This window comes from Alkalihalobacterium elongatum (assembly GCF_019024285.1).
GTDB classification, from domain to species: domain Bacteria; phylum Bacillota; class Bacilli; order Bacillales; family Bacillaceae_F; genus Alkalihalobacterium; species Alkalihalobacterium elongatum.
This window is the reverse complement of record NZ_WMKZ01000004.1, coordinates 1-230,686: the sequence shown is the minus strand read 5'-3', so window position 1 is coordinate 230,686 and position 230,686 is coordinate 1. Positions and strand designations below refer to the sequence as shown.

Genomic DNA, 230,686 nt, shown 5'->3' with positions numbered 1-230,686 from the left:
AACTGGTTCACATTTACTTGATAAAGTATTTAATAGATTTCTCATAGATAAGAACCTCCTAAACTTCATCCAATATTATACCATAATTAAATTTGTCTTTAATATGATTATATGTTGGAAAGGAAAGTCAAAGATTGACATTAGAAAATAATTATGTTAAAAAGATAAGAATGAAATATAATATTTATTGCATGGATTAGTTTTCAGTAATAGTCTCTCCCTGTTTTAGAGAGCCGGTGGTTGGTGAAAATCGGTACATAGAGTAACTATGAATTACAAGCTAGGAGCAATCTATTATGAATAGTCATAATAGACGGATATATTCCGTTATCATTGAGAGTGGAAGATAAATGTTCTTCAAGAAGGGTGGTACCGCGAGATTTCTCGTCCCTTTTTGAAGGACTTTTTTTATGGGCTCTTTTCACAAAGCTGTTTTTCGTAAACTTTGTTGCTTAATGGTCCAATAGCTAGAAGCAACAAGAAGCGAGCAAAATTATTTGAGGAGTGGGAATAATGGATTTATTGAAGGATTTGCAATTTCGTGGGTTAGTTAATCAAGTTACTGATGAAGAAGGATTAGCTAAGCAATTATCGGAGGAGCAGTTAACGTTATACTGTGGTTTTGACCCGACAGCAGATAGCTTACACATTGGTCATCTACTTACAGTTCTGACGCTTAGAAGATTTCAGTTAGCTGGACATAAGCCGTTAGCGCTTGTAGGTGGTGCAACTGGTTTGATTGGTGACCCAAGTGGTAAAAAAGCAGAGAGAACACTTAATGAACGAGAAATTGTAGAGCAATTTACAGAAGGGATAAAAGCACAGTTATCAAGATTTCTTGATTTTGAAGGGGAATCAGGTGCTAAGCTAGTCAATAATTACGACTGGATTGGAAAGCTTGATGTCATTACGTTTTTAAGAGATGTGGGTAAGAACTTTAGTATTAACTATATGCTAGCTAAAGATTCTGTTGAGTCACGCATATCGTCTGGTATTTCATTTACTGAGTTTAGTTATATGATTTTACAGTCTTACGATTTTCTAAACCTATATAAAAATGAAAACTGTAGACTTCAAATTGGTGGTAGTGACCAATGGGGGAATATCACAGCTGGCTTAGAATTGATAAGAAAGACGTTAGGAGATCGAGAAAAAGCATTTGGTTTTACCATTCCACTCGTCACAAAAGCAGACGGAACGAAATTTGGGAAAACTGAAGGTGGAGCTATTTGGTTAGATCCAGAAAAAACAACACCATATGAATTTTATCAGTTTTTAATTAATACAGATGACCGTGACGTTATCAAGTTTATTAAATACTTTACTTTCCTTTCACATGAAGAAATTACTGAGTTAGAAAAAGCTGTTGAAACAGAACCGCATTTACGTTTTGCACAGCGTAGATTGGCAGAAGAGCTAACAAAAATTGTACATGGGGAAGAAGCTCTTCAACAAGCGATTAAAATCTCTGATGCTTTATTCAGTGGAGAAATTAAAAATTTAACTGCAAGTGAAATTAAACAAGGTTTTAAAGATGTTCCTTCTTTTAAATGTGAAGAAGAAAATATCGGCTTAGTTGATTTATTAGTTGCTGCAAAAGTTTCTCCTTCCAAACGTCAGGCGAGAGAAGACATTCAAAATGGAGCTATTTATATAAATGGTGAGAGAAATACAGATGTGGCTCGTCAATTACAAGAAGATGATAAGATTGAAGGACAATTTACAATTATTCGTCGAGGAAAGAAAAAGTACTACTTAATTCAATACTAATCTTTGATAAGGGAGAGGATGGCCATGGGCCATCCTTTTTCGTTTCTTAGGGTATTAGTAAAAGACGTAGAAATCAAAAAAAGAACGATTGGATAATCCAATCGTTCTTTTTCTTCTTATTAACGAGAGTAGAACTCTACGATTAATGCTTCTGTAATTTCAGCAGGAAGTTCAGAACGTTCTGGTAAACGAGTGAAAGTTCCTTCTAATTTTTCAGCGTCGAAAGAAATGTAACCAGGAACAAAGTTGTTCACTTCTACAGCTTCTTTAACTGCTGCTAAGTTTTGTGATTTTTCACGAAGAGAAATCGTTTGACCAGGTTTTACGCGGTATGAAGGAATATCAACGCGTCCTCCATCAACCATTACGTGACCGTGGTTTACAAGTTGACGAGCTCCACGACGAGTACGAGCAAGCCCCATGCGGTAAACTAGGTTATCAAGGCGAGATTCAAGTAAGATCATGAAGTTTTCACCGTGGATACCAGGCATTTTACCAGCATCGTCAAAAATACGACGGAATTGACGCTCGTTTACTCCGAACATGTGACGAAGCTTTTGCTTTTCCTGTAGTTGTAAACCGTATTCAGAGATTTTCTTACGTTGGTTAGGACCGTGTTGTCCTGGTGCGTAAGGGCGTTTTTCTAATTCTTTACCAGTACCGCTTAAAGAAATTCCTAAGCGACGAGATAATTTCCAAGATGGACCTGTATAACGAGCCATGAATGACTCCTCCTTTGTTATTTTGTTTGAGCAAAACAACAACAGTTTTGGCAATCTCCTGATATGGTCATTTTGCATTCATGCACCTTCGCTTCGACAGCTTGAAGTTACGTGATGCACCTCAAAACATCTATCAGCCGCTGAATTGAGGAACAAAATGAGAGGGTCCAAATCAAGTTTACCTTGGCTGTCATATTTCACACAAAAGACATTATATAACTTTAGAAATCCAATGTCAACACTAGGCGTTTTTTTAAGGCTCTTTTCTCAGAATACAATTAAAATAGTCCTTCTACAATTTATAGTAAAAGAATAATATATCAGGTATAATGGAATAAAGAATTATTGCACTTGGAAAAATTATCAACAAATCTAGTTTCAATTTCCTATTTTGGTCAATCATGAATGCTGTCTAAAGTATGTAACGGTGGTGCTATAACATGAATCAACTTAATGTAAACAAAGTTAATTCAATAGATGCTTCAAAACTTCTACAGGTGTCAGTAACGGACAGTCATTCGATTGAAAAGATTTTTCAATCAGCTGTCTTATTTTTAGCTGATCAAGAAGGTAAAATAATCACCATAAGAGAAATTGGCGGCTTAAAGACAAAAATGATTGAGGTATTATACCAATTAAAAGATAGTTTGCTAGAAAAAAAGTTTCCCTATGAAGTCAACGGGTGTCGTGCAGATATTATAGACGTGGCATTTCAAGATGTGACATGGAAGGGCTTTCTTGGAATTATTACAACTGCCAATAATCATTCAGAAGATCATCGGTCAACTACTAAAGCCTTTCTTGAAGGATTTCGTAACTCGTTAAACATATCATATAAATCACTAGCATCTGGAAGAGAAATGACCACAAGAGTTCAAAGTGAAGTGACAACTGGATTGTACTCTGTGTTAAGAGATGCTAATTATGTTATTAAACTCAAAAAAATAGCAAAACCACTTTTAGATTTAGTAAAAGCAACATATGAAGATATTATTATGGATGTCCTGCTTTATGAAAGTCTCGATGATGACTATTTTAGCTTAGTTACATCTACTCTAAATATAAATACAAATAGCTCTATATATAAAGATTGCTACTTACACAAAAGCTCGTTACCTAATGACTGGGCGATCTATTCTAAAAGTGAAATGATTGCTAATAATTGGCTAATGAGTGATTTAAACTATCAGTCAGGAATCATCGTTCCATTTGATAGTTATAATTCTTCAATAGCCCTTGTCATATTATTGAAAGGGCCACTAATGGAAGACGTGGAGTACGAAAAAATGCAAGGCTATCTTCAAGAAGCAAATTCAATACTATTGCAAGCGCATAGAAATGAAAGAACGAGCAATGAACAAAAAAGAAAAGCTCTTTTACTTCAAGTTACCAAAAAGTTACATTCATCTATGGATGTTGGAGAAGTTTTAGGTGAGATGATTAATGCGGTAGGAGAAATGTACCCTTCATTCTCGGTAAGTCTACTACTATCTAGAGATTGGAAAGTGAGTCCAGACTTGCCTGTCAAGCAGTTTTACTACGGTATAGACTCATATGGTGTTTGTGAGACTGCATTTTTAACAGGTGATATTCAGATTGAAGATGTAATGAAAGAGAGATTTTCAAGACTCTATGCACCTTTACGTGGTAAACAAGGGATTTACGGAGTTATGCAAATTGAAACGAAAAATTCAATGGTATTCCCTAAGCATGAAATAGAATTTATTGAGACGTTAGCAGATATTGGTGGTAATGCATTAGAGAATGCTGAATTATATCAGCAATCACAAAATTTAATAAATGACCTTCAATTAATTAACCAAACTTCACATCAACTAAATTCAAATTTAAGATTATCAGATACGATCCGGTTTATGACCGATCAAATTCTTCGCTCTTTTAATGCTGAAGAGGTTGGTTATATTATGTTTGCTAGTGGTGGGGAATTAAACGTACTCGAAGGAAGTACAGGATTTTATTTTACAGACCAAGCTCAAGTCCCATTATTGACTTTAAGTAATAAGATAAAGAGAGAAAAAGAAGCATTGTTTGTAGGTGATGCCAAAGCTGACGGAATTTATGAAATAGACCCGTATCAGTCTTTACTAGCTGTTCCTATGGTCCAAAGCGGTCAATTAAAAGGAATGGTTGTCGTTCTCCATAAAAACCCTTACCATTTTACGTTTGAAAACTTTAAGCTATTACAATCGCTCATTCATCATTCGACATTAGCATTCACAAACTCAATTTTACACGAAGAATTAGAACGTCTTGTCATAACGGACCACTTAACAAGGTTGTTTTCTCGAAATTATCTTGATCAGAAAATCCAAGAATCGATGTTTATCGATGCGTATGGATGCTTCATTTTAATTGATATAGATAATTTTAAGTCGATTAATGATACTTACGGACACCAAGTCGGGGATGACATCATTATTCAAGTAGCCAATGTAATGAAAAAGAATATTCGAGACCATGATATTGCTGCTAGATGGGGTGGAGAGGAATTAGCTATTTATCTACCTAAAGTTAATATCGAATCAGGTAAAAAAATTGCGGAACGAATTGTGAAGAGTGTTGCATTTGAGACAAGTCCTAGGGTAACAATATCGTGCGGAATTTCATACTGGGATCAAAGTGATGATCAGAAAACGTTAAAGCTACTGTTTAATACTGCAGATCAATGTCTTTATTTAGCAAAGAAATCAGGTAAAAACAAAGTGATTGATCAAAGTCAGTTATAAAATGGATGCTTTTGATGTTTGGGTTACTATGTTCAATATATTGAAAGAAAGGCTGACTTTAGTCAGTCTTTTTCTTATTAACGGGCTGTTGTGCTTTCACTTGGTTAACGGTCTATTGGCTTTAAGTAACATTATTTGAGAGATTTTTATGTGATGTTCTTTTTCTCTGCAAAAACCATCATAGTATTCGGTATTGCGGCAAAAGTAATGGTACTCTTGGACGATTCGACGGTAAATATAAAATGTATGCTTTCATTTCCTCGGAAAGTATTTAAATATATCAAAAAGTGTAGAAACATTCTGTCCCTTTGTCGAGAGGTTTACGGAGGGCTTCCCCCGAGTAGAAAGAAATATATAAATAGATAGTTTTAAAGGGGGAACGGGCAATGACAAATGAAAAAGAAAGTACGAAACTGAAAATAATGGATGCGGCTATTTCTTTATTTAACGTTCAAGGGTTTAATGGAACTTCTGTACGAATGATTGCTGATCGTGCTAATGTTAATGTTGCGTTAATTTCATATTATTTTGGAAACAAAAAAGGTTTACTAGAAGAACTTATGGCCACTTTCTTTGAAGGGTTTATTTCTGCATTAGATGAAGGGGTTCAATACTTAAACAAAAAGACATCTAGAGATTGTCTATTAACTGCTTTAGAAAATGCCCTTATTTATCAACAGGAAAATCATCATTTGGCACGTTTTGTACACCGTGAAATTACATTAGATACAATGCTCGTGCGAGAAGTGATGAGTACGTATTTAATGAAGGAAAAACATATGTACTATCAAATCATAAAAAATGGGATGGATCGTCAAGAATTTAAACGGCAACCGATTGATTTTATTATTATTCAACTAAGGGGGATGCTGATCATGCCGTTTTTACATCCGCAATATATTCGTGAAGTTCATCATTTAATTCCGCACGAGCGTTATTTTCTAAAACACTATATTAGCTATTTAGCGATGTGGATGGACAGTTACCTAAGTCAAAAACCGAATCATTTCGTGACTAAAGCATCAAGTTAGTTGTACTGGTACGTTAAACTCTGCTTTCTTGTAAAGTTTGTCTATACCTTGACCGAGTCCTTTTGCACTGTGAGCGTCTGATCCATAAATAAGTGGAATTTTTCTTTCCATAGCAGCGATAATAATATTTTCAGGAGGGTATGGTTCACCACATAATGGCTTCATGACCCCAGCACCATTATAATCTAATGCCATACCTTTAGTTTTTATTTTATCTAGCAACTCCATTAGGACAGCGTCGTAATTAATTGAATTGGGAAATTTCTTATGGAATTTTTTTACCAAAGAAATATGACCAATTCTTTTTGGTTTATAGACACCTAAGTTAGCTTCGATTGAATGATTGATTGTTGAAAAGTACGCATCATAAATGGCGTCGATCGATCCGAAAACATCTACCATCTCTTTAAACATTTCAGGGCTGTAATCTAGACAAAAATATTCATTAGAATACTTTAAGAAATGCACCGATAAAATTGCATCGTCTAAATATGGCCCAACTTCATCTAGCATCTTCCTTGTTTGTTCTTCAAAGCCCTCGATAAAATCTACCTCAAGCCCTAATAAAATATTGATTTTTCCTTTATACTTTTGCTTTAAATGCTGGACTTCATTTATGTAAAGAGTAAGATGCTCCAAAGCCATTGCACTATCCTTTTCTGGGACTGGATCACTAAAGCCACTAGGAAGCGGAGCATGCTCTGTAAAAGTAATTCCTGCTAAATTCAGTTCTAGCGCTCTCTCAATATATGACACCAAATGATCACTTGAACCGTGTGGACAAAATGGTGTGTGAACGTGTCCGTCGTGAATTATCATGAAAAACACTCCTTTTATTAATTTTTCCTAAAAAAGTCAACCAAAATCCTTTGTTACATGGTATCATAATATGTATCAGAATCTATCATAAAACATAAAAATCTGTAGAAATCTAGATGGCTTTATGATGGTTGTAACGACTACATACAATTAGGACTTGTCAGGATGGAAGGGAGATCCTTATATGGTTTATTTATATATAACAATCGCTATCGTAATACTGTTTTTTGGTTATGGAGCTTGGACAAGAAAAAGTTTGTACAAGCAGGTTGATCAATTAGAGGAATGGAAGCTCGATATATTAAATCGGCCGATTACCGAAGAAATAGCGAAAGTCAAAGGGTTGACAATGTCGGGGGAAACAGAGCAAAAGTTCGAAACGTGGCGTAAAGAATGGGACGGCATTGTTGATGTGGTACTCCCAGATATTGAAGAAGATTTATTTGATGTCGAAGAACTTGCCAATAAATATCGTTTTAATAAAGCAAAACAAAAAAATCTACTTATCGAAGAAAAACTAAAAGAAGTAGAAGATCAGTTGAGAGCTATGCTCGATGATATCGATATTTTAGTTCAAAGTGCGGAGCAAAATCGTACGGAAATTGGTGACGTGAAAAAGTTATATCAAGATCTCAAAAAGCGCTTTTCTTCGCATCGTACTTCATTTGGAAGAGCTGCGGATCTACTTGAAAAAAGAATTGAGGGAATTTATGAAAAATTTGCTTCGTTTGATGAAGCCACTAAGTCTGGGAACTATATTCAAGCCCGTGAAGTTCTAGTGATAATTACCGATGAAATCACTGCGGAAAAATTAGTGATGGAAGCTATTCCTAAATTTCTCGTACAGCTACAAACGAATATCCCAGGTGAATTAAAAAATCTATATTTTGGTATGAAAGATATGGAAGAGGCTGGGTTTGACCTAAGTCATTTTAATTTTGAAAAAGATATACAAACTATTAAAGAAGCCTCTGAAGATTTAATTGTAGCCGTACATTCTCTAGAACTAGAAGGTATGGATGAGAAAATTAATGAGCATATCAAAAAAGTAGATAGCATCTATGACGCACTAGAGGTTGAAGCAACATCAAAACAAACTGTTCAAGCGTATTTAGAACAAATAGCTGAAAAGTTTATTCGTACCGATGAGAAAATAGAGGATTTAAATGAAGATGCGAAGTTAGTTCAACAAAGCTACCGTGTTGCTGAAGAACAATTGAAAAACCACCAGAAAATTAATAAACAATTAAAAGAATTGACAACACAATTAAGTGTGATAGAAGATGCAGCACTTAAAAATACGCAATCCTTTACTACATTGCAAGCGATGGTTGAAATATTTAATAGCGAATATGAACAGCTAGAAGAAGCGTTAGAAGCTTCTCGTATAGCACTTGATACTTTACGTAAGGATGAACTTAAGGCAAAAGAGACATTAAAAGAATTAAAGTTTAAATTACTTGAAGGTAAACGAATGGTTCAGAAAAGTAATATACCTGGGTTACCATCTTACATAAACAGTGAGCTGGAAGAAGGGGAAGAAAAGCTATTAGCTGCAATTGAAAAATTACAAGAAATTCCTCTAGATTTAAATGGGGTTATCCATATTGTTGAACAAGCTGCAATAGCAGTAAATAACGTGTATACACTAATAGAAGAAACCGTTGAAAAATCAAAAATAGCAGAACGGTTAATCCAATATGGAAATCGCTATCGGAGAAAGTCAGAGGAAACAAATACACAACTTAGTGAAGCAGAAATGGCGTTTAGAAGCTTTTATTATGATGATGCTATTGAGCTTGCTTCGACGGCCATTCAAAAGTACGAACCAAACATCCTTGAAGAGTTATCGGAAAAAGAAAAGGAAACTGTTTCAGTTTAGTTAATGTATCGTCTGTCAAAATAAGGAGGGTAAAATGAAAAAAAGTATTTTGCTTATTATTTCTTCATTTTCTTGTATAGCCGTTTGGACAGCTGTATTATTTACCCTCCTTAAACCATCAATAGCCGTAGAACAATCAGAAGTAATTGATTATTTGGTTTTTGAAAATGCACAAGTTTTAGTGGATGAGGAGCCATCACCACAAGTTGTAGAAAGTAAGAAATGGATAGGAGAAAAAGGTATTACCTTACAGGAAGCAAAACAACTCACTCCTAATCAAGAAATATCAATAGATGAGTTACTTGATATGATGAATAAAGAAGAGGCTGACAGATAATGTGTCAGCCTCTTCTTTTTAACTTGCGTTATGGTAGCTATTGCTTACTTCAAGATTCTTTTTTTATACTCCCATAAAGGTAGCCAATAATTGCACCAATAATTGCTGGAATAAGCCAGCCAACACCTTCTGCATAAAGTGGAATGTAATTGTATAGGGAATTAATAAAGTTTAGCTGCATGGATGTTACATTTAAACCATCCACAATACTAATTAAGCCAGCACCGATTAAGGCACCACCATATACTTGTGGCATACCTTTAAATGCCTTGTGTAAAAATGAAAGAACAATCAGTACAATCGCAATTGGATAAATGGCAATTAAAACTGGTAAAGAGAAAGAAATAAGTTGAGCTAATCCCATGTTAGCCATTGTTAAGCTGAAAATACAAAGGATCGCTACAATCAAAGGATATGACACTTTAGGCATCAGTTTAACAAAATATTCACCACAAGCCGATACGAGACCAACTGAAGTAGTTAAGCAGGCCACAGTAATAACAACGGCTAATAAAATCGTTCCAAGCACACCAAACAACTCATTTGCAATTCCAGAGAGAATTGCTCCACCATTATCTAGCATACCGAGCGTTGAAACGCTGCTTGCTCCTAAATAAGCTAATGCTAAATATACGAGTGCTAATCCTGTCCCTGCGATGATCCCAGCCTTTAAAGTAATCGAAGTGATCGCTTTTTTGTCGGTCACTCCACGCTCTGTAATACGTGACACAATCACGATACCGAATACGAGTGCTGCAATTGTATCCATCGTTAAATAACCATCAAGGAAGCCTTTAAAAAACGGAGCAGCTTCATATTCTGGTGAAACACCTTCAATGGCACCAAGTGGTGTAACAATACCTTTTACAGCAAGTACTGTGATGATTAGTAATAAGATAGGTGTAAGTAGCTTACCAACTCGGTCAACAAGTTTGGTTGGATTAAGTGCTAACCAAAATGTTAGTCCGAAGAAAGCAATTGTATATAAAAATAATGGCATATTAGAACTTACAACAGAAGCACTTAAAAATGGGACTGCACCGATTTCGTAAGCAACTGTCCCTGTTCTAGGAATCCCGAAGAATGGACCGATAGCTAAATACATCGTTAATGTAAAGATAACTCCAAATAATGGGTGAACTCTATTTGATAAGTTTTGGAGATTTCCTCCTGCACGAGCAATTGCAATTATAGCTAAAAGTGGAAGGCCCACTCCAGTAATTAAAAAGCCAATCGTACTTACCCATACATTTTCCCCTGCAGCTTGCCCCATCGCAGGTGGAAAAATTAAATTTCCGGCACCTAAAAATAACGCAAAGGTCATTAAACCAATGGCGACAGTTTCTTTTGTTGAAAGTGTATTCATATCGTTTACCTCCGGTGAAAACGTTTTCTTTGTCTTTTACATACTATCATAATTTTTTTAAAATTATATTTGTACAAAATAAGATGTAAAATTAAAATAATTCCCCAATTTCAAAATTCTCTTTGCTAAAGGTGTTTGTACTCCTACTACATCCGTAGAAAAAAGATCCATCTTTCAGAAATACCATTCAACTACTAGATGTGATATGATAATTAGTTGTAAAATGATATGGCTTATATTCGTTTAGAAGGGGTAGTTTGTGAATGATTTATTTAGACAATAGTGCAACAACAAAACCCTATAAAGAAGTTCTTGAGACATATGTAACGGTTTCTGAACAATACTTTGGCAACCCTTCCTCTCTTCATAGTTTAGGTTTAGAAGCAGAGAAAGTCCTAACTAAGTCTAGAGAAGTTGTCGCAAAACTGTTAGGTGTTCAGTCGAAAGAAGTTATTTTTACTTCTGGAGGAACAGAAGGAAATAATTTAGCTATAAAAGGTATTGCTTTAGAACATAGTTCTAGAGGGAAACATCTTATTACATCTGTAATTGAACATGCTTCATCGTATGAAACTTTTTCAGAATTGGAAAAGAAAGGTTTTGAAGTAACCTATTTACCTGTAAACCAATCGGGACACATATCAATAGAAGAGTTGAAACGCGCACTCCGCTCCGATACAGTTTTAGTATCACTAATACATGTAAATAATGAAACTGGAGCAGCTCAACCTATTGAGGAAATTGGAAAAGTACTAAAAGAGTACCCAAAAGTATTTTTTCATGTTGACCATGTACAAGGAATAACAAAAGTGCCCGTTCATCTTAAGAACAACCATATTGATTTATGTACAATATCAGGCCATAAATTTCATGGTGTAAAAGGAACTGGTGCATTATATGTAAGAGAGGGAATTACTTTAAGCCCTATGTTGCATGGTGGTGTTCAAGAAGCTAGGTTTAGAGCAGGCACAGAAAATGTTCCTGGTATGGCGGCCTTAGCTAAAGCTCTCCGAATGTCAACGGACAAAGCGCAAGAGCGAAAAGATCACTTAATTCAGCTGCAACAAAAAGCAGTTAATGGGTTGCAAGAGATAGATGGGGTTGTTGTTAATAGTGGTATCGGTGACCGACATGCTCCTCATATCGTGAATTTCTCTATTCCTGGAGCAAAACCTGAAGTAATTATTCAAGCTTTATCACATCAACAAGTGTATGTTTCAACTAAATCAGCTTGTTCGTCTAAATTATCTTCACCGAGTCGGATCTTAATGGAGATGGGCTTGGGTAATAAACGGGCGGAAAGTGCTATTAGGATTAGTTTTTCCTATGATACGAAGAACGAAGAAATTGAAGCATTTATTAAGGTTATGAAAAAAGAAGTACCAAAATTATTACAAGTAATGAGGTAGAAAAATGAAATATGATCATATTTTAGTTCGTGTTGGTGAATTGGCACTTAAAGGAAAAAATCGATCAGTGTTTGAAAAAGCATTGGCTAGTAATATTAATGTGGTATTAAAAGGTTATGACGTGAAAGTTCATAGAATGTTTGGAAGAATTATGATTGAATTACATGATACACGTGAAGAGGAAATTATTGAAAAACTAAAAGATGTATTCGGAATTCATTCTTTTAGCCTGGCTTTGAAAGTGGAAAACGAATTAGAGCAAATTCAAAAGGGTGCACTTGCTGCACTATTGGATACGAGAAATCAGCCTGTACGCACCTTTAAAGTAACGGCAAAGCGTCCTAATAAAAACTTTCCAATTGACTCTCAATCTTTAAATCCATTAATTGGTGGATATGTATTGACAAATACAGAAGATATAACGGTTGATGTTCATAACCCAGATGTAGAAATAAGAGTCGAAGTTCGTGAGGCCGCTACGTATATTACATGTGGTAACATTCCAGGTGCTGGCGGCTTACCTGTTGGTACCGGTGGTAAAGTAATGCTAATGCTTTCAGGAGGGATTGATAGTCCAGTTGCGGGTTATTTAACGATGAAGCGTGGCGTTAAAATTAATGCTATTCATTTCCATAGTCCACCGTATACAAACGAACGTGCTAAAGAAAAAGTAAAAGACCTTGTAAGAATATTAACGAAATATTGCGGGACGATTCAATTGCACCTCGTTCCATTTACTGAAATGCAAACGACTATTCATGAAAAGATCCCAGGCGATTATGCGATGACAATTATGAGAAGAATGATGATGCGTATTAGTGAAAAAATTGCTGATCAGCAAAAGGCTTTAGCGATAACAACTGGAGAAAGCTTAGGACAAGTCGCAAGTCAAACACTTCATAGTATGAATACGATCAACGAAGTCACCAATTTACCAATCATACGTCCATTAGTGACAATGGATAAGCTAGAGGTAATTGACATTGCTAAAAAGATTGGCACATATGAAACTTCAATTTTACCGTTTGAAGACTGTTGTACGATCTTTTTACCTCCAAACTCAAAAACGAGACCTAGAAGAGAATTAGCAAATAAATTTGAAGGCAACTTTGATTTTGCTGCTTTAATCGATAAAGCAGTTGCTGAAACAGAAGTTGTTACGATTCGTAATCAAGCGAAAGAAGAGCAAAATGTGGATCATTTATTTTAAAGGAATACAGGAAAAAAGACTGCAGCAGCAGTCTTTTTTTGTCGAATCTTATGTTAAATATACAATAATGCTATTGTCAACTAAGATGTAACAATTACCAATGAGAAATTTGTATTAAAACACCTCATCTGACACAGTCTATAGTTACAAAGGAGGTGAGACACATGCCAAACAACAACAGCTCAAACCAATTAGTAGTACCTGGTGTACAACAAGCATTAGACCAAATGAAATACGAAATCGCTCAAGAGTTCGGTGTTCAACTTGGTCCAGACTCAACTTCACGTGCTAACGGTTCTGTCGGTGGTGAAATCACTAAACGTTTAGTAGCTATGGCAGAGCAACAAATGAGTGGTTTTCAACAACAATAATCAAAAATACCATTAATATCATGGCTGATGAGGGTACGGTTTATACCGTACCCTTTATTTTTTTTATAAAAAAAAATATTCAAAATAATAGTCGAATTCTGTTATAATAAACTTGTCCGATATTTTTTGATGAGGGGGAAACTACATGAAACGCGAAGATTTAATTGCTCCAGAGTATTACAACTTATCACAAGAAGTAGAGAAATTTGCACAAAACGAGGACTTAGTAGCCATCAAATGGTTAAGTGAAGCAGGGGAAATTCGTAATGTCAAATATGTGGAGTTAGTAAAACAAGTAAACAAGATTGCAAACGCTTTCGTAAGCCAAGGTTTAAATCAAGGAGACAGAGTATTATTACTTCTTCCAAGATTACCAGAGGCGTATTTTACTTATTTAGCTTGCTTAAAAGCAGGTTTAGTTATTATTCCTTGTTCGGAAATGCTCCGTGCAAAAGATTTAATCTATCGTATTAATCATGCGGAAGCAAAAGCTGTAATTGCATATCACCAATTCACAACTGAAGTAAATCTAATTGAAGAAGAAATGCCTTCATTATCTTACAAGTTTGTTGTTGGTGCTGAAGAAGAAGGATGGGTATCGCTTGATGCATTAGCTGCAGAAGCAAGTGATGTTTATGAAGGCGCTAAAACAAAACGTGATGAAATGGCATTCTTACCATATACTTCCGGAACAACTGGAAACCCTAAAGCTGTTGTACACACGCACGGGTGGGCTTTTGCACACTTGCAAACGGCTTCTAAAAAATGGTTAGGCGTTCAAGAAGGAGATTCAGTTTGGGCAACTGCTGCTCCAGGTTGGCAAAAGTGGATTTGGAGTCCATTCTTATCGACAATCGGTATGGGAGCAACTGCTTTTGTATACCACGGTAAATTTGACCCAAATAAGTTCTTACAACTTCTTCAAGAACATGAAATTAACGTATTATGTTGTACACCTACAGAGTATCGTTTAATGGCAAAAGTAGATAATATTGAACAATATTCTTTACCAGCACTACGTAGTACTGTATCTGCAGGTGAGCCATTGAACCGCCAAGTTATTGATACATTTAAGAAGCACTTTGATGTAGAAGTACGTGATGGTTATGGTCAAACAGAAAATACTTTATTAGTTGGTACTTTAATGGGTATGGAAATTAAGCCAGGTTCAATGGGTAAACCGACACCAGGAAACCAAGTTGAAGTTATTGACGAAGATGGAAACCCTGTACAACCAGGTGAAGTAGGGGATATCGCCGTACACCGCAGTACACCAGCTCTATTTACAGAGTATTATAAAGATCCTGAGCGTACAGCAATGGCGTTCCGTGGAGATTGGTATATTACAGGTGACCAAGCGAAAAAAGATGAAGATGGTTACTTCTGGTTTGAAGGTCGTAGCGATGATATCATCATTAGTTCTGGTTATACAATTGGGCCATTTGAAGTTGAAGATGCTTTAACTAAGCACCCTGCAGTTAAGGAATGTGCAGTTGTAGGAAGCCCTGACGAAATTCGTGGAAGCGTAGTAAAAGCTTTCATCGTTCTTAGAAACCCTGAAGACGAAAAAGATGAAAACTTAATCGCAAGCTTACAAGATCACGTTAAAACGTTAACAGCTCCTTATAAGTATCCAAGACGTATTGAATTTGTTCAAGACTTACCAAAAACAACTTCAGGAAAAATCCGTCGTGTTGAATTACGTCAACGTGAAAAGGAAATGTACGCTTAATTAATATATGAAACTTTGAATGAGTGAGCGCTCGTTTTTCAAAAAAGGTAGGAGTTTATACTCCTACCTTTTATTTTCGAATTTTCCCGTGTTAACTGGTGCTTGCTGATAACCTGAACAATATTTGTATTTTTTGTTCAGTTTTGTGAAGATGTTGAAAGTAAGTATGTTAAAGAAGGTGAGTGTAAAAATGGCAACATTGTGGTATGATGGTACTTTTTATACGATGAAAGAAGAAGATGAAAAGGTCGAGGCAGTCTTAACAAAAGACGGAGTAATTAAAGCAATAGGCAATGTCACTGACATTGAACGAAATTTTGAACGTGAAATTACTAAAAAAATTAGTATTAACGGAGGGTATGCTTATCCAGGCTTTGTCGATAGCCATTTACATATGATCGGGCACGGTGAGCGGTTAATTCGTCTAGATTTATCTGAAGTTAATTCTGCTTTAAAAATGAAAGACTTATTACTTGAAAAAGTGAATGAAGCTGAAGCAGGAGATTGGATTATTGGAGAGGGATGGAATGAAAATAATTTTTCGGATCGAAAAATCTTTCATTTTACTGAATTAGATGAGATTGCTCCTAACCATCCGATGTTGCTAAAAAGAGTTTGTCGTCACGCACTATTAGCCAATAGTAAAGCGATGGAATTAGCAGATGTTAAAGTAGAAACTCCTGACCCGCAAGGTGGTGTGATTGTACGTGATACAGACGGTCAGCCAACAGGTTATTTTCTTGATGAAGCACAGGAATTAATAAAGCAAGTCGTTCCAGAAGACAGCAAGCACTATTTACATAAAGCACTAAGCAAATCTGTCGATGATATGCTTAAACTCGGTTTAGTTGGCGGCCATACTGAAGATCTATCTTATTACGGCTCTCCAGACAGACCATTACAAGCATTTGAAGAAGTTATAGATGGTAATAAGCGAAAGTTTAGAGCACATTTGCTTGTTCACCATCAAGTTGCTAAAACAGTAGAGGAAGAGCATACTAGTAAATTTAAGGACCATCCATATATTGAATTAGGAGCTGTAAAAATATTTGCTGATGGTGCTTTAGGCGGAAGAACAGCATTATTAAGTGCACCGTATAACGATGCTCCTGATACAACAGGTGTCGCTATTCATTCGGAAGAAGAGTTTGGCGAGATTGTTCAATTTGCTCGATCGATAAAAAAACCAGTAGCTATTCATACAATTGGTGATTTAGCTGTCGAGTATGCATTAAATGCATTAGAGAAATACCCGTTAATTGGAGAGTTACCCGATCGATTAATACATGTGCAAGTCTTAAGACCAGAATTAGTCGAACGAATGAAGAAACTACCACTAATACTCGATATTCAGCCATCTTTTGTTGCTACCGACTTTCCTTGGGTAGAAGAAAGACTCGGATACGAAAGGTTATCTTTAGCCTTTGCCTGGAAATCGTTACTGGACAATGGTTTTGTATGTGCTGGGGGATCAGACGCTCCGATTGAGAGTGTAAATCCATTGGTAGGGATCCATGCAGCTGTAACGAGAAGAAAATTAACTGAGGATCATGAAGGCTACTTACCAAATCAAAAGCTTTCAATGTTTGAAGCAATCCAATTATATACGTCTGGAAGTGCTGCAGCAATTAATAAACAGGATAAGTACGGAATAATTAGTGAAGGTTATGCTGCCGATTTTACTATACTAGAGAAGGATCTTTTTTCATTAAAAGGAAATAACATAATTGAAGCTAACCCAATCATGACAGTTGTTGATGAAACTATTATGTATGAAAAAGGAAAAGGCTGACGGAATGTCAGCCTTTTAATCATATTGCAGGCACCTTCCGCTTTTCTATCCTATAAAAATTTTCTTTGGACTTTTTGCCAGAATGAATTGTTTTTTAGTTTTAGGACTTTAATTTGGCGTGGGGATACTTTAATTTCTAATTGTTTTGCATGACGAATACTCATCGCTTCATTGTCTAAGCCGATTATTGGATGGTCATTTCCGTCTTGAACAATTTCAAGTTTAAGGGTACGAGTATCACTCAATAGAAAAGAAGTACCTAAAGTACGGTAGTCATTATTATTAATAGAAGCAATTTCACTAACTTGCATAGAAGGTAATCGCGGGTCAACTACAGCTCCACGAACAGACTTGTTATAAGCTGTACTACCTGTTGGAGTTGAAACAATCATCCCGTCGCCTCTAAATGTTTCAAAATGCTCATTATCAATGAAAACTTCGATAACTAATGTTTTAATGACATTTGAGCGAATACTACATTCGTTTATACAGTAGTACGGAGTCTCCTCATCAATTTTTACTTCAATCGTTGAGTATTTTCGTACTTCTACTTGTTCATTTTTCATAGAAGTCATCATTTTATCGACCTCTTGAAGGGTAAAGTCAGTATAGAAACCGATATCTTCAGTATTTAAGCCGACATATAGGCAGTCATCCTTAAAGTTTGTTTTACGCAAAGCTTGTAAAAAAGCATTGTCTCCCCCAACTGAAACAATGATATTCGCTTCATTTACTTCGTGAACGACTTCAAAACCGTGCTCAGCAGTTAGCTCTTTTAGTGGAGAAACTTTCTCTTCCATTTCTGGAGTATGTTTATAAAAGAAAAAAATATTTTTGCGATTTGGCATATGTAAACTTCCTTTCAGATAATATTACCTATTGTAGAAAAATTTTTTCATAGGTAGTATTGGCATCTCTTTTATTGTACATTCGTTTCATAATTTCTAACAGTATGCTAAAATTTAACAATGTATTAATGTATAGGAGTGTTTTAGTATGAGTAAAAAAAGATGGCTTGCGCTATTAGCAGTTGTTGTCCTTTTTATCCTATCCACAACGTTTAACTTTAGGGCTGCAACAACTACTACGAATTGGGATGAACTAATTACAGGTGTTGACCGTAAGTGGGTGGAAAGAACGATACGTGAAGGTGACAGAAAAGAAAAAATTGTAGTTTTAGATGTAAATGGCGTCATACAAGATCAAGACGATAGTTCCTTGTTATTTCAAACACCAGGGTACAGACACCGAACCTTTTTACAAATGCTCGAATACGCAGGTAAAGATCCAGATGTAGAGGGAATCATTATTCGGGTTAATTCTCCAGGTGGCGGAGTCGTTGAAAGTGCTGAAGTATACGATAAAATTAGAAGTATTCAAGAAGAGTATTTTAAAAAAGTGTACGTATCAATGGGCAGTATGGCAGCTTCTGGTGGATATTACATAGCCGCTCCCGCGGATAAGATTTTTGCTAATAACTCTACGATTACAGGTTCTCTAGGTGTTATTATGCAATCGTTTAATGTAGCAGAATTAGCTGAACAAATTGGAATAAAAGAACAAACCATTAAAAGTGGTGAGTATAAAGATATCATGTCTCCTACTAGGGATATGACGGATGATGAGAGAGAAATCCTTCAATCGATTATTGATGATGCATATAATGAATTTGTCAACGTTATTGTTGAAGGAAGAGGTCTAACAGAGACTGAGGTTAGAAACATAGCTGACGGTCGTATTTATAGTGGAGCTCAAGCGAAGGAACTCGATTTAGTCGATGAAATTGGAAGTTATGAAGAAACAGTTGATGCATTAATTGAAGATTTAGGGTTTGGAAACCTCCAAGTCATTCGATATGAAACATCAGTAGGGTTTAATGATTTACTTCAATTATCTGCTGAACGGCTATCGACTGACCAAGGTGATTTACTTGGATTGCAACAATTATTACGACAAACAAATTCCCCGACTCTAATGTATTTATATACGAAGTAGGAGAAGGCTTATGGAAAATAATTTTAACGAATTACATGAAGAAGAAACAGAAGTGATAGATAAGCAAGTCGAAGACAATTACCGTTATGCAGGATTTTGGATGCGATTTTGGGCATTTCTGCTTGATGGTATTATTATCTTTAGTATTAATGGTATACTCGTTACTCCCGTGTTATCCTTGTTAGACCTAACAAGAGAAGTGATATGGTTTTTCTCTATAGCTGGATTACTATCAGCTTTAGTTGGATTTATTTATTTTACACTGATGACGAAATACTTTTCGCAAACTTTAGGTAAACAAGTTTTTGGTATAAAAGTTATTCAAACAAATGGTGAAACCCTTTCTTGGAAAACGGTTATGTTTCGAGAAGTCGTAGGTCGTTACTTACATTACCCGTTTTTACCTTTAAAATTAATTTATCTAATGGTTCCGTTTTCTAGAAAAAAACAAGGCTTACATGATCGAATTGCAGAAACATACGTCATCTATGAAGAAAGATAAACCTATCATTTTGATAGGTTTATTTTTTTGATTTTGGTCAATAATGGAAGAGGTTAAGTACTAAAACTTTAATCTAAAAATGAAATGGTGATTAGAATGAATATCTTCATTCTCGTTATATTAATAATTCTTTTGCTCTTATTTATTATTTGTATAACAAAATTAACGATCTTTATTAGTTATTATCATAATGGTGACGATGATGAACTGATGGTTCGGGTCCGTATGTGGAGAATTTTTTCTTACACATTTAAAGCTCCTCTGATAAAAATTGATAAAGACTCTCCTTCAATAATTGTTGAAGAGGAACAAGAAATTGGTGGAATAGAAGATGAGAAAAAAGTAAAAATAACTTTTGAGAGGATCATGAAAGAACTTCAAAGGATTAAGGATTTTCTACAGCATGTCGTCGGCTTCCACAAAATTGTCCGCAGATTTTTAAAACACGTATCTGTTAAGGATTTAAGGTGGACAACGAATGTTGGAGTTTCAGATGCCGCGTTAACGGGTTTTCTGTCAGGAATGGCCTGGTCAGTAAAAGGTGGTATCATCGGTTTAATTGCAAATTACACACGGATGAGGAATATGCCCAAATTGACCATTAATCCTCATTTCCAACAAACGCTTTCTCAAACTGATTTTAAATGTATAGTTTCTTTTAGAATCGGTTATTCTATCATCGCAGGAATTCTTGTTTTAAAGCACTGGAAAAGGCGCCCAGCTTCATTAAAAACAAGTGAGGAAGAGGCATAACTCAATTTCAACTACATAATTTAAAAGTTAAGAAATAAATGGTTGATAATTGGGGACACTAGAAATATCACAAAAATGACAGGAGGTATTTATTATGTCAGATCATCCTATTCAAGGCTTAATGAAAACAGCTATGGAAAATTTAAAAGAAATGGTTGATGTAAATACAATCGTTGGTGACCCAGTTGAAACTCCTGATGGCAGTGTGATCATGCCAATTTCAAAAGTTGGTTTCGGTTTTGCAGCTGGTGGTAGTGAATTCGTTGTTGACCATAAAACAGCAACGGGTACAACTGAAACGCTAAATCCTTTTGGTGGAGGTAGCGGTGGTGGTGTATCAATCACACCAATCGCATTTTTAGTTGTAAGCTCGACAGGTGTTAAAATGGTACACTTAGACAGCAATACACACTTATATGAAAAACTTCTTGATTTTGCTCCACAAGTAGTTGATAAAATTCAACAAATGGTTAACAATGGTGGCGGAAATCAAGATGAAACAAAAATTACAACTACAACGTCAACAACTTCTACATTAGAAGATATTGATCCAGACCGATTAACTTAAACTTGTTCGTAATGAAGGGTGCAATTGTTTGTACCCTTCATTTTTTTTTAGGGCTTATTTCTTTTCACAAAAAGGGTCAAAACCTTCTTCGTTAACAACAAATTTTTAACAAGGATTTAGTAGCAGGGATTTGAATATAAGTCGGAGAAATACATATAGGTTGAAAATTTTGCTAAAAAAAATTATGATAACACTGTACATATGTTAATAACTAAGGGAGGAAATTGATTATGGCAAACGTAACATTTAAAGGAAATCCAGTAACATTATTAGGTAACGAAGTAAACGTAGGTGATACTGCACCAGATTTCACAGTTTTAGCTAACGATTTATCACCAGTAACATTAGCAGATAGCAAAGGTAAAGTTCGTTTAATCAGCGTTGTACCATCTGTTGATACAGGAGTTTGTGACCAACAAACACGTCGCTTCAACGAAGAAGCTGCAGGTCTTGGTGAGGTACAAGTTTTAACAGTGAGTGTTGACTTACCATTTGCACAAAAACGCTGGTGTGCTGCAGCAGGCATTGAAAACCTTCAAACGGTTTCAGATCACCGTGAACTTTCTTTCGGTAAAGCATACGGTGTTGCAATTGAAGAGCTTCGTCTATTAGCTCGTGCGGTGTTTGTTATTGACTCTAACGACAAAGTAACATATGTAGAATACGTATCTGAAGCAACAAACCATCCAAACTACGAAGCAGCAATCGAAGCTGTAAAAGCAGCTCAATAATAGGAATAAAAGAAAGAAGGCTGATTATTTACATGATCAGCCTTTTTTCTTTGCAATAAAGAAAATCTAGAAGAATGCAGGAACGAAAGGAGTGATGCGTGACCGCGGGAGGAAAAAACTAGGAGGAAGCGGGAACGAAAGCGAATGGATCGTGCCCATGAGAGGAAAAAACTAGGGGAATACGGGAACGAAAGGAGCAATGCGTGCTCGTGGGAGGGAAAAACTAGGAGGAAGTGGTGATAAAAGCAGCGTTACGTGCCTCAAGAGGAAAATTTCATATTGTTTATAATGTACATCTAGGGTTACGTACAATAATCTGGGGTAAATTTTTTATTCATAATAAGATGATTTGCCTTTCCTGTTTAACTGAAAATTATCTGAAAGGATTTTTCTAATTGTTTTCCTAGATTGAATAATCTTACACCAGTCATGAACAATATTAGTAGTCATTTTTGATTCAGGGAAAAGAAGTTTAAATTCCACTATTGTCCTTAATACAGCGCTAGTAATATCCTCGCAGTAACTGCATTTTTTACACTTTAAGATACCCATGGAAACCTCACAATCATTGACAAACATGAAGTACAAACTACTCCTTTATCAACTTGATCATAGCTATAACTAGGTAATCGGACATAAGGGGATTTAGGAAGTTGGATAGATAGTAAAGTCTGAGCAAGTTTGGATGGGAGTTTTCCCGAGAGTTAAGGATTTATTGTTCATTTTTTGCTTAAAGCGATCTAGTTGGGTTGGAAAAATTATCGGTAGATTGGGTAGGGCTTGATAGAGATGAAAATGAGGGTTTATGAATATAAGGTAGGACTGAATAGAAAAGTGATACCCATAATCTTTAATTATACGGTGAAGTAAAGACTCACTGCGTTTTAACTGAAGTAAAGGATTATTTATTTCTTTTTTAGTTATCGTGTACCATCTTTCTCCTTCAATAATGAAGTCACCTTCATAATTTTTGATCTCAATAATGTAGATTGTTTCCTTGGTAAGTATTAATGTATCAAATTGAAATATAGTTTGGTTATATTCAAGTAGAAGGTCATTGAGTACGAGGCATTCAAGTGAAAAGTCTTCTAACCATTTGTCAAATTTCAATTCTCCTGTAAAACCCTTTTCTAGTTTTAGTAAATGGTTATTGTCTTTTCTAGGAAGGTAGTTCTCATCTTCAAGCATTTTAAAAGTAGTAGTTCAGAGGGTTCTTTTCGTGGCTTAATAATCATATTTCACCTCCATATATGGGACTAAAACAATTTTATGTAATATCTTTAATTTAGACAACAAGAATGTCCTAATAGTTATATTTATTTTTTAAGCTATATAGCAAATGGACAACCAACAATCTTTTAGAAAAAATCCAACTAAGAAAATCACACCCTCACTAAAAAAATCAATCTTAAAAGGTTTATTATTTGAATCTTTTTGCTAAAATATACGAATGGGTAAAAATAGAGCGGAGGGGAATAAAGATGTTAGAAGCAAAGACAAATTTAGAAAAATTATTTGTAGCGATAGATGAGAGTGCTGAATTATTAAAAGAAGAGTTAGATATTACATATTTAGAAGCTTTAGCAGAAGCAGGTGAAAACTTTTTTCAAGGTGAAGTGGTCCAAGAGCTTACGTCGGCTACTAAAAAACAACTAGAGCAACGCTTAACGCAAATAGATTTAGAAACATTACAAAAAGAAGAAGTTCGAAAGGCATTACAGTTAGCAGTGTTAAAAGGAATGAAAGAAGCGACACAACCTAACCATGCACTAACTCCAGATACGGTTGCTATTTTTATCAGTTATTTAGTAAATAAATTGACAAGTAAAATCGATGAAGTTACGATAGGTGATCCTGCCGTAGGGACAGGTAATTTATTAACTGCTGTATTAAACGGACTTCCTAAGAAGGCGAGAAGCTACGGGTTAGAAGCAGATGAGACGTTGTTGCACTTAGCGTTTGTGAGTGCCAATTTACAGCAACAAGAAATAGAGCTGTATCATCAAGATAGTATCCGACCACTTGGTTTATCACCTGTTGATGTCATCATTTCTGATTTACCTGTCGGTTATTACCCAAACGATGATGTTGCTGCAGGTTACGAATTAAAAGCTAAAGAAGGACGGTCTTTTGTTCACCATTTAATGATTGAAAAGTCGATTGAATTAACGAAGGAAAACGGGTATCTCGTTTTTCTAATTCCTAACTTTTTATTTGAAAGTGATCAAGCACCAGCTCTTAATACTTATCTTAAAGAAAAAACGATTATTTTGGGTCTATTACAATTGCCGCAAACGATGTTTAAAAATGCACAACACGGAAAAAGTGTTTTATTGCTTCAGAAAAAAGGTACAGAAGCGGTTCAACCGCGTCAGGCGTTACTCGCAGAAATGCCTTCCTTCTCACGCCAGGATGCATTGGCAGACATGTTAAAACAAATCGATCGTTGGTTTAAAGACGAATTAAACATTTCATAAATCATTTATTAATTTGATTGATTTCGTAAACTTTGTTGCTATAGCGTGAAGAACCAAGCCTTCGCTTGGTTCCATTAATTTTACAGATAACAACTCATTACCAAAAGGCGCCTCCCATATATTGATTTCTTACAGACATGAGTAGCTTACGTAGCTTACCATTGACAGAAATCTTAAAGTGGAGGAGTCTTTTATTTTACTCCACACCTAACTACTACTCTCCGCATAAAACTTTAAAAAACCTTCGCTGCATAAAATAAAAATCTCTCGTTTCGGTTACATTAAAAAATGGATTAATGTTTAAGATTTGCTAAAGATTATCTTTAATAAAAAGTCTATTTTGGGCTCCGATGTGTGAAATGTTAATGCCACACGCAATGTTCATTAACAGCGCTACTGGTTTTAAAAAAGGGTCTTTAAAGCGTATTCATTTCTGAATTTAAAGACTTTATTGTATGTAGTTGAAAATGGTTTATTTGAATGTTTAAATAGGTATGGTCATCATATGATTCAGTATATCGAAGTACATAGCTCATGACATACTAAAAAATGATATTAATTATAGACAATGAGTGAAATCATTCATTCAGAACGAATAAAGGAGCGGTTCATTGTAATGGCAAAAATAATAGCAATTAATGCGGGGAGTTCCTCACTGAAGTTTCAATTACTGAATATGCCTGAAGAAACAGTTGTAACAAAAGGGATAGTTGAGAGAATTGGGCTGGGGGAAAGTATTTTTACAATTGAAGTAAATGGTGAAAAGCAAAAAGATATTACGGATATTCCTGACCATTCGTTTGCAGTTAAAATGTTACTTGATAAGTTAACGACGCTTGGAATTATTCAATCATTAGATGAGATTGACGGTATTGGGCACCGAGTTGTTCACGGTGGAGAAAAATTTAATGACTCAGTTCTAATTACTGATCAGGTCTTAGCAGGAATTGAGGAAGTTTCTGAATTAGCGCCACTACATAATCCTGCCAACATTGTGGGAATAAAAGCTTTTAAAGAAGTATTACCGAATGTACCTGCAGTAGCAGTATTTGATACTGCGTTCCATCAAACGATGCCAGAGAAGTCATTTTTATATAGCTTACCTTATGATTATTATAAGGAGTACGGCATTCGTAAATACGGTTTCCATGGAACGTCGCATAAATATGTTTCACAACGTGCAGCAGAGTTACTTGACCGTCCACTCGAGCAAATTCGCTTGATCTCATGTCACTTAGGTAACGGAGCTAGTATTGCTGCGATTGATGGTGGAAAATCGATTGATACATCGATGGGCTTTACACCACTTGCAGGGGTAACGATGGGAACTCGCTCTGGAAATATCGATCCAGCCTTAATTCCGTATATTATGGAGAAGACAGGAAAAACGGCTCAGGAAGTGTTAGATGTACTAAATAAAAATAGTGGGATGCTAGGTGTTTCTGGTTTTTCAAGTGATCTTCGGGATATTGAACTCGAGGCTGACAAAGGAAATGAACGTGCTGAACTAGCGTTAGAAGTATTTACGTCCCGTATTCATAAATACGTTGGTTCATATGCAGCTCGTATGAACGGGGTCGATGCGATCATCTTTACAGCGGGTATTGGTGAAAATAGTGATGTTATCCGGGAACGTGTTCTTCGCGGATTAGAATTTATGGGTGTTTATTGGGATCCATCTTTAAACAAGGTAAGAGGAAAAGAAGCGTTTATTAACTATCCACACTCACCAGTAAAAGTGTTAATTATTCCAACAAATGAAGAAGTGATGATTGCACGAGATACGGTGAGGTTATCACAATAATAATGATTTTTAAAAGAGGCTGAACATAATAGTTAAGCCTCTTTTTATTGCTTCAAGGGGATATCACAGATTTAGTAACGATATGTAAAAAACTTTTATTAACGAATTAGATCGCATACAATGGAAGTAACTTTTAAGTTTTTTTGGGAGAGTGTTCATAATTGACTTGGATGAACAAACAAGAAGGAGAACGTATCGTCGATTATTTCATCGTGAGAGATCGGGAAACGAGTATTGCGACGAATGGTAGTGAATATATTTCTCTCACCTTAAGCAACAAGGATGGAGTTATACGAGCAAAAGTCTGGGATGTAACCGAGAAACAAAAAGAGTGGCTGATCAAACGATCAATGATTAAAGTAGATGCCTTGGTAACGTTTTATCGAGGACAACGACAGTTAAATATACAGCGTGTTCGTTTAGTTACTGATGATGATGCTGTTGAATTAAACGATCTATTAAACCACGCAAGTATTCCACGCGAAGATTTATGGCAAGAGCTGCGCATGTTTATTGAAGATATTGAAAGTGAAACATTGTGTGAATTGATAAAGACGCTTTTGAAAAAGAAAGATATTCGAGAAAAATTAACGACAATTCCAGCCGCAAAGCAATACCATCATGCTTATTATGCAGGATTACTAGAGCATATCGTTACACTCTGTCATGTTTCCGCACAGTTGTTGCAAGTGTATCCACAATTAAACAAAGATGTGATTTTAGCGGTTTGTATTTTACATGATATTGGAAAAACAAAAGCATTAAGCGATCCAGTTGTACCTGACTATACAACGAATGGAGAATTGATCGGCCATGTGGTTCTAAGTATTGAAATGATTATAGAAGGAGCAATAGAAGCAGGAATTTCGACAGATCATCACGAAGTTTTAGCAGTAAAGCATTGTATCCTATCAGGTCATGTTCAAGATAGTGTTCAAAGTGGAGTCAACAGTAAGACAGCAGAAGCGATTTTCTTTCAACATATTAATAAATTAGATAATCAATTAAATGCTCTCTTTATGATAGGGAATGAAACAAATGAAGAGTGGACGTTTTCACCTATGTTTAAAAGAAGAATGTATACGTCTGGAAATTAAGAGAGCTATGGACAACTGAGGGGGAACTAGGGATGAACCGTATATCACTAGAAAAAATACAGAAAAGAAAGTTAACATACGATCAATTAACTAATCGTTTTGATACAAACCAGTTTTCGTTTCAAACAACAGAAGAAGTTGGAAGTTTAACTGGAGAAATGATCGGTCAAGAAAGGGCTGTTCAAGCGGTCGACTTTGGGTTAACTGTAAAACAGGAAGGGTATAACTTATTTTTAGTAGGACCGAGCGGCACTGGTAAAACAACGTTTGCAAAATCTAAGGTAAAAGAAATTGCATCAACCAAAACGACACCGCCTGATTGGATTTATGTTTATAATTTTGCACATTCTGATCAGCCGATTGCCATTTCTTTACCACCAGGGCATGGCGTTATTTTTCAGCAAGAAGTATCAGAATTCATCTCTGAAGCTCGTGTTGAAATTGAGAAAGTCCTTTCGAGTAAAGATTTTGAACAAGCAAAAGTGGATATCATTCAATTTTACGAGGAGTCCATTAATTTAAAATGGCAGGAATTGGATGAATTAGCTTATAATGAATATTTTCAAATTGAAAGAAATACATCAAGTCTTATGGCGATCCCGCTTAATGAAAATAGAGAGGCGCATACGGAAGAAACCTATCGCCAGTTATCAAATGAACAGAAGCAAGAAATAGCAGAAAAAACAAGGGAGCTGAATAAACGCCTGACAGAAATTAACCGTAAAACAGCTCTTTTAGAACGTGACTTAAAGAAAAGTATTAAGGACTTAGAAGAAAATACGGTTTTTGACACGATCCACCCGTATATCGAAGTGCTGTTACAAAAGTATGAAGGCCAAAAAAAAGTTACTGAATATATAGTGAGCTTAGAAAAAGACATTATTGCGAACTGGGAGGACTTAATCGAAGCGTCACTAGATGAGGAAGAAGACTTATTTTCCTCTTTATTGCAAAAAAGTGAAAAGAAAGATGATGCTCGATACCATATAAATGTATTTATAGATAATAGTGAGGTTAAAGGGGCACCTGTCATCCATGAAAATAACCCTACATATACAAACCTTTTTGGGAAATTTGATTTTAAAAGTGCATTTGGTTCTTTAATGACGAGTTTTTCAATGATGAAACCAGGCGCGTTCCACTTGGCAAATGGGGGGTATATTATTCTTCAAGCCTCTGACCTTCTTTCAAATCCCTACTCTTGGAATGCCTTAAAACGGATGTTAAAAACAGGAGAGTTAAGAATTGAAAACATATTAGAGGATAGCGGAAGTTCGGTTGTATCTGCTGGGCTTAAGCCAGAGCCAATACCAGTAGAAATGAAGGTTATTTTAATAGGAACGATAGACCTGTACCGCCTTTTATTTACCTTTGATGAAGATTTTAAAAAGTATTTCAAAGTAAAAGTTGATTTTGATGTTGAAATGGAAAGAAATGGTGAACACTGTATGAAGTATGCATCGTTTATTCATACTTACTGTAAAACGCAAGGCTTACTTCAATACACAAAAGAGGCTGTTGGAAGGGTTATTGATTTTAGTACTAGACTGAGTAACAACCAAAATAAATTAACTACTTGTTTTCATGAAATAACAGAACTATTAGTAGAAGCTAATTATTGGGCGATGTTAGAAAACGCTCACTATGTGTCGGAAACGCATGTAGATAAGGCATTAAAAGAGCGTCGGCAACGTTCTAATTTAATAGAAGAAAAAATGAATGGATCAATAGAAGATGGTACGATTATGATTGAAACAGAAGGGGAGAAGGTTGGACAAATCAATGGATTATCTGTACTAGATACAGGTAATTATACGTTCGGCCAACCAAATAAGATTACAGCCAGAACCTATATCGGTTCAAAAGGAATTATTAATATTGACCGTGAGTCTTATTTAAGCGGTCCAATTCATTCTAAAGGGTTGTTTATTTTATCAGGTTATTTACAAGGAGAGTTTGCAAAGGAGCACCCTCTTCCATTAGCAGCAAGTATTACGTTTGAGCAGTCGTACGATATGGTCGATGGTGATAGCGCTTCTAGTACTGAATTATATGCGATTTTATCATCTTTAGCAGAAGTACCGATTAACCAAGGGATCGCTGTAACAGGCTCTGTCAATCAATTTGGTGAAGTTCAACCAATTGGTGGAGTGAACGAAAAGATTGAAGGATTTTACTATACTTGTAAGTTAAGAGGGTTAACTGGTAATCAAGGTGTGATCATCCCGATACAAAACGTAAAGAATTTAATGTTGGATGAAGAAGTGGTTGCTGCAATTAAAGAAAAGAAGTTCTCCATTTGGGCTGTAAAGTCTATTCAAGAAGGAATTGAGATACTTACGGGTTATGAAGCAGGAGAGTATGATCTGGTTCATGGTTACTCTGAAGGTACCATTTATAACCGAGTGGAAAGTCGATTGAATGACATGGTTGAATGGTTTCGAAAAAATGGTTCAAACGAAAGGAGACAAATCGAGTGTCACTAACTGTACAAGAAGAGAGCTTGTTACTTGAGGTAGAACGTTGGGAGCAAACATTTTTCGAACATGATCCTACAGATTTTGAAACGATGTATCAAAAATGGTTAAATCTTGGGCTTGATCAAATCGGTAAAGACAAAAAGTCTAAAGCTCTAGAGAAAATTGATAATTTTCTCTTTCACTTACATGCCATGATCCAAAATTCAAGATTTCATGAAGACGCAAGAGAGCGAATATTAGATCAAGCGAAAGTATTTGATGCAGAAATTCAAGAAATTCAAGATATTAGAGAACTGTCTATAGAAAAATTAAACTTCATGGCGAAACAGCAGATGGCAAAGCAGCGTTTACTGTCAATGGGACAAGGCGGGGTTTCTGGTATGGGGGGCATTGTCCTGTTAGGAATGGATTTACCAGCAATGATTGCTATGAATATGCGTGCCATCCAATTAATCGCTTTATCATATGGCTATGATGTAAAGCGTCCGTCTGAAATGATGATTGCCTTAAAGATTTTCCATGTTGCCTCATTACCAAAACACTTACAAGGTGGTGCTTGGGATGCACTATGGGATGAGGTAGAGACAGATGATTACGATGGGTGGTTCTATGCAGGAGACGAACAAGTCGCCGATATTTCTTGGCTTCAACAACCATTAAGACAATTAATTAAAGTCATGATGATCATGATGTTAAGAAAAAAATTAATTCAAGGTGTTCCTCTTCTTGGAATCGCAGTTGGAGCGACGATGAATTACCAGTTTTCAAGACAAGTGACAGAAGTTGCTCAGCGTTTTTATCAAAAAAGGTTATTGCTTGAAAGAAATTAAAAATAAATAAAAATCTAATTAACACTCCTTGAGGCTAAGAGAGATTTACTTATTATAGTAGGTCTCTTTTTTACTGAGTATTTGATGAGAGATTAGGCACAAACTAATGAAACTACATCTACCTTAAACATGAGTAAGGAGTGTTTGTATGAGTATAAAAAGACAGATTACAGTAGCACGAGGAGACGGTATAGGGCCAGAAATTATGGATGCAACATTAAAAATCCTTGAATATGCAGGAGCAATGATTGAACCTCAATTTATCGAAATAGGAGAAAAAGTATATCTTTCAGGTGAAACAGCAGGTATTAGTGGAGAAGCATGGGAATCGCTACGAAGAACAAAAGTGTTCCTAAAAGCTCCAATCACAACTCCACAGGGTGGTGGCTATAAAAGTTTAAATGTGACGATACGAAAAACGTTGGGATTATATGCTAATATTCGTCCTAATATTTCATATCACCCATTTATCAAGACGAAACATCCAGATGTAAACCTTGTAATCGTTAGGGAAAATGAAGAAGATCTCTATGCTGGAATAGAGCATCAACATACACCAGAAGTTGTTCAATGCTTAAAGTTAATTTCAAGACCAGGAAGCGAGAAAATCATTCGCTATGCTTTCGAATATGCTGTTAAAAACAACCGGAAAAAAGTAACGTGTTTCACTAAAGATAATATTATGAAGTTAACTGATGGATTATTTCATAAACTATTTAATGAAATTGCTGAAGAATATCCACAAATTGAAACAGACCATTGGATTATTGATATAGGAATTGCAAAGATTGCAGACACACCGCAAGAATTTGATGTGATTGTGATGCCGAACCTGTACGGCGATATTGCTTCAGATGTAGCTGCGCAAATTACTGGAAGTGTGGGTCTTGCAGGTTCAGCCAATATCGGTGATCATATAGCAATGTTTGAAGCGATCCACGGAAGTGCCCCAGATATTGCAGGAAAGGGGATTGCCAACCCATCAGGTTTAATTCATGGCGCTATTATGATGTTAGTGCATATTGGACAAGCAGAGGTAGCAACGAAAGTACATAATGCTTGGCTCAAGACAATAGAAGACGGAATTTTTACAGGTGATATTTCTAAAGGTGGACCAGCAGTTGGAACAGTTGAGTTTGCAGAGGCTGTTATTAAACGATTAGGTCAAAGTCCAACAACATTTGCTCCTGTTATGTATAAGGAACGATTAGAAAAGGATGAGGTAAAGCATGAATTATCGCCTTTGGCAAAGGATCGTGTCAAGCCTGATGTTGTTCAAGAATTAGACGGGGTGGATGTTTTTGTATTAAACAATACATACACTTCAGAGGAGTTAGGTGAGCAATTAGAAATGCTAGCTGGGTCTGATTTGGAATTAATTGTTATTACCAATCGAGGAGTAAAAGTTTATCCTGGAGGTTTTCCAGAAACGTTTACGACCGATCATTGGAGATGTCGCTTCCAATTTAAAGCAAATGCTAATAAAACAAATAAAGAAATACTAAACCTATTACAGCGAATAGATGATGCAGGGCTTCATTGTATAAAAACTGAAAATTTATATACATTTAATGGTGAAAAGGGATACTCTTTAGGACAAGGTCAATAATAAGATGTGATCTTAAAAGGGTAATGCAGCTTTCTAATTAAAGAAAAGAGGCGGTAACTAACGCCTCTTTTCACTATAACTTGTTTATTGGTGGACTTTAACACTTACATTTTGATTAGTACGATACCAGATCCATAAATCGTTAATAATGGAGGCTAACTCCGCGATTTCACTATTTAACTCGCAGGATTTTTGAAAGTTCTCTTCATTATTCAGTGCAGCTTGTTTCTTATTTATTAATACTTCTAAATCAGCAATTCTATCAGGTATACTTCCGCGAATTTTTTCCCATTGAAGTAAAATTTCTGTTTGTGTAGAAAATGTATATTCATCCCAGTCTTTTTCAAAGAAGGGAAGCTTAATTCCTAAACGACCATCATAAGTAAATTTATAATCCACTTCTCCACCCCCTGTTTTAATTTTACATGAACTTATAGGAGATTTAAACATATAGATAGTGAAAACAGAAAATCAAAAATAATATTCAATTTTTTAAATTAACCTATTGCCAAAAGGGAAGATAGTTGATAAAGTAATGAATAATAATTAGTTTTTATTTAAATTTATTCATTAGGAAGAGGTTAAGTCCTCTCAATATTAGACATTATGGTAGATTAATGAACCAACCTAACAAAATATAGGGTGGTCTTCTCTTAAACTCGCTAATTGGCGAGTTAACTTTAGAACACCAATGCATAAAAATGATAAAAAGAGAATTTATATTCATACATTATTGGAGGGAATATCATGAGTAAGAAAAAAGTAGTTCTAGCATATTCTGGAGGATTAGATACATCAGTAGCAATTAAATGGTTAAGTGATCAAGGTTATGATGTAGTAGCAGTTGGTTTAGATGTCGGTGAAGGTAAGGATTTAGAATTTATTAAAGATAAAGCTCTTAAAGTTGGAGCTATTCAGTCATATACAATTGATGCAAAGAAAGAATTTGCAGAAGAATTTGTATTACCTGCACTCCAAGCTCATACATTATATGAGCAGAAATATCCGCTTGTTTCGGCGTTATCCCGTCCATTAATTTCGAAAAAGTTAGTGGAAATTGCGGAGCAAGTAGGGGCAGACGCAGTTGCTCACGGTTGTACTGGTAAGGGTAATGACCAAGTCCGTTTTGAAGTTTCAATTCAAGCGTTAAACCCAGACTTAGAAGTACTTGCTCCAGTTCGTGAGTGGGGCTGGTCTCGTGATGAAGAAATTGAATACGCAAAAAATAATAATATTCCAATTCCAATTGATTTAGATAATCCGTATTCTGTTGATGCAAACCTTTGGGGACGTGCTAATGAGTGTGGTGTACTAGAAGATCCTTGGGCAACTCCACCAGAAGGTGCCTACGAAATGACAGCACCTCTTGAAAAGACTCCTGATGTTCCAGAATACTTAGAAATTGCTTTTGAACAAGGTGTACCTGTCTCAATTGATGGAACGAAGTATGAATTACACGAACTCATTTTAAAATTAAACGAAATTGCTGGTAAGCACGGGGTTGGACGTATTGACCACGTTGAAAACCGCCTTGTTGGGATTAAATCACGTGAAGTATATGAGTGCCCAGGTGCAATGACCCTTATTAAAGCACATAAAGAACTAGAAGACTTAACGTTAACAAAAGACGTAGCACACTTTAAACCAGTGATCAGCCAAAAATTAGCTGAACTTATTTATAATGGTTTATGGTTCTCTTCATTAACTCCAGCTCTTCAAGCATTCTTACAAGAAACTCAGAAGAATGTAACTGGTGTTGTTCGTGTAAAACTATTCAAAGGCCATGCGATAGTTGAGGGACGTAAATCAGAGTACTCATTATATGATGAGAAACTAGCGACATACTCAACTGAAGATGAGTTCGATCATAATGCAGCAGTAGGATTTATTAAACTTTGGGGCCTACCAACAAAAGTAAGCAGTAAAGTAAATAAGGACGTTAACAGCAATAAGGGGGTCAAACTGTGAGTAAGCTTTGGGGCGGTCGATTTACAAAAACAGCCGAAGAGTGGGTCGATGAATTCGGCGCCTCTATCGGCTTCGACCAACTACTTGTAGAAGAAGACATCGAGGGAAGCCTTGCACACGTTAAAATGCTCGGTAAGTGTGGGATTTTAGCAGAAGACGAGGTTAAGAAAATTACAGAGGGTCTAAAAAAGATCCTAGTAAAAGCTCAAAACGGCGAACTAGAATACTCTGTGCAAAATGAGGACATCCATTTAAATGTAGAAAAGTTCTTAATTGATGAGATCGGTCCAGTCGGTGGTAAGCTTCATACAGGTAGAAGCCGTAATGATCAAGTAGCAACAGATATGCATTTATATTTGCGTAAACAAATGGAAGAAATTCTATCTGAAATTAAAAGCTTACAAAATGTATTAGTCGTGCAAGCTAAACAGCATGTTGAGACATTAATTCCTGGTTATACACATCTACAACGTGCTCAGCCTGTGTCGTTTGCGCATCATTTAATGGCTTATTTTTGGATGTTAGAGCGTGACTATAATCGTTTTGCAGATGGTCTAAAACGTGTAAACATCTCGCCACTTGGAGCTGGGGCGTTAGCTGGAACGACGTTTCCAATTGACCGTCACTATAGTGCAGAATTACTAGGGTTTGATGGTATTTACGAAAATAGCTTAGACGCTGTTAGTGATCGTGATTTCATTTTAGAATTCTTAAGCGGATCATCAATTTTAATGATGCATTTATCTAGACTTTGTGAAGAGATTATTTTATGGTCTTCGCAAGAATTTCGCTTTATTGAACTAGATGATGCGTTTGCTACAGGAAGCAGTATCATGCCTCAGAAGAAAAACCCTGATATGGCAGAACTTATTAGAGGAAAAACAGGGAGAGTTTACGGGAGTTTATTCTCGTTATTAACGATCCTTAAAGGCCTTCCACTTGCTTATAACAAGGATATGCAAGAAGATAAGGAAGGGATGTTTGATGCAGTAACTACGGTTAAAGGCTCATTAAAAATCTTCACTGGTATGATTGAAACAATGACAGTGAATACAGAGGTTATGGAGACAGCGACACATTCTGACTTTTCAAATGCAACTGAGCTTGCTGATTATTTAGCAAGCAAAGGAATGCCGTTCCGTGATGCTCATGAAGTAGTTGGAAAGCTCGTTCTTCATTGTATTCAACAAGGTCATTTCTTACTTGATCTTCCATTTGCTGATTATAAAGAAGCGAGCGCACTTTTTGAAGAAGATATTTATGAATTTTTACAGCCTAAAACGGTTGTAGCGCGTCGTAATAGTGCTGGTGGTACAGGCTTTGCTCAAGTACAACTAGCGCTAGAAAAAGCGGAGTCATTATTAAGTAATAAATAATATGATTTAAAAGAGATCATTTTCTTAATGGTCTCTTTTTCATGTGAATAAGAATAAGAAATTCAAACGAATACATAATAACCGTGAATAAGGTTATTACATACAAAAAGGGAGTAGTTCTACATGGAACTCGATTTTATCTGGAAATCAGTTTTGCTAGTTCTGACTGGATTTCTTTTTCTAAGAGTATCAGGGAGAAAGTCAATTGCGCAAATGACAATTACGACAACCATTGTTATGATCTCGATCGGTGCTATCATTGTTCAGCCGATTATTGAAGATAGTGTTCTAAAAACAATATTATCAATAGGAATTTTTATTGGTGTTCTTATTCTAATTGAATATCTTCAAGTTAAATATAATGCGCTGGAAAAGTTATTTACGGGAAAGGCAATATCCGTTATTGAAAATGGGCAAGTAAACCTAAAAAATTTAAAGAAGATCAGGTTAACTATCGATAAATTGGAAATGCAAATACGTCAAAATGGGATATCTAATATAACAGACATAAACAATTGAACCCAACGGTCAACTAGGATACGAGCTAAAGCCAGATGCAAGACCTTTGACCGTAGGAGAGTTTAAAAAGTTAATGGGAGCCATGATACAACAACAAAATCAATCTCCAGATATAGATGGAAGTCTATTTTACGAGGTAATCAATAAACATCATGCTACCACTAACCCTGACAACTTAAAGTAAGTAAATCCTTTCATATGTCTCAAACACAACAATACTAAATAGACAGTGTTCTTTAAGAGACAAGAGTGAAAAGGTAATTAAAAAATAGGGTTGCAATTCAGTAGTGAGTTGCAACCCTATAATATGTCATGAGCTTTACATTCATTTTAAGAAACAAACATCGTATCCAAATTCAGTTTGCTGTCTTCCTTTTGAATATATTCTACAATTTTGTCTTCTACAGATACATCTAATTTTTGAAAACCGACATTTCCAAATAAAATATTAAATTCAAATATATAAAATTGGTCATCGACCATCGCAACGTCAAAACCAGCATGATTAATCCCTAACGTTTGTGCAACATGTTTAACTAGATCGATAGCTTCCCGAGGGATTAGTTCTAGTACGATTTCTCCACCTTGTGCAACGTTGTTTAAGTGGCTTTCACCGTTACCAACTCGCCAATAAGCAGCAACAACATCATCACCAACATAAACAATTCTCATATCGCGGTCAATCGGTAATAATTCTTGAACATATAATACGTTACTAATCGCTGCATACTCGCGGAACTCCTTAACGTCATTAATTAAGTAAACACCTTTCCCCATTGAATTTCTAACTTCTTTTGCGATAAATGGAAATGGCATTTCGTTAATGGCTGTTTCGAAGCCGGACTCATTATTAGGTAGGATAAGAGTGTAAGGAACATTTTTTGGAACAATGGACAGTAATGAACGTGTCATTTCAATTTTGTCATGTCCTAAATGATAAGAGTTGATACTAGGAAAAATCTTTTTATTTAAACCGTAAACTAATGAATTAACTTGCCAATACTCTGGGAACAAAACCCAATCTGATTCTTTAATTTGATTAATGTGTTGAAACATAGAATCAGACTTTAAATAGGTAGTGTTTGGAATACCTATTGTACGATAAGGGTTAAACGTTATATGTTTCATTTCTGCTCTTCTCTCCCTAAACAATATTCTGTTGTAAAAATTTTTTAAAAGAAAAAGGTAACGTAAGAATTTGAATAAAAATTTTAAAAATTCAAAAAACTATAAAGGTTTGTATAACAAGAGTAATGTAGTTAAGGTTTCGGTTGTAGATAAAAAACGGATTTTATCCTAATCTAATTTTACTGATTCAAAGCAGAATTTCAACAACTTTTTTTATTGGAATTTAGGACAATTTTTACTAATAGCCCATGCATTGTTGTGGAAATTCATATAAGTATAACTAAAAAAGAGGCTGACTCAAATCAGTCGCTATATGCGACCTTTTGAATCAGCCTCTTTACTTTAATATTTCTTCAGCTATTATTTTCTAACGATTAATACGTCACATTTAGCATTTCTTGTAATCGCTTCAGAAACACTTCCAATTAAGATACGTTCTACTGCATTTAAACCTGTAGCCCCTGTTACAATTAAATCAATCTCGTGTTTTTGAGCAATATCTTTAGCAATTCTCACTTTAGGAGAACCGAAATCAAGAACAGTCGTTGCGTTAGTAACTCCTGCTTCTTCAGCTTTTACTTTATATTCATTAAGCAATTCTTTTGCATAGCCTTCTGCACGAGATACAACTGTACGGTCATATTGTTCAACTGTAGCAAAAGTACGTGTGTCAATAACATGAGCAATAAAAAGTTGAGCATTATCTTTTTTTACAATGTCAAAAGCTTTGTTTAAAGCTACATTTGCTTCTTCAGAACCATCTACTGCAACTAATACATTACGATAATTTTTTTCCATCATTATCTACTCCCCTAAAAAAATTGTTTACGACAATATAACCTTGTGCCTAATTATTGTTTGTATATGTTTACCACAATATCATTGTATCAAAACATTCTAATAATAATAAGTACTGGTAATAAAAGTTCATGAATTGTTAAATAATAAATTTGTTTCTAAAAGAAGGGGGTAATCGTATGAAAGAACATAAGCTTACTGGGACGGTCTATGATGAAGATGGCGAAATGATGGTGTTAGAACAAATTATGGACTCATACCGTGTAGGAACAACAGAAGATGAACGTTTAAATGGACAGCAGCAGAACACAGAAAATTTTAGAGGGTAGAGTGAATGTTGAGACTGACACACTAGGGTCAGTCTTCTTTACATAATTTTAATTTAATCAGGAAGAGCAATCTTTTTACTTAATGTCCCTTTCATTGTATGATCAAATTAAAAGATGTTGTTCCAATAGGGGAAGGTGGGACGTTTATGCGACATGCAATTGTTACTGCAGGTACGAAAGGGCTCGGTCTAAAAGTTACTGAACAATTACTAGAAGAAGGTTACACTGTAACCATTAGTTACCGTAGTGATGTAAATGCCGTTGAAAAGTTGAAGAAACGCTGGGAAGCTAAAGCTGATCAACTACATTTTGTGAAAGCAGACGTGACAAACAAAGCTGATTTAGACGAACTCATCCAATCTTCAATTAACAAATTCCGTAAAATAGATGTTTTTATTCATAACGCGGGTCCTTATATTTTTGAACGTAAAAAGCTTGTAGACTATTCAGATGGTGAATGGTATGAAATGGTAGAAGGTAACTTAAGTTCGTTCTTTCATATCGCGAAGGGGATTATTCCTCATATGAGAAAACAAAAGTTCGGACGTATTGTTGCCTATGGTTTTCAAGGTGCAAATGATGCGCCAGGATGGATATACCGATCTGCCTACGCTGCTGCAAAGGTAGGCCTCGTTTCATTAATGAAAACACTAGCAATAGAAGAAGCAGAACATGGAATTACAGTGAATATGGTTTGTCCTGGAAACATATTAGGAGAAATGAAAGAAGCGACGATAGAACAAGCACGACAATTCTATGATGAAAAGACACCAGTGGGTCGTTCAGGTACTGGAGAAGACATAGCGAGAGCAATTAGTTTCCTCTGTCAAGAAAATTCCGATATGATAACAGGAACTGTTCTTGAAATTACAGGCGGACTTGATGTGATTAATAGCCACAGGTGACAGGAACTAAAAGGGTGAAAAATGGATTGAGTTCACTATAAACACCAAACTTAACACAGCATTAGATTAAGGACCGTAACCAAGTATTGCTTGAATACGGTCTTTTCATTTTATAAATAGAGCTAAAATAATTAATATGTATTATTTTCCATTGTTTGCGCACCTTAATACTAGAGGTGATAATCATGACAAGAAGATTACTTTTTCTAATGTTGCTAATGTTATTCATTTTTTCAAGCCAATCGTTCGGACTAGCTTCAGAATTGATGGATAAATTTGCTATTCGCATTACAGTCGTTGAGAATGGAACTATACATGAGTGGGAATACGATAATCCCGATAAATATGAATATGAAACAGGTAATCAAATAAAAAGAGGCAAAGAAGCAGAGAAAGAAGTTCACTCGATGATATCTTTAATTCAACTTCGAGAAGATGCAAAAGTTGATTTTATGGTAAAGCAGCTAAAAGAAAATGGCTATAAAGATATCGAGCGATTAGATATTCGAATGATGAACGGTGAAGGAAAATTATTTACATGGGTATGGGATAAAGACCACTCGTAATCGTATTTAAAGTTTTGGGAATGACTATAATGAACTTCTATATCGATAAAAAGATTGAATAAGGATTATAAATGAGGTGTAGATTTTGAGAATTGGTGTCCCAACTGAAATTAAAAATAATGAGAACCGAGTCGCGATGACACCAGCTGGCGTTATTACCCTCGTAACTCTAGGCCATGAGGTTTATATTCAAAAAGGTGCAGGAAACGGGTCTGGATTTACAGATGAACAGTACATGGATGCTGGTGCAAAAATTGTAGATACAGCTAAAGAAGCTTGGTCTCAAGAAATGGTGATGAAAGTTAAAGAACCACTTGCTGAAGAATTTGACTATTTTTACGAAGGACAAATCTTATTTACTTATTTACATCTAGCTCCAGAGCGCCAATTAACACAAGCTTTAATCGACCGAAAAGTAATTGGAATTGCCTATGAGACGGTTCAGCCCGAAAACGGTTCGCTCCCGCTTCTTATTCCAATGAGTGAAGTGGCTGGGAGAATGGCATCCCAAATTGGTGCACAATTTTTAGAGAAACCAAATGGTGGAAAAGGAACATTATTATCAGGTGTCCCTGGTGTTAGTAGAGGCAGGGTTACGATTATAGGTGGAGGCATCGTTGGTACAAATGCAGCCAAAATTGCAATTGGATTAGGAGCAAATGTTACAATTCTCGATTTAAGCCCAGAACGCCTACGGCAGCTTGATGATATATTTGGGAAAGAAATAAATACGATGATGTCTAATCCGATGAATATCGCCGATGCTGTCCGTGAATCGGATTTAGTGATTGGAGCTGTTCTCATTCCAGGTGCCAAGGCACCACGTTTAGTAACAGAAGAAATGGTTAAATCAATGCAGCCAGGTTCCGTTGTCGTTGATGTTGCGATTGATCAAGGTGGAATTTTTGAAACGACGGATCGCATCACGACGCACGATAACCCAACATACGAAAAGCATGGTGTCCTTCATTATGCAGTTGCTAATATGCCAGGGGCTGTACCTAGAACGTCTACGATTGCATTAACGAACGTTACAATCCCATATGCGGCTCAAATAGCAAATAAAGGGTATCGACAGGCATGTCTCGATAATTCTGCTCTACTAAAAGGAATTAACACACTAGGAGGTCATGTTACGTATCAAGCTGTTGCTGAAGCCCAAGGATTAGAATATAAGAGTGCGCTTGAACTACTTCAATAATAGCTTTTCGTCAAAAGCTAGAGATGAAAATCTCTAGCTTTTTTATATTTCTTTTTACAAGCCTTTGATATAAGAGAGAAAGGGCGCATATGTTAGAATAAAAGAAAGAAAAAATAAAAGGGGAAGCGAATGAAAAAGTTTATCGATTATTTATTACTCACGATCGGTTCTTTAATTACAGCAGTTGGTCTTGAGTTAATTCTTGCTCCAAATGGATTAGTTGATGGTGGGGTCACAGCTATTTCTATTATGGTAAATTCCGTTTGGGGGTTTCCGATCTGGGCCGTATATATTGCGTTAAATTTGCCTACCTTAATGTTCGCTGCTAATTTTATGGGCAGACGGTTTGTTGTACGTACGATTTATGCCAATATTGTAACAACGCTTGGTCTAATGTGGTTAGCACCAATGCCTGCTATCACTTCTTCAGAAGTGCTAATTGTGCTATATGGAGGGCTATTGTTAGGAGTCGGAATTGGATTAGTCGTTAAATCTGGTGGGGCAGTCGACGGTACAGAAATGATTGCGATTTGGATGCAGCGACGCTTTCATATCCCGATTAGTACATTTTTATTGGCGGTCAATGCCCTTATTTTAACTGCAGCGGCATTTGTTTTTACATTAGAAAAGGCGATGTTTTCAATAGCTGTTTTTTATATCGTATCAAAAATGATCGATTTTGTTTTAGATGGTTTAAATCAAGGGAAATCTGTAATGATTATTTCTGACAGACCATATGAGGTAGGGGAGACCCTCTTAAAAGAATTAAATGTTCAAATTACTTATCTTCATGGACAAGGTGGCTATACTGGAGATGAGCGACTAATAATATACTGTATTACAAGCAGGTTTATGTATCCGAGGCTTAAAGAAGTCGTATTAACAATTGACCCCAATGCTGTGTTAGAGGCTTCATTTGTAACCGAAACACAAGGAATTAAAAGAAAGCTATCTTTACCAGACTCAAAATCGTCGAAAAGTTAGTGCAGGAAATAAAGTTATTACCTCGTAATCATAAGGTGACGAATGAAGTTGGTTATCTCTCTTTCGTCACCAAATTTAATTAGGAGTTGAGTACATAAATGAAACTTTCTTATCATGGCCATTCTGTTGTTATGATTGAAACCAATGGGACAAACATTATTATCGATCCTTTTATTTCAGGAAATGGACAAACTGATTTAAATGCCGAAGACTTAAAAGTTGATGTTATTCTACTTACTCACGGCCATAATGATCACGTCGGAGATACGGTAGAGCTTGCGAAGCGAAATAAAGCACTAGTTGTTGCACCATTTGAACTAGCGACATATTTAGGCTGGCAAGGAGTAAATGTTCATCCGATGCATATCGGTGGTTCACACACGTTTGATTTCGGGAAAGTGAAGTTAACCCAAGCTTTTCATGGTTCAGCCTTTGTAAAAGAAGATGAAAAAGAGATTATCTATACGGGAATGCCAAGTGGTATATTATTTACAGCTGAAGGTAAGACAATTTTCCATGCTGGAGATACTGCATTATTCTCGGATATGAAGATGATTGGCGAACTAAATCAAATTGATGTAGCATTTTTACCGATTGGTGATAACTTTACAATGGGTCCAGAAGATGCGGTAATTGCTGCAAAATGGCTTCAAGCAAAACAAATTGTACCGATTCATTTCAATACATTCCCTGTGATTGAGCAAGACGCTGGACAATTTGTAGAAAAGCTTCCAGCAGGTATAGGCAAAGTTTTAGCAGCAGGAGAAGCGATTGAACTATAATAGAGGGGTTTTTCTCAAAGATGTTGCTATTTGCTTTGAGATTGTTAGCTATCCTTAGAGGGACAACTATAATGTTGTCTCTTTTTTTATCTGTTTCTTTTCTTAAGGTTATTTTCGTAAACTTAGTTGCTAATGTACCGTTTTTTAATATAAATCAGCCCTGATGGAAAAATTATGAGAGAGAAAAACTAGGATAATGGAGTGCGGTAATGAAAGCGGGTGGATCGTGCACGCGAGAGGAAAAATTCTTGAGTATTAATGTTCCAGCTGTTCTAGGGTACGAGACTAATGATAATTTATCCATGTTTTACATGCTGACCCTAAATGAACGTATTTCAACAATTGCCTTTAACTCATTAAATCGTACTTCTTTTTTTTGAACTATTTCATAGAATGAAAGTAGGACAACTTTTAAAAGTCGTGGTCAATGGAAGCTATTCTGGAATTAGTTTAATTGAGAGGATGGATAACGATGAAACAAAGGCTGTTACTATGTTTACTACTAGCTCTTGCCCTTATTTATTTTGCGGTACCACGTATTCCATTAGGTGATCCTGGTTTAGGAGGACTTTTTGCGATTGCTTGGCTAACATTTGCTCTTATTGTTGTTGGTGGAAATCTAGTTGGCCTCCTATATAATAAGAAAAAGCAAAAAGCGACATTATTATCTGAAGAATCAAAAAATGAACCAAATAAAGTAAGAAGATATAGCAGGTAGTCTTGAAGTGCCTATCCCCTAACAGTATAATAGAACTAATACAGTTTTGATAATTCTAATAGATACAGTTTATAAGAAAGTGTGGTGAGGGGATATGGCAACAAAACATGAACAAATATTGCAATATATTAATGATTTAGGAATCGGTGAGAAGATATCTGTTCGTCAAATTGCGAAAGCGCTTAATGTCAGTGAGGGCACGGCTTATCGTGCTATAAAAGAGGCTGAAAACCAAGGGTTTGTCTCTACGATAGAACGAGTCGGTACGATCCGAATTGAAAAGAAAAAGAAGGAAAATATTGAAAAATTAACGTTTGCTGAAGTCGTCAATATAGTGGACGGGTCCGTTCTCGGTGGTAGGCAAGGATTGTATAAAACGCTAAACCGTTTTGTAATTGGTGCGATGAAACTAGATGCAATGATGCGGTATGTTGACCCAGGCAATTTATTAATTGTAGGGAACAGATATCAAGTTCATAAAATTGCTCTTGAAGCAGGGGCTGCAGTCTTAATTACGGGCGGCTTTGATACGAGTGATGAAGTGATTAAGTTGGCTGATGAATTAGAGCTCCCTATCATTTCAACGAGCTATGATACGTTCACTGTAGCAACAATGATTAACCGTGCGATTTACGACCAGCTAATTAAAAAAGAGATTGTACTTGTCGATGATATTTTAATTCCTTTACAAGATACATATTATATGACAATAACCAATTCAGTTGAAAAGTGGCATGAGTTAAATCAAAAAACAGGCCATAGCCGGTATCCTGTAGTAGATGAAGGCTTCAGAGTGCAAGGGATGGTTACGTCAAAGGATGTTCTTGGGGTAAACCGATTAACACCGATTGAAAAAGTAATGACGAAAAATCCAATAACAGTCAATGAACGGACGTCTGTTGCATCGGTAGCACATGTTATGGTTTGGGAAGGGATAGAGCAACTTCCGGTTGTAGACCAGCAAAGAAAATTAATTGGCGTTATTAGTCGTCAAGATGTTCTAAAAGCATTGCAGATGATTCAACGTCAACCTCACGTAGGGGAAACAATTGAGGATGTTGTAACAAGTCGTTTCACAGATCATTCCACTTCAGATTATTTACTATTCCAATGTGAGGTTACACCTCAAATGACCAACCACCTCGGAACCTTATCGTACGGTGTCGTCACAACGATTGTTACGGAAGCAGGGAGTCGGGCTTTAAGGAAATACAAAAAAGGCGATCTTGTCGTTGAAAATATCACTTTATATTTTATTAAACCAGTTCAAATAGATACAACGATTGATATACAGCCGAAATTACTTGAAATTGGAAGAAAGCATGGAAAGATTGATGTAGAGCTATATCATGACGGAGAAATTGTCGGGAAGGCTTTAATGATGGCACAGCTTCTTGACTAAAGAAAAAGAGGCAGACTCCAAAGTGTCTATACTCCTCATTACTCAATATATCGTACTAACTTGCATAAGCTAGTATTTTATATCTCGTGATGGAGGGGTTAGGGACTCTATAGAGTAGGCCTCTTTTTGTCTTACTTTGCTTTGCGTTCCTCAATGACCTGCGGGAGATAGTGTTTATAATTCTGTAACCCGAAATAGGCATTAGCAGCACCTAGCAAAGCAAAAAGGATTCCAATAATAATATCTACTGTACTTCTTGGAAAGATAAGTAGATTAAGACCAAAGAAAATTAGAAATGAACCTAGTGCAATATTGGCTCGTGTTTGCTGCCACTTTTTCTCAACGGAAGCAGTAGTACGCCAAAACTTTATTTTAAAGTAAATAAAGAATGCGAGCGATATTACAATTAATATGAGTAAAGATTGTGTCATGTAAGTAGGGACCTCCTTAAGCTTTGCGTCCATTTGTTGGACGAGCATCACTACATATTTTATCGTGAAAAGCCGAGGAAATCTAGTTATCAAAGGAGAATGACAATTGATTGAAACAATTTTTAAAAAAATCGCAGACTATGAAACGATTATTATTCATCGCCATGAGCGACCAGATCCAGACGCGATTGGGTCACAGGCAGGGTTAGCAGAATTAATTAAATCTACTTATCCTTCTAAGCAAGTATATATAGTTGGAGAAGAAGAGCCATCTTTGAATTTTTTAGCAACTATGGATACTATTGAAGACGCTACATACAAAGGAGCTTTGGTCATCGTTTGTGATACAGCAAATACAGAAAGAATTAGTGATCAAAGATATACTCACGGCGATTTTCTTATAAAAATCGACCATCATCCGAATGAAGAGCCTTATGGTGATATCGTTTGGGTAGATACAACAGCAAGTTCAGTAAGTGAAATGATCGTCGACTTATACTTGGAAGGAAAAAATCAAGGGATTAAGCTTTCTGATAAGGGTGCGTTATTACTATACGCTGGAATTGTGGGAGATACGGGGCGGTTCCGTTATCCAAATACAACAAAAAAAACGCATCAATATACTGGTGAGCTGCTAGAGCATGGTATTAATCATAGTGACTTTTATTCAAAGTTTTATAAGAGAGATTTAAAGATGACTCGACTAGAGGGGTACATTTTGCAGCATTTTGAGGTTTTTGATGAAGGTCTCGCTGTCATGAACCTAACAGCTGATATTCTTGAAAAGTTTGATATTACAGCTAATGAATCGTCACAACTGGTCAACTCATTCAGTGATGTTGAAGGCCTTAAAGCCTGGGTGTTTTTTGTAGAAGATCCTGATAGTGAAGATATTCGAGTTCGATTACGTTCCAAAGGTCCGCAGATTAACCAAATTGCACAAAAATACCGTGGCGGTGGACACCCAATGGCGTCAGGAGCAAAAGCAAAAGATTGGCAAGAAACAAAAAGCATAATTGCTGACTTACTTGAAGTTTGTAGCAACCACTAAAGTATGAGAGCCAAGCAGTCGCTTGGCTTTTTGTATATTTATTTGCCTTTCACTTTGAACAATGTGAGCGAAAACGCTATTAGGCCACTGATCTACCTTGAACTGTAAAAAATATGAGCAATAGCATTGTTTAGGTCGCTGATCTACCTTTATCTGTAAAAACTATGAACAATAGCACTGTTTAGGCTGTCAAAACTGAAACAGATCCCAAAATAAAAACAATTTCAACAGCCCTTCTAATAGAAAAGGTTTTCCCAAATTCACTTGTAAGCGAATTTAGGAAAACCTCCCGGTTAGGTTATTCTTTTTTGTTGGCTGGGATAAACCATGAACCCATTTCCGTAACGTCCTCGTAAACATCGATGCCTTCTTTAGCAAGTTGTTTCTTGATCATTTCGGTCACTTCTTTGGATTCAGCAAAAGCAGAGTAGCCAGCTTTTAACTTCTCTACCTTCTTTAAAGCCATTTCTTTTCGGTTAATTACCATTTCTTTTCCCGTAACATCCATGTTAGAGCACCTCCTAGGCGTTGGAGTCATTTGTACGATGAGACAAATATGCTAATTATATTATAACGGAAAAAGTTCTTAAATGAGAGTATTTTGAAGTAATTTTCTCAAATATTCTATACATTTGATGAAATGATTAATGGTCTGTAACTATTGATAACGTTAGTGGGTAATTCATCTCATTTACGGGACTCGTTGAATTTTCATATATAGCTTTAATGTTGTATATAGATAGACTTGTTCTACTTTTAGTTTATAACGACTATCGCCAATTTGAAATTCGGTATTTTCGATCGTTCTGATCATTAATTCATTGGTTGATGCTACAGTAGCGATATCTTTTCCTTTTAGAAAGCGGAGTTCATTTAACCCTTTTTGTTTTAATTCATATAACGTTAACTCGCTTAGTTTTACTTGCTTTTCGTTTGTAAAATACATTTCTAACTCTTGGATGGTTAGTCTTTTTTCATTCTCTTCATTAAGCTTTTTTTCTACACTTCGTAACGTTTCAATGTCTTTTTTTAAGGAGTCAATGGTGATTTGTTGTTTTTTTATTTCGCTTACTAGTGTTTCATTGATCGTGCCAAATTCATAAACAAAAAATACCCAGCCAATAATAATACCGATCATAACACCTGCAAAAAAGCGTTGCCAGCCTGGTCTTTTGTAATAAGGGGGGACTCTCATAAAATATTACTCCTGAGTCAGCCAATGAATAATTGTTGTTCCCGCTTGGGCGCCACATAAAGCAGCAAATATCATGAAAAGAGTTTTAAAAATATCATCATGAGTGCCTTGGAAGAGTCCGCGTTCTAAGCTTGTAAAAGCATCGAATGTTCCTCCAATGGCAGCAACAATCGCCCAAATTTTTAAACTTGCGGCTAGTTCACTTATTTTTTGTAAGGGGGGTTCCCCGATTAAAAAGGCACTAATTCCTCCAATGATGGCTCCTCCTATAATTACACCGAAAGCGACGAAGAAATCGACAACGAGCGTAGCAGCAAAATTTCGGTCCATTAAGAACCTCTCCTTTTTCTATACGAATAGTTTTCCTTTCTATAATGTATAGCTCGTCTGAAGTGATAATATGCTTGTTTTTTCCTTTACGTTCATGCGTAGTATAATGAAATTAGAAGGGTTTTTATTAAAGACTACGAAACAGTCTTTCTATAAAATGGTATTAAGTAAGTGGATGGTTTGATGATAGGCATGTAATGTACTTAACTCTCTCAATAACTTGAATTGAGTTGTAGACGCTTTTCAATCATCCACATAAAGGGAGAGAAGGCCAGATGAGTTTTGTCCATCTGCATTTACATACAGAATACAGTTTACTAAAAGGAACCTGTCGTATTAGTGAAGTTGTTCAACAAGCAAAGAATACAGGGTTCGAAGCATTAGCCATTACAGATGAAAATGTTCTTTTTGGTGCTATCCCTTTTTATAAAGCGTGTCTAGAAGTAGGGATTAAGCCCATTATTGGCCTGGAATTAAAAGTTACGATAGGAGAAGGTTCAAAGGCTTTTCCATTTCTTTTATATGCTAAAAATGAAGCTGGTTATCAACAGCTAATTCAGCTTTCAACGATCGCTAATCAATACTCGGCGCAAACAATTGATATTGAAGCTGTACTTTATTATACTAACGATTTAATTATCGTTATCGGCTATGAAGGAGGCTTACTATTAGAAGCCATTCATTCCAACACATATGATCAAGCGAAAAAATCGATTATAAAACTACAGTCAAACATGAATAAGGATGATTTGTTTATAGAGCTACAAATTCATCGCAGGGAAGATTTATTGACGATGAATAAAATTTTTCAATTCGCTGACTCATTGAACATTGAGGTTGTCGTCTCAAACCATGTCCATTTTTCGAGAAAAGAACAGCTACTAGCTTTTCAAATTGTGAATAGTATTCGTGATGGAAAATGGATCGAAGAGGAAAATCAACATGAACAGTATTATTTGAAGTCAGAAGAAGAGATGAGAGCTATATTTAAAAAATATCCGCATTTTTTAACAAATACTATGAAAATTGCAGAGAAATGCAATCTTTCATTGACATTAGGAAAAATTCTTCTTCCACGATTTCCGCTTAGCTCTAACCTAACGAGTGACACCTACTTGCAGGATATTTGTTACGAACAACTAGCAGTAAAGTACCCAAATATGACTGAAGCTGTTAAAGGCAGGCTAGATTATGAGCTAGATGTTATTGCTAAAATGGGCTTTAGTGATTACTTTTTAATCGTTTGGGATTTCATGAGGTTTGCTAAAAATAAAGGGATGATTACAGGACCAGGACGGGGCTCTGCCGCAGGGTCCTTAGTTGCCTTTCTCTTAGAGATTACAAAAATTGATCCAATTAAATACGGTTTACTTTTTGAACGGTTCTTAAATCCTGAACGAGTGACAATGCCAGATATTGATATCGACTTTCCTGATCACCGCCGTGATGAAGTCATTGAGTATGTCCGAAAAAAATATGGTACAGAGCATGTAGCACAAATTATTACATTTGGGACATTGGCTGCTAGAGCAGCTATTCGTGACGTCGGACGGGTTATGAGTATTGATACTAGAGTTATTGATAAAGTCGCAAAGCTTATTCCTAATACACCTGGAATTAAACTAGAGCAAGCCATTAAAGACAACAAAAGATTACAACAAATGGTTGAAGAGACACCTGATGCGAAAAAATTATTTGAGGCTGCTTTGCTAGTAGAAGGCTTACCACGCCACACTTCCACTCATGCTGCTGGTGTTGTTATGAGTTCAACTCCATTAACTGAGCATGTTCCGCTGTTAATGGAAGATGAGGGGACAGCATTAACCCAATATCCAATGGATATATTAGAGGAAATTGGCTTATTAAAGATGGATTTCCTTGGTCTAAGAAATTTAACTCTATTAGAACAAATCGTACAGATCATTTATAAAAGTACAGGTCAAAAGGTAAATATAGATGAATTGCCACTAGAAGATGAAAAAACGTTTGAGTTACTTTCAAAAGGAGAAACAACGGGTATCTTTCAGTTAGAGTCACAAGGAATGCGGAGAGTTTTACAACAGCTTCAACCGACGATCTTTGAAGATATCGTTGCTGTTAATGCGCTTTATCGTCCAGGTCCAATGGAGTTTATCGGAACTTATATTGATGGTAAGCATAATAAGCGTAAAGTTACCTACCCACATCAAGATCTTGAACCTATATTGAGGTCAACGTATGGGGTTATCGTTTACCAAGAGCAGATCATGCAAATTGCTGCAAAAATGGCAGGGTTTTCATTAGGTGAGGCAGATTTATTAAGGCGAGCGGTCAGTAAGAAAAAGCGAGAAGTATTAGAGGAACAACGACTTCACTTTGTAGAAGGTGCAACCGTACAAGGATATGATGCAGAGAGTGCAAACGATGTTTATAACATGATTGTTCGATTTGCTAATTATGGATTTAACCGAAGTCATGCAGTTGCCTATAGTATGATTGCTTATCAATTAGCTTATTTAAAAGCGAACTATCCAAAGCAGTTTAATGCAGCTTTGTTTTCAAGTGTTATTTTCCACCAAGAAAAACTGAGTCAATACATTGCAGAAGCGAAAAGCCAACGGATTAAAATACTGCCGCCACATATTAATTACAGTTTTTACCCTTTTTCATTAGAAGAAAGTGGAATACGGTTCGGATTAGCACCAATACGACATGTTGGAGAAAAAGCGGCAATGGAAATTGTAAAACAAAGGGAAAGAAAAGAGTACCAAGATTTGTTTGATTTTTGTGCTCGTGTTGATACTCGAATAGTAACAAAAAGAGCAGTAGAAGCACTAATCGTAGCGGGTTGTTTTGATGAATTTGGTTATCACCGTGCTCAATTATTAGCAACGCTTGACGATGCGCTAGAGTATGGAGAAGAAGTGAGGAAAAGTGAGACGACGGAAGGTCAATTATTTTCAATGCAATTAGATCAACCTAATTATTACTCGGTTCCTCCGTTTAGTGAGGAAGAACTTCTGCGTTTTGAAAAAGAAATGACGGGAATGTACCTGTCAGGGCATCCGATAGAAAATTTTAGTAAAGTCTTAAATACTTATCATCGAGTAACGAGCAGACAGTTGGACATTGCCTTAAAGGGATCCAAGCAAAATATAGCGGGTTTTTTGCAAAGTATCCGAGTAGTAAAAACGAAAAAAGGGGAAGAAATGAGCTTTATCCGATTGCAAGATGAAGAAGGTGAAGTTGAGGTAGTTATATTCCCTAAAGTTTGGCTAAACTATAAACAAATATTAAAAGAAAATGAACTAGTACTTGTTGAGGTTTTAGTTGAGGAAAGACAAGAAAGAAGATCATTTATTGCACAACAACTATTTTTAGTAAGTAATTTAAAAGAAAAGCAGAAAACAACTAGAGTATTTTTGCGTATACAAGAGACCTTTGAAAAGAAGGACATACTTGAAAAGGTAAAAAATATTCTTTTATCGAATGCAGGAGAAGCCCAGGTCATTCTTTTTTATGAGAAGTCAAAGAAAAAAGTGGTCCTTGCAAATCAATATTCTATTAGTAGTACAGGTGAAGAAATTCGACAGCTACAGGAAATTTTAGGTACAAAAAATGTTGTTATAAAAAGCGAATAAGTAGTGTAACGGATAGTTGGTTCTGGTATAATATAGTCAGTTTGTTAGTGGTCAGACCAGTGGATGTAATAAAAAATCCGACTACTGGATGGACAATAGGTTAGAGAGAGAAGGGAGAGAATGCACATGTCGACAATTAGAGAAGAAGCTCTACATATGCATCGAATCAATCAAGGAAAATTAGAATCAAAATCAAAGGTAGAAGTAAGAAATGCGAATGATTTAAGTCTCGCATATTCCCCAGGAGTAGCTGAGCCTTGTAAAGAGATTTTTGATAATGTGGAAAACGTTTATGAATATACGATGAAAGGTAATATGGTAGCTGTTGTATCTGACGGAACTGCCGTTTTGGGGCTTGGAAATATTGGTCCAGAAGCAGCTTTACCAGTTATGGAAGGAAAGGCAGTTTTATTCAAGTCATTTGCTGGAGTCGATGCTTTTCCAATTTGCTTAAAAACAAACGATGTTGAAAAAATTATCGAAACAGTAAAGCTTCTTGAGCCGACATTTGGTGGCGTAAATCTAGAAGATATAGCTGCACCAAACTGCTTTGAAATCGAAGAACGACTAAAAAGAGAAACGAATATTCCTATATTTCACGATGACCAACACGGCACTGCAATTGTTACATTAGCAGGCTTAATCAACGCATTAAAACTTACAGGTAAGAAATTGTCTCAAATTAAAGTTGTAGCTAATGGCGCTGGTGCTGCTGGAATTGCGATTATTAAATTAATGCACAGCATGGGTGTTCGAGACATTATCATGTGCGATTCAAAAGGTGCAATCTATGAAGGGCGTCCATATGGTATGAACGATGTAAAGGCAGAAGTTGCTAAGTTTACAAACCGTGAACATAAAGAAGGTAGCCTAGAAGATGTTATCAAAGGTACAGATGTATTCATCGGTGTATCTGTAGCAGGTGCATTAACAAAAGAAATGGTTGAGAGCATGAACGAAGATCCTACAATTTTTGCAATGGCTAACCCAGTGCCAGAAATTATGCCAGAAGAAGCAAAAGCAGCAGGAGCAAAAGTTATTGGTACAGGGAGATCGGACTTTCCAAACCAGGTAAACAATGTTTTAGCTTTCCCAGGTATCTTCCGAGGTGCATTAGATGTACGTGCTACTCATATTAATGAAGAAATGAAAGTTGCAGCAGTAGAAGCAATTGCAAGCTTAGTCAGTGAAGATGAGTTAAATGCTGATTATGTCATTCCTGCTCCGTTTGACCCGAGAGTAGCACCGGCAGTAGCAGCGGCTGTGGCAAAAGCGGCAATGGAAACAGGTGTTGCTCGCAAGAATGTTGATCCAGAGCAAGTTGCAGAAAAAACAAGAAAACTTGCGGCTATTGAATAACACCAAAAAAGGGTTGTGAGTATAAGTGTCTAACGATCAGCCAAAAGTATATATCGAGATTATTAAGCAACTCAACCAAATTATTAGAAACGATCAATTAAAGAGTGGAGATCGCCTCCCATCTGAACGTGAGTTAAGTGAACGTCTTCAGGTGGGACGTTCTTCTGTAAGGGAAGCTTTTCGAGCACTCGAGTTACTGGAATTAATTGAAACGCGCCGTGGTGAAGGAACGTTTATTAAAAAAGTAGGGAGTCATCGATTAGTAGAAATCATCCTATCTTTCATATTAAATGATGATAGTGCTAGACAAGACTTAGCTGAAACGAGAAGAATAGTCGAGGTTGAGGCGTTGCGACTAGCATGTAAACGAATTACTGATGAACAAATTATTAGATTAAAAGAGCTAATCGAAAAATCAAAAAGCGAATGGAGTCATGGAGACTTTCCTGTTGAAGAGGACTATCTATTTCACAAAACGATTGTAGAAGCTTGTCATAACGTTTTAATGTTGAATCTATGGGTACCATTAGTGGAATATAATAAAGTTTCTATTAGGGAGTCGCTTTCTCGTAAGGGAAGACCCGAAGCTTCTATCGCTGAACATGAAGCCATAGTTGAAGCGTTATCAAGAAAAAATGAAGATGAGGCTGTCCAAGCTTTAGAAAAACACTTGCAAAATAGTCGATTTTAATCGTTATTTCACGAACGATTGATTCAGCCATTTATTGCGATTGCAGAATTTATTATGATATGATTTATGTAAATTTTTGATAGAATTCTCTAGTTAAGAGAGGTGTCAATGTGTTAAGAGACTTTTTTTCAAAAAAGAAAAAGTATGCAACAATACCATCTGAACGTGCAAAACAAGAGGTACCAGAAGGATTAATGACAAAATGTCCTGTGTGCAGAACAATTATGTACACGAAAGAACTAAAGAAAAATTTACATGTCTGCTCATCTTGCGGACATCACCATAGAATGACTGCTTATGAGAGAATTGAAAGTCTTGTAGATCAAGGAACTTTTGAAGAGTTTGATAAAGATATGATTGCGAAAGATCCATTACATTTCCCTACATATGAGGAAAAGCTAGAGCAGGACAGAGCGAAAACCGAACTGAATGAAGCAGTTGTCACTGGTCGTGGGAAAATGGAAGGATATGACGCGGTTATTGGGGTAATGGACGCACGTTTCCGAATGGGAAGCATGGGCTCTGTTGTAGGTGAAAAGATTACACGTGCGATAGAAAAAGCGATTGAACAAAAAGCGCCTTTTATCTTATTCTCAGCCTCTGGTGGTGCGAGAATGCAAGAAGGTGTGCTAAGTCTTATGCAAATGGCCAAAACGAGTGCTGCTCTACAAAAATTAGACAAACAGGGAGGCTTATTTATCTCTGTTATGACACACCCTACTACTGGAGGAGTTTCTGCAAGTTTTGCCTCTTTAGGAGACTATAATTTTGCAGAACCAAAAGCGTTAATTGGATTTGCTGGTCGCCGTATTATAGAACAAACAATTCGTCAGGAGTTGCCTGAAGATTTCCAAACAGCAGAGTTTCTATTAAAGCATGGGCAACTTGATAGAGTTGTTCACCGTCAGGACATGAAGGATACATTAGTGAAAGTTATTTCCATGCATCAATAAGGTAGGAGGTGGACTAGATGTCAGAGTTGAGTTTTGAAAAGCCAATTGTGGAACTAAAAGAAAAAATTAAAGAACTCAAGTCTTTTACAGAAGAAAAAGATATTGATCTTTCTGATGAAATTGTAAAGCTAGAAACTAGACTTGAACAACTAGAGGCAGATATATATGGCAATTTAAAGCCTTGGGAACGCGTTCAAATCGCTCGTTTAGGTGATAGGCCGACTACTTTAGACTATATCGATCACTTATTTACTGATTTTATTGAGATGCACGGTGACCGATTGTACGGTGACGATGCAGCGATTGTTTCTGGAATTGCCAAGTATAAGGGAAATCCTGTTACTGTTATAGGACACCAACGTGGTAAGGATACGAAGGAAAATATTCGCCGTAATTTTGGTATGCCGCACCCTGAAGGTTATCGAAAGGCTTTACGATTGATGAAACAGGCGAATAAATTTGGCCGTCCAATCATTTGCTTTTTAGATACGAAAGGCGCCTACCCTGGAATGTCTGCAGAAGAACGTGGTCAAAGTGAAGCGATTGCGAGAAACTTACTTGAAATGTCAGGGTTTACAGTTCCGATTATTTGTATCGTCATTGGTGAAGGTGCAAGTGGTGGAGCTTTAGCCATCGGTGTAGGGAATCGCCTCTACATGTTAGAAAATACTTGGTTTTCAGTGATCTCTCCTGAAGGAGCTGCAGCTTTACTTTGGAAAGATGCAGGGCAAGCACAGCGTGCAGCTGATACGATGAAAATTACTGCCCCTGATTTAAAAGAGTTAGGTGTTATTGATGATATAGTTCCAGAGGTAAGAGGTGGAGCTCATCGTGATGTGAAAGAACAGGCTAAGTTAATTGACAGTATTATCCAGGATGCGTTAAATCAGCTGTCTGAACTATCTCCTGAAGAGCTTGTTGAAGACCGTTATGAAAAATACAAAAAAATTGGACAATATACGTTTGTAAACGATACCATCAGCATAAAATAAGGAAAAGTGCTTTCTATCAACAGTAGAAAGCACTTTTCTTTTCGAAATAGAGCTATTGTTTTCCTTATTTCAACATGGTAGATTGAATAATACAGAGGCACACATTAAGGAGGAAAAGTTAATGAAAAAAATTGGTGTGTTAACTAGTGGTGGCGATTCACCAGGAATGAATGCTGCCATACGTGCAGTGGTTCGTAAAGCAATATTTCATGAGTTAGAAGTGTACGGGGTTTACGCTGGATATTCTGGTCTAATCTCTGGAGATATTAAAAAACTAGAAATCGGATCCGTTGGAGATATTATTCACCGTGGGGGTACGATGTTACATACCGCTCGATGTGAGGAATTTAGAACTGAAGCTGGTCAGAAAAAAGCAATTGACCAACTTAACAAAATAGGAATTGAAGGATTAGTCGTAATCGGCGGGGATGGTTCATATCGTGGTGCGCAAAAATTAACGGAACATGGATATCCTACTATTGGAGTCCCTGGCACCATTGATAATGACATTCCAGGTACAGATTTTACGATTGGCTTTGACACAGCGTTAAATACAATTATCGATGCGATTGATAAAATTCGTGATACAGCAACTTCTCATGAAAGAACATACGTTGTAGAGGTTATGGGAAGAGATGCAGGCGATCTAGCACTTTGGGCTGGATTAGCGGATGGTGCAGAGTCAATTATTATCCCTGAAGCTCCATATGATATGGATCAAATTGTTAGTCGTCTTAAACGAGGTCATCAGCGTGGTAAGAAACATAGTATCATTATTGTCGCTGAAGGTGCAGGAAATGGAATGGAAATAGGCCAAAAAATTCAGGACGCAACGAATTTAGAAACTCGAGTTACTGTGTTAGGTCATATACAGCGTGGTGGATCACCAACTGCAGCAGATCGTGTTCTAGCTAGTCGTCTTGGAGCAAAAGCAGTAGAATTATTATTAGAAGGTCAAGCTGGCAGAACAGTCGGAATCCAAAATAATAAGCTTGTACATCATGACATAAATGAAATACTTCAAGTAAAACATAGTATTGATAATGAAATGTACAGATTGTCTCAAGAACTGTCTATTTAATTCCAGGAAATACATCTTAGGCTGACTAGAATAATACATTTTGTGAATTGTTAAACAATTGGATAGGGAGGAATACAATACTATGCGTAAAACAAAGATAGTATGTACGATTGGCCCAGCAAGTGAAACGATTGAAAAATTAGTGTCACTAATGGAAGCTGGGATGAATGTAGCTCGTTTAAACTTTTCTCACGGAGACTATGAAGAGCATGGTGCTAGAATAAAAAATATTCGTGAGGCGGCTGAAATAACAGGAAAGAATGTAGCAATTTTACTGGATACGAAAGGTCCAGAAATTCGAACTCAAACTGTTGAAGGCGGAGCAGTAGAATTAAAGCAAGGTCAAGAGTTAGTGATTTCAATGGAAGAGCTTGTTGGAAACGCTGAAAAAATTTCAATTACATACCCTGGACTTATCCATGATGTCCATCCTGGATCTAAGATTTTATTAGATGACGGTTTAATTGGATTAGAAGTAGTTGAAGTAGGGACGAATGAAATTCGAACAAAAGTACTAAACACGGGTACTTTAAAAAATAAAAAAGGTGTTAACGTACCTAATGTAAGTGTTAACTTACCTGCTATCACTGAAAAAGATGCAGAGGATATTAAATTTGGAGTGGAGCAAGGTGTCGATTTTATTGCTGCTTCATTTGTAAGAAGAGCATCAGATGTTCTCGAAATTAAAGAACTGTTAGAAAAATACAATGCACCAGATATCCATATTATTCCTAAAATTGAAAACCAAGAAGGTGTCGATAACATCGATGAAATTTTACAGATCGCTGATGGTCTGATGGTTGCACGTGGTGATCTTGGTGTTGAGATACCTGCTGAAGAAGTACCACTAGTACAAAAAGAATTAATTAAGAAATGTAACGCTGTTGCAAAACCAGTTATCACAGCTACACAAATGCTTGACTCTATGCAGCGAAATCCACGTCCGACTAGAGCGGAAGCTAGTGATGTTGCGAACGCTATCTTTGATGGAACGGATGCTATTATGTTATCTGGAGAAACAGCTGCAGGTGATTATCCTGTTGAATCTGTCCAAACAATGCATACGATTGCACAACGTACAGAAGAAGCACTTAACTATAAAGAAATGCTTTCTAAGCGTATAAAAGATACTCGTGTAACGATTACAAGTGCGATTAGCCAATCGGTTTCTCACACCGCTTATAATTTAAACGCATCTGCAATTCTTACAGCGACTGAAAGTGGATATACAGCTAGAGTAACAGCAAAATATCGTCCAAAATCACCAGTCATAGCTGTAACAAGTAGTGAAAAAGTATTGCGTCGTCTTGCTCTAGTATGGGGAGTAGTTCCTCAACTAGGAAGAGAAGCTTCAACAACAGATGAAATGCTTGATATTACTGTACAAGCTGCGATGGGTTCTGGTTTTGTTAAGCACGGTGATCTGGTTGTTATTACTGCAGGAGTACCTGTAGGAGAGACTGGAACGACTAACCTATTGAAAGTACATGTAATTGGTGAAGTCGTTGCAAAAGGACAAGGTATAGGTCGTAGAACAGCAACAGGAAAAGTCGTTGTAGTAACAACTGCAGACCAAGCGAACGAGAAAGTAAATACTGGCGATGTGTTGGTTACACTAAGTACTGATAAAGACATGATCCCTGCATTTGAAAAAGCTGCTGCAGTCATTACTGAAGAAGGCGGATTAACTTCTCACGCTGCAGTTGTAGGGCTAAATTTAGGAAAGCCTGTCATTGTTGGTGTTGAGTTAGCTACAGAACGCTTTAAAGATGGAGAAGAAGTAACAGTCGACAGCGCTAGAGGCGATATTTACAGAGGACACGCAAGTGTTTTATAATTAAAGAGAAGGGGTTTCCCCTTCTTTTTTAGATTATAAAACATAATTACCTGTAATTTCATTCTTCTAGGTAGTTTAGAAAGTAGGTATTCATATGTTTCGACTGTTACTTTTATTAATTATAGTTGTTCCAGCTTTAGAAATAGCAGTACTCATATTATCAGGCAATTATTTAGGAATTTGGCCAACGATTTTTCTCATCATATTAACAGGTGTTATTGGTGCTTGGTTAGCTAAAAAGGAAGGACTCCAAACTTTACGTCTAGCGCAGCTCCAAATGCAACAAGGTCAATTGCCAAGTGGGGTTATTTTGGATGGAATATGTATTCTTATAGGGGGAGTAGTTCTTCTAACACCAGGCTTTATTACTGACTTTATCGGTTTCTATTTATTAATTCCTTTTACTCGAGCAACGGCTAAAGCATTCCTATTGAAAATTTCACAGCGTATGATGAATAGTGGGAATTTTATCTTTATATCAAGAAAATAATATAATTGGTTAAAAAATCCATGATTATAAAAAAGTAGACGCGATTTCACAAAGTAAATTCGTCTACTTTTTTATTTTTAGCGCTGATAAAGAGCGCTGTTGAGCCCAAAATCATCTTATATCAACAATATCCTTTTACATAGCTTTATTTTTAAGTAATTGATTAACTAGCTTTGTAAGCTTATAGAATGGGCTTCATGTTTTTCTCTGCATAATAAAGTCACGAATATCATGAAATACATTGGCTTTATATAGAGTATTAAGAAAAACTAGACTTGCAGGTCCTATCATTAGGCCTAAAAAGCCAAACAGTTGAAAGCCAACAAACAAAGCGATTAGCATAGCAAGCGGTTCAACCCCAATGCTACTAGAAAGAACTTTAGGCTCTAGCATTTGACGTTGTACTAAAATAATACCGTAAAGTACACAAAGACCAATCGTTAGTTGAAGTTGACCCGCAAAAAAGGTATAGATAATCCAAGGAATAAAGATCAGCCCTGTTCCTAAGTAAGGTATTAGATCGACGATCGCGATGACCACAGCAATGGTAAATGGATAATCAACCTTTAAAATGAGTAGGCCAGAGAGTACAAATACAAATGTAATGGAGATTAAAGTAAGTTGACCTACAATATAACCAAAGAGAGCTTGTTTTAAGTCAGTTAATACTTTAGATGCACTCTCAATTACTTTGCTAGGAAATGTTTTTCTAACGAATCGAGTTAATTTATACCAGTCCTTACTAATAAAAAAAGTGGCCATTAATGTAAAGATAAATACTGTTGCTAAATTAGGTAATGAAATTAAAAAGTCGGATAAGCCATTAAATATTTTTTGCACTGCTGAACCAGCATTTGATGCAATTTGTGAACTAAACGTCTGGATATAGTTCATTATAGTTGATTGTTGTTCAGCTTCTAATGAATTAATAGAGCGAATGATTTGTTCGTAAATAGGTAGTAATGTTGTAAAAAAGAAGCCTTCCATGTAAAGGACAAGCGTATTTATATGATAAGGCAGAACGGTAGCTAAGTGGTTAGACCCAGATATAATTTCGGCTACAAATAATGTAACAAGTCCAGAACAAAAGATTAGAATTAGTAAAAGTGAAACTAATACCGCAAATGCTCGATTTAACTTCCAACGAAATTCAAGAAAATTAACGAGTGGATTAATAACAAATGCAAGTATAAATCCAAATATAAAGGGGTAGGTTACCGATGTAACGTAGTATGAGCTGAAAAATACAAGTAATATAATAAAAATAACGAATAGCATCCGCAAAGCCAATGATAATTGTTCCTTGTTCAAAAAAATCGCCCCCTATTGCCCTGCTTGTACATCATATGAGTGTCCTTCGAAAAAAATGAAAATGGAAAACGAAATTATTGAATTCTGTAACTGTGGGGCAGCACATGGAACTGTTCTTTTATAGAAATGCTGTGTTAAAGTACTTTATTGAAATACCTGGATTTGGTATGCAAAATGTTGATGTTCACATTCTTTTTGTGTTTGTTTAATGAACCCAAGAATTAACAGAGTTTTTTATAAGTGGGGTAAAGATCTGTTCTATAATAGGAGTGAAAACAAACTTCTATTATGAAACATAGCGAATATTGTGAAATTATGATATGATGTTTCTGAGGATTGCCTATGGAGGAAGGATGAACAGTTAATTTGTTGTCTCAATCATCATTGTTTTTACTGATATTACTAGTAATTAGCTGGCTTGGGAAAAACCAGTCTTTACTAGTAGCTGTTGTTGCACTCCTATTATTGAAATGGACTGGGCTGGGTGAAAAACTTTTTCCACTTATACAGGCTAAGGGGATAAACTGGGGAGTAACAATACTCACCATTGCCGTTCTTGTACCTATCGCAACGGGTGAAATAGGATTTAAACAACTTACAGAATCACTAAAATCGTCGTACGCATGGATTGCTTTATTTGCTGGTATAGCTGTTGCATTAATTGCTGCGAGTGGAGTAGACCTGTTAAAAAATGACCCACATATAACAACAGCACTAGTAATAGGAACAATACTGGCAGTTGTATTATTCAACGGTGTTGCTGTAGGTCCATTAATTGCCGCAGGAATCGCCTATTTAATCATTCAACTAATTTCAATTTTTACAACTAGCGGAGGCTAATTTTTTGCCTCGGTCACCTTTGTCAGAAAACTCTGATTAGTTAAACTTTTTACGACGAATGATGATAATAGAGATTAAACGTTCACAAAACTTTAAAAAATGTTTATAATGTAAGTTGATTGAAACTTCCTTCCTACATAGTTTTTAGATGGAAATGTAAGCATTTACTTTTCCCTCGCGTAAATCTGTATGAATATAACAGGGTAAAGGAGAGGTTGAGAAATGAGTACTACTCGTGGTCTTGAAGGAGTTGTAGCAACAACTTCTAGTGTAAGTTCTATCATTGATAGCGTTTTAACATATCAAGGATATGATATTGATGATTTAGCTGATAACGCAACATTTGAGGAAGTAATTTATTTACTTTGGTATGGAAGATTACCAAAGCAAGATGAGCTTGATCAATTAACGAAGGATTTAGCAGATAATGCTGGTATTCCTCAAGAAGTTATTGATTTCATGAAAGCTTATCCTAATAAGGATGTTCATCCAATGGCTGCTCTACGTACAGCAGTGTCGAGTTTAGCACTATATGATGAGCAAGCTGATGAAATGGACGAGCAAGCTAATCGTCTTAAAGCTATTCGTTTACAAGCAAAAATTCCTACGCTTGTAACAGCTTTTTCTCGTATTCGTGAAGGTAAGGAACCAATCGCTCCACGTAAAGATTTAGGTTTTGCTGCAAACTTCTTATACACATTAACAGGAGAAGAACCAGATGCAATTGCAGTAAGTGCTTTTGACAAAGCGCTCGTTCTTCACGCTGACCATGAGTTAAATGCGTCAACGTTTACTGCTCGTGTCTGTGTTGCGACTTTATCAGATGTATATTCTGGTATTACAGCAGCAATTGGCGCATTAAAAGGACCTTTACATGGCGGAGCTAATGAAGCAGTAATGAAAATGTTACATGAAATCGGTGAAGTAGAAAATGTAGAACCATATATTCGCCGTGCTCTTGATAATAAAGAAAAAATTATGGGCTTTGGTCACCGTGTATACAAAGATGGCGATCCGCGTGCAAAACATTTACGTGAAATGTCAAAGAAATTAACAACTATTACTGGTGAGCCAAAGTGGTATGAAATGTCAATTAAAATTGACGAAATGGTAACAAGTGAAAAAGGTTTATTACCAAATGTTGATTTCTATTCAGCGAGCGTTTACCATAGTCTTGGAATCAAATATGATTTGTTCACACCAATCTTTGCAGTGAGCCGTACTTCTGGATGGTTAGCACATATCTTAGAGCAATACAGCAACAACCGTCTAATCCGTCCACGTGCAGAATATGTTGGTCCAGACAAACAAGTTTACGTTCCAATTGAACAACGTTAAGATAATTATTGTATAATGTCAGGGGGAGGAAACTCCTCCTTGTACATATTTTAATTGTTAAGAACATAGAATGTTTTCTATGTTTTTAACTAATCTTAGTTAGGGAGGTAAATGTGATTATGGCAAATGGAGAAGCGATTAAAGTAAGTAATGGGGTATTAGAGGTACCAAATAATCCAGTCATTCCGTTTATTGAGGGAGATGGAATTGGACCAGATATTTGGGCAGCTGCTTCTAGAGTTTTAGATGCTGCAGTTGAAAAAGCATACAATGGTGAAAAGAAAATTGTTTGGAAAGAAATTCTTGCTGGGGAAAAAGCATTTAACCAAACAGGCAGCTGGTTACCAGACGAAACACTTGAGGCTGTACGTGAATACATAATTGCGATTAAAGGACCTTTAACAACACCAATTGGTGGCGGGATTCGTTCTTTAAACGTTGCACTTCGTCAAGAATTAGATCTTTTCACATGCTTACGTCCTGTACGTTACTTTACAGGTGTACCATCACCAGTAAAACGTCCAGAGGATACAGACATGGTAATCTTCCGTGAAAATACAGAAGATATTTATGCTGGTATTGAGTATCAATCTGGTTCTGAAGAAGTTAAGAAGTTAATCAGTTTTTTACAAAACGAAATGGGTGCTAACAAAATTCGTTTCCCTGAAACTTCAGGTATCGGAATTAAGCCTGTTTCTCAAGAAGGTACGGCTCGTTTAGTTCGTGCTGCAATTCAATACGCAATCAACGAAGGTCGTAAGAGTGTTACATTAGTTCATAAAGGCAACATCATGAAATTTACTGAAGGTGCATTTAAGAACTGGGGTTATGAGCTTGCTGAAGCAGAGTTTGGAGAAAAAGTATTTACTTGGGCTCAATATGATGCAATCGTTGAGCGTGAAGGTAAAGATGCTGCAAACGAAGCACAAGCTAAAGCTGAAGCTGAAGGCAAAATCATCGTTAAAGATGCGATTGCTGATATCTTCTTACAACAAATTTTAACTCGCCCTGCAGAATTTGATGTAGTTGCAACAATGAACTTAAATGGTGATTACATTTCTGATGCATTAGCTGCTCAAGTTGGTGGTATCGGAATTGCACCAGGTGCAAACATTAACTACGATACAGGACATGCAATTTTTGAAGCTACTCATGGTACAGCTCCAAAATATGCTGGCTTAGATAAAGTTAACCCATCTTCAGTATTACTATCTGGTGAGTTAATGCTTCGTCACCTTGGATGGACTGAAGCTGCTGATTTAATTATGGGATCAATGGAAAAAACAATTGCTAGCAAAGTTGTAACATATGACTTCGCCCGCCTAATGGAAGGTGCAACTGAAGTTAAATGTTCTGAATTTGCAGATGTACTTATTAAAAATCTTTAATCCCTTTTAAGTTTCATATTTTCAACAAGCATGTTCAACCTAATGAATAGCCTCTAAAAATGGGTGTTTGAAAAGTCTCGGCTTTTTAAACACCCTCTAATAACGCAAGGGGAGATGATGAAATGGCGATTAAACGTAGGAAGATTTCCGTAATTGGTGGAGGATTTACAGGTGCAACAACTGCACTTATGGTAGCGCAAAAAGAATTAGGGGATGTTGTACTTCTTGATATTCCTCAAATGGAAGGCCCAACTAAAGGTAAAGCTTTAGATATGCTTGAGTCTACACCCGTTCAAGGTGTTGATTCTAATATTATCGGTACTTCTAATTATGAAGATACTGCTGGATCTGATGTTGTTGTTATCACTGCAGGTATCGCACGTAAGCCTGGTATGAGCCGGGATGATCTAGTGAACACAAATGCTGGTATTATGAAGGCTGTTACTAGAGAAGTTGTAAAATATTCACCAAACTGCTACATCATCGTATTAACTAATCCTGCAGACGCTATGACTTACACTGTCTACAAAGAATCAGGATTCCCAAAAAATCGCGTATTAGGTCAATCAGGTGTTCTTGATACTGCTCGTTTCCGTACATTTGTTGCTCAAGAATTAAACATTTCTGTTGAAGATGTAAGTGGTTTCGTTCTTGGTGGACATGGTGACGATATGGTACCACTAATTCGTTACTCGTATGCTGGTGGAATTCCATTAGAAAAATTAATTCCACAAGATCGTCTTGATGCAATTGTGGAACGTACACGTAAAGGTGGCGGTGAGATCGTTGGTCTGTTAGGAAACGGAAGTGCATATTATGCACCAGCCGCTTCATTAACTCAAATGGTTGAAGCGATCCTTAAAGATAAGAAACGTATTATCCCTACAATTGCTTACTTAGAAGGCGAATATGGTTATAACGATCTATATGTAGGCGTACCTACTATTATTGGTGGAGACGGTATTGAAAAAATTATTGAATTAGAATTAACAGATGAAGAGAAAGCTGCTCTTGGGAAATCTGTTGAATCTGTTCGTAATGTAATGGAAGCTTTACCAAAAGCTTAAACATTCTAAAATGTAATTAGAAATGGCACACGCTGCTTAATATTGCGTGTGTTATTTTTTTTTACTTATTTTTTAAGATACATATTATAGATTATGCATTATAAAGCTTTTCTAAAAAGTTATTGCTGAAAGCCGGGAAACAAAGGGTTGAAAAATAAAAAATTAATAGCTAACTTTAACAATACCTATAAATAAGATAGAAATTGCAAAAAATAGCGGAAGTGTTAGTGTGGAAAATAACCTTAAAGAAGTGAAAATTATTCTCAATCAAATTTACATGAAATTTACAATCTTTTGCTATAATCAAAATAAAGCTTACAATTTTAAATAAATTTATTCTCGGAGGAAGCTATGACGCAAAGATTATTAGTTGTAGATGATGAAGAATCTATCGTAACATTACTTCAATTTAATTTAGAACAGGCTGGGTACGAAGTAGTGACAGCTATGGATGGGGCATCTGCATTTCAACAAGCAAAGTCACAGCAATTTGACTTAATTGTTCTAGATTTAATGATTCCAGAAATGGATGGATTAGATGTTTGTAAACAAATGCGTTTAAATAAAATTATGACACCAATTCTTATGTTAACTGCAAAAGATGATGAATTTGATAAAGTATTGGGATTAGAGCTAGGTGCAGATGATTATATGACAAAGCCCTTTAGCCCGAGAGAAGTAGTAGCAAGAGTCCGAGCGATCTTAAGAAGAGTTGGACAAAGTCAATCAGAATCAGAAGTAGCAAAAAATGATGAAACAGTAATCCGAGTAGGAGAAGTCGATATATTCCCTGAAAACTATGAGGTACAATATAAAAACCAACCGATGGAACTTACGCCCAAAGAGTTTGAATTACTTCTTTATCTAGCAAGTCATAAAGGCAGAGTATTGACTCGAGATCAATTATTAAATGCCGTTTGGAATTATGAATTTGTTGGTGATACAAGGATAGTTGATGTTCACATTAGTCACTTAAGGGAGAAGATCGAGCCAAATACGAAAAAACCAATTTATATTAAAACCATTCGAGGATTAGGATATAAATTGGAGGAGCCCCAACTAAATGGGTAAATTCAGATTTCGATTAGTGTTCTCGTTACTTGCAGTAACACTTATCGTACTCGCAAGTTTAGGGCTAATAATTGGTCAATTATTTAAAGAGTTTTATTTTGAAAGTATAACTGACCGTCTAAAGAAGGAAGCTGAACTAGCTGGTTTTAGTGTATTGGAAGTCGGGTTAGACAACCAAGAACAATCACAGGGACTTGCTATAAAAATAGGTAATAAACTTGATACTAGAGTAACCATTATTCTAGCAGATGGGTCTGTAGTGGGAGAAACAGCAACGGATCCAAAACTAATGGAAAACCATATCAATCGCCCTGAAATACGTTCGGTTATTGAAGGAGTCGGTCAATACGAAGTTCGGTACAGTGAAACAGTAGGAAAAGAATTACTTTATTACGCAGTTCCAATAGATGAAGGTGGAGAAACTATCGGTTTTCTCCGTCTCGGTATCCCACTTGAAGAGCTTAATAAAATGAATCAAAAAATATGGGGGCTTCTAATCTTTAGTTTTTCATTAGCATTTTTTGTTATTGTTTCAGTTTCATTTAGAATTGCGAATCAAATGATACGTCCAATAGAGGCTGCGACGAAAGTGGCTAATTCTTTAGCTGAAGGAAATTATAAAGCACGAACGATGGAAACTAGCCAGGATGAAGTTGGGCAACTAAGTCGATCCATTAATGTACTAGCCTATAATCTTGACCAAATTACAAGACGACATCAAATTCAACAAGAAAGAATGGAAACATTAATTGAGAATATGGGTAGTGGATTAATTTTCATAAACCCAAGAGGTGATATTTCTCTTATTAATCGATCTTGTAAAGATATTTTTCAAGAAGATACCGACCTTTGGTTAAATCGCTTGTATCACGAAGCTTTTGAACATAAAGAAATTATTAAAATTGTTCAGGATATTTTTATGACGGAAAACAAGCAGCGTAAGCAAGTTAAACTGCCAATCCACTTAGAAGTACGCCACTTCGATGTGTATGGAGCGCCAATTATCGGGGAAGATGATAAGCTTCGCGGTATTGCACTAGTCTTCCATGACATAACAGAGCTAAAGAAATTAGAGCAAGTTAGAAAAGATTTTGTTGCTAATGTTTCACATGAATTGAAAACACCAGTGACTTCAATTAGAGGCTTTACGGAAACCTTATTAGATGGGGCAATGGAAGAACCACAGCTCCGTGAACAGTTCTTGACAATTATATGGAAAGAAAGCGAAAGACTTCAAAATCTAATTCATGACCTCTTGGAACTTTCAAGGATAGAACAACAATATTTTAAACTTAATTGGCAAAAGACAAATGTTTCAGACATTGTCGAAGATGTTCAAACGTTATTAAAACCAAAAGCAGATGAAAAAGATATTCATCTGAATGTTGAATGTATTGGTGACACGGTTATAGATGGAGACCCTATTCGTATTAAACAAATTGTTATAAATCTTGTCAACAACAGTATTACGTACACCCCTGCTGGTGGAGAAATTTTCGTAGAAGCTAAGGAACAAGGGGATGAAGTAATCCTTATAGTAAAAGATACTGGTATTGGAATTAGTGAAAGTGAACTACCTCGAATTTTTGAACGCTTCTATCGTGTTGACCGTGCGAGAAGTCGTAACTCTGGAGGCACTGGACTTGGCCTAGCTATTGTAAAACATTTAGTTGAAGCACATCATGGGAAAATTGATGTCGAGAGTACGGTAGGAAAAGGAACTTTATTTAGTATTACATTAAAAAAAGAGGTAAAGGAAGAAAGTAGTTATTTTATAAGATGACTAACTGAATTTAGTACATTTTGATATTACAATTCTTAACAAAATATTAATAATTCCTTCATTTCAAATTTACGGATGAAAGATATAATTACGATGAACGGTTTCATCAATGTCTGTAAACTGGGTGTTTAAGCTCATCCCTTCATCCAGTTTACGGAAGTTGTTTTACATCCCCTTGTTAGGACAAAAGCTTCCCCTTAGCTTTTGTCCTATTTTTTTATTCCATGAAATATATCCCTTTTTACAATAGGGCAAAGCTTTAATCTTGTCGCAGTAAGCTGCAGGTGCCATCGGCTCGAGGTAGCTTCGGTCCATCCAACGTGTCCAAAGGGCAGGACACGTTGGATGGCCCTCCAGCGCTTGTCGCCGATAAGCAGGCCCCTTCCGCTTTTCCACTCTCCATATATTGTTACTTTGTTAAATCAATGGCAGTATGTGATTTTCCCTATATTCTTGTAAACTAATATACTATAATATTAGTATGAAACTTTTTCTTAGGTGTTTCGTAATAGTTAAGAGAAAGAAAATGTAACTTTCTATAATCTTATGTGAAACAGAAAGAGGGGATGAAATGGTAAGTATTAAGCAAATGATTGTTGGATTTTTATCAGCAATTGGAATTGGAATTTTAGCTTTATTTATTGCGACGGGTTGGTATATTGTTGATGAAACTGACCAAGCGGCATTAATTACGTTTGGTAAAGTGGAAGAAACGATAGCTGAACCAGGTCTTAAATTTAAAATGCCTTGGCCTATTCAACGTGTTGAAATTCTTTCAAGAACAACAAATAACCTTCGAGTCGGTTTTGAAGAACGAAATGGAGAACTGAATTATACCGATGAGGCGAAAATGATTACGGGTGACGAAAATATTGTATTAGCCGACCTTATCGTTCAATGGAGAATTACAAATCCAGAAGAGTACCTCTTCAACGCTGACAGCCCAGAACAAATTTTATTTAATGCGGCTTCTGCTTCATTAAGAGGGGTTATTGGGAGTTCGAGAATTGATGCTATCTTAACTGACGAACGACCAGAAATTGAAGCCAAAGTTAGAGAGAACCTTCTAAATTATATGGAGACTTATAAAGTCGGAATTACTGTAATGGATGTTAAACTTCAAAATGTTGAATTACCAAACGAGGAAGTAAGACGTGCGTTTACAGAAGTTACAGATGCTCGTGAGGAACGATTAACGAAAATTAATGAAGCCAATAAATATCGTAACCAATTAATTAATGAAGCAAAAGGGGAGCAAGATGCGATCATTTCTCGAGCAGAAGGTACAAAAGCAGAACGTATGGAACGTGCCCGCGGGGATGTTGCAAGATTTAACGCCCTTTATGAGGAGTATTTAATTAATCCAGAAGTTACAAGACAGCGTCTAGTCCTAGAAACCCTAGAAGAAGTATTACCAGGAACAGATATTTACATTATGGATAATAACAGTGATACGGTAAGTTATTTACCGATCAGACCAATTGAACGCCGTGCAGACCAATCTAGTGAAGGGGGGAACAACTAATGAGTGATAATAATATTGTAGATTTAGAAGAACGCCGCCCAACCGAAGAGTGGAAAAAATATACACGAGTTGGGGTTTCATTAGTTATTGTTATTGCTGTAGTTGCAACGATCCTTTCTAATTTATTTATTGTTGAGCAAGGTGAATACAAAGTGGTACGTCAATTTGGTGAAGTGGTACGAATTGAAGGGGAGCCAGGTTTAAGCTATAAAATTCCATTCATTCAGTCTGTAACAACATTGCCAAAGTACCAAATGGTTTATGACATTACACCAGCAGAAATTAATACAAGAGATAAAAAACGTATGCTTGTCGATACGTATGCGGTATGGAGTGTTGACGACCCGCGAGATATGATTTCTAATGCGAGATCCATTCAAAATGCTGAATCGATTATGGGTAACTTTATTTTCTCTGTTATCCGTGCAGAATTAGGTCAGCTCGATTATGACGAAATTATTAATGACGAAGCATCTAACCGTGGGAGTTTTAATGAACGTGTCCGCGACCGTGTAAATGAGTTATTAGAAAGAGATAATTACGGAATTCAATTAACGGATATTCGTATGAAACGTACGGATTTACCTGAAGAGAACGAGCAGGCTATTTTCCGTCGAATGATCTCTGAACGTCAATCGACAGCTCAAGATTATTTATCGCAAGGTGATGCAGAAGCAAACCGTATTCGTGCAAACACTGACCGTGAAGTACAAGAAATCGTAGCGAAGGCTACAGCTGATGCGAATGAAATCATTGGTGAAGGTGAAGCTGAAGCGGCACGTATTTACAATGAATCTTTTGGACGTGACACAGAATTCTATAACTTATATCGCACCCTTCAATCGTATGAAAAAACAATTGAAGATGAGACTGTCATTGTACTTCCAGCAGACTCACCTTATGCGCGTATTTTAATGGGATATATCGATTAAGATGGGAAAGAGACATTTTGCTATTGCAAAATGTCTCTTTTTTTCATGATTAACTAGTTGCTAGCTCCATCGTTTCTCGAGATTTTATAAACTTCAAATGGTTATGATAAAATAATAAGTAAGTATGGAATTTGAGAGGAGTGCTCTTGTGAATAAATTAGTTCTTGTAGATGGAAATAGTATAGCCTACCGCGCGTTTTTTGCACTTCCATTGTTAAACAATGATAAAGGGGTATACACGAATGCGGTTTATGGCTTTACGATGATGCTACTAAAAATTATCGAGGAAGAAAAACCAACCCATATGGTCGTTGCGTTCGATGCGGGAAAAACAACGTTTCGTCATGAAACATATGGAGAATATAAAAGTGGTCGCCAAAAGACACCAGGAGAATTATCAGAACAGTTTCCCCTCATCCGTGAAGTATTAGATGCCTTTCAAATTTCGCGTTATGAAATTGAAAATTACGAAGCAGATGATATTATTGGAACACTCGCAAAGAAGGCAGAAGAGGAAGATTGGACGGTAAGTGTTTATTCAGGGGATAAAGATTTATTGCAATTAGTATCGCCGAAAGTAAAGGTGACATTGTCTCGAAAAGGAATTACGAATGTAGATACATATGATGTACAAGCAATAGCTGATAAGTATGGAATTACTCCATTACAAATTATAGATATGAAAGGTCTTATGGGAGATAGTTCAGACAATATCCCAGGTGTCCCAGGGATTGGTGAGAAGACCGCACTTAAGCTTTTAAAAGAATATGAAACAGTAGAAAATGTACTTAATTCGATTGATAAAGTATCTGGCAAGAAGATGAAGGAACGTCTAGAAGATAATAAAGAACAGGCTATAATGAGTAAAAAATTAGCTACGATCTATAGAGAAGTTCCAATTGATCGAAGTTTGTCTTCCTTTACTTTTGAAGAAGATTATGAAAAAGAAAAAGTCATTGCTTTATTTAAAGAGCTAGACTTTAATACATTATTAAATAAAATTGATGATGGTGAAGCTGAAGAAAGTACATTGCAGGATGAGGACATTGAGTATACGGTCATCGACCAAGTAAATGAGGACATACTTCAAAGTCCTTCGGCAGTCATTGTCGAAGTAATCGCGGAAAATTATCACCAAGCTGATGTACTCGGGTTTACCATTGTAAATAAAAGTGGTAAATACTACATCCCAACTGAGGTGGCAAGTAATTCTCAAGTCTTTATCGAATGGGCAAAAGACTCGACAAAGAAAAAGTGGTTAGCTGATACAAAACGAGCAGTTGTTGCTTTAGGGTGGAAAGGCATTGAGTTGAATGGTGTAGACTTTGATATTCTTTTAGCTTCATACTTATTAAATCCTTCAAGTTCTTCATATGAGTTAGCAGACGTTACAAAAGAGCGTGGTAAACAATTGGTCGAATATGATGAGATCGTTTACGGGAAAGGAGCTAAACGAAAAGTTCCTGAAGACGAGATTTTACAGAAGCATCTCATGAAAAAAGCAGAAGTCGTATATACATTAAAGGAAGAGCTTGAAAATGATTTAAAAAAGAATGAGCAATATGAATTGTTTAGTGAACTAGAAATGCCGCTTGCTCTCGTCTTAGGAAAGATGGAGATTACTGGCGTTAAAGTAGATAAACAACAATTAAAAGCAATGGGGCAAGAATTAGGTGAACAGTTAGCTTCTCTAGAAAAAGAAATTCATGAATTAGCAGGTGTTTCTTTTAATATTAATTCACCAAAACAATTAGGAGAGATTTTATTTGAGAAGCTAAATCTCCCACCAATTAAAAAGACGAAAACTGGGTATTCCACTTCCGCAGATGTTCTTGAAAAGCTTCAAGACCAACATGAGATCATCGGGAAAATTTTGCATTTTCGACAGTTAGGAAAATTGAACTCAACGTATATTGAAGGATTACTAAAAGTCGTTCATCATGATACAAGTAAAATTCATACAATATTTAACCAAGCACTAACGCAAACAGGTCGATTGAGTTCAACGGAGCCTAACTTGCAAAATATTCCTATCCGTTTAGAAGAAGGAAGAAAAATCCGTAAAGCATTCGTTGCTTCTGAAGAAGATTGGATAATTCTCGCTGCCGATTATTCTCAAATCGAATTAAGAGTACTTGCTCATATTGCTCAAGATCAAGGATTAATAACGGCCTTCAAAGAAGATATGGATATCCACACAAAAACGGCGATGGATGTATTCCATGTCAGTGAGAATGAAGTTTCATCAAACATGAGAAGAAGCGCAAAAGCAGTTAATTTTGGAATCGTTTACGGTATTAGTGACTATGGGTTATCCCAAAACTTGGGAATTACGAGAAAAGAAGCTGGTCAATTTATTGAACGTTACTTTGAAAGTTTTCCTGGAGTAAAGGATTATATGGATAAAATTATCGAAAAAGCTCGTGAAACAGGTTATGTAACGACTTTGTTACACCGTCGTAGATACTTACCTGAAATAACAAGCCGAAACTTCAATCTTCGTAGCTTTGCAGAAAGAACAGCAATGAATACACCAATACAAGGAACAGCTGCAGATATTATAAAGAAGGCAATGGTTCAATTAAGTAACCAATTAGAGGAATCAAAACTAAAAACACGTCTTTTACTTCAAGTACATGATGAATTAATTCTCGAAGTACCTAAGGAAGAACTTGAAACAGTTGAAAAAATGGTCAAGGATGTAATGGAAAATGCAATTGAGCTAGATGTACCTTTAAAAGTAGATTCATCTTACGGATCTAGTTGGTACGACGCAAAATAAGGAGTACGAAAAATGCCAGAATTACCAGAAGTGGAAACGGTCAAACGAACACTCGAACGATTAGTCATTGGTAAAAAGATAGTCGATATTGAAATTCTATGGCCAAAAATGATAAAAAAACCAGATGATGCTGAACATTTTAAAGCACTTTTACGAAATCAAACGATCCATGAGATGGGACGACGGGGCAAATTTTTAAAGTTTTTTTTAGATGATTATGTCCTTGTCTCCCATTTGCGGATGGAAGGTCGATACGGAATGTATCAGGCAGATGAAGAGAGAAATAAGCATGTTCACGTGATATTTTATTTCTCTGATGGAACACAGCTACGCTACCAAGATGTTCGTAAATTTGGAACGATGCACTTATTTGTTAAGGGGGAGGAAGAACTTTCTTTGCCTTTAATGGACTTAGGGTTAGAGCCTTTTGCTGAAGAATTTACAATCGAGCATCTAAAAGAGGGGCTTGCGAAAACCAACAGGAAGGTAAAAACGGCCTTATTAGATCAAAAGATTGTTGTCGGCTTAGGAAACATTTACGTCGATGAAGCTCTCTTTCACGCAGGGATCCTTCCTGAACGTTTAGCCAAGGATGTTAAAGAAGAAGAATTACCAATACTACATGAAAAAATTATCGAAACTTTAGGTAAAGCAATTGAACAAGGAGGAAGTTCAATAAAATCCTATGTGAATGGTCAAGGTGAAATGGGAATGTTTCAGCAGTTTCTATTTGTCTACGGTCGTAAAGGTGAACCGTGTAGACAATGTGGGACATTGATTGAGAAAACGGTAGTCGGGGGGCGTGGGACGCACTTCTGTCCGAATTGCCAAAAATAAAGTACATTGGATAGGCTCCTGCCATATACTATCGTATCAGTCATGGAAGGAGCTTTTTACATGGTAGAAATCTTCTCATTACTACTATTAGCTTTAGCTGTTAGTTTAGATAGTTTTGGTGTAGGTCTAACATATGGACTTAGGAAGATGAAGTTACCGTTTAAGTCCTTATTATTTATCGCGTTTTGTTCAGCAGCTTCCATTCTTATAGCCATGACATTCGGAAATTTGATCGTACTATACTTATCTCCTCAATTTGCGGAGGCACTCGGGGGGATTATTTTAATCTTGATCGGGGCATGGGCACTATATCAAGTGTTCCGACCAGCCAAAAACTCTATGGAGGATGAAGAAGAAAAGCAGACTGTCAACGATAAAGTCCTCATTAATTTAGAAATTAAAATGCTTGGCTTGGTGATACGGATCCTTAGAAAGCCGATGGAAGCTGACATTGATAAATCAGGAACAATTACAGGAAGAGAAGCTATTTTACTCGGAGTAGCCTTATCACTTGATGCATTCGGGGCAGGAATTGGTGCTGCTCTAATTGGTTTCTCTCCTTGGATGATGGCAATAACCGTAGCGATTATGAGTGCCTCTTTTGTTACGTTTGGCATGAGAAGTGGGTACCGTTTTTCAGATACGTATTTTATGAAGAAGTTTTCGTTTATTCCTGGGTTGTTATTGATTATACTTGGTGTATGGAGCTTACTATAAAGGAAGTTCAAAAAGTCTGGGGAAAATAGCACGACGAAGCACGGCGTTGGCTTGCTTCTGCGTTGTGCACGTCCTGTGCAAGTACGCTACTCGAAGCTACGCCGCCTTGATCTTCTTGGCTCTTTTTGTCCTCCTTTTTGAAGCATGATTGAAGAGAAAGTTAAAAAGTCCGGGAAGTGTAAAGAAGGAGTTCAAGTGATGATAATTGGTTTAACAGGTGGAATTGCTAGTGGAAAGAGTACAGTTTCTCATTTTATTTCGGCATTAGGAATACCCATTGTTGATGCAGATGTTATTGCGAGGGAAGTAGTAGAACCTGGTGAAAATGCTTATGATCAAATTGTTGCTCACTTTGGAAAAAAAGTACTAAATAATGATGACACCATTGCCCGCAAAAAATTAGGTGAAATCATTTTTACTGATGAAAAAGAGCGAAAGGTTTTAAATTCAATCGTTCATCCTGCCATTAGAAAGAGGATGATTGAAACGAAGGATCGATTATTTAACGAAGGCCATCCTGTGGTTGTTTATGACTTACCTTTGTTGTTTGAAAGTAACTTAAAGCATATGGTCGACAAAGTCTTGCTCGTTTATGTTGAAGAGCATGTTCAATTAGAAAGGCTAATGGAACGTGATCAATCAATTAAAGAAGAAGCATTAAGCCGGATCCAATCGCAGATGCCATTAAAGCAAAAAGTGGAGTTAGCGGATGAAGTCATTAATAATAACGGCACGATTGAAGATACCGAAAAACAACTAAAGGATATACTAAAAAAATGGCAAGTGTATAAAGGCTAAAGAGTAACAGTGACATACTAATTCATAATATGAACCACGAAAGAATAATAAATAAAAGAAGCACTAGGATATTAAATCTTAGTGTTTTTTGCATTTCTTCTAAGGATGTCGATAAGAATTATGTTATAGCAGCATACAATTAGTAAACGCATAAATTAATTGAATTGCCTAATTATTTTTATTTATTATCTTTTATTAAAATTATTAGTTCTTATTGCATATTATATGTTATACTATTTCATATCAGAGGACATTTAGTATAGCATATATAAATGGGGAGGATCTAATTATGATGAAAGTTAAAGTAGCGATTAATGGATTTGGGAGAATTGGGAGAATGGTGTTCCGAAAAGCAATTCTTGACGATAGATTAGATGTTGTAGCGGTAAATGCTAGTTACCCTGCAGAAACTTTAGCTCACTTAGTAAAATATGATAGCATCCACGGACCATTCCAAGCGGAGGTAAAAGCGGGGGATAACGAATTAATCGTTGACGGAAAAGTCGTTAAGCTTTTACAATCACGCGACCCGAAACAATTACCATGGAAAGAAATGAATGTAGATATCGTTGTTGAAGCAACAGGTAAATTCAAATCAAAAGAAACAGCTGGTTACCATATTGAAGCTGGAGCAAAGAAAGTAGTTATCACAGCTCCTGGTAAAGATGAGGACGTAACAATCGTTGTAGGTGTAAACGAAAAAGATTACATTCATGAAAAGCATGATGTGATCTCAAATGCATCTTGTACAACAAACTGCCTTGCACCAGTTGCAAAAGTAATTGATGAAGCATTTGGCATTGAAACTGGAATGATGACGACAGTTCACTCGTATACAAACGACCAAAAGAATATTGACAATCCACATAAAGATTTACGTAGAGCACGTGCTTGCGCCCAATCCATTATTCCAACGTCGACAGGTGCTGCTAAAGCAATTGCTAAAGTATTACCAAACCTGAGCGGAAAATTAAATGGTATGGCATTACGAGTACCAACACCGAATGTTTCTTTAGTAGACTTTGTTGTTCAAGTAAAACAAGATGTAACAGTTGAAGAAGTAAACGAAGTATTAAGAAATGCTGCTAACAATGAGTTAAAAGGAATTTTAGGTTACACAGATGAGCCACTTGTTTCTATTGACTTTAACGGAAATGAAAATTCTTCAATTATTGACGGCTTATCAACAATGGTATTAGGTGATAGACAGTTAAAAGTTCTTGCTTGGTATGATAACGAGTGGGGCTACTCTTGCCGTGTCGTAGACCTTGTAAACCTTGTAGCTTCTAACATTGTAAATGACGCAAAACTTCACGTTTAATCAATAAAAATTCGTGAAAAGAATGAAAGCTGACTTACGATTGCATAGGTCGGCTTTTTTCGTTTTCGGTTGCATAAAGGTATATCCAAAACAAAGTGGGTTAACAATATAGTGATACTTCGTTCACCACACAGGCGAGCGTCGATCTCAGCCTTTTTATTACAATTTGCGTATAGGATTCATGTTCAAGGTACCAAAATACAATGCTGATATATCAATGGGGACCATAAAAAATACTTGTTAACTTGTTGTTGCATACCCAAATTAAAACAAGTAATTCAAGTGAATTTCAATTATACAAATCAGGAATAGTTAGCTACTCAAAGGGTTAGGACATCTCTGGACTAACTTTCCCCCGTGGTACCTTAACATTCCTACATGCTTGAGAAGGCATGAAATTTTTTTGAAAAGGGGGAGAATCAACTTATGGATACTATGGGTCGTCACGTAATTGCTGAATTATGGGGATGTAACGTAGAGAAGTTGAATGATATGAATTTTATTGAGAGAGTATTCGTTGATGCTGCATTGGAATCTGGAGCTGAAGTACGTGAAGTAGCTTTTCATAAATTTGCTCCCCACGGTGTTAGTGGAGTAGTGATAATTTCTGAGTCACACTTAACGATCCACAGCTTTCCAGAACATGGGTACGCAAGTATCGATGTGTACACTTGCGGCGATCGAATTGACCCGAATGTAGCTTCGAATTTTATATCTAGAGCACTACAGGCGACAAAAAGTGAAATTATTGAAGTGCCAAGAGGCATGGGTCCTATCAAAGTTGAAAAATCGAAAATTCAAGCATTGTAGTACATTTAAAGAGGTGGTAATTACCACCTCTTTTTGGATTTTAAAAAGAATGTTGCCGATAGCTTATTTCACGATTTAGCGTAAGCTTTTGAAAACTGACCACTAGCAACAAAGTATTCGAAAAAAGCCTTTTTTATATATCGACAAAGAAATTTCAGCATATTTTGAGAAAAATCGTGTTTTTCCAGCGATATCTTTGAACGGTTTCTTGTCAATTCCCAAGTTTTTATTTATTATTAAAGTAGTATTAATATTGTTCGTTAAATGCAAGACAAAGTGGAGTTGATACAAAATGCGTTGTCCAGCATGTGAATATAATGGAACTAAAGTTCTCGATTCAAGGCCTAGCCATGAAGGAAAGTCTATTCGTAGACGAAGAGAGTGTGAAGCTTGTAATTATCGTTTTACAACATTTGAGACAGTCGAAGAGCATCCGATTATTATCGTGAAAAAAGACGGGACACGACAAGAGTTTAGCCGTGAAAAGATATTAAGAGGGCTTATTAGAGCATGTGAAAAACGACCAGTTTCTCTAGAGCAACTGAATGAGATTGTGACGAAGGTTGAACGTGAGCTTCGGAGCAAAGGAATGAATGAGGTTGAGAGTCGAGTGGTCGGTGAATTGGTTATGGAAATATTGGCTAGTGTTGATGATGTTGCCTATGTTCGTTTTGCATCGGTTTACCGTCAATTCAAAGACATTAATGTATTTATTGATGAATTAAAAGATCTGATTGATCGAAATACTTCTAAGAAATAAATGAGCTTTAAGCAATATGCTGAGAGCTCTTTTTCACTTTTATAATAGTAACAGATGAGAGTAAGGAAAGGTGATATAGATGGAGTGGCATTGGAAAGAACTTTTGCCAGTTGACCGTTATATGATTAGAGCAAAAGATCAACTAACGGTTCAAGATCAAAGAGTATTAATTTTATTATATCAACCTTTAATCGGTGCGGTAGCTTATAGCTTATATATGACGTTGTGGAGTGAACTAGAAGACGACGTGTACTGGAGTAGCGAGGCGACTCATCGACAATTGATGATCAGTATGGATTTACCGTTATCTCAACTTTTTCAAGAGAGGAAAAAGTTGGAAGCGATTGGCTTGTTAAAGACCTTCAAAAAGAAAGACGAGGAAACCTCCAGCTATTTATATGAGCTTCAGACACCGATGTCACCACAGGCATTTTTTACAAATGACGTATTAAGTGTTTATCTATATAATCGATTAGGGAAGACAAAATACCGCCAAATTAGAGAGCGTTTTTTAATTGATAAATTAGATCAAGAAGGATTTGAAGAAATAACGTATGCATTTGATGAGGTGTTTACTTCTCTATCACATTCTGAAATTGCAACGCATCACCAAACCGAGTTAATTGAGGCTTTAGAAATTGACGCTAATAAAGAAATCATTCAAAGAGGACAAGTAAATGATGTGATGTTTGCTAACCAGTCATTTGATTTCCAATTGTTAGAATCGGACTTATCGACATTTATAAATGTTAAAAGATTACTTACAATGGAAGCTCGTGAAGTCATTGTGAGGTTAGCTTTTGTTTACCGAATTGAACCTTTAGAAATGAGCCGTTTAATTCAACAAGCTCTTTTACATGATGATGAGTTAAATGTGGATGAGTTAAGAAAACGGGCTCAAGAATGGTATAAGATTGAATACGGAAATGAACCACCAACACTCGGTTTAAAGACACACCCAATAGAACACCGTGAAATGAGCGGGAAAGTTCCGCAAACAGAGGAAGAGAAGATGATTTCATTGTATGAAACGACATCACCGTTAGACTTGCTTGAAAGCCGGTCAGATGGTGCTAAAGTTCCTTTAGCTGATGTAAAGATTATTGAAAGTTTACTACTTGATTTTCAGTTAATGCCTGGGGTTGTCAATGTACTTATTGACTCTGTCTTAATACGAAATGATATGAAGTTAACAAAGGCGTTAGTCGATAAAATAGCTGGGCATTGGTCTAGAAAAAATATAAAAACAGTCAAAGAGGCAATGGAATTAGCAAGACTCGAATATCAAAAAAATACGATTTATCAACAAGGTAAAAAGGAAAGTCCTAAACCTTCGAAAGGCCAATCGAAAAAGTCGTTTGTCAGAACAGAGAAGTTGCCAAAATGGTTGTTAAAAGAACAGGAAGCAAAGGCTTCAGAAGCACCATCAACAGAAAAGCAGAGCCAGGACCCTAAATTAGCGCTAGAAAAAGAAAGATTTACGCAGATGATGGAGCAACTAAAGCAAAGTAAAGTGAAAAAGGAGGAAGATTAGATGGAATCCATTCAAGCCTCCCTACAAAAAATGATGAGCGGGGAAAAATTCTTAAAGCAATATGAAAAGTTAAAACATGAAATCCTTACTGATTCAATTATTAGTGAATTTATGCAATCCAATCCTCATGTTTCCCTTGATATGCTTGAAAAAAGCTTACCAAAATTGGACCAATATAGAAAAGAGATAAATACATGTAATCACTGTCGAGGTCTTGAGAATTGTTCTAACCTTATGAAGGGTTATCGACCGCAACTAGTTGTTGAAAGGAGCTATGTCGATATCCGCTTTGAAATTTGTGAAATTAAACATAGGGAAGATCGTCATAGAAAACAACAATCCCTTATTAAAAGTCTTTATATTCCTAAGGATATATTAGAAGCAAGGTTTGAACATCTTGACCAACAAGAAGAACTACGTCTAGCAGCTAGTGCAGCAGCCTTAGAATTTGCTATGCAAGCGGACCCTGGTAAACGTTCAATGGGACTATATTTATATGGGAAGTTTGGTGTTGGTAAAACATATATTATGGGTGCAGTTGCGAACGCCTTAGCCGATCGTGGAATTGAGTCGATGCTTGTCTATACTCCTGATTTCTTTAGAGAGATGAAGCAATCAATTGGAGATGGTACATTAAATGTAAAACTGGACCGAGTAAAAAATGCGCAAGTGCTGATCTTAGATGATATTGGAGCAGAAAGCCTGTCGAGTTGGATACGTGATGATGTATTAGGAGTTATTCTACAATATCGAATGCTTGAAAAGCTACCAACGCTATTTACGTCTAATTTTGATTATGATGAACTAGAAGAACACTTAGCGTATTCGGAACGTGGCGGGTTTGAACAGTTAAAAGCAAAACGGATCATGGAGAGAATTCGCCACTTTACAACACCCATTTTTGTTGATGGTTCTAATCGAAGAGAACAGAATTAGTGCTTTTTGGAATAGGCATTTTTCAACAATCTATGATAGTATAATACTAGTTGATAAAGTTGGGGGTTATAAAACAAATGAGCATTGACCACATTCTCGAGCGCGCAGTGAACGGGGAACGTATTTCAATTGAAGACTGCATAGAGCTCTATAAAAGTGATGAAGTAGAAAAAATGGGTGAAGCTGCAAATGCTATTATGAAAAAGTGGCATCCAGAACCAATTACAACTTTTGTTATCGGTAGAAACGTAAATTATACAAATTACTGTGACACGTACTGTCGTTTTTGTGCATTCTACCGTCCTCCAGGACATGCAGAAGGGTATGTGCTAGATGACGAAGAAGTACTAAAGAAAATACAAGAAACTGTTGATGTTGGTGGTACGGAAATTCTCATGCAAGGTGGAACGAATCCAGATTTGCCATTTACGTATTATACAGATTTATTGAAAAAGATTAAAGAGCGTTTTGACATTACAATGCACTCTTTTTCACCAGCAGAAATTTACAAAATGGCTGAAGTTTCGGGTCTTTCACTAGAAGAAGTACTTACCCAATTAAAAGAAGCTGGATTAGATTCAGTTCCAGGTGGTGGCGCGGAAATCTTAACTGAAAAGACTCGCAGACGTGTGAGTAGAATTAAAGACAGTTGGGAAGAGTGGATCGATTGTATGAAGGCTGTGAAAAAAGTTGGAATGCATGGTACAGCTACAATGGTCATCGGTTTAGGTGAAACGATTGAAGAACGTGCATTACACCTTCAGCGAATTCGTGATGCGCAAGATGAAGCAGATTGCTTCTTAGCCTTTATTTCTTGGACATTCCAACCAGACAATACAAACTTAAAAGGTGAAAAAATTTCACCACGTGGATACCTTAAAAATGTTGCAATTTCTCGGATTTTCTTAGATAACATTGCGAATTTCCAATCTTCGTGGGTAACAATGGGACCAGAGGTAGGAAAACAGTCATTATCGTATGGCTGTAATGACTTTGGTAGTACAATGATGGAAGAAAATGTCGTATCTGCAGCTGGTACAACACATAAAGTAAACACGAACCAAATCTTACAATTAATCCGTGAAGCAGGAAAAATCCCAGCTCAAAGAAATACTAAATATAAAATTCTACGTGTATTTGACAATGACGAAACAGCAGCTAAAGATTTTGTGATGCAAAACTAATCGTAAATAATAGCGCCTATGCTTTAACATCATAATAGATGTTAAAGCATAGGCGTTTTTTTTAAACTTTGTTATAAGGTATTGTTGATATAAGTTGATATTGAGCTCCGATGTGGGGAGAAGTACTTAGTATACTTGATGAAAATTTCACTATAATAATAAAAAACATATAGGGGGTGGCTTGTGTTGAATTTGAATGGCCATCGAACATACGCAACAGTTGAATGTGAACATTGCTTAATTGATTTAACTGAACATGAAGAAAATATTTTTGATGATGATACAAAAGAATTTTATAAATCACTAGCACAAATGATTGTTGATAGCTACGATAACTTATAGATGTTGTAGAGGATGGAATAAAATATAATCTTTTAACACAGTCGAACAGAATAGGATGACAAACGCTTATTTAGTTTTTATACGAATAAGCGTATTTTTTAGTTCTTTTTTTTATAGCTTGTCATAGGAATGAATTAGAATGATTTGTCATGCACGAAGGCTTACAACCGGGAAACGGTACAATATATTGTTTAATTTATCGGTTAAGGGGGATTTACCATTGATTGCCATTCAATTTGAATCTCAGCAAGATTGCCAGCAGGTCTATAATAAACTTACCCGGTATATGTCTAAATATACTCAATTAGGTTTGGAAGTAATGTTAGACATAGAGGAGGGTGAAGAAGCAGCGACGATATTCATCCATTATGAGGATAAAACAATTGATTTCTATGATTCATTTCATCCTTTGTTAGCTTCGGTTCTTTCTCAACATGTAATAGAAACGAAAGAAGAGGATTGGTTATTAGAGATTATTGAAGAAATGTTTCACTTTAAAGATCCAGAGGAACAAGAGCAAATATTAAGCCTTGCCTGTGAGATTATTAATGGAGATCGTGATGATATTCCAACGATCCATTGTTTTTCAGAGCGAGAAAATTTCCTGTATGAAGCGTTCGCCAAAGGAATTGACGAACACACCGTATTTTATTATGAGCCTTTTTTGACATTTCGTTTAAAAGATTATGGAGAAATATTAATTGATTGTATTGAGATTGCTATTGATGAATATTTACTAGAGCAAGAGTATCAAAATATTGTAGAAAGCCTTCGTTATTTTATTAAAACAGCAGCTAAGAATATGAAAGAACTTCATCTAGTTCATGATGGACAGTTTTCTTTTTATAATAGTTCATTTAAAGAGATTAGTAGAGAAGAAAAGGAATTTTTTCTTGAGAGTGCTTTAGTATTTGAAGGCGAATTAGACATAGAGGAAATGGTTGTTTCACCGCTTGTAAGTATCAATCCTGAAATTCTTCACATTTATACTGACGATGTTGACCAAGGAATTATTTATACTTTACAAACGATTTTCCAAGAAAGAGTGATCATTTATCCTTTAGGTGTCTTTCAACGAGTAACATAAAAATTTTATAATATTTCAAACGAAAACTTGATTTTCTTTCATCCACTTCATATAATTACTTACATATCAAATTTAATGATGTGTGATGTAATGATAAGGACATGAGTCTTCGTTTACGGTTCCCAGAGAGGGTAGCACTGCTGCGAACTACCTAACACGGAATGTCGACTTACCGCCTTTGAACATTAGCAGGGAAATTATAGTATCTGCTGACGGCTCCAGACCGTTATTCTGATGAATTGAGCTATAATTGTGTTTTTATTGCATATTCATACTATAGATTCTCAACTGTCTAATCGATAGTATTGAAATGAAGCTTTCCTACCACATTGTTTGGTAAAAAGCATTGCAGTTATGGAAACAAGGGTGGAACCACGAGACTAACACTCGTCCCTTTTTGGGATGGGTGTTTTTTTATTTGTGTAAAAAAGAAAAATAGGAGTGAGTAAGATGTCTGATGTATTGCAAATTACATTTCCAGATGGTGCTGTAAAGGAGTTTCCTGCGGGAACATCTACAGAAGATATTGCAGCATCCATTAGCCCAGGACTAAAGAAAAAATCGATTGCTGGTAAATTTAATGGTGAATTAGTTGATTTACGTACACCTCTTCATACAGATGGAAAAATAGAAATTGTTACTCAAGATTCGGTTGATGCTTTAGAAGTTATGCGCCATAGTACAGCCCATCTTTTAGCGCAAGCGGTTAAGCGACTATTTGGAGACGTAAAACTTGGTGTAGGACCTGTCATTGAAAATGGCTTCTATTATGATATTGATAGTGAAACACCAATTACAGCCGAAGATTTACCGAAAATAGAAAAAGAAATGAAGAAAATTGTCAATGAGAACCTAGACATTAATCGTGTAGAAGTAAGCCGAGATGAGGCAGTGGGACGATATAAAGATATTGACGATCAACTGAAATTAGAACTAATTGAAGCTATTCCTGCCGATGAAAAAGTTACGATATATGAGCAAGGCGAATTCTTTGATCTTTGTCGTGGTGTGCACGTTCCTTCAACAGGGAAAATTAAAGAATTTAAGTTGTTAAGTATCGCTGGAGCTTATTGGCGTGGGGATAGTAAAAATAAAATGCTTCAACGTATTTACGGTACAGCTTTCTTTAAAAAAGCCGATTTAGATGAGCATTTACGCTTGTTAGAAGAAGCGAAAGAACGCGATCATCGTAAACTAGGGAAAGAGCTTAGTTTATTTACAAATTCACAAAAAGTAGGACAAGGCTTACCATTATGGCTTCCAAAAGGAGCGACAATTCGTCGCCTCATCGAAAGATATATCGTCGATAAAGAAGTCCGCTTAGGTTATGATCATGTGTATACGCCAGTGCTTGGAAGTTCGGAGTTGTATAAAACTTCAGGACATTGGGATCATTACCGTGATAGCATGTTCCCTGTAATGGAAATGGACAACGAGGAACTTGTTCTTCGACCAATGAATTGTCCACACCATATGATGGTATACAAGCACGACATTCACAGTTATCGCAAACTTCCTATCCGCATCGCAGAACTAGGGACGATGCACCGTTACGAGATGAGTGGTGCAGTAACAGGTTTACAACGAGTTCGTGGAATGACATTAAATGATGCTCATATCTTCTGTCGTCCAGATCAAATTAAAGATGAATTTATTCGAGTGGTTCGTCTGATTCAAGAAGTATATAAAGATTTTGGCTTGAGCAATTATTCATTCCGCTTATCATACAGAGACCCTGAAGATAAAGAAAAATATTTTGATGACGATCAAATGTGGAATAAAGCTCAAGGTATGTTAAAAGAAGCAATGGATGAATTAGATGTAGAATATTTCGAGGCTGAAGGTGAAGCGGCATTCTACGGTCCGAAATTAGATGTACAAGTAAGAACAGCATTAGGAAAAGATGAAACTTTATCAACTGTTCAACTTGACTTCTTATTACCAGAACGCTTTGATTTAACGTATGTTGGTGAAGATGGTAAACCCCACCGACCAGTCGTTATCCACCGTGGAGTCGTTTCGACAATGGAGCGTTTTGTAGCGTTTTTAATTGAAGAATATAAAGGGGCTTTCCCTACTTGGCTTGCACCAGTCCAAGTTCAAGTTATCCCAGTATCACCTGACGTTCATTTAGATTATGCGAAACGAGTAACTGAAGCTTTACAAGCAGAGGGGATTCGCGTGGAAATTGACGAACGTGATGAAAAGATCGGATATAAAATCCGTGAAGCGCAAATACAAAAAATCCCGTATATGCTCGTTCTAGGGGATCAGGAAATTGAAAACGAAGCAGTAAATGTAAGAAAATACGGAGAACAAAAGTCAATTTCAGTTTCACTCGTTGATTTTGTTCAACAGCTTAAAGAAATCGTTGAAAAACGCGGTAAATAACATATAGAAGAAAGGCTGACTTGATACCATTATAAGTCGGCCTTTTTTTATTTACTTTTACTTAAGCTTAATGGGTGTATAGATAGTACTATAGTAGTAATATTTATTAATATTTTTTTAACAAATAGGAACTATTACTAAAAATTACCTGTTAATATACGCGAAAATAAATTAAAATAGTAGTAATTTATTTAAAAATAGAACTATAGGACTATTATTTTAATAATTTTGCTTTATATAGTTTTTCCCGATAGATCAATTAACTAATAATAGACAGATTTTTTGAGGGGGAGTATCTGTGAGTAATAAAAATAGAATAGATGGACAAGGTTTACTCACAATTTTTGACGAAGTAAATAAAAATATTAAACTTAACGATGAAGGGAAAAAAAGTTTTAAACAGTTACAAGATTATATAACAGTATTAAACGACTCTTCCATTTTAGCTGTTACAGATGGCGATGGGATCATCGTTGATGTTAACGATACATTCTGTAAAATTTCACAGTATTCTAGAGCAGAGCTCATAGGGAAAAATCATCGTGTTTTAAAGTCTGGCTACCATGGCAAAGCCTTTTATAAAGATTTATGGGAGACGATTATGAAAGGCTTAGTATGGGAAGGTGAGATTAAGAACCGCAGGAAAGATGGAACCTTCTATTGGGTTAAAACAGTAATTTATCCATTCTTAGATAGCACTGGGAAGCCTTATAAGTTCATCACAGCAAGAACGGATATTACGAAGGGGAAAAAGTACGAACAGCGCTTGCGTGAAAGAATGAAGAATGATTTTACACATGTTGTAAGAAACCTTCATAATCTAGTGTTCAAAGTCAAAAAAATAAACGATCAATTTGTGTTTACGTTATTTGACGGGCAGTTAGTCAAAGTCTTAGGCTTAAATAGTAAAGATATTATTAATAAGTCCATTGCTGAAGTTTTTTCTATTGAAAGTACAAAGACGTTAGAAGAACAATTCAGGAAAGCTTATTATACAGGGGAAAATATTTCTTTTGAATTCATGGATAATAAAGAATACTACCATGTAACGTTATCTCCCATTCTTAAAGATGGGGTCGTAACTTCCATTGTTGGCTCTGTTAGCGAATTAACAGAACTAAAGAAATCAGAATTAAAAATAGCGCACATGGCTTATCATAATCATATAACGGATCTCCCTAATCGGATGAAATTAATAGAAAATCTAAAGGATGAAATAGAGCAAACGAAGAGGGGAAAATATAATAGGTTAGGTGTAATATTGATAGATCTCGATCGATTTAAGCACATAAATGATACCGCTGGTCACTTAGTTGGCGATGCAGTCATCGCCGAGGTTGGTAATCGAATTTCAAATCTTCCTCTAGCTGATCTTGTAGAAGAGGTAGACTTGTATCACTTAGGTGGAGATGAATTTGTTTTAATGATCAAAGGATATCAGTTGGCAGATGTAGATAAGGTGATTTCACACCTCTATACAACACTTGAGAAACCATTTCCATATAAAGATGTGGATTTTTATTTAACTTTAAGTGCAGGTGTTGGTTTATTTTCACCAACAGATCAACTTGAGGCTGAAGAGGAGTTACTCAAACAAGCCGATTTGGCGTTATTGAGAGCAAAGGATGAAGGTAGAAATTCGTGTAAAATTTTTTCGCCGCAAATGAACGAAGATCTAATCAAGAAAATTGAAATTGAAAGTGATATTCGTAAAGCTTTAGAACGAGATGAGTTTGTTCTATATTTTCAACCACAGTTAAGCTTAGAATCGGGTCGAATAATTGGGGTGGAAGCGCTTATTCGTTGGATTCACCCAACTAAAGGGTTAATATCACCAGCAGAGTTTATCCCAGTGGCTGAAGAAACCGGATTAATTATTCCGATTGGCGATTGGGTTCTTAAAAAGGCTTGTGCATATGTGAATGAATGGAGATCCTTAGGAGTTCTTAACTTAAAGATGTCAGTAAATATTGCGACTAGTCATTTTAAACGTCGGGATTTTTCTGAAAACGTAGTAAAAATTTTAAAAAGCGCTAATATCAATGGAAGTGAAATTGAGCTTGAAATTAATGAGAGCAGCCTGATGGAGAACACAGCAGATACGACACGAACTCTTCAAGAGTTAAGAAATCATAATGTAGGGATATCAATAGACGACTTTGGCACAGGCTACTCATCATTAGGGTATTTAAAGACCTTTCCAATTACTACATTAAAGATCGATCAGTCTTTCATAAGGGATTTAATGAGTAACGGTGAGGATCGCGCGATTGTTACGACCATCATTAATTTAGCTAAGAACTTAAAGCTAGAAGTTGTCGCTGAAGGGGTTGAAACGGAAGAAGCACTTAACTTTCTTAAGGGTGAAAAATGCGATGTAATGCAAGGATATTACTATAGCAAACCGTTACCAGCCGAACAGTTTATTGAATTTATATCGTAAATTGAAAGGCTTTTCATATTCTTTGTTATTCGATCCAAAATTCATTCATATTACAACAAGCAGCCCAAAGACTAAAACAAATGTTTTCGCCTTTTTTATAATATATGTTTGACATAGTGAATAAGCTGTGATAAATTAGGAAAGTAATTTAATTAAGGACATTTACAAGCAGGAGCGCCCGCTTCTCACCTGATTGACGCAAGAGCTGTTAACAGGTTATGATTAGTTTTTAAAGGATCAGTGTGGGCGTAGTATGCGTTCACGCTTTTTTTATTGAAATTGAACGCTGAATATCAGCAAGACTTCAATCGAAATCGGTATACCAACATAGACATACCTTTTAAAATGAAGTCTTTTGAGAACTAGCGCATGAATGCTTTGTCCGTGTTTTAAACTCACTTGGAGGTGGCTCATTATTAGTAAGGACATGTTGATCAATGAGGCCATTCGCGCCCGTGAAGTACGTCTCATCGGTCCAAATGGCGATCAAATTGGAGTTAAGTCGAAACAAGAAGCTTTAGAAATGGCACAAAAGGCAAATCTTGATTTAGTTATGGTTGCTGCTAATGCAAAACCACCAGTGTGCCGTATCATGGATTTTGGTAAGTTTAAGTATGAGCAGCAAAAGAAAGACAAAGAAGCTCGTAAAAATCAGAAAGTGATTAATATTAAAGAAGTACGTCTCAGTCCGACGATTGAAGATCATGACTTTAATACAAAACTTCGTAATGCGAGAAAGTTCCTTGAAAAAGGTGACAAAGTTAAAGCTGCTATCCGTTTCCGTGGTCGTGCAATTACTCACTCTGAAATTGGCCGTAAAGTGCTAGAGCGATTAGCGACAGAGTGTGAGGACATTGCGATTGTTGAGGCAAAGCCTAAAATGGAAGGCCGAAGCATGTTCCTAGTACTTGCTCCTAAAAGTGATAAGTAATAGTACGTCAACGAAGAACGATTAAGGGAGGAATAAACAAATGCCTAAAATGAAAACTCATAGAGGCGCTGCTAAGCGTTTTAAGAAAACTGGTTCTGGTAAGTTAAAGCGTTCGCACGCATTTACAAGCCACTTATTCGGTAACAAGTCACAAAAACAAAAGCGTAAGCTTCGTAAAGCAGGAATGGTTCATTCTGGTGACTTCAAACGTATTAGAGAAATGTTAACATACAAAAAATAATCGCAAAAGCTAAAGAAACAAGGAGGGAACTACAATGCCAAGAGTAAAAGGCGGATATGTAGCTCGTCGTCGTCGTAAAAAGGTATTAAAGTTAGCAAAAGGTTATCACGGTTCCAAACACCGTTTATTTAAATCAGCACAAGTACAAGTAATGAAATCATTCTTATACGCTTACCGTGACCGTCGTCAAAAGAAGCGTGACTTCCGTAAATTATGGATCACTCGTATTAACGCGGCTGCTCGTATGAACGGATTATCTTACAGCCGTTTAATGCACGGTTTAAAAGTTGCTGATATCAACGTTAACCGTAAGATGCTAGCTGACTTAGCGGTAAACGATGAAAAAGCATTTGCAGAATTAGCTGCAAAAGCAAAAGCAAGCTTAAACGCATAAGTAGAACTCACTTAGTGATAGATCTACTTAGTTTAACGGATAAATAAACAATAAAAGGGTACTGGTATTTTTACTAGGCCCTTTTTTATTTATTCACATACATTTTTTGCTGAAGGTGAGAACCATGCTCTATATTGCTTCATATTTTATTGGTATAAATATTATTGGCTTGTTGCTAATGAATTTGGACAAACGTTGGGCTATTCATGGAAAGCAGAGGATAGCAGAGCGGACCCTTTTGGTGTTTGCTATTTTAGGAGGCTCAATCGGAGTATTTCTTGGGATGAAGCAATTTCGTCATAAGACGAGAAAACCAAAGTTTAAATTTGGTTTACCCTTTATTTTAATTATTCAAGCTACGATATTATTTTTATTAAATAAATATTATTAAATTTGAATCGTATCTAGATATATGTTTTCATAGAATAGAATAAGGCGAATGCCAGTGAAAGGGGGTACGTAGTGGAACATTCATTGGATTCCATTCAGTTTGTCATTGAGGAAAGTGGATGGTTAGCCCCTCTATTTTTTATATTGCTTCATGTTCTTAGGCAAGTATTTTTTATTCCTGTTATTTTGGTTTGCCTACTAGGTGGTTACTTATTTGGTGTGTTTTATGGAACAATCTATTCGTTGGTTGGTTTAACGTTTACGAGTTTAGCATTCTATTTAATTGCGAAAAGGTTTCCGAAAGTAACGACTAAGCTTTTCTATCTAAAAAAGAAATATTTTGGCTCATACCATAAAATGAGTTTAATGCAAATGATGATTATTCGTTTAATGCCCTTTATTCATTTTCATTTAATTTCATTATATTTACTAGAAATGTCTAAAAGCGTAAAGGAATATACGAGATATTCATTTTATGCTTGTATCCCACCAGCGTTTGTTTTCACGGCTTTTGGTCATATGATCCATGAAATGCCTCTAGCGATTAGTTTGACATTAATTGGCGTATTATTTGTGGTATTTACAATCCTTGGTAAAAAAGAAGTTACGTACAAGTGGAATGATTTTTTTACAGCCAAATCATAAAAGGAGAATAGTTCACTGTGAACTATTCTCCTTTTTCTTTATAAATTCTTTTATTGGACTTTTCCATTCAATACCAGCATTTGGATAATGAATAAGTATTTCTTTTTCAATAACCCCAAAATCCTCGTGGTCTAGACCTTGTAATAGCTCTGGATTTTTTACCCATACTTGTACTGAAATCACTTCAAATGCTTTATCTGTCGTTCCTAAATATTTTTCTCCCTCAAACAGAACACCTTTATATGTTACTAGGAAATTTTTGCGAACATTTTGCTTTTCATCATGAAAGTGAAATTGCTTTTTCTCATGAGCAAGTTCAAATTTCCGTTTCGGATTTGTAATGTATTTAATCGCACTATATATAATGACAATAAAAGCAATAATAATTAATAAGCGAAATAGTAAGACCATTATACCCCTCCTATTCTTGGTCAACATTCTTAATCTTATATACGATTCAAACGATAAAAGGTTGCACATTTGCTATAATATTAGTAATTAATTTTTTTATATCTTTTGGCTCTTTTTTCAATGATTTTCTTAAAAAAAGGCCAATATTAACAAAGCTTAACGAAACAACCTTTTATTTTATCTTATACTACTAAGATAAAGAATGAAAGTATTTAAAAGGAGAGAAATCTACTGTGAATGTAAAAAAACTGTTTGACATGCAGAGGCAGTTAAATGAACGAATTATTAAAGAACATCAGCTTGAAGGCCGCAATTTATTACCTGAACAAATCCTAGCATTAGAGGTTGAGCTTGGAGAATTAGCCAACGAAACAAGATGTTTTAAATATTGGAGTCATAAACCACCTGCAGACCGTCACATCATATTAGAAGAATATGTAGATGGGCTTCATTTTATCCTTTCATTAGGAATTGTACTCGATTTTGAAAATGTTCAACTTCTTACAAGGCAATATGAAAAGGATAATTCATTAGTCCAAACTTTTCAGCGTGTATACGATTTAATTACGAAGCTGCATGAACAACAGACAAGTGAAAGCTATACAGAGTTATTTGATTATTATTTAATCCTTGGGGAAAATTTAGGGTTTTCAAATGAAGAAATTGAGCAAGCTTATTATGAGAAGAATGAAGTAAATCATAAGCGGCAAGACGAAGGGTATTAGAGAGCCTTTGTAGAAGAGATTGTTTGAGTATCGAAACACTTTTCGTTTATACTAGAATGGAATACATAAAAGGGAGGGCATTTACATATGGCAAATTTAGATCCAACGTTACAAATGCTAAAAGAATTAACAGATGCTAACGGGATACCTGGTAATGAAAAAGAGCCTCGTGAAGTCATGAAGCGCTTTATTGAACCATATGCAACTGAAGTCTACACTGATAATTTAGGAAGCTTAATTGCAAAGAAAACTGGTTCTCAAGAAGGACCGAAAATTATGGTCGCTGGACATTTAGATGAAATCGGTTTTATGGTAACAAGCATTGATGATAAAGGGTATCTACGTTTTCAAACTGTTGGCGGCTGGTGGGAGCAAGTTATGCTCGCACAGCGTGTAACGATCATGACGAAAAACGGCTATGTACCTGGTGTTATCGGTTCAAAGCCACCACATATTCTTTCTCCTGAAGTACGTAAAAAGCCTGTTGATAAAAAAGATATGTTTATTGATATCGGTGCTTCAAGTAAAGAAGAAGCAATGGAGTTTGGAGTTCGTCCTGGAGATGCGGTAGTCCCAGTTTGTGATTTTACAGTAATGAAAAACGAAAAATACTTAATGGCAAAAGCATGGGATAACCGTATTGGTTGTGCAATTGCGATTGAAGTACTTAAACAACTAAAAGATGTAGATCATCCAAATACTGTATATGGTGTAGGAACAGTACAAGAAGAAGTTGGTTTACGTGGGGCTAGAACGTCAGCACATTTAATTCAACCAGATATCGGCTTTGGTGTTGATGTAGGTATCGCAGGTGACACACCAGGAGTAAGCGAAAAGGATGCACTAGCTAAAATGGGTGAAGGTCCACAAATCATTATGTACGATGCATCAATGGTTTCTCACAAAGGTTTAAGAGATTTTGTTACTTCAACAGCTGAAGAAAACAACATTCCTTATCAATTTGATTATGTTGCTGGTGGTGGAACAGACTCTGGTGCAATTCATTTAACAGCTAATGGGGTTCCGTCCCTTTCTATTACAATTGCAACTCGTTATATTCACACACACGCAGCAATCCTACACCGTGATGACTTCGAAAATGCAGTAAAACTTATCGTAGAAGTTATTAAGAAATTAGATACGGATACAGTTAAACAAATTACATTCGATTAATACTTATTAACCAAAAAAGTGTCTGGCACCTTAATAAACATAGGAGCCAGACACTTAAAATTTAACCATTATCTTTGTAAACCAGTTGTAATTTGAGTAACCATTTGCTGTTTTTGATCTTCACTTGCATTTCTCCAATAAACTTCAAATAAAACACCTAAGCCAGGTAACATTTTTTCCTCACCGCTAGCCATTGCATCTGTAATAGTTGCTTCTACCTGATCTTCACTGCTTCCTTGAACATTCGCCAAAATAGCCCCTCTTAAATTAAAGCTCATCGCTAAGCACTCCTTCGTTAAGTAGATATTAAATCTTTCCTAGTTTGTGAAATTTTTTAGGGATTATGTATAATTTGGAGGGTATAATTATAAAAAAGAGAGGAAGTTCAAAAAGTCCGAGCAAACTGTGCTCCTCGAAGCTACACGGCCTCGAACTTTTGTCCTCCTTTTTGAAATAATTAGTATGCACTTTGATAAAGATGAGGAGTTTGTAATGAATCGAATTGAGTCAGCTAAAAATCCAAAAATAAAACATTGGAAAAAGTTACATACGAAAAAAGGACGAGATACGGACAATCAATTTCTAATTGAAGGAACGCATCTAATAGAAGAAGCTCGTAAATCTGGCATAAATCCAATAGAATTAATAATCTCTGAAGAATATGATGTGCCAAAAAGCTGGTCTGATTGGCAAGTTTCAATTACATATGTTACGGATCGTGTCATGATGGAATTAAGTGAAATGAAATCGCCTCAAGGAGTTATTGCGATTTGTCAGCAACTTGATCATCAACTTGTTCCTAGTAAAGGAAGATATTTATTGATCGATGCCGTTCAAGACCCTGGGAATTTAGGTACAATAATACGTACCGCTGATGCAGCTGGGGTTGATGGAGTAGTATTAGGTGAGGGATCAGTTGACCTTTATAATGGAAAAGTCATTCGATCTACGCAAGGGTCTTTGTTTCATCTCCCTATCGTAAAAGGGAATTTACTAGAGTGGATCGAGGAGATGAAGCGTGCAGAAATTTCTGTATACGGAACAGCTCTTGAAAATGGTCAAGACTATAAACAAATAGATGCACCATCTTCCTTTGGTTTAATCGTTGGAAATGAAGGAGAAGGTGTTTCAAAAGAGCTATTAAAAGAAACGGATGCCAATTTATATGTCCCCATTTATGGGCAGGCAGAATCATTGAATGTGGCAATAGCCACTGCGGTCCTACTATATGGATTGCGAAAGGAAGAATAATTGGACTTGCACTGTGTGTCATTTTTTTCTATACTTTAATAAGTTTAATATTACATATTGCCATATTGTTAAAAGCGATGAAGGAGAGTAGTAGGCTGTCAATCGCCATCTAGGGAGGAAATGTCTTAGACTGAAAGCATTTCTATGGATGATACAGGTGAATTCACTCTTGAGCTAGCACTGGAACATAAGATTTTTATTTTATTAAGTCTTATTAAAGTGTTTTCGGTTTAAGCCGTTATCTAATGAAGTGAGTAATAGAGGATTCTATTACTAATAAGGGTGGTACCACGAGCCATCGTCCCTTAATTTGGGGCGATGGCTCTATTTATTTTTGAAATAAATAAAAATTTAGCTAGAGTATTGTCTAGCTCTAGCGCCCAGCGTCTAGTGAATTCGTTCTCCTTCTTATGATAGGTCAAAATCGCTCACATTTGATCACCGTTTATCATTTATCTCATATGGAGGGCTCCAGTTCATACGTCGCTAAATTCGCGTTTACACTTTTCTTACAAGGAGGAAACATACATGAAAGATCGTTTAGAAGGTCTAAAAAATGAAGCGCTTGAAAAAGTAGCGCAAGCCGACAATTTAAAAGCTCTACAAGACATTCGTGTCGCTTATCTAGGAAAGAAAGGTCCGATTACTGAAGTATTGCGAGGGATGGGACAGTTATCAGCAGAAGAGCGACCACTTATTGGGCAAATGGCTAATGATGTTCGTGCTGCGATTACTGAAAAGCTTGAAGAAAAAGTATCTCATCTAGAGGCTCAAGAAGTAGAGCGTAAGTTAGCAGAGGAGAGTATCGATGTTACACTTCCAGGTCGTCCTGTTGCCAAAGGAGCTCGTCATCCATTAACGGCAGTTGTCGAGAATGTTGAGGATGTTTTTATCGGAATGGGATTTGAAGTTGCTGAGGGTCCTGAAGTAGAGACAGACTACTATAACTTTGAGGCATTAAATTTACCAAAGGACCATCCAGCGCGTGATATGCAAGATTCTTTTTATATTACAAATGAACTTTTATTACGTACGCATACCTCTCCTGTACAAGCACGTACGATGGAAAAATACAAAGGACAAGGTCCAGTTAAAATTATTTGTCCAGGAAAAGTATTCAGACGTGATGACGATGATGCGACGCACTCACATCAGTTTATGCAAATTGAAGGTCTTTACATCGATGAGAATGTTCGTATGAGCGATTTAAAAGGTGTCCTTGATACATTTGCAAAGCAATATTTTGGAGAAGATCGTACAATTCGCCTTCGTCCAAGCTTCTTCCCATTTACAGAACCATCTGTTGAAGTTGATGTTTCTTGTGGAATTTGTGGTGGCAAAGGTTGCCGCGTTTGTAAGCAAACAGGTTGGATTGAAGTATTAGGAGCTGGAATGGTTCACCCAAGTGTACTTGAGATGGGTGGCTTTGATCCGAAGAAATATAGTGGATTTGCTTTCGGGATGGGTGTTGAACGCCTTGCGATGTTGAAGTACGGAATTGATGATATCCGTCATTTCTACACGAACGATTTACGTTTCTTAGAACAATTTAAACAGGTGTAAGGAGGAGAGAATATGTTAGTTTCTTATAAATGGCTTCAAGAATATATTGATGTAGCAGATTTAACGCCAAAAGAAATTGCTGACAAGTTGACAAAAGGCGGAATTGAAGTAGACATTATTCATTCACTGAAAAAAGGAATGAGCGGAGTTGTTGTCGGTCATGTGGTGGAATGTACACAGCACCCGAACGCAGATAAATTACGAGTTTGTAAAGTAGACGTAGGTGCAGAGGAAAACCTCCAAATTGTTTGTGGTGCAGCGAATGTTGGAGCAGATCAAAAAGTAGCAGTTGCCACAGTTGGGGCAGTGTTACCAGGTAACTTCAAAATTAAAAAAGCAAAGTTACGTGGTGAGTTATCACAAGGAATGATTTGTTCACTTCAAGAGTTAGGGATTGAAGGAAAGTTAATTCCTAAAGAGTTTGCTGAAGGTATCTATAATTTCCCTCAAGAAGTTGAGCCTGGACAAGATGCACTTGAAGCTCTTAATTTAACAGATGAAGTTTTAGAATTAGATTTAACACCGAACCGTTCAGATTGTTTAAGTATGTTAGGTGTTGCCTATGAGATGGCTGCATTGTTAGGCCGTGAAGTAAAGCACCCAACAATTGCTGAAACACCTAGTAACGAAAAAGCTTCGGATTATGTGTCAGTTCAAGTGGAAGCATCAGAAGACAATCCTTATTACGGTGCGAAGATCATTAAAAATGTAAAGATTGGACCTTCACCTTTATGGTTACAAAACCGCTTAACTGCAGCAGGTATTCGTCCAATCAGTAATGTTGTCGATGTAACAAACTACGTCCTTATTGAATATGGCCAACCGCTTCATGCGTTTGATTATGATCGCTTTGGATCAAAAGAAGTTGTTGTACGCCGTGCTCATGATGGAGAAGAAATTGTAACTCTTGATGATGAAACGCGTAAGCTAACGGCTGACCACCTAGTCATTACAAATGGTACAGAAGCAACTGCAGTAGCAGGTGTTATGGGTGGAGCGTCATCGGAAGTGCAAGATGATACAACGACAATTCTTTTAGAGGCAGCATATTTTAACAGCCAAACGGTTCGTAAAGCTTCGAGAGATTTAGGCCTTCGCAGTGAATCAAGCATGCGCTATGAAAAAGGCGTTGATCCTAAACGAGTTCGTGAGGCAGCTGAGCGAGCAGCGCAGTTAATTGCTGAATTAGCTGGTGGCGAAGTTGTTGGAGGTATTGTTGAAGCAGATACATTAGATGTACAGGAGCGAGAAGTAACGATTTCAACTGAAGAAGTTAATCGTCTTCTTGGAACAGCCTTAACGACAGAGGATATAGCAAAAATCTTTGATCGCCTGCAATTCTCATATGTCCAAAATGGAGAAGAGTTTGTCGTAACTGCTCCTACAAGAAGAAATGATATTTCGATCACTGAAGATTTGGTTGAGGAAGTTGCAAGATTGTTTGGTTATGATCATATCCCAACAACATTACCAATTGGTTTAACAACACCAGGAGGATTAACGCACTACCAAGCTAGTCGCAGAAAAGTTCGACAGTCTTTAGAAGCTGCAGGACTATATCAAGCGATCACATATTCGTTAACGACACCTAATAAAGCGACGGGACTAAGTAAAGAAAATGAACATTTAACACCTGTCAAACTCTCAATGCCAATGAGTGAAGACAGAAGTACGTTAAGAACAAGTCTTATCCCGCATTTACTAGATGTAATTAGTTATAACTTAAATCGAAAAGTAAACAATGTATCAATTTACGAAGTAGGTTCTATCTTTTTATCAGAAGAAGAGGTAGTAACAAAGCAACCTGTTGAAAAAGAAATGGTGGCTGGAGCGTTTACTGGTGTTACTCTTAGTCATTTATGGCAAGGAGAAAAGAAAGTTGTTGACTTTTTTGTAGCTAAAGGTGTTGTCGAAGCGTTAATTTCCGAGCTTGGCTTAAGTCATGCCGTTACTTTCGAACAAGCGAAAAAGCCAGGACTCCACCCAGGACGTACAGCTTCCATCATGTTAGACGGAACTGAAGTTGGATTTATTGGCCAAATTCACCCTACATTACAAAAAGATCTTGATCTAAATGAAACCTATGTGTTCCAAATGGATTTAGAGCAATTGTTAACTTATGAGCAAGAGGATGTAGTTTATGAACCGATCCCTAGGTTCCCATCGATCTCACGTGATATCGCACTTGTTGTTGATGAAACCGTTCAAGCAGGAAAAGTACAACAGGTGATTGTGACTGCAGGTGGACAGTTATTAAAGAATGTTCAACTGTTTGATTTATATCAAGGAGAGCATCTTGAAGCTGGTAAAAAATCATTAGCATTTTCTTTAACATATTTCGACCCAGAGAGAACGCTAACGGACGAAGAAGTAAGTCAAGTACATCAAAAAGTTTTAGATCATTTAAAAACCGAAATCGGAGCAGAGCTACGAGCATAAGCTCAAATAAGAAGCAGATGGAATTATATCATAATTCCATCTGCTTTTTTCTAGTTGTTAAACAATTATGATGATAAAAGCGCTTAGGATCATAAAACCTGAAATTAGGATCATAAAACAAAAACTCGGATCATATGTAGCCGAGTTTGGATCATAAAACAAAAGTTACGATCAAAAGAAGCCGCGCTTGGACCATAATATCTCGAACCATAAATTAAAAGTTTGCATCAATTTTTTGCACCCCATTTAAAGGATAAATAGTCCCCATCTCACATTATTACTCTACTGAATAAAAGCTCTGTTCCCATTTTTTTCTTAAAATTGAATACATTTTATTGAAATAATTAGAAAAAATCGTTAGAAATGATGAATAGGCTTGGCTTTATATTTTCAACACCGACGCTTCGTGTTATGATAGAAATTAGGATTTTTTAAATTGTTTAGAATGGAATATGCACGAAGCCAAAGAAGATCGTGATAGGAGGCTTTTGGGTGTCAGAGAGAGAAACTGAACGAACTCGAACGACTGTATCAATATACGGCCAGCAATATACGATTGTTAGTGAAGAGGGAGCTGCACATGTAAAAGAAGTAGCTCAATATGTAGACCAAAAAATGAAAGAGATTAGAAAACGTAATCCACTGTTAGACACTACTAGACTAGCAGTTTTAACAGCACTTAATGTGGCTGATGATTATGTTAAAATGAATAAAAAGTTAGAACAACTAGAAGCGAAATTAAAGGAAGAGGACAAAGAAGATGTTTAGTTTACTAATATTTTTTATATTGATTAGTAGTTTTTTTATTGGGCTGAGAAGAGGTTTCATCCTTCAATTAATCCACCTCGTTAGTTTTTTCGTAGCATTAATTGTTGCTTATCTTTATTATGGAGAACTAGCTTCGTATATACGCTTATGGATACCATACCCACAGTTTTCAAGTGACAGTGCATTTTCAATGTTTATAGAAGCTTTTAACTTCGAAAGTGTATATTATTCTGGAATTGCTTTCGCGATTTTATTCTTTGGAACAAAGATTGCATTACACATTATAGGTTCAATGTTAGACTTTGTAGCTCATTTACCAATTTTACGTACGATCAATGGTTGGTTAGGTGGAGCTCTGTGCTTCCTAGAAGCTTACTTAATTTTATTTATCTTGCTTCATGTTGCAGCACTTCTACCGATTGAGTTTGTTCAAGACCAATTACAAAAATCATCACTTGCACATCTGATATTAGACTATACTCCATTTTTATCAAGTTGGATTAAAGAAATTTGGATTAATAATAAGTTGTAAAACTGGGCGTGATACAAATGCTCAGTTTTTTATTTGATTTTTACAGAGTATTATTTGTATGATCATAAAGGTAGATAATAATGATGTCAGGATTGTTATATTGTCACTATTTATATACTTTTTTAATGCGTTGTTAAATTCCAAATTCAACTATATCAAAAATCCCTAAAAAGTAGTGTGGAAGTATCCAACTATGTGGAACAGAGCACTGGATAGAATATTGTAGAACGACCAATAGAAAGGACGAGGAATATGAATAAGAAAGAAGTTATTAAAGTACTCGAACTTATTGCAATATATATGGAAATCAAAGGTGAAAACTCGTTTAAGGTCTCGGCATATCGAAAAGCAGCTCAAGCATTAGAAAGTGATGAGCGAACTTTAGCAGAAATTGAAGATCCATCTAAATTAAAAGGGATCGGAAAAGGTACAAGTGAAGTCATTCTTGAGTTAAAAGAAACCGGGACATCGACATTATTAAAAGAACTTCAAGAAGAATTGCCTTCGGGATTAATTCCGTTATTAAAGTTACCTGGTCTAGGGGGTAAGAAAATTGGAAAGCTCTATCAAGAGTTAAATGTAACAGACCTTGAGAGCTTAAGAGCTGCTTGTGAAGCTAAGAAAGTTCAAGTGCTTGCTGGCTTCGGTAAAAAAACAGAAGAAAAGATTTTAGCTGCAATAGAAGAAGTAGAAAAACGCCCAGAGCGTTTTCCGATTGCGTATGTTCTTCCAATTGCTGCAGAAATTGAAGCACAGTTACGTAATTTCGATCATATTGAACGGTTTTCAAGGGCTGGTAGCTTACGAAGGTTGAGAGAAACAGTGAAAGACCTTGATTTTATCATTAGTACGAATGAGCCAGAAAAAGTAAAAGAACAATTATTGAGTCTTCCTCGCATTGTTAATGTTGTTGCAGCAGGCAGCACAAAAGTCTCGGTGGAATTAGGGTATGATTATCCTGTAGGAGTTGATTTTCGCCTCGTAAAACCTCATGAATTCGCAACAACACTTCACCACTTCACAGGTTCAAAAGACCATAATGTGAAAATGAGACAGTTAGCGAAAGAACGTGGAGAGAAAATCAGTGAATATGGAGTTGAGAATGTAGAAACTGGGGAAGTAAAGACGTTTGAAACAGAAGAACAGTTTTTCAAACATTTTAACCTGTGCTTTATTCCTCCAGAAGCACGAGAAGATCAAGGTGAGGTTGAGACTTCGAGAGAAAAATTAGAGCTAATTGATATCAATGATATAAAAGCAGATTTGCATATGCATACCACGTGGAGTGACGGCGCTTATTCAATTAAAGAAATGGCTGAAGCGGCTCGTGCAAAAGGTTACTCGTATATTGCAATCACTGATCATTCACAGTATTTAAAAGTAGCCAACGGATTAACGGAAGAACGTTTAATCGAACAAATGAAGGAAATTAAAAAGGTAAATGAAGAATACGACGACTTTAAGATTTTTACAGGGATAGAAATGGACATATTACCTAATAGCACCCTCGATTACTCTGATGAATTATTAGAGCAAGTTGATTTTGTTATTGGATCGATCCATTCGTCTTTTTCACAAGATCGCGAAACAATTATGAAACGATTAACAACTGCATTACGTAACAATCATGTAGACTTAATCGCTCATCCAACTGGACGCTTAATTGGACGAAGAGCAGGCTATGATGTAGATATTGAAATGCTAATTGAGTTAGCAAAAGAAACGGATACAGCACTTGAATTAAATGCAAATCCGCATCGCCTTGATTTGTCTGCAGAGTGGTTAAAGAAAGCGCAGGATGCTGGGGTAAAATTATCAATTAATACAGACGCTCATCATTCCGACCATTTTGATTTTATGGAAATAGGCGTAGGTGTTGCAAGAAAAGGAATGATAAAAAAGGGAACAGTGATAAATACGTATACACTAGAAGAGTTTGAACGATTTATTAATCGTCATCATTAAAACGTATGGTCGACTAGAAAGGAGCAATCGCTCGTGCAAGAAAGAGTAATTAGAGTCTTAGAATATAAAAAAATGAAGAAGCAGCTTGTAGAGCACGTTTCTTCCTCATTAGGTAGATCAAAAGTAGAACAGCTTATCCCTTCAACTTCAATAGAGGAAATATCACAAAGACAAAACGAAACGTTTGAGGGAACAAAAGTATTAAGATTAAAAGGACAAGCACCTTTAGGGGGCATTTTTGATATTAGAGCTAGTGTAAAAAGAGCTGGTATTGGAGGAGCTCTTTCTCCGTCAGAGTTAATTGAAATTAGCAGTACGATCTATGGTGGACGAAGATTTAAACATTTTATTGAAGATTTAACTGAAGATGGGGTAGAAATTCCGTTATTACAAAAGCTGGCCGAAAATATTGTTCCATTAACAGACCTTGAACGTGCCATTAAACAATGTATTGATGACTACGGTGAAGTATTAGATTCAGCTAGTCCAGCATTACGAACGATCCGTCATCAAATTCGTAGCTTTGAATCGGGGATCCGCTCCAAGTTAGAAAATATTATCCGCTCTTCTTCTACTCAAAAAATGCTTTCAGATGCTCTTATTACAATTCGTAATGATCGCTTTGTTGTACCAGTGAAGCAAGAATACCGTGGATCATTCGGTGGAATTATTCATGACCAATCTGCCTCTGGCGCCACATTATTTATTGAACCACAAGCAGTTGTTACGATGAACAATCAGCTTAGAGAGGCGAAGGCAAAAGAAACGAAAGAAGTAGAACGGATTTTAGCAGAATTATCTGCACATGTCGGTGAGCATACTGACGATCTGCTTGTGTATGTTGATATTTTAGGTGACGTTGATTTTATTTTTGCAAAAGCTCACTATAGTAAACGCCTTAATGCTGTTCAACCGAAATTAAATACGGATGGACAAGTTCAGTTGTTCCAAGCGAGACATCCACTGATTCCTGGTGATGAGGTCGTACCTATTGATGTGGAATTAGGAAAAACGTTTTCTTCGCTAATTATTACGGGTCCAAATACTGGGGGAAAGACAGTTACCTTAAAGACGATTGGCTTACTGACACTCATGGCACAATCGGGCTTACACATCCCAGCCGAGGAGGGATCGGAGACTGCTGTGTTTCAATCTGTATTTGCTGATATAGGTGATGAGCAATCGATCGAACAAAGTTTAAGTACGTTCTCTTCTCATATGGTCAATATTGTTGATATTTTAAAACAGGTAGATCATGAAAGTCTTGTTTTATTTGATGAACTAGGAGCTGGAACCGACCCAACAGAAGGGGCAGCTTTAGCGATTGCTATTTTAGATCATGTATATCGTTGTGGGGCAAGAGTTGTTGCCACAACGCATTACAGTGAATTAAAAGGCTATGCTTATAATCGAGAAGGTGCGATGAATGCAAGCGTTGAGTTTGATGTAGAGACGCTTAGACCAACATATCGCTTATTAATTGGCGTACCAGGTAGAAGTAATGCGTTTGCTATTTCTAGAAGGCTCGGTTTATCAGAAGAAATTATTGATTTGGCAAAGGCACAAATTAATACGGAAAACAGCCAAATTGAAAATATGATCGCATCACTAGAGGAAAGCAAGAAGTCTTCCGAAGCTGAATGGGTAGAAACGATAAAGCTAAGAGAAGAAGCAGAGAAATTAAGAAATGACCTCATTGAAAAATTAGAACAGCTAGAAGATGAGAAGGATAAAGTATTCGCTGAAGCGGAGAAAAAAGCCGAGGAAGCTGTCAGTAAAGCACGACAAGAAGCAGATGAAGTTATAAAAGAGCTTCGAACTTTACAAAAAGATGCTAATGTCATAAAAGAACATCAACTTATTGAAGCGAAAAAGCGTTTGGAAGAAGCGGCACCGAACTTACAGAATAAAAAGAAGCAACAAAAGATAAAGAAGGCAGCTAAACAACAGGAACTTAAGCCAGGGGATGAAGTTAAGGTTATTAGTTTTGGACAAAAAGGTCATATCGTTGAAAAAGTTAGTGATAAAGAGTACCAAGTACAACTTGGTATTATGAAAATGAAGGTACATATTGACGATATTCAATATGTGGATCGTCCAAAACTTGTAGAGACAAAACCGTTAGCGACCGTTAAAGGTAATAATCATCATGTAAAACCTGAGCTTGATTTAAGAGGACAAAGGTATGAGGAAGCATTAATCAAGTTAGAAAAGTACTTGGATGATGCGTTACTAGCTGGCTATCATCAAGTATCGATTATCCATGGTAAAGGTACAATGGCTCTCCGAAAAGGAGTTAAAGAGTACTTAAAAAAACATCGACATGTTAAATCTTCTCGAGATGGTGGGATGAACGAAGGCGGACTTGGAAATACGGTTGTAGAATTCAAGTAGATAAAAAGGCGGTTATTATGAATGGAAACTCTTTTTGAAAATATTTATATTCAAACCGCAGCTTACTACAGTGTCTCTGTACTCGCAATTATTGTTTTTCTAGCGGTGTTTGAACTAGTAACAAAATATAACAATTGGGATGAAATTAAAAAGGGAAATATCGCTGTTGCCTTAGCGACAGGTGGAAAAATATTTGGGGTAGCTAATATCTTCCGATTCTCCATCCTGCACAACGATTCATTACTTGAAATGCTTGGATGGGGGATCGTTGGTTTTGTTCTTTTATTACTATGTTATTTTATGTTTGAATTTTTAACACCAAGCTTTAAAGTAGACGATGAAATTGCTAATGACAATCGTGCAGTCGGCTTCATTGCGATGACTATTTCTGTTGCTCTATCTTATATTATTGGGGCAAGTATTATTTCGGCGTAAAAAGGTAGGAGGCATTAAGGGTGGAAACACTTTGGAAAGTTTTAATGGTTCTATGTGGAGTTTTTATTCTAATTGGAGTTATTTTTATGTTATTAAATTTATAGAATAGTATTATTTAATTAGTTGTGTTAATGCATATATGAAATGGAATGAAATGTATGAGAAACTGCAATTTCTCAAAATATTTCATTCCATTTTTTTATGCACATTTCTAGAATGAGTTTTAGTCAAAACAATTTAGTAGTTATAAAGGGGAAAAAGTGTTCATGATAGGAATATTTCTATATTTCTATCATTTTTTTCTAAAAATTTTAATAAATCAGTTTAATTTTGTAACCGTTTACAATACAATAGAGTTAGAGAGGGAATGGGTTGGAAAGGAGACTTAATATAAAAGGGAGGTTTTTAACTGTGACAACAACGGTTGAAAAGCGTTGGCTCGAGCATTATCCAGCAGAAATACCTACATCAATTCAATATCCTGAAAGAAGTCTTCAATCTTTTTTGAAAGAAGCTGCAGAGCAGGTTCCCGATAAAAAGGCGATCCACTTTATTGGAAAAGAATTGTCTTACCAAGAACTTTATACGTTAGCAAAAAAGTTCGGAAATCAGTTACAAAGCCTTGGAATAAAAAAAGGTGATCGAGTTGCCATAATGCTTGCAAATACTCCGCAGTCCGTCATCTGTTATTATGGAGCGCTCATGGCAGGGGCGATAGTAGTCCAAACCAACCCACTTTATGTAGAGCGGGAAATTGAACATCAGTTAAATGACTCTGGCGCAAAAGTCATGGTTTGTCTTGATTTAGTTTATCCTCGTGTGGCGAAAGTACGTAATAAAACTAACCTTGAACATGTTATCGTAACAGGTATTAAGGATTATTTACCTTTTCCAAAAAATTTAATTTATCCTTTTATCCAAAAGAAAAACACAGGTATATCAGTTAATATTTCATACGATTCAAAGACAATTAACTTTGCTGAGTTTCTTAAGGCAGGATCAGAAAAGGAACTGGATACAAAAGTTTCACCTAAAGAAGACTTGGCATTATTACAATATACTGGAGGAACAACAGGTGTAGCTAAAGGAGTTATGCTGACTCACCATAATTTAGTTGTAAATACAACACAATGCTTACATTGGATGTATAAGATGAAAAAAGGAGAAGAACGTGTTCTTGCTGCACTCCCGTTCTTTCATGTTTACGGAATGACTGTAATTATGAACGTATCGATAATGTATCAATCTAAAATGATTGTTCTTCCAAAGTTCGATCCAAAAGATGTATTAAAAACGATTGAAAAACAAAAGGTTACGATGTTTCCAGGTGCACCAACAATGTATGTGGCACTTATCAATAATCCTGAAATTCAAAATTATGATCTCTCATCTATTGAAGTTTGTCTTAGTGGGGCTGCTCCATTACCACTTGAAGTTCAACAAAAATTTGAAAAACTATCGGGTGGAAAGCTCGTTGAAGGGTACGGGTTAACTGAAACATCTCCAGTAGCTATTGCAACACCGATTTGGGGGAAACGTAAGGAAGGAAGTATTGGTATTCCATGGCCAGACACTGAGGCAGCCGTTTTATCTGCAGAAACGGGTGAAATCGCAGGACCAGGTGAAGTAGGAGAAATTATGGTCCGTGGTCCGCAAGTAATGAAAGGTTATTGGAACCGACCAGAAGCAACAGCTTCAACGTTTAAAGAAGACTGGTTCCTAACTGGAGATATGGGCTATATGGATGAAGACGGATATTTCTATGTCGTAGACCGTAAAAAGGATATGATCATCGCTGGCGGATTTAATATATATCCTCGAGAAATAGAGGAGGTTTTATACGAACATGAAAAAATCCAAGAAGCTGTTGTCATTGGTGTACCTGATCCGTATCGTGGTGAAACGGTCAAAGCATTTGTCGTATTGAAAGAAGGAGCGAGTTTGACAGAAGAAGAGCTTGATAAGTATTGCCGTGAACATTTAGCTGCATATAAAGTTCCTAAACTGTATGAATTTAGAAAAGAATTACCAAAGACGTTAATAGGTAAAATCCTAAGGCGAGTTCTCGTTGATGAAGAAAAAGCTAAACTAGAAGAAAAATCGAATGAGGATACACAGCAAACATCATAAGTTGTAAAGTGGCTGCCAGAGAGCGGCCACTTTTTTCATTTTGGGAAACTATTTTAATGGATATGAATGATGCTTGATCTTCAGTCCAACTTGTGAAAAAGTTATTTTCACAAAATGATTTTTTGAAATCAGTAATACGAGGAGGAGGTAATTTATTCTAGATACCCCAAAATTCTACTAAAAGAAGCATTGGAAGTATACAAATAACTATTTTTATATAAAAAAATTCAAAAAATTTTCAAAAAAACTATTTTAAAATGAACGAACATTCAGTACAATAGTCGTTAGGAGAGAATGAATTATTGTAGGAAAAGGAGAGACTTAAGGAGGAATTATCTTGGCAACTGTTACTGAAATGAAATGGCATAATAAATATCCTAAAGAAGTCCCTCAAACGATTAACTATGAAGATCAAACATTACATGGTCTTCTGAAAGATACGTACGAAAGAACCCCATCAAAATATGCTACATATTTTTTTGGTAAACAAATGACATACGAACAATTGTATAAATCCTCATGTAAGTTTGCCAATGCCCTTATTGACTCTGGCTTGCAAAAGGGTGATCGAGTTTCAATTATGCTCCCAAACTGTCCGCAAGCTGTAATTGCTTACTATGGTACGTTAATCGCAGGTGGAGTTGTTGTTCAAACAAACCCTCTTTACGTTGAGAGAGAGTTAGAACATCAATTAGCAGACTCTGGGGCAAGAATTATTCTTTGCTTAGATTTACTCTACTCACGAGTAATGAAAGTAAAGGAGAATACGAAAGTTGAAAAGATAATTGTAACCGCTATCAAAGACTATTTACCATTTCCAAAAAATTTAGTATATCCATTTATTCAAAAAAAGAATTACGGTTTCAAACCTGAAGTTGCATATAATCAAACGACTGTGAAGTTTGTATCCTTCCTTACTAAAGGCCGAGATGAAGCACCAAATGTAGAAGTAGATCCAAAAGAAGATCTTGCGCTGTTACAATATACGGGAGGTACAACAGGCTTAGCTAAAGGAGTCATGCTTACACACCGAAATTTAGTAGCAAATACTACTCAATGTTTCCATTGGATGTATAAGCTGAGCAATAAGGAAAACCGTACACTTGCAGCACTACCATTTTTCCATGTTTATGGAATGACAGTCTCAATGAACTTATCTATCATGACGGGCTCACAAATGTTTATTGTTCCAAAGTTTGACCCTAAAGAGATTTTACAAATCATTGATAAGCATAAAATTACAATTTTCCCTGGTGCACCAACAATGTATATCGGATTAATTAACCATCCTGATATCGGAAAGTATAATCTATCATCAATCGAAGCGTGTATTAGTGGTTCTTCTTCATTACCAGCTGAAGTTCAAACAAAATTTGAGGAGTTAACAGGTGGAAAGTTAGTAGAAGGATACGGACTAACTGAAGCATCTCCAGTTACCCATTGTAATCCAATTTGGGAGGAAAGACGTGGAGGAAGTATCGGTTTACCTTGGCCTGATACTGAAGCAGCAATTTTTATTGAACCAGGAGAAGTCGCTAAGCCTGGTGAAGTAGGTGAACTTGCTGTCCGCGCTCCTCAAGTAATGAAGGGGTACTGGAATCGTCCTGAAGACACACAAGCGACTTTTTATGAAGATTGGTTATTAACAGGAGATATGGGTTATATGGATGAAGACGGCTATTTCTTTATCGTTGATCGTAAGAAAGATATGATTATCGCAGGTGGGTTTAATATCTATCCGCGCGAGATTGAAGAAGTGCTATTCGAGCATGAAGCGATTCAAGAGGCAGTTATCATCGGAGTACCAGATCCATATCGCGGAGAAACAGTTAAAGCATTCGTTGTTTTAAAAGAAGGAGCATCTGTTTCAGAAAAAGAGCTTGATAAATTCTGTCGCTCGCAATTAGCAGCTTACAAAATACCGAGACAATATGAGTTCCGTAAAGAATTACCAAAGACAATGGTAGGTAAGGTTTTACGTCGAGTTCTAGTTGAGGAAGAAGAAAATAAGCAGAACGATAAAGTGAAAAAATCGAGTTAATCCCAAACAGGCTGACTATTGTCTAAATAGTTCCGTTGTAGTGGAGAAAATTTCAAAACACAAAAAAAAACAACAGTTGATTAGCAACATAAAAACAATATAGTTAGCATTCTAAAAGGTTGGGGTTTCTTATGGGTACCTCAACCTTTTTGGTTTTAATGTGTATTTCGCTTAGTGAAATACACACCAGTCCATTCGTCATCTTCCTGTTACAGGTAAAAAAGTGTTCTAACTTTTGAATAAGAACAGGTATTCACCTTATACTGGTAAATTAGTGGACTATCGAATGATTTTGTACGCGAAACCTACTCAGAATCGCATAAAAAGGGTCTTATATCCACTCCTTTCTAAATAACTTTACACTTCACTTTTAAAATTCTTCCCATCAACATTCTGCTATTACACATTCTTAGTAAAAAGAAAAGACGTCATTGATGAAGAACATTTTTCTTGAACTACTGCCTACGTGTTGACATTGTTTGGGCCATCGTGTGATAAGATAACAGAGCTTACATTTTCAAGAAGAGTTTCAAAGAGCACATTTAATAATGGTAATTATCGGTAAGGTAGTTACTAGAGAATGTTTATAGTAAAAGGATAGCTTACCTTGGAAAATTATCCGCAGTATTCACAAAGGTTTCATACATTGATTTACAATTCGTTTCATTATATGATAGAACTAAAGTAAGAAGAGTTGACAGATTTTTTAAGTTGTTAAGAAAACGTTGTGTTGAAAAATTCATACAACTTAAATAATTTCGTTGACAAAAAGCGGTCCTTACCCTAGAATATGAAATATGAATGAATGGTCATTCATTTTAACGGGCAACTTAAATATAAGTGTTGCTTTGAAAGGAAGAATGCCATGGGGAAGAAAAAAGGACCTAAATACGATCAAATTATCGAGGCAGCGGTTAAAGTAATCGCTGAAAATGGCTATCATCATGCTCAAGTATCAAAAATTGCAAAAGAAGCTGGAGTTGCTGATGGAACGATCTATCTTTATTTTAAAAATAAAGAAGATATCCTCATTTCTTTATTTGAAGAAAAGATGGGAAGATTTGTTGATAAGATCCAAGAACAGATTGAAGGCAATCTTACTCCAAAAGAGAAGCTATTTATCCTCATTGAGATGCACTTTAAGCAATTAGCAGCAAATCGAGCGCTTGCTATTGTTACGCAACTAGAGTTACGTCAATCAAATGCGGAGCTTAGATTAAGAATTAATGAAGTATTAAAGAAGTACTTGGATTTAATAGATACTGTTCTATCGGAAGGTAAAGAAAGCGGTTACTTCTCAGAAAATTTAGATTTCCGGTTAGCAAGACAAATGATTTTTGGTACACTAGATGAAGTAGTTACAAACTGGGTAATGAAAGATTGTAAATATGATCTGGTCTCACTTGCAAAACCAATGCATGAACTATTATTAGATGGGATTTGCAGTAGATAAATAGAAAAAGAGGATGCTTACCATGAGAGGAGTGAGTAAGAACAGATGGAAACACTATCTGTAAATGTGGAACAACAAATAGCCACAATCACTTTAAACCGACCTCCAGCAAACGCCCTATCTTCTCAATTATTACAAGAGTTAGAACAGGCCTTTAATGAGGTTGAGCATAATGAAGATGTGAGTGTTATCATTCTTCATGGAGAAGGGCGCTTTTTTGCCGCAGGAGCAGACATAAAAGAGTTTACAACACTTGAAAGCGGTAACAGATTTGCTGAATTAGCAAGCAAGGGTCAAGAACTACTAAATCGTATTGAAAGATTTCCGAAACCAGTTATCGCAGCTATTCACGGTGCAGCACTAGGTGGAGGATTAGAATTAGCAATGGCGTGTCACATTCGCCTAGCTACAGAAGATACGAAACTTGGTCTACCTGAACTTCAGTTAGGACTAATTCCTGGCTTTGCTGGTACACAACGTTTGCCACGTATCGTAGGTCAAGCAAAAGCAGCAGAGTTAATTTTAACAAGTGAGCCAATTACAGGATCTGAAGCTTTAACTTTAGGTCTAATTAATTCGGTGCATTCTGAACAAGCGCTCATGATGGAAGAAGCTTATAAACTAGCAGGTAAGATTGCGACTAAGAGTAGATACACTATAAAACTTGCATTAGAAGCTTTAACATATGCGAAGGATGCAAACTTTACTGCAGGTTTAGAAAAAGAAGCGGAGCTCTTTGGTGCTGCCGGGGAGTCTCATGATAGCAAAGAAGGTATCCAAGCTTTTATTGAAAAACGTAAGCCAGAATTTAAAAATAAATAAGCTAACTATTTTAGGGAGGGACTATAATGAATATTTTCGTTATTATGAAACGCACCTTTGATACAGAAGAGAAAATCACTGTCAGTGGTGGACAAATTGATGACAGCGGAGCTGAATTCATCATCAACCCATACGATGAGTACGCAATCGAAGAAGCAATCGTTCTTCGTGACGAGCACGGTGGAGAAGTTACTGTTGTAACAGTAGGAACAGAAGAAGCTGAAAAAGAACTTCGTACTGCTCTTGCAATGGGTGCTGATAAAGCAGTTCTAATTGATAGTGAAGACGTTGAAGAGACTGACCAATTCACAACTGCTACTTTACTAGCAACTTACTTAAAAGACCAAGAGATTGATATTATTTTAGGAGGAAACGTAGCTGTAGACGGTGGTTCTGGACAAGTTGGACCTCGTGTTGCTGAAATGCTAGGTATGCCTTCAGTAACTACAATCACTAAGTTAACTGTAGATGGAAATACTGCTACAATCGTACGTGATGTTGAAGGTGATGAGGAAACAGTTGAAGTTTCATTACCAGTACTTGTAACAGCAACTCAAGGCTTAAACGAGCCTCGCTACCCATCTCTTCCAGGAATTATGAAAGCGAAGAAGAAGCCATTAGAAACACTTGATTTAGATGACCTTGATTTAGAAGAAGAAGATGTAGAAGCAAAATCAAAAACGGTAGAAATCTTCCTACCACCACAAAAACAAGCTGGTAAAATTCTTGAAGGCGAAATTGATGCTCAAGTAAAAGAACTTGTTTCATTATTAAAGTCTGAAGCGAAAGTCATATAATTGGGGGGATCAACATGGCAAAAAAAGTACTAGTTTTTGGTGAAATTCGTGACGGTGAACTTCGTAATGTTTCGTTTGAAGCAGTTGCAGCTGCAAAACTAATCGCAGACGGTGGAGAAGTAGTTGCTGCGTTATTAGGTGAATCAGTAGGCGATCTAGCAAACGCTATGATCCATTATGGTGCAGATCGTGTTCTTAAAGTTGAAAATACTGACTTAAAAGCATATACAACAGATGCTTACCAACAAGCAATTCTACAAGTTATGGACGTTGAACAACCAGAAGGCGTTGTTTTGGGACATACTTCAATAGGTAAAGACGTGTCTCCTCGTATTGCTGCGAAATTAAACGCTGGTCTAGTTTCTGACGTGGTAAACGTTGAAGTTGATGGCGGTGAGCCAGTTTTCACACGTCCGATCTACTCTGGTAAAGCGTTTGAGAAAAAGCAAATTGAAGAAGGAACTGTTCTAGTAACAATTCGTCCAAATAACATTGCTCCACTAGAAAAAGATGAGTCTCGTTCTGGAGATGTTGGAAGTGTTACTGTTGAAATTAAAGACCTTCGTACAATTGTTAAAGAGGTTGTACGTAAAGCTACAGGTGGGGTTGACCTTTCAGAAGCTAAGATTATCGTTTCTGGTGGTCGTGGAGTGAAAAGTGCTGACGGTTTCAAGCCGCTACAAGAACTTGCAGATGTTTTAGGAGCTGCAGTAGGTGCATCTCGTGGTGCTTGTGACGCAGAGTACTGCGATTACTCATTACAAATTGGTCAAACAGGTAAAGTAGTAACACCAGATCTTTACTTTGCATTTGGTATTTCAGGAGCAATTCAACACTTAGCAGGTATGTCTAACTCTAAAGTTATCGTTGCAGTTAACAAAGATCCAGAAGCACCGATCTTTGAAGTAGCAGATTACGGTATCGTTGGCGACCTATTTGATGTTGTTCCACTATTAACTGAAGAACTTAAAAAAGTAGTTGTATCTTAATACGTTTATCATTAGCCGCTTCTAATTAGAAGCGGCTTTTTGATTTCAAGACGCTAAAATACAATCGTACATTCGGACTCGACAATAACTATTAAAGAGCAGAACTAAAATTGTTAACGGATATTGTTGGTATGAGTTGATTAAGGGCTCCAATGTGAAACTGTTAATTTCACACGTCTGAATAAAGGTTGTTTTCGTTAACGATCCAATAGCTAAAGCAACAACATTTTAGAAAGAGCTAAAATAAAAAAGTAAACAACGATATACATAAAAAAGCGTTATTTTGTTCACGAAAGGGTATCATACTTGTGTGAGCAACATTATAGCAATCATAATACCGTAATGGTATAATGCATTTGTAGAAAAAGTTGGATTATAAGGAGGAATTTAATAATGGCAATTGTAAACGCAACTGATCAAAACTTTGCAACTGAAACTGGAGAAGGTGTAGTATTAGCGGACTTTTGGGCTCCTTGGTGTGGACCTTGTAAAATGATCGCTCCAGTTTTAACAGAATTAGATTCAGAAATGGGCGACAAGGTTAAAATCGTTAAGGTAGACGTTGATGAAAACCAAGAAACAGCTGGAAAATTTGGTGTAATGAGTATTCCTACATTAATGGTATTCAAAAACGGTGAGAAAGTTGACCAAGTGGTTGGTTTCCAACCGAAAGAAGCTTTAGTAGAGCTATTAAATAAACACCTTTAATAGATAACAATGTAATTGACTCCGTTCATGACGGGGTCTTTTATTTTTATAATTATACCACCAGTGGTTGTTTTTAAATTGCTATAAGGCTTTACCGATCTAAGATTGATTAGTTTCAGCACTTGGCATCGAGTGAGGAGTATACTTTTAGGAGCAATATGAAATTAAAGCACTGACAGGCCCTTATTTCAATCCAATCCTGCTGTTTTTCATATTTAGAGCACCTCAAATACCCTTATTTACTAGTTTTAATAGGAAATATAAGTGAATTTAAGCAAATAAGGTCCTCACAGTACCGCCAAAAAGCAGAAACAGAGGATGAGCTTCTTTACTGCTCAAGAGTCTAGTTCGGGCAACAGACCTTCCCTAATCAAACAGCTAGCACTTGCCTCATTTGCCAGTTTTTAAAAGATTGTACCTTTTAGTTGCAAATTTCCTTCCTTTTGAGAACAATAGAGAGGAGGGAGGAAAAAGTATGTCTACTCTGAAAGAAAAATTAGCAGTACTTCCTGATCAACCAGGCTGTTATTTAATGAAAGATCGCCAAGGAACGATCATCTATGTAGGAAAAGCTAAAATACTAAAAAATCGAGTTCGTTCTTATTTTACTGGAACTCATGATGGTAAAACGCAGCGTCTCGTTAGTGAAATAGCTGATTTTGAATATATTATTACATCTTCAAACCTTGAAGCACTCATCTTAGAGATGAATTTAATAAAGAAGCATGATCCCAAATATAATGTCATGTTAAAGGATGACAAATCTTATCCTTATTTAAAAATAACATCGGAAGAACATCCGCGCTTAATTACAACAAGAAATGTAAAGAAAGATGGCGGCAAATATTTTGGGCCATATCCAAATGCAGGTGCGGCCAACGAAACGAAAAAACTTTTGGATAGACTTTACCCGTTAAGAAAATGTAGTACTCTTCCAGACCGGGTATGTCTTTATTATCATATTGGTCAATGTTTGGCACCCTGTGTTCAAGAAGTAACGAAAGAGCAAAATCATGAAATGGTCCAGGAAATTTCCAAATTCTTAAAACATGGTCATGAAATGGTTAAGAATGAATTGATCGAAAAAATGAATAAAGCAGCAGAAGAATTAAATTTTGAGCGTGCAAAAGAATTAAGAGATTTAATTCAACAGATGCAAACGGTTATGGAAAAACAAAAGATGTCTATTAATGATAGGGTTGACCGTGATGTATTTGCCTATGCCTATGATAAAGGTTGGATGTGTGTCCAAGTATTTTTTGTAAGACAAGGAAAGTTGATTGAGCGGGATGTTTCTATTTTTCCGTTTTATCAAGAACCACTTGATGACGTGTTGACGTTTATCGGTCAATTTTATCTAAAAAAAGAACATGTGAAGCCATCAGAAATTTTAGTGCCAGAAGAAATAGAAGCTGATTTAATAGAGCAGTTGCTTTCTGTTAAAGTTGTTCAACCAAAACGAGGAAATAAACGAGAACTTGTTCTTTTAGCTGAAAAAAATGCAGAAGCGGCTTTAAAAGAGAAGTTTGCGATTATCGAAAGAAATGAGGAAAGAACGATAAAGGCAGTTGAAAACTTAGGAAAAGCCCTCGGCATTTCAACACCATATCGAATTGAAGCTTTTGATAATTCAAATATTCAAGGTACAGATCCAGTATCAGCGATGATTTCTTTTGTAGATGGAAAGCCTAGCAAAAAGGATTATCGAAAATATAAAGTAAAAGATGTTGAAGGTCCAGATGATTACGCATCGATGCGAGAAGTCGTTTATCGGCGTTATTTAAGGCTGTTAAAAGAAAACGGGCCATTCCCAGATCTTATTGTCATAGACGGAGGAAAAGGTCAAATTTCAGCAGCTCAAAGTGTCTTAGAAGATCAATTAGGACTATCAATCCCTGTTTGTGGTTTAGCAAAAGATGAAAAACACCGGACATCACAACTTCTTATGGGAGACCCACCAGAGGTTGTCCCACTGAAAAGAGATAGTCATGAATTTTATTTATTACAAAGAATTCAAGATGAAGTACACCGCTTTGCAATTTCTTTCCACAGACAAGCTCGGAGTAAAACGTTGTTTTCATCTATTTTAGATGATATTCCTGGAGTTGGAGAAAAAAGACGTCGGAAGCTTCTTAAGCATTTTGGCTCAATAAAAAAAATGAGGGAAGCCACAATTGAAGACTATAGACAAATTGCTATTCCAGAAAAAGTCGCAACGGAAATACTTCGTGTGCTTAATAATAGTGAAGAGAAAAAGTAATTGTCAGGAAGGTAATCTTCTGTTAGAATTTAAATTAACTTAATATACCGAACTTCTGAATTGAAGTGGTGGTAGAGGAGCGAAAACCAATAGTAGGCAGAGCTAGGAAGATGGGTTCCATAGAACTTTGCTGAAAGGGGAATTCGCCGAAGTATTAAGAGTCTCATCTCTCTTAATGCTGGACCTGTATTGAATAAGTGCAGGGCTGTCACGCAACCAACCCAAAAGTTGTGTGGAGAACTATCTCACGGAGCAAGGGAACAACTATTACCTTTTGGTATTCCAAGCAACAGTGAGGACTTTTCCTTATTGTTGCTTTTTTTGTTTTCTTTCTCCTTTACAAGAAAGGATGAAATATAGTGGCGATAATAGTACAAAAATACGGTGGAACTTCAGTAGGTTCTGTGGAGAAAATCGAACACGTTGCAGGACGTGTAGCAAAGACGGTTGAACAAGGCCACCAAGTGGTCGTAGTTGTCTCTGCGATGGGGAAAACGACGGATCAATTAGTGAAACTAGCAACGGAAATATCGGATAAACCTAGTAAGCGTGAAATGGATATGCTTTTAACGACAGGGGAGCAGGTTACGATTTCTTTACTCGCAATGGCACTACAAAAAAGAGGGCTCGGTGCTACATCATTTACTGGTTGGCAGGCTGGTATCGTAACGGAAGACAGTCACAGTAATGCTCGAATTCTTGATATTCAAACAGACAGAATTGTAGCCCAGTTATCTTTAGGTAATGTTGTCATCGTAGCAGGATTTCAAGGAGTTTCACAAGCTGGAGAAATTACAACTCTAGGTAGAGGTGGTTCAGATACGACAGCTGTTGCCTTAGCAGCTGCTTTAAATGCTGAAAGATGCGATATTTATACCGATGTAACAGGAGTTTATACAACTGACCCACGATTTATTAAAGAGGCAAGAAAACTCCATTCAATCTCATATGATGAAATGTTAGAGATGGCTAATTTAGGCGCAGGTGTTTTGCACCCGAGAGCAGTAGAATTTGCAAAAAATTATCAAGTTAAATTAATGGTAGCCTCAAGTATGGTTGAGGAAGTGGGAACATTAATTGAGGAGGAAGTATCAATGGAACAAAACTTAGTCGTGCGTGGAATAGCGTTTGAAAATGATATAACAAAAATAACAGTTGCAGGTTTACCAAATGAAATAGAAACCCTTTCGAATGTGTTTACATTATTATCAGAGCATGGAATTAACGTAGATATCATTATTCAAAATCAAACAGCTGAAGAGAAAACGAGCATTTCTTTTTCAACGAGTCGCTCTTCACTTGAAGAAGCATTATCTGTCTTGATTGCTCATAAAGAAGAACTTCAGTTTAACGAGTTAACACATGAGGGAGACCTTGCAAAAGTTTCTATTATCGGTTCAGGAATGATTTCAAACCCAGGAGTAGCAGCACAAATGTTTAAGATATTAGCTGAAAATGAAATTCTTATTAAAATGGTAAGTACATCTGAAATCAAAGTATCTGCTCTAGTCGAGGAAGAAATTATGGTTCCAGCTGTTGAAGCTCTACACAGAGCATTTCAATTAGAAGAACAAGAATTAACAGTATAATATACCCCCTCACTAACAATCTTTACGAAAAGGTTGAAGGTGGGGGATTATTTATTTTTGCGAGATTTATTTAATAATGTTATTAGTATTTAATAATGTTATTAGTATTTAATAGGGTCTTTCCTGTCCCATTTCAAGGTAATAATTGCCTTATCTTTTTTTTCTTGAACAATTGCTTCGGTCATATGTTTCTTTAGTTCTTCTAATTGTTCCGCCAAAAAGCCAGCCTCTAGTTGATGTGATACAGATACTTTCTCCTTATGGAAAGGTGAAACAAGCTCCAAGCTAATCTCATCCTGTTTTTCTTTTAATACAGTAAGTTCGCCCCAACCTACTTTTGAAAAAAATGCAATGATATCCTCTAAACTTTCTTGGGAATATTGTCTTGCGATCTTTTTTCCAGCCCAATATAAAATACTTTCATGGTCTTTACCAAGTAAATCTGACATGAGAACATTTCGAATGATATGGTGTCCAAATAAAGGAATACTTTGTTCACTAGTTGATAAGTTGCGCTCAGTTTTTTTCATTTATGTAAACCCCTCTCTTCTACTTATTATAATCACACAATTGCTTTTTCTCTATGTTCAATTTGATGCATTTTTCAAATTAAGAAATTAAATTTACTTTGCATATTGAATCATGTATACTAAACCGCGAATGAAGCGGAGGTAAATTTTATGAAATTAGGGCTTAATCAATTTTTAACACCTTTTAGGATCATAATATTGTCGTATATTATTGCGATGGGTTTATTTAGTATACTTTTATACTTGCCTATCTCTCACCAAACAGGTGTAAATTTATCTTTTTCAGAAGCTTTGTTTACTTCAGTTAGTGCTGTAAGTGTAACAGGTCTAACGGTTGTGAATGTTTCTGAAACATACAGCTATGTAGGAATTTTTTTCTTGGCATTAGCGATCCAGTTAGGTGGAATAGGAATTATGACGCTAGGAACTTTCGTCTGGATGCTATTTGGGAGGAAGATTATTCTATCACAACGGATGCTGATTATGGTTGACCAAAACCAAAATTCGTTTTCTGGTCTTGTAAATCTAATGAGAGGGATTTTATTTGTCGCCTTAATCATTGAATTAATTGGTGCACTCATATTAGGTACATATTATATACGTTATTTTGATACGGTAGGAGAAGCTTATTATCAAGGGGCGTTCGCAGCCTTGAGTGCGTTTACGAATGCAGGGTTTGATATTACTGGTCAATCGTTAATACCCTTTGCAAATGATTACTACGTCCAACTGGTTACGATCTTATTGATATTTGCAGGTGCTATAGGGTTTCCAGTCCTCCTTGAGGTAAGAGAATATTTCTCAAAGGAAAATCCTAATTTTAAGTTTAGTTTATTTACAAAAATTACAACAACCACATACTTTGTCGTTTTCTTAATTGGTGTTATAGGGATTTGGCTACTTGAACTAGGTCATTTTTATGAAGGTTTAGCGTGGCATCAACAGTTATTTTATTCTTTGTTTAATTCTGCAACAGCTAGAAGTGGTGGGTTAGCAACGATGGATGTTTCGGAGCTAAGCATAGCTACATTATTATTTATTTCAGGATTAATGATAATTGGAGCAAGCCCGTCTTCTGTTGGTGGCGGTATACGGACGACGACACTTGCAGTTATGTTTTTAACGATATGGAGCTTTGCTTCTGGTAAAACGGACGTAAAAGTTTTCGGAAGAGAAATTCATCCAGAAGATCGTCAGAAAGCATTTATTGTATTAAGTGTATTTATTTTATTATTATTTAGTGCTGTTATACTGATTGCAGCCTTTGAAAGTCGTAATAATATTCCGTTAATGGCAATCATCTTTGAAACAGCTTCTGCGTTCGGTACATGTGGTCTTTCAATGGGTATCACAGCAGATTTAGGATTTGCCAGTCAATGTGTATTAATGGTTCTTATGTTCATTGGTAGAGTAGGGTTAGTAGCCTTTTTATTCTCTATTCGTCGTAAAGAAACAAAAAGTCATTATAAATATCCAACGGAGCGGATTATTATTGGTTAGTTATTTTTTGCTAGGATAAAATTAAGAGATTACCCAAAACTTTGTATGAAATGTAATATAAGACTTTTTGCTTATTTTTCGTTACAATAGAGAAGAGATATGAGAGAATATAAATAGAATTTCATAAAATGCAGAAGTGCTTCATGCACAGTTTCTATTAAAATAGTATCTAAATAGTATCTTTTATCGATATTTTTTGAAAATTTAACATTTAAATTGAATTTTTTGAATATATCCTGTATACGTTTTCTTGACGATATAAGTCGATGGGAGTAAAATAAATTTGTCGCAATATATTCACAGAAACTTTACTAAAGTTTCATATTCTATCTTATTAATGCTTTACGAAAACAGGATAGGGAGGTACAGCATTATAAGCAAAAAGAAAAGAGATAGCTAGAGAACAAGATGCTAGAAGTCAAAAAAATTTGTGGGGGGACATTTGTATGGCTGGAAATCGAGAGTTTATGAATCGGAAGCTGCACTCATTACTGGGTGTCATTCCAGTTGGATTATTCTTAGTTCAACACTTAGTTATTAACCACTTTGCTACTAGAGGTGCTAGTGCTTTTAACCAAGCATCTCATTTTATGGAAAATCTTCCATTTCGTTATTTTTTAGAGATTTTTATAATCTTTATTCCATTACTATATCATGCAATTTACGGGCTTTATATTGCTTTTCAAGCTAGAAATAATGTAAGTCATTACGGATTTTTCCGTAACTGGATGTTCGTTTTACAACGTGTGACAGGTATCATTACATTAATTTTCGTAGTATGGCATGTTTATGAGACTCGTATTCAAGCAGCTTTCGGAGCTGAAGTTAACTATAATATGATGGCTGACATTTTAAGTAGTCCATTTATGCTTGTGTTCTACTTTGTTGGTGTTATCGCTACAATTTTCCACTTTGCTAATGGTTTATGGTCATTTGCAGTATCTTGGGGAATTACAGTTACACCTCGTTCGCAAGTTATCTCAACTTACGTAACAATCGGTATTTTCTTTGCCCTTACTTGGGTTGGTGTTCGTGCAATCCTAGCATTTATTAATCCAGAACTAGCAAACATTTAAGGAGTGAGTGATTATGAGTAAAGGAAGAGTTATTGTTGTCGGTGGTGGCTTAGCCGGATTAATGGCAACTATTAAAGCTGCAGAAGCAGGCGTACCAGTCGATTTATTTTCATTAGTTCCAGTAAAACGTTCTCACTCAGTATGTGCGCAAGGTGGAATTAATGGTGCTGTAAATACAAAAGGTGAAGGTGACTCACCTTGGGAACACTTTGATGACACTGTTTACGGAGGAGATTTCTTAGCAAACCAACCTCCAGTAAAAGCGATGTGTGAAGCGGCTCCTGGAATTATTCACTTAATGGACCGTATGGGTGTAATGTTTAACCGTACTCCAGAAGGATTACTAGATTTCCGTCGTTTCGGTGGTACACAGCATCACCGTACAGCGTTTTCAGGTGCAACGACTGGACAACAGTTACTATATGCACTAGATGAGCAAGTTCGTCGTTGGGAAGTTGCTGGTCTAGTAACAAAATATGAGGGCTGGGAATTCTTATCAGCAATCACGGACGATGAAGGCGTCTGTCGTGGGATTACTGCACAAGACTTAAAGACGATGGAAATCCATCACTTTGCAGGTGATGCAGTAATTATGGCAACAGGTGGTCCTGGTATTATCTTTGGTAAATCTACAAACTCAGTTATCAACACTGGTTATGCTGCTGCTTCTTTATATGAGCAAGGAGTATATTATGCAAATGGTGAGTTTATTCAAATCCACCCAACAGCAATCCCTGGTGACGACAAGCTTCGTTTAATGAGTGAGTCTGCACGTGGTGAAGGTGGACGTGTATGGACATATAAAGATGGTAAGCCGTGGTATTTCCTTGAGGAGAAATATCCAGCGTATGGTAACCTAGTACCACGTGATATCGCAACTCGTGAAATCTTTGACGTCTGTGTAGAGCAGAAACTAGGTATTAATGGTGAAAACATGGTATATCTAGATCTTTCTCATAAAGATCCTAAAGAACTAGATATTAAACTTGGTGGAATCATTGAAATTTATGAAAAATTTATGGGTGATGACCCTCGTAAAGTACCTATGAAAATTTTCCCTGCTGTTCACTATTCTATGGGTGGTATGTGGGTTGACTATAACCAAATGACAAATATTCCTGGATTATTTGCAGCTGGTGAGTGTGATTATTCACAGCACGGAGCAAACCGCTTAGGTGCTAACTCATTATTATCTGCTATTTATGGTGGTATGGTTGCAGGACCTAATGCAGTTGAATATATCAAAGGTTTAGAAAAATCTGCTGACGCTATTTCTTCAAGTGTCTTTGATGCGGAGAAGAAGAAAGAGCAAGAACGCTATGACAACATCCTTAAAATGGATGGTAAAGAAAATGCGTATGTTCTTCATAAAGAGCTTGGTGAGTGGATGACTGATAATGTAACAGTTGTTCGTACAAATGAAAAGTTATTAAAAACAGATGAGAAAATTCAAGAATTAATGGAACGTTACAACAACATTAATATTGTTGATACAGCGAAGTGGAGTAACCAAGGTGCTTCATTTACACGTCAATTAAAAGGTATGTTAAACCTAGCTCGTGTTATTACACTAGGTGCTTACAACCGTAACGAAAGTCGTGGAGCGCACTATAAACCTGAGTTCCCAGAGCGTAATGACGAAGAATTCATGAAAACAACAATGGCTAAATATAATGCTTCTACTGGTAACCCTGAATTCCATTACGAAGATATTGACGTTTCTTTAATTCCACCACGTAAACGTGACTATACGTCAAAAAAACAAGGAGCTGCTAAATCATGAGTGAAAACAAAGTAATAAAATTTATTGTAACTCGTCAAGAAGATCCTAACAGCGCCCCTTATAAAGAGGAATTTGAAGTTCCATATCGTCCAAATATGAACGTTATTTCGGCTCTTATGGAAATTCGTCGTAATCCAGTAAATTCAAAAGGGGAAAATACGACACCAGTAAACTGGGAAATGAACTGCTTAGAAGAAGTTTGTGGGGCATGTTCAATGGTTATTAACGGAAAACCACGTCAATCTTGTACAGCGCTTGTTGATCAACTTGAGCAGCCGATTCGTGTTGAACCGATGAAAACATTCCCTGTTGTCCGTGACTTAGTTATTGACCGTAGTCGTATGTTTGACTCACTTAAGAAAGTAAAAGCATGGATTCCAATCGATGGTACGTATGATTTAGGACCAGGACCACGTATGCCAGAAACAAAACGTCAATGGGCATATGAGTTATCTAAATGTATGACTTGTGGTGTATGTTTAGAGTCTTGTCCGAACGTTAACAGTAAATCAGACTTTATTGGCCCTGCACCACTTTCTCAAGTACGTTTATTTAATGCTCACCCAACTGGTGAAATGAACAAAGAAGAGCGATTAGAAACAATTATGGGAGATGGCGGACTTGCGAATTGTGGTAACTCACAAAACTGTGTTCAGTCTTGTCCAAAAGGTATTCCATTAACAACTTCTATCGCAGCGCTTAACCGTTCAACTACAATTCAGTCATTTAAAAACTTCTTCGGAAGCTATTAATATGATAAGAGGACTCTCCGATTATGGAGAGTCTTTTTCATTAACGAAATAGAGCATTCATAGGTTATTTAATGTTGTAATTTTCATGTGAATTTTAATTATACTAATAGATGAGAAATCTTCAGATAATAAAAGACATTAACACAGTCAAAGCCTACTAGATCCTTTTCTATTTTGTTTAATTATGCTAAAATTCCCTATATCGGAAAAATATTAACTAATCAAAAAAATTTTTAAACAGAAAATTGTTTTTGTAAAATTTAGAGAAATGAGCTTAATATAAAGAAGCGGGGGTAGCAGTAATGTCAAATATTTCATATATTGAAAACCTAGAAGAGTGGAAAGAAACTTTCTCATTTTATTGTCCAATCAAAGTGCGTTTTTCAGAGACAGATGCGTTTGGTCACTTAAATAATACAAAAGTGTTTGTGTATTTTGAGGAGGCTAGAATAGAGTACTTTAAATCATTAGGATTAATGAAAGACTGGATGACAAAAGAAAATGACGCTATTATTGTAACGGCAGACTTACAATGTAATTATATTAGACAATTATTTTTTGATGAGAAAATCAAGGTTTATGTTAATGCAAATCATATAGGGAACACTTCAGTAGACATCCACTACATGGCACTAAATGAAAGCGGAGAACTCTGTTTAACAGGGAGAGGAAGCATCGTTCAAATCTCCAAGCAGACAGGGAAACCATTACCATGGAGTGAAGCAATTATTGACAAGATGAAATCCAATAGAAAAAAAATTGGAGTATAAAGATCAGATTTAAGCTTAAATGAATTCACAAGGTTACTGTACAGTACATATAATATTTTGACTAAATACCTTCTGTAAGAGTTGATCTGAACCTTATCACGCGTTTAGTTACCTCTTATTTGAAGCCTCTTTGGTGTACAGCCTGAGCAAGAAGGGGTGAATTCATTGAAAGGAGCAGAATACGGACCAAAACCTTTACTTACAAAAAGGGAAAGAGAAGTATTTGAGCTATTGGTTCAAGACAAAACAACGAAAGAAATTGCTCAGCAGCTTTTCATTAGTGAAAAGACAGTTCGCAATCACATTTCTAATACGATGCAAAAGCTTGGGGTTAAGGGGCGCTCCCAGGCAGTGATCGAATTAGTACGACTAGGTGAACTTGAGATTTAATTAAATGATGCTGACTCCTAAGTGTTAGGGCGTAACCTATATATGACCTACTGAAAAGTAGGTCATATATGTTATGAAGGTGATCGTTATTAACTTATTCATAGAGTCAGTTTTTTTATTTATTATTAGTATTCGCATTAAAAATTCCCCCACTCCTTACAGAGTGAGGGGAATTTTTTTTAACCCATTTCTTCAGATTTAATCTCCTCTTTAGGGATATAGAACCCATGATCTTCTTTAACCGATCGAACGATCATCGCACCAAAAGTAAGAGCAGAACCGAATGCTATCACAATATAAGGATTGACCCAAGGTGCATTCATATTGATCATAATAAATCCGAATCCCATGAAGAATAATCCGACAGACATAATAAAAGGTAATATTGATCCGTTTGGCATATGAATATCTTGTAATGGTTCAGCAGGTTTCATTTTACCGTTTCCGTGTACCTTTTCATAAAATAAAGGATCTAATGAACGTACTTGTGGAGTTTGAGCAAAATTATACTCTGGAACTGGGTTAGGTGTAGACCACTCCAGCGTTCTTCCATCCCATGGATCTCCATTCTGAATTCGTTCTCCTTTATAAGCAGAGTAAATGATATTTACAACGAGCAAGATGACCCCTGCAGACATAAAGAATGTCCCTATTGTACTAATATAATTCATACCATCCCAGCCTTGGTCCCCGAGATATGTGTACACGCGACGAGGCATACCAATGACGCCAAGAATATGCTGAACAAAGAAGGTTAAATGGAACCCAATAAAGAAAATCCAAAACATTAGTTTTCCGAGAGTTTCATTTAAGCGATGACCAAACATTTTAGGATACCAATAAAACAAACCAGCGAATAGCCCTAATATAATTCCTCCGACAATTACATAATGGAAGTGAGCTACAACAAAGTAACTATCATGATATAACAGTGTAACAGGAGCCATTGCAACCATTACCCCTGTAACTCCACCTAATACAAACGTAGGTACGAAGGAAGACGCGAATAACATTGCGGTATTAAATGTAATTTTTCCTCCCCACATCGTAAATAACCAGTTAAAGACTTTTACACCAGTTGGTACAGCGATGAGCATTGTAGATATTGCAAAAATTGAATTTGCTATAGGTCCCATCCCAACTGTAAACATATGATGAGCCCAAACCATAAAGCCAAGAAACGCAATTAAGATCGTAGCAAATACCATCGTCGTATAGCCGAATAACCTTTTTCTTGAAAAGGCTGGAATAACCTCTGATACGATCCCGAAAGCAGGTAATACGAGAATATAAACTTCAGGGTGACCAAAGATCCAAAAGATATGTTGCCAAATGACAACATTACCACTCATATCAGGCATAAAAAATTGAGCTCCAAATAAACGATCCAACATGAGTAGTAATAAACCAGCTGCGAGTGGTGTAAATGCGAATAAAATTAATGTGGAGACAACAAATGTCGTCCAAACAAATAATGGCATACGCATTAGGGTCATACCAGGTGCTCTCATATTAATAATGGTAACTAAGAAATTAATGGCGGAGACTAAAGTTCCTATCCCACTAACTTGCAAACCGAGTACATAAAAGTCTAACCCTATTCCAGCATAATCTCTACCTGCCAAAGGAACATATGCTGTCCAACCAGCATCAGGACCACCACCAAAAAACCACGTTAAACTCATTAAACTAGCACCAAAAAAGAAAATCCAAAATCCGAGCGCATTAACAAATGGGAAAGCGACATCCCTTGCCCCGATTTGTAGGGGAACGATAAAATTCATAAACCCTAAAATAATCGGGGTGGCCGCAAAAAATAACATTAATGTCCCGTGCATTGTTAAGATCTCATTATACGTTTGCCCGCTAATAAACAAACTTTCTGGGTACATAAGCTGAATACGAATGAGTAAGGCCATAACCCCAGCTTTAACAAAAAACAACGTCCCAGCAATTAAGTACATAACCCCAATTTTTTTGTGGTCTACTGTTGTTAACCAATCCCAGACGACACTTTTCTTTTTTCTATTTGTTTCTACTTTTGCAGTACCTAATTCCACTGAAAATCCTCCTTTTTGACCTGACACTAATAATAAAAAACATAAATAATGTCATAAACGGAATAAAATACTATCACGCTAAAATTTTCCTTTCTATTTTGTCTCACTTTTATAAACGTTATACTTGAAAAAATAGAAGTAGCAGATTACGATGACTTACGAAGCTATTTAGAAAGGAAAAGCTAAAATGAGGGGAACGTACACGATCAAAAAAGTTTTAAATAATAATGTGGTCATAGCGTTAAATTCAATAGAAGAAGAAGTGATTTTAATTGGAAAAGGGATTGGGTTTGGGAAAAAGCCAGGTAATGAAATTACTCATCAAAGTATAGATCAACTTTTTCAGCTCGTTAATGAACAACAACAAGAGGAGTATAAGCAATTATTGCTACAAATTGACGAGTCCATAATGGAAACGATTAATGATGCGATTGTTTTAATTAGTAATAGGCTAGATCAAAAATTAAATGAACGTATTCATATCGCGTTAACTGACCATATCGCTTTTGCTATCAGAAGATTAGAACAAGGAATTATCATTACTAATCCTTTTCTAAATGAAACGAAGTCAATGTATCCAAATGAGTATCAAATTGCAGAACAAGTTGTTACTTTTATAAATAAACATCTAGACATATCTTTACCAAAAGATGAAGTCGGCTTTGTTACATTACACATTCATAGTGCATTAGAAAATAAGCCTTTATCTGAAATACAAGATGATACAAAGCTCTTCCTGAAATTAATAGATCTAATAGAAACAGGGTTAAAGATACAAATAGAAAAGAACTCACTACAATACTCGCGACTTGTCACTCATCTTCGTCATGTACTTGATCGTGTCATTCACCAGGAAACGGTAGAATTAAATGAACAATTTGTGAAGCTATTGAAGCAAGAGTATCCCGTATGCTATAATCTTGCTTGGAAGTTGATAAAGATCATTCAAGCTCATTATCAATTACAAGTGGCTGATGCAGAAGCTGTTTATCTAGCGATGCATTTGCAAAGGCTTACTCAAAAATAAATAGTTTAGCACTCTATTTTACGTGTTACTGATACGATCAGGCATGAGTAAAAGAAGTGTATATGTTGTAGAACTTGGGCAATCTATCCTTAGGTTTGCCTTGTCTACTCGTATGCTCTCTTTTATTCATGCCTTTTTTATTTACATAAAACAATTCTGTAAATGAGTGAAAACGATTACTTTACTTGAGTTTGAATGACAATAACTAACAAGATTTAACATAGGGGTGAAAGTATGTTTAAAAAAGCTTTTGGTACGTTGCAGCGTGTCGGTCGTGCGTTAATGACACCTGTATCCGTACTCCCTGCAGCTGGTTTATTACTGGGGCTTGGTCATGAGAATGTTTTAGATATTCCGATTATGGCAGAGGCTGGGAATGTTGTTTTTGCTAACTTAGCACTATTATTTGCCATTGGAGTTGCCATTGGCTTAGCTGATGGTGATGGAGTGGCAGGACTTGCTGCAGTTATTGGATATCTTGTAATGAATACCACGTTAGGAATTATGGCGGGATATTATGGCGCTGATACTGTAACGGTTCTTGGAATTGAAACGTTGCAAACGGGTGTCTTCGGTGGAATTATTATGGGTCTTGTAGCAGCAGCTTTATATAAACGTTTTTACAATATTGATTTACCACCGTTTCTTGGCTTTTTTGCGGGAAAAAGGTTCGTTCCGATCATTACAGCTGCTACTGCAGTGTTACTAGGTATCGTTTTTGTATTTGTTTGGCCACCAATCCAAGGTGTAATTGACTGGTTCTCACATTTAGCAACAGAAACGGGCACTACAGTTGCTGCGTTTGTCTTTGGCTTTACACAAAGAGCACTTATTCCATTTGGTTTACATCATATTTTTTATCAACCGTTTTGGTTTGAATTTGGAACGTTTACAACAGCTGCAGGTGATGTTGTTAGAGGAGATATGACTCGCTTTTTCGCAGGAGATCCTACGGCTGGAACATTTATGGCTGGATTATTCCCATTTATGTTATTTGGCCTTCCAGCTGCAGCTTTAGCAATTTATCATGAAGCAAGACCAGAACGAAAGAAAGCAGTGGCTGGAATAATGGCGTCAGCTGCATTAACCAGCTTTTTAACAGGTATTACCGAACCAATTGAGTTTGCTTTCCTATTCGTAGCACCAATCTTATTTTTAATTCACTGTGTATTTGCAGGATTTTCATTTGTGATTATGGACTGGCTTGGTGTTAAAGCAGGTTTCACATTCTCGGGTGGATTTATTGATTATGTTCTTTATTGGGGCTTATCAACGAACTCCTGGATAATCATCCCTGTAGGTATAGGATTTGCTTTCATCTACTACTTCGGTTTCCGGTTTGCGATAAGAAAGTGGAATTTACGAACGCCAGGGCGAGAACCAGAGGAACAAGTAAGTGAAAGTCCTACAAAAGGTAGTAAATCTGAGCTTGCCAAAAATGTATTACATGCACTAGGTGGGAAAAATAATATTACAGCTTTAGATGCTTGTATAACAAGACTTCGTGTATCAGTCAAAGATAGTGCACAAGTAGATAGTTCACAATTAAAAAAATTAGGTGCTTCAGGTGTTCTTGAAATGGGTGATAATATACAAGCGATCTTCGGAACACAATCTGACGCATTAAAAGGCCAGATTAAAGATTTAATTAATGGCAAAGAAGTATCGCATGACATAGATGACCAAGAGGTTGATGAAACAAAGATTATTCCACAAGATAACAACCAAACGGGAGACACAGCTACAAATCTGGAAATCGGTGCTCCTATAAAAGGGAAATTATTACCTATCTCAGAAGTGCCAGATAAAGTTTTTGCTGAAAAAATGATGGGTGATGGGTTCGCCATCGAACCAACTGAAGGAGTAGTCGTATCCCCTGTTGCAGGAAAAATTATTAACATCTTTCCTACAAAGCACGCCATTGGAATTTTGTCACAGAGTGGACATGAGATCTTAATACATGTTGGTATTGATACTGTACAAATGAATGGCGAAGGCTTTGAGACTTTCGTTGAAGAAGGTAAGGAAATTGAACAAGGTCAAAAGTTATTAACAATGGATTTAGATTTAATTAAAGAAAAAGCATCTTCGACGATCACACCGATCGTATTCACCAATTTGAAAGAAAACGAAAGTGTTGTTCTAGAGTTGAAGGAAGATGTTGAGCTTGGAGAAACTGGATTAGTTTCCATTAAAAATAAATAATATATTATATTTTAAAAGAAAGAGGTTGATCTACATGGTAGAAAAAACATTCAAAATTACAGCAGAAACAGGAATTCATGCAAGACCAGCGACACAATTAGTAAATAAAGCAGGACAATTTTCTTCAGATATAAACTTAGAATATAAAGGGAAATCAGTGAACCTAAAATCAATTATGGGTGTGATGTCTTTAGGTGTAGGACAAGGTGCAGAAGTAACAATCAAAGCAGACGGTTCAGATGAAAATGAAGCATTACAAGCATTAGAAGCTGTAATCAAGGAAGGGTTAGGGGAATAATGAAACAAATTTCAGGGATAGCTGCGTCAGCTGGGATTGCGATAGCAAACGCATATGTATTGGAAGAGCCTGACTATTCCTTTGAGAAAAAAACAGATGCTGATCCTGCAGTTGAAAAAGAAAGACTTGAAACTGCGTTAGACAAAGCAAAGGTTGACTTAGCTCAGATTAAAGAAAAAGCAGAAGTGGATTTAGGGGAAGAAGAAGCAGCAATTTTTGCTGCTCACCTCCTAGTTTTAAGTGATCCAGAATTCATTGGCGGAATGCAAGCACATATCGACAATGAAAAAGTGAATGCAGAAAGTGCAGTACATGATGTTTCACAAACATTTATCTCAATGTTTGAATTGATGGATAATGAGTATATGAAAGAGCGTGCTGCAGACATTCGTGATGTATCTAAACGCGTTCTAGGCTATTTGCTTGGTATTCAAATGAAATCATTAGCTGCAATAGATGAAGCAACTATTATCATTGCAAAAGACTTAACACCATCAGATACAGCGCAATTAAATCCGCAATTTGTTAAAGGGTTTGCAGCTGATATCGGTGGCCGTACATCTCATTCTGCAATCATGGCACGCTCTATGGAAATTCCTGCTGTTGTTGGAACAAAAGAATCAACCACTTCTATTCATAATGGCGATACAATCATTATTGATGGACTAGAAGGGGTAGTTATCGTTCAACCAGATGAAGAAACAACGCAAGCTTATAAACAGAAGAAAGAAAACTATGAACAACAAAAGTTAGAATGGGCTAAGCTTGTTAATGAAGCGACGAAAACTGTTGATGGACATCATGTGGAATTAGCCGCTAATATTGGCACGCCTGATGATCTAACAGGAGTTATTAATAATGGTGCTGAAGGGATCGGCTTATATCGAACCGAATTTCTTTATATGGGTCGAGACCAATTACCAACAGAAGAAGAACAGTTTAATGCCTATAAAACGGTATTAGAAAGAATGGAAGGCAAGCCTGTAGTTATTCGTACTCTTGACATCGGTGGAGATAAAGAACTTCCGTATTTAGAACTTCCTAAAGAAATGAATCCGTTTCTTGGATTCCGTGCTATACGATTGTGTTTAGAGCATCAGGACATATTCCGTACGCAACTTCGTGCATTGTTGCGTGCTAGTACATTCGGAAATTTAAAAATTATGTTCCCAATGATTGCGGCGCTTGAAGAATTACGAGAAGCAAAAGCAATTTTAGAAGAAGAAAAACAGAAACTTGTAAATGAGGGTCAACAAGTATCCGATTCGATTGAAGTAGGTATGATGGTAGAAATTCCATCCACCGCTGTAATTGCCGATCTTTTTGCAAAAGAAGTAGATTTCTTTAGCGTTGGAACGAATGACTTAATCCAATATACAATGGCAGCAGATCGAATGAATGAACAAGTATCATATTTATATCAACCATATCACCCAGCAATTCTTCGCCTTGTTAACATGGTTATTGAAGCTGCTCACAAAGAAGGCAAGTGGGCAGGTATGTGTGGTGAGATGGCTGGTGATGAAATTGCAATCCCGATTCTTTTAGGGTTAGGACTTGATGAATTTAGTATGAGTGCAACGTCTGTCCTTCCTGCACGAAGTCAAATTGCTAAGCTGTCAAAACAAGAATTAGAAACATTCGCTAAAGAAATGTTAATGAAAAATACTTCAGAAGATGTTCATGAAGCCGTTAAAACTAGATTAAGTAGTCTATAATGAAAGGAGAAGAGTTGTCGAATGACAACTCTTCTTCACATTTTCTCAAAGTTTTTCTATTGCAATTCCATAGGAAAACAGGGAGAATAAATAAGATAAGAATAAAAAAATCGTTATTATATAGAGATTTGACTACTAGGAGGGAAGATCATGGCAGAGTTTGAACAAGTTGAACATATTGAACAGTCTTTAAGAAAAGTTGCACAAATTATTAAACAAAAGGGTCGTGTTATTCTAAATCAATTTCCAATTACCCCACCACAATTTGTTGCCTTGCAATGGTTAAATGAATTAGGAGATATGACCATTGGCGATTTATCGAATAAAATGTACCTAGCCTGTAGCACGACGACTGACCTTGTCGATCGCATGGAAAAGAATGAATTAGTAGAACGAGTAAAAGATCAAAATGATCGAAGAGTTGTTCGTATTCATTTACTAGAAAAAGGCGAAACAATTATTCAAGAAGTTATTAAAAAAAGACAAGATTACTTAAGAGATATTCTTCAAAATTTTTCAGATGAGGAAATAGCTTTCTTAGATAAAAGCTTACATGTACTTCATCAAGAGATGGAATCTTCAACAAAAGAAATTAACAGCTAGTAAAAAACAAAAGAAGATAGAAATTGAGGGAGAGTATTGGATAGACCGATTGGCGTTATTGATTCGGGGCTCGGAGGATTAACCGTTGCAAAAGAAATACTTCGACAGTTACCGAAAGAACAAATTGTATATATTGGTGATACCGTACGATGTCCATATGGTCCAAGACCAGCAGAAGAAGTACGAACTTTTACATGGCAAATGATCGAACGTTTATTGCAGGAACGTATAAAAATGCTCGTCATTGCTTGTAATACGGCAACTGCTGTTGTCCTAGATGAAGTGAAGCAAAAACTTTCTATACCAGTCGTTGGAGTTGTTCACCCTGGTGCGATTACAGCTCTAAAAGTTACAAACAATGATCATGTTGCTGTAATTGGAACGACAGGAACTATTCATAGTAAAGCTTATGATAAAGCATTAAGAGATATTAATAGTAATGTGAAAGTGGAAAGTATGGCTTGTCCTCCTTTTGTTCCGTTAGTTGAACAAGGAATATTTAAAGGTGAAGAAGCAATGCGGGTCGTTTCCGAAACGTTAACTCCACTCCTTACTAAAAAATTTGATACATTAATACTTGGGTGTACACACTATCCGTTATTACGCAGTGTCATTCAACAGGTTGTCGGTAATGAGATTACTTTAATTAGCTCTGGTGATGAAACCGCGCGTGAAGTAAGCTCGCTATTATATCATAAAGGTCTACTTTATACAGACAATCGTAAACCGTGTCATATTTTTTATACGACAGGAGATCATGAAACTTTTAAAAAGATCGCAAGCAGTTGGTTGAAAATTGATCTTAATCATGTGGAAACAATCTATTTAGGATAATGGATAAAGGGAGGGGACTTGATATATTCGAGTTCTCTTTTTTGGGTTTTCGTAAACTAGACAAAAGAGCATCAGAGAAGGCATGTTCACAACTGTTCGATAATTTTGTAGACAAAGGTGGTCTATTTTTAAAAAAGGCTCGTATACATACTAGTACAAACTACCTTAGGAGGGAAAAGAATGAGGAAATTGTTCAAAACAGGAGTCCCAATGCTACTTCTTCTAACGTTAATTGTATCTGGATGTTCCTTTGGCTCAAAAGATGCGATGCAAGAAATGGATACTCCTCAAATAAATTACATCGATGAAGGAGAAGCGTTAGATGAGGAAACTGAAACAATAGGATCTGAAGAAGAACCGATTGAAGAGAACGCAGAAGGTGAAGAGGGGCCAGTTGAAACGGTAAAAAGAGAACTTTACTTAATCGATCAAAATGGCATGGTTGTATCACAAACATTTGATTTACCAAAGACTCAAGGTGTACTTAGACAATCGTTGGAGTACTTAGTAGATGGTGGACCAGTATCTAATCTATTACCAAGCGGTTTTAAAGCGGTTTTACCTGCAGGAACAGAAGTAGATGTTCATTTCAAAGAAGAGGAGCGAACAGCTGTAGCGGATTTCTCTGAAGAGTTTAAATCGTATAATCCTGATCAGGAGTTACAAATTCTCCAATCAGTTACATGGACATTAACTCAATTTGAAAATGTAGATAAAGTACAAATTCGTATCAATGGTTATGACCAGGAAACGATGCCAGTAGGTAACACTCCTATTGGAGAGGGGTATAGTCGTGCAAATGGCATTAACTTTGAACAAAGTGAAGTGGCTGACGTTGTTAACAGTAAGGGGGTAACCCTTTACTTCCTTGCCCAAAATGGGGACAACACTTACTACGTACCAGTTACGAGAAGAGTTAAAAATACAGATAATCCAATTGAAGAAGTTATCAATCAACTATTAGCTGGACCTTCTGTATATTCGAGTTTATTAACGGATATTAGAAACGGGGCTGAACTATTAGATAGTCCTAAATATGAAAATGGTGTTGTAACCGTAAACTTCAATGAAGCTATTTTAAATCAAATGGAGAATACAGCCATTTCAGATGAAGTGTTAAATCTATTAGTCTTATCATTAACTGAACAACCGGGAGTTGAGAAGGTTTCTATTGAAGTAAATGGTGAAGCTGAAGTGTTAAAAGCATCGGGTGAGCCATTGTCTGAACCAGTATCACGCCCAATTAACGTTAATGCTGGGAAATTTTAAGGAATGAAGCAACAAAGTTTTAGAGTCAAACAGTCTCTAACATATTAGAATGCAGGAAAATTTGCTATAATAACGAAGTAGTAACAGTAAAAGGCAGCAACATTGCTGCCTTTTTACGTGGCTTGAGCATTTATAGAGTATTATAGGAAGACTTTTCTTATATAAATGCCAAAAAAAGAGGATACTACATAAGTAAGGCTTTTTAAGGGAGGGTTTTTATCAAATGAGAGTTGATAATAGAGAACAAGACCAATTAAGAAACGTAGAAATTATTAGAGATTATTTAATGCACCCTGAAGGTTCTGTACTTATTTCCTTTGGAAATACAAAAGTGATTTGTACAGCATCAATTGAGGATCGAGTTCCACCATTTATGAGAAATCAAGGAAAAGGATGGATTACAGCTGAATATTCAATGCTGCCACGGGCAACAGAGCAGAGAAATATTCGTGAATCGTCAAAAGGGAAAGTTAGTGGACGGACGATGGAAATACAACGGTTAATAGGAAGAGCTTTACGAACAGTAATAGATTTAGAAAAGCTTGGTGAAAGAACCGTATGGATTGATTGTGATGTTATCCAAGCGGACGGTGGTACACGTACAGCAGCAATAACTGGTGCTTATGTAGCTATGGTACTTGCATTACAAAAATATGTAGAGAGAAAGAAACTAACAGAATTACCAGTTACCGACTTTTTAGCTGCTGTTTCTGTAGGAATTGATAAAGAGCATGGTGAACTACTAGATTTATGTTATAAAGAAGATGCTAGTGCTGACGTTGATATGAATGTAGTAATGACTGGTAAAGGTGAATTTGTAGAACTTCAAGGGACTGGTGAAGAAGCGACATTTTCACGTAATCAATTAGATAAGCTTTTATATTTAGCTGAACTTGGTATAGAAGATTTAATTGAAAAGCAGAAACATACTTTAGGTGAAGAAATTACAAATGTCATAGTGGACAAGATAGAAGGGGCTAAAGGGGAAGCAACCGAATGAAAGAAATTATCGTAGCTACGAAAAATAAGGGTAAGGTAAAAGAGTTTGAAGCGATCCTAGGTCAACTTGGATATAAAGTTAGTTCACTATTTGATTATCCTGAAATACCTGAAGTTGAAGAAACAGGTACAACGTTTGCTGAAAATGCGACTCTTAAGGCTAGAACGATCGCAAAATTATTTGGAAAGCCAGTGATAGCTGATGACTCAGGTTTAATCGTGGATGCTTTAGATGGACGACCTGGGGTTTACTCTGCTCGCTATGCAGGAGAAAATAAAAATGATGCTGAAAACATCAATAAAGTACTTGCAGAAATGAGAGAAGTTCCAGATCAAAAACGAACCGCTAGATTCCATTGTACAATTGCGCTTGCTTATCCAGATGGTCGTACTGAATGTTTTGAGGGTAACTGTGAAGGAAAGATAACAGAGAAACCAGTTGGAGAAAATGGTTTCGGCTATGATCCCATTATGTACATAAAAGAAAAACAAAAAACGATGGCACAATTAACGTCAGAGGAAAAAAATGCGATTAGCCATCGTGCAAAAGCACTCCAACACTTGAAAGAGAAATGGAAAGATATTATGTAAGGGTAATAGCGATGGTGGGAGATGAGAAAATGTCTAAAATTCTAATTATAAGTGATAGTCATGGCTGGAGATCAGAATTAGCAAATGTAATTGATCGTCATCGCAATGAAGTAGATTATATTATCCATTGTGGAGATTCTGAATTAGAAGCGGATGCACGAGAGCTTGAGGGTGTTAAAATTGTTAGCGGAAATTGTGATTGGGGACATGATTTTCCAGAAGAGCTGACCGTCAAAATTACCGATGATATATTACTTTATGTAACACATGGCCATAACTATAATGTGAAAATGACATACGTCCCAATTAGCTACAGAGCAGAAGAAGTAGGTGCTCGTATCGTTTGTTTTGGCCATTCGCATATAGCGACAACTTTTATTGAAAATGAAGTTATTTATATTAATCCTGGAAGTATAAGATTACCGCGTAACCGTAAAGAACAAACGTATTGTATGTGTACGATTAAAAGTCATTCAGTTGACGTAACGTTTTATTCTATAGAAGGAAATGAGGTAGAAGATTTATCCAGGGAATACACAATATAATTGTTCTAAAGCATATTGTGTATAGACGCTAATTTCAAAATTGTATTGGCTGACTAATGAGAAATGTTTCATAACACTAATAAAATCGTTCAAAATATGATACAATAGTTAGCGTACCAAAAATCATTAGTCAGCCAATCAAAAAAAAATTTAAAGAACTGTTGACATTGTTTCTAAAATATTATATATTAATAATTGTCGTTACGAACAATACTCAACAGCCACGAGCTAAACTCCTCTGAATAAACGACGAGCTGCCTCGACGCATAAACGTCATTGAGTGTGCTAGAAGAGGAAGAGGCATGACATTCTAAGTCAAATAATATGCGGGTGTAGTTTAATGGTAAAACCTCAGCCTTCCAAGCTGATGTCGTGGGTTCGATTCCCATCACCCGCTCCAATAAGTCCCAGTAGCTCAGCAGGATAGAGCAACGGCCTTCTAAGCCGTCGGTCGGGAGTTCGAATCTCTCCTGGGACGCCATTGTATAATACATATTAACATCTTTATCTTATGATAAAGATGTTTTTTGATTCTTAACTAAGTGCTGTAGCATCACTCAACAGTGTCAATTTGTATAGATAAAATACTGGTTGTTCTGTTTTATTACAATAAAAAAATCGGTCAACGACCGATTTTTTTGTGCTATGAAGCACTTACTAAGAAAGTAATTGCTTATAGCTGCTTGCTTCTTTTTTAATTTTCATTAGTACTGCCATAAGGTTTTCATTTAATTCATCTTCATCGTAGTAAATGATTGTCCAGCCCTCTTTTTTTAAAGTCTTTTCTAATCTTTCAATTCTTGCTTGTTTTTCGTCAATAATGGCTATTCGAAAAGGTATAAGTGCAAGATTAATGACGAACCTGCCACACTGTACGTATGGTGTTACATAATAGTTTTGTGAAAAAAGGGCCTGATACAAACGTCGTTCACATTCTTTTCTGCATTTGTGTTCCTCAAAATTTACAGGTACTAGATAAGGCGGTTTTCTTCGTCGGATTGAGAGTGCTGGTAAAGAAACTTTCATAAATAAAACTTTTTTAGTTCTCCATTTTATTTTTAATATCATCATCATCACCAAACCTAGTTTTTACTAATCTTTCTTTTACTATTACAAAAAAAAGAAATTTTTTGCTTTTTTGGTTGTTTTTATTTTTGTCAGTGTTTATGCATTTTGTTGATCATGCTTTTTTATTTAAAAATATATTTGTCATATAGTATTGATATAGTAATAATGTAAGCGTATACAAGGTATTTCATAAATCAAAATAGTCAAAAAATTTTAGAAAAAGTGGTTGACCAGCACTGATATTAAGCGTAATATAATCCTCAAATACTAAATTGTTTGAAAAGAAAATTAACAAACAAAGTGCATGAAAATTTTTAAAAGCTTATAATTAAACACTTTATACATGGTGTTAACCTAGAGTATTTTACATCTTTATATGAAGATTTCGTAATTTTCTCACAATTTAACTGGCAACAAGAGGGGTGTTTCGTATGGCGCAGCAATGGATTTATTTAAACGGGGAATTTGTTGAAAAACATAATGCGAAAATTTCAGTTTATGACCACGGTTTTTTATACGGTGATGGCGTATTTGAAGGTATTCGTGTATATGATGGAAATATATTTCAACTAAAAGAACATTTAGAACGCCTATATAATTCAGCAAAATCTATCATGCTTAAAATTCCTCATACTCTTGAGGAACTAACGGAAATTATCGTTGAAACGATAAAAGTCAATCAACTAGAAGATGCCTATATTCGCCTCGTCGTATCAAGAGGAGTAGGTAACTTAGGATTAGATCCAGCATCATGTCCTAAGCCAAACGTCATAGTCATTGCTGAACAGTTAACACTTTTTCCGAAGGAGTTATACGAAAACGGATTAGAAATTGTTACTGTCCCAACAAGGCGAAATCGACCAGATGTATTGAGTCCTAAAGTAAAATCACTTAATTATTTAAATAATATATTAGTAAAAATAGAAGCATCATTAGCAGGAGTTAGTGAAGCATTAATGCTTAACAATGAAGGTTATGTGGCAGAAGGCTCTGCAGATAATGTGTTCATTGTTAAAGGAAATAAAATTCTAACACCGCCTGGATATGTTGGAGCACTCGAAGGAATTACGAGAAATGCAATTATCGATATCGCTTCGGATTTAGGATACGATGTTAGAGAGGAACCATTTACTCGTCATGACGTTTATGTAGCTGATGAAGTTTTCCTTACAGGTACTGCAGCTGAAGTTATTGCAGTTGTAAAGGTAGATGGTAGAGTTATCGGTGAAGGAAAGCCAGGCAAAGAAACGAATAAGCTGCTAAAAGCGTTCCGTAAAAAAGTTGTCGAAGATGGGGAAAAAGTTTATACAGCAGAAAATACTCAAGTAGAAGTAAGCTAAAAACAACCTTATATAGCGCGCATGACACAATACTAATAGACGTGGGAGAGAACAAATATGAGAAGTAATATGATTAAAAAAGGGATTGATCGCGCCCCACACAGAAGTCTACTAAGAGCAGCTGGGGTTAAAGAAGAGGATATGGACAAACCGTTTATCGGTGTCTGTAACTCATATGTTGATATTATTCCAGGACACATGCACTTGAATAAATTCGCAGAAGTAGCGAAGCAAGCTATTCGAGAAGCTGGTGGAATTCCATTTGAATTTAACACAATTGGTGTTGATGATGGAATAGCAATGGGGCACATCGGAATGCGTTATTCATTACCGAGCAGGGAAATTATCTGTGATGCAGCTGAAACTGTAATTAATGCTCACTGGTTTGACGGAGTTTTCTATATTCCAAATTGTGACAAGATTACACCAGGAATGCTTATGGCAGCCGTTCGGACAAATGTTCCTGCAGTCTTCGTTTCAGGAGGACCGATGGAAGCAGGAAAAACGAAAGATGGAAAAAGTTTATCATTAGCTTCAGTATTTGAAGGTGTTGGAGCATTTGCTTCAGGAAGCATGTCGCGTGAGGAGCTACTTGAGATCGAACAATCAGCTTGTCCAACATGCGGATCCTGTTCAGGGATGTTTACAGCAAATTCAATGAATACCTTAATGGAAATGCTCGGTGTAGCTTTACCAGGGAACGGTACACTCGTTGCAACTTCTGAAGGTAGACATCAATTAATAAAAGATGCTGCTAAACATTTAATGACCTTAATTGAAAAAGATATACGTCCACGTGACATTATTACGAAAGAAACAATTGATGATGCATTTGCGTTAGATATGGCGATGGGTGGTTCTACAAATACAGTATTACACATATTAGCCATCGCTAATGAAGCTGAAATAGAATACAACATAAGTGATATTAACAAAGTAGCGGAAAGAGTTCCTTATTTAAGTAAAATTAGTCCTGCCTCTGATTATTCAATGGACGATGTTCACAAAGCTGGAGGAGTAAGTGCAATTATTAAGGAACTATGTGAAATTGAAGGAGCTATTCATCCTGATCGTATTACAATTTCAGGTAAAACGATTTATGAAACAGTTAAGGATGCTAAAATTACGAATGATGATGTCATTCGCCGAAAAGATAACCCTTATAGTCCTGTAGGTGGATTATCCGTCCTATTTGGTAACCTAGCTCCAGATGGTGGAGTTATTAAGGTAGGGGCAGTTGATCCTTCGATTAAAGTGTTTGAAGGTGAAGCGATTGTCTACAACTCACAAGAGGAAGCACTTGAAGGGATCAATAATGGGGATGTAAAAGCTGGTCACGTCGTAGTTATTCGTTATGAAGGCCCTAAAGGTGGTCCAGGTATGCCAGAAATGCTAGCACCGACTTCATCGATTGTTGGACGCGGTCTAGGTACAAAGGTTGCACTAATTACCGATGGTCGTTTCTCTGGAGCATCAAGAGGTATTTCAATTGGCCATATTAGTCCTGAAGCAGCAGAAGGTGGGCCGATTGCTTTTGTTGAAAATGGAGATAAGATTACTCTTGATTTAATAAATCGTTCCATCACATTAAATGTCGATGACAAGGAATTTGCCAATAGAAGAGAAAATTGGATAGAGCCTGAGCCTAAAATTAAAAAAGGTTATCTCGCTCGTTACTCAAAGCTTGTCACATCTGCTAACACAGGTGGAGTTATGAAAATCTAAACTAAAGATAAAATATCGATGAAAACGTTGAAGAGGAAAAGTAGTTGAAAAGGATTAGCATCCACAGAGAGCCGCATGTGCTGAGAGGCGGCGATGCTCCTTTCGATGAACTCACCTCCGAGTGCCAATTCGAACGTAATCTAGTAGGGTTGGTCGGGTGTTCACTGCACTCGTTATCAAAACGGATGGAAGCAATGGCTCACGTCCATAAGGTGGCATTTGTAAAAATGTCATAAAAAAGGGTGGTACCGTGGAAAGACTACATCTTTTCGCCCCTTCTGATAGGACCAATAGGTTCATTGATGGGGTGGAAAGGTGTTTTTTATTTGGGAATAAGAAAGTTTAACTTTCTTCCAATATATTTTTCTTTAACTTATTAAAAAATCAACTGGTAGTAGGGAGGAAGAAAAGGTGAGTACCAAGTTGAGAAACAAAGAGCTTACAGTAGTAGAGGAGAAGCAACCATTATCAGGGTCTAGTATGTTAATTAAAGCATTAGCAAGAGAAGGTGTTGATGTCATCTTTGGTTATCCTGGCGGAGCCATCTTACCGACGTATGATGAAATCTATAAATCGGGTATTCGTCATATTTTAGCTCGTCATGAACAAGGAGCTATCCATGCAGCAGAAGGGTATGCCAGAGTGTCTGGAAAACCAGGAGTCTGTATTGTAACATCAGGTCCTGGTGCTACGAACGTCGTAACTGGAATTGCAGACGCCATGATTGACTCTTTACCGCTCGTTGTAATTACTGGTCAAGTTGCTACGTCAGTTATAGGAACAGATGCCTTCCAGGAAGCTGATATGATCGGGATTACAATGCCAATTACGAAACATAATTTTCAAGTGAGAACTATAGAAGAATTGCCAAGGATTATGAAGGAAGCATTTCATATTGCAACTACAGGACGTCCAGGTCCAGTATTAATTGATTTACCAAAGGATGTTTCTGTAGCAACAGGCATATTTGATTACGAAAAGGAAGTTGACTTACCAGGTTATCAACCGACAGTCGTCCCTAATAAATTGCAAATTAGGAAGCTTGCTGAAACTGTAGCCGAAGCGAAAAAGCCATGTATCTTATCTGGAGCTGGTGTACTTCATGCACATGCTTACGATGAATTATTTGAATATGCTGAAAAAATGCGTATTCCTGTTGCAAGTACATTACTTGGACTTGGAGCATTCCCAGGTGAACATGATTTATTTTTAGGAATGGCAGGAATGCATGGAACATACGCTGCGAATATGGCTATTCATCAAAGTGACTTGTTAATTAGTATAGGGGCTCGTTTTGACGATCGCTTAACAGGAGCATTGCAACATTTTGCACCTAATGCAAAAATCGCTCACATTGATATCGATCCAGCCGAAATTGGTAAAAACCTTGAAACTCATATCCCAGTTGTAGGGGATGCCAAAGAGGCGTTGAAGATGCTACTGGATGAAGACGGGGCAGCTGGTGAGACAGAGGTTTGGTTAGCAGAATTAAACAAAATGAAGACAGAATTTCCTCTTTGGTATAAAGAGGATGGAGAAACAATTAAGCCACAAAAGTTAATGGAATTAATTTATGAAGTAACAAACGGTGAAGCAATTGTAACGACTGATGTAGGACAGCACCAAATGTGGGCTGCACAGTATTACAAGTTTAATAAACCAAACCGTTGGGTTACATCTGGTGGCTTAGGAACGATGGGCTTTGGGTTCCCAGCTGCTATAGGAGCACAATTTGCTGAACCGACAACACCAGTTATCTCTATTTTAGGAGATGCAGGGTTCCAAATGACAGCTCAAGAGCTTTCTATCCTTCAAGATTTAAACTTACCAGTAAAGATCATTATCGTAAATAATTCTTCACTCGGTATGGTCCGTCAATGGCAGCAGTTATTCTATGAAGAGCGCTACTCTAATTCAGTGTTTAATACACAACCTAACTTTGTAAAACTCGCAGAAGCTTATGATGTAAAAGGGATGCGAATCGATAAAGTTGAGGATGTTAAAGGAGCATTAGAAGAAGCACTTGCTCATGATGGCCCAGTATTAATGGACTTTAGAGTTACTCAAATAGAGAACGTGTATCCAATGATTGCTCCTGGTAAAGGACAGCATGAAATGGAGGGAATTAAACCATGAAACGAACAATAACGGCACTAGTAAATAATACGTCAGGTGTACTTAACCGAATTACTGGGTTATTTGCTAGACGTAACTTCAATATTGAAAGTATCACTGTAGGTATTACAGAAAATCCTTCGATTTCTAGAATGACGTTTGTCGTTGTTGTAGATACGATTGGAAATATTGATCAAGTAATAAAACAATTAAATAAACAAGTTGATGTTCTAAAAGTAAGAGACATTACGGATGAACAAACTGTTGCTAGAGAATTAGCGCTAATAAAAGTTGGTGTGACACCTCAACAACGAGCAGAAATTGGAGCTCTTGTTAATCCATTTAGAGCATCGATCATTGATGTTGGTCGTGAAAACATGACCATTGAAATTACTGGAGATCACGAAAAAGTCGAAGCATTGTTAGACCTCCTTAAACCATATGGAATTCAAGACCTTGCTCGTACTGGAATAACTGCCCTTAAGCGTGGTACAAAAAGATCTCTTGATGCAAACAGAATTACACTAATCAATTAATTTTAATTATTATAAAAACTAAAACAACATTAAAAGAGGAGAGATTTATTATGGCAAACATCTATTATAACGGAGATATCAACGAAGGCGTATTACAAGGGAAAACAGTTGCAATTATCGGATATGGTTCTCAAGGTCATGCACATGCTCAAAACTTACGTGAAAGTGGAGTTAGTGTAGTAGTTGGATTACGTCCAGGAAAATCATTTGACCAAGCGGTTAATGATGGTTTTGAAGTACTTCCAGTTCGTGAAGCTGCAGCTAAAGCAGAAGTAATCATGGTATTACTTCCAGATGAAAACCAACCAAAAGTTTACAAAGAGTCAATTGAGCCAGAATTAACAACTGGTAAAGCATTAGTATTCGCTCATGGATTTAACATTCATTTTAACCAAATTCAGCCTCCAGCTGATGTAGATGTATTCTTAGCTGCACCTAAAGGACCAGGGCATTTAGTTCGTCGTACGTACACAGAAGGTGCTGGTGTACCAGGATTAATTGCAGTATATCAAGATGCTACTGGTCAAGCAAAAGAGCTTGCTTTAGCATACGCAAAACAAATCGGTTCTGCTCGTGGTGGAGTTATTGAAACAACATTCCAAGAAGAAACAGAAACAGATCTTTTCGGTGAGCAAGCAGTACTTTGTGGAGGAACTTCAGCTCTAGTAAAAGCTGGTTTTGAAACATTAGTAGAAGCTGGTTACCAGCCAGAAGTTGCCTACTTCGAATGCTTACATGAGTTAAAGTTAATCGTTGACTTAATGTATGAAGGCGGACTTGAAGGCATGCGTTATTCAATCTCTGACACAGCTCAATGGGGAGACTTTGTAGCTGGACCACAAATCGTAACAGAAGATACGAAGAAAGCGATGAAATCTATTTTAAGTGATATCCAAACAGGTAAATTTGCTAAAGGTTGGATCCTAGAAAACCAAGCAAATCGTCCAGAATTTACAGCTATTAATGAAAGTGAGAAAAAACATCCAATTGAAGTGGTTGGTCGCGAACTTCGCGAGATGATGCCTTTCGTCAAGGCCAAATCAAAAGGAGTGGTAGGTAGTGCGAAAAATTGATGTATTCGATACAACTTTAAGAGACGGTGAGCAGTCTGCTGGTGTCAACTTAAATTTTGAAGAGAAACTAGAGATTGCCAGCCAGTTAGAACGACTAGGGGTAGATATCATTGAAGCTGGTTTTCCAGCTTCATCCCCTGGAGATTTTAAGTCTGTTAAGGCGATTGCAGACCTCGTAAAAGGCAGTTCGGTTACTGGATTGTCACGAAGTGTTCAATCTGATATCGATGCAGCTTGGGAAGCACTAAAAGGTGGAGTAGATCCTAGAATTCACGTTTTTATTGCGACTTCTCCTATTCATATGACGCATAAACTGCGTATGACACCAGACCAAGTTATAGAAAATGCAGTCGCATCGGTAAAGTATGCAGCGCAGAAGTTCCCAAAAATTCAATGGTCTGCAGAAGATGCTTGTCGTTCTGATTTAGATTTTCTAGTTCGCATTATTGAGCAAGTCATTGATGCGGGGGCTTCCGTCATTAACATCCCAGATACAGTCGGGTATATCACTCCGAAAGAGATTACGCATATTTTTAGTTACCTAAAACAAAATGTTCCGAATATGCACAAAGCAAAGCTTTCGACGCACTGCCATGATGATTTAGGGATGGCGACAGCTAACTCCCTTGCAGCTATAGAAGCAGGTGCAGATCAAGTTGAAGGAACGATCAATGGAATCGGAGAACGAGCTGGAAATGCTTCTTTAGAAGAGGTTGCAGTAGCTCTTCATATTCGAAATGATTTTTACAAGGCAACGACTGGTCTTACTTTAAAAGAAGTAAAACGAACAAGTTCGTTAGTTAGTAAGTTAACAGGTATGATTGTACCTAATAACAAGGCGGTCGTTGGAAATAATGCATTTGCTCATGAATCAGGAATTCACCAAGATGGTGTACTTAAAGAGAAAACAACTTATGAAATTATTACACCAGAACTAGTTGGTGTTTCATCAAACCGTATGGTACTTGGAAAGCATTCTGGACGTCATGCGTTTAAAGACAAAATAAAAGAGCTAGGCTATAGCGCTACTGACGAACAAATCAACAAGGTATTTAAAGCATTTAAAGAGCTTGCAGACAAGAAAAAAGAAATCACAGAAGATGATATCTTTGCTCTAATGACAGAAGAGAAAATTGGTGCAGCTGTTCAATACTATGAGGTTGAAAGTTTACAAGTTAACTACGGTACTACAAATATTCCTACAGCGACGATTACAATGAAAATACCTGATGGTGAAATCGTTCAGGAAGCTGCGACAGGTTCGGGAAGTGTTGAAGCTATTTACAATACGCTTGAGCGTATCATCGCTTCACCTGTTAAGCTACTAGATTACCGTATTCAGTCTATTACTGGCGGGAGAGATGCATTAGCAGAAGTTTATGTTAAGGTTCGCTTCGACGGTACAGAAACAAGTGGCCGTGGAACAGCACATGACGTATTAGAAGCTTCTGCAAGAGCATATATAAATGCTGTAAATCGTGTGTTAAATCGAAAATCACGTGAACTAGATCCAGTAGAACAAGTCAAGTTGTAGTGGATGAATGGTGGGAGATGAGTAAATTGAAGAAAAAGATTACCGTTTTACCTGGTGACGGAATTGGCCCTGAGGTCATCCAAGGGGCTCTCCAAGTACTAGACGAAGTAGCAAACAAATATAATCATGAATTTGAATATGCTTACGCTAAAATTGGTGGAATTGCTATCGATGAATGTGGTACTCCACTTCCGCAAGAAACAATTGATGTTTGTAAAGCAAGCGATGGAGTTCTTCTTGGAGCTGTTGGGGGACCGAAGTGGGATACACTACCTGGTCATATGAGACCAGAAAAAGGATTACTCGGTATTCGTAAAGAGCTAGATCTTTTTGCTAACTTACGTCCAGTAACTGCACATGATAGTTTAGCTGACTCATCTACATTAAAAAGAGAAGTTATTGATGGTGTTGACTTGATGATTGTTCGTGAGTTAACGAGTGGTTTGTACTTTGGGGAACCACGCGAACGTCGTCAAGAAGGTGATGATCTAGTTGTAGTAGATACACTAGCTTATAAGCGTAGTGAAATTGGACGTATTATGAAGCAAGGATTTGAATTAGCAAGAGTTCGAAATAAGAAATTGATGTCAGTAGATAAAGCAAATGTATTAGAGTCTAGTCGCGTTTGGCGTGAAGTAGCTATTGAAGTAGGTAAAGATTACCCAGATGTGGAGTTAGATCATATGCTAGTTGATAATGCAGCGATGCAATTAATCCGTAATCCTAAACAATTTGATGTTATTGTGACAGAAAATATGTTTGGAGATATTTTAAGTGATGAAGCATCAATGCTTACTGGATCACTTGGGATGCTACCTTCAGCAAGTATCGGCAGTGCTGGACCTGGTCTTTATGAGCCTATTCACGGATCGGCACCTGATATTGCAGGACAAAACAAAGCGAACCCACTTGCGACAATTGCATCTGTTGCAATGATGCTGAAGTACTCATTCGGTATGATTGAGGAAGCTAACGCAATAGATCAAGCAATTAGTGATGTACTTGAAGCTGGCTTCCGTACAGGAGATATCGCTACAGCAGGAGAAGAAATTCTCTCAACAACAGAAATGACAGCAAAAGTCATTGAGTTGATTAAAGGGGAAGTAGTCGTATAAGAAACGCTAAAAAAGAAACCAAAAAGATCCGAGAATATACATTCTCGGACTTTTTGAAAAATTGCTTAACGAAAAAATGAAAGTGGAGGAAGAGGAGAATGACACCAAAAACAATTATCGAAAAGATTTGGGATAACCATACCGTTTTAGATGAGCCTGGAAAACCAAATCTATTATATATTGATTTGCACATGGTTCATGAAGTTACTTCACCGCAAGCGTTTGAAGGTCTTCGTATTAATGAACGAAAAGTTCGCCGTCCAGATTTAACATTTGCAACGATGGATCATAATGTTCCAACAGTTGATCGTTTAAATATTACCGATCCTATTGCAAAAAAACAAATGGAAACATTAGAAAACAACTGTAATGAGTTCGGCATTACAATTGCTGGGATCGATAGTCCTGATAACGGAATCGTTCACGTAATTGGTCCTGAACTTGGCTTAACACAACCAGGGAAAACAATCGTTTGTGGAGATAGTCACACAGCTACACATGGTGCTTTTGGAGCATTAGCGTTTGGAATTGGAACGAGTGAAGTTGAACACGTGTTAGCGACGCAAACATTGTGGCAAAGTAAGCCAAAAACAATGGAAGTACGTGTGAACGGCCGCTTGTCAACAGGAATTACTGCAAAAGATGTTATTTTGGCAATCATCTCTAAATTCGGTGTAGATTTCGGAACAGGTTATGTAATGGAATATACGGGTGAAGCGATCCATGGTATGACGATGGAAGAGCGTATGACGATCTGTAACATGTCTATTGAAGCTGGGGCAAAAGCTGGGTTAATTAGTCCAGACCAAGTAACGTACGACTACTTAAAAGGTCGTGAGTATGTACCACAAGGCGAAGAGTTTGAAAAAGCTGTTGAAAAGTGGAAGGCACTAGCAACTGATGAAGGAGCAGTCTATGACAAGTCTGTTATCATTGATGCTGATGAGATCCAACCGATGGTAACTTGGGGGACAAACCCTGCACAAGGAATTGGTATCCACCAACCGATCCCAAGTCCTGATGATGTAGAGGCAACTTCAGAGAAAAAAGCAATTGAGCAAGCTCTTGAGTATATGGGATTAGAGCCTGGAACGAAAATGTCAGAAGTTGCAATCCAACACGTATTTATCGGTTCTTGTACGAATTCACGAATGAGCGATCTACGTGCTGCAGCAGCAGTTGCGAAAGGAAGAAAAGTCGCAGAGGGTGTACGTGCTATCGTCGTACCTGGTTCACAAAAAATTAAGCTGCGTGCTGAAGATGAAGGATTAGATCAAATTTTTATCGAAGCAGGTTTTGAATGGCGTGAATCAGGATGTAGTATGTGTCTAAGTATGAACCCTGACTTCGTACCAGAAGGTGAACGTTGTGCATCAACTTCAAATCGTAACTTCGAGGGTCGTCAAGGTAAAGGGGCAAGAACGCACCTTGTAAGTCCAGCAATGGCCGCAGCAGCAGCAATTAACGGCAAATTTGTTGATGTTAGAACTTTAGATAAATCACCAGTTTAATTATATAATGTGAAATTGTGATGGTTGAAACTTAGTCGATTAATCTTATTATTAGTAGAAGAAGGTGGAGTAAATGGAACCGATCGTTGTTCATACAGGAAAAGCGGCTGGAATGAACCGTGTTAATGTAGATACAGACCAAATCATTCCTAAGCAGTTCTTAAAGCGTATTGAGCGCACTGGATTTGGAAAGTTTTTATTTTTTGACTGGCGTTATAATGCAGACGGGACAGACAACCCGAACTTTGAGTTAAATCAGCTTCATAATCAAGGTTCAACTATTTTAGTTGCAGCACATAACTTTGGGTGTGGTTCGTCTCGTGAACATGCACCATGGGCATTACAAGATTATGGATTTAAAGTGGTTATTGCTCCGAGCTTTGCTGACATCTTTTATAATAATTGCTTTAAGAATGGTATCCTACCTATTCGATTAGACGAAAATCAAGTGTATGAGCTAATTGAAAAAGCAGACAAAGATATCTATGAACTGACAGTAAATCTTAAAGACCAAAAAATCACAGATGCTGATGGATTTGAGGCTTCTTTCGATATTGATCCATATTGGAAAGAAATGCTCTTAAATGGCTGGGATGAAATCGGATTAACATTACGTTATGAAGATAAGATCACAGAATACGAAAAAGCAAACGCATAAATAAAAAAGGTAAGGGCTGGGGAGCTTTTCCTCAGCTCTTTGCTTTAATAAGGGGGCTCCCTCACGCAGCCCCAAATCAACATTACTTATTTACAGATTTTATTAAACGTTCCGTAATTATTGTTATCAAGGGTTCGAGCGACCAGCATTTAGTTGTAACTGGACACAGAAGCAGTTATTTAGTGATAGTTGCTTTTGAATTATTTTGCCTTAATAGTCCTCAGTGTAGAAGTTATAAAAAGATTAATTGAAGGAAAAAGTACGTATAACTCTAAACAATTTATTTTTAGTTGAAAAGTAGAATGATATTTTGTAACCGCTTCCATGATGCGCTGTTGTAAAAGCATTTTTCATATCTTTTCTTTAAAATACTTTCATATTTTTAGCTAGATTTCACACTAGTTTCAAGTATAGAAAGGTTTGTATTTCAACTTACTAACTGTTAGACTTATGAGTAAAGGATCTATATTCCAAGAGTGGAGCGTTCATATGAATGATGAAACGAAAAGTAAAGAAAAAAATGTGATTCCATTTCCTGGAGTAGTTGAAAAACTAGTTGAGAAAGGAATGGCTTCATTAAAAGAAAAACGTTTAAAGGATGCACTAGACGATTTTCAACAAGCACTAAAATATGATCAAAATCATCCCCAAGCACGTTATGGTGTCGTACTTACATATATCGAATTAGGACAACTAGACGATGCGGTTGCCGAAAGTAAGCGAATGTTACAAGAGGGTATCGGAGATTATTTTGACTTACTGCAAGTGCATGTTTCTCTTCTCGTACAACTGGCATGCTATGAAGAAGTAGTAGCTATGTTAGAAGCTGTTTTAGCGGAAGGAAAAGTACCGCCTAAACAGGCAGAAACTTTTTATCAGCTGTTACATTTTAGTCGCCAAATGAGTGAGGACGATCATGTCGTAGAAGATACTGTAATTAGCTTAAAAGAGGTGGAGGAAGAACCACCCCCTAAAGAGCTCTTACATTTACTAGATGATCCAAATGTAAAAACGCAATGGGCCTCTTTACAAAAATTAAAAAAGTACAACCATCCACTTATTTTTGAAAAATACATAGAATATCTTAAAGATGAAGAAAAGGACCTCGTTCTAAAAACATTTATATTACAAAGCCTGAAAGACAAGAAAATAGAGGAACAAGTTGAAGTTAGAAAGATAGGTCAAGTCGAATACATAAATCCACAAGAATTAAATGACCTTTTTGAAAATCCATTTGGTCAAAAAGTAGCTAATCTTATAACATATCAGTTAGAACAAGAAAATCCGAGCTTAAAGGATATGGTTTTACAATTATGGTGGCAATATTTATTTGCGCTCGTACCTTTTCTACCAAAGCCACAGGATGAGAAGATATGGGCAGCTGCTGTTCATCTAGTTGTAACTGAAAGCTTAGGTGGAGAGTTTGATGAAAAAGAGATTTCTGAACAGTACGATGTGAATGTACAGGAGTTAGTAGAGGCTGCTAATGAACTGGTTGAAGTGGAAGCGCAGGTATTTCAAGGGATTGAGATATAAATGAATAGGGAACTTTTCTTGAAATGCTTCTCTAGTATGTTATAATAGAGTGGTTGTCAAGTATATATAATAGTCGGAATGAATGTTATTTGAAGTTGGAGGGAAATAATTAATGACTGCTAAATGGGAAAAGTTAGAAGGAAACAACGGTGTCTTAACTGTTGAAGTTGACGCTGAAAAAGTAGATGTAGCTTTAAATGAAGCATTTAAAAAAGTAAGCCAAAAAGTAAATGTACCTGGATTCCGTAAAGGGAAAATTCCTCGTTCATTATTCGAGCAACGATTTGGTGTAGAATCTTTATACCAAGATGCTCTTGATATTTTATTACCTCAAGCTTATATGGGTGCAGTTCAAGAAACAGGTATCGAGCCTGTAGATCGTCCTGACATCGATATTGAGCAAATGGAAAAAGGGTCAAACCTTATTTTCAAAGCGACTGTTGTTGTTAAACCAGAAGTACAACTTGGTGACTACAAAGGCTTAGAAGTAGAAGCTGTTGACACTACAGTTACTGATGAAGATGTAGATGCAGAATTAAAGCAAATCCAAGAGCGTCAAGCTGAGCTTGTTGTTGTTGAAGATGGTACTGTTGGTGAAGGTGACACAGCAGTTATGGACTTTGAAGGATTTATTGATGGAGAAGCTTTTGAAGGTGGAAAAGGTGATAACTATCCACTAGAAATCGGTTCAGGTCAATTTATTCCAGGATTTGAAGAGCAATTAATCGGCTTAAAATCTGGTGAAGAAAAAGATGTTGAAGTATCTTTCCCTGAAGAATACCATTCAGCAGACTTAGCTGGAAAAGCTGCTACTTTTAAAGTAACAGTTCACGAAATTAAGCGTAAGGAGCTTCCAGAGTTAAACGACGAGTTTGCTAAAGATGTAGATGAAGAAGTAGAAACTCTTGAAGACCTAAAGAAAAACTTAAGAGAAAAATTAGAAGCATCTAAAGCTCAACAAGCAGAAAATCAAAAACGCGATACTGTTGTTGAAAAAGCAGCAGAAAACGCAACGGTAGATATTCCAGCTGCAATGGTTGAAACTGAAACTGATCGCATGCTTCAAGAATTCGGTCAACGCCTTCAAATGCAAGGTATGAACCTTGAAATGTATGCTCAATTCACAGGTACTGACGAAGCTGGTATGCGTGAACAGTTCAAAGCTGATGCTGAAAAGCGTGTAAAAGTTAACTTAACATTAGAAGCAATTGCTCAAGCAGAAAACATTGAAGTTACTGACGAAGATGTTGAAAAAGAGCTTGAAAAAATGGCTGAAATGTACAAGCGTTCAGTAGAAGAAATTAAATCTCTACTAGCTGCTCAAGGTGGTACAAACGCAATTAAAGAAGACTTAAAAGTACAAAAAGCGGTTGAGTTACTTGTAGAAAACAGTAAAACTGCAGAATAATAAAGAACAGGAACAAGGCGCGAAGTATCGTGCCTTGTTTTACATATATTAAGAAATATTGTGTTATGTTATATATGAAATGCCTTCTATACAATCTACATAAAACTTTTTTAAAAAAGTAATGAACTGGAAATTAGAAGTATGATTTTCGGTGTAGTTGAACAAGATGAATAGAAACGCCTGCTTCACCCATAGCGATACATATTTTTAAAACGGTAACATTAAGAAAGAGGATTTTTCATCTGCAATCTTGAATTACTATAGCATAGAAATTTTATCCGACATCATTAAAATTGTAAGGCAATTTATCTTCATTCACTACATAAGCTTTACTATTAACGCTATTTAACGATTCTGTGATACAATGCTATACATAATTGGGGCAATTTAGAGTGTTTCTAAAAAAACTACACTTTTTGGTGACCTTCTTAGAGTGAGAAAAATCTTATTCATAAATTGGTGAAACGATGTCGGTAAACCAGTATAAGAAGGGTGCATCTAGGTAGGACAATTCTGTAAGGGGTGATACGATGTTTAAATTTAATGACGAAAAGGGACAATTAAAGTGTTCTTTTTGTGGTAAAACGCAAGATCAAGTTCGTAAACTTGTCGCAGGACCAGGCGTTTATATATGTGATGAATGTATCGAATTATGTACGGAGATCGTTGAAGAAGAATTAGGTACTGAAGAAGAAGTTGAATTTCAAGAAGTTCCTAAGCCCCATGAAATCCGTGAAATTTTAGATGATTATGTAATTGGTCAAGATAGTGCGAAAAAATCTCTTTCGGTAGCAGTATACAATCACTACAAGCGAATCAATTCTCTTGGTAAATCAACAGAAGATGTAGAACTTGCTAAAAGTAATATCTCTTTAATTGGACCTACGGGTAGTGGTAAAACATTGCTTGCACAAACGTTAGCGAGAATTTTAAATGTACCTTTTGCAATTGCAGATGCAACGTCGTTAACAGAAGCAGGTTATGTTGGTGAGGATGTTGAAAACATTCTTCTTAAGTTAATTCAAGCTGCTGATTATGACGTTGAGAAAGCAGAAAAAGGAATTATCTATATCGATGAAATTGATAAAGTAGCACGTAAGTCAGAAAATCCATCGATTACTCGTGATGTTTCTGGTGAAGGTGTTCAGCAAGCGTTACTTAAAATTCTTGAAGGAACAACAGCGAGTGTACCTCCACAAGGTGGAAGAAAGCACCCGCATCAAGAATTTATTCAAATTGATACAACAAATATTCTATTTATTTGTGGTGGAGCGTTTGATGGCATTGAACAAATTATTAAGCGTCGCTTAGGTAAAAAAGTCATCGGATTCGGTTCTGATACGAAACAAGAAGATTTAAAGCCAGGTGAATACTTAGCAAAAGTTCTTCCAGAAGACTTACTGCGTTTTGGATTAATTCCAGAGTTTATCGGTCGTTTACCAGTTATTTCAAGTTTAGAGCCTTTAGACGAAGGCGCACTTATTGAGATCTTAACTAAGCCGAAGAATGCATTAGTGAAGCAATATCAAAAGCTATTAGAGATGGATGACGTTGAACTTGAATTCACAGAAGACGCATTAAGTGCAATTGCTAATAAAGCAATTGAAAGAAAAACTGGTGCGCGTGGTCTTCGTTCAATTATTGAAGGAATTATGTTAGATGTAATGTTCGATCTTCCATCACGTGAAGATATTGCAAAATGTATCATTACAAAAGAAGCGGTTGAAAACAATCAAATGCCGAAGCTACTTACAAAAGACGGAGACGAGATCGAAGTCCCTAAAGAAAGCGCATAAACCATAAGAAGAAGCTGACCAAGGTCAGCTTCTTTTTTATAACTAAATGTGGTGCCAGGCACCTTTAGTACGTTGCTTGGTTAAAGGTGCCTGGCACCATTTATTTCACCATTTTCATTTAATCCACATTTATTCCATAACTCATCTATTTATTAACTGCCTTATTTATTAACAGAAATAGGCAAGTTTTTCTGCGTTTACCTCCAAAGACATCAAAGCATACTAAAAGAAAATGTCATACATAAACAAACAGGGGGTACTTAAATGAATTGGACAGGAATTGCACTGCTTATACAATTAGTATTCGGAACAATCATTGGACTTTACTTTTGGAACTTATTAAAAAGTCAACGTAATCAAAAGACCTCGGTTGACAGAGAGTCTCGTAAAGAAATGGACCATTTGAGAAAGTTAAAATCAATTACTCTAAGTGAGCCTTTATCAGAGCGAGTTCGCCCAGGAAACTTTGATGAGATTGTCGGACAAAAAGAAGGTATCCGAGCTTTACGAGCAGCTCTTTGTGGTCCAAACCCTCAACATGTAATCATTTATGGACCTCCAGGTGTCGGTAAAACAGCTGCAGCAAGGCTCGTCCTTGAAGAAGCAAAGAAAAACGGAAAAACACCTTTTAAACAAGATGCAGTCTTTGTTGAATTAGATGGAACAACAGCTCGCTTTGATGAGCGAGGTATTGCAGACCCTTTAATCGGCTCTGTACATGACCCAATTTATCAAGGTGCTGGAGCAATGGGGCAAGCGGGTATACCACAACCAAAACAAGGTGCAGTAACGAAGGCACATGGTGGCGTTTTATTTATTGATGAAATTGGGGAGCTTCACCCAATCCAGCTTAACAAACTTTTAAAAGTACTTGAAGATCGAAAAGTTTTTCTAGAAAGTGCCTATTATAACGAAGATAATCAAAATATTCCTAGACACATCCATGAGATCTTTCAAAAAGGACTTCCTGCTGATTTCCGCTTAATCGGTGCAACAACAAGAAACCCGCAGGAGCTACCACCAGCGCTACGTTCTCGCTGTTTAGAAGTGTATTTTAGAGCTCTTACTCAAGAAGAAATTGTAACGATTGCTAAAAAGTCAGTAGCTAAAATCGGTTTTGAAGCTGAAGAAGGGGTATTAGAAAAAATTGGAGGTTATGCAACAAATGGGCGTGAAGCAGTGAATGTCATACAAATCTCTGCTGGGATCGCTACAGGTGAAGACCGTAAACTTATTACCCTTGCAGATGTTGAATGGGTTATTCAATCGAGTCAACTGTCGCCAAGACCAGAACGCAAAATCTATCCTGAACCACAAGTGGGAGTCGTCAATGGCTTAGCCGTATTTGGCCCTAATTTAGGTGCTCTAATGGAAATTGAAGTGAACGTAATTTCCGTCTCTAAAGGGAAAGGTGCAATAAACGTAACTGGAATTGTGGAAGAAGAAAGTTCAGGAAGTCAAGCTCGATCGATTCGAAGAAAAAGTATGGCAAAAGGGTCTGTAGAAAATGTAGTTACAGTATTAAGAAAAATGGGTATACCTACAAGTGACTACGATATTCATGTAAACTTCCCTGGAGGAACTCCCGTCGATGGTCCTTCAGCAGGGATCGCAATTGCAACAGGTATTTTTTCAGCAATAAAAGAAGTGCAGATCAGCAATAAAGTAGCAATGACAGGTGAGCTCGGTATTCATGGGACCGTAAAACCTATCGGTGGAGTTGTTGCAAAAATAGAAGCGGCTATCCAAGCAGGTGCTGAAACGGTCATTATTCCTAAGGAAAATGAACAAGCGATCTTAAAGGAATTAGGAGATATTAAAATTATTCCTGTAACCACAATTGATGAAGTATTTGATATTGCGCTAGTAGCAGAACAAGAAAAAACAGAAGAAGAAGTTATCCCTGCAAGTGGAACTGTATCTTCTCCTGCCGCATCGGTTTAATGAGGAAAACAGGGGCGATCCTACCCAATCGCTCCTAGTTTTCAAATGAAGGATTTTTAGAAGCGCTAGGACACAAAAAGGTCACGATCCTCTTCCTTATCAGTGTTATCCATGAACTAAAATTAGACAAAGATAGGGCAATAGGATAGAATTGTATAAAAGAAATCTTGGTAAACTTTTCTACATATTTTATAGTAGTTAGGAACTAATCCTATTGTTCATTGTGAACATCTCCATGGTTTTGATGGACTAACTATGGTGGTCGGAGGTGCTGTTAAATGGTTGATAAAAATTATAGAGTGATACCACTTCTACCGTTACGTGGACTGCTTGTTTTTCCAACAATGGTTCTTCACTTAGATGTTGGACGAGAAAAGTCAGTCAATGCTTTAGAAAAAGTAATGTTAGAAGATCATGAAATCTTACTTTCCACACAAAAAGAAATCTCAATAGATGAACCGAGTGAAGATGAAATTTACTCAGTCGGTACATTAGCTAAAGTAAAGCAAATGTTAAAACTTCCAAACGGTACGATCCGTGTATTGGTTGAAGGTCTTAACCGTGCAAAAATCGAACGCTTTACTGATAACGAAGAAATGTTTGAAGTTGAAATTTCAATCCTTGAAGAGGAGCATATGGAAAATTCTCTTGAGGAAAAAGCTTTAATGAGAAATACAATTCATCAATTCGAGCAATACATTAAACTCTCTAAGAAGATCTCTAATGAAACATTAGCTTCAGTTGTTGATATTACTGAACCTGATAGGCTTGCAGATGTTATTTCATCTCACCTTCCATTGAAGATTGCCGAGAAACAAGAACTTCTCGAAATGACATCGGTACAAGAGCGTTTAACTAAGATCATTGAAATTTTAAATAATGAACAAGAAGTATTAGGTCTTGAGAAAAAGATCGGTCAACGCGTGAAAAAATCGATGGAAAAAACCCAGAAGGAATATTACCTTCGTGAGCAGATGAAAGCTATTCAAAAAGAATTAGGCGATAAAGAAGGGCGCACAGGAGAAGTTACTTCACTTCGTGAAAAAATCCTTGAAGCGCAAATGCCTGAAAACATTGAAGCAAAGGCTTTAAAAGAACTAGATCGCTATGAAAAAATGCCTGCTTCTTCTGCAGAAAGCTCTGTTATTCGTAATTATATTGATTGGTTGCTTAACATTCCGTGGACAAGAGAAACGGAAGATTTATTAGATATTAATCATGCAGAAGCGATCTTAAATGAGGATCATTACGGACTTGAAAAAGTGAAAGAGCGTGTGTTGGAATATTTAGCAGTTCAACAATTAACGAAAGAGCTAAAAGGGCCTATTCTTTGTTTAGCAGGACCTCCAGGGGTTGGGAAAACTTCCTTAGCAAGGTCAATTGCGCGGTCACTTAATCGTGAATTCGTACGTATTTCTCTCGGTGGAGTTCGAGATGAAGCGGAAATTCGCGGCCACCGTCGCACATACGTTGGTGCTATGCCTGGTAGAGTCATTCAAGGAATGAAAAAAGCAGGATCCATCAACCCTGTATTCTTACTAGACGAAATTGATAAAATGGCTTCGGATTTCCGCGGGGATCCATCAGCTGCATTATTAGAAGTGTTAGATCCAGAGCAAAACAATACATTTAGTGACCACTTTATTGAAGAGCCGTACGATCTTTCAAAAGTAATGTTTGTCACTACTGCTAATAATATAGGAACGATACCAGGACCATTACTCGATCGTATGGAAATTATTTCAATCCCAGGTTATACGGAATTAGAAAAACAGTATATTGCGAAGGAATACTTATTACCGAAACAAATGAAAGAACATGGGATGACCAAAGGGAAGATTCAAGTTAAGGATGAGGCATTATTAAAAGTCATTCGCTACTATACACGAGAAGCTGGTGTTCGAAATCTTGAACGCCAAATGGCAACACTATGCCGAAAAGCAGCAAAAATATTAGTTTCAGGTGAGAAGAAGCGAGTAGTCGTAACAGATAAAACTGTAGAAGATATGCTTGGAAAACCAAGATTCCGCTATGGGTTAGCCGAGGTTGAAGATCAGGTAGGTGCAGCTACAGGTCTCGCTTATACAACAGTTGGTGGAGACACCTTATCTATAGAAGTTTCTGTCGTAAAAGGTAAAGGAAAGTTAATATTAACTGGTAAGCTTGGTGATGTAATGAAGGAATCAGCGCAAGCAGCGTTTAGTTATATTCGCTCTCGCTCTGAAGAACTGAATGTTGACCCAGGTTTTCATGAAAATAATGATATCCATATTCACGTACCTGAAGGAGCCACTCCGAAAGACGGACCATCAGCAGGGATAACGATGGCAACTGCTCTCGTTTCTGCGTTGACAGGTCGTCCAGTTAAGAAAGAAGTTGGAATGACAGGAGAAATTACACTCCGTGGTCGTGTCCTGCCAATCGGTGGACTAAAGGAGAAATCAATGAGTGCTCACCGTGCTGGCTTAACAACGATCATCATGCCAAAGGATAATGAAAAAGATATAGAGGACATTCCGAAAAGTGTACGTGACGAGCTTGAATTTATTCCAGTGTCACATTTAGATGAGGTCCTCGATGTTGCGTTGGGAGAGAAAAAACAAAAATGAAAGTAACAAAAGCAGAGTTAGGTACAGTAGCTGTTAAGCCAGAACAGTATCCAACAACAGGTTTGCCAGAGTTTGGGCTGGCGGGCCGCTCGAACGTTGGGAAATCATCGTTTATTAATAAAATGTTAAACCGTAAAAAGTTAGCAAGGACATCACAACGTCCAGGTAAAACACAGACGTTAAACTTTTATCTCATCAATGAAATTGTCTATTTTGTAGACGTTCCAGGTTACGGCTTTGCAAAGGTTTCAAAGAAGGAACGTGAAGCTTGGGGCAAAATGATTGAGACGTATATTCAGAATAGGGAACAACTAAAAGCGGTTATTCAAATTATTGATATTCGTCACGAGCCGTCTAAAGACGACCGAACAATGTATGAATGGCTGAAACATTATGATATCCCAGTTATTCTCATTGCGACAAAAGCCGATAAAATTCCTAAAGGTAAATGGGATAAACATTGTAAAATCATTCGAGAAGTCTTAAATAAAGACAAAGAAGATCCACTAATTGTCTTTTCCTCTGAAACTGCTCAAGGAAAAGAAGAAGCGTGGAATACAATTTTAGCTTATATGAAAAAGTAAACTTACGAAAACCCACTAGCTACCTAGTGGGTTTTTTCACTTTCTGGGATTGAAATATTTCATCTTACTCAAGCACAACCAGTATTTTGTTATTTTCTGCGGAAGATAAGATAGACGCCTAAAGCGATTAATAGGATCGGCCAAAAACCTTCAAAGATGTCAAGAATAGATACGAACCAATGCATAAGGTCTGAAGAGAAGAAGCCAAATCCAGAAATAATTAAAAGAATGATAGCAGGAACAAGGCCATCTCTCTTTGTTCGTAAATAAAGGATTAAAAAAGAAAGTCCAACAATTAACGTAAACATCGCCCAATGAGTCGGCCAATTTGCAAAAATGACAATGGAATGAAAGTGGATTCCAAGCCCAACAAGAAGAGCACCAGGAAAAACGGCACCCGAATCATGTCCTAAATAGGATTGAAATAAAAAAGCAAGACCGATAATTAAAAGGATGGAAGGCCATGTTAATAATTGTTTGACGAAAGGAAGATCAAATTGTTGAAGCAAAAAATAAACGCCAACACCAATAAATAGGATACCTGGGAAAATTCCTTGTTTTTTCATAAAAAAATCTTCTCCTTTCATATATTTTCATCTGTTTGGATATGATACATATATATTCCTATTTACAAGTTTTTACTTTAACAAAAAACATTTGCCAAGAAATCAAGACAATACCACCATATTATCACACGCTTTCATTATCTGTTCACAATTTTTTTTGGTGTACGAAAAAAAGCATGTTATAATGAGGACAGACTATGTCGGAAAAGAGAGAGAAATCCCGATAATAAATAGATAGGACGTAGTGGGGGTGAAGTTTTACCATGCATATTTTAGTAGTTGGATTAAATTATAAATCAGCACCTGTAGAAATCCGTGAACGCTTTGCCTTTCCAGCGGGAGAACTTCCACAGGCGCTTCATAAATTACGTAATATGAAAAGTATCTTAGAGTGTACAATTGTGTCTACCTGTAACCGCACAGAGATCTATGTCGTTTCAGATCAATTGCATACAGGTCGCCACTTTACTAAAGTTTTTCTGTCTGAATGGTTTAATCTACCTCGTGAAGAATTCACGAGTTATTTAGATATTCGTGAAAATGAGCATGCGATCGAGCATCTTTTACGAGTAACATGTGGCTTAGATTCAATGGTTTTAGGGGAAACTCAAATTCTAGGTCAAATAAAAGATAGCTTCTTACTAGCACAAGAAAATGGTGCAACAGGAACGATCTTTAACCACCTATTTAAACAAGCAGTGACACTTGCAAAACGTGCTCATTCAGAGACTGAAATCGGAAATAATGCAGTGTCTGTTAGTTATGCTGCCGTTGAATTAGGTAAAAATATCTTTGGCAATTTTTCAGACAAGCACGTGTTAATTCTTGGAGCAGGGAAAATGAGTGAATTAACAGCTAAGCACTTACACGCAAATGGTGCTAGTAAGATTACAGTCATTAACCGTACTGAAGCAAAAGCAGCTGAATTAGCTGAGCGTTTCTTAGGGAATTCACGTCCAATGGAACAATTGGCAGAGGCACTCATTGATGCCGATATCTTAATTAGTTCAACAGGTGCTAGAGATTATGTGATTACGCCGAACATTGCAAAACAAGCCATGAAGAAAAGAAAAGGTCGCCCACTTTTCATGGTTGACATTGCCGTACCACGTGACCTTGATCCTGCATTAGCTGATTTTGATGATATTTATTTGTATGACATTGATGATTTAGAAGGCATTGTTCAAGCAAACCTAGCAGAGCGTAAAAAAGAAGCAGAGAAGATTGAACTGATGATTGAAGAAGAAATCGTTGAGTTTAATAACTGGTTGAACACTTTAGGTGTTGTTCCGCTTATTTCTGCATTACGTACTAAAGCGCTAGCTATTCAAGCAGAAACTATGGACAGCCTCGTTCGAAAACTACCTGATTTAACAGAGCGAGACAAAAAGGTATTAAGCAAGCATACAAAGAGTATTGTTAATCAGTTGTTAAAAGAACCAATTACAAGAGTAAAAGAACTTGCTGCAGAAGATGATGCGACACGTTCACTGGAATTATTTACGAAGATTTTTGCGCTTGAAGAAGAATTGGCTGCGCAAAAAGTTAAAGAACAAGAAAAAATTCGTATTGAAATGGCAGAACTTCAGTGGGATAAGAAAAAGGCTGAAGCCGTACAATTCACAAACGTAAATGTAAAAGGTGTTGCTGTACGCTCCTAAGGAGGAGTCTTCGTTTGATCAGTTTAAATTTGATTTACCTCTTAACGGTTATTTTATATAGCTTAAGTGTCTTAGGATACTTTTTTGATTTCATACAAAACAACCGGAAGGTCAATAAAGCGGCCTTCTGGTTGCTTTCTATTGTCTGGGTTTTACAAACCTCTTTTTTTATTTTACGAATGTTAGAAGTTAAGCGATTGCCAGTTCTCACAACTTTTGAAGGACTATTTTTTTATGCGTGGCTACTCGTGACGTTTTCGCTCATTATCAATTGGCGATATCGAGGAGATTTTCTCGTCCTTTTTACAAACATCGTTGGTTTTATATTAATGTCCTTAAGTGTATTTACACCAACTGGTGATGTACCTGAAGAACTTTCTCAACTACTAATTTCTGAACTTCTTATTATTCACGTAACGCTCATCTTACTTTCATATGCCGCTTTTACATTATCTTTTGCTTTTGCCTCCATGTATGTAATTCAACACCAAATGTTAAAGCGAAAACTATGGGGAAAACGTCTCGTACGGTTTGGAAACCTAGCAAAGCTTGATAAGCTCTCTTATTTTAGTGCTCTATTTGCATTTCCGTTATTATTCCTTGGAATTATCCTCGGATTAATATGGGCATATATTCAGTTCGGTGAGTTACCTTGGCTTGATGCAAAAGTAATTAGTTCACTTGTTGTTCTGGGGATGTATGGCTATTATTTATACCAGCGTGCTGTAAAAAATACGAAAGGGTATTTAATGGCATTAACGAATATCGCAACATTTCTACTCGTCTTAATTAATTACTTTTTATCGAGCAGCTTCTCAAACTTTCATCTATGGTATTAAATTCAGTATAATGTGTTTAGGGAAAATGAACACGAACACAATTGGAGGATACAAATGAGAAAAATAGTGATCGGATCTAGAAAAAGTCAACTTGCTCTAACTCAAACTAACTGGGTTATTGATCAATTGAAACAAGCAGGAGTTCCTAATGAGTTTGAAGTGAAGAAAATTGTAACAAAGGGTGATCAAATTCTTGATGTTACACTTTCTAAAGTAGGCGGAAAAGGGTTATTTGTTAAAGAAATTGAACAAGCGATGAGCGATAAAGAAATTGACATTGCTGTTCATAGTATGAAGGATGTTCCTTCAGAGCTGCCAGAAGGATTTACTTTAGCAGCTGTTTCGAAGCGAGTAGACCCAAGGGATGCTTTTATTTCAAATGATCATGTAAAACTTGCTGATTTACCTGCTGGTTCAATTGTTGGAACGAGTAGCTTACGTCGCTCAGCCCAAATTTTAGCGCAAAGACCAGATTTAGAAATCCAATGGATCCGTGGAAATATTGATACGAGACTTCGTAAATTAAAAGAAGAAAACTTCGATGCGATTATTCTAGCTGCAGCAGGTCTTAAGCGCATGGGATGGTCTGAAGATGTCGTTACAGAATACCTAGAGCCAGAAGTATGTGTTCCAGCAGTAGGTCAAGGGGCACTAGGACTAGAATGTCGATCAGATGACCAAGAAGTTATTGATATTCTTCAACACTTAAATGATGCTAATACAGCTCGTACAGTAGCTGCAGAACGCGCATTCCTTCATAAAATTGAAGGTGGATGTCAAGTTCCGATCGCAGCTTATGCGACACTTGAAGACAACAACGATGTAAAGATCACGGCTCTAGTTGGTTCACCAGATGGTAAAACGATCCTTCATGAAACGTTAACAGGGAGCAACCCTCAAGACCTTGGTGAATTAGCAGCACAGATGCTACTTGATAAAGGTGCAAAAGAAATCTTAACTCAAGTTAAGAAAGAGTTAGATCTATAATGAAGACTGAGCTTCCTCTTGCTGGTGTTACGATCGGAGTAACGAGAGCTAAGGAGCAGTCTCGTTCTTTTATAAATAAAATAGAATCTCAAGGCGGGGTAGCTGTAGCTGTCCCACTCCTTGAGTTTCAACCACCTCAAGACAAACATCAGGTTATGACATGTTTGTCTAAATTACATACATATGATTGGCTCATTATTACGAGTGCAAATGGAGTTCATTTCTTTTTAAAAGAAGTACAGAATATGGACAAGCTTTCCATTTTAAAAACAAAGAACATCGCTGTCGTTGGAAGTAAGACTGAAGAAGTGCTGCAATCTTACGGCTTACAAGCTGCTCTACTACCTGAAAAGTTTGTTGCTGAAAGTTTATTAGAAACATTACAGATTAACCTAAAAGAAGATAATCGCGTTTTAATAGTTAAGGGTAACTTAGCTCGTGATGTAATTTATGATGGCTTACAAAAAGCTGGTTTTACTGTTGACGAGGTTACAGTTTACGAAACGGTTGAAAATAAAGACGCAGAAGAGGACTTATTACATATGCTTTCGAGTCAAAGTCTTAACTATCTTACATTTACGAGTCCTTCGACTGTTCAAAACTTTATAAAAATCATTAAGAAACATACTATATCAATAAATGATAACCTCACTTTTGTTTGTATTGGACCGATAACAGCTCAAGAGGCACAAAAATCGATGCTCCAACCACTTCTTGTTGCAGAGGAATATACAACCGAAGGAATGATTGAAGAAATGATTAAGCATAAAGGGAGGCAAAATAATGTCTGATTTACATTTCCGTCGTCACCGTAGATTAAGAGGCACTGATTCTATCCGCTCGATGGTTCGTGAAACACACTTACATAAAGAAGATTTAATCTACCCTATCTTTGTTACTGAAGGGGAGAAGGTGCGAAATGAAGTACCTTCAATGCCAGGCGTATTTCAGATTTCACTTGATCTTTTAAATGATGAAGTGAATGAAGTTGTTGACCTAGGCATCCCATCGATTATTGTATTTGGAGTACCAAATGATAAAGATGATGTAGGAACATCTGCTTATTGCGATCATGGTATTGTTCAAAAAGCAATTAGACAAATTAAAGAAGTTCATACGGATTTAACAGTCATTGCAGATACATGCTTATGTCAGTTTACCGATCACGGTCATTGTGGTGTGATTGAGGAAGGAAAAGTATTAAATGACCCTACACTCGATTTGTTGGCTAAGACTGCTGTCTCACAAGCTAAAGCAGGCGCTGACATCATTGCACCATCAAATATGATGGATGGATTTGTCGCTGCCATCCGTCAAGGATTAGATGAAGCAGGCTATCACGACATCCCAATCATGTCTTATGCCGTGAAATATGCATCAAGCTATTACGGCCCTTTCCGTGATGCTGCTCATTCTTCACCAAAGTTCGGTGATCGTAAAACATATCAAATGGACCCAGCCAATCGTCTAGAAGCTATTCGTGAAGCAGAATCAGATATGAATGAAGGTGCAGATTTCTTAATTGTAAAGCCAGCGCTTTCCTACCTAGACATTATTCGTGAAGTAAAAGACTTCTCTGGGGCACCAGTTGTCGCTTATAACGTCAGTGGAGAGTATTCGATGATTAAAGCAGCCGCTCAAAATGGCTGGATCGACGAGAAAAGTGTCGTACTTGAAACGCTAACAAGTATGAAACGTGCAGGAGCAGATTTAATACTAACGTACTTTGCCAAAGATGTTGTACGTTGGTTGAATGAAAAATAAACGATAGAGGTGAAGCAGTTGAGAACCTTTGAAAAATCACAAGCAGCATTTTCAGAAGCAAAACCCGTTATGCCAGGTGGAGTAAACAGTCCAGTTCGTGCATTTAAGTCAGTTAAAATGGATCCAGTTTTTATGGAGCGAGGAGAAGGCGCACGTATATATGATATCGACGGTAATGAATACATCGATTATGTATTGTCTTGGGGCCCGCTCATTTTAGGACATGCTGATGATCAAGTCGTTGAAGCACTGAAGAAATCAGTTGAAAAAGGCACAAGTTTCGGTGCACCAAGTGAGTTAGAAACGAAACTTGCAAAGCTCGTTATTGACCGAGTACCATCAATCGAAGTTGTCCGCATGGTTAACTCGGGTACAGAGGCTACAATGAGTGCTTTACGTTTAGCACGTGGTTATACAGGGCGCAATAAAATTATAAAATTCGAAGGCTGCTACCACGGACATGGAGATTCTTTATTAATTAAAGCAGGCTCTGGTGTAGCAACGCTCGGTTTACCTGATAGCCCAGGTGTCCCTGAATCAGTTGCTCAAAATACGCTAACTGTTCCTTATAATGATTTAGAAAGTCTAAAAGTAGCTTACGAAAAATTTGGCGATGATGTTGCTGCTGTCATCTTAGAACCTGTTGCTGGGAATATGGGTGTCGTACGTCCAGAACCAGGCTTCCTAGAAGCAGTTCGCGAAATTACGCACGCTCACGGCAGCTTACTGATTTTTGATGAAGTAATGACAGGTTTCCGTGTCGGATACAATTGTGCACAGGGTGAGTTTGGGATTACACCTGATTTAACATGCCTTGGAAAAGTAATTGGTGGCGGCTTACCAGTTGGAGCATACGGTGGACGCCGTGAAATTATGGAACAAATCGCTCCAGCAGGACCGATTTACCAAGCAGGTACATTATCAGGAAATCCGTTGGCAATGACAGCTGGATATGAGACGTTATCTCAATTAAAACCTGAACACTATGAGGAATTTGACCGTCTTGGAAAACGATTAGCAGAAGGTTTATCTGCAGCGGCAACGAAACACGGCATTCCTCATACAACGAGTCGTGCAGGTTCAATGGTTGGTTTCTTCTTCACGGACCAGCCAGTGAAAGACTTTGCATCAGCATCAACATCAAACTTAGATTTCTTTGCTGCTTATTTCAAGGAAATGCTGAACCAAGGTATTTCGTTACCACCATCACAGTTTGAAGGTATGTTCTTATCAACAAAACATACAGAAAAAGACATCGAAGACACAATCGCAGCAGCAGAAATTGCATTTTCAAAACTTAAGTAATCGTCTATTTTTGATTACATCGCATAATGGTAACAAAGGCTCAGACTAATTGGTCTGGGCCTTTATTAGGTTGATGGAGATTGAAAACAGATGAAAGATGAAACGGGAACTAAAGGGAGAGAATAGAGCCCGGCGCGTGTAAAACCAGATGAAACGGGAACTAAAGGGAGCGAATAAAGCCCGAACCCGTGTAAAACGAGGTGAGACGGGAACTAAAGGGAGAGAATAGAGCCCGAGCCTTTGTAAAACCAGATTAGACGGGAACTAAAGCGAGTGAATAGAGCCCGAACCCGTGTAAAACGAGATTAGACGGGAACTAAAGGGAGAGAATAGAGCCCGAACCCGTGTAAAACGAGATGAGACGGGAACTAAAGGGAGAGAATAGAGCCCGAGCCCATGTAAAACCAGATGAAACGGGAACTAATAGGAGCAAATAGAGCCCTCCCCCTAACATTCCTACCTACTAAAGTAATCCATTTAACAAACGAACAAACAAACACAACACCCCAACCCAAAAACCAACTCCAAAACCACCTAACGCTAAACATAACCATTCTAATTTTAAAAAATAACAATAGACTAGTAACACCCCTCACCCTCCGTACTAAGGAAGGATCGTAAGAAACAATCGTCTATAACTCATCCCAATTTGGTCGTAAAATCACTTTTTTTAGCATTTATTTAAAATTTTTTTCATAACGAGGAAGGTCTTGTCATACAGTTTAATGTACAGAGCATGAGCGTAACTGGGGGTAAACTTTTTGAAACAAGGAGGAACGTCCATTGATACAAGATCATCCATCTAAACTTTCATTTTCCATTGAGGAATCAGTGTGGTTAAATAAAGGGCAAGAAGTTGCAGAAATACTTTCAATGTCTCTAGATCCCGAAATCCGCATTGAAGAAAAGAATGACCATGTAGTAATTAAAGGTGGTCTCCGTTTATTAGGAGAGTACCGTCCTGTTCAGAATGACGCTGAAAACACAACAGACGAAGAGGTGGCTTTTCGTTCATTTGAAGAAGTTACATTAAACGATCAAAATATCGGTGAAATTAAACATTTCTTCCCGATTGATGTAACGATCCCTTTAAGTCGTATTCAAAACATTGATGATGTTTACGTACAAGTCGAGACATTTGATTATGATCTACCAGAAAAAAGTTGCTTGCAGCTAACAGCGGATGTGGCGATTAGTGGAATGAGTACGCAGCAAAACGAACTTGAGCGACCGTCCATACCAGAAGGACCGTCTTTTACAGAGTCCTTTCCATCAATGGAACCGCCACCTTCCATGCAACCCTTTCCGTCATTTTCATTTGAAGCGAGAAAGCAGGCTGAACAACAGGCATATGAAGAGGAAAATACCCCTGAAGTAGAAGCAAAGCAGTTAGTACCTGCTGTTTCATCTTCAGAAGAACCGCCAGAACAAGAATTTCAATATGAAACACCAAAATTTGAAATGGAAAGTGATGAGCCAATTCATCATCAGGAACCTGTAATACCAAAACAACCAGAACCCAAAATTGAAGCTCGTCCAGAAGTGATAGAACCAGAAGAAAGAAGTCCATATGATCATTTCGTACCAAATCATTCACAGAGAACATCTGAACAAGTAAGTAATGCCCAGCAAAAATCAGATGATAACGAACCAGTTCAGGAAGATGAAAGAATAGAAGAAGTAGAACAAGAAGAAGCATTAGAAGCAGTAGAAAAAATAAGTGAGTTACAAGCGGCAGAAGAACAAGGTCGTGAAGAGGAAGAAACGAAAATCAACTTTGCTCCATTGAAAAAGTTATCGGAGCGACCTTCTGCGGCTGTTGAATTAGATGAAGAAATTTCAACAGGAGACTATGCAGAGCCAGTAAATGAGGGAGTAAGTGAGCCTAAATCAAGACAAGATGAAAATGCTCTATATTTAACAAAAATGTTAGCAAATGGCGAAGAGCAATTCTCGAAATTAAAAATGTGTATCATTCAAGAAAATGAGTCATTAGACACAATTGCAGAACGGTATGAACTTTCAACAAGCCAAATCATTCGAGTGAACCGTTTAAATGAGGAACGAGTAGAAGAAGGACAAATCTTGTACATTCCAGTAGGATCTAAGCGCTAAATAATAACGAGGAGGGTGACTCATTAGCAAGTGCTAACACCTCGCATTGAAATAAGGTGAACTAGTCTTATCCCACCTTAGATCGTCACTGTGAGGAAATAGGTGCTTAATGGGTTACCCTCTATCTTTACAAAAAGGAGAAAACAAGTATGGATATTCTCCCGTTAATTAAAGAAAATTACCCATTCGAAGTGAAGTCTAAATTATCAGAGGGAATTCTCGAAACAACTCAAGGTAGGAAGAAATATCGTGTGTGGGAAGATGAAAAACTGTTATCTTGGCACCAAGAGTGGCGAGATAAATGCAGTAAAACCCCGTACCAATTAACGGATCGAATGTTACAGACGAAGGATGAGAAAAAAGCGATTAAATTGGAAAACGGCTGGCTAACATTGCATGATGAACTACTTGATCCCTATCCAACGAAAGATTTTGAACAGGATTGGGCCCAGTTTATTGCTAGGATGATTGAATTTGGAGATCGCAAAAAAGAGCATAGCTTATCAACGAATAAACGTGAATTTCCACAAGCTACTGATTGGAAGGTTTGGGTTTCTACAACATCATTGCTTGATGAGAAAAAGCGAAAAATCCTTCAGTCGTGTATCCAAGAGGCCATGCGCCGAAAGCATAAATCGTTAGAATTAACAAAAAAGAGTAATAATCAAAGACTTCCTTTAATGGACAAGATCTCGTCTACTAACCAAGCAAAGAAAGTGTTTGACCTCTTTGTATGGCAAGGAACAGCTGAAGCTCCTGAAAGTGGGTTTATTAGTTTAACAAACTTTTTTCAACAATGGGTTGGGGAAAATGGTGAAGAATCTTTATTGAAGCTACTAAATGAAATAGATGAACAAAATCAATTCCGAGAGAAATATGGAAATGACCTACTTGCAGAAGCTTGGCTTCCATGGGAGTTGGCGAATGCAATGGAACTGTTTCTCCAATGTGAGGAGGAAGAAGAGATTGAAACTCACTTCTCAACGTTTGAAAAAGAATGGAATGAACGCCGTCAACTCGTTCTAGCCCTACTAAACTGGCTAAAAGAGGATAGAAAGAAGGTGGCAACATGACCAATCGATCTATCTTAGATCGTTATGCTCCTATTTTATTTCATTATGATTTATATCCAGAATACATTGAAGATTGGGGCAAGGTTAAACAAGTAAAAACGAGTCATGGGATGTTTGCATTAAAAGAAGCGCATATGACCCGTCAGCAAGGAGACGCGTTTGTTCAAGTCATGAGGAAGCTAGACCGTTTAGGATATCGACAGCTTATCCCTATTTTGCCAACGAAATATGGTGAATATGTTCTTTCAACAGAAGATAGAACGTACTATTTAATGCCTTGGATTGAAGAAGAACCGTACCAAGCACGAACCTCTCGAGAGGAAAAAATAATCGATCAACTCGGTGTTATCCATCGATTAACGGCTAAAACAGAAGAATACCCAAAAGAAACAATTGATGAGGCGTATCAAAAATTACTACAGCGGTGGGATATGCGTAGGTTAGAATTAGAACGGTTTGCAGACGAAGCAGAGGGTCGAACGTATATTTCTCCATTTCAATTAACATATTTAACACATGTTCATCAAATGCTGCTCATGGTTGAAGATGCAAAACGTCATTTGAAAAACTGGTACGATATTTGCGTTGAAAAGGGAAGTTATCGAACCGTGCTTTGTCATGGAAGAGCATCAAGAAACCATACGATATTCAATGCGAATGGTGATCCCATCCTATTTAACTTTGAACGGGCATCCATGGATACACCAGCTCGAGACTTAGCGCTATTTTGCAGACAGTCTTTTGGTTACAATCTTTGGAATGAAGAAGAGATGGTTCGCTGGTTTGGAACTTATGACCGAAACATAAACTTACTAGATGAAGAAAAAGAATTGCTGTTTGGGTATTTATGCTTCCCAGAGCCTGTGTTGTTTTCAATACAGTTGTATTTACAACAAAAGCAAGATAAGCCGGAAATTTATCATGTGCAGCGATTAGAAAAACGGTTCCACATGATGAGAAAGGTACAACGGTTAAAAGGTTATCTCATTAAAACTGAAACACAAACTCCGCAATTTGATCAAAAATAAAAGGCTGTCCCAACAGTGTTTAAGCTCCTCGCCTTAATGATATAAAGGGATTTCTTTATATCGTGGCAGAGGTGGCTTACGCTAGCAATTGGGACAGCCTTTTTATAGTCATCTTCTTCCACGTCCATACTGGAGGCCATATCTTATATAATTCCAAAAATGAATAACCCATATATAATCGCAAAAAAGGCTAATAGAATGACATCAAACGAGGTCGGAAACAGTAATGTTCGGATAAACTGGAAGCATAGAAGTGGAAAAAGGATCTGAATGAGCGCTAATCGTAATTTAACTAACCATAACGGCGGACGGAAACGTTTATATCGCTTGGGCATCGTGAAGCTCCTTCCTGAAAACAATCTTAATATATACATATGCACACGCAGTGGTCATGTGAAATGGCAGGACCATGCATAAAAAAAGAAAAAATTGGCGATGCTTTTATTGACGAAAAACTATCGAAAAAGGTAGAATAATATGCAGACAAGCAATTACTTATCCTAGTAAAAAAGATAATAAAGAAATGCTTAGACAGGGAAGAGTAAATTCAAAACCCTCCAGAGAGAAAAATCAATAGCTGAGAGATTTTTCAGGATGTATGAATTGAACGTCACCCTCGAGCAGCTTTTTTGAACGAGGCAAATGAGAAGCTCCCATGAAAATTGGCTGTTATCATTTAGCTACTAATAGAAAAAGTCGGCACATGCCGTTACCCGAATGAAGTGTGTAAGCTTTTTTAGCTTGCAAACAAAGGTGGTACCGCGAATACAACTCTCTTCGTCCTTTGAGGTGGAGGGGGTTTTTTGATGTTTTAGGCACCTTTACATAAAGCTGCCAACACTATATCGAGAAAATAATGGCTTGAACTACATAACTCATTCATAGCCAATTCTTTCAATACATAAGGGAGGTCACAAAATGGAAAATCAAGAGTTAACAATGCCAACAAAGTATAGTCCACAAGATACTGAAGCAAAATGGTACCCGTTTTGGGTCAATGGAAAGTTCTTTGAAGCGACAGGGGATGAAACGAAGAAGCCTTACACAATCGTTATTCCACCACCTAACGTAACAGGAAAACTTCATTTAGGACATGCTTGGGATACAACATTACAAGATATTTTAATTCGTACAAAACGAATGCAAGGTTATGATGCGCTTTGGTTACCAGGTATGGACCACGCAGGAATTGCGACTCAAGCAAAAGTAGAAGGTAAGCTTCGTGAAGAGGGGCTTAGCCGCTATGATTTAGGGCGTGAAAAGTTCCTAGAGAAATCATGGGAGTGGAAAGAAGAATATGCTTCACACATTCGTCAGCAATGGTCAAAGCTAGGACTCGCTTTAGATTATTCCCGTGAACGCTTTACATTAGATGAAGGCTTATCAAAAGCTGTTCGTGAAGTATTCGTTCGCTTGTATGAAAAAGGGTTAATCTACCGCGGCGAGTACATTATTAACTGGGACCCGCAAACAAAGACTGCATTATCAGATATTGAAGTAATTTATAAAGACGTACAAGGTGCGTTTTACCATATGAAATATCCACTCGTTGATGGAAGTGGCTATATTGAAGTGGCAACAACACGTCCTGAAACGATGCTAGGAGATACAGCCGTTGCTGTTCATCCAGAGGATGACAGATACAAGCACCTCATTGGTAAGAAAGTAAAATTACCAATCGTTGGCCGTGAAATTGAAATTGTCGGCGATGACTATGTAGATATGGAATTTGGTTCAGGTGCGGTAAAAATTACACCAGCTCATGACCCGAATGACTTTGAGATCGGTAACCGCCATAACCTAGAGCGCGTACTCGTTATGTCTGAAGATGGCAAGATGAATGAAAATGCAGATAAGTACCAAGGAATGGATCGTTTCGAATGCCGTAAGCAAATCGTAAAAGATCTTCAAGATATGGGCGTGCTGTTCAAGATTGAAGAGCATACACACTCAGTTGGTCACTCAGAGCGAAGCGGAGCCGTTGTTGAACCATATCTATCAACCCAATGGTTCGTTAAAATGGAGCCACTTGCTGAAGCGGCAATTGAACTACAAAAATCAGAAGGAAAAGTTAACTTTGTTCCTGATCGCTTTGAAAAAACGTATCTTCACTGGATCGAAAACATCCGTGACTGGTGTATTTCTCGTCAATTATGGTGGGGACATCGCATCCCTGCTTGGTACCATAAAGAAACAGGTGAAGTGTATGTTGGTCATGAAGCACCAGCAGACATCGAAAACTGGCAGCAAGACGAAGACGTTTTAGATACGTGGTTTTCATCAGCGCTTTGGCCGTTTTCAACAATGGGCTGGCCAGATGAGGACAGTGCTGACTTTAAACGTTACTATTCAACAGATGTACTTGTTACTGGGTACGATATCATTTATTTCTGGGTAGCTCGGATGATTTTCCAAGGTCTCGAATTTACAGATGAGCGTCCATTTAAAGATGTACTAATCCATGGTCTAGTTCGTGACTCGCAAGGCCGTAAAATGAGTAAATCGCTTGGTAACGGTGTCGATCCGATGGATGTTATCGACAAGTACGGTGCCGATGCCCTTCGCTTCTTCTTAGCAACAGGAAGCTCACCAGGAAATGACTTACGTTTCTATTGGGAAAAGGTCGAGTCTACTTGGAACTTTGCAAACAAAATTTGGAATGCATCACGTTTTGCATTAATGAATATGAACGGTTTAAAATACGAGGAAATTGATCTATCAGGCGAAAAGTCAATTGCCGACCAATGGATCTTAACTCGTCTTCAAGAAACGATTGAGTCTGTCACTCGCTTAACAGAAGCTTATGAATTTGGTGAAGTTGGACGTGTCCTTTATAATTTTATTTGGGATGACTTCTGTGATTGGTATATTGAAATGGCGAAGCTACCGCTTTATGGAGACAATGAAGAAGCTAAGAAAACAACACGTTCAGTGCTTGCTTATGTGTTAGATCACACGCTTCGTTTATTACACCCATTAATGCCGTTTATTACCGAGGAAATATGGCAACATTTGCCGCATGAAGGCGAATCAATTACAGTAGCTGCTTGGCCAGAAAAGCAAGAAAGCTTAATGTTTGCAAATGCTGTAGCTGACTTTAACCTACTAAAAGACATAATTCGTTCAGTTCGTAATACACGTTCAGAACTAAATGTACCAATGAGTAAACAAATTGAACTACACATTAAAGCGAAAGATGATCAAGTACTTGATCAATTAAATCGTGGCCTTCAGTATATCGAAAAGTTCTGTAACCCAAGTGAATTAAAGATTGGAACAGACTTACCAACACCTGAAAAGTCAATGTCTAACGTATTAACAGGTGTGGAGCTATACTTACCACTAGCAGGCTTACTAGATCTGGACGCAGAAATTGCTCGTCTTGAAAAAGAATTAGAAAAGTTCGATAAAGAAGTTGAGCGTGTACAGAAGAAATTAAGTAACCAAGGCTTTATAGCAAAAGCACCAGAGAAAGTTATAGAAGAAGAAAAAGCAAAAGAAAAAGACTACACCGAAAAACGCGAAGCAGTCAAAGCACGAATTGCTGAATTAAAAGGATAATGAAAGAAAAGACTGACCTTGAAGTATGCATGTGTTACCTCACTCAAATGAGTGAGGTACTCACTTCTCACAGGGTCAGTCTTTTTTTAAAGATTAAGAAGTATTTTCGAGGTGTCTAGCTTAGTCTTACGTTTCTAAACGGTCGTTTACGCTTTTCCTATTTTCCGTATAATATGTTGTAAGTAGAATTCGACAATATTAATAGTAGATGTGGCACTTAATGTTCGGCTACCGACAACATCTTCAATTTCATTGAAAAGAAGGTTTCCTTTTCCATCAAATAAAAAATCAATCCCGACAAAGTCAAAATCAAAGTGGCTAATAATTCGATTAATCACTTCTCTTTCCTCATCTGATAATGTATAAAGTTCCGCAGAACCACCGAGCGTGAAATTCGCCTTAAAGTCAGTTGTCGAACTTCGCAGCACAGCAGCAATAATGTCTTTTCCAATGACAAATACGCGTAAATCCTTACCGATCGTTCCTGCAGGTCGTTGAATAACAACATCTTTTCCTTTCAGCTTCGTAACACACTCTTTCAATTCTTCCTCACTTGAAACAAAAAACACTTGCTTGCCACCACGGCCTTGGGCATCTTTTAAGATGAATGGAAAAGAATAAGGAACACTAGAAATTTCACCAGTAAAGTTATTGAAAAACATCGTATCAACGGTCGGTATCGATAGAGCAGATACCGACTGGTGGGTTCTTGCTTTATGATTACATAGTTCAGATATAACAGATGAATTAAAGACGGGAATACCTAATAATTCAAGCTGTTTGCTGAAGAAAGGATCCATCACGCGAACAATTGAAAAATCTGGAAATTTTATTGGTTTATCTTCGTATGTAATAGATAGCTTCGAATTTATAATACCTAGCTGAAAATTTTCTCGCAAAAGTAATTGGATTGATATATTTAACTTTTCACCTTCTTCGATCATCCAGTTAATATACGCTTCATTTCTTACTGCTTCTTCTTTTGAATAAATTAACCACGCATTCATATTCACAATCACCTTTTTAGTTTTCCTTCAATGTATTCAATTATCGCATCGGCAACGTTAATCCCCGTACAATCAAAAATATTTTGAATGTGAGCATTTGAATTTACTTCACAGACGTAACGCTCATCATTTTCCCCGAATAATAAATCAATGCCCGCAAAATCAGTTCCGACTACCTTAGAACATTTAATGGCTAACTCTATTTCTTCTTTTGTAGGTTCATACGGATACATCGTAGCACCAGCACTCACATTGGCGCGAAAATCAGATGGAGACTGTCGAAGCATCGATGCAACCACTCGGTCACCTACGACATTTAATCGAATGTCTTTTCCGTAACTTGATTGGATCAATTGTTGAATAACAAATGGAGTTGTACCTATTTGTTTTACTTTCTGAAAAAACGTTTCGAACGAATCGATGTAATACACTTGTTGACCGAACGATCCGAAAGCTTCTTTCATAATAAATGGATAACCAAGTTCTTCTGCCATGCCGTGATAGTATGCTGCATCCTCATCTTCAACAGGAAAGAAGCGCAGCGGTGCAAGTATCGTTTTCGGAATTGGCAGTTGATTGTCGGCTAACACTTGGTACATCAGTGTTTTATCATCACAATTCTCGACCGATTGTGCCGAATTAAACAAAGGAATGTTTAACTTCTCGAGCTGTTTAGCAAGGCGAATGTCTTTATCAGCAAAAAGAACAAAGTCTGGAGACAACCCTTCATACCGTCCTTTAATCGTTGATTTACCGTTTTCTATTGTAACGACTAATTCACTATTTTTAATCAGTGTTGTTTCGATCCTTCTGCGGCGAGCTGCGTTTTGAACCCACTCGGCATAATCTAAAAATTTCTCGGCTTTTAAGCTCCCATTATAGATAATCCAGCCTGTTAATTGCTTCATTTATCGTTAACTCCCTTTTTTAGTTGTTCCGTTTTTCGGTTTTCGTTATAGTAACAATATCATAATCTTATCAAACAATTGAGATCGGAAGAATAGGGAGCGAAATAATATGACAAGATCATTTGAAGAAGTAGTTGATTTTATCCAAGGACGAAATATTATTCAGCTTGGACTCGAAAATATGATTGGATTTTTAGAGGAAATCGGTAACCCTCATCGAAAATTAAAAATTATTCATATTGCAGGAACAAACGGTAAGGGATCTACTTTAAATTTCACCCGTGAAATGCTGATAGAAGCTGGTTACACAGTCGGTGCATTTACAACTCCTGCTGTACTAAGCTATGAAGAGCAAATTTCAATTAATAAAGAGCCGATTACAAAAGCTGATTTCATTGAAGTTTTTCAGCAGTTAAGCGAAAGACGAGAAACTTTTGAAGAACGAGAAAAGGTCATGCTAACTGAGTTTGAATGTCTAACAGCGATGATGTTTTACTATTTTGCCGAGTTTCACCCTGTTGATTTCGTTCTATTAGAAACAGGAATGGGAGGACGCTTAGACGCGACAAACGTCTCTATGCCATTGTTAACTGTAATTACAAACATCGGTATGGACCATATGCATCTACTAGGTAATACGAAAGAAAAGATTGCACTTGAAAAAGCAGGAATTATTAAAGCCGGGGTGCCTCTCATAACCGGTGAAAAAGAGGAAGCGATTTTAGACATTTTTAAGCAGCAAGTTAGTCAAAAACGATCAAAACTTTATATTCTGCAACAAGACTTTTCAACCGAAGATGTGACTGCTAACAATGAACAGCAAATCTTCTCCTATACGTCAACATTTTCTAAACTCGCTAACCTCGAACTGACCATGCTTGGAGAGCATCAAGTGAAAAATGCAGCCTTAGCGTTAATGGTGATCGATTATTTAAAAACGTATCAAGCTTTAATGATTACAGAGGAAGAAATCCGAAATGCATTACGTAAGGCAACGTGGAAAGGTCGTTTTGAGAAGGTCAGTGACACTCCATTAATCTATTTAGACGGAGCACATAATAATGAAGGGATCGCAGCATTAGCTGATCTGCTTCGCACGCAATTTGCTGATAAAAAGATTAGCGTCTTGTTTGGCGCAACAAAGGAAAAAGAGGTAGAAGAGATGCTGACTCCCTTATATAATTTAGTTGATGAGATCAGCTTTACTAGTTTTGACTTTCCTCGTGCCGCAGTCGCAAAAGATTCATATGAAGCATCAAGCTTTAACAATAAAAAACTAATCAATAACTGGGAGGAAGAAATCAATACAAAGTTAAAGACATTAGATCAGCAGGACTTATTTCTTATAACGGGATCACTATACTTCATTGGAAAAGTGAAACAGTTTTTACAAAATATAATTCAATTACAAAAATAGTATAATATGACTATTAATAACATTTTCGTGTTGTTTAATATAGGAATTATTACACTATTGTAGTAAAATAATTACAGTGATAGAAATTTCAGAAAAAAGAAAACAAGTGCTCAAAGCAGGGGGAGGGAAAGTGTGATGTCTCATACGGTAAGGCTATCGTTATGGACGATTTGGTTTATAGTTACAGTCATCTTTATTGTCGTTTTTTATCAACATGCTTTCTCTCTCATTACAGGAAATGAAAAAGAGATCATATCTCTATTTGTGTTGGCTGCGATTGCAGCTGTATTTCCGATCCATTATCGGGGCTATTCATTCGTTTTATTTCAATGGGTCTCACTCGCTAGTTTTCTTCTATACGGTTTACTCATTGAAATGATAGTGACCCAATTTGCGCTTTTATTTTCCCTGATCATTATGAAAATAAACCGTGAAAGCCTATACCGGCTTCCTCTAAATTCTATTATGTTTTATATCACTTCATTATCTTCAGCCGGAATGTATTACTTAGTCGTATCTCTACAATTACCTATTGCCTTAGAAATTTTTATGCCATTAGCAGCTTATGTTTGTACATTTGTGTTCGTTAACCATGTCCTAATTTATTCTATTAGAAATCATTTATTTAATATAAAAACGAAGTTTATCGATCGAGGCACGATTTGGGAGATTGCAACCGCAGCACTCGTTCTTCCAATGGGTTTAATCTTAGTTATGTTGTACCAAGAAATTGGTTATGCTGCTTCTGGAATGGTAGCTGTAGCCTTTATTGGAATTTCAATCATGCTAAGAGTTTACCGCCGCAGTGAACAAATGAATGAACAGCTTAGAAAAGTGAATGAGTTAGGAATTGAGCTAAGTAGTACGTGGGAAGTAAAAGAAACGGCACAGCTATTTATAGAAAAAGTAAAAGACCTGTTTCCAAGTGACTATATTTATTTATATACAATGGAAAATCGAGAGTTAAAACTTCTTAAACACTATCAAAAAGAACAACATGATCTATTTGCACTTGGAAAAACAGTTGACTCGATTACCGAACGTTCATATCGCAAAAAAAGAGTTGTTGTCTATCAAAATAGAAGCCAATGGCCGACGCCAGAACGACTTTGGTTAAAATGCTCCCATTCTGTCATGATTGTACCCATTATTCAACACCGAGAGCTAAAAGGAGTAATTACCATTGCTACGACTCAAAAAAATGCCTACAGCAAACAAGATGTAACGCTGATCGAAATATTAGCCAATTTTATCGGAGTGGCAATTGATAACGCACGACATTACGAGGCAACCGTCAAGGAAAGTGAAAGCTGTTCACTAACAGGGCTATACAATTATCGTTCCTTTGAACGTCTATTAATCGAAGAGTATGAACGAAGCATTATTCAAAAAGAAAAACTTTCTGTTATCCTCCTCGACTTAGATCATTTTAAAGCAGTCAACGATTCGTACGGCCATCAAGCTGGAAATGACGTACTCTGCCAACTAGCCGACCTCTTGGAGAAAACGATAGGAGATGGAGGAATTGTCGCACGTTACGGTGGTGAAGAATTTGTCATCATGTTAAAAGAGACGAATTCAACCGTTGCACTAATGAAGGCAGAAGAGTTACGCAACCGTATTGCAACGAACAAGTTTCAAATTTATAACGATTTAAGTGCTGGTGAAAAAGTATCAATCAACGTCACTGCTAGTATCGGTGTAGCAACAAGTGATGATGAAGAATCCAACCCCGTCTCTCTTGTAAGACAAGCTGACCGTGCGATGTATACAGGCGCGAAGCAGAAGGGAAGAAACCGTGTTGCGGTGTATGGGAGTAGCAATGAGGTAGATTTGGGTAAAAAAGACCTAGAGGATACGTTAACAAGGTAAGTCTATTGTAGATTATTCAAAGAAGTAGTATATTTGTTACTTTTGTGACTAAAGTCGTACTAAATGTCGAAAAAAATGTAATTTATTTTAAAAAAAGGGATTTATATTTAGGAGTTTTTTGCTATAATCAGTCTTATAGGTAGACAAAATGACTAGTAAAATAAAGGGAATTCAAAAACTCTAGTGACCTAAGAAATAGGACTTGCTATAATAGGTTTGAAGTAATGGTCATTAGGGTATATTTAACTACAAATGTTCAATATATTGAACAAAAAGGCGCGATGAAATATGACTCGTATGTGGGCACCTGAGTCATAGGGAGCTAGTGGTGCAACCGACTTTTACATATGACATCTCGGAGGTGGTCTAGTAAAGGTTATTTTTTTGCACTTAAATTGTCACTTTTTGACAAATTAAGGTAAAAAAGTTAGCGGATGAAGTCATCCAGTAAGGACAGAAGCAAGGCAGCACCACTAGATCAGCTCTAGTACGTAAGTTTCGGTTTTGAGAGCAAAATGCTCTGAAAATAGGTAATTATTAATCTAACAAATAAAGGAGAGATTTTTAAATGAAGGCACTTATCCAAAAACGTCTTAAAAATCAAAAAGGTTTAACACTTATCGAGTTACTAGTAGTTATTGTTATTTTAGGGATTATCGCGGCAATTGCGATTCCTATGATTACTAATAATGTAAATGATGCAGGAACTAATTCAGCTGCACAAACACAATCATTAGTAAGAGATGCTGCTGCAAGAGCACAAGCAATGGGCGATAAATATGAAACTATTGATGAGTTGGTTGCAGGTAAATACTTAAATGAAGCTCCTAAAGGTAAAATAACTTGTACAATCGACTCAGGGAAAACGGCATTAGATGCTAAGTGTACCTATAATAAATAAAATAATTAAGAAATCAAAGCTGTTGTCTATTCAACAGCTTTATTAATATAAAAAAACAAAAGGAGGTAGGCTATGATGTTACTTATAGATATTTATGTTATTTGTACTGCACTTTTACTTGGCTCCTTCTTCAACGTCGTAGCCATCCGTCTATTAAACAAAGAATCTGTAGCCTTCCCACCTTCTCATTGTCCTAATTGTAAGCATAAGTTATCGGTATTCGATTTAGTTCCTGTATTCAGTTATTTATTTTTAAAAGGGAAATGTCGTTACTGTAAAGTGAAGATTTCGCCTTTGTATCCGTTTGGGGAGTTGTTAACAGCAACTTCAATTTTTATTGTCTATAAGTTTGTTGGCTTGCAATTAGAGTTAATTCCAGCACTTTTACTTACGATTTTACTTGTTATTTCAGTATTAACCGATATTCGTAAACAACTCATTTTAGATGTGGTTACATTACCAATGCTAGGTTTATTAATCATTAGTCGCCTTTTTATTGGGTCGGAGCCATTTTGGTACTATTTACTCGGTGGAGTTGTTGGTTTTGCATTGTTACTACTTATTGCGATCGTCAGCCGTGGAGGTATGGGTGGTGGCGATGTAAAGCTTTATGCAGCGATCGGTGTCGCTTTAGGACCGTGGATGACCGTTATGAGTCTCGTCTTAGCATCGTTTGTCGGAACGATCGTTGGTGTCCTGTTAATAGCGCTCGGCATCGTGAAACGTAAACAACCAATTGCGTTTGGGCCTTTTATTTTTATAGGAACTATTGCTGCGTATTTATTCGGGTATGACATCTGGAATTGGTATTTGAACTTATTATGGTAGGGTGTGAGGTTATGAAGGATCAAAGAGGAGTTACATTAATAGAGTTGCTCGTAACAATTACCCTATTGGGGATTATTGTCATTCCTATTCTCACATTAATGACAGGTACCTTTACCAATACCGTATCTCAAGGAAAAGAAAGTCAGCTTCAATATTTTGCTCAAGAAGTAATAGAAGAGGCAAGAGTTAGTTCCTTTCCAGCTAACTTAGGTGGTAAAACAATATACGGAATTTGTACACCTGAATCAGGCTGTTCAGAAATTGATACAAATAAACTTTCAATGCCTACATTGACAAGTTCTGAAATCGTATATGAAATTCACTTTAAAATTCTCTCCAGTGCAACTAATGTGGCGAGTCGAAATGAACTGCTAGAAAAAAACTTTTATGAGATCGAAGTGCTAGTTAAATCGAGCGAACCAAATAGTCAAGAAGTGATGTTGGTGACGGTGGTGAAAAAGCAATCATGAGAAACCAACGGGGAATAACATTAGTAGAGTTACTCTTAATGATAACGATCATGGGAATAGTGTCGGCCCCTGTTTTTTTGTTAGTTAACAGTACGATGAAAGTTCATCAAGAAACGAGTATTGATAATCAACTGCAACATGAGGCGAGGTTTATTACCCAATACATGAGCGAGAAAATAAGAGATGGTGCACGTATTCAATCTTCCGCAGATTCTTGGGAATTAAGAAAAGGTAGTGAGGTCTTTATTCGCTATAATCACTTATTAAGTGAAGTTTATTTAAAAGACGGAGACACTGTGTTATCAAGTCATGTTGAACATTTTGAAGTTCATCCTGAGCCTATAGAAAATCCAGTAAAATACAATGTAACACTAGGTTTAAAAAATAGAGATCGTAATTTCCAATTAGAAACAACAGTTTACCATGATGCAAACTCACGTTTTAAAAGATGAGGTGATGGTGAGTGAGACAGACAATACCAATCAAGAATGAAAAAGGGGCGGCACTCTTATTAACATTATTTATTATCGTGTTTGTTTCAATAGTAGGTGCTGGATTATTGAATACTACTCTCTATGGTAAAAAAACAAATGTTACGGCATTATCAGAACAACAAGAGTTTTATAAATTAGAGGGAGCCATCGACCTTTTTATTAGTGAAATGAACCATTATCAAGACTCTAGTGAAAATGAAGTATTAAAATATAAAGATGGTAATGGAAATCTTCACCCAATTACAGAGAATGGAGAGGAGATACCAATCGTTAAAAAAGGTCCATTCTTTTATCTTGCAAATAATACTAATCCGAGAGTACAAAATTATAACATAGATGGTGAATTAATCGAAGTCCTTATTCTGAATGAATCCCTTACAGGGGACGTGTACAATATCACGTTGACTGCAAAACAAATAGCGAATTCTAAGCTTCAAAGAAGTATAGATTTAAAAATCAATAGAGGTACAGGTCCAACTATATATGAAGGGGTAGAAGTTCCAGCACCAATACCACCTTTTACAGGGTCTGCTGTACAGGCCACAAAGAAGTTAGACTTAAACCCTAATCTACGGGGAAATCCTGCGTTTACTATGATAGGTACTACTTTTGCTGAAATTCTAAGTTTTTATCAATTACAACCTAGTTTAGCTACAGGAAATTTAAATTCAGCATATAAGTTTGACTCTACCAAAAATAAACATCATTTTAATAGTATTAGTATCGGAAATCATGACACTATAACAATACCTGAAGGCCACTTAGTATATATACAACAGTTTCATAGTACAGGAGGCACCCTTGTTATCAATGGATTTTTAATTATAAATGACTTAAAGGTTACTGGTAATGGTAAATTTAATCTGGTGGGTGCACTAATTGGTCAAGATGTAGAGTTTGGTTCAAATGCTATAACTATTGACGCTCGTGCAGGTGTTAACCCAGAAACCGGTGAAGGCGGGGGATATAAACCTCCAAGGCCAACGATCACTGAAAGCGATTATACCGTAAACTCAAACATTGACATGATTATAGATATGAGAACAGAAAGATAAATAATCTATAGAAGGTGACTCTATGTTTTTCAACAACAAATACTCAGGCATCGATTTCCGCGAGAAGAAAGTGACGTTTGCGACAGTAAAAATGGACAAGCAAATACCAGTGCTTCAAGAAGTCTCTGAAACTACGTTGACGGATACGGTTATTGCAGGCGGAAAAATCCAACAAAAAGGCTTACTTGAAACAGCACTGCGTAAATACTTAGAAGACCATCGAAATGCTTCGAAACAAGCACATTTAGCGATCCCGACTCAGCATTCGTTGATCCGTAAAATTAGCTCTCTGCCAGATGTGGGAGAGACTGAATTAGCTAAATTGCTCCAGTTTCAAATCGGAGAATCGATCCATCTTCCATTTGAAGAACCGATCTATGATTTTGTGAAAATCGGTTCGATCGTACCTGAAAAGAAGGATAAAGGGACTGCTAGTGAAGATGATTTTACATTAGACGAATTAACGGTAAGTGTAGAAAAGGAATTACAAGGTCCTCGTAGTGAAATTCTTTTCTTTGCTACATCGCGAGAATTATCAGAAGGACTGTTAGAGACATGTGAAGACGCTGGCTTTAAACCGTTAACTGCAGAACTTAGAGCATTAGCACTGCAACGCTTATTACTTTATGCTCACCCTAGTTGGCTGCAAGAGACAGAGATGATCGTTGACGTTTCTAATGATGCCGTTGATATCCATATTTTTAAAGATGAGTTAATCGTTTTTTCTCGGACGATGGAAATTAATCGCACTGAAAATGTGATTAAGAAAAATACTTCAGACGATGTTCTTTCATTTGCTGATGAAGACTTTTCTATACAAGATGAAGTTGCAGCTACTTTTGATGTGACGGAAAGTGATACAGAGGACTCATATCTTGAAGAAATACTGAATGAAATTCAAAAAGCGCAAAACTTCTATCGATATTCGCTAGGAGAGCGTGACAGTGAGTTCAAGCGTATCATTGTTACTGGAGAAAATACGGCAAAGGTTTTCAACCGTTTACAAGAGCGATTACCAAGTGAAGTGACGAAAATCGATTACAATTCCATACTAGATTTTGGGTTTATGCAACATGATTTACTAGATAGTTGTAGCGTTGCGATTGGATTAGCGATGCGCGGCAATGAGAAAAAAGACAAGAAAAAGAAATAATCTATTAATTTTGCGTTTCAAAAGGATTGGAGCGATAACAGTGAACATAAGCATTGATTTGTTACCTCAACGAGTAATAAAAAAAGAAAAAGGCTTACCTATCATTCCTGTAGTTGGAGCCTTTACGGTCATTGCCGCCGCTAGTTTTTTGACATATACGTATTTTGAGACTAAAAACTCGGTTCAATCGTTAGAGCAACAAGTGGTAGCCCAGACGGCTGAACTTCATCAGCTTGAACAGGATTTTATAACAAAAACTACGGGAATTACAGAGTATAACTATGTTGATTACTATACTAGTATGAATACGTTTTTAGGCGGGATTTATAAAGATACTGTCGACTTAAAAGAACAGATGTATATGCTGTTGCCAGATAAGGCGGAGGTAACGAATTATTCCTTCATTAATAATGGCGACCTTTCGATGCAGGTGACTTTCCAATCGAAAGGAGATGCTGCAGTTTATTTAAATCGTCTTATTAATTCTAACCTGGTCTCTAATGCTCAAGTAGAATCGATTTCAACTTCTGATGATGATTTCTTGTATCAATCTCAATATACCTTAAAGCTTAATACGTTAGTAGGTGAAGGGTCATGAGTGAGTGGCTGAATTCAAATAAAAAAGCAATTTTATATGGTATCTTAATCTTCTTTCTTATTTTAGCAGCATTTTACTTCTATTTTGTTAAACCTTTACAAGCAGAAGAAAGAAGTCAGCAAGAAGAACTGCAACGAGTTCATACAGAAATCGCTACCTATCAAACAAAGATCGATAAGTTAACACCACAAACGTTAACCTCCCTTCAACGTAAGGCATTACTAGATCGTGTGCCAATGCGAGCGAATGTTGAACAGGTAATTGCTGATTTAGAAAAAACAGAGCTAAAGACGAGCGCTGTCATTGAGGATGTATCGATTAGCATTCATAACAATGAGAACGAGCAAATTGAAGGAACTGAAGGAGTAGAAGAAAACGAACCAGAGTCTTGGAAACATATATTCGATGATGAATTATACTCACTTCTTGAGTCTCAAGTGACGGACGTAAATCAACTTAATGTGTCTTATGTTGAATTAAATATCAATATGAACGGTAAAGAAGAGGATGTTCATTCATTTATTGAGGAAATTGAAAAGCTTAAACGAATTATCCATGTTCAAAGCTATGATTTTTCCCTAGATGATGAGACAGACAGGCTAGAAGCTAACCTCAACCTGCGTGCGTTTTATTGTGAAGATTTTTCAGAGTTTATCGATGTAAAGCAAGACTTTAAATTAGATTATAAGTTCGATCAAAGTAAACTTAATCGCTATATTGAAGTCAATACCGAGGTAAGTAGTGGAACAGAAACTAATAATGAGACAGGAACGAGTGGTGAAAATACAAACACGACACCAAGCACGACGGATTCGTCATCTCCTTCTACTAGTACCGAGTCAAAACCAGTTCAACAAACACAACGATATTTTCAATCCACATTAGGTGAAGCTGATGCTAATCTAGCCTTCTATGTGGTGCAAACTGGTGGATATAATACGGAACCGACTTTATATGAACAAGTAACAAAATTACGTAATGCGGGGATTTATCCACGTGAGATAGAAAGAGAAAAAAATCAATCAAATGAAACGAGATTTGTCGTTTATACAGGACTCACTCATGACTTAGCTTCAGCTGAACGTTTAGCTAATTATTTAACGTCTCTAAACAAAGATTTCAAATCATGGGTTGATTACCTTCCTTATCGAGTAAACAACACAGCTTCATTAGCAAAAGAGGCACATGATGTTGTCATCGCAACAACTGCTGTGGTGACTAACGGAATTAATGAGCCTAACTACCAACTGCCTGTAGAACAAATGGAGCTCATTTCAGCTAAAATTCGTGTCTATGAATTAAAAGCAAAAGAAGCAATCAATAGCAGCTCGGATACAAACTTGAAAATACAGCTTGAAAATACGTTGACTTATGTCAAACAAATCGAAAATGCATTAAAACAATATCAAAGTCAAAACAACCGCGCGCACTTGTGGCAAGCACAAGGTGCAATGCTTGATTTCATTTTAACTTTAAATGGATATGTAAGTTATACGGAAAAGTAAATTCAGCCTTAATAGCTAGTTTGATAGAAAAGGAGCTATAGACATGGCCATACAAAAGCGTAGACGGTTAGGAGATCTACTCGTTGAAGCAGGGGTTATTACAGAAGATCAACTAATGGAAGCACTTCATGAACAAAAGTCAACGAAAAATCGTTTAGGTGACCAACTCGTTCAAATGAATTTTGTTGATGAACAGCAAATTATTGAGGTCCTTGAGTTTCAGCTTGGCATTCCTCATATTAATTTATATAAACAAAAAATTGATCCAAAGATCATTGGAATTATTAATGAAGAATTAGCACGCCGTTATCAACTTCTTCCAGTAAAACGAACAGGAGACAGGCTGCTTATTGCGATGGCTGACCCGCTTGACTACTTTGCCATTGATGATATTCGTTTAAGTACTGGTTTTGAGATTGAGCCAGCAATTGCCAAGAAGGAAGAGCTTCGTCTTGCTATTAATCGTTATTATGGCATGCAAAAATCGATTGAGCAGATGCTTAAAGATATAAATACAAATGATGATGAAGAATTGTTAATTGAAGCACAGCAATCGGATGATTCACCTGTTGCTAAAATGATTAATCAATTAATTCATCAAGCCGTTCAAGTTGGTGCTAGTGATATCCACATTGATCCACTAGAAACGGAGACGGTTATTCGCTTCCGTGTCGATGGAGTGCTCCGGCCAGAACGAACGATACCGAAAAATATGCACAATGTCCTCGTATCCAGGGTGAAAATTTTATCTGAATTAAATATTGCAGAAAAGCGTTTACCGCAGGATGGTCGTTTTAAGATGGATGTCGATCTTCGCAAAATTGATTTGCGTGTGTCGTGCTTACCAACGATCTTTGGAGAAAAGGTTGTTATGCGACTTTTAGATGCAGGGAATGTTTTACTAGGCATCGATCGTCTAGGTTTCTCTGAAAAGAATGAAAATAATTTTAAAAAAATGCTAAAGCAAGCATACGGGATTCTTCTTGTTACTGGGCCAACTGGAAGTGGTAAGTCGACAACATTATACTCTGCGTTATCGAATATCAATTCAGATGATGTAAATATCATTACAGTAGAAGACCCCGTGGAGTATCAGTTAAAAGGCATTAACCAAGTACAAGTAAACTCTAGCATCGGTATGACATTTGCTAGAGGCCTTCGATCGATCTTACGACAAGATCCAGACATTATCATGGTCGGTGAGGTTCGTGACTCTGAAACCGCTGAAATTGCTTTAAGATCTGCAATGACAGGGCATTTAGTATTAACGACTCTTCACACCAACGATGCGGTTAGTGCTATTAGCCGTTTGATTGATATGGGAGTTGAGCCTTTCTTAGTTTCATCTGCCCTTTCTGGTGTCGTCGCACAACGACTTGTTCGTCGAGTTTGCCCATCGTGTGCAACACCTCATGAATTAACAGATGAAGAGCGACAACTGTTTGTTTCAAGAGGAATTGAAACGACGAACATCGTAAAAGGTGAAGGCTGTGCGGCTTGTAACAGCACGGGTTACAAAGGACGAATGGCGATCCATGAAACGGTGATGATTGATGATTATCTTCGTGAAATGATCACGAGAAAAGCAGCAGACTCAGAGTATCGCCATTACGTAGAACAAAAAGGTTTTATAGCGATGTTTGAAGATGGCCTAATGAAAGTCGCTAAAGGTTTAACAACGTTAGATGAAGTATTTAGAGTAACGGTTGGAGAGTAGGGGATCTGTTTTGGAAATTAATAAACTATTATATTTTGCTTTTCAAAACGGTGCATCAGACCTACACATTACAGTTGATACGACACCGATTGTCCGCATTAACGGGAAATTAAAAAAGGTCGGTTCACAATATTTAACAAAAGAAATGACACTAGACTTAGCCAAACAAATTACTACACCAAGTCAATTTGAAAAGTTTGAACAAACGAGTGAACTAGATTTTTCCTATGCACTCCAGGATGCCTGCCGCTTTCGTGTGAATTTATTTAAACAAATGGGAGCAATAGGGATCGTTTGTCGTGTAATTAACAGCAAAGTCCCAACCATTAGTGACCTGAAACTTCCAGAAGTCGTCAAGTATTTTGCTAGACAAACACAAGGGTTATTACTTGTGACAGGACCTACAGGGAGCGGTAAATCAACAACGTTAGCAGCTATCATTGATTATATTAATGAAAATATGAGTAAGCACATTTTAACTTTAGAAGATCCGATCGAGTACTTACATCATCACAGGAAAAGCATAGTCAACCAACGTGAAATTGGACAAGATAGCCAGTCCTTTTCGATCGGACTACGGGCTGCCCTAAGGCAAGACCCAGATGTCATTTTAGTCGGTGAGATGCGTGATTTAGATACGATTCGAACTGCTATTACTGCTGCAGAGACAGGGCACCTCGTTCTCGGTACCCTTCATACGACAACAGCTTCACAAACCGTTCACCGTATTATTGACGTGTTTCCAGGAGAGCAACATCAGCAAATTCGCATGCAACTAGCGAGTACGTTATTAGGTGTCATTTCTCAACGTCTTATGCCAACTGCAGATGAAACAGGACGAACCGCAGCACTAGAGATACTCGTAAGTAATCCTGCTGTTGCGAACTTAATACGTTCAGATAAGATCCATCAAATCTTAACGGTATTAGAAACGAGTAGAAGCAGTGGGATGCAGACGATCAATATGGCAGTTTCCGATCTTGTAAATAAAGGGATCGTCACTCGTGCTGTCGCTGATGAATTTGTTCCAGGTTGGGATCAACACGAGTAGAAATCTTGTATGAAAGGGAGAATAGTATGCTCTTTCTCTATAAAGCAATCGATTCACAAACGGGAAAAGAAGTAAAAGGGAAATTATATGCACCAACTCAAGAGGTGGCCGTAAAGGAACTTAAGGGCCAAGGTCTTTATATTGCTGAACTTTCAGAACGTAAGGATACGGTTTGGAACAGGGACTTAAATGAGTTAAACATCGTTATCGGTAAACCAGTGAAAAATCGTGATTTCGTTGTTTTCTGTCGTCAGTTGGCCACTTTACTTAAAGCTGGGACTCCAATTACAGAGTCGATTCGAATTTTATCAGAGCAGGTGTCTTCTAAGATTTTCCGCAAAGCACTTGATGATGTATATAATGATATTCGTTCTGGTACTTCGTTTTCAGAGGCCTGTGCCGATTTTCCAAAGATTTTTGATAAAATCTTCGTTAATATGGTCCGTGCAGGTGAAACGAGTGGAGATTTAGAAAATGTTATGGATCGCTTAGCAACATTTTATGAAAAAGAACACCGCGTAAAAGAAAAAGTGAAGTCAGCGATGATGTATCCAATTGTTGTTTCTATTATTGCGGTCGCTGTTGTTATCATTTTGCTAACAAATGTATTACCTAGTCTCTTAAATAATTTAACGAGTATGGGGGGAGAAATTCCTGTCCCAACTCAAATCGTCATGAGCATTTCCGATTTCCTTATTTATAAATGGTACTTAGTTCTATTATTTGTCGCTTTGTTTATTCTACTTTCTATTGCGATCTATCGTAATCCGAAAGGACATTTTATGATAGATTACGTTAAATTAAAATTACCTGTCTTTGGTCTTTTATTTCAAAAGACGATCATTGCTAGGGTAACGCGCACAATGGCTTCTTTATTCGCGAGCTCCGTTCCCGTCTTACAAACTTTAACAATGAGTTCAGAAATAGCTAATAATGATGTTATCGCCAAAGTTCTGAATGAGTCAAAAGAGTCATTAAGAGCTGGAGAAAGCTTATCCGAACCGTTAGCAAAAAGCTGGGTATTTCCAAAGATCGTTAGTCATATGATTAAGGTAGGAGAAGAAACAGGACAATTAGATACAATGCTAGAAAAAGTAGCCGATTTTTATGAAGAAGATGTAGAACAAATGGCTTCACGTATGAGTGCTATCATTGAACCTTTAATGATTGTAATTTTAGGGGTTGTAGTCGGTACAATCGTCCTTGCTGCCATGTTACCTATGTTTTCGATTTATGGCAATTTTAGTGGTTAACCCAAGAAGAACAAGACTTCAATTTGAGTTTTGTTCTTTTTTTGTGGCTTTTTCCTATATTAAAAGGAACATCACTCTTTTAAAGAGAAGCCTTTATTTAGAGACGATTTGCTTGCTATGAAGAGAGCCGATTTTAAATAAACGATTTTCTCTATTAAATTTATTCTTTTTGTTCTATCTACTAATTGAAATTAATAGAATAGAATTAAGAAAATAAAAACAGGAGAGGAGCGAGTGATGGTGGAGCAAGAAAAGCAAAGTATTTCGGTCAAGTTGAACGGTAAAGAACATTCGTTTCATCAAATAGAGAAGTCAAGTGAAAATAAAGCAGTACCAGAAGTTGAGGTACCTTCCAAACCGCAAAGCCACATAGCGCCGTTAGAACAGACAATTCCGCCAACCCCGAAAAAAGAATGGGGAGCTAATAATGATGAAGAAAAAAAACAAGACATTGCTGTAGAAGCTTCTGAAAAGATTGATGAAACACAAAGTTATTTTACCAATAACATTATCGATTTTAATCAGATGAGAGAAGAAAAAGAAACAAAGGAACAACCATTTTGGGATGATGGTAATCGAAAGTGGATCCCGAAGCTGCCACCAAGCAAACGAAAAAAGAAGACAGCAGAACGAATTAAAAATACATTAGCTGATCTTCCCATTTCACTTATCGTTGCAGGTATTTCAGCCATTATCGTTGGTGTCGGGTTCGGATTTATGGTGTTGACCGCATTTACTGGGGACAACGATGGAACGACAGCGTCACTCATGCCGCCAACAGGGGAAGTAGAAGCAATAGCAGCAAATGGACAGGCTGCAGGGGTTGAGGTAACCCTGCCCGATTTATCGGTTGAGATCGTCCAAGGCGGTGCGTTCTCAACAAGTGAAAAGGGAAATGAAATCGTATCTGCCATTAAAGATAGAGGACAAGCTGCCGTATTAAAAACGGACGGTGACCCTATGTATATGTTCATCGGTCTCGGTCTTCAAAAAGAAGAAGCAGGTCGCTTAACACAAATTTACCAACAGCATGGTCAGGACACTTACGTTAAACCATTTGCTGTTAACGGTTCGTTACAATCGATCGATAATGAAGCGGTAGCAGAGTTTTTTACGCAAGGTGGAAGCATGTTTAACGATTTAGTGCGATTTTCTGTCGCTGGCCTTTCTGGACAAAGTGTCGCCATGGAAAATATCGATCAATTTTTAGGTCAATATCAAAAGTGGAATGATCAAGGTGCAACTGTCATTGCTCAATTACCGGAAAGCGCACAACCCCACGCGCAGCAATTTATTACAAGTATGTCGGGTGCCGCAGCGGAAATTGCAGGATATAAAGGCGAACAAACAGATGGTAAGCTATGGGGTATTCAACAACATCTACTAGAGGCATTACTAGCCTATGATGCTCTAATTCATACATTGAACTAAGGAAAAAGAACTCATCTTCATTAGATGAGTTTTTTTTGTTGTGAACGTTATGTAATCCTGGGAGAGATAGCTTCATTTAGGAGCAAATGTTTAGATAGTGTTAATTTTTCGGTATAAGCCTATAAAATGAATAGTATGATTTGGTATAGTTTAACTAATCCTTGTACAATAAACCTATTGATGTTGTTCAAAAAGGAGGAAAAAAAGGACCGAGAAGTTCGAGGCGGTATAGTTTCGAGTAACGGAGTGTATGATCTAAATACATGAGTAACGGAGAAGCAAACCAACATAGAAATTCGACAGTAATTTTTCCCAGACTTTTTGAACTCCTATTAGATATTATTGTAAAGGATGTGCCCTTCATGAAACCATTCATTTTAGCCTCAGGTTCACCGCGACGCAAAGAATTATTAGAACAAGCGCAAATTTCTTTCACGATACAAACTAGTGATGTTGATGAAACAATCGATCCCGCATTATCCCCAGACGAATTAGTTCAGTCCCTAGCATTGCAAAAAGCAGAAGCTGTATTCGAGCAAAACCAGCATGCGGTCGTATTAGGTGCTGATACGATTGTCGTACTGGATGGTCAGGTATTAGGTAAACCCAACGACCGTGAGCATGCAAAAGAAATGTTATCTGCGTTATCAGGAAAGAAACATTCCGTGTTAACAGGTGTTGCAATCTTGGACAATGAGCAACAGAAGATATTTTCTGTTGAAACTCACGTGCAATTTTGGCAATTAACGAATGAAGAAATAGAGCGATACTTGGATACGAACGAACCATTCGACAAAGCTGGATCCTACGGTATACAAGGGTTTGGAGCAACATTAGTCGAAGCGATTTCAGGTGATTATTTCTCAGTTGTTGGATTACCGTTAGCCTCGACTGTTCGAGAGCTTAGCAACTTCGGAATTACCCCCAATTTTTAAATGAAAAATCCCTATGATTATTGGATGAAATGAAGAAAAATGGCAAACGCTAGAAAGGTGAGGATGATATTTTGACCAAGCAGTCCTTTCTAATTCGTGATGTTCCAAGTCATGAGCGCCCTCGTGAAAGACTTCTCGCCGAAGGAGCAAGGTTTTTGTCGAATCAAGAGCTGCTTGCGATTATTTTACGAACTGGTTCGAAGGAAGAATCCGTTTTACAGTTGGCCCAGCGTGTCTTACAAAAATTTGATGGGTTAACGATGTTAAGAGAAGCGACTGTGGAAGAATTACAAGAAATCAAAGGAATTGGTGAGGCGAAAGCTGTTGAAGTTTGTGCGGTATTAGAGTTAGGAAGGCGAATTACAAGCTTAAAACTTGATGACAGGTACGTTATACGGTCACCAGAAGATGTGTCTCGGTACGTAATGGAGGACATGCGGTCTCTAACGCAGGAGCATTTCGTATGTCTTTATTTGAATACGAAAAATCATGTTCTTCATCGTGAAACGATCTTTATCGGAAGTTTGAATGCGAGTATTGTCCATCCAAGGGAGGTGTTCAAAGAAGCCCTTCGCCGTTCAGCAGCATCATTTATATGTCTCCATAATCACCCTTCTGGTGATCCAACCCCAAGTAGAGAAGACATTGAAGTAACCAAACGATTAAGCGAATGCGGAAAAATAATTGGGATCGAACTATTGGACCATGTCATAATTGGGGATCGAACGTATATAAGTTTAAAGGAGAAAGGATATTTGACATAAAATATTAAGAAATCCAATATTTCACTAATTGTAATAAACGTGTAAAATTATCGCATAAGGAACTTTGAGACTATTCTTTTGCAGCGATATTCAGTATAATAAACTTTATGAGTTTTGGGTTTCATGAAGGGAGATACATAGATGTTTGGTGGTTTTTCAAAAGATTTAGGAATTGATTTAGGTACGGCTAATACTCTTGTTTATGTTAAGGGTAAAGGCGTTATTGTTCGTGAGCCTTCAGTAGTAGCACTGCGAACGGATACAGGTTCAATTGAGGCGGTAGGTAACGATGCGAAAAATATGATCGGTCGTACTCCAGGAAATATCGTTGCTGTCCGTCCAATGAAAGATGGTGTTATCGCTGATTTTGATACAACGGCAACGATGTTAAAGCATTTTATTCGACAAGCTCTTCGACAGCGTTCGATTTTTACTAGAAAACCGAATGTTATGGTATGTGTTCCATCAGGAATTACTGCTGTTGAAAAACGAGCAGTTGAAGATGCAACGAAACAAGCTGGTGCTCGTGAAGCGTATACAATTGAAGAACCATTTGCAGCAGCAATCGGTGCTGACTTACCAGTATGGGAGCCAACAGGTAGTATGGTTGTTGATATCGGTGGAGGAACGACAGAAGTTGCGATCATCTCATTAGGTGGTATTGTAACAAGTCAGTCGATCCGTGTCGCTGGTGATGAAATGGACGATGCAATTATTCAATATATTAAAAAGACTTATAATCTAATGATCGGTGAGCGTACAGCCGAGGCATTAAAGCTTGAAGTTGGTTCAGCAGGTTCTCCTGAAGGTGTTGAAGATATGGACATTCGTGGTCGTGACCTCGTAACAGGTCTTCCGAAAACGATCACAGTATCAGCAGTAGAAATCTCTGATGCGCTAAAAGATACTGTTGATGCAATTGTTGATGCAGTGAAAAATACGTTAGAGAAGTCACCACCTGAATTAGCTGCAGATATTATGGATCGTGGAATCGTATTAACAGGTGGAGGAGCACTTCTCCGTAATTTAGATCGAGTACTTAGTGATGAAACGAATATGCCAGTAATCGTTGCAGAAGATCCACTTGATTGTGTGGCGCTTGGTACTGGCCGAGCATTGGAAAATATTCATTTATTCCGCTCAAGAGCGGGGATCACGGTTCGTTCCGGTCGCAAATCGTAATTGTAAGTAGGTGTAGACAATGACATTTTTCTCAAATAAACGGCTCATTGTCTTAATGGTGAGCATTATAATACTTGTTGCGTTAATTGGATATTCCATGAGTGACCGTGACCGAGTAACTTGGCCAGAGCAATTTATGAAGGACACTGTTGGATGGGTTCAAACCCTCGTTTCCAAACCCGCTCATTTTGCAGCGGGTTTCTTTGAGAATCTAAATGAATTACGAGGGATCTATGAAGAAAATCAAGTATTAAAAGCAAGATTAGAAGAATACGCTCAAGTGTCTGTTGAGCGAAATATGTTAAAAGCAGAAAATGATACATTAAAAGCAACTTTAGAAATTGAAGAAACGTTAAGTGATTTTCGAATGCGAACTGCAACGGTTATTCACCGAAATCCTGATCGCTGGAGTGAATACATCGGTATTAACCGTGGTTCCGAGCATGGCGTTCAAAGAAATATGGCGGTAATCACATCAGGTGGTTTAATAGGTAAAGTCCATCAGGTGGGACAATTCTCTTCTAAAGTACAATTGTTAACGGACAACGATCGCACAAACCGAGTATCTGCTATGGTGCAAGCCGATGAACCTGTGTATGGATTTATCGAAGGCTTTGATCAGGAGACAGGTCTGCTTCTTTTGAAAAAATTAGATATTGATGCAGATATTGAAATAGAACAAACTGTAACAACTTCAGGCCTTGGTGGAGTTTATCCGAGAGGCTTAATCATCGGAGAAATTGTTGAGATTGAACCAGATGAATACGGATTAACGAAAAATGCTTTTATTCAACCTGCAGCTGATTTTTATGGACTCGATTATGTTATGGTCATTGAACGTACCAGTACGACGTTAGAGGCTGACTTATCGGAGGGAGATGGATTGTGAACCGAATTCTTCTTCCTTTAGTCATGTTATTACTCTTTGTCATTGAGGGGTCTATTTTTCAAGTATTCGCGCCAGAACAATACAACAGCAATCTTCTTTATATCCCTAGGTTCATTGTTGTAGCAATGGTTATTATCGGAATTTTTTTAGGTAAGACTCACGCAATTATTTATGGTTTAATTTTTGGACTTCTTTATGATGTCGTTTATACGGAATTACTGGGCGTTTATATGTTTTGCCTCGGTCTCATCGGGTACCTACTTTCATTATCACATCCATATGTAAAAAGAAGTTATACTCTTGTTGTTTTGATTACTTTACTAGCCGTATTATTCGTTGAGTATTTTACATTTGGAATTAATTCTATGCTTAATATTACTAGTATGGTGCATGATGAGTTTTTACAGCAGCGTCTGCTCTCAACCTTGGCATTAAATTTTCTTTTCTCACTGATTATTTTGTATCCTTTGCGTAAGTATCTTCTTTACTTAAAACGGTTAGAAGAAATACAAAAACATTAAGTAAATTCATTTTTCTCATAGTAAAAAGAGGAGATTTTAGTCTTTTTGTAGAATTAGGAGTAATGGTGTAAATGGATTTAACCTACTTTGAGGTGAACTATAAATGTTACAAAAGAAACACCACGTTACAATAAAAGGAACGAAAGACGGATTAACTTTCTTATTAAATGATAATTGTAGCTTTGAAAGCATTGTGAAAGAGCTTAAAGAAAAGTTGTCATCCAAGCATTATGAGAAATCGGATGGCCCTGCAGTAAAAGTTCATATTGTTACGGGAAATCGTTACTTAACCGAAGATCAAGAAAATGAACTTCAAGAGCTCGTATGTAATGGTAAAAATTTAATAATCGAACAAATTGAGACGAACGTTATTACTAAGGAAGAAGCTGAACGTATTGCAGAGGAAAAACAAACGGTAATGGTCTCAAAAATTGTACGTTCTGGACAAGTTTTTAAAGTGATTGGAGACTTGTTATTAATTGGTGATGTAAACCCAGGCGGAGCAGTTGTTGCAACAGGTAATATTTTTGTTATGGGGGCATTACGAGGAATGGCTCAAGCTGGAAGTGATGGCGACGAAAGTGCAGTAATCGCTGCATCCGTCATGGCGCCTTCACAGTTAAAAATCAGTGAACATTTGCGACAAGAGCCTAATCGAAATGAACAAGTAGACCGTCAAATGGAATGTGCATACATAAACTCCAATGATAACACGATTGTTTTAGAACGAATTCAACAATTGCCTTGGTTACGTCCAAGTTTAAACAGGTCACCAGAAAAAGTGACCTCATAAACGGATAATCGATTGGAATTTGAGATAGAGGAAGAAAGGGGAAATATGTGTGGGAGAGGCTATCGTAATTACTTCTGGAAAAGGGGGCGTCGGGAAAACGACAACTACCGCTAACATCGGAACAGCCCTAGCCCTTTCAGGTAAAAGAGTGTGCTTAATAGATACAGATATCGGTCTTCGAAATCTTGACGTTGTTATGGGACTTGAAAACCGCATCATCTATGATCTGGTTGATGTCGCAGAAGAACGTTGTCGTTTACAGCAAGCTCTTATTAAAGACAAACGGTTTGAATGTTTATATTTATTGCCTGCAGCTCAGACGAAAGATAAATCGTCTGTAACTCCAGAGCAAATGAAAACGATTGTTGAGGAATTAAAGCGCGATTATGATTACGTTTTAATCGACTGTCCAGCGGGTATCGAACAAGGCTTTAAAAATGCTGTAGCTGGAGCCAACAGAGCGATCGTTGTGACAACTCCAGAGTTATCGGCTGTCCGTGATGCCGATCGAATTATTGGTTTGCTAGAAAAAGAGGACGTTGAACCACCATTACTCATTGTAAACCGAATTCGTAACCATATGATGAAAAGTGGAGAAATGCTTGACGTCGATGAAATTGTTAGTATTCTAGCAATCGAATTACTAGGTATCGTCGTTGACGATGAAAACGTCATTAAGCATTCAAATAAAGGAGAGCCTGTCGCTTATCATACAGGAAGCAAGGCGTCCACTGCGTACCGTAACATTGCTAGACGTATTCTCGGTGAAACCGTTCCTCTTATGGCTTTAGGAGAGGACAAAGGAGTCTTCACAAAAGTAAAAAGATTTTTCGGGATTAGATAAATGAATAAGTAGTTAATAGCGGAATGGGTGTGTTTAGTGCCCATTCCGCTTTTTATTTGGATTTATTATGGGTTAACGGTCCAGCTAGTTAGTGCCCGTTCGATCGTTTGATCAAAGGAAAAGGTAATCAAAGCGAGCGAATGGAGCCCGAGCGGAAGCTATATTGAAGATGAAGGTAATCAAAGCGAGCGAATGAAGCCCGAGCGAAAGCTAGATTGGATACGAAGGTAATCATAGCGAGTGAATGGAGCCCGAGCGAATGGAGCCCAAGCAAAACTGCGAAAGAAAGAGATGGTCATCTTACCTCATCATCTTAACCATAAATAAAGAATATTAGCGTAGAAGCGATCACCCCCTCACCCCATGCCCTTAACAATATTCCCTTCCCGATCTACGATAGTTTCTCGAAACAACAACAACTAATGCTGTACTCTCTAATAGGCCAAATTAGCCGTATTTTCAACTCATATGTAGTTTTTTCTATGATAGCGTTTACATCGTTTTAATAGGGAAAACCTTGTTAGATCTTCTTTCAATACAGAACACAGTCAAATATTTTTATGGCACAATCTAATTAATCAAAAAAGTCAGAAACTCCCTAAAGAGCAAAACTTAAACGACAATCCACGAATTGACTTCATCTTTTTTTAGTCATAAAGACTTATTAACCGATAAGTTTTTACGGCATTACAAACACATTTCTTTGCAATTAAGTTTAACAAACCAAACAAAAAGAAAAGTTGAGGGGGTACAGGAAGTGAAGGTTTCCGATCTTTTTAAGTTTAAGGATGAGAGGACAAAAATATTGCATTTCACGTGGTTTGCCTTTTTTATAGCCTTTTTCACATGGTTCAACATGGCGCCACTGGCAACGACGATGCTTGAAAGCTCAGATTGGTTGACGAGAGAGCACATTTCCGCTCTCGCCATTATAAATGTGGCATTGACAATACCAGCCCGAATTATAATTGGGATGTTACTTGACCGATTTGGTCCGCGTCTTGTTTACTCGAGCTTATTAATTGTAATGTCAATCCCGACGTTCATTTTTGCTTTTGGCGATACTTGGTCGCAGATGATGATCTCAAGACTTTTATTAAGTAGTATAGGCGCAAGCTTTGTAATTGGGATCCGAATGGTAGCCGAATGGTATCCTCCAAAAGATGTTGGTTTTGCAGAAGGAATATATGGAGGCTGGGGGAACTTTGGTTCAGCAGTTGGTGCCATGTTGTTACCTTGGATCGCTTTAACGATGTTTGGTGGTGACAATGGTTGGCGTTATGCGATTGCTTTAACAGGTGTTTTCTGTCTCGTCTATGGCGTCATTTACTACTTAAACGTAAGAGACACCCCTGAAGGTAAAGAGTACATTAAGGCAAAACGTACTGGGGCAATGGAAGTTAGTAGCTGGGGGGATTTAGTTCAGCTAATCATTTGGACCGTTCCACTTGGCGGTGCTCTAGCAGTTCTATCTTGGAGACTAGAGGGAATGGGCTTTATCTCAACCAATGTTTTATACGCCCTTTATACCGCTATTGCGCTTACTTTTGTTTACCAAGTATATAAAATTTTAAAAGTGAATGTGCCTATTTTAAAACAAGGTGTACCAAAGGATGATCAATATAAATTTAAGAATGTCGCCGCCTTAAACAGTACGTACTTTGCTAACTTTGGTGCAGAATTAGCGATTGTTTCAATGCTTCCGATGTTTTTTCAGTTAACCTTTTCACTAAGTGCGACATCCGCAGGTTTAATTGCTGCATCATTTGCTTTTATTAATCTAGTTGCGAGGCCACTTGGTGGTATGTTGTCTGACCGGATGGGAAGTCGTCGAAAAGTCATGCTTATATATATGGTTGGAATTACATTAGGACTAGTAGCTATGGGATTTATAGACTCTTCTTGGCCACTCGTTGTAGCCGTTGCTGTTACGGTGTTAACTTCTGTTTTTATTCAAGGAGCAGAAGGTGCTACATTTGCGGTTATTCCGATGATCAAAAAGCGTCTAACAGGCCAAGTTGCTGGGATGGCTGGTGCATATGGGAATGTAGGGTCGACGATTTATTTAACACTCTTCACCCTTGTTACACCACAGCAGTTTTTCTTCATACTAGCAACGGGTGCATTTCTAAGCTTTGTCATTTGTTTCTTCCTATTAGAAGAACCAGAAAACTCATTTACTGAAGAGTACCACTTATCATCTGTGGATATGGACGAACCAGTTGTAGAAGAAGAGGAGAAAGTATTAGCGAAGAAAGCTCTATAAAGCTAGCATTTGAAATTCACCAAATAACTATAACATTTTATAGCTCAAAATATACAGAGTTCTGGAGGGGTTAAGATGGAGAAGAAGAAACTTGTACTAGTTGGGAACGGAATGGCTGGAGTGCGCTGTATTGAGGAAATTTTAAAATTAAATGGGCGTGAGCAATTTGATATTACGATCTTTGGAAGTGAGCCACATGTCAATTATAACCGCATTATGCTTTCTGCAGTATTGGCTGGTGATACGACCATAAAAGATATAGAGATTAATACCTTAGAATGGTATGAAAAAAATGAAATTGAACTTTTTACAAGTGAAACTGTTACAAAATTAGATACGGAAAACCAAGTTCTGTATACGGATAAAGGTCGCGAAATGAAATACGATCAAGTTATTATCGCAACTGGATCCAATCCATTTATATTACCAGTGCCTGGTGCTCAACTTGAGGGTGTTATCGGATTTCGAGATATTAAAGATTGCGAGACAATGATTGACTCTGCAAAAAACTACAAGAAAGCCGTCGTTATTGGTGGAGGATTACTAGGTTTAGAAGCTGCACGTGGATTAATTAATCTAGGTATGGAAGTGGACGTGGTCCATTTAAATGAGTATTTAATGGAGCGTCAACTTGATCCAGATGCGGCGAGACTTCTCCACGCAGAGCTAGAAAGACAAGGCATGAATTTCCTCATGCCAAAGCTCACCGAAAGGATCGAAGGCACAGATCGTGTTGAAAAAGTTGTTTTTAAAGATGGATCGGAAACAAAAGCAGATCTTGTTGTCATGGCAGTGGGCATCCGCCCAAATAGTACTTTAGCCAACGAAAGCGGGATAGAGGTTAACCGCGGTGTTGTTGTAAATAATTACATGCAGACGAGTGCTCCGAATGTGTATGCCGTTGGCGAATGTGCTGAGCATCGTGAAGTAGTCTATGGATTAGTTGCTCCACTATATGAGCAAGGTAAAGTGCTTGCTCAACATATTGTCGGCGAAAATGCTGGAAAAGGTTATCAAGGATCTGTCTTATCAACAAAATTAAAAGTATCAGGTGTTAATGTCTTTTCAGCAGGCGAGTTTATGGATGATGGGGCTACCAGAAGCGTCAGGGTTTATGACGAATTTGAAGGTATTTATAAGAAAGTGATGATCCGTAATAACAAAGTTGTTGGAGCAGTACTATTTGGTGATACAAAGGAAGGTACGAAGCTCCTTAGTATGATTAATGAACAAGCTGATGTTTCAGACATGGCGCCAATCAATATTTTGCAAAGCGGTGGTGGAGAAGCCGAAAGCTTAACTGCAACACTTTCATATGGTGATCATGTGTGCGGATGTAATGGCGTTTCTAAAGGAGCGATCGTTTCAGCAATTCGTGAACAAAGTCTTTGTTCCGTTGAAGAAGTAAGTGGCTGTACAAGTGCAGGGCGCTCTTGTGGGACGTGTAAACCAATGATTTCTGAATTACTTGCAGATACATTAGGTGATGAGTTCGATGCTGCTGCAAAAACAGATTCACTTTGTGGGTGTACGGATTTAAGTCACGAGGAAGTTGTAGCTGAAATTCGTGAGAAAGGTTTGACACATACTCGAGAAGTGATGAATGTACTCGGTTGGAAGAATGAAGGTGGCTGTTCGAAATGTCGCCCAGCAATTAACTATTATTTAGGAATGGTACATCCAACAGGCTATGAGGATGAAAAAGAATCACGCTTTGTTAATGAAAGAATGCATGCAAATATACAAAAAGACGGGACGTACTCTGTCGTACCGCGAATGTATGGTGGGGTTACAAATCCAACTGAACTAAAGCGAATTGCTGAAGTCGCTGAAAAATACAATGTTCCACTCGTGAAGTTAACAGGTGGACAAAGAATAGATTTACTAGGTATTAAAAAAGAAGACCTACCGAATGTTTGGAAAGAAATTGGAATGCCATCAGGTCATGCTTACGGAAAAACACTTCGAACCGTAAAAACATGTGTGGGGGAAAGCTTCTGTCGATTTGGTACCCAAGATTCGATCGGTATGGGTATTGCACTAGAGAAAAAATTTGAAGGCTTAAACACACCGCATAAAGTAAAAATGGCAGTATCGGCTTGTCCGAGAAACTGTGCAGAATCAGGAATTAAAGATGTTGGTATTGTCGGCATTGAAGGAGCTTGGGAAATCTATGTCGGAGGAAATGGAGGTACCGAACTTCGTAAAGGTGATCTTCTTTGCAAAGTAAAGACAAGTGAGGAAGTACTTGAAATAACGGCAGCCTATTTACAGCTTTATCGAGAAAATGCGCGTTACCTAGAGCGAACGTCTCATTGGATTGATAGGGTAGGGCTTGATTATATCATTGAGCAGGTGATATCAAATGATCAAAACCGTAAAGAGCTAAGTGCAAGAATGGATGTTGTCTTATCAACTGTAAAAGATCCATGGAGTGAGATTTATGAAAGCGACGAACTTCAGAGTGAACTATTTAAAAATAAACATGTAGAGATTATTCAATAAAAGGGGGAACTGTCGATGAGTAAAGTTGGAGCAGGAAGCAAAGTCATGATTGGAAAGCTAACGGATATTCCTGAAAAGGTCGGTAAAGAGGTAATTATCGGAGTGAATAGTATTGCTGTATTCCGCTTACCGAATGGAACTGTTCGCGCTGTTGAGAACAAGTGCCCGCATAAAGGCGGGCCTCTCTCACAAGGCATTGTAGCTGGTGAACATGTTTTTTGTCCGTTACATGACTGGAAAGTTTGTTTAAGCGATGGGTTAGTTCAAAAACCAGATACAGGTTGTGTAAAAACCTATGAAACGGTTGTTGATCGTGGAAATGTTTTTCTAATCATTAACTAGAATACTAGAAATAGAACCCTATAATTACTTTCGTTAGCTTATTAGGGATCAAGAGGGTGTTGAGAATGAGTGATTTAATTCAATATTTCCGAGAAAAACAGATGAAGCAAAGCTCTGAACAAGTAATGAAAGGACGTTGTCCATATTGCAGTATGCAATGTTCAATGGAATTAATAGAAGAGCATATTATTGAAAGAAAACGTTTTAAGGTCAAACCGAATAAACAAGATCCTACTTCTGAAGGAAGGCTGTGCATTAAAGGTCTTCAAGCACATCAACATGCGATTAACACAGAACGAGTAAAATATCCGCTTTTAAAAATCGATGGAGAATGGGTAAGAATTTCTTGGGAATTAGCTCTAGAAATGATTGCAGAAAAATTCTCGAGTTTACAACAAGAATATGGTCATCATTCAATTGGAGTTTATGGTGGGGGATCTTTAACTAACGAGGAGGCCTACTTACTAGGGAAATTTGCTAGAGTAGGCTTACAAACGAAATATATCGATTATAATGGGCGTTTCTGTATGAGTGCTGCTGCATCTGCAGCTAACGCAACATTTGGAATAGACCGCGGAATGACCAATGGTTTGACAGAAATTCAGGATGCAAAGTGTATCATCTTAGCTGGAACAAACATTGCTGAATGCCAACCAACTATTATGCCTTATTTCCGTAAAGCTAAAAAGAATGGTGCTTTTATCATTGCAATCGACCCTCGTGAAACAGCTACAACGAAGATGACCGACTTGCACATTAAAGTAAAACCAGGAACGGATGCCAACCTAGCAATGGGGTTACTAAAAGTACTCGTAGATGAAAGGTACTGTGATGAAACTTTTATAGCTGAACGTACTAAAAATTTTGATGAAGTAAAACAACAAATAAGTAGTATTTCTCTCACTGAAATAGCTAATCATTGTGGTATTTCTAAGGAAGAAATCATGGAAGCAGCTCGTCAATATGGTAAAGCTGAAACAGGAATGATCTTTACTGCTAGAGGTGTTGAACAACATACAAATGGGTATGAAACGGTTCGGCATTTTTTAAATATCGTCTTAGCAACAGGGAAAATTGGGCGGCATGCATGCGGATATGGTGCAATTACTGGTCAGGGTAATGGTCAAGGTGGCAGAGAGCACGGTCAAAAAGCGGATCAACTCCCAGGCTATCGGTCAATTGAAAATGACGAAGACCGAAAGTATGTCGCTTCAGTATGGGAAGTTGATGAAGCGGACTTACCTCGAAAAGGTGTCTCTGCTTATGAGCTAATCGAAAAAATTGATGAAGAAGAAGTCAAAGCTTTATTTCTAATGGGATCAAATCCAGTAGTTTCAAGTCCAAATGCTATTTTTGTAGAAAAAGCATTGGAAAAACTTAATTTTCTAGTGGTTGTAGATATGTTTGTTTCCGAAACTGCTCGTATGGCTGATTTAATATTACCAACAACGTCTTACTTAGAAGATGAAGGGACGATGACAAATTTAGAGGGGCGGGTTGTTTATCGACATGCTGAACGTAAAGCACCTAAAGAGGTTAAGCATGATTGGGAAATCCTTTGTGAGCTAGCAAAAGTATTAGGAAAAGAAGAGAAATTTAATTATCAAAATGTAGAAGAGATTTTTAATGAACTACGTAAGGCTAGTAAAGGTGGAATAGCTGATTACTATGGCATAACATATGAACGAGTAAAAGATGGGGGCGTATTTTGGCCATGTCCAAAGGAAGGACATCCAGGGACTACCCGATTGTTTGAAAAGTCGTTTCATACAAAGGATGGTCTAGCAGAATTTAATGTTAACAAAAAATTAAAGGAGAAAGAGAAGATAACAGAGGAGTTCCCCCTAATATTAACGACTGGCCGATTGATGGAGCATTATTTAACAGGTGTTCAAACGAGAAGAAGCCAAGAGCTGTTCGAGCGTTCCAAACAACCTTATGTTGAAATTCATCCAGAGACTGCTAAAGATTATGGGATTGAAGACGATATGTTGGTACGGATTGAGTCAAAGAGGGGTTCTGTTCTCGTTAAAAGTAAATTTACTGATCGCATTCGAAGAGATACGTTGTTTGTCCCTTTCCATTGGGGAGACTTTCAATGTATTAATCGTGTAACGAACCCAGCCTTGGATCCAGTTTGCCGAATGCCAGAGTTTAAGGTGAGCTACGTAAACATCAATCCGAATCAGCTAATTAAAGCAAAGATAGAAGCAGATAAACAATCAGTTGTTATTTAGACGGTATGGAGGGGGATGCTTAATGAATAGAAAAGGAAAGGTATACTTGGTAGGGGCTGGTCCTGGAGATCCTAAGCTGCTTACAATTAAAGGTTTGGAAGCGATTCAAAGCGCAGATGTAATTGTCTACGACCGGCTAGTTAATCCTGATATGATCAAATATGCCAAAAAGGAAGTAGAATTAATTTTTTGTGGTAAAATGGCAAACCAACATACTATCCCGCAACATCATATTAATGAAATTTTAGTATTACAAGCTAAACGAGGAAAGCATGTTGTACGGCTTAAAGGCGGTGACCCATGCATGTTTGGTCGAGGTGGAGAAGAAGCGGAATACTGTGCGGACCATCAAATAGAATTTGAATTCATCCCAGGAATTACGTCTGGTATTTCTGTGCCTATGTATGCTGGAATTCCAGTAACCCATCGAGACTACAGCTCTTCGGTTACGTTTATTACAGGTCACAGACGATCTGAAACAAAGAGCCTAGATATTAACTGGAAACACCTTGCGAATAATGTTGATACACTCGTTTTTTATATGGGACTTTCTAATCTATCAGCGATTTGTGAAAACCTTATAAAGTACGGGCGAACACCAAATACCGCGATCGCATTAATAGAACAAGGAACAACGAACCAACAAAGAACACTTAGTGGTGAACTTGAAACGATCGTAGAAAAAGCAGCGTATGCTAACATCCAATCTCCAGCTATTATTGTTGTGGGAGAAGTAGTGAACTTAAGGGAAAAGCTCGCTTGGTATGAAGAGCGCCAGTTGGAAGAGATGTATGATTATGAGGAAAGCCACATTGGTTAAAACATACGATAATGCCTGTGGACACACAATTTGTGTGTCTTTTTATTTTCTTTTCCAAGTTCTGTGCCTACTACAAATATTAACCAACTGTTATTTAACTTGTGATTTCTAATTTCTACAGGAAAACGGCACTATTTACGCGCCTACAACGGTAACTTTTGATTTTAGTAATCTCTCATTATCCCTCTGATTTATGTCATATAAAGAACGGACAAGTCATAAGATAGAGTAAAAAAGTGGGACGAGACTAGAAGAATCTGTCGGGAAAAGGATGGGGTATGTAATGTCTAAACGAATCGATAAAATTAGAAGGCAAATTGAGTCTAGAAGAAGAGAGGCCCAAGGGAAAGGAGCCCGAAAAGAACGAGAACGATCAGCTCCACTTTTATATGATCGACATTCAGAATCGCGGGATGAACCAGATTTTTATGTCTTTCAAGAAAAAAAGAAAATCGGCACCGAGGAAAAGTGGAAACAAAAAGATTGGTTTTTAATGCGTTCAATGATAGCTGTTGTTTTGTTTTTACTTGTTGCCATTATGTTTAATAGTGGAATGCCACAACTTGAAAATGCAAGACAGGTTGTCAAACAGTCGTATGAGCAAGAGTTTCAATTTGCCGCTATAGCTAACTGGTATGAAGAACAATTTGGTCGTCCATTAGCGCTCTTACCAATGTCTATGGATGTAGCACTTGAGGATACAGAAGAAGCACCTCCCGTAGCTTATGCAGTTCCTGCTACAGGCCAGATCCGCGAAGACTTTCAGCAAAACGGAACAGGAATTCTCGTAGAAACAGAGATTGATGCTAACGTTGAAGCCGTTAAATCAGGACTTGTTATTTTTGTAGGGGAAGAAGAGAGGCTTGGACGTACGGTCGCTATTCAGCATTATGACGGAGGCCAATCATGGTACGGAATGCTAGAAACTGTTGATGTTAAATTATACGATCATATAGAAGCTGGTAAATCTGTTGGTAAGGTTTCAGCTAGTGAGGAAGCAGGCAAAGGAATTTATTACTTGTCAATTAAAGAAGGCGAAGACTATATTGATCCAAATGATGTGATTAGTTTTGAATAATTCGCTTCTTTCAAAAATAAAAATAAATCCTCTATTTTGGTTCGTACTCGGTATGGGTATTATAACTGGCTACTTTCGAGAAGTTATCATGGTGTTTTTGATCGTTTTTATCCATGAAATGGGTCATGTATTTGCTGCAAAGTGGTTTAAATGGAGGATTTCTAAAGTTGAGTTGCTTCCATTCGGAGGAGTGGCGGAAATGAATGAGAGTTCAAATCGACCGTTTCATGAAGAGTTGATTGTCATTATTTCGGGCCCAGCACAGCACCTTTGGATGATTGGAGCATCTTTTCTTTTGGTTCAGACTCCTATATGGTCGACAGCAGATCATCAGCTGTTTGTATGGCATAATCTAATGATCCTAGGATTTAACCTATTGCCTATATGGCCATTAGATGGTGGACGTATTTTACATCTAGCATGTACGTATAAACTCCCGTATAAGCAAGGACAGAAATTGACATTATTACTTTCGATAACTGGCATTATCATTATTGGTTTAATTAGTTTGAAATTATTTCCTTTTCATTTAAATTTATGGGTTGTTTTAACATTTTTATGTATTGCAAATTATTTAGAGTGGAAGCAACGACACTATGTATTTATGCGTTTTTTACTAGAACGTTTTTATTTACAGGAACGTCATTTAAGGCATCATTCGATTAAAGTTCATCAGCATATGAAGGTCCGCCAAGTATTAGATCAATTTCGACGCGGGCATCAGCATATAATTACGATTGACCGAAATCATTGTATTACCGAGAAAATGTTATTAGATGCTTATTTTAACCAGAGGGCGATCGATCGCCAATTAAAAGAAGTTTTTATTTCATAGGTGCTACTATGCACATCGTAGAAATGAACAGTTCACGATGTACCATATTAATGGATAGCAACCTTAAAACAGCCATTTCCTAAATAAGTTGAGTTGAGTGCAAAAATAAAAGCAGACGAAGGTTAAATCGTCTGCTAAATTTTATGTTTAATTACAAGGATGGTATGTAAGAACAGGTTGTTTAAATGTCATGTTTAATTTTTCTCTTAAATCTGATATTGAAAAAGGTTTTTGTAAATAAGCAGTATAGGAATCATACTCACTAAGTTGGTGATTTAATACCCCCGTGCTAGTCACAATCGTACGAACAGGTTTGTTGAGCTTTTCCTGGACGGTCTGACAAAGCTTGATCGAGTCCATGTCAGCCAATTGGTCGCTAACAATAAGGAAGTTGAGATCGTCTGGTAGAGCTTGAAGGAAATCACGACCATTATCAAAGTAAATTACATGATAACCAAGCTTTTCTATATGATAGGTTATCAACATTGCATGAGCTGGCTCATCCTCAACCAAATAAATAAACGTCCTACCCATAACTCCTCCCACAATATGAAAAAAATGTATAATTATTAAATATATTTATATTAATATTAAACCTTTGTAAAAAATATAGCAATTTCTTTATAAAAAAATTTACAATTTAAACTAGAATAAAAACGAATTTTGTTGTTTTTTTATAGTCTCCCTTCTTAGGTGCTGCTTTTTACTATTGGACTGTTAACCAAGCAAAAGCTTCACGCTAAAGCGTGAAGCTTTTTGAAATAGTAAAATGTTTACGAAAACAGCTTTTTTATAAAATGGTGTTTCGTGAACTTTAAAATCGGCAGTTCTTTCTTTCACGTATAAAGATGACTATGTACGGAAGAAGAGAGCTAAAATAGTAGTAACATCTTTTCACTTTACTAAAGATATACAGTACAATAAGAGGATATAAACTAAAGTTGGTGATGGTAGTTGTATCGAATGTATTTTAATATGGCAACGAGAGAACGACGAGCTGCGATACTCGAAGATGAAAAAGTAGTTGAACTACTTATTGAACGCTCAGTAGAAAATCGCATTGTTGGTAATGTATATAAAGGGCGAGTAGTAAATGTGTTACCTGGGATGCAAGCTGCTTTTGTAGATATTGGGCGTGATAAAAATGCATTTTTATACCGGGATGATTTGCTTTCTTTTCAGAAGCTGCCATTGAGCGATGAAGTAAAAAAGAAAAAGAATATAAGTGAGCTTGTAAAAAAAGGAGAAGAGCTTCTCGTTCAAGTTACAAAAGAAGGTTTTGGAACGAAGGGGCCACGACTTTCAGGAGTTGTTTCGTTTCCAGGAAAATACATTGTTTATATGCCGAATGGTAATTACATTGGTGTTTCCAGAAAAATTCGCTCCGAAGCAGAAAGAACAAGATTACAGTTACTAGGAGAAGAGCTTACTATAAATGAGGAAGGTTTAATTATCCGAACGGTTTGTGAAGGGGCTAGCCGTGAAGAAATCGAAGAGGATATTCGAATTCTAAGAGGGTTTTGGGAGGAAACTTGGAAAGAAAAAAGAGAAGCAAAGCCTCCAGCCCTAATCCATCAAGATACAGGATTAATTGAAAGGATTTTTCGAGACTTCTCCTTAGATCATGTAGAAGAAATTTTCATTGATAATTTTTCTGATTATAAAAGGATTGTAGATCTTCTCGGTCCCCAACGAAAAGAAAAGTTGAACTTTTACCAAGGCAAGGAAAACATTTTTTCGGAATATGGTATTGATAAAGAGTTGGATAAAGCTTTGAGACGGCAGGTCTGGCTGAAAAATGGTGCCTATCTAATGATCGATCAAACCGAAGCATTAACTGTCATCGATGTTAACACTGGAAAGTTCATAGGAAAAAATGATTTACAAGATACGATTAAACGTACGAATATTGAAGCATCAAGAGAAATAGCAAGGCAGCTTAGACTTAGAGATATTTCGGGGATCATAATCATTGATTTTATTGATATGAAAGCTGAGCAGGATCGAATAGATGTACTAAATTATTTCAAGAATGCTCTAGAAAAGGACCGAACTAAAACAAATGTTCTTGGTTTAACTGGGCTAGGGCTCGTCGAGATGACGAGGAAAAAAATTAGGCAAAATTTGCAGGACAGCTTATCGAAAGTTTGCCCAACCTGTAAAGGAAAAGGATCAGTTCTATCAAATGAAGCGCAAGCTTTCCATGTTGAAAGGTTATTGTGGGAGTATCGTGGCATGGACCATGAGGCGCTTGTATTGGAGCTACCACCACATGTGTCTGAAGTTTTACGTGGAAAAAAGGACGAGCATCTTAAGCGCCTAGAAGAAGCTCTGCATTTTAAAATTTTTATTTTTGAAAATAGAGATATGATAGAACAGCAATATGGAATTCCCTTTATGGGTAGCCAGTTAGAGGCGCAGAAAAAGCTTGAACGTTTAATGAAAGAACATTGACTTTTATTTTTAATTTATGGTATCATATTTTTTGTTAGTTATTTGGATCGCACCCAAAAAGCTACAACCGCACAGAACAGGTTTTCTAAAGCTACGATGTAGCTACCTGCAAATGGCGAGTCTTAGAAATTGAGGAGGTGCAAGTACATGTACGCAATTATTGAAACAGGCGGAAAGCAAATCAAAGTACAAGAAGGTCAAGAGGTTTACATCGAGAAGTTAAACACTGAAGATGAGCAAGTGACTTTCGATAAAGTACTATTTGTTGGTGGTAACGACGTTAAAGTTGGAGCTCCATTTGTTGAAGGTGCTTCTGTAACGGCTAAAGTTGAAAAACACGGTCGTGCGAAGAAGATCACTGTTTACAAATACAAAGCTAAGAAAAACTACCGTCGTAAGCAAGGTCATCGTCAACCTTACACAAAAGTTGTTATTGAAAAAATCAACGCGTAATAGGTAAAACGATGATTACAGTTCAAATAGAACGTAATGAAAAGCGACACATACATTCTTTTACGATGAGTGGCCATGCAGAGGCTGGTCCTTATGGTCATGACATCGTCTGTGCAGGTGCTTCTGCTGTTTCATTTGGAGCGATCAATGCAATTGCAGAGCTATGTCAAGTGGAACCTCACATTGACTTAGAAGGTGACGGAGGCTTTCTCCGCTGTACGGTTCCAGATGGACTAGACGTACAAACTTATGAGAAAGTACAACTTCTTTTAGAAGGTATGATCGTAGCCTTACGCTCAATCGAAGCAGAATACAGCAAGCATATTTCAATCCAAAATTAGGGGAGGTGAATACAATGTTAAAAATGAACCTTCAATTTTTTGCAAGTAAAAAAGGGGTAGGTAGTACAAAGAACGGTCGTGACTCTATCTCTAAGCGTCTAGGTACTAAGCGTGCTGACGGTCAAACTGTAACAGGCGGTTCAATCCTAGTACGTCAACGTGGAACTCGTATTTACCCTGGTGTAAACGTAGGTAAAGGTGGAGACGACACGTTATTTGCGAAAGTAGACGGCGTGGTTAAATTCGAGCGCGTTGGTCGTGATCGCAAACAAGTAAGTGTATACCCAGCAGCTCAATAATGCTGCCAAAAACTCTTGAACTCATATGAGCTCAAGAGTTTTTTTATTTTATTAATAATGGTGCCAGGCACATAAAAGGTGCCTGGCACCATTATTAAAGAAGGAGATTTATGTATAGGAAGCGAATTACTTATACATGATGAAGGATAGGGTAGACGAGATGGTGATAAAATGAGGTCTATATCTGAAATTAAAAAATAGTTGTTCAAAAAATGAAAGCGATGGTTGGTTTCAGAGATATAGCTGTTCACGATTATCAAAAAGTGAATTTAGATATATTAGAAAGTATCTTAATGAGGTATCTAACTGATTTTCAGCAATATTCAAAAGTGGTTATCATGGAAAAGGAGAGTGACATGGAATGAAATTTACTGTAATTGGTTATTGGCATGGTTACCCTGAAGCAGGAGAAGCTTCAAGTGGGTATTTAATTGAAAAAGATGATTTTCGTTTACTCATTGATTGTGGCAGTGGAGTTGTAAGTCAACTACAAAACTACTGTCCAATTGAGGAAATAGATGCGTTAATTTTTTCTCATTATCATCATGATCACTTCTCTGATCTGGGTGTTCTTCAATATGCGCGTTTATTACATAACACGTGGAAAGCGGAAGAAAAGAAATTAGTTGCTTATGGTCATTTACTTGATAAAGAAAAATATAATTTAATTTCATACGAGCCGCATGTTACAGCAATACCTTATAATCCTGAAAAGGTATTAAATGTAGGTCCTTTTTCAATTTCATTTTTAAAAACAAAGCATCCTTCGCCTTGTTTTGCAATGAAAATAACAGACGGAAATACAACGATTGTTTATACAGCAGACACGAGTTATTTCCAAGAATTACATCAGTTTGCTTTAGATTGTGACTTACTTGTTGCAGAATGCACCTTTTATGAGCACCAAGATCCTACTGCGGCTGGCCATATGAACAGTCGAGATGTCGGTATCCTTGCGCAAAAAGCAAATACGAAACAGTTACTTTTAACACACTTACCACATTTTGGTGATCGAAACCAATTGGTACAACAAGTTGAATCATACTATCAAGGCCCATTAGAATTAGCAAGCACAGGTTGGATTTTTGAAAAATAAGGAATAGAGAAGGGTGGAGTCAGAAAATTGCTCCACCCTTTTACTATATTTTTAAGAAATTAATCTGTTGTTTCAGTTTCTTCGATAGGGATTTCCTCGTTTTGGTCATCCGTAAAATCTTCGTTTACTTCCCCGCACGCTGCTAAAACACTAACGGCTAAAGCACCAGACATTAAAGTAAGTAACCATTTTTTCTTCATTGTTTCTACCTCCATTGAGTTCATTTTCTAAAGAATATTACTCACGAGACAGGTGACATGGCTTTGCACATAAGCAATCGCTGATGTGTTAATGCCATCATACTAGAAAGAAATTGGAAATATAAGAGAGACAAGTTTATTTTTAGATAATTACAAATCCTTCATATACTTTTACATAATTTCTTCATCACATGTATTTTTCTGTTCACGAGAATTTTTTGATCTTGTTAATAAAATTACAGACCATTAAATAAAAAGGTGGGAAATGTAGAAAATTGGCGATATATCAACAGGCATTAACATATTCGTAGATATTAAGAAAACCAGATATTAAGAAAATATTAAGTGAAATAAGCATTTATTAATTGAAATATTAACAACTGTTTATATTAGTTTAACGTATTGTTAATGCCTACTCATGAATCCCTTAATATTTAAAATTTATACTTGTAATCGAAATGAAACAAAAGAAACACAAAAACAGTGTGATTAGGAGAAGGAGGAGCAATACGATGAAATTTAGAGGTAGAGTTTTATCAGTAGTTCTAGGGGCTTCAATTATGGCGTTAGCAGCATGTGGTAGTGGGAATACTTCAGAACCAACAACAAATGATGGTGGTACAACAGGAGGAGATAATTCAAACGAAACTCCAACAGAAGAGGTAGCAGAGTTACCATCGGGTACATTACAGATTCGTGGATCGGATACAATGGTTAACTTAGGACAAGCGCTAGCTGAATATTACATGGATAATGTGAACGAAGATGCAGGTCTTGCTGTAACTGGTGGAGGATCAGGTACTGGTATTACAGCATTAATTAACAATGACGTGGATATCGCTCAATCTTCACGTGCGATTAAAGAGGAAGAAATTCAATCTGCAGCGGAAAATGGTGTAGACGTTCATGAGTTTGTAGTAGGTCAAGATGGTGTTGCGGTAGCAGTACACCCTGAAAACCCAGTAACACAAATGACAATTGCTCAATTAAAAGACATCTTTACTGGAGTAGTTACAGATTGGTCAGAACTAGGTTGGGAAGACGGTGGAGAAATCTCTGTATATTCTCGTCAATCAAACTCTGGTACGTATGTATTTTTTAATGAAGTAGTAATGGATACAGAAGATTTCGCTGCAGGTGCAATGTTTATGCCTGGTACTTCAGCAATTAAAGAAGCAATCGAGCAAGAAGTAAATGCAATTGGTTACATTGGTGTAGGTTATGTGGATGATAAAGTTACAACGTTAGAAGTCGCATTAGATGAAAATTCTGAGTACTTTTCCCCTTTAGACAAAGCAAATGTAGCGAGTGGCGATTATCCAGTTGCTCGTCCATTATTCTTCTATACAAACGGTACCCCTGAAGGTTTAGTCTTACATTATTTAACTTGGGTCCTACAAGATGAGGATGCAAAAGGACAAGTAGAAGCAACGGGCTTCTTTGAAATCGGTGCATATCAAGAAGATAATAAGAAAGTATATTCTGATTTAGGTCTTGAGTGGTAATTAAATAAAAATCACATAGCTTAGGAATTGCCCAATTAGGGTAATTCCTATAGTTATGATTTGTACTAGAAACTTGTTTAGAAAAGGTTTGGAGGGGAAACCGTGGGATTGCAAGCTGAGAAAACATCTGACAGTAAAGAATTAAATCAACTCAAACTTGTAACGAAAGAAAAGTTAACTCAGAAATCGTTCAAGTCCAATATTATGGATTATTTAGTTGAAAAAGCCTTTTTCATATTTGGAATGATGGCTATATTTATTTTAGCTATGATACTATTTTTCCTTTTAAGAGAAGGTTCAGGAGCTATTCGAGAGGTAGGATTAATGGAGTTTTTAACAGGTACTAGATGGTATCCTTCATCACCACAGGGAGCAGGGTATGGTGCACTTCCATTTATTATTGGTTCATTTATGGTAACAGTAGGAGCGCTTGCTATTGCTATACCTTGGGGAATATTTACTGCGATATTTATAGCAGAAGTTGCTCCTAAAAGAGTACGTGAATTTTTAAAGCCCGTTATTGAAATACTAGCAATTTTCCCGTCTGTTGTATTAGGGTTTATTGCCTTAGTTATTTTATCACCAATCATTGCAAACGTATTTAATTTATCGAATGGATTAACGGCTTTAACTGCATCTGTTATTCTTTCGGTTATGGCTCTTCCTACGATTATTAGTATTGCTGAAGACTCATTAAGAAGTGTACCAAAAGATTACCGCGAAGCGGCATATGCTTTAGGTGCTTCTAAATGGGAGACAATCAAAATAATCATTGTTCCAGCTGCTAAGTCAGGAATAGTTGCAGGTTGCATGCTAGGTTTTGGTCGTGCCGTAGGGGAGACAATGACTGTCTTAATGGCTGCGGGTAACGCAATAGATATGCCTTTACGCGAATTCTTTGGGGTTGTAGTACCAGACTTTTTAACGTCAGTTCGTACACTTACGGCCAATATAGCTATTGAGGGGTCAGATGTAGCGTGGGGAAGTCTTCATTATAGTGCATTGTTTGTAACTGCATTAATTCTATTTACTATCACATTCGTAGTTAACCTTATTGCAGATATTTTAATTTCAAAGCAAAGGAGGAAACTACAAAATGACTAAACAGATGACAGAAAAATTATGGTTTACAGTTTGTGGTTTTTTCGCTGCGATGACAATTGGTGCACTCCTCCTTTTGCTCTATTGGATAGTGAGTAATGGAGCACATGTTTTAAGTTGGACATTTATTACAGACCGCCCTCGGAGTAATATGACTGAAGGTGGAATATGGCCAGCGATTGTAGGTACTTTTTATGTTGCTTCACTAACTATTATAATATCTGTTCCCGTAGGAGTAGGTGCTGCTATATATCTAAATGAATATGCTAAACAAGGACCTGTGGTTCGGATGATAAGAATGAGTATTCGAAATCTAGCAGGTGTACCATCGATTGTATATGGACTTTTTGGTTTAGCTATCTTTGCCTCGATGCTTAAGTTGGGAACGGGTCTAATTACTGCAGCTATTACCTTAGCGATTATGGTCTTACCATGGGTAATTACAGCTACAGAAGAAGCATTAAAAGCTGTACCTACATCTTTTCGTGAAGGTGGGCTAGCATTAGGGGCTACAAAATGGCAAACGATTCGCCAACTTGTTCTTCCTTCTGCGATTCCTGGTATGGCAACAGGTTCTATTCTTGGCCTAGCCAGAGCTGCTGGAGAAACAGCACCAATAATATTGACAGGTGCAGCATACTTTTTACCAGTATTACCCCAAAGTGTTACGGATCAATTTATGGCATTACCTTATCACCTATTTATTTTGGCAACCCAGCATGCACAAACGGCTGTTGTACGACCAATTGCATATGGTACAGCACTTGTATTAATTATCATGGTTGTTCTATTAAACTTATCAGCAATATTAGTGAGAAACTATTATCGTAAGAAAAATGAGTTGTTATAAACTAGGTAGGTTAAAATAACTTACTTACAAGATGGGATGTAAGAAGCATTTAAATAAAGGGAGGATAAACTAATGGCAATATTAGAAACTGTGGTGAAACAAAAAGAAAATCAGAATATAGAGACAAAAATTCAAGAAAATATCTTTAATGTAAAGGGATTAAACTTATGGTATGGAAACGACCAAGCATTAAAAAATATTGATATGCAAATACCGAAAAATGGTGTTACTGCAATTATTGGTCCATCAGGCTGTGGAAAATCTACTTTCTTAAAAACGCTAAATCGAATGATTGAATTAGTACCCATAATTAAAATCAGTGGGGAAGTAATCTATCATGATACGAATATCTTTGATCCTTCGGTTAATTTAGTAGAGTTAAGAAGCGCTATTGGTATGGTATTCCAGAAGCCAAACCCGTTTCCGAAATCTATTTTCGATAATGTAGCATTTGGACCACGTGTTCATGGATTAAAAGATAAAAAGAAATTGGCAGAGCTTGTTGAAAAGAGTTTACGAGGAGCGGCACTTTGGGATGAAGTGAAGGATAGATTAAATGAGTCTGCTCTCGGATTATCAGGAGGACAACAGCAACGTCTTTGTATTGCGCGCTGCTTAGCTGTACAACCTGAAGTGATCCTAATGGATGAACCTACTTCAGCACTTGATCCACGTTCTACTGCAAATATTGAAGAATTGATTCAATCCCTAAAAGAAGAGTACTCCATTATTATCGTTACTCATAATATGCAACAAGCAGCCCGTATTTCAGATAAGACTGCATTTTTCTTAAATGGTGATTTAGTAGAATTTGATGAAACTAATACAATTTTTACAAACCCACAACATGAAAGTACAGAAAATTATATAACTGGTCGTTTTGGTTAAGTATTGGTTTATTACCTCTGCCAGCTAATATGCTGGTAGAGGACAATGTAAACGTTTTTATTTTAACAAAACCTTTACAATCTTACGTTATACTATTTTTAAGACCATTATCATAAAAACACTTTGAACAAATTTATCTCTTTTTTAGGGTTTTGGGAGGGAAGAAAAATGGTGAATGGGAATAACATCCTCTTAATTTCTACTGATAAATCTCTCATCAAGACATTGCGTTATCGACTTGAGGAAGTAGGATTTGTTTTAGTTACAGCATCAAGTAATAAAGAAGCTATTGAATTAATTGCTGTAAAAAAACCGTTGACAATTATTTCGGAGATGCATGCCCCAGAAATTGATGGAATTGAACTCTGTCGTCAAATGCGCTATGAGGAAAAAAATTGGACGCCAATTATTTTATTATCAGAGCATTTCCATGAATTAGATGCCGTACTGGGATTAGAACTCGGTGCAGATGCTTATTATGCTAAACCAGTTCATTCAAAAAAACTTGTGGCAAAAATAAAAGCAATATTGCGACGCGCGCAAGTAGGATTAGGTGAAAATAAGAAAGTTACTGAAATGGTCTCCCATCAGAAAAAAAGTCGCAAACTTACAATTGGCGATATTGATATCTTTCCAGAAAGTTATACAGTCTATTATAAAAAGGAGCAGATCGAGTTAACGCAAAAAGAGTTTGAAATTCTAATGTTCCTGTATGAATATCGAGGAAAGGCAGTTTCAAGGAAGAAGCTTTTAACTGCCATTCGTGGATATGAAGAGCAAGGTGATCACCGAATTATTGATGTTTTTATTAATCGTATCCGCAGTAAAATTGAACCATCAACCAGTGAAAAAAAATACATTAAGACCATAAGAAATGTAGGGTACATGCTTCAAGAGACGAGTTCAAAAGTCTTAAGTTTCAGTTGGGTTGTAATCATATAAGGTTTAAAACATGCTGCTGGCTAAAATGTCAGCAGTATTTTTTTAGGAAATTACTAGAAAAAATATAGAAGTATATTCTCAAAAAATGTTGAAATATAAGGCTTTTAGGTTATTTGTGTCTATTTATTAATACTTATAAATGATCATATTTACAAAAGGTTTACACTTTATTCATATCAGGTTAATAGAACGGGAGTATTCTTAGAAACGTAGTAAGGAACACAAGCGCGCTAGGGAGGCATGGTAGAGAGGTTTAAAAGATTTAACTATGAATTAACCATTCTATCTATTATTAACAACAAATCAAACAACAATTAAACTCTTAGGGGGAAATATTAATGAAATTTTTCAAACGTTCAGCTTTAACTTTAGGAATGGCTTCAATGATGCTTTTTGCAACTGCTTGTGGATCTAGCAGTACTGAAACTGATACTGGAGGTTCATCAGCTAATGATAGTAACAATAACGATGCGGAGCCGAAACAAGAACAAGTAGAAGAATTATCTGGTTCAGTAACTATTGATGGATCTGGTACTGTTTATCCATTAATGGCTCGTTTAGCAGAAGAATTTATGTTAAATGAACAAGAAAATGTAAGTGTTGAAGTTAGCCGTGCTGGTACAAGTGCTGGTATGAAGAAATACGTAGTAGGTGAAACTGACCTTGCTAACGCATCTCGTGGAATTAAAGATGAAGAGCTTGAAGAATTAGAAGCTAACAATATTGAATCAAAAGAATTTAAAGTAGCATTAGATGGATTAACAATGGTAATTCACCCAGAAAATGACTGGGCTACAGAAATGACTGAAGAAGAAATTAAGAACATGTTTGTAACAGGTAACATTAAAGAAGATGACGTTGTAATGTGGTCAGATATTCGTTCTGATTGGCCTGAAGAGCAAATTAACTTCTACGGACCAAACGAGAACCACGGAACAAATGAGTTTTTCGTTAAGGAAATTATTGAAGAACAAGATCTAGTTGCAACTATTAACCTTCAACAAGAATATTCAACTTTAGTAAGTTTAGTTTCTGAAGATAAAAACGCAATTGCTTTCTTTGGCTATGGTTACTATGCAAACAACACTGACAAAATTAAAGCTATTGCAGTTGACTTTGGTAATGGACCAGTTGCACCTTCTTTAGACACTATTAAAGAAGATGGTGAGTATGGACCATTCACTCGTCCTGTATTTACAAACTTAAGCATTAATGCAGCTAAAGAAAAACCTCAAGTAAAGGCTTTTGCTGAATATATCTTTACTGCTGCTAACGACTTCGCTGGTGAAACTGGTTTTGCTCCACTTCCAGACGAAGAGTTAAAAGCTAACCTTGAATTTGTACAATCTATTAAATAAGTAACTTAATAACGTTTATTTAAAGATGAGGAGTGAAACACCTCCTCATCTTATATCATTTAAAGATAAATAGGGGTGGAATTTCCAGGGGAGCTGGAAATCTAGAAACAAGGAATCGTTCGAAAGGGGACAGTTTTAAATGGCTAAAGCTGTTAGTGTTAGAGAGTTAATACAGAAGAATAATAAAACGATGAGTGTTAGTAAAGTAAGTGGAAAAGTAATCCCTGTTCTTTTATTTGGTGCAGCACTTATATCGATTTTAACAACTGTAGGTATCGTCTTTACATTAATTTATGAGACTACTTTATTTTTCAAAGCAGTTTCATTTATCGATTTTTTTACTAGTAAAGAATTAAGACCATTAAGTCCAGTTGAGCCAAAATTTAGTATTCTACCACTATTGGTCGGTACACTAATGAGTTCACTAATTGCCATGCTTGTAGCTATTCCAATTGGATTAACTACAGCGATTTTCTTAAGTGAGTATGCTTCTGAAAGCACAAGAAGAGTGTTAAAACCACTTATTGAAGTTTTAGCAGGAATACCAACAATTGTATATGGTTTCTTTGCGTTTACATTCGTAACTCCACTTTTAAGAGAGTTCATCCCTGCATTACAGGCAACAAATGTATTGAGCCCTGGTATTGTTATGGGAATTATGATTATTCCAATGGTAGCTTCTTTATCGGAGGATGCTATGAACTCAGTCCCAAATGCTATGAGAGAAGGGGCATTAGCAATGGGATCAACAAAGTTAGAAGTGACATTTCGTGTTGTTATCCCTGCTGCAATTTCGGGGATCGTAGCCTCGTTCGTACTTGGAATTTCACGTGCGATTGGAGAGACTATGATCGTGACTATTGCAAGCGGTAGTTCAAAAAATTTAACATTTGATATCACACAATCAATGCAGACCATGACAGCTTATATTGTAGAGGTTACAAGTGGAGATGCTGCAGCTGGAACAACAGCCTATTATAGCTTATATGCTGTAGCAATGACTCTTTTTGTATTCACGTTATTGATGAACTTGCTTGCAAGATACATCTCTCGCAAATATAGGGAGGTTTATTAAAATGAAGTATATAGATACTGAAATCGTTCAAAAAAAGATGAAATCTCGATTGTTCTTAAATAAACTTCTTAAGTATTTATTCTTATTATCAACATTATTTGGCCTAGTTGTTCTAGCTATTTTATTATATCGAGTATTTGTAGAAAGTATAGGTTGGTTAAACTTTGAGTTTCTAACTAATAAACTTTCTACAAGTGCAGAACGTGCGGGAATTAAAGGTGCAATTGTAGGTACACTGTGGCTCATGTTGATTGTTGGACCTGTAACAATGATTTTAGGTGTGGGGACAGCTATTTATTTAGAAGAATACGCCAAAAAAGGAAAACTTTCTTCATTTATTCAGACCAACATTACTAATTTAGCAGGCGTTCCATCAATTGTATTTGGATTATTAGGTCTAACTGTATTTGTTCGAATTTTTGGGTTTGGACCTAGCATTATTGCTGGGGGATTAACGATGGCTTTACTCGTACTACCAATTGTTGTCGTTGCTAGTCAAGAGGCGATTCGTTCTGTTCCATCGTTTTTAAGAGAAGCATCATATGGGATGGGTGCTACGAAGTGGCAAACGATAAAGAATATTGTCTTACCGTCTTCGCTGCCAGGTATTTTAACTGGAACGATTTTAGCCTTATCAAGAGCAATTGGAGAAACAGCTCCATTAGTTGTTATTGGAATACCTGCATTACTTATTCCAATACCAGGTAGTATCTTTGACACTTTTACAGCATTGCCGATGCAAATCTATTACTGGACTATTGATTCAGTATTAGTTGATGAGTATGCAAATTTAGCTGCTGCTACCATTCTTGTTTTGTTAATCGTTTTGTTTGTTATGAACTCAATTGCAATTATTATTCGAAACAAATTTCAGAATAGATACTGATTAATTTGGGGGTATGTAAAATGTCATCTATTACAATTTCAGTAGATTACAATAAGGTTAATGAACAGGGAGAGAAAGAGGTTTCTCCTAAAGTACAAGATAATAAGAAGATTGTTTATCATACCAAAGATTTAAACCTTTGGTACGGTAAAGATCATGCACTGAAGAATATTAATCTTCCAATTTATGAAAATGAAGTAACGGCTATTATTGGGCCTTCTGGTTGTGGGAAGTCAACATATATTAAGACATTAAACCGAATGGTAGAATTAGTTCCATCAGTTAAGATTTCAGGTGAGATATTATATAGAGAACGTAACATTCTCGATAAATCATTTGGTGTAGAGGAATTAAGAACACGCGTTGGAATGGTTTTTCAGAAACCGAATCCATTTCCGAAATCTATTTTTGAAAATGTAGCCTATGGTCCTAAAATACATGGTATTCGTGATAAGAAAATCTTAAAAGAGATTGTTGAAAAAAGCTTGCGTGGAGCAGCGATTTGGGATGAAGTTAAGGATCGTCTTCATGAAAATGCTTATGGTTTATCAGGTGGTCAACAACAAAGAATTTGTATTGCAAGATGTTTAGCGATAGAGCCTGATGTGATCTTAATGGATGAGCCGACGTCAGCATTAGATCCAATTTCTACCTTAAAAGTTGAGGAGTTAGTACAACAACTGAAAAAAGACTATAGCATTGCAATTGTTACTCATAACATGCAACAAGCTGCTCGTATTTCAGATAGAACAGCTTTCTTTTTAACAGGTGAATTGGTGGAATATGATCAGACTGGTAAGATTTTCTCGAATCCTACTGATAAGCGGACGGAGGACTATATAACTGGTCGCTTCGGATAAAGAAAGTGATGTGAGTTTTTTATGATGATACGAGGTAGCTTCGAAACTGAACTTAAAGAAATTAAGTCAAAGATTTTAGAGATGGGCCAGGTCGTAGAAATGGCATTACAGCATGCTCTAGATGGGTTTAAAGCTAATGATCACCAAGTACTAGATGATGTTATCCGTAATGATCAGAATGTCAATCAATTCGAACTTCAAATAAACGAAAGTGTGACATTACTAATAGCGAAACAACAACCCGTAGCATCTGACCTACGTAAACTGATCGTGGCTCTTAAAATTTCTAGTGATCTAGAGAGAATTGGAGACCTTGCTGTTGATATAGCTAAAATAGGTAAGCGGGTCCCTCCGTCTGAACTTGATCATTTTCGAAACAATTTGATCACTTTATCAGAAAGAGCTACAGAAATGCTCTCGAGTGCCATAGCAGCTTATTATCATAGTGACATATTAAATGCGCAAAGAATTGCTATTCTAGACGATACGGTAGATCGAATGTATGCTGACTTTATACAAAGTTTGTTTAAAGTCCAGGAAAGCACTAATCATGTAGAAACTGCGATTAACTTGGCATTCATAGGTCGTTACATTGAACGTATCGCCGATTATGCAACAAATTTAGCTGAATGTATCGTTTATGAAGTGAATGGACAATACTTTGACTTAAATTAATTGGTTTTACTAAATTTATTTATAATTATATTATAAATAAGACTTACACTTTTATTTGTTTTACTAGTATAAAGACACTGCTATCTTATATGGTGGTGTCTTTTTATTTTTTGGCTGTTATAAAAAAACATTTTAGTTTTTGTACTTGGAAAAAACAAGATCAAAAAATATTATTAATACATCCACCTTCGTCTGGCAACAATAGTAAAGTCCTCATAAATAAAGCATCTGCAAGTAAATTCTTTAAAAAATACAAAAACTAAATAAAATTTACAAAAACTTAACATAAATTTATATTTACAATCTCTTAACAATTCCTTAGTATTGATGAGGGGATCTTTTGTAGAGATTTGTCGAAGGGGATACAATTACTTTGAAGGGATGATTTTCAGTTGGATTTACAAACAATACTCTTTGTGTTTTTTGGAGGTTTAGGTATCTTTTTATTCGGGATAAAATCGATGGGTGATGGTCTTCAGAAAATTGCTGGAGATGGATTAAGAGATATTCTAGACCGTTTCACGACTAATCCACTTATGGGTGTCCTTGCTGGGATTTTTGTAACGATATTATTACAAACCAGTTCAGGAACGACGGTCTTAACCATCGGATTAGTAAATGCTGGGTTTATGACATTACAACAAGCCATTGGAGTCATTTTAGGCGCAAATATTGGTACAACAGTAACAGCGTTTATTATCGGTATTAAGATTACTGATTATGCTTTACCAATTATAGCTTTAGGGGCCTTTTTCATTTTCTTCTTTAAAAATCGTAAAGTAAATAATTATGGTCAAGTTATTTTTGGTTTTGGTGCATTATTCTATGGATTAAAACTAATGGGGGATGGACTAAAGCCAATTCGTGAAGTACAAGCATTTGCAGATTTAACTGTAAGTATGAGTGAAAACCCGCTTTTAGGAGTTCTAATTGGTACTATTTTTACAGTTGCTGTTCAAAGTTCATCGGCTTCGATTGGTTTATTACAAACCCTTTATGCTCAAGGAGCAATGGATTTAAACGCAGCACTACCAGTATTGTTTGGTGATAATATCGGAACAACAATAACGGCTGTGTTAGCGGCAATCGGTGCGTCTGTTGCGGCTAAACGTGCTGCTGCTACCCATGTTATCTTTAACCTTATCGGGACAATTCTTGTTTTACTATTATTAGTGCCTTTTACTTATTTAGTAGAAACAATTCAAAGAGCATGGCAGCTTAACCCTGAAATGACAATTGCCTTTGCACACGGTATCTTTAACGTATCGAATACCCTTATTCAATTACCGTTTATCGCAGTACTGGCATGGATCGTTATTAAGCTCATCCCTGGAAAAGACTCTGCTATTGAATATAAAGCGGTTCATTTAGACGAAGCATTTATTAGACAGTCACCAGCGATTGCTTTAGGTCAAGGACAAAAAGAGGTACTAAGAATGGCTGAGTTAGCCGAAAAAGGACTTGTAGAGACGAGCCTTTACTTAAAAACACACCAGAAGAAACACGGTGAATTAGTACCACAGTTTGAAGATGCTATAAATAATCTAGACCGAAAAATTACAGATTATCTAATTAAGCTTTCTTCTCATTCTTTATCAGCTCATGACTCTAAGCTCCATCAAACGTTAATGAGTACCATTCGGGACTTTGAACGAATCGGTGACCATATGGAAAACATAATGGAATTGGTTGACTACCAAATTACAAATAAAGTTAAATTTTCTGATACAGCAATACAAGATTTAGACGAAATGTTCGAATTAACGATTTCAACACTTAGACAATCTGTGAAAGCATTAGAAACAAATGATATTGAAGAAGCTAGAGCAGTATTAGAAAAAGAAGAAAGAATCGATAAGATGGAACGTGAACTTCGTAAAAAACATATTATTCGTTTAAATGAAGGTCGCTGTACGGGACAAGCTGGTATCGTTTATGTGGATATCGTAAGTAACCTAGAACGTATTGGAGACCATGCGGTAAATATTGCAGACGATGTTATCGGTGAAGATGATTAATAAATAATTAAGGCTGACATATTTTTGTCAGTCTTTTATTTTTCGACAGGAATTTACAGTACTTCATCGAATACTATACTATCAGCATAGATATAGATAGGAGATGTAACTATGGGGGAAAACGCTGACCGATTTTTGGCAGCTTTCAATTCAATTGAAAAAGCACTAAAAGATCAATTAAATATGCACCGACACTTTTCTTTTTCGCGGATGATTGATGGAGCAAAGAAGAAGCATCCACTTGTTGCTAAATATGAAATAGATTTAAAGAAGTTTGCCGAATTAAGGAATGTGATTGTCCATGAACAAACGTCACCTGACTTTGTTATTGCAGAACCACATATTGAGATAGTACGAACGATAGAAAAAATTCATAGAGAATTAATTAGTCCAGAAATGGTTATTCCAAAGTATAAGCGACTCGTAAAAACCTTTGATATTGATGATCCGTTAGAGATTGTTTTAGCAACAATTGAACGACATGCCTACACTCAATTTCCGATATACGAGAATGGGGAATTTAAGTGTCTTTTAACGAATTACGGCATAACCGCATGGTTGGCACATCATCGTAATCAATTCGCTTTTAAGATTAATGAGGTTAGGCTATCTGATGTAATTATCTATGAAAAACATATGAATAATGTGAAGTTTGTTTGTGCTAGTAAATCAATATATGATGTGAAAGAGTTATTTTTACATCATATGGATAAAAAAGTGACACGGCTTGAGGCAGTTCTGATTACAGAAAATGGAAACCCTAATGAGCCATTATTAGGTATCGTTACACCATTTGATGCGATTAGAATTCCTTGATAAATAAACAATTGTTTTTGGTTTATTGGCGCCATTATATTATAATGAGTAGGGAATAAAAATTTTAATATAAGTTTTAGGAGGACAACATGTACACAGGATTATTACATACCCACTCAAGTTCGTGGGCAATTACCGTCTTATTATTTTTCATTGCTTATTTCTTACTTAAAGCGAATAAAGAAAAAGGCGCAAAAATTGTTCATATGGTCTTACGTCTTTTCTATGTCATTATGGTTGTATCAGGAATCGGGCTACTTGTTCAATGGAATTTTGCATTTACATTTGTATTAAAAGGTATTCTGGCGATATCATTAATTTACTTCATGGAAATGATATTAGTTCGTACGAAAAAAGGCACGCTAGCTGGTAAGGGCCCATACTACTGGATTATGTTTGTGGCTACGTTATTATTAGTCGTATTAATTGGCTTTAAAGTCATTACGTTCTAATATTTGATCAAAACATTCGCAACAAATAAAAGCAGACTCATGTGAGTCTGTTTTTTGTTTGATTAACAAGACTTTGAGATAAGTAATTGTAACGAGAGGGTTGGACAAACTGTTTTGAATCTTTACAACTATTTTACAAATTAATTGTTTACAAAAGACTTTTAATTGGTTATAATTTCCTCTGTAAGATAATTTAACTATTAGAGAAAGGGGCTGAACAAAATGATGAGAGTATCAGAAATGAAAAAAACACAAGTGAATACTTTTATCAATTGTTGGGTTCCTGCTTATAAAGTGTTTTCTTTTTAAGGTATAATTCTTTTATTATGCTATAGAAAGCCACAGGTCAGAGGCCGACCTGTGGCTTTTTATATATATTTTGACTTATAAAATACGAAAAAGGAGGTAATAACAATGATGATTGTACAATGTGCTGTAATTAACTGGTATGAAAAGGTGAAAGGCCTCACCTAATCATGTTTTATTGAAAAGGAGGCAACATTTATGACGATTCAGTTTTTATTTTTCACGATTACGATTACAAAGCGTAAACCTGTGGTAGCTGATGTTGAAAAACATCGCCAACGCGAAAAAAGTGAAAAACAAATGCAAGATACAATTGACCGTTATCGACATATGCGTCAGTATCTCTAATATAAAGTAAAAGAGCGTTCAAAATGAACGCTCTTTTACTATGTGTGCACTACAAAACGGTGCAATCGATTTTCTTATTAAACTATACGCTTTCGAATTTGTGCACTGATTGTATCAATAAGCGTAACAACCACGATAATTACAAGTAAAATCATTCCAACTTCATCCCACTTGCGGTTGGCAATCGAAATGGTGATAAGTGTACCGATACCCCCGGCACCGATAATCCCTAAAATCGTAGAAGCACGGACATCAATTTCGAATCGATAAATTGCATACGATAAAAATTCAGGAATAATCTGTGGTAATACTCCGTAGAAAAGAACTTGGATCCTATTAGCTCCGTTTGCTTGAAGAGCCTCTACGACGTGCATATCAATCGATTCAATAACTTCTGAATAAAGTTTTCCAAGCATTCCAATCGAACCAATTGCAATGGCTAAAACTCCGGCAAATGGTCTTGGTCCAACAGCAGCAACGAACATTAAAGCTAGTACTAACTCTGGGAACGCACGGATACCGTTTAAAGCCCCTTTAGAAAGGCTATTTAATACTTTGTTCTTGACCATATTACTAGCCGCAAAAAATCCAAATGGTATCGCTAAAATAGCTGCTAGGAGTGTACCTGTGTAAGCCATTTGTAATGTTTGCCACATCAATCCCATGACTTTTGAAAAAGCACTCCAATCTGGTGAGAATAGTTGAGGGATGACTCGTCCAATATTGTTAATGGTTTGTTCACTAAAAACTCGTCCCCAACGAATATCAATGGAAACAAAAGTCCATGTATAAAGTGCAATGATGGCAATGGCAATAAGAATGTTACGAATAATCTTTTTAACCGAACGTTTTTTCTTCGGTGGCATAATTAATTCCATTAGACAATTCTCTCCCTTATCTTATTACTAATGTAGTCAATGATGATTACAGCAATGAAAATGATGATGATAATCGTCATAACTCGCGGGTAATTAAAGAAACTTATTTGTTGTTGAAGCAATAAACCGATACCTCCAGCACCGACAAATCCTAAAACGGTAGAAGCACGGACATTGACTTCAAAAACATACAAGCTAAAGGAGACAAATTGCGGTAATACTTGCGGCAGTACGGCATACCAGATCACTTGAATGGTATTTCCTCCAGAGGCACGTATTGCATCAAGCGGATTCATATCAATGGCTTCAATTGTCTCGTACATTAATTTTGCTAATAAACCAAGAGAAAAGATAAATAAAGCAATAATCCCTGGGAATACACCTACACCGAAAATACCAACGAAAATAATCGCTAATAAAATATCTGGGATCGTACGAAGTACATTCATGATAAAACGTACAGGCTGATGAATCCAAGGGCTCGGGAAAAGGTTAGCAGCAGATAATAAGAAAATAGGGATACTCACTATGGCTGCTAATGTTGTTGCAATAATTGCCATATGAATGGTTTCGGCCAACTTGTCCCAAACTTGTGGTGCATAAGACCAATTTGGAGGAAACAAGTCAGTTAAGATACGCTGAAAGCCGCCCCAACCATTAATGAGGTCCATAGGAGTTGACCGTGTTGCCCAAGAGGTATATATGTATACACCAACAATAGCGACGAGAATAGCCGTCATTCGAACCTTCGCTCTTGAGGAAACAACACTCTTAATTTGAGGGTTACTCATCGTCTTGACCCCCTACAAGGTCATCCTCTCGAATTTTTCGACCGTAAATCTCTTCAAATGTTTGTTCAGATACTTCACTAGCAGGCCCATCAAATACAACTTCTCCTGCACGCATCCCAATAATACGATCAGCATATTCCATCGCCATATCGATAAAGTGTAAATTAACAATAGTTGTAATATTGTCTTCTTTGTTTACTTTACGTAAATAAGTCATTACCTGGTGTGAAGTAGGTGGATCAAGGCTCGCAACCGGCTCATCTGCAAGAATAATCTTCGGTTGTTGCGTTAGTACACGAGCAATAGCAACACGTTGTTGTTGACCACCACTTAATTGATCTGCACGTGCATATACTTTTTCAGCAATGTTAACACGTTCTAGGCTACGATAGGCTAGAGAAACAGCTTCTTTAGGGAAGATATTTAGTAAACTGGCAATCGTACCCGTATGTCCTAAACGCCCAGAAATAACGTTTTTCATAACGGTAGATCGTTTTACAAGATTATAGTTTTGGAAGATCATTCCTACTTCAGTTCTAAGCTTTCTTAGTTTACGCTGGTTATATTTAAGAATATCATCGTTATCAATAAGAAGTTCGCCTTCTGTTGGAGTAACAAGTCGGTTCATGCTACGAATTAACGTTGATTTTCCTGCACCAGACAATCCAACAATAACAACAAACTCACCTTGATTTATTTTAAGATTTACTTTTTTTAATCCTTGCGTACCATTAGGGTAAACAAGTGATACGTCTTTAAACTCAATCATTTCTTTCCCTCATTTCGTTGGCTTTGTAGAAGGGATTTGCCCCCTCTTCTTATGTTCTATCGATATAGGACATAAGAGGAGGGGAGAAGTTGTCTTCTCCCCTAATACATTTTTAATAGTTTGATAACTTGTTTGATTATTTCAACATGTCTGGGAAAACTTCAGCTGTTTCACGAACTACATCGTAATCACTATCAGAAGCTGTATCAATACCAGTCCAGTTATAAACTTCATCCATAATCGTTAGCATTTCTTCGTCATCATTAAACGCCATGAATGCTGCAACGATAGCGTCTCTTAACTCTTGAGGAAGATTAGTGTTTAAAGAGATTGTATCGTTTGGAATTTCAGCTGTGTAATCAAGTACACGAAGGTCTGTCATAGCTTCAGGGTAGTCTCCTTCGATGGCTGTACGAGCATCATCGAAAGTAGTTGCAACATCAGCATTTCCTTCAAGTACTTGAATTAGAGCGTTATCATGACCACCAGCTTGGATCATATCAGAGAAGAAACCAGCGATATTTTCTGGATCAGCACCGTATTCGTTAACTAATTGTGCAGCAGGGAATAAGTAACCACTTGTAGAAGCAAGATCTGGGAACGACCAAACTTTTCCTTCTAAATCTTCAATAGACTTAATGTCTGAATCTGTACGAACTGTGTATTGGGCTTTATATGTTGAGCTACCGTGACGAATTGACTTTAATACAGCTTCAATATTGTCATAACGATCAGTTGCTAACACGTAACCGAAAGCTGGAATAAAGCCAATATGTACTTGATCATTACCCATTGCTTCAACTAATGCTGTGTAGTTTGTCATAACTTCACCACGAACAGTTACACCTAATTCATCAGAAAGACGGTCTGCAAGAGGAGCAACAGTGTCCGCGATATTCGCTGAGTCTTGAGAAGGAACAAATCCCATTACTAGCTCAGTAGGGTAATCGCCACCTGCTACTTCTTCAGTATTTTCTGGTGCATCGCCACCAGTTGTTTCCTCTGGAGCTGGAGTTTCATCAGCTGTCCCACAGCCAACTAGTGCAACACTCATTGCAACTGCTAACACGAAAGAATAAATTTTCTTCATTGTTTTTTTCACCTCTATGGATATTTTGTAGTACTTTGTCATTATGCAATATTATTTCAAAAAAATCTATAGGTAGTCCGAACATCTTTAAACTTTCTTAAAATAATTATTCGTATCTTAATGAAATTTACCTTAGATTTACAATAGATTTGTTTACTTTAACAGTGAAACCTGTATATTAGGTAATATGTTAATTTGTTATATATTAATATAATTATTTTGAGGTGGTATTAATGAAAAATGTCCTATCTAATAGTGGCCTAGTTATATTTGACTTGGATGGAACACTGTACGAAGGAAGCGAGCATTTTGATTATTATGCCAAGCATTTAATGAAAAAGCTTTCTCCAGTGATGTATAGTTCATTTTATGAGGAGTATGAAATGATGAAAGCAGGTAACCACGTCGTTCAAATTGGCAAAGCATATGATGTCAATCGTGACTGTCTACTTACCATTGATCCTATTAAATTGACTGTTATAAAAGTAGAAGAGTGGACTGGTACAGTTTGGAGTGAGGAACAAACAAATAAAACATTTCCAAATGAGGTGATTTTTGATTTTGAAAATATAGTCGCGTTGGGAGATGGCTGGTGGCTTCCTTTTACATTAGCTAAGCATTATGGAATTGAAGATTGCTATAGTAGTTATTTAGCAACGAAAGAGTTTATGGTGACAGAGGATTTTGAGCTGAAAGCCATTCCAGGTTTAAGAGAATGGATACTGCAATTACAAGCAGAAGGAAAAGTAACGGTACTAGTAACAAACAGTGATAAGGAAGACGTTTTAAGGTTACTAAAAGAATTAGATCTTAACGATGTCTTTTCACATATTGTATCTTCGGCTAGGAAGCCATCTTATACTTTAGAGATCTTTAAACATTTAATCTATCAATATGACGTAAAAGAAGAAATGACTGTATCAATTGGTGATAACTTTATTAATGAGATAGCTCCTGCATTGTTATTAGGGATGAAAGGAATTTATATCCATCCTCACGGAACAACTGACGAAACGGAAGCTAGCAATCTTAAAGTCGTTAGAAGAATTACAGAGTGTTTTTAAACGTTCATATGAAGAAAAGAGACTAAACTTCTAAACTGCTACCTGTAGTTAGGACACTTGAAAAAGAGTGTTTTATCTACAGGTATTTTTTTATATACTTGAATTCATATATGGAA

206 protein-coding genes, 2 tRNA genes, 1 pseudogene, 2 riboswitches and 6 other annotated features (1 of these 217 cut by a window edge) are annotated in these 230,686 nt (G+C 36.9%); of the genes and pseudogenes, 180 read left to right on the top strand and 29 right to left on the bottom strand.

The features are described from left to right. A protein-coding gene (locus GKP30_RS08310; RefSeq protein ID WP_216828960.1) for a transglycosylase domain-containing protein crosses the window boundary here: on the bottom strand, window positions 1–45 show its beginning. It extends 2,799 nt beyond the left edge of the window; only the first 45 of its 2,844 coding nucleotides appear in the window; it begins with the start codon at window positions 43–45; the stop codon falls past the left edge of the window. 138 nt (window positions 46–183) lie between these two features. Beyond that, window positions 184–395, top strand: a binding site (T-box leader). A 118-nt stretch (window positions 396–513) separates the two neighbouring features. On the opposite strand from GKP30_RS08310, the gene tyrS reads away from it, so the two are divergent. Next, entirely contained in the window at window positions 514–1,770 is a 1,257-nt protein-coding gene (tyrS, locus tag GKP30_RS08305; protein ID WP_216828959.1) for a tyrosine--tRNA ligase, read from the top strand. Window positions 1,771–1,889: 119 nt separating this feature from the next. Here the strand turns inward: tyrS and rpsD are convergent, their stop codons facing one another. Further along, window positions 1,890–2,492 (bottom strand): 30S ribosomal protein S4, encoded by a 603-nt coding sequence (rpsD, locus tag GKP30_RS08300; protein ID WP_216828958.1) that lies wholly within the window; start codon window positions 2,490–2,492, stop codon window positions 1,890–1,892. Window positions 2,493–2,932: 440 nt separating this feature from the next. On the opposite strand from rpsD, the gene GKP30_RS23440 reads away from it, so the two are divergent. Both GKP30_RS23440 and refZ read left to right on the top strand, forming a co-directional pair. Beyond that, a complete protein-coding gene (locus tag GKP30_RS23440) occupies window positions 2,933–5,239 on the top strand; it encodes a sensor domain-containing diguanylate cyclase (protein ID WP_236034963.1) in 2,307 nt (768 codons plus the stop codon). A 386-nt stretch (window positions 5,240–5,625) separates the two neighbouring features. Continuing rightward, window positions 5,626–6,270: a forespore capture DNA-binding protein RefZ gene (gene refZ / locus GKP30_RS08290; protein WP_216828957.1), complete on the top strand. Its 645-nt coding sequence runs from the start codon at window positions 5,626–5,628 to the stop codon at window positions 6,268–6,270. Here refZ and hisJ read toward each other — a convergent pair. Continuing rightward, complete coding sequence (gene hisJ, locus GKP30_RS08285; RefSeq protein ID WP_236034962.1) at window positions 6,262–7,089, bottom strand: histidinol-phosphatase HisJ; 828 nt, start codon at window positions 7,087–7,089, stop codon at window positions 6,262–6,264. The genes refZ and hisJ overlap by 9 nt on opposite strands. 184 nt (window positions 7,090–7,273) lie before the next feature. On the opposite strand from hisJ, the gene ezrA reads away from it, so the two are divergent. Both ezrA and GKP30_RS08275 read left to right on the top strand, forming a co-directional pair. Continuing rightward, window positions 7,274–8,971: a septation ring formation regulator EzrA gene (ezrA, locus tag GKP30_RS08280; protein ID WP_216828956.1), complete on the top strand. Its 1,698-nt coding sequence runs from the start codon at window positions 7,274–7,276 to the stop codon at window positions 8,969–8,971. Between the two features lie 34 nt (window positions 8,972–9,005). Further along, a complete protein-coding gene (locus GKP30_RS08275; protein WP_216828955.1) occupies window positions 9,006–9,308 on the top strand; it encodes a hypothetical protein in 303 nt (100 codons plus the stop codon). Between the two features lie 49 nt (window positions 9,309–9,357). On the opposite strand, the gene brnQ is transcribed toward GKP30_RS08275, so the two are convergent. Further along, on the bottom strand, window positions 9,358–10,674 hold the full coding sequence (gene brnQ, locus GKP30_RS08270; protein WP_216828954.1) for a branched-chain amino acid transport system II carrier protein: 1,317 nt from the start codon (window positions 10,672–10,674) through the stop codon (window positions 9,358–9,360). 263 nt (window positions 10,675–10,937) lie between these two features. Between brnQ and GKP30_RS08265 the strand changes: the two genes are divergently transcribed. The 5 genes from GKP30_RS08265 (at window position 10,938) to GKP30_RS08245 (ending at window position 17,188) form a co-directional block, all read left to right on the top strand. Beyond that, window positions 10,938–12,083, top strand: a complete 1,146-nt coding sequence (locus GKP30_RS08265; protein ID WP_216828953.1) for a cysteine desulfurase family protein — start codon at window positions 10,938–10,940, stop codon at window positions 12,081–12,083. A gap of 4 nt (window positions 12,084–12,087) precedes the next feature. Next, complete coding sequence (gene thiI, locus GKP30_RS08260) at window positions 12,088–13,293, top strand: tRNA uracil 4-sulfurtransferase ThiI (RefSeq protein WP_216828952.1); 1,206 nt, start codon at window positions 12,088–12,090, stop codon at window positions 13,291–13,293. 164 nt (window positions 13,294–13,457) lie between these two features. Next, entirely contained in the window at window positions 13,458–13,664 is a 207-nt protein-coding gene (locus GKP30_RS08255; RefSeq protein WP_216828951.1) for an alpha/beta-type small acid-soluble spore protein, read from the top strand. Window positions 13,665–13,809: 145 nt separating this feature from the next. Further along, window positions 13,810–15,396: an acyl-CoA synthetase MbcS gene (gene mbcS / locus GKP30_RS08250; protein WP_216828950.1), complete on the top strand. Its 1,587-nt coding sequence runs from the start codon at window positions 13,810–13,812 to the stop codon at window positions 15,394–15,396. A 190-nt stretch (window positions 15,397–15,586) separates the two neighbouring features. Next, window positions 15,587–17,188 carry an amidohydrolase gene (locus tag GKP30_RS08245; RefSeq protein ID WP_216828949.1) on the top strand — a complete coding sequence of 534 codons (1,602 nt, stop codon included), beginning with the start codon at window positions 15,587–15,589 and terminating at the stop codon, window positions 17,186–17,188. Window positions 17,189–17,238: 50 nt separating this feature from the next. Here the strand turns inward: GKP30_RS08245 and GKP30_RS08240 are convergent, their stop codons facing one another. Next, window positions 17,239–18,036, bottom strand: a complete 798-nt coding sequence (locus GKP30_RS08240; RefSeq protein WP_216828948.1) for an NAD kinase — start codon at window positions 18,034–18,036, stop codon at window positions 17,239–17,241. A 148-nt stretch (window positions 18,037–18,184) separates the two neighbouring features. On the opposite strand from GKP30_RS08240, the gene sppA reads away from it, so the two are divergent. The 5 genes from sppA to tpx all read left to right on the top strand — a co-directional run bounded on the left by sppA (window position 18,185) and on the right by tpx (window position 21,737). Then, window positions 18,185–19,183: a signal peptide peptidase SppA gene (gene sppA / locus GKP30_RS08235; protein WP_216828947.1), complete on the top strand. Its 999-nt coding sequence runs from the start codon at window positions 18,185–18,187 to the stop codon at window positions 19,181–19,183. A gap of 10 nt (window positions 19,184–19,193) precedes the next feature. Then, a complete protein-coding gene (locus tag GKP30_RS08230; protein ID WP_216828946.1) occupies window positions 19,194–19,685 on the top strand; it encodes an RDD family protein in 492 nt (163 codons plus the stop codon). Window positions 19,686–19,781: 96 nt separating this feature from the next. Further along, window positions 19,782–20,438: a DUF2953 domain-containing protein gene (locus GKP30_RS08225; RefSeq protein ID WP_216828945.1), complete on the top strand. Its 657-nt coding sequence runs from the start codon at window positions 19,782–19,784 to the stop codon at window positions 20,436–20,438. 94 nt (window positions 20,439–20,532) lie between these two features. Continuing rightward, window positions 20,533–21,006, top strand: a complete 474-nt coding sequence (gene ytfJ, locus GKP30_RS08220) for a GerW family sporulation protein (protein ID WP_216828944.1) — start codon at window positions 20,533–20,535, stop codon at window positions 21,004–21,006. Between the two features lie 230 nt (window positions 21,007–21,236). Next, a complete protein-coding gene (tpx, locus tag GKP30_RS08215; protein ID WP_216828943.1) occupies window positions 21,237–21,737 on the top strand; it encodes a thiol peroxidase in 501 nt (166 codons plus the stop codon). Between the two features lie 645 nt (window positions 21,738–22,382). Here the strand turns inward: tpx and GKP30_RS24015 are convergent. Further along, the gene (locus tag GKP30_RS24015) at window positions 22,383–22,925 is read right to left on the bottom strand and encodes a nuclease-related domain-containing protein (protein WP_407928600.1); all 543 of its coding nucleotides are present in this window, start codon (window positions 22,923–22,925) and stop codon (window positions 22,383–22,385) included. Between the two features lie 293 nt (window positions 22,926–23,218). Here GKP30_RS24015 and GKP30_RS08205 point away from each other — a divergent pair, with 293 nt between their 5' ends. The 6 genes from GKP30_RS08205 to GKP30_RS08180 all read left to right on the top strand — a co-directional run bounded on the left by GKP30_RS08205 (window position 23,219) and on the right by GKP30_RS08180 (window position 32,034). Further along, window positions 23,219–24,214, top strand: coding sequence for a class I SAM-dependent methyltransferase (locus GKP30_RS08205; RefSeq protein WP_216828941.1), 996 nt, complete (start codon window positions 23,219–23,221; stop codon window positions 24,212–24,214). A gap of 616 nt (window positions 24,215–24,830) precedes the next feature. Then, a complete protein-coding gene (locus GKP30_RS08200; protein WP_216828940.1) occupies window positions 24,831–26,018 on the top strand; it encodes an acetate kinase in 1,188 nt (395 codons plus the stop codon). A gap of 170 nt (window positions 26,019–26,188) precedes the next feature. Beyond that, window positions 26,189–27,115: a 3'-5' exoribonuclease YhaM family protein gene (locus GKP30_RS08195; RefSeq protein WP_236034974.1), complete on the top strand. Its 927-nt coding sequence runs from the start codon at window positions 26,189–26,191 to the stop codon at window positions 27,113–27,115. 32 nt (window positions 27,116–27,147) lie between these two features. Further along, entirely contained in the window at window positions 27,148–29,601 is a 2,454-nt protein-coding gene (locus tag GKP30_RS08190) for an AAA family ATPase (RefSeq protein WP_216828938.1), read from the top strand. Beyond that, window positions 29,592–30,425 (top strand): EcsC family protein, encoded by an 834-nt coding sequence (locus GKP30_RS08185; protein WP_328703131.1) that lies wholly within the window; start codon window positions 29,592–29,594, stop codon window positions 30,423–30,425. Before GKP30_RS08190 ends, GKP30_RS08185 begins: the two co-directional genes overlap by 10 nt. 148 nt (window positions 30,426–30,573) lie before the next feature. Beyond that, a complete protein-coding gene (locus tag GKP30_RS08180; protein WP_216828936.1) occupies window positions 30,574–32,034 on the top strand; it encodes an NADP-dependent isocitrate dehydrogenase in 1,461 nt (486 codons plus the stop codon). Window positions 32,035–32,118: 84 nt separating this feature from the next. On the opposite strand, the gene GKP30_RS08175 is transcribed toward GKP30_RS08180, so the two are convergent. Next, a complete protein-coding gene (locus tag GKP30_RS08175) occupies window positions 32,119–32,433 on the bottom strand; it encodes a hypothetical protein (RefSeq protein WP_216828935.1) in 315 nt (104 codons plus the stop codon). A gap of 345 nt (window positions 32,434–32,778) precedes the next feature. On the opposite strand from GKP30_RS08175, the gene GKP30_RS08170 reads away from it, so the two are divergent. The 3 genes and pseudogenes from GKP30_RS08170 to GKP30_RS08160 all read left to right on the top strand — a co-directional run bounded on the left by GKP30_RS08170 (window position 32,779) and on the right by GKP30_RS08160 (window position 36,081). Then, on the top strand, window positions 32,779–34,002 hold the full coding sequence (locus GKP30_RS08170; protein ID WP_216828984.1) for an argininosuccinate synthase: 1,224 nt from the start codon (window positions 32,779–32,781) through the stop codon (window positions 34,000–34,002). Beyond that, a complete protein-coding gene (gene argH, locus GKP30_RS08165) occupies window positions 33,999–35,378 on the top strand; it encodes an argininosuccinate lyase (RefSeq protein ID WP_216828934.1) in 1,380 nt (459 codons plus the stop codon). The genes GKP30_RS08170 and argH overlap by 4 nt, the downstream gene beginning before the upstream one ends. Before the next feature lie 123 nt (window positions 35,379–35,501). After that, window positions 35,502–36,081 (top strand): annotated as a pseudogene (locus GKP30_RS08160) (DUF421 domain-containing protein). Window positions 36,082–36,227: 146 nt separating this feature from the next. Here GKP30_RS08160 and GKP30_RS08155 read toward each other — a convergent pair. After that, window positions 36,228–37,025: an ATP-grasp domain-containing protein gene (locus tag GKP30_RS08155; RefSeq protein ID WP_216828933.1), complete on the bottom strand. Its 798-nt coding sequence runs from the start codon at window positions 37,023–37,025 to the stop codon at window positions 36,228–36,230. A gap of 360 nt (window positions 37,026–37,385) precedes the next feature. Beyond that, the gene (locus GKP30_RS08150; RefSeq protein ID WP_216828983.1) at window positions 37,386–37,823 is read right to left on the bottom strand and encodes a universal stress protein; all 438 of its coding nucleotides are present in this window, start codon (window positions 37,821–37,823) and stop codon (window positions 37,386–37,388) included. A 179-nt stretch (window positions 37,824–38,002) separates the two neighbouring features. Between GKP30_RS08150 and GKP30_RS08145 the strand changes: the two genes are divergently transcribed. The 9 genes from GKP30_RS08145 to GKP30_RS08105 all read left to right on the top strand — a co-directional run bounded on the left by GKP30_RS08145 (window position 38,003) and on the right by GKP30_RS08105 (window position 44,710). After that, window positions 38,003–38,152, top strand: a complete 150-nt coding sequence (locus GKP30_RS08145; RefSeq protein ID WP_216828932.1) for a hypothetical protein — start codon at window positions 38,003–38,005, stop codon at window positions 38,150–38,152. 98 nt (window positions 38,153–38,250) lie between these two features. After that, entirely contained in the window at window positions 38,251–39,057 is an 807-nt protein-coding gene (locus GKP30_RS08140; RefSeq protein ID WP_328703129.1) for an SDR family oxidoreductase, read from the top strand. Between the two features lie 185 nt (window positions 39,058–39,242). Continuing rightward, window positions 39,243–39,623, top strand: a complete 381-nt coding sequence (locus GKP30_RS08135; RefSeq protein WP_216828930.1) for a hypothetical protein — start codon at window positions 39,243–39,245, stop codon at window positions 39,621–39,623. Between the two features lie 85 nt (window positions 39,624–39,708). Then, window positions 39,709–40,824 carry an alanine dehydrogenase gene (ald, locus tag GKP30_RS08130; protein WP_216828929.1) on the top strand — a complete coding sequence of 372 codons (1,116 nt, stop codon included), beginning with the start codon at window positions 39,709–39,711 and terminating at the stop codon, window positions 40,822–40,824. Window positions 40,825–40,953: 129 nt separating this feature from the next. Then, window positions 40,954–41,808 carry a YitT family protein gene (locus GKP30_RS08125; RefSeq protein WP_216828928.1) on the top strand — a complete coding sequence of 285 codons (855 nt, stop codon included), beginning with the start codon at window positions 40,954–40,956 and terminating at the stop codon, window positions 41,806–41,808. A gap of 98 nt (window positions 41,809–41,906) precedes the next feature. Next, the gene (locus GKP30_RS08120; protein WP_216828927.1) at window positions 41,907–42,590 is read left to right on the top strand and encodes a metal-dependent hydrolase; all 684 of its coding nucleotides are present in this window, start codon (window positions 41,907–41,909) and stop codon (window positions 42,588–42,590) included. A 209-nt stretch (window positions 42,591–42,799) separates the two neighbouring features. Beyond that, entirely contained in the window at window positions 42,800–42,970 is a 171-nt protein-coding gene (locus GKP30_RS08115) for a hypothetical protein (protein WP_216828926.1), read from the top strand. A 92-nt stretch (window positions 42,971–43,062) separates the two neighbouring features. After that, a complete protein-coding gene (locus GKP30_RS08110) occupies window positions 43,063–43,308 on the top strand; it encodes a hypothetical protein (protein ID WP_216828925.1) in 246 nt (81 codons plus the stop codon). Between the two features lie 94 nt (window positions 43,309–43,402). Next, window positions 43,403–44,710 (top strand): CBS domain-containing protein, encoded by a 1,308-nt coding sequence (locus GKP30_RS08105; protein WP_216828924.1) that lies wholly within the window; start codon window positions 43,403–43,405, stop codon window positions 44,708–44,710. A 131-nt stretch (window positions 44,711–44,841) separates the two neighbouring features. Here the strand turns inward: GKP30_RS08105 and GKP30_RS08100 are convergent, their stop codons facing one another. Next, on the bottom strand, window positions 44,842–45,141 hold the full coding sequence (locus GKP30_RS08100; RefSeq protein WP_216828923.1) for a YtpI family protein: 300 nt from the start codon (window positions 45,139–45,141) through the stop codon (window positions 44,842–44,844). 106 nt (window positions 45,142–45,247) lie between these two features. Here GKP30_RS08100 and GKP30_RS08095 point away from each other — a divergent pair, with 106 nt between their 5' ends. Next, a complete protein-coding gene (locus GKP30_RS08095; RefSeq protein ID WP_216828922.1) occupies window positions 45,248–46,192 on the top strand; it encodes a DHH family phosphoesterase in 945 nt (314 codons plus the stop codon). A gap of 298 nt (window positions 46,193–46,490) precedes the next feature. On the opposite strand, the gene GKP30_RS08090 is transcribed toward GKP30_RS08095, so the two are convergent. The 3 genes from GKP30_RS08090 to GKP30_RS08080 form a co-directional block, all read right to left on the bottom strand. Then, window positions 46,491–46,700 (bottom strand): hypothetical protein, encoded by a 210-nt coding sequence (locus GKP30_RS08090; protein WP_216828921.1) that lies wholly within the window; start codon window positions 46,698–46,700, stop codon window positions 46,491–46,493. A 183-nt stretch (window positions 46,701–46,883) separates the two neighbouring features. Beyond that, the gene (gene ytrI / locus GKP30_RS08085; protein ID WP_216828920.1) at window positions 46,884–47,387 is read right to left on the bottom strand and encodes a sporulation membrane protein YtrI; all 504 of its coding nucleotides are present in this window, start codon (window positions 47,385–47,387) and stop codon (window positions 46,884–46,886) included. 6 nt (window positions 47,388–47,393) lie between these two features. Further along, window positions 47,394–47,717 carry a YtrH family sporulation protein gene (locus GKP30_RS08080; protein ID WP_216828919.1) on the bottom strand — a complete coding sequence of 108 codons (324 nt, stop codon included), beginning with the start codon at window positions 47,715–47,717 and terminating at the stop codon, window positions 47,394–47,396. A 275-nt stretch (window positions 47,718–47,992) separates the two neighbouring features. Between GKP30_RS08080 and dnaE the strand changes: the two genes are divergently transcribed. The 8 genes from dnaE (at window position 47,993) to GKP30_RS08040 (ending at window position 58,740) form a co-directional block, all read left to right on the top strand. Then, the gene (dnaE, locus tag GKP30_RS08075; RefSeq protein ID WP_216828918.1) at window positions 47,993–51,337 is read left to right on the top strand and encodes a DNA polymerase III subunit alpha; all 3,345 of its coding nucleotides are present in this window, start codon (window positions 47,993–47,995) and stop codon (window positions 51,335–51,337) included. 126 nt (window positions 51,338–51,463) lie between these two features. Continuing rightward, window positions 51,464–52,696 carry an NAD(P)-dependent malic enzyme gene (locus GKP30_RS08070; RefSeq protein WP_216828917.1) on the top strand — a complete coding sequence of 411 codons (1,233 nt, stop codon included), beginning with the start codon at window positions 51,464–51,466 and terminating at the stop codon, window positions 52,694–52,696. 25 nt (window positions 52,697–52,721) lie between these two features. Further along, a complete protein-coding gene (locus GKP30_RS08065; RefSeq protein WP_216828916.1) occupies window positions 52,722–53,387 on the top strand; it encodes a FadR/GntR family transcriptional regulator in 666 nt (221 codons plus the stop codon). Window positions 53,388–53,497: 110 nt separating this feature from the next. Then, the gene (accD, locus tag GKP30_RS08060; RefSeq protein WP_216828915.1) at window positions 53,498–54,340 is read left to right on the top strand and encodes an acetyl-CoA carboxylase, carboxyltransferase subunit beta; all 843 of its coding nucleotides are present in this window, start codon (window positions 53,498–53,500) and stop codon (window positions 54,338–54,340) included. A gap of 17 nt (window positions 54,341–54,357) precedes the next feature. Further along, complete coding sequence (accA, locus tag GKP30_RS08055; RefSeq protein WP_216828914.1) at window positions 54,358–55,332, top strand: acetyl-CoA carboxylase carboxyl transferase subunit alpha; 975 nt, start codon at window positions 54,358–54,360, stop codon at window positions 55,330–55,332. Between the two features lie 121 nt (window positions 55,333–55,453). Further along, window positions 55,454–56,413, top strand: coding sequence for a 6-phosphofructokinase (gene pfkA, locus GKP30_RS08050; protein ID WP_216828913.1), 960 nt, complete (start codon window positions 55,454–55,456; stop codon window positions 56,411–56,413). Between the two features lie 82 nt (window positions 56,414–56,495). Then, the gene (pyk, locus tag GKP30_RS08045; protein ID WP_216828912.1) at window positions 56,496–58,250 is read left to right on the top strand and encodes a pyruvate kinase; all 1,755 of its coding nucleotides are present in this window, start codon (window positions 56,496–56,498) and stop codon (window positions 58,248–58,250) included. Between the two features lie 94 nt (window positions 58,251–58,344). Further along, entirely contained in the window at window positions 58,345–58,740 is a 396-nt protein-coding gene (locus tag GKP30_RS08040) for an FxsA family protein (protein WP_216828911.1), read from the top strand. A gap of 195 nt (window positions 58,741–58,935) precedes the next feature. On the opposite strand, the gene ytvI is transcribed toward GKP30_RS08040, so the two are convergent. Continuing rightward, window positions 58,936–60,051 carry a sporulation integral membrane protein YtvI gene (ytvI, locus tag GKP30_RS08035; RefSeq protein ID WP_236034959.1) on the bottom strand — a complete coding sequence of 372 codons (1,116 nt, stop codon included), beginning with the start codon at window positions 60,049–60,051 and terminating at the stop codon, window positions 58,936–58,938. Window positions 60,052–60,417: 366 nt separating this feature from the next. Here ytvI and GKP30_RS08030 point away from each other — a divergent pair, with 366 nt between their 5' ends. The 27 genes from GKP30_RS08030 (at window position 60,418) to GKP30_RS07900 (ending at window position 90,538) form a co-directional block, all read left to right on the top strand. Then, window positions 60,418–60,891 (top strand): DUF441 domain-containing protein, encoded by a 474-nt coding sequence (locus GKP30_RS08030; protein WP_216828910.1) that lies wholly within the window; start codon window positions 60,418–60,420, stop codon window positions 60,889–60,891. A gap of 222 nt (window positions 60,892–61,113) precedes the next feature. Next, on the top strand, window positions 61,114–62,229 hold the full coding sequence (citZ, locus tag GKP30_RS08025) for a citrate synthase (protein WP_216828909.1): 1,116 nt from the start codon (window positions 61,114–61,116) through the stop codon (window positions 62,227–62,229). A 119-nt stretch (window positions 62,230–62,348) separates the two neighbouring features. Continuing rightward, complete coding sequence (gene icd / locus GKP30_RS08020) at window positions 62,349–63,617, top strand: NADP-dependent isocitrate dehydrogenase (protein ID WP_216828908.1); 1,269 nt, start codon at window positions 62,349–62,351, stop codon at window positions 63,615–63,617. A gap of 122 nt (window positions 63,618–63,739) precedes the next feature. Continuing rightward, window positions 63,740–64,684: a malate dehydrogenase gene (mdh, locus tag GKP30_RS08015; protein ID WP_216828907.1), complete on the top strand. Its 945-nt coding sequence runs from the start codon at window positions 63,740–63,742 to the stop codon at window positions 64,682–64,684. Window positions 64,685–65,035: 351 nt separating this feature from the next. Beyond that, a complete protein-coding gene (locus GKP30_RS08010; protein ID WP_216828906.1) occupies window positions 65,036–65,755 on the top strand; it encodes a response regulator transcription factor in 720 nt (239 codons plus the stop codon). After that, window positions 65,748–67,538, top strand: coding sequence for a two-component system histidine kinase PnpS (gene pnpS / locus GKP30_RS08005; protein WP_216828905.1), 1,791 nt, complete (start codon window positions 65,748–65,750; stop codon window positions 67,536–67,538). Before GKP30_RS08010 ends, pnpS begins: the two co-directional genes overlap by 8 nt. 571 nt (window positions 67,539–68,109) lie before the next feature. Next, complete coding sequence (gene hflK / locus GKP30_RS08000; protein ID WP_216828904.1) at window positions 68,110–69,063, top strand: FtsH protease activity modulator HflK; 954 nt, start codon at window positions 68,110–68,112, stop codon at window positions 69,061–69,063. Then, the gene (hflC, locus tag GKP30_RS07995) at window positions 69,063–69,995 is read left to right on the top strand and encodes a protease modulator HflC (protein WP_216828903.1); all 933 of its coding nucleotides are present in this window, start codon (window positions 69,063–69,065) and stop codon (window positions 69,993–69,995) included. Before hflK ends, hflC begins: the two co-directional genes overlap by 1 nt. Before the next feature lie 124 nt (window positions 69,996–70,119). Continuing rightward, window positions 70,120–72,777 (top strand): DNA polymerase I, encoded by a 2,658-nt coding sequence (gene polA / locus GKP30_RS07990; RefSeq protein WP_216828902.1) that lies wholly within the window; start codon window positions 70,120–70,122, stop codon window positions 72,775–72,777. 12 nt (window positions 72,778–72,789) lie between these two features. Continuing rightward, window positions 72,790–73,614 (top strand): DNA-formamidopyrimidine glycosylase, encoded by an 825-nt coding sequence (gene mutM / locus GKP30_RS07985; RefSeq protein ID WP_216828901.1) that lies wholly within the window; start codon window positions 72,790–72,792, stop codon window positions 73,612–73,614. 60 nt (window positions 73,615–73,674) lie between these two features. Continuing rightward, window positions 73,675–74,331, top strand: coding sequence for a sporulation membrane protein YtaF (gene ytaF, locus GKP30_RS07980; protein WP_216828900.1), 657 nt, complete (start codon window positions 73,675–73,677; stop codon window positions 74,329–74,331). 198 nt (window positions 74,332–74,529) lie between these two features. Continuing rightward, window positions 74,530–75,129: a dephospho-CoA kinase gene (coaE, locus tag GKP30_RS07975; RefSeq protein WP_216828899.1), complete on the top strand. Its 600-nt coding sequence runs from the start codon at window positions 74,530–74,532 to the stop codon at window positions 75,127–75,129. 292 nt (window positions 75,130–75,421) lie between these two features. After that, complete coding sequence (locus GKP30_RS07970) at window positions 75,422–76,450, top strand: glyceraldehyde-3-phosphate dehydrogenase (protein WP_216828981.1); 1,029 nt, start codon at window positions 75,422–75,424, stop codon at window positions 76,448–76,450. A gap of 426 nt (window positions 76,451–76,876) precedes the next feature. Beyond that, on the top strand, window positions 76,877–77,260 hold the full coding sequence (gene speD / locus GKP30_RS07965; protein ID WP_216828898.1) for an adenosylmethionine decarboxylase: 384 nt from the start codon (window positions 76,877–76,879) through the stop codon (window positions 77,258–77,260). 292 nt (window positions 77,261–77,552) lie between these two features. After that, complete coding sequence (nrdR, locus tag GKP30_RS07960; RefSeq protein ID WP_216828897.1) at window positions 77,553–78,020, top strand: transcriptional regulator NrdR; 468 nt, start codon at window positions 77,553–77,555, stop codon at window positions 78,018–78,020. A gap of 79 nt (window positions 78,021–78,099) precedes the next feature. Continuing rightward, window positions 78,100–79,554 carry a replication initiation and membrane attachment family protein gene (locus GKP30_RS07955; protein ID WP_216828896.1) on the top strand — a complete coding sequence of 485 codons (1,455 nt, stop codon included), beginning with the start codon at window positions 78,100–78,102 and terminating at the stop codon, window positions 79,552–79,554. Continuing rightward, window positions 79,555–80,490, top strand: a complete 936-nt coding sequence (gene dnaI, locus GKP30_RS07950; protein ID WP_216828895.1) for a primosomal protein DnaI — start codon at window positions 79,555–79,557, stop codon at window positions 80,488–80,490. Window positions 80,491–80,567: 77 nt separating this feature from the next. Further along, window positions 80,568–81,674: a cyclic dehypoxanthinyl futalosine synthase gene (gene mqnC, locus GKP30_RS07945; RefSeq protein ID WP_216828894.1), complete on the top strand. Its 1,107-nt coding sequence runs from the start codon at window positions 80,568–80,570 to the stop codon at window positions 81,672–81,674. Between the two features lie 183 nt (window positions 81,675–81,857). Beyond that, entirely contained in the window at window positions 81,858–82,016 is a 159-nt protein-coding gene (locus tag GKP30_RS07940) for a hypothetical protein (RefSeq protein ID WP_216828893.1), read from the top strand. A 220-nt stretch (window positions 82,017–82,236) separates the two neighbouring features. Next, window positions 82,237–83,103, top strand: a complete 867-nt coding sequence (ytxC, locus tag GKP30_RS07935) for a putative sporulation protein YtxC (RefSeq protein ID WP_216828892.1) — start codon at window positions 82,237–82,239, stop codon at window positions 83,101–83,103. 450 nt (window positions 83,104–83,553) lie between these two features. Further along, the gene (gene thrS, locus GKP30_RS07930; protein WP_216828891.1) at window positions 83,554–85,494 is read left to right on the top strand and encodes a threonine--tRNA ligase; all 1,941 of its coding nucleotides are present in this window, start codon (window positions 83,554–83,556) and stop codon (window positions 85,492–85,494) included. A gap of 298 nt (window positions 85,495–85,792) precedes the next feature. After that, window positions 85,793–87,937 (top strand): sensor domain-containing protein, encoded by a 2,145-nt coding sequence (locus tag GKP30_RS07925; protein WP_216828890.1) that lies wholly within the window; start codon window positions 85,793–85,795, stop codon window positions 87,935–87,937. 160 nt (window positions 87,938–88,097) lie between these two features. After that, window positions 88,098–88,214 (top strand) — a sequence feature (ribosomal protein L20 leader region). A 150-nt stretch (window positions 88,215–88,364) separates the two neighbouring features. Then, on the top strand, window positions 88,365–88,868 hold the full coding sequence (gene infC, locus GKP30_RS07920; protein ID WP_236034958.1) for a translation initiation factor IF-3: 504 nt from the start codon (window positions 88,365–88,367) through the stop codon (window positions 88,866–88,868). A gap of 40 nt (window positions 88,869–88,908) precedes the next feature. Continuing rightward, window positions 88,909–89,109, top strand: coding sequence for a 50S ribosomal protein L35 (gene rpmI, locus GKP30_RS07915; protein ID WP_034627113.1), 201 nt, complete (start codon window positions 88,909–88,911; stop codon window positions 89,107–89,109). A gap of 34 nt (window positions 89,110–89,143) precedes the next feature. After that, entirely contained in the window at window positions 89,144–89,503 is a 360-nt protein-coding gene (rplT, locus tag GKP30_RS07910; protein ID WP_216828889.1) for a 50S ribosomal protein L20, read from the top strand. A 124-nt stretch (window positions 89,504–89,627) separates the two neighbouring features. Then, window positions 89,628–89,894 (top strand): DUF1294 domain-containing protein, encoded by a 267-nt coding sequence (locus GKP30_RS07905; protein ID WP_216828888.1) that lies wholly within the window; start codon window positions 89,628–89,630, stop codon window positions 89,892–89,894. 71 nt (window positions 89,895–89,965) lie between these two features. Continuing rightward, window positions 89,966–90,538: a TVP38/TMEM64 family protein gene (locus tag GKP30_RS07900; protein WP_216828887.1), complete on the top strand. Its 573-nt coding sequence runs from the start codon at window positions 89,966–89,968 to the stop codon at window positions 90,536–90,538. 12 nt (window positions 90,539–90,550) lie between these two features. Here GKP30_RS07900 and GKP30_RS07895 read toward each other — a convergent pair whose 3' ends face one another. Further along, the gene (locus tag GKP30_RS07895) at window positions 90,551–90,949 is read right to left on the bottom strand and encodes a sigma-w pathway protein ysdB (RefSeq protein ID WP_216828886.1); all 399 of its coding nucleotides are present in this window, start codon (window positions 90,947–90,949) and stop codon (window positions 90,551–90,553) included. A gap of 233 nt (window positions 90,950–91,182) precedes the next feature. Here GKP30_RS07895 and GKP30_RS07890 point away from each other — a divergent pair, with 233 nt between their 5' ends. Both GKP30_RS07890 and GKP30_RS07885 read left to right on the top strand, forming a co-directional pair. Beyond that, the gene (locus GKP30_RS07890; RefSeq protein WP_216828885.1) at window positions 91,183–91,674 is read left to right on the top strand and encodes a dUTP diphosphatase; all 492 of its coding nucleotides are present in this window, start codon (window positions 91,183–91,185) and stop codon (window positions 91,672–91,674) included. Window positions 91,675–91,761: 87 nt separating this feature from the next. Further along, the gene (locus GKP30_RS07885; RefSeq protein ID WP_216828884.1) at window positions 91,762–92,847 is read left to right on the top strand and encodes a M42 family metallopeptidase; all 1,086 of its coding nucleotides are present in this window, start codon (window positions 91,762–91,764) and stop codon (window positions 92,845–92,847) included. A 68-nt stretch (window positions 92,848–92,915) separates the two neighbouring features. On the opposite strand, the gene sspI is transcribed toward GKP30_RS07885, so the two are convergent. Continuing rightward, window positions 92,916–93,125 carry a small acid-soluble spore protein SspI gene (sspI, locus tag GKP30_RS07880; protein ID WP_216828883.1) on the bottom strand — a complete coding sequence of 70 codons (210 nt, stop codon included), beginning with the start codon at window positions 93,123–93,125 and terminating at the stop codon, window positions 92,916–92,918. Window positions 93,126–93,339: 214 nt separating this feature from the next. Here sspI and GKP30_RS07875 point away from each other — a divergent pair, with 214 nt between their 5' ends. From GKP30_RS07875 to GKP30_RS07795, 17 genes are all read left to right on the top strand, one after another. After that, window positions 93,340–94,098 carry a TrmH family RNA methyltransferase gene (locus tag GKP30_RS07875; protein WP_216828882.1) on the top strand — a complete coding sequence of 253 codons (759 nt, stop codon included), beginning with the start codon at window positions 93,340–93,342 and terminating at the stop codon, window positions 94,096–94,098. Window positions 94,099–94,166: 68 nt separating this feature from the next. After that, window positions 94,167–94,407: a binding site (T-box leader), on the top strand. Between the two features lie 219 nt (window positions 94,408–94,626). After that, complete coding sequence (gene pheS / locus GKP30_RS07870; RefSeq protein WP_216828881.1) at window positions 94,627–95,661, top strand: phenylalanine--tRNA ligase subunit alpha; 1,035 nt, start codon at window positions 94,627–94,629, stop codon at window positions 95,659–95,661. 12 nt (window positions 95,662–95,673) lie between these two features. Then, window positions 95,674–98,100, top strand: coding sequence for a phenylalanine--tRNA ligase subunit beta (gene pheT, locus GKP30_RS07865; RefSeq protein ID WP_216828880.1), 2,427 nt, complete (start codon window positions 95,674–95,676; stop codon window positions 98,098–98,100). Between the two features lie 492 nt (window positions 98,101–98,592). Further along, window positions 98,593–98,868 carry a cell division protein ZapA gene (gene zapA / locus GKP30_RS07860; RefSeq protein WP_216828879.1) on the top strand — a complete coding sequence of 92 codons (276 nt, stop codon included), beginning with the start codon at window positions 98,593–98,595 and terminating at the stop codon, window positions 98,866–98,868. Beyond that, window positions 98,861–99,400 carry a CvpA family protein gene (locus tag GKP30_RS07855; protein ID WP_216828878.1) on the top strand — a complete coding sequence of 180 codons (540 nt, stop codon included), beginning with the start codon at window positions 98,861–98,863 and terminating at the stop codon, window positions 99,398–99,400. The genes zapA and GKP30_RS07855 overlap by 8 nt, the downstream gene beginning before the upstream one ends. Window positions 99,401–99,652: 252 nt before the next feature. After that, window positions 99,653–101,365 carry a DNA polymerase/3'-5' exonuclease PolX gene (gene polX / locus GKP30_RS07850; RefSeq protein WP_216828877.1) on the top strand — a complete coding sequence of 571 codons (1,713 nt, stop codon included), beginning with the start codon at window positions 99,653–99,655 and terminating at the stop codon, window positions 101,363–101,365. A 33-nt stretch (window positions 101,366–101,398) separates the two neighbouring features. After that, window positions 101,399–103,759, top strand: coding sequence for an endonuclease MutS2 (locus tag GKP30_RS07845; RefSeq protein WP_216828876.1), 2,361 nt, complete (start codon window positions 101,399–101,401; stop codon window positions 103,757–103,759). A gap of 21 nt (window positions 103,760–103,780) precedes the next feature. Beyond that, on the top strand, window positions 103,781–104,194 hold the full coding sequence (locus tag GKP30_RS07840) for a DUF350 domain-containing protein (RefSeq protein WP_216828875.1): 414 nt from the start codon (window positions 103,781–103,783) through the stop codon (window positions 104,192–104,194). 411 nt (window positions 104,195–104,605) lie between these two features. Then, window positions 104,606–106,324 (top strand): long-chain-fatty-acid--CoA ligase, encoded by a 1,719-nt coding sequence (locus GKP30_RS07835; RefSeq protein ID WP_216828874.1) that lies wholly within the window; start codon window positions 104,606–104,608, stop codon window positions 106,322–106,324. 337 nt (window positions 106,325–106,661) lie between these two features. After that, entirely contained in the window at window positions 106,662–108,365 is a 1,704-nt protein-coding gene (locus GKP30_RS07830) for a long-chain-fatty-acid--CoA ligase (RefSeq protein ID WP_407928598.1), read from the top strand. A gap of 865 nt (window positions 108,366–109,230) precedes the next feature. Next, window positions 109,231–109,818: a TetR/AcrR family transcriptional regulator gene (locus GKP30_RS07825; RefSeq protein WP_216828873.1), complete on the top strand. Its 588-nt coding sequence runs from the start codon at window positions 109,231–109,233 to the stop codon at window positions 109,816–109,818. 45 nt (window positions 109,819–109,863) lie between these two features. Continuing rightward, complete coding sequence (locus tag GKP30_RS07820; protein WP_216828872.1) at window positions 109,864–110,640, top strand: enoyl-CoA hydratase; 777 nt, start codon at window positions 109,864–109,866, stop codon at window positions 110,638–110,640. Between the two features lie 26 nt (window positions 110,641–110,666). Then, a complete protein-coding gene (locus tag GKP30_RS07815; protein WP_216828871.1) occupies window positions 110,667–111,437 on the top strand; it encodes an electron transfer flavoprotein subunit beta/FixA family protein in 771 nt (256 codons plus the stop codon). Between the two features lie 14 nt (window positions 111,438–111,451). Continuing rightward, on the top strand, window positions 111,452–112,426 hold the full coding sequence (locus tag GKP30_RS07810) for an electron transfer flavoprotein subunit alpha/FixB family protein (protein WP_216828870.1): 975 nt from the start codon (window positions 111,452–111,454) through the stop codon (window positions 112,424–112,426). Between the two features lie 393 nt (window positions 112,427–112,819). Further along, window positions 112,820–113,134, top strand: a complete 315-nt coding sequence (gene trxA / locus GKP30_RS07805; protein ID WP_216828869.1) for a thioredoxin — start codon at window positions 112,820–112,822, stop codon at window positions 113,132–113,134. A gap of 475 nt (window positions 113,135–113,609) precedes the next feature. Further along, the gene (uvrC, locus tag GKP30_RS07800; protein WP_216828868.1) at window positions 113,610–115,394 is read left to right on the top strand and encodes an excinuclease ABC subunit UvrC; all 1,785 of its coding nucleotides are present in this window, start codon (window positions 113,610–113,612) and stop codon (window positions 115,392–115,394) included. Between the two features lie 64 nt (window positions 115,395–115,458). Then, a riboswitch (Lysine riboswitch) is annotated at window positions 115,459–115,645 on the top strand. Window positions 115,646–115,753: 108 nt separating this feature from the next. Continuing rightward, window positions 115,754–116,983: an aspartate kinase gene (locus GKP30_RS07795; RefSeq protein ID WP_216828867.1), complete on the top strand. Its 1,230-nt coding sequence runs from the start codon at window positions 115,754–115,756 to the stop codon at window positions 116,981–116,983. Window positions 116,984–117,084: 101 nt separating this feature from the next. On the opposite strand, the gene GKP30_RS07790 is transcribed toward GKP30_RS07795, so the two are convergent. Then, the gene (locus tag GKP30_RS07790; RefSeq protein ID WP_216828866.1) at window positions 117,085–117,513 is read right to left on the bottom strand and encodes a DUF2507 domain-containing protein; all 429 of its coding nucleotides are present in this window, start codon (window positions 117,511–117,513) and stop codon (window positions 117,085–117,087) included. A 150-nt stretch (window positions 117,514–117,663) separates the two neighbouring features. On the opposite strand from GKP30_RS07790, the gene GKP30_RS07785 reads away from it, so the two are divergent. The 6 genes from GKP30_RS07785 to GKP30_RS07760 all read left to right on the top strand — a co-directional run bounded on the left by GKP30_RS07785 (window position 117,664) and on the right by GKP30_RS07760 (window position 123,784). Next, window positions 117,664–119,013, top strand: a complete 1,350-nt coding sequence (locus GKP30_RS07785; RefSeq protein WP_216828865.1) for a TrkH family potassium uptake protein — start codon at window positions 117,664–117,666, stop codon at window positions 119,011–119,013. A gap of 446 nt (window positions 119,014–119,459) precedes the next feature. After that, the gene (locus GKP30_RS07780) at window positions 119,460–120,089 is read left to right on the top strand and encodes a succinate dehydrogenase cytochrome b558 subunit (RefSeq protein WP_216828864.1); all 630 of its coding nucleotides are present in this window, start codon (window positions 119,460–119,462) and stop codon (window positions 120,087–120,089) included. A 13-nt stretch (window positions 120,090–120,102) separates the two neighbouring features. After that, window positions 120,103–121,872, top strand: a complete 1,770-nt coding sequence (gene sdhA, locus GKP30_RS07775) for a succinate dehydrogenase flavoprotein subunit (protein ID WP_216828863.1) — start codon at window positions 120,103–120,105, stop codon at window positions 121,870–121,872. Then, the gene (gene sdhB / locus GKP30_RS07770) at window positions 121,869–122,624 is read left to right on the top strand and encodes a succinate dehydrogenase iron-sulfur subunit (protein WP_216828862.1); all 756 of its coding nucleotides are present in this window, start codon (window positions 121,869–121,871) and stop codon (window positions 122,622–122,624) included. Before sdhA ends, sdhB begins: the two co-directional genes overlap by 4 nt. A gap of 302 nt (window positions 122,625–122,926) precedes the next feature. Next, window positions 122,927–123,394: an acyl-CoA thioesterase gene (locus GKP30_RS07765; protein ID WP_216828861.1), complete on the top strand. Its 468-nt coding sequence runs from the start codon at window positions 122,927–122,929 to the stop codon at window positions 123,392–123,394. Window positions 123,395–123,559: 165 nt separating this feature from the next. After that, window positions 123,560–123,784 carry a helix-turn-helix domain-containing protein gene (locus tag GKP30_RS07760; RefSeq protein ID WP_216828860.1) on the top strand — a complete coding sequence of 75 codons (225 nt, stop codon included), beginning with the start codon at window positions 123,560–123,562 and terminating at the stop codon, window positions 123,782–123,784. Window positions 123,785–123,963: 179 nt separating this feature from the next. Here GKP30_RS07760 and ctaD read toward each other — a convergent pair whose 3' ends face one another. Further along, a complete protein-coding gene (gene ctaD, locus GKP30_RS07755) occupies window positions 123,964–125,844 on the bottom strand; it encodes a cytochrome c oxidase subunit I (RefSeq protein WP_216828859.1) in 1,881 nt (626 codons plus the stop codon). Window positions 125,845–126,031: 187 nt separating this feature from the next. On the opposite strand from ctaD, the gene glcT reads away from it, so the two are divergent. From glcT to GKP30_RS07695, 12 genes are all read left to right on the top strand, one after another. After that, on the top strand, window positions 126,032–126,871 hold the full coding sequence (gene glcT / locus GKP30_RS07750; RefSeq protein WP_216828858.1) for a glucose PTS transporter transcription antiterminator GlcT: 840 nt from the start codon (window positions 126,032–126,034) through the stop codon (window positions 126,869–126,871). A 234-nt stretch (window positions 126,872–127,105) separates the two neighbouring features. Next, window positions 127,106–129,076 (top strand): glucose-specific PTS transporter subunit IIBC, encoded by a 1,971-nt coding sequence (gene ptsG / locus GKP30_RS07745; protein WP_216828857.1) that lies wholly within the window; start codon window positions 127,106–127,108, stop codon window positions 129,074–129,076. Between the two features lie 34 nt (window positions 129,077–129,110). After that, a complete protein-coding gene (locus GKP30_RS07740) occupies window positions 129,111–129,374 on the top strand; it encodes a phosphocarrier protein HPr (RefSeq protein WP_216828856.1) in 264 nt (87 codons plus the stop codon). Next, window positions 129,374–131,092: a phosphoenolpyruvate--protein phosphotransferase gene (ptsP, locus tag GKP30_RS07735; protein ID WP_216828855.1), complete on the top strand. Its 1,719-nt coding sequence runs from the start codon at window positions 129,374–129,376 to the stop codon at window positions 131,090–131,092. Before GKP30_RS07740 ends, ptsP begins: the two co-directional genes overlap by 1 nt. A gap of 150 nt (window positions 131,093–131,242) precedes the next feature. After that, window positions 131,243–131,695 carry a MarR family winged helix-turn-helix transcriptional regulator gene (locus GKP30_RS07730; protein ID WP_216828854.1) on the top strand — a complete coding sequence of 151 codons (453 nt, stop codon included), beginning with the start codon at window positions 131,243–131,245 and terminating at the stop codon, window positions 131,693–131,695. A gap of 36 nt (window positions 131,696–131,731) precedes the next feature. Beyond that, window positions 131,732–132,529 (top strand): glutamate racemase, encoded by a 798-nt coding sequence (gene racE / locus GKP30_RS07725; RefSeq protein WP_216828853.1) that lies wholly within the window; start codon window positions 131,732–131,734, stop codon window positions 132,527–132,529. 180 nt (window positions 132,530–132,709) lie between these two features. Beyond that, window positions 132,710–133,798, top strand: a complete 1,089-nt coding sequence (locus GKP30_RS07720; RefSeq protein ID WP_216828852.1) for a GerMN domain-containing protein — start codon at window positions 132,710–132,712, stop codon at window positions 133,796–133,798. 223 nt (window positions 133,799–134,021) lie between these two features. Further along, complete coding sequence (gene rph / locus GKP30_RS07715) at window positions 134,022–134,798, top strand: ribonuclease PH (RefSeq protein WP_216828851.1); 777 nt, start codon at window positions 134,022–134,024, stop codon at window positions 134,796–134,798. Next, entirely contained in the window at window positions 134,795–135,388 is a 594-nt protein-coding gene (locus GKP30_RS07710) for an XTP/dITP diphosphatase (protein WP_216828850.1), read from the top strand. Before rph ends, GKP30_RS07710 begins: the two co-directional genes overlap by 4 nt. A 29-nt stretch (window positions 135,389–135,417) precedes the next feature. After that, window positions 135,418–135,933, top strand: a complete 516-nt coding sequence (locus tag GKP30_RS07705; RefSeq protein ID WP_216828849.1) for a metallophosphoesterase family protein — start codon at window positions 135,418–135,420, stop codon at window positions 135,931–135,933. A 326-nt stretch (window positions 135,934–136,259) separates the two neighbouring features. Next, window positions 136,260–136,333: transfer RNA gene (locus GKP30_RS07700), tRNA-Gly, on the top strand. A gap of 4 nt (window positions 136,334–136,337) precedes the next feature. Further along, window positions 136,338–136,414 (top strand) — tRNA-Arg (locus tag GKP30_RS07695). A gap of 176 nt (window positions 136,415–136,590) precedes the next feature. On the opposite strand, the gene GKP30_RS07690 is transcribed toward GKP30_RS07695, so the two are convergent. Next, complete coding sequence (locus GKP30_RS07690) at window positions 136,591–137,001, bottom strand: hypothetical protein (RefSeq protein ID WP_216828848.1); 411 nt, start codon at window positions 136,999–137,001, stop codon at window positions 136,591–136,593. Between the two features lie 431 nt (window positions 137,002–137,432). Between GKP30_RS07690 and ilvE the strand changes: the two genes are divergently transcribed. The 15 genes from ilvE (at window position 137,433) to yihA (ending at window position 158,485) form a co-directional block, all read left to right on the top strand. Then, on the top strand, window positions 137,433–138,341 hold the full coding sequence (gene ilvE / locus GKP30_RS07685) for a branched-chain-amino-acid transaminase (protein WP_216828847.1): 909 nt from the start codon (window positions 137,433–137,435) through the stop codon (window positions 138,339–138,341). Between the two features lie 57 nt (window positions 138,342–138,398). Further along, window positions 138,399–140,066 carry a dihydroxy-acid dehydratase gene (gene ilvD, locus GKP30_RS07680; RefSeq protein ID WP_216828846.1) on the top strand — a complete coding sequence of 556 codons (1,668 nt, stop codon included), beginning with the start codon at window positions 138,399–138,401 and terminating at the stop codon, window positions 140,064–140,066. Between the two features lie 18 nt (window positions 140,067–140,084). Next, window positions 140,085–140,346, top strand: a binding site (T-box leader). Window positions 140,347–140,477: 131 nt separating this feature from the next. Then, on the top strand, window positions 140,478–142,202 hold the full coding sequence (gene ilvB / locus GKP30_RS07675) for an acetolactate synthase large subunit (protein WP_216828845.1): 1,725 nt from the start codon (window positions 140,478–140,480) through the stop codon (window positions 142,200–142,202). Further along, entirely contained in the window at window positions 142,199–142,717 is a 519-nt protein-coding gene (ilvN, locus tag GKP30_RS07670) for an acetolactate synthase small subunit (RefSeq protein ID WP_216828844.1), read from the top strand. Before ilvB ends, ilvN begins: the two co-directional genes overlap by 4 nt. Window positions 142,718–142,767: 50 nt before the next feature. Next, a complete protein-coding gene (gene ilvC / locus GKP30_RS07665) occupies window positions 142,768–143,790 on the top strand; it encodes a ketol-acid reductoisomerase (RefSeq protein ID WP_216828843.1) in 1,023 nt (340 codons plus the stop codon). Continuing rightward, window positions 143,777–145,324 (top strand): 2-isopropylmalate synthase, encoded by a 1,548-nt coding sequence (locus GKP30_RS07660; RefSeq protein ID WP_216828842.1) that lies wholly within the window; start codon window positions 143,777–143,779, stop codon window positions 145,322–145,324. The genes ilvC and GKP30_RS07660 overlap by 14 nt, the downstream gene beginning before the upstream one ends. 26 nt (window positions 145,325–145,350) lie before the next feature. Then, complete coding sequence (gene leuB, locus GKP30_RS07655; RefSeq protein ID WP_216828841.1) at window positions 145,351–146,439, top strand: 3-isopropylmalate dehydrogenase; 1,089 nt, start codon at window positions 145,351–145,353, stop codon at window positions 146,437–146,439. A 98-nt stretch (window positions 146,440–146,537) separates the two neighbouring features. Next, window positions 146,538–147,950 (top strand): 3-isopropylmalate dehydratase large subunit, encoded by a 1,413-nt coding sequence (leuC, locus tag GKP30_RS07650; protein ID WP_216828840.1) that lies wholly within the window; start codon window positions 146,538–146,540, stop codon window positions 147,948–147,950. Window positions 147,951–148,023: 73 nt separating this feature from the next. Beyond that, window positions 148,024–148,608, top strand: coding sequence for a 3-isopropylmalate dehydratase small subunit (leuD, locus tag GKP30_RS07645; RefSeq protein ID WP_216828839.1), 585 nt, complete (start codon window positions 148,024–148,026; stop codon window positions 148,606–148,608). Window positions 148,609–149,097: 489 nt separating this feature from the next. Further along, on the top strand, window positions 149,098–150,144 hold the full coding sequence (locus GKP30_RS07640; RefSeq protein WP_216828838.1) for a tetratricopeptide repeat protein: 1,047 nt from the start codon (window positions 149,098–149,100) through the stop codon (window positions 150,142–150,144). A gap of 112 nt (window positions 150,145–150,256) precedes the next feature. After that, complete coding sequence (gene tig, locus GKP30_RS07635) at window positions 150,257–151,552, top strand: trigger factor (RefSeq protein WP_216828837.1); 1,296 nt, start codon at window positions 150,257–150,259, stop codon at window positions 151,550–151,552. Window positions 151,553–152,082: 530 nt separating this feature from the next. Then, complete coding sequence (gene clpX, locus GKP30_RS07630; RefSeq protein ID WP_216828836.1) at window positions 152,083–153,348, top strand: ATP-dependent protease ATP-binding subunit ClpX; 1,266 nt, start codon at window positions 152,083–152,085, stop codon at window positions 153,346–153,348. 264 nt (window positions 153,349–153,612) lie between these two features. After that, window positions 153,613–155,292 (top strand): ATP-dependent protease LonB, encoded by a 1,680-nt coding sequence (lonB, locus tag GKP30_RS07625; protein WP_216828835.1) that lies wholly within the window; start codon window positions 153,613–153,615, stop codon window positions 155,290–155,292. Window positions 155,293–155,570: 278 nt separating this feature from the next. Beyond that, a complete protein-coding gene (lon, locus tag GKP30_RS07620) occupies window positions 155,571–157,901 on the top strand; it encodes an endopeptidase La (protein ID WP_216828834.1) in 2,331 nt (776 codons plus the stop codon). Beyond that, on the top strand, window positions 157,898–158,485 hold the full coding sequence (gene yihA, locus GKP30_RS07615) for a ribosome biogenesis GTP-binding protein YihA/YsxC (RefSeq protein WP_216828833.1): 588 nt from the start codon (window positions 157,898–157,900) through the stop codon (window positions 158,483–158,485). Before lon ends, yihA begins: the two co-directional genes overlap by 4 nt. 89 nt (window positions 158,486–158,574) lie before the next feature. Here yihA and GKP30_RS07610 read toward each other — a convergent pair whose 3' ends face one another. Beyond that, window positions 158,575–159,051, bottom strand: coding sequence for a LiaF transmembrane domain-containing protein (locus GKP30_RS07610; protein WP_216828832.1), 477 nt, complete (start codon window positions 159,049–159,051; stop codon window positions 158,575–158,577). Window positions 159,052–159,314: 263 nt separating this feature from the next. Here GKP30_RS07610 and hemA point away from each other — a divergent pair, with 263 nt between their 5' ends. The 9 genes from hemA to ysxE all read left to right on the top strand — a co-directional run bounded on the left by hemA (window position 159,315) and on the right by ysxE (window position 169,823). After that, window positions 159,315–160,712 carry a glutamyl-tRNA reductase gene (hemA, locus tag GKP30_RS07605; RefSeq protein WP_216828831.1) on the top strand — a complete coding sequence of 466 codons (1,398 nt, stop codon included), beginning with the start codon at window positions 159,315–159,317 and terminating at the stop codon, window positions 160,710–160,712. Between the two features lie 14 nt (window positions 160,713–160,726). After that, window positions 160,727–161,551 (top strand): cytochrome C assembly family protein, encoded by an 825-nt coding sequence (locus GKP30_RS07600; protein ID WP_216828830.1) that lies wholly within the window; start codon window positions 160,727–160,729, stop codon window positions 161,549–161,551. A gap of 54 nt (window positions 161,552–161,605) precedes the next feature. Beyond that, window positions 161,606–162,538: a hydroxymethylbilane synthase gene (hemC, locus tag GKP30_RS07595; RefSeq protein WP_216828829.1), complete on the top strand. Its 933-nt coding sequence runs from the start codon at window positions 161,606–161,608 to the stop codon at window positions 162,536–162,538. Continuing rightward, window positions 162,538–163,329 carry a uroporphyrinogen-III synthase gene (locus tag GKP30_RS07590; RefSeq protein ID WP_216828828.1) on the top strand — a complete coding sequence of 264 codons (792 nt, stop codon included), beginning with the start codon at window positions 162,538–162,540 and terminating at the stop codon, window positions 163,327–163,329. Before hemC ends, GKP30_RS07590 begins: the two co-directional genes overlap by 1 nt. Further along, window positions 163,322–164,302, top strand: a complete 981-nt coding sequence (gene hemB / locus GKP30_RS07585; RefSeq protein WP_216828827.1) for a porphobilinogen synthase — start codon at window positions 163,322–163,324, stop codon at window positions 164,300–164,302. The genes GKP30_RS07590 and hemB overlap by 8 nt, the downstream gene beginning before the upstream one ends. A gap of 18 nt (window positions 164,303–164,320) precedes the next feature. Next, window positions 164,321–165,607: a glutamate-1-semialdehyde 2,1-aminomutase gene (gene hemL, locus GKP30_RS07580; protein WP_216828826.1), complete on the top strand. Its 1,287-nt coding sequence runs from the start codon at window positions 164,321–164,323 to the stop codon at window positions 165,605–165,607. A 783-nt stretch (window positions 165,608–166,390) separates the two neighbouring features. Then, entirely contained in the window at window positions 166,391–167,722 is a 1,332-nt protein-coding gene (gene spoVID / locus GKP30_RS07575) for a stage VI sporulation protein D (protein WP_216828825.1), read from the top strand. 149 nt (window positions 167,723–167,871) lie between these two features. Then, a complete protein-coding gene (locus GKP30_RS07570; RefSeq protein WP_216828824.1) occupies window positions 167,872–168,795 on the top strand; it encodes a hypothetical protein in 924 nt (307 codons plus the stop codon). Further along, window positions 168,792–169,823, top strand: coding sequence for a spore coat protein YsxE (gene ysxE, locus GKP30_RS07565; RefSeq protein ID WP_216828823.1), 1,032 nt, complete (start codon window positions 168,792–168,794; stop codon window positions 169,821–169,823). Before GKP30_RS07570 ends, ysxE begins: the two co-directional genes overlap by 4 nt. 143 nt (window positions 169,824–169,966) lie before the next feature. Here ysxE and GKP30_RS07560 read toward each other — a convergent pair whose 3' ends face one another. Then, window positions 169,967–170,158 carry a hypothetical protein gene (locus GKP30_RS07560; protein WP_216828822.1) on the bottom strand — a complete coding sequence of 64 codons (192 nt, stop codon included), beginning with the start codon at window positions 170,156–170,158 and terminating at the stop codon, window positions 169,967–169,969. 184 nt (window positions 170,159–170,342) lie between these two features. Then, window positions 170,343–170,611: a binding site (T-box leader), on the top strand. 130 nt (window positions 170,612–170,741) lie between these two features. Here GKP30_RS07560 and GKP30_RS07555 point away from each other — a divergent pair. Then, window positions 170,742–173,384 (top strand): valine--tRNA ligase, encoded by a 2,643-nt coding sequence (locus GKP30_RS07555; protein WP_216828821.1) that lies wholly within the window; start codon window positions 170,742–170,744, stop codon window positions 173,382–173,384. A gap of 146 nt (window positions 173,385–173,530) precedes the next feature. Here GKP30_RS07555 and GKP30_RS07550 read toward each other — a convergent pair whose 3' ends face one another. Continuing rightward, window positions 173,531–174,391: an ATP-grasp domain-containing protein gene (locus tag GKP30_RS07550; protein WP_216828820.1), complete on the bottom strand. Its 861-nt coding sequence runs from the start codon at window positions 174,389–174,391 to the stop codon at window positions 173,531–173,533. A gap of 8 nt (window positions 174,392–174,399) precedes the next feature. After that, window positions 174,400–175,299, bottom strand: coding sequence for an ATP-grasp domain-containing protein (locus tag GKP30_RS07545; RefSeq protein ID WP_216828819.1), 900 nt, complete (start codon window positions 175,297–175,299; stop codon window positions 174,400–174,402). A 109-nt stretch (window positions 175,300–175,408) separates the two neighbouring features. On the opposite strand from GKP30_RS07545, the gene GKP30_RS07540 reads away from it, so the two are divergent. The 28 genes from GKP30_RS07540 (at window position 175,409) to GKP30_RS07405 (ending at window position 207,055) form a co-directional block, all read left to right on the top strand. After that, window positions 175,409–176,716 (top strand): bifunctional folylpolyglutamate synthase/dihydrofolate synthase, encoded by a 1,308-nt coding sequence (locus tag GKP30_RS07540; protein ID WP_216828818.1) that lies wholly within the window; start codon window positions 175,409–175,411, stop codon window positions 176,714–176,716. Window positions 176,717–176,851: 135 nt separating this feature from the next. Beyond that, on the top strand, window positions 176,852–178,588 hold the full coding sequence (locus tag GKP30_RS07535) for a sensor domain-containing diguanylate cyclase (RefSeq protein WP_216828817.1): 1,737 nt from the start codon (window positions 176,852–176,854) through the stop codon (window positions 178,586–178,588). Between the two features lie 265 nt (window positions 178,589–178,853). Then, window positions 178,854–178,937, top strand: a riboswitch (cyclic di-GMP riboswitch). A gap of 219 nt (window positions 178,938–179,156) precedes the next feature. After that, window positions 179,157–179,489 carry a prepilin-type N-terminal cleavage/methylation domain-containing protein gene (locus tag GKP30_RS07530; protein WP_216828816.1) on the top strand — a complete coding sequence of 111 codons (333 nt, stop codon included), beginning with the start codon at window positions 179,157–179,159 and terminating at the stop codon, window positions 179,487–179,489. Window positions 179,490–179,561: 72 nt separating this feature from the next. Further along, window positions 179,562–180,317: a prepilin peptidase gene (locus GKP30_RS07525; RefSeq protein WP_216828815.1), complete on the top strand. Its 756-nt coding sequence runs from the start codon at window positions 179,562–179,564 to the stop codon at window positions 180,315–180,317. A gap of 11 nt (window positions 180,318–180,328) precedes the next feature. After that, window positions 180,329–180,787 carry a type IV pilus modification PilV family protein gene (locus GKP30_RS07520; RefSeq protein WP_216828814.1) on the top strand — a complete coding sequence of 153 codons (459 nt, stop codon included), beginning with the start codon at window positions 180,329–180,331 and terminating at the stop codon, window positions 180,785–180,787. Continuing rightward, entirely contained in the window at window positions 180,784–181,239 is a 456-nt protein-coding gene (locus GKP30_RS07515) for a PilW family protein (protein WP_216828813.1), read from the top strand. The genes GKP30_RS07520 and GKP30_RS07515 overlap by 4 nt, the downstream gene beginning before the upstream one ends. Window positions 181,240–181,250: 11 nt before the next feature. Next, window positions 181,251–182,336 carry a hypothetical protein gene (locus tag GKP30_RS07510; protein ID WP_216828812.1) on the top strand — a complete coding sequence of 362 codons (1,086 nt, stop codon included), beginning with the start codon at window positions 181,251–181,253 and terminating at the stop codon, window positions 182,334–182,336. Between the two features lie 22 nt (window positions 182,337–182,358). Continuing rightward, window positions 182,359–183,489 (top strand): type IV pilus biogenesis protein PilM, encoded by a 1,131-nt coding sequence (pilM, locus tag GKP30_RS07505; RefSeq protein WP_216828811.1) that lies wholly within the window; start codon window positions 182,359–182,361, stop codon window positions 183,487–183,489. A 40-nt stretch (window positions 183,490–183,529) separates the two neighbouring features. Next, complete coding sequence (locus GKP30_RS07500) at window positions 183,530–184,087, top strand: PilN domain-containing protein (RefSeq protein ID WP_216828810.1); 558 nt, start codon at window positions 183,530–183,532, stop codon at window positions 184,085–184,087. Beyond that, the gene (locus tag GKP30_RS07495; RefSeq protein WP_216828809.1) at window positions 184,084–185,592 is read left to right on the top strand and encodes a hypothetical protein; all 1,509 of its coding nucleotides are present in this window, start codon (window positions 184,084–184,086) and stop codon (window positions 185,590–185,592) included. The genes GKP30_RS07500 and GKP30_RS07495 overlap by 4 nt, the downstream gene beginning before the upstream one ends. Before the next feature lie 43 nt (window positions 185,593–185,635). Next, on the top strand, window positions 185,636–187,309 hold the full coding sequence (locus GKP30_RS07490) for a GspE/PulE family protein (RefSeq protein WP_216828808.1): 1,674 nt from the start codon (window positions 185,636–185,638) through the stop codon (window positions 187,307–187,309). A gap of 10 nt (window positions 187,310–187,319) precedes the next feature. Beyond that, window positions 187,320–188,360, top strand: a complete 1,041-nt coding sequence (locus GKP30_RS07485) for a type IV pilus twitching motility protein PilT (RefSeq protein WP_216828807.1) — start codon at window positions 187,320–187,322, stop codon at window positions 188,358–188,360. Window positions 188,361–188,386: 26 nt separating this feature from the next. Further along, on the top strand, window positions 188,387–189,613 hold the full coding sequence (locus GKP30_RS07480; protein ID WP_216828806.1) for a type II secretion system F family protein: 1,227 nt from the start codon (window positions 188,387–188,389) through the stop codon (window positions 189,611–189,613). A gap of 234 nt (window positions 189,614–189,847) precedes the next feature. After that, the gene (locus GKP30_RS07475) at window positions 189,848–191,044 is read left to right on the top strand and encodes a hypothetical protein (RefSeq protein ID WP_216828805.1); all 1,197 of its coding nucleotides are present in this window, start codon (window positions 189,848–189,850) and stop codon (window positions 191,042–191,044) included. 362 nt (window positions 191,045–191,406) lie between these two features. Beyond that, window positions 191,407–191,979 (top strand): Maf family protein, encoded by a 573-nt coding sequence (locus GKP30_RS07470; protein WP_216828804.1) that lies wholly within the window; start codon window positions 191,407–191,409, stop codon window positions 191,977–191,979. A gap of 71 nt (window positions 191,980–192,050) precedes the next feature. Beyond that, window positions 192,051–192,743: a RadC family protein gene (radC, locus tag GKP30_RS07465; protein WP_216828803.1), complete on the top strand. Its 693-nt coding sequence runs from the start codon at window positions 192,051–192,053 to the stop codon at window positions 192,741–192,743. 141 nt (window positions 192,744–192,884) lie between these two features. After that, window positions 192,885–193,925: a rod shape-determining protein gene (locus GKP30_RS07460; protein ID WP_216828802.1), complete on the top strand. Its 1,041-nt coding sequence runs from the start codon at window positions 192,885–192,887 to the stop codon at window positions 193,923–193,925. A 19-nt stretch (window positions 193,926–193,944) separates the two neighbouring features. After that, a complete protein-coding gene (mreC, locus tag GKP30_RS07455) occupies window positions 193,945–194,814 on the top strand; it encodes a rod shape-determining protein MreC (protein WP_216828801.1) in 870 nt (289 codons plus the stop codon). Beyond that, entirely contained in the window at window positions 194,811–195,335 is a 525-nt protein-coding gene (mreD, locus tag GKP30_RS07450) for a rod shape-determining protein MreD (RefSeq protein WP_216828800.1), read from the top strand. The genes mreC and mreD overlap by 4 nt, the downstream gene beginning before the upstream one ends. A gap of 103 nt (window positions 195,336–195,438) precedes the next feature. After that, window positions 195,439–196,128, top strand: a complete 690-nt coding sequence (gene minC / locus GKP30_RS07445; RefSeq protein WP_216828799.1) for a septum site-determining protein MinC — start codon at window positions 195,439–195,441, stop codon at window positions 196,126–196,128. Between the two features lie 49 nt (window positions 196,129–196,177). Next, on the top strand, window positions 196,178–196,972 hold the full coding sequence (gene minD, locus GKP30_RS07440) for a septum site-determining protein MinD (RefSeq protein WP_216828798.1): 795 nt from the start codon (window positions 196,178–196,180) through the stop codon (window positions 196,970–196,972). Between the two features lie 757 nt (window positions 196,973–197,729). Beyond that, on the top strand, window positions 197,730–199,238 hold the full coding sequence (locus GKP30_RS07435) for a NarK family nitrate/nitrite MFS transporter (RefSeq protein WP_216828797.1): 1,509 nt from the start codon (window positions 197,730–197,732) through the stop codon (window positions 199,236–199,238). Between the two features lie 75 nt (window positions 199,239–199,313). After that, window positions 199,314–201,743, top strand: a complete 2,430-nt coding sequence (nirB, locus tag GKP30_RS07430) for a nitrite reductase large subunit NirB (RefSeq protein ID WP_216828796.1) — start codon at window positions 199,314–199,316, stop codon at window positions 201,741–201,743. A 15-nt stretch (window positions 201,744–201,758) separates the two neighbouring features. After that, window positions 201,759–202,085: a nitrite reductase small subunit NirD gene (nirD, locus tag GKP30_RS07425; RefSeq protein ID WP_216828795.1), complete on the top strand. Its 327-nt coding sequence runs from the start codon at window positions 201,759–201,761 to the stop codon at window positions 202,083–202,085. A 65-nt stretch (window positions 202,086–202,150) separates the two neighbouring features. Further along, entirely contained in the window at window positions 202,151–204,322 is a 2,172-nt protein-coding gene (gene nasC / locus GKP30_RS07420; RefSeq protein ID WP_216828794.1) for an assimilatory nitrate reductase catalytic subunit NasC, read from the top strand. A gap of 22 nt (window positions 204,323–204,344) precedes the next feature. Beyond that, window positions 204,345–205,142 (top strand): uroporphyrinogen-III C-methyltransferase, encoded by a 798-nt coding sequence (gene cobA / locus GKP30_RS07415; RefSeq protein WP_216828793.1) that lies wholly within the window; start codon window positions 204,345–204,347, stop codon window positions 205,140–205,142. 283 nt (window positions 205,143–205,425) lie between these two features. After that, a complete protein-coding gene (locus GKP30_RS07410; RefSeq protein ID WP_216828792.1) occupies window positions 205,426–206,220 on the top strand; it encodes a M23 family metallopeptidase in 795 nt (264 codons plus the stop codon). A gap of 52 nt (window positions 206,221–206,272) precedes the next feature. Next, a complete protein-coding gene (locus tag GKP30_RS07405) occupies window positions 206,273–207,055 on the top strand; it encodes a M50 family metallopeptidase (protein ID WP_236034957.1) in 783 nt (260 codons plus the stop codon). A 147-nt stretch (window positions 207,056–207,202) separates the two neighbouring features. Here the strand turns inward: GKP30_RS07405 and GKP30_RS07400 are convergent, their stop codons facing one another. Then, window positions 207,203–207,589: a response regulator gene (locus tag GKP30_RS07400; RefSeq protein ID WP_216828790.1), complete on the bottom strand. Its 387-nt coding sequence runs from the start codon at window positions 207,587–207,589 to the stop codon at window positions 207,203–207,205. Between the two features lie 429 nt (window positions 207,590–208,018). Between GKP30_RS07400 and GKP30_RS07395 the strand changes: the two genes are divergently transcribed. The 6 genes from GKP30_RS07395 (at window position 208,019) to GKP30_RS07370 (ending at window position 211,698) form a co-directional block, all read left to right on the top strand. Further along, a complete protein-coding gene (locus GKP30_RS07395; protein WP_236034956.1) occupies window positions 208,019–209,509 on the top strand; it encodes an Rne/Rng family ribonuclease in 1,491 nt (496 codons plus the stop codon). A gap of 55 nt (window positions 209,510–209,564) precedes the next feature. Then, window positions 209,565–209,642: a sequence feature (ribosomal protein L21 leader region), on the top strand. Window positions 209,643–209,656: 14 nt separating this feature from the next. Next, window positions 209,657–209,962 carry a 50S ribosomal protein L21 gene (gene rplU, locus GKP30_RS07390; RefSeq protein ID WP_216828788.1) on the top strand — a complete coding sequence of 102 codons (306 nt, stop codon included), beginning with the start codon at window positions 209,657–209,659 and terminating at the stop codon, window positions 209,960–209,962. Between the two features lie 11 nt (window positions 209,963–209,973). Continuing rightward, window positions 209,974–210,303 (top strand): ribosomal-processing cysteine protease Prp, encoded by a 330-nt coding sequence (locus GKP30_RS07385; protein ID WP_216828787.1) that lies wholly within the window; start codon window positions 209,974–209,976, stop codon window positions 210,301–210,303. Between the two features lie 14 nt (window positions 210,304–210,317). Continuing rightward, window positions 210,318–210,602: a 50S ribosomal protein L27 gene (gene rpmA / locus GKP30_RS07380; protein ID WP_026671451.1), complete on the top strand. Its 285-nt coding sequence runs from the start codon at window positions 210,318–210,320 to the stop codon at window positions 210,600–210,602. Window positions 210,603–210,814: 212 nt separating this feature from the next. Then, a complete protein-coding gene (locus GKP30_RS07375) occupies window positions 210,815–210,967 on the top strand; it encodes a HepT-like ribonuclease domain-containing protein (RefSeq protein WP_216828786.1) in 153 nt (50 codons plus the stop codon). Beyond that, the gene (locus GKP30_RS07370) at window positions 210,964–211,698 is read left to right on the top strand and encodes an MBL fold metallo-hydrolase (RefSeq protein ID WP_216828785.1); all 735 of its coding nucleotides are present in this window, start codon (window positions 210,964–210,966) and stop codon (window positions 211,696–211,698) included. Before GKP30_RS07375 ends, GKP30_RS07370 begins: the two co-directional genes overlap by 4 nt. Window positions 211,699–211,757: 59 nt before the next feature. Here GKP30_RS07370 and GKP30_RS07365 read toward each other — a convergent pair whose 3' ends face one another. After that, a complete protein-coding gene (locus GKP30_RS07365; RefSeq protein ID WP_216828784.1) occupies window positions 211,758–211,898 on the bottom strand; it encodes a hypothetical protein in 141 nt (46 codons plus the stop codon). Between the two features lie 512 nt (window positions 211,899–212,410). Between GKP30_RS07365 and GKP30_RS07360 the strand changes: the two genes are divergently transcribed. The 14 genes from GKP30_RS07360 to GKP30_RS07295 all read left to right on the top strand — a co-directional run bounded on the left by GKP30_RS07360 (window position 212,411) and on the right by GKP30_RS07295 (window position 225,978). Further along, complete coding sequence (locus tag GKP30_RS07360; RefSeq protein WP_216828783.1) at window positions 212,411–213,403, top strand: phosphate ABC transporter substrate-binding protein; 993 nt, start codon at window positions 212,411–212,413, stop codon at window positions 213,401–213,403. Between the two features lie 102 nt (window positions 213,404–213,505). Beyond that, a complete protein-coding gene (pstC, locus tag GKP30_RS07355; protein ID WP_216828782.1) occupies window positions 213,506–214,507 on the top strand; it encodes a phosphate ABC transporter permease subunit PstC in 1,002 nt (333 codons plus the stop codon). Continuing rightward, window positions 214,500–215,354, top strand: a complete 855-nt coding sequence (gene pstA / locus GKP30_RS07350) for a phosphate ABC transporter permease PstA (protein ID WP_216828781.1) — start codon at window positions 214,500–214,502, stop codon at window positions 215,352–215,354. Before pstC (GKP30_RS07355) ends, pstA (GKP30_RS07350) begins: the two co-directional genes overlap by 8 nt. A gap of 72 nt (window positions 215,355–215,426) precedes the next feature. Then, window positions 215,427–216,242 carry a phosphate ABC transporter ATP-binding protein PstB gene (gene pstB, locus GKP30_RS07345; RefSeq protein WP_216828780.1) on the top strand — a complete coding sequence of 272 codons (816 nt, stop codon included), beginning with the start codon at window positions 215,427–215,429 and terminating at the stop codon, window positions 216,240–216,242. Between the two features lie 168 nt (window positions 216,243–216,410). Beyond that, complete coding sequence (locus GKP30_RS07340; protein ID WP_216828779.1) at window positions 216,411–217,184, top strand: response regulator transcription factor; 774 nt, start codon at window positions 216,411–216,413, stop codon at window positions 217,182–217,184. A 338-nt stretch (window positions 217,185–217,522) separates the two neighbouring features. Further along, the gene (locus GKP30_RS07335) at window positions 217,523–218,542 is read left to right on the top strand and encodes a PstS family phosphate ABC transporter substrate-binding protein (RefSeq protein WP_216828778.1); all 1,020 of its coding nucleotides are present in this window, start codon (window positions 217,523–217,525) and stop codon (window positions 218,540–218,542) included. A gap of 139 nt (window positions 218,543–218,681) precedes the next feature. After that, the gene (gene pstC, locus GKP30_RS07330; RefSeq protein ID WP_216828777.1) at window positions 218,682–219,617 is read left to right on the top strand and encodes a phosphate ABC transporter permease subunit PstC; all 936 of its coding nucleotides are present in this window, start codon (window positions 218,682–218,684) and stop codon (window positions 219,615–219,617) included. Between the two features lies 1 nt (window position 219,618). After that, complete coding sequence (gene pstA, locus GKP30_RS07325; RefSeq protein ID WP_216828776.1) at window positions 219,619–220,503, top strand: phosphate ABC transporter permease PstA; 885 nt, start codon at window positions 219,619–219,621, stop codon at window positions 220,501–220,503. Between the two features lie 20 nt (window positions 220,504–220,523). Then, the gene (gene pstB / locus GKP30_RS07320; RefSeq protein WP_216828775.1) at window positions 220,524–221,363 is read left to right on the top strand and encodes a phosphate ABC transporter ATP-binding protein PstB; all 840 of its coding nucleotides are present in this window, start codon (window positions 220,524–220,526) and stop codon (window positions 221,361–221,363) included. 21 nt (window positions 221,364–221,384) lie between these two features. Beyond that, a complete protein-coding gene (gene phoU, locus GKP30_RS07315) occupies window positions 221,385–222,038 on the top strand; it encodes a phosphate signaling complex protein PhoU (RefSeq protein WP_236034955.1) in 654 nt (217 codons plus the stop codon). A gap of 392 nt (window positions 222,039–222,430) precedes the next feature. Continuing rightward, on the top strand, window positions 222,431–224,056 hold the full coding sequence (locus GKP30_RS07310) for a Na/Pi cotransporter family protein (protein WP_216828774.1): 1,626 nt from the start codon (window positions 222,431–222,433) through the stop codon (window positions 224,054–224,056). A gap of 111 nt (window positions 224,057–224,167) precedes the next feature. Next, entirely contained in the window at window positions 224,168–224,872 is a 705-nt protein-coding gene (locus tag GKP30_RS07305) for a CBS domain-containing protein (RefSeq protein WP_216828773.1), read from the top strand. A gap of 89 nt (window positions 224,873–224,961) precedes the next feature. Beyond that, window positions 224,962–225,324: a YisL family protein gene (locus GKP30_RS07300; protein ID WP_216828772.1), complete on the top strand. Its 363-nt coding sequence runs from the start codon at window positions 224,962–224,964 to the stop codon at window positions 225,322–225,324. A gap of 504 nt (window positions 225,325–225,828) precedes the next feature. After that, window positions 225,829–225,978, top strand: a complete 150-nt coding sequence (locus tag GKP30_RS07295; RefSeq protein WP_216828771.1) for a YrzI family small protein — start codon at window positions 225,829–225,831, stop codon at window positions 225,976–225,978. Between the two features lie 77 nt (window positions 225,979–226,055). Here GKP30_RS07295 and phnE (GKP30_RS07290) read toward each other — a convergent pair whose 3' ends face one another. The 4 genes from phnE (GKP30_RS07290) to phnD all read right to left on the bottom strand — a co-directional run bounded on the left by phnE (GKP30_RS07290) (window position 226,056) and on the right by phnD (window position 229,506). Continuing rightward, on the bottom strand, window positions 226,056–226,856 hold the full coding sequence (phnE, locus tag GKP30_RS07290) for a phosphonate ABC transporter, permease protein PhnE (protein ID WP_216828770.1): 801 nt from the start codon (window positions 226,854–226,856) through the stop codon (window positions 226,056–226,058). Next, window positions 226,856–227,647, bottom strand: coding sequence for a phosphonate ABC transporter, permease protein PhnE (gene phnE / locus GKP30_RS07285; protein ID WP_216828769.1), 792 nt, complete (start codon window positions 227,645–227,647; stop codon window positions 226,856–226,858). Before phnE (GKP30_RS07285) ends, phnE (GKP30_RS07290) begins: the two co-directional genes overlap by 1 nt. Further along, window positions 227,640–228,416, bottom strand: coding sequence for a phosphonate ABC transporter ATP-binding protein (phnC, locus tag GKP30_RS07280; protein ID WP_216828768.1), 777 nt, complete (start codon window positions 228,414–228,416; stop codon window positions 227,640–227,642). Before phnC ends, phnE (GKP30_RS07285) begins: the two co-directional genes overlap by 8 nt. A gap of 136 nt (window positions 228,417–228,552) precedes the next feature. Beyond that, a complete protein-coding gene (gene phnD, locus GKP30_RS07275) occupies window positions 228,553–229,506 on the bottom strand; it encodes a phosphate/phosphite/phosphonate ABC transporter substrate-binding protein (protein WP_216828767.1) in 954 nt (317 codons plus the stop codon). Window positions 229,507–229,739: 233 nt separating this feature from the next. Here phnD and GKP30_RS07270 point away from each other — a divergent pair, with 233 nt between their 5' ends. Then, window positions 229,740–230,570 (top strand): HAD family hydrolase, encoded by an 831-nt coding sequence (locus GKP30_RS07270; protein WP_216828766.1) that lies wholly within the window; start codon window positions 229,740–229,742, stop codon window positions 230,568–230,570. The last annotated feature ends 116 nt before the right edge of the window (window positions 230,571–230,686 follow it).

Coding starts and splice junctions, on each gene's coding strand:
- tyrS (WP_216828959.1), top strand. CDS start 514: ATGGATTTATTGAAGGATTTGCAATTTCGTGGGTTAGTTAATCAAGTT.
- rpsD (WP_216828958.1), bottom strand. CDS start 2,492: ATGGCTCGTTATACAGGTCCATCTTGGAAATTATCTCGTCGCTTAGGA.
- GKP30_RS23440 (WP_236034963.1), top strand. CDS start 2,933: ATGAATCAACTTAATGTAAACAAAGTTAATTCAATAGATGCTTCAAAA.
- refZ (WP_216828957.1), top strand. CDS start 5,626: ATGACAAATGAAAAAGAAAGTACGAAACTGAAAATAATGGATGCGGCT.
- hisJ (WP_236034962.1), bottom strand. CDS start 7,089: ATGATAATTCACGACGGACACGTTCACACACCATTTTGTCCACACGGT.
- ezrA (WP_216828956.1), top strand. CDS start 7,274: ATGGTTTATTTATATATAACAATCGCTATCGTAATACTGTTTTTTGGT.
- GKP30_RS08275 (WP_216828955.1), top strand. CDS start 9,006: ATGAAAAAAAGTATTTTGCTTATTATTTCTTCATTTTCTTGTATAGCC.
- brnQ (WP_216828954.1), bottom strand. CDS start 10,674: ATGAATACACTTTCAACAAAAGAAACTGTCGCCATTGGTTTAATGACC.
- GKP30_RS08265 (WP_216828953.1), top strand. CDS start 10,938: ATGATTTATTTAGACAATAGTGCAACAACAAAACCCTATAAAGAAGTT.
- thiI (WP_216828952.1), top strand. CDS start 12,088: ATGAAATATGATCATATTTTAGTTCGTGTTGGTGAATTGGCACTTAAA.
- GKP30_RS08255 (WP_216828951.1), top strand. CDS start 13,458: ATGCCAAACAACAACAGCTCAAACCAATTAGTAGTACCTGGTGTACAA.
- mbcS (WP_216828950.1), top strand. CDS start 13,810: ATGAAACGCGAAGATTTAATTGCTCCAGAGTATTACAACTTATCACAA.
- GKP30_RS08245 (WP_216828949.1), top strand. CDS start 15,587: ATGGCAACATTGTGGTATGATGGTACTTTTTATACGATGAAAGAAGAA.
- GKP30_RS08240 (WP_216828948.1), bottom strand. CDS start 18,036: ATGCCAAATCGCAAAAATATTTTTTTCTTTTATAAACATACTCCAGAA.
- sppA (WP_216828947.1), top strand. CDS start 18,185: ATGAGTAAAAAAAGATGGCTTGCGCTATTAGCAGTTGTTGTCCTTTTT.
- GKP30_RS08230 (WP_216828946.1), top strand. CDS start 19,194: ATGGAAAATAATTTTAACGAATTACATGAAGAAGAAACAGAAGTGATA.
- GKP30_RS08225 (WP_216828945.1), top strand. CDS start 19,782: ATGAATATCTTCATTCTCGTTATATTAATAATTCTTTTGCTCTTATTT.
- ytfJ (WP_216828944.1), top strand. CDS start 20,533: ATGTCAGATCATCCTATTCAAGGCTTAATGAAAACAGCTATGGAAAAT.
- tpx (WP_216828943.1), top strand. CDS start 21,237: ATGGCAAACGTAACATTTAAAGGAAATCCAGTAACATTATTAGGTAAC.
- GKP30_RS24015 (WP_407928600.1), bottom strand. CDS start 22,925: ATGCTTGAAGATGAGAACTACCTTCCTAGAAAAGACAATAACCATTTA.
- GKP30_RS08205 (WP_216828941.1), top strand. CDS start 23,219: ATGTTAGAAGCAAAGACAAATTTAGAAAAATTATTTGTAGCGATAGAT.
- GKP30_RS08200 (WP_216828940.1), top strand. CDS start 24,831: ATGGCAAAAATAATAGCAATTAATGCGGGGAGTTCCTCACTGAAGTTT.
- GKP30_RS08195 (WP_236034974.1), top strand. CDS start 26,189: ATGAACAAACAAGAAGGAGAACGTATCGTCGATTATTTCATCGTGAGA.
- GKP30_RS08190 (WP_216828938.1), top strand. CDS start 27,148: ATGAACCGTATATCACTAGAAAAAATACAGAAAAGAAAGTTAACATAC.
- GKP30_RS08180 (WP_216828936.1), top strand. CDS start 30,574: ATGAGTATAAAAAGACAGATTACAGTAGCACGAGGAGACGGTATAGGG.
- GKP30_RS08155 (WP_216828933.1), bottom strand. CDS start 37,025: ATGAAACATATAACGTTTAACCCTTATCGTACAATAGGTATTCCAAAC.
- GKP30_RS08150 (WP_216828983.1), bottom strand. CDS start 37,823: ATGGAAAAAAATTATCGTAATGTATTAGTTGCAGTAGATGGTTCTGAA.
- GKP30_RS08145 (WP_216828932.1), top strand. CDS start 38,003: ATGAAAGAACATAAGCTTACTGGGACGGTCTATGATGAAGATGGCGAA.
- GKP30_RS08140 (WP_328703129.1), top strand. CDS start 38,251: ATGATCAAATTAAAAGATGTTGTTCCAATAGGGGAAGGTGGGACGTTT.
- GKP30_RS08135 (WP_216828930.1), top strand. CDS start 39,243: ATGACAAGAAGATTACTTTTTCTAATGTTGCTAATGTTATTCATTTTT.
- GKP30_RS08125 (WP_216828928.1), top strand. CDS start 40,954: ATGAAAAAGTTTATCGATTATTTATTACTCACGATCGGTTCTTTAATT.
- GKP30_RS08120 (WP_216828927.1), top strand. CDS start 41,907: ATGAAACTTTCTTATCATGGCCATTCTGTTGTTATGATTGAAACCAAT.
- GKP30_RS08115 (WP_216828926.1), top strand. CDS start 42,800: ATGAAAGCGGGTGGATCGTGCACGCGAGAGGAAAAATTCTTGAGTATT.
- GKP30_RS08110 (WP_216828925.1), top strand. CDS start 43,063: ATGAAACAAAGGCTGTTACTATGTTTACTACTAGCTCTTGCCCTTATT.
- GKP30_RS08105 (WP_216828924.1), top strand. CDS start 43,403: ATGGCAACAAAACATGAACAAATATTGCAATATATTAATGATTTAGGA.
- GKP30_RS08100 (WP_216828923.1), bottom strand. CDS start 45,141: ATGACACAATCTTTACTCATATTAATTGTAATATCGCTCGCATTCTTT.
- GKP30_RS08090 (WP_216828921.1), bottom strand. CDS start 46,700: ATGGATGTTACGGGAAAAGAAATGGTAATTAACCGAAAAGAAATGGCT.
- ytrI (WP_216828920.1), bottom strand. CDS start 47,387: ATGAGAGTCCCCCCTTATTACAAAAGACCAGGCTGGCAACGCTTTTTT.
- GKP30_RS08080 (WP_216828919.1), bottom strand. CDS start 47,717: ATGGACCGAAATTTTGCTGCTACGCTCGTTGTCGATTTCTTCGTCGCT.
- dnaE (WP_216828918.1), top strand. CDS start 47,993: ATGAGTTTTGTCCATCTGCATTTACATACAGAATACAGTTTACTAAAA.
- GKP30_RS08070 (WP_216828917.1), top strand. CDS start 51,464: ATGTCGACAATTAGAGAAGAAGCTCTACATATGCATCGAATCAATCAA.
- accA (WP_216828914.1), top strand. CDS start 54,358: ATGTCAGAGTTGAGTTTTGAAAAGCCAATTGTGGAACTAAAAGAAAAA.
- pfkA (WP_216828913.1), top strand. CDS start 55,454: ATGAAAAAAATTGGTGTGTTAACTAGTGGTGGCGATTCACCAGGAATG.
- pyk (WP_216828912.1), top strand. CDS start 56,496: ATGCGTAAAACAAAGATAGTATGTACGATTGGCCCAGCAAGTGAAACG.
- GKP30_RS08040 (WP_216828911.1), top strand. CDS start 58,345: ATGTTTCGACTGTTACTTTTATTAATTATAGTTGTTCCAGCTTTAGAA.
- citZ (WP_216828909.1), top strand. CDS start 61,114: ATGAGTACTACTCGTGGTCTTGAAGGAGTTGTAGCAACAACTTCTAGT.
- icd (WP_216828908.1), top strand. CDS start 62,349: ATGGCAAATGGAGAAGCGATTAAAGTAAGTAATGGGGTATTAGAGGTA.
- mdh (WP_216828907.1), top strand. CDS start 63,740: ATGGCGATTAAACGTAGGAAGATTTCCGTAATTGGTGGAGGATTTACA.
- GKP30_RS08010 (WP_216828906.1), top strand. CDS start 65,036: ATGACGCAAAGATTATTAGTTGTAGATGATGAAGAATCTATCGTAACA.
- pnpS (WP_216828905.1), top strand. CDS start 65,748: ATGGGTAAATTCAGATTTCGATTAGTGTTCTCGTTACTTGCAGTAACA.
- hflK (WP_216828904.1), top strand. CDS start 68,110: ATGGTAAGTATTAAGCAAATGATTGTTGGATTTTTATCAGCAATTGGA.
- hflC (WP_216828903.1), top strand. CDS start 69,063: ATGAGTGATAATAATATTGTAGATTTAGAAGAACGCCGCCCAACCGAA.
- polA (WP_216828902.1), top strand. CDS start 70,120: ATGGAATTTGAGAGGAGTGCTCTTGTGAATAAATTAGTTCTTGTAGAT.
- mutM (WP_216828901.1), top strand. CDS start 72,790: ATGCCAGAATTACCAGAAGTGGAAACGGTCAAACGAACACTCGAACGA.
- ytaF (WP_216828900.1), top strand. CDS start 73,675: ATGGTAGAAATCTTCTCATTACTACTATTAGCTTTAGCTGTTAGTTTA.
- coaE (WP_216828899.1), top strand. CDS start 74,530: ATGATAATTGGTTTAACAGGTGGAATTGCTAGTGGAAAGAGTACAGTT.
- GKP30_RS07970 (WP_216828981.1), top strand. CDS start 75,422: ATGAAAGTTAAAGTAGCGATTAATGGATTTGGGAGAATTGGGAGAATG.
- speD (WP_216828898.1), top strand. CDS start 76,877: ATGGATACTATGGGTCGTCACGTAATTGCTGAATTATGGGGATGTAAC.
- nrdR (WP_216828897.1), top strand. CDS start 77,553: ATGCGTTGTCCAGCATGTGAATATAATGGAACTAAAGTTCTCGATTCA.
- GKP30_RS07955 (WP_216828896.1), top strand. CDS start 78,100: ATGGAGTGGCATTGGAAAGAACTTTTGCCAGTTGACCGTTATATGATT.
- dnaI (WP_216828895.1), top strand. CDS start 79,555: ATGGAATCCATTCAAGCCTCCCTACAAAAAATGATGAGCGGGGAAAAA.
- mqnC (WP_216828894.1), top strand. CDS start 80,568: ATGAGCATTGACCACATTCTCGAGCGCGCAGTGAACGGGGAACGTATT.
- thrS (WP_216828891.1), top strand. CDS start 83,554: ATGTCTGATGTATTGCAAATTACATTTCCAGATGGTGCTGTAAAGGAG.
- infC (WP_236034958.1), top strand. CDS start 88,365: ATGTTGATCAATGAGGCCATTCGCGCCCGTGAAGTACGTCTCATCGGT.
- rpmI (WP_034627113.1), top strand. CDS start 88,909: ATGCCTAAAATGAAAACTCATAGAGGCGCTGCTAAGCGTTTTAAGAAA.
- rplT (WP_216828889.1), top strand. CDS start 89,144: ATGCCAAGAGTAAAAGGCGGATATGTAGCTCGTCGTCGTCGTAAAAAG.
- GKP30_RS07905 (WP_216828888.1), top strand. CDS start 89,628: ATGCTCTATATTGCTTCATATTTTATTGGTATAAATATTATTGGCTTG.
- GKP30_RS07895 (WP_216828886.1), bottom strand. CDS start 90,949: ATGGTCTTACTATTTCGCTTATTAATTATTATTGCTTTTATTGTCATT.
- GKP30_RS07885 (WP_216828884.1), top strand. CDS start 91,762: ATGGCAAATTTAGATCCAACGTTACAAATGCTAAAAGAATTAACAGAT.
- sspI (WP_216828883.1), bottom strand. CDS start 93,125: ATGAGCTTTAATTTAAGAGGGGCTATTTTGGCGAATGTTCAAGGAAGC.
- GKP30_RS07875 (WP_216828882.1), top strand. CDS start 93,340: ATGAATCGAATTGAGTCAGCTAAAAATCCAAAAATAAAACATTGGAAA.
- pheS (WP_216828881.1), top strand. CDS start 94,627: ATGAAAGATCGTTTAGAAGGTCTAAAAAATGAAGCGCTTGAAAAAGTA.
- pheT (WP_216828880.1), top strand. CDS start 95,674: ATGTTAGTTTCTTATAAATGGCTTCAAGAATATATTGATGTAGCAGAT.
- GKP30_RS07855 (WP_216828878.1), top strand. CDS start 98,861: ATGTTTAGTTTACTAATATTTTTTATATTGATTAGTAGTTTTTTTATT.
- polX (WP_216828877.1), top strand. CDS start 99,653: ATGAATAAGAAAGAAGTTATTAAAGTACTCGAACTTATTGCAATATAT.
- GKP30_RS07840 (WP_216828875.1), top strand. CDS start 103,781: ATGGAAACTCTTTTTGAAAATATTTATATTCAAACCGCAGCTTACTAC.
- GKP30_RS07825 (WP_216828873.1), top strand. CDS start 109,231: ATGGGGAAGAAAAAAGGACCTAAATACGATCAAATTATCGAGGCAGCG.
- GKP30_RS07820 (WP_216828872.1), top strand. CDS start 109,864: ATGGAAACACTATCTGTAAATGTGGAACAACAAATAGCCACAATCACT.
- GKP30_RS07815 (WP_216828871.1), top strand. CDS start 110,667: ATGAATATTTTCGTTATTATGAAACGCACCTTTGATACAGAAGAGAAA.
- GKP30_RS07810 (WP_216828870.1), top strand. CDS start 111,452: ATGGCAAAAAAAGTACTAGTTTTTGGTGAAATTCGTGACGGTGAACTT.
- trxA (WP_216828869.1), top strand. CDS start 112,820: ATGGCAATTGTAAACGCAACTGATCAAAACTTTGCAACTGAAACTGGA.
- uvrC (WP_216828868.1), top strand. CDS start 113,610: ATGTCTACTCTGAAAGAAAAATTAGCAGTACTTCCTGATCAACCAGGC.
- GKP30_RS07790 (WP_216828866.1), bottom strand. CDS start 117,513: ATGAAAAAAACTGAGCGCAACTTATCAACTAGTGAACAAAGTATTCCT.
- GKP30_RS07785 (WP_216828865.1), top strand. CDS start 117,664: ATGAAATTAGGGCTTAATCAATTTTTAACACCTTTTAGGATCATAATA.
- GKP30_RS07780 (WP_216828864.1), top strand. CDS start 119,460: ATGGCTGGAAATCGAGAGTTTATGAATCGGAAGCTGCACTCATTACTG.
- sdhA (WP_216828863.1), top strand. CDS start 120,103: ATGAGTAAAGGAAGAGTTATTGTTGTCGGTGGTGGCTTAGCCGGATTA.
- sdhB (WP_216828862.1), top strand. CDS start 121,869: ATGAGTGAAAACAAAGTAATAAAATTTATTGTAACTCGTCAAGAAGAT.
- GKP30_RS07765 (WP_216828861.1), top strand. CDS start 122,927: ATGTCAAATATTTCATATATTGAAAACCTAGAAGAGTGGAAAGAAACT.
- glcT (WP_216828858.1), top strand. CDS start 126,032: ATGAGGGGAACGTACACGATCAAAAAAGTTTTAAATAATAATGTGGTC.
- ptsG (WP_216828857.1), top strand. CDS start 127,106: ATGTTTAAAAAAGCTTTTGGTACGTTGCAGCGTGTCGGTCGTGCGTTA.
- GKP30_RS07740 (WP_216828856.1), top strand. CDS start 129,111: ATGGTAGAAAAAACATTCAAAATTACAGCAGAAACAGGAATTCATGCA.
- ptsP (WP_216828855.1), top strand. CDS start 129,374: ATGAAACAAATTTCAGGGATAGCTGCGTCAGCTGGGATTGCGATAGCA.
- GKP30_RS07730 (WP_216828854.1), top strand. CDS start 131,243: ATGGCAGAGTTTGAACAAGTTGAACATATTGAACAGTCTTTAAGAAAA.
- GKP30_RS07720 (WP_216828852.1), top strand. CDS start 132,710: ATGAGGAAATTGTTCAAAACAGGAGTCCCAATGCTACTTCTTCTAACG.
- rph (WP_216828851.1), top strand. CDS start 134,022: ATGAGAGTTGATAATAGAGAACAAGACCAATTAAGAAACGTAGAAATT.
- GKP30_RS07710 (WP_216828850.1), top strand. CDS start 134,795: ATGAAAGAAATTATCGTAGCTACGAAAAATAAGGGTAAGGTAAAAGAG.
- GKP30_RS07705 (WP_216828849.1), top strand. CDS start 135,418: ATGTCTAAAATTCTAATTATAAGTGATAGTCATGGCTGGAGATCAGAA.
- GKP30_RS07690 (WP_216828848.1), bottom strand. CDS start 137,001: ATGATATTAAAAATAAAATGGAGAACTAAAAAAGTTTTATTTATGAAA.
- ilvE (WP_216828847.1), top strand. CDS start 137,433: ATGGCGCAGCAATGGATTTATTTAAACGGGGAATTTGTTGAAAAACAT.
- ilvD (WP_216828846.1), top strand. CDS start 138,399: ATGAGAAGTAATATGATTAAAAAAGGGATTGATCGCGCCCCACACAGA.
- ilvN (WP_216828844.1), top strand. CDS start 142,199: ATGAAACGAACAATAACGGCACTAGTAAATAATACGTCAGGTGTACTT.
- ilvC (WP_216828843.1), top strand. CDS start 142,768: ATGGCAAACATCTATTATAACGGAGATATCAACGAAGGCGTATTACAA.
- leuC (WP_216828840.1), top strand. CDS start 146,538: ATGACACCAAAAACAATTATCGAAAAGATTTGGGATAACCATACCGTT.
- leuD (WP_216828839.1), top strand. CDS start 148,024: ATGGAACCGATCGTTGTTCATACAGGAAAAGCGGCTGGAATGAACCGT.
- GKP30_RS07640 (WP_216828838.1), top strand. CDS start 149,098: ATGAATGATGAAACGAAAAGTAAAGAAAAAAATGTGATTCCATTTCCT.
- tig (WP_216828837.1), top strand. CDS start 150,257: ATGACTGCTAAATGGGAAAAGTTAGAAGGAAACAACGGTGTCTTAACT.
- clpX (WP_216828836.1), top strand. CDS start 152,083: ATGTTTAAATTTAATGACGAAAAGGGACAATTAAAGTGTTCTTTTTGT.
- lonB (WP_216828835.1), top strand. CDS start 153,613: ATGAATTGGACAGGAATTGCACTGCTTATACAATTAGTATTCGGAACA.
- lon (WP_216828834.1), top strand. CDS start 155,571: ATGGTTGATAAAAATTATAGAGTGATACCACTTCTACCGTTACGTGGA.
- yihA (WP_216828833.1), top strand. CDS start 157,898: ATGAAAGTAACAAAAGCAGAGTTAGGTACAGTAGCTGTTAAGCCAGAA.
- GKP30_RS07610 (WP_216828832.1), bottom strand. CDS start 159,051: ATGAAAAAACAAGGAATTTTCCCAGGTATCCTATTTATTGGTGTTGGC.
- hemA (WP_216828831.1), top strand. CDS start 159,315: ATGCATATTTTAGTAGTTGGATTAAATTATAAATCAGCACCTGTAGAA.
- hemC (WP_216828829.1), top strand. CDS start 161,606: ATGAGAAAAATAGTGATCGGATCTAGAAAAAGTCAACTTGCTCTAACT.
- GKP30_RS07590 (WP_216828828.1), top strand. CDS start 162,538: ATGAAGACTGAGCTTCCTCTTGCTGGTGTTACGATCGGAGTAACGAGA.
- hemB (WP_216828827.1), top strand. CDS start 163,322: ATGTCTGATTTACATTTCCGTCGTCACCGTAGATTAAGAGGCACTGAT.
- GKP30_RS07570 (WP_216828824.1), top strand. CDS start 167,872: ATGGATATTCTCCCGTTAATTAAAGAAAATTACCCATTCGAAGTGAAG.
- ysxE (WP_216828823.1), top strand. CDS start 168,792: ATGACCAATCGATCTATCTTAGATCGTTATGCTCCTATTTTATTTCAT.
- GKP30_RS07560 (WP_216828822.1), bottom strand. CDS start 170,158: ATGCCCAAGCGATATAAACGTTTCCGTCCGCCGTTATGGTTAGTTAAA.
- GKP30_RS07555 (WP_216828821.1), top strand. CDS start 170,742: ATGGAAAATCAAGAGTTAACAATGCCAACAAAGTATAGTCCACAAGAT.
- GKP30_RS07550 (WP_216828820.1), bottom strand. CDS start 174,391: ATGAATGCGTGGTTAATTTATTCAAAAGAAGAAGCAGTAAGAAATGAA.
- GKP30_RS07545 (WP_216828819.1), bottom strand. CDS start 175,299: ATGAAGCAATTAACAGGCTGGATTATCTATAATGGGAGCTTAAAAGCC.
- GKP30_RS07540 (WP_216828818.1), top strand. CDS start 175,409: ATGACAAGATCATTTGAAGAAGTAGTTGATTTTATCCAAGGACGAAAT.
- GKP30_RS07535 (WP_216828817.1), top strand. CDS start 176,852: ATGTCTCATACGGTAAGGCTATCGTTATGGACGATTTGGTTTATAGTT.
- GKP30_RS07530 (WP_216828816.1), top strand. CDS start 179,157: ATGAAGGCACTTATCCAAAAACGTCTTAAAAATCAAAAAGGTTTAACA.
- GKP30_RS07525 (WP_216828815.1), top strand. CDS start 179,562: ATGATGTTACTTATAGATATTTATGTTATTTGTACTGCACTTTTACTT.
- GKP30_RS07520 (WP_216828814.1), top strand. CDS start 180,329: ATGAAGGATCAAAGAGGAGTTACATTAATAGAGTTGCTCGTAACAATT.
- GKP30_RS07515 (WP_216828813.1), top strand. CDS start 180,784: ATGAGAAACCAACGGGGAATAACATTAGTAGAGTTACTCTTAATGATA.
- pilM (WP_216828811.1), top strand. CDS start 182,359: ATGTTTTTCAACAACAAATACTCAGGCATCGATTTCCGCGAGAAGAAA.
- GKP30_RS07495 (WP_216828809.1), top strand. CDS start 184,084: ATGAGTGAGTGGCTGAATTCAAATAAAAAAGCAATTTTATATGGTATC.
- GKP30_RS07490 (WP_216828808.1), top strand. CDS start 185,636: ATGGCCATACAAAAGCGTAGACGGTTAGGAGATCTACTCGTTGAAGCA.
- GKP30_RS07480 (WP_216828806.1), top strand. CDS start 188,387: ATGCTCTTTCTCTATAAAGCAATCGATTCACAAACGGGAAAAGAAGTA.
- GKP30_RS07470 (WP_216828804.1), top strand. CDS start 191,407: ATGAAACCATTCATTTTAGCCTCAGGTTCACCGCGACGCAAAGAATTA.
- GKP30_RS07460 (WP_216828802.1), top strand. CDS start 192,885: ATGTTTGGTGGTTTTTCAAAAGATTTAGGAATTGATTTAGGTACGGCT.
- mreC (WP_216828801.1), top strand. CDS start 193,945: ATGACATTTTTCTCAAATAAACGGCTCATTGTCTTAATGGTGAGCATT.
- minC (WP_216828799.1), top strand. CDS start 195,439: ATGTTACAAAAGAAACACCACGTTACAATAAAAGGAACGAAAGACGGA.
- nirB (WP_216828796.1), top strand. CDS start 199,314: ATGGAGAAGAAGAAACTTGTACTAGTTGGGAACGGAATGGCTGGAGTG.
- nirD (WP_216828795.1), top strand. CDS start 201,759: ATGAGTAAAGTTGGAGCAGGAAGCAAAGTCATGATTGGAAAGCTAACG.
- nasC (WP_216828794.1), top strand. CDS start 202,151: ATGAGTGATTTAATTCAATATTTCCGAGAAAAACAGATGAAGCAAAGC.
- cobA (WP_216828793.1), top strand. CDS start 204,345: ATGAATAGAAAAGGAAAGGTATACTTGGTAGGGGCTGGTCCTGGAGAT.
- GKP30_RS07410 (WP_216828792.1), top strand. CDS start 205,426: ATGTCTAAACGAATCGATAAAATTAGAAGGCAAATTGAGTCTAGAAGA.
- GKP30_RS07405 (WP_236034957.1), top strand. CDS start 206,273: ATGGGTATTATAACTGGCTACTTTCGAGAAGTTATCATGGTGTTTTTG.
- GKP30_RS07400 (WP_216828790.1), bottom strand. CDS start 207,589: ATGGGTAGGACGTTTATTTATTTGGTTGAGGATGAGCCAGCTCATGCA.
- GKP30_RS07395 (WP_236034956.1), top strand. CDS start 208,019: ATGTATTTTAATATGGCAACGAGAGAACGACGAGCTGCGATACTCGAA.
- rplU (WP_216828788.1), top strand. CDS start 209,657: ATGTACGCAATTATTGAAACAGGCGGAAAGCAAATCAAAGTACAAGAA.
- GKP30_RS07385 (WP_216828787.1), top strand. CDS start 209,974: ATGATTACAGTTCAAATAGAACGTAATGAAAAGCGACACATACATTCT.
- rpmA (WP_026671451.1), top strand. CDS start 210,318: ATGTTAAAAATGAACCTTCAATTTTTTGCAAGTAAAAAAGGGGTAGGT.
- GKP30_RS07375 (WP_216828786.1), top strand. CDS start 210,815: ATGAAAGCGATGGTTGGTTTCAGAGATATAGCTGTTCACGATTATCAA.
- GKP30_RS07370 (WP_216828785.1), top strand. CDS start 210,964: ATGAAATTTACTGTAATTGGTTATTGGCATGGTTACCCTGAAGCAGGA.
- GKP30_RS07365 (WP_216828784.1), bottom strand. CDS start 211,898: ATGAAGAAAAAATGGTTACTTACTTTAATGTCTGGTGCTTTAGCCGTT.
- GKP30_RS07360 (WP_216828783.1), top strand. CDS start 212,411: ATGAAATTTAGAGGTAGAGTTTTATCAGTAGTTCTAGGGGCTTCAATT.
- pstA (WP_216828781.1), top strand. CDS start 214,500: ATGACTAAACAGATGACAGAAAAATTATGGTTTACAGTTTGTGGTTTT.
- pstB (WP_216828780.1), top strand. CDS start 215,427: ATGGCAATATTAGAAACTGTGGTGAAACAAAAAGAAAATCAGAATATA.
- GKP30_RS07340 (WP_216828779.1), top strand. CDS start 216,411: ATGGTGAATGGGAATAACATCCTCTTAATTTCTACTGATAAATCTCTC.
- GKP30_RS07335 (WP_216828778.1), top strand. CDS start 217,523: ATGAAATTTTTCAAACGTTCAGCTTTAACTTTAGGAATGGCTTCAATG.
- pstC (WP_216828777.1), top strand. CDS start 218,682: ATGGCTAAAGCTGTTAGTGTTAGAGAGTTAATACAGAAGAATAATAAA.
- pstA (WP_216828776.1), top strand. CDS start 219,619: ATGAAGTATATAGATACTGAAATCGTTCAAAAAAAGATGAAATCTCGA.
- pstB (WP_216828775.1), top strand. CDS start 220,524: ATGTCATCTATTACAATTTCAGTAGATTACAATAAGGTTAATGAACAG.
- phoU (WP_236034955.1), top strand. CDS start 221,385: ATGATGATACGAGGTAGCTTCGAAACTGAACTTAAAGAAATTAAGTCA.
- GKP30_RS07305 (WP_216828773.1), top strand. CDS start 224,168: ATGGGGGAAAACGCTGACCGATTTTTGGCAGCTTTCAATTCAATTGAA.
- GKP30_RS07300 (WP_216828772.1), top strand. CDS start 224,962: ATGTACACAGGATTATTACATACCCACTCAAGTTCGTGGGCAATTACC.
- GKP30_RS07295 (WP_216828771.1), top strand. CDS start 225,829: ATGACGATTCAGTTTTTATTTTTCACGATTACGATTACAAAGCGTAAA.
- phnE (WP_216828770.1), bottom strand. CDS start 226,856: ATGGAATTAATTATGCCACCGAAGAAAAAACGTTCGGTTAAAAAGATT.
- phnE (WP_216828769.1), bottom strand. CDS start 227,647: ATGAGTAACCCTCAAATTAAGAGTGTTGTTTCCTCAAGAGCGAAGGTT.
- phnC (WP_216828768.1), bottom strand. CDS start 228,416: ATGATTGAGTTTAAAGACGTATCACTTGTTTACCCTAATGGTACGCAA.
- phnD (WP_216828767.1), bottom strand. CDS start 229,506: ATGAAGAAAATTTATTCTTTCGTGTTAGCAGTTGCAATGAGTGTTGCA.
- GKP30_RS07270 (WP_216828766.1), top strand. CDS start 229,740: ATGAAAAATGTCCTATCTAATAGTGGCCTAGTTATATTTGACTTGGAT.